Source organism: Paenarthrobacter sp. TE3676, from assembly GCF_056279165.1.
This window is the reverse complement of the sequence record NZ_JBWBQU010000004.1, coordinates 1-230686: the sequence shown is the minus strand read 5'-3', so window position 1 is coordinate 230686 and position 230686 is coordinate 1. Positions and strand designations below refer to the sequence as shown.

The following is a 230686-nucleotide window of genomic DNA, read 5'->3' as shown; positions in this document are numbered from 1 at the left end:
GCAAAAGAGCGTGCGACCCTCGATGATCTCGCCGGCTTGCCGCGGCTAACCTTCGATCAAGGTGCGAACAACTCCTTCTACTTCGCCGAGGAGATTCTCTCCACCATGTCCAGTAAGCAGGAGATCCGGGTCTCTGACCGTGCCACGATCTTCAACCTCATGATCGGGCTCCACGGCTACACCATCTCGACGGGCATCATCAGCGGGCAGCTCGACCCGGAGATCGTCGCCATCCCGCTCGACGTTGACGAACGCATAGAGATCGGCTGGATCGGTCACGCCGCGATCCCGCTCACCGACCAAGCGCAGCACTACCTCAGGGAACTGCGGGCCGTCGTCGCTGAGTTCGGCGTAGCGCTACTCGACTGACTCCAGTTGAGCGCGCGGGTCATTACCCCTTCGGTGATTGGACATGGTTGTTGCAGCCCAGCGGGTTGCTGGTGTCGTACCTGCCCGTCGTTGGCATGGTCAGGGCACACGCCGGCGAGGAAACCGGCCTGTTCCACGTGGTGACGATCCAGCCAAGGGACATCACGCCGGGCTTGTAAGGCCGCGGTGCCGTCCTGGCCGAGATGCAGATCCCCAAGGTTGGGCCGTTCATCAGTGCTCTTCTGCCCATTCAACCCGCAGGCGGAGGATCGCTGACCTAAGACCAATGGTCTGCAGCGTACTTTCTCTGCCTCACGGGGAACCTGAGTATGTGGATTTTCGCTAGACCGGTTACTTCGCCAACTCCATTGAGCCGTGGGGCATGTTGGGCAGCCCTCTGGAACTCCAAGTCAAAGACACCGGGCAGACACCGTACTGTGTGATCGCACATTATGGTTGGTCAGGTCCCTCTGACACTGGCCTCGGGGTGTGCCCGACGCCGCGGGTCGCCTGTGAAGTTGTGGGCGGACGGGTGCCTACGTCCACTGCTTCTCCAGCGCCCGTCCCAGTCGTGCTGCCGCTTCTTCCAGCTTCGGCGCCGCAACATCGCCGTAGGCCAGGCGCAGGTGCCGGTCAGCGTCGGTCCCTGGACCTGAGGGGAAGAACGAGCCCCGCTGGTACTCCACACCTTCGGCGCTGGCGTCGGCTGCCAGTTGGTCCGGGTCCACCGAAGAGTCGGCCAATTTGGGCCAGAGGAACAGCCCGCCGTCGGGAAGGACGGTTTCGAAAGCCCCCGGCGCCTCGCGGTGCAGCGCGGCAACGAGCGTTTCCGCACGGTCCCGGTACAGCGCCCGGGCCCGGTCCAGGGTTGCGTCGAAGATCCCGGGATCGGAGGTCACCAGTTCACCGATGATCGCTTGGACCAGTGTGGAGCTGTGCGAATCCTGCCTGCTGCGCAAAGCAACCAGGTCGCGGGACAGGTGCTCTGGTGCCACGGTCCATCCGAGACGCAGTCCGGGCCCAAGGGTCTTGGTGAAGGTGTTGATATGGAGGACGTGATCGGAGGTGTTGAATTCTTCAACGCTTTCCTGCGCGCCGGCAAAGCGAAGCTCACGGTAGGGGTTGTCGGCCAGAATGACGAAGCCGTAGTGCTCAGCCAGCCGGACCAGTTCCTTTCGAGCCTCTCCGGGCAGTGTTCCTTGGGAAGGGTTGTGGAAGTCCGGAACCGTGTAGAGGGCCGATGGGCGGGCACCTGCGCGCAGTTGGTCCGAGAGATGGTCGATGTCGAGACCCCGGGGTCCCACGGAAACCGGCAAGGTTCGGGCATCGGATAACTGAAGCCCGCGGAGGAACAACGGGAAGATCGGGTTGTCCACCGCCACCAGGTCGCCACGCTCCACTATGGTCTGGATCGCGAGGGAGAGTCCGTGGAAGCCGCCGTTGGTGATGAGGATCCGGTCCACGGACACACCTTCGCGCTCGGCGATCCACTCGCGCAGCGGTGAGATGCCTGCCGTTCTTGAGTATTGAAGTGCCGGGACGCCGGGCTCGGCCAGCACCCGGGCGGTGGCGGCGGCCAACTCTTCTGTGGGAAGGACACTGGGATCGGGGACGCCGCCCAGGAGTTCGATAGCATCCGCCCTGCGGTCGCGGAGCGTCTGGTCTCCGAATCCCTTCGGTGCTGTGAAGGCCTCGATCAGTGCGGGGCGCCGGGTGGTTGTCAGGGTCTGGGTGCTCATGCTGTGGCCTTCGCTGGTTGTTCGGCTTCCGTGGCAAACTCGCCCAGCGCCGCTGCGGGAGTGGCCAAGGGGATCGAGTCGAGGAGTGCGCGGGTATAGGGATGTTGAGGTCGCGAGAAGATGTCCTTCACAGCTCCGGCTTCCACCACCTGTCCCTTTCGCAGGACGGAAACGGTGTCTGCCACTTGTCTCACCAACGCCAGATCGTGCGAGACGAACAGGTAGGTGAGGCCCAGTTCGCGTTGCAGTTTGGACAACAGCTCAAGAATTCCTGCCTGTACGCTCACGTCCAGTGCGGATGTCGGTTCGTCCAAAACCACGACGTCGGGCCTCACCACCAGCGCGCGGGCGATCGCCACCCGCTGGCGTTGGCCGCCGGACAAATGTGCGGGCCGGCGGGAGACTACATCGGCTGGCAGCCCTACGGATGCCAACGCCTCTTCCACCCGCTGGGCACGCTCCGGCTTGGTCCCTACACCGAACTGGTCCAGCGGCTCACGGACGATCCGGCCTACGCGCCAAGTGGGGTCCAAGGAGGTGAAGGGGTTTTGGTAAACGAGTTGGAGGTGCCTGCGGATTTCGCGCACTTCCGCACGGGGCCTGCCCGACGTCGATTGGCCGGCTACAGAGATGCGCCCACCGTCAGGCTGTTCAAGGCCCAGCAGCAATCGCACAGCGGTGGTTTTGCCGGAGCCGGATCCGCCAACGAGTGCGTGCGTCCGTCCGCGTTCCACGGCGAAGGACACTCCGTCGCAGGCGAGGACGTCTTTCCCGCCTGCGGAGAAGCGCTTGGTCACGCCTTGGACATCAATCTGGAGTCCCGCTGACGGTGAGGCAACAGCGGCAGGGCGGAAGTCGACGTCGTGCGTTGGCTCTGCTGAAAAGACAGAGCGCTGGGCGCGATACCGGTCCGGATGGAGCGCGGGGACGTCCGCTTGAAGGCTTCGGGCGTAGTCCGTTTGGGGCGCGGTGAACACGTCCCGCGACGAGCCACTTTCCTGCACGGCACCATCTTTCAGCACCACCAGGGAATCGGCGCGTTCGGCCGCGATGGCAAGGTCATGCGTGATCAGGAGCAGGCTGATGTTCAACTCCTGGCGGAGCTCTGTGAGCATATCCAGGATCAGCTTTTGCACGGTGACGTCCAAGGCGGACGTGGGTTCGTCGGCCACGATCAACGATGGGCGGGGCAGCACGGTGAGCGCGATCAGCACGCGTTGGAGCATGCCGCCGGAGAGTTGATGGGGGTAAGAGTCGTACACCCGCACCGGATCGGGTAGCCCCACTTGCTCCAGGACGTCCAGGATCTTGGTGCGGCGAACCGACGGGTCGGTTTCGCCCAGCAGCGCTGCAGCTTCATGTGCTTGGGCGCCTATGGTCCGGACCGGGTTCAGTGCCGACGCGGGATCCTGCGGGATGAACCCGAGTTCGCGGCCGCGCAGTGGACGGAACTGCTTCTCCGGCAGGCCCAGAACGTCGCGGCCGTTCAGTGCCACGCGGCCAGTCGCTGTTGCTTCGCCGTGGGGGAGTAAGCGCAGGACGGCTTTTGCGATGGTGGATTTGCCCGAACCGGATTCGCCGATCAAGGCCAGGCTCTCGCCTTTGGCCAGTGAGAACGACACGTCATGGACGACGGCGGTGGGGCCGTAGGCGATCGACAAGCCTTCCACTGTTAATAGGTCAGCTGACACGTCGGTGTCCTTTCGAATTTTCACTGGGCGTTTCGCAGCCAGCGGCTGATGCGGTTCACGGACAGGACGGTGACCACGATCACCAAAGCCGGCGCGTACACGAGCCAAGGGGCCGTGACGTAGGTTTTGCCCGATGCAACCAGCAGTCCCCAGTCCGAGGCCGGGGGTGGATCGCCGTAGCCGAGGAAGGCCAGTGAAGCGATGATCAGAATGGACGTGCCGAACTGCAGGACCGCCAGTACCAGCACCGAACGGTAAGCGTTGGGCAGGACATGTCCCAGCAGCGCGTGCAGCCGGTTTCCGCCCTCAAGATAGGACGCTTCAACGTAGGTGGCGCCGCGGACGCGCATCACTTCTGCCCGCATCAGACGGGCAAAGACCGCGACGGCGGACACTCCGGTGGCTATAGCGGCGTTGATGGTCTGGAAACCCAGCGAGCTGACAATGACCACGGCAAGAAGGAAGCCGGGGATGGCCAGCAGGACATCGACGAAGCGGCCCAGGACGGCATCCACCCAGCCGCCGCGGAATCCGCTGCCCAGGCCGATGATGCTGCCGATCACCAGGCCGATGAGCACAGCCACCAGCGCACTTGTTACAGAAGACGCGGTTCCGTGGACCACCCGGGCGTATTGGTCGCGGCCGAGGTAATCGGTGCCGAACCAGTGGGCGGCGCTTGGTGCGGCCAACTTACTGGCGGTATCGCCCGTGACGGGGCTCAACGAAGTGAACAAGCCCGGAACCAGCGACCACAGGATCACCACCAGGACTACGGCGAAGGATAGGAGGACGGTTGCCGGCGGCAGCCCGGCGGTCAATTTCCTGGGCGTCGATCCGAGGTCGCGTAGCTGTGTGTTGCTGAGGATGGCAGTCATGCGCCCACCTTTTCCTTGAGTTTATTTTCCCGGAGTTTGACGCGGGGATCCAGCAGCGGGGAGGCAAGGTCAGCCACCAGGTTCACGGCAACAAAGACCACGGCAGAGAGGGAAACCACTGCTTGGAGGACAGGTTGGTCCTCACCGGTCACGGCTTTCTGGACCACGGTGCCTATACCGTCGCGGCCGAAGATGGTCTCGGTAATGACTGAACCGCCCAGCAGTTCGCCCACGATAAGTGCCACCATGGCCACCGACGGCAGGGCCGAAGGTTTGACCAGGTGCTTGGCGAAGAGCCTGACTTCGGTCAGTCCCCGGGAACGGGCAACTACGGCGTATTCCTGCCGGGATTCGTGGTCCAGGCTGGCTATGAGGACTTCGGCCAAGGGGGCTGAGACCGGAATGGCCAGGGTGATCGCGGCGAACAACGTTGCCACGGGGCTGTTGGGGTCAGTGGTGGTGAACGTGTGCAGACGGAACGCGAAGAACTCGATCAGTACCAGTCCGATCACGAAGTTGGGCACCGAGAGGAAGAACGACGGGATGGACCGGACGAATGCAGCCCACTTGCCAGGGAGGTATTGAGCGCCGTAAGCAATGGCTACAGCAAAAATGATGGCGATGAACAGCGCGGTAGCAGCAAGGGTGAGGGTGGACGGCAACGCATCGCCAACGATCTGGGACACCGGGAGGTTGGATTGCAGCGAGAATCCCAGTTCACCGGTCAGGAACCGTCCCAGGGAGAGCAGCAATTGGATCACCACCGGCTGATCGAGCCCGTAGAAGGCAACGATCCGCTGGATGTCTTCCTCACTCAGGCCGTGCTGGGGGTCCCTGAGCGTATTGGTGATGGCATCGCCTGGAAGGACGCTGATGATCAGGAACGTGAACACGTAGGCGAGAAGCACGACGACGACCGCCTGGCCCGCGCGCGTCAGGGCAAAGCGCCTGTAGTCGCCTGTCACTGTGAAATCCAGGCGGTGTAGAAGTTCGCGTATGCCAGGCCGTTGTACTGGACGTCCTTGATCTTGGGGCTGATCAGGTACAGGCGCTGGACGAGCTGGTTCAGGGGGATGAAGTAGCCCTGTTCCAGAACGTAATGCTGCAATTCGTCGGCAACCTTTTCGCGGGAAGCCCGGTCCGAGGCCGTGGCGATCGCGGTGGAAAGATCGTTCAGCTTCTGGTCGCTGGTACCCAGACCGAACCAGTCTTCACCCTTGTTCTGACTGGTCAGGACTCCGGCCACCGTTCCGACGTCGACGAAGCTGCGCGAGGTTTGGAACAGCGGCGGCTTGCTGGCTTGCACGGCCGCGTACCCGGCGACGTCCACCACCTTGAGGTTGACCTTGATGCCCACCTTCTTCAGCTGCTGGGCGATCAGCTCGTCCTCAGCTTTGGTGGACGGTACATAGGGATTGGGAGTGAGTGTGAATTCGAGGGTCTTGCCGTCCTTGGAACGGTAACCATCCGAACCGGTTGCCCAGCCGGCGTCGTCGAGGATTTTGTTGGCCTTATCGGCGTCGAACTTGAAGGTATCGCTGAACTCGCCGGCTTCCGGAACGTTGCCCTGAATAAAGGTGGTGGCGGCGTTCCAATCGCTGGTGTACACGGTCTTGAGGATCTCTTCGCGGTCGATGCCGTGCTGGATGGCCTTTCGGACGGCGGGATCGTTGGTGGGGAAGGCCTGCGTGTTGACCTGGAAGCCGTCCACGAAGCCTAGGTAGCGCGGCGTTCCCACCGTGAAGCCTTGCGCTTTGAGCGACTCGATCTCCTGGGGTTCCACGTTGAAGGCAACCTCAGCCTGTCCCGAGACCACCGTAGATGTCCGGACTGAGGTATCCTTAATGACCTTGTAGGTGATGGTGTCCAAGCGTGCGGGACCGGTGTGTCCGAGGGCGGCCGGACCCCAGTTGTAGTCCTTGCGCTTCTCCAGGACGTAGCTGTCGCCCTGCTTCCAGGACGTGACCACAAACGGGCCGCTGCCGATTTCCTGGCTGAGGTCCGCCTGCGCCTCAACAGGGAGCGTGAGGGTCTTCGGGGAGAGCAGGATGCAGCCGTGATAGGCCAGCGTGGCGATGAAGCCCAGTGCAGGAGACGAGAAGGAGACTTTTACCGTAGCTGCGTCAGTGGCTTCGGCGGAGACGAAGTTGCTGGACGGGAACAGGCCTACCTTGCTGACACCCCGGGTGGAATCGCCCTTCGCCCAAGCTGTCAGGTTGGCGACAACCGCGGCTGCGTCCACCGGAGTGCCGTCGGAGAAAGTCACGCCCTGCTTCAGGTGGATGACGAAATCCTTGGCCCCATTGAGTTCTTCCCAGCTCTCAGCGACCCACGGGCTCAACTCGCCCTTTTCATTGACGTACACCAGCTTGTCCGTGATCTGGCCCCACAGGTTGCCCTCGTAGCTGGAGATGGAGGTCTTGCTGGAAACCCAGCCGGTGTCATAGCCCTGGATCAGGAAGGTGATGTTGCCGCCGTCCACCGGTGTGGTGGAACCGGTGCCGGTGCTGGCGGTTGTTCCGCCGCAGGCCGTGACGAGGGCGGAGGTGGACAGCGCGCCGAGGCCGGCGAGGAAGGCCCGCCTGCGGAACTCAGGGGTGTTAAAGGTAGTCATGGGGCTGCTCCTGATGCGTAAGGGGGATTGCGTTGGGGTAGTGCTGCGGGCAGGGCGGCTAGATAGCCTTGCCGGGATTGAGTAGTTGCTTGGGGTCGATTGCCGCCTTGATGGCGTGCTGCACCTCGCGGCTGCGCTCCGAGAGTTCCAGGGCTGCCCAATCGCGCTTGATCGTTCCCACGCCGTGTTCGCCGGTGACCGTCCCGCCGAGGGAGAGCGCCACCTTAACCAGTTCAGTGGCAGCTTCGGTGAGGGACGCAGGCGGGTTCGCGCCGTCGTCGGGCGTTTTGTCCTTGGTGATCAGCGGGTGAAGGTTGCCGTCGCCGGCGTGCGATACCGCCGAAATCTCCACGTCGAATCGTGCTTCCAGGGCGGGGAAGGCTGCGTAGACCTTGGGCAGTTGGGACTTTGGCACGGCGATGTCCTCGCCGACGTACCACTTGTCCTGCGGGAGGCCGCGGCCGCTGCGGCGCAGTTCCCAGAGCCGCACGGCGTCGTCGTCGGATTCCACCGTGACGCGGCCGCCTGCTGCGGTGAGCGCTGTGGCGAGGTCCGCGGCTTGGTCGCCGATGCCGTAGCCGTCGATTTCGATGAGGATCAGGGCGGCGCCACTTTCCCTCAGCGCGGTTCCGGAGTGGGCGTCAATGTTGGACAGGCTGGGGGTGTCGAAGAATTCGATGGCGGCCGGTCGGACGGGGGAGAGGGTGATGGCCGCGAGCCCCTCGGCGCCCTCTGCCGTGCTGTTGAAGAAGGCGGTGACGGTCTTGCGGGCCACGGGGATGGGACGCAACCGGACCGTCGCTTTGGTGACGATGCCGAGGATTCCTTCGGAGCCGACGAACAAGGATGTGAGGTCCAGTCCGGTAACGCCCTTAATGGAGCGGTGGCCGACATTGATGAGGCTGCCGTCCGGGAGGACGATGTCGAGCGAAAGGACGGACTCGCGGGTCACTCCATATTTGGCGCAGCGGAGTCCGCCTGCGTTGGTGGCGATATTGCCCCCGATAGAGGAAATATCGAAACTTGCCGGATCCGGCGCGTAAAAAAGACCGAATGGTTCGAGGTGTTTATTGAGATTCGCATTGATGACACCGGGTTCAACTACTGCCACTTCATCCAAAGGGGAGACCTCAATGATGCGGGTGAGTTTCTCGGTGGAGATAACTATCTGGTCCGTATGTGCGGTGGCACCTCCTGACAGGCCGGTCCCGGCGCCACGGGGCACCACCGTCACGCCAAGTTCCGCGGCCAGTTTTACGGCCGTCTGGACCTCCGCCGCTGTTTCGGGAAGCACGACGGCGGGACCCGGGTTTCCGCTGGCGGCTGCGTCGTGGCTGTAGCGGGTGGTCCCGATGCCGGGCTCGAGGACCTGGATGCCTTCAACCCGTCGCGTGAGTTCACGGATGTAGTCCTGAATGTGTTCGTGGGTTGCGGTGTCTTCATGAGTGAGCTGTGTTGTCATGCCGGTGTCTTTCTGTCCGGGTGCATGACTAGGCATTCCTGCGCGAAGCACCCAAAGGCTTTTGATGGAAATCCCGGTCACAATTGACTGGGTCCTCAAAAGCTAGCGGGATTCGGAATTTACCCGCGAGTTTTCCTGAAACGCCGATCAACAATTCTCAATCGTGAGTAGTAAACAGGACTATTTAGTAAGAGTGCGCAACTTAGCGACACTATTCCTTCTTGATGGTTCTGCCTCGCCTTCCAGCGCGACGAAGATGACGATTGTGGTCTCTTTGTTACGCCTCCGCGACCTCCCGAGAACCCCGGTTTCGCCGCATTACCACCGGAGACGTTCTTCTTTGTTACGGGGGAGGGATCTACGTAATCTCGAGCCTGCATCGGCTCTGAAGAAGAGCCAACTCTGCCGCATGAGGATCCCTTAAGGACGTCTTGTTTTTCCGGCGTCCACGGGGTGCCGGCAGATCATTCCCGGCATCCTCACACCATCTCCGTTCACGGCCTGGAGCTTTTGCAGGCCAGCCCTCTCGCAAAGGAATACGTCCGTGTCTTCACCCAAAGACAACTCGTCCACCCGCATCGTTGCCGGTGAGACCGCGCCCAAGCCCAAGCGCCGCCGCACAGTAGAGATCGCCCTGGCCGTCGGCCTGGTGCTCCTCATCGGTGCGGGCGCCGCAGTCGCTTCCGTTGTTTCGCAGAACAACCAGGCCGCCCCGGCGCCCACCACCACCTCGGCTGCTGAGCTGAAGCTCGGTTACTTTAGCAACGTGACCCACGGCCCCGCGCTGGTAGGCACCAGCAAGGGCCTGATCGCCAAGGAACTGGGCGACACCAAGCTCAGCACCCAGGTCTTCAACGCAGGCCCCGCCGCGATCGAAGCCCTGAACGCCGGCGCCATCGATGCCACGTACATCGGCCCGAACCCGGCCATCAACTCCTTCGTCAAGAGCAACGGCGAGTCCATCAGCATCATCGCCGGTGCCGCTTCCGGCGGTGCCCAGCTGGTGGTCAAGCCGGAGATCAACTCCGCCGCGGACCTCAAAGGCAAGATCCTCAGCTCCCCGCAGCTCGGCGGAACCCAGGACGTGGCCCTCCGCGCCTGGCTTGGCGACCAGGGCTTCAAGACCAACACCGATGGCAGCGGCGACGTAAACATCAACCCCACCGAAAACGCCCAGTCGCTGAAGCTCTTCACCGACGGAAAGCTCGACGGCGCGTGGTTGCCCGAGCCGTGGGCCTCCCGCCTGGTGCTCGAAGCCGGGGCGAAGGTCCTGGTTGATGAGAAGGACCTGTGGGAGAACGGTGACTTCACCACCACCATCCTGATCGTGAACAAGAAGTTCGCCGCTGAACACCCCGAAACCGTGAAGGCGCTCCTGAAGGGCCACGTGGAATCCGTGAACTGGCTGAATTCGGCCTCCGCTGCCGAGAAGGCGACCACCATCAACGCGGTCCTCAAGGACACTGCGGGCAAGCCGCTTCCGGCGAACGTGATTGAACGGGCGCTGCAGAACATCAAGTTCACCACCGACCCGCTGGCCGGAACGTACAACAAGCTCCTCGAAGACGGCGTCAAGGCCGGCACCACCAAGCAGGCCGACATCAACGGCATCTTCGACCTCCGCACCTTGAACGAGGTTGAAGGCAAGAAAACCTCGGCCGCAGGACTCGGCCAGGAGTAGGTGCTCAAGTAAAAGCTGGCGATTGTAAAACGAGGTGCCCGGGATAACATTCCCGGGCCCCTTTTGCATGCCATGATGCACGGCAGGACATCCCCACCTGAGAGACAGTTGGACACCGGGGTCAACGAAGTACCCGGCGCTGTCAGTTCTGAAGCGCCTGTTAGAGCGGCTGCTAGCGGTGGTGGGACTTAGGCGCCGACGTATGCGCCGTTATCGGGATTCTTGCCCAAGTCTGCGTCGTTGGATCTCCAGTACGTCGAACGACGGATACAGGTTCGTCTACCTAATCGCCGCGGCAGACGGCAGGTCTTGCCTTTGCCTTGTTGCAGGGTAAAAAGGGCGCGTGGACACTGTCCACACTTACCACCCCGAACTGGCCCCAATTTCAGTCGAACTGCCCCGGATTCCGGAAGTTTCCGCCACGTCCCATTGTTTCCAACGCTTGGCATCCTGTTCGAGTCCCGCCTCGGGCACGGCATATCCCCCGTCAGAAGGGGTTTTGCTTTAATGTGTGGATATTTCCTGACAAGTCCCTCTGGTTGGGAGTCCAAGATGGTGCCTGGCCGCCGGGTGCGGCCTGTTCAGTTTGGGAGGGGAGCGGGTTCAGCGTCCTGGCGATTGGACGCTCCGCTTGCTGGGATGTGGGGTCATCCGGTCCTCCTTTGGGGTCGCGACGGCCCCTGTTAGCCGTTCACAACTTCATGGTCCTCCGCACGTGCCGATGACATGACTTTCGGCTAATTCTTTTGAAGAACTTTCCGGATCCGGTCCCGGCCCGTGTCCCGGTCAACTGGACTGCCCGAGACTGACGACGAGGTTGATCGCCACTGCCACGACGAAGGTGGCGAAGAAGTAGGAGAGCAGCGCGTGCCCCAGGGCGATCCTGCGGGACGGGGTAGATGACTCGTTCACATTGCTCGCGTTGTATGACATACCGATTGAGAATGCTGAGTAGGCGAAGTCGCTGTACGAAGGGTCCTCGTCCTGGTTGAAGCGGAAGCGATGGCGGTCGTCGTGGTAGTACATCCGGGCGTACTTGAAGGCGTAAACAGTGTTGACAAGAGCCCAGGCGAGTAACACGGCGAGAGCCGCCAGGATCGCCGCGGCCACGCCGATGAAATCCTTTTGCTGGCTGCGGATCAAAGCAAAGACGACTGCCACGAGACTGACGAACGTCGCAGCGATGATGAGTGAGTCAACGAGCCGCCGTGATCGACCCTCCTGGCGGGCGAGTTCACCAGTAGCCTCCGGACCAGCGGGCCACGCCTTTGTCCACGCCCAGATCAGGAAGACGAAGCCGGCGACGGACCATCCGATGAGTGGCGCGAGTTCGGGAGCACCGAGCAGCGCCGGAACGAGTGCGATAACTAGACCAATGATGGCTGATATTAAAGCCTTGCGATCAATGTGCGACATTGAAGAATCGCCCTCCAGACTCGGTTGACCGTGACGGGCCGACGATCCACTGCTGGGTCAGCGCGAATCTCAACATCACGGAATTTCCACGACCTAAGGACTCCTTGTAATTCAGGGGCTCCAGCCGCGGTGCCCCCTGTGCATAGGTCACCGCGGCAGGAATTGCGGCGCACATTGGGGTTGTTAAGGTCCGCCCCGCCGCCGTGGCGGAACAGGTGTCAGGCTGAGCGGTGTTTTCGCAAGGCCTTGATTGCTGCTGCGAGCCCTGTGGCCGCCAGTACCCACGGGGCACCGACAAGGATGGGATCGATCCACTGATGGCTCAGGTCGGCGCGCTTCCTCCCGAAACGGGATTTCACTCCATGGCGGGAGAACTCGCTGAGCACTCCGGACTCGGTCACCGGGTTGTCCGGTCTCAGAGTTGCGAAGGAGCGCAGGTGGCTTTCCCACGCGTCCACTCTGTCGGCGGCGATCAGTACCAGCCAGTGGGCTGCACGTCCTTCGCTGTATTTTCGGTACGCGTACTTCCGCAGCGCACCTGAAACACCCTTGGGAGGGGTCGAGGTGCCAAAAACGGGGGTCACGAAAGCGTGTTCAATGGACCGCTCCCGGGGCCACTTCTCCTGCTGCCGTTCGGGAAAGTCCCAGCGTGCACCGGTCTCGATACCGGGATTCTCGCGTGGGTAGGAGGGCCTGTCCGCCGGGTCAAGGTCCACGCCCCATCCCGGGATCCGTGCCCGCAGGGCCTCCGAGGTTTCCTTCCGCGTGGGTGCGCCGGAGGTGTAAGGAGTTGGTATTTCGCTCACGATGGTCCCCTTCAGGCCGGGTTGGAGACGATGAGGGGCTTGATGCAGTTATCAAGCTTCGCCGAGAAGATGTGGTACCCCTCGGCGATGTGCTCCAGAGGGATGCGGTGGGTGACAAGGTCTCTGGGTTTAATGTGCCCGTTCTGGATGTGTTCGAACAACCGGGGCCACTGTCTCTTGACCGGGCATTGATTCATCCGAAGCGTCAGCCCTTTGTTCATCGCGTCACCGAACTTCACGGCGCTGAAGAGCGGTCCGTAGGCGCCCACAACAGACACCGTGCCGCCCTTGCGGACGGAGTCGATGGCCCAGTTGAGGGCGATGGGCGATCCGCCTTGCAGTTTTAGCTTGCTGCTGGTCACGTGCTGGAGGAAGTTGCCGTCCGCTTCGGCTCCCACCGCATCGATCACGACGTCGGCGCCCAGATAGTCCGTGGCTTTCTTCAGGTGCACCACAATGTCGTCGTACTCCACAAAGTTGTAGGTCTCGGCCTGGGCGAACGAGCGGGCCTTTTCCAATCGGTATTCCAGGTGATCGATGACGATCACTCGCCCCGCTCCCATGAGCCATGCTGACTTTGCCGCGAACAGGCCCACCGGGCCGGCACCGAACACCACAACGGTGTCACCTTCGGCGATGTCGCCCAACTGGGCGCCGAAGTAGCCAGTGGGCAGGGCATCGGTGAGCAGGACCGCGTCCTCCTCGTCCATCCAGTCTGGAATCTTGGCGGGCCCCACATCAGCAAATGGCACCCGCACAAACTCAGCCTGGCCGCCGTCGTAACCCCCGCAGGTGTGGGAGTAACCGTAAATGCCGCCCACAGCGGTGGCATTGGGATTGACGTTGTGGCAGTTGGAGTACAGGCCGCGCGAGCAGAAGTAGCAGGACCCGCAGTAGATGTTGAACGGAACCATGACGCGGTCCCCGACCACCAGGTTCTGCACTGAGGAACCCACCTCGTGCACCACGCCTACAAACTCATGTCCGAAGGTCATCCCGACCCGTGTGTCCGGCATCATGCCGTGATAGAGGTGCAGGTCTGAGCCGCAGATGGCCCCCAACTTCACTTGCACGATCGCATCATTGGGATGTTCGATCTGCGGTATGTCTTTTTCTTCCACGCGCACCTTATAGGGCCCGCGATACACCATGGATCGCATCAGTTCCCCTTTCGGGAAGTAGTTCGTTCCGGCATCGAATTAGCCTGTCGGGCCCTAGGCGCCGGCCGGGTGGAGGACGACTTTGGTCCAACCGTCCACGCGGTCATCGAAGTTCCTGTAGGCCTCCGAGGCCTTGTCCAGGGGCAGTTCGTGGCTGACCAGGAAGGAGGGAGTGGCCTTCCCGCCGGCAATGAGGTCGCGAAGGGCCCGGTTGTATTTCTTGACCGGGCACTGACCGGAGCCCATCGTTTGTCCTTTGAACCAGTAGTTGCCGTAGTCGAAGGCCACCTGACCCTGCTTGGCGAGTTCGTCCGGGGCTCCAGGATCCTGTGGCAGGAACACGCCTACTACGCCCAGGCCGCCTACGAACCTGACGGAGTCCACCAGGCGGTTCAAGGTCAGGTTGGGCTGTTCGTTTCCGCTCGGGTCGTGGGCCTGGTACCCGACGCATTCGCATCCACGGTCAGCGCCGAACCCCATGGTTTGGTCTTTGACGAACTCCACTGGGTCCACTTTGGAATCGTCCACGGGGATGGCACCGATCTGTTCCGCAAGCTTCAAACGGTCATTATGCCGGTCCACCACCATGACTTTTCCGGCGCCCTTGATGATGGCTGAGTAGGCTGCCATGAGTCCTACTGGCCCCGCGCCGTAGATGACTACGGAGTCCCCGGGGTAGACGCCGGCCATCTCGGTTGCGTGCCATCCTGTGGGGAAGATGTCCGCGACCATGACATAGTCGAGCTCTTTCTCCTCGGCGTCCTCGCCCAGGCGCAGGCAGTTGAAGTCTCCGTACGGTACGCGCAGGTACTCTGCCTGTCCGCCTTGGTACGGCCCCATGTCCGCGAACCCGTATGCAGCACCGGCGAGCGTGGGTTCGGGCTGCATTGTCAGGCAGTAGTTGGTGTAGCCCCGATCACAGTTCTTACAGAACCCGCAAGCGATGTTGAACGGCAGTACGACTCGTTCGCCAACCTTCACCTTGTTCACCGCTGAGCCTGTTTCGATCACTTCACCGAGGTTCTCGTGCCCAAAGGTGCGTCCGGTTTCGAAGCTGGTGCGGCCCTCGTACATGTGCAGGTCGGAGCCGCAAATATTCGACGACGTTATTCGCACCAACACGTCGGCGGGGTGCTCAATCCTGGCATCAGGTACGTCCTCGATGCTCACATCGTTCGGTCCTTTGTAGACTACTGCCTTCATTTTTCCGCTCTTTTCTTGTTGCCCAAGCCGATCCGACTAAGTCGATGTAGCTTTCCGGGGGCGCACGCACAGAAATGCTGCGGGGCCCTGACGGAATGATGGCGCAGCCGTTACCCAGAAACGGGTGTTGATTCAGCCAGGAAATGGGGATGCAGGTTGAGGCTTTGGGGCCGCCCATAGGGGCGGAAGGCCCGAGGCTCTCAGACGTCGGGCAGTCCGGGACTTTGTACCTACCCGTCCGCCCGAAAACGAGACAATGAATGAGCCTTAATACTAAGCACACTTATTAACAGTGTCGAGGCATCGCCCAAGATACTTTAATCGGGCGAGGCCGCGCCAAGGACTTGGGGCAAGTTGGGCTGAAGGACTCCAAGGCAGGAGGTCCCACTATCGTGTGGGCTCGGGCCAGGGCCCTTGCCTAGCGCCTGCGGGGTCGGTTTGAGCGCTGATCGTTCCACCGATGCTGATGAGCCGACTGTGCAGATAGGGGAGCGTCTTTCGTGCGCGAGGTCAAGCATTCCAGCGTCGGGCACCGCGGCCAACTAGACTCCGCCGACGCCACCAACCTGCGACCGCGAAAGAGATAGGACGCTACTAAGCCCGGGCCTCTGTCCGATCAGGCTCCAGGGCTGAGCCTCTGCCGCAGTTGTTGCAGTGCCATATGAACGACGGGCTCGGATTTATGGATCTCCCTGATATTCATCCCCGTAAACTCTTTGATTGCCCGGCGCATGCTTTGAACGTTGGTGAATCCGCACCGTGCGGCAATTTCTGAGTAGGTGATTCTTTGGGCATCGGCTTGAAGCAGGAGCTCCAGTGCTTTCCGCGTTCTCAAGGCGCGAATTCGCTCACCCAAACGGAGTTCTTCAGTCTCAAAAAAGTAGAACAGGGAGCGACGGGAGAGGTTGAACTTTCCGGCGATCATTGCCACGTCCAGATTTGGGTTGTCGTAGCTGCTCTCAAGGTATTTCTTTACCGCCCGGCTTAGTGCCGGTTTCTGTGCCTCATCGTCGACCGGCGATTCGAGCAGGGAACCCACCAAGGTAGCCATGACGGATCGGAGGATCTCGCCGGTTCCTGACGCCTCACTGTCGATTCCCGGCCTCTTCCAGCTCATCAATGCGGGGATCACGAAGGTCCCCACAATTGGGTGGCTTGCAAGGTCAGGCATGCGAAGAAGGGAGCGCAGACCGCCTTCGCTGACGTTGAGGCTGATGCGGTCTATGTTGAGCTGCTGTGCGTGAAACCCTTCGGGCGCATCGAAACTGCCGCCCAGCGACGTGTCGATGAATCTGACGGAGCCCGTCGGTACCGGCTCGGGTATGCCGTTGAGATCGAGGGTCAGGCCCTGTGCCTTACGGAAGTAAGCCAGGCGCAGATCCGTGGAGTCGGGATTTGGCGCCCAGAAGCCCAGCGCGGGGGTGTTGTGCATCTCTATGAGGCTGAAGCCCGGTCCGGCAAGATTGATGGCTGAGGGACTGACGGACGCAGGACTCTCACCTTCCGATTTTTCCAGTCGCATCGGTGTTTCGACGGCGTTGCCGTACCACACCCGCCAATGCTCGAATCTTTGTTCGGGATTGAGCCCCTCCGGCACTGCGTATCGTCGCACACGGGCGCTGTTCGCGTCACCAGATTGAGGCATGCCATCCTCCTTCACCAGCCGAGCATCATGGCAGTCGTGTGAGCTGCCACGGCGCCTAAGCAAGAGGTTGCGGTGACGCGTCAGTCCGGCCGAAAATGAGGTCCGCTGGTAGGGCAATTTTACCCCTGGATGCACCTTTGGCCGGCGCTTTAATGTGTTGATGTTGTTCACATAGGTGCGTCTTGCAACTGTTTGGCCGTTACCTCAAGGAGCGGCTGGGGTGTGGGGGGAGCGGGCTCTTCCTGCCGGTTGATGTCTTCTTTTCCACCGGAAAGCAGCCTGGCTGCCAGTTGATTTACTCGGTGGGGGGAGAGGACATACTCGACGGCCAAGATGCTGGCCCCAACCACTCCGGTTTTCGGCCCGGTTTCGGATTGGGTGATGTTCAGGTGCTGGGTCGCCAAGGGCGTTGATCGTGCGTAGACCGTTTCGCGTATCCCTGCCATGAGGTGTTCTCCGGATTCGGCAAGCGATCCGCCCACAACAATCAGGGAGGGGTTGATGAAGCTGACGCACATGTTGAGCATTTCTCCGATGTCGCGGCCCGCCTGGCGGACCGCTTGGATGGCAGCCAGATTCCCGGAACGAACGAGCGAAACGACGTCGCTTCCAGTGATTGCCTCGAGCCCGCTCTCGCGGAGCTGAGCGGCGATGGCAGGCGCGCCCGCTATGGCTTCCAGACAGGCACTCTTGCCACAGCGACAGAGAATTCCTGACCCCCGGGAAACAGCAATATGGCCGACGTCTCCAGCGACACCTGCCGCGCCCCGCTGCAGTTCGCCTCCGCTAACCACTCCCGATCCTATGCCAGTGGCGACTTTGAGGAAGATCATGTTCTCCTCGTTTGGCCAGCGGGCCGCCCTCTCACCAAGTGCCATGAGGTTGACATCGTTATCGACGAGCACGGGTACGCCTAAGGTTTGCTGAATGTAAGCGGGAACATCGAATCCGTCCCACCCTGGCATGATCGGCGGGCTCGTCGGCTTTCCGGTGGAATGCTCAACCGGGCCAGGTAGTCCGATGCCGACGGCGATGACATCCGCAGTCGGGCGTGCCAACACCTGCAAGTGTCCCTTCACCATCGTCAAAAGCCAGTCCAGGACCGCTTCGGGTCCGCATGAAATCTCCAGCCGCTCAGTGGTTTCCACGAGTACCGTTCCCGACAGATCCGTGAGCGCCACGGTGGCATGTGTCGCGCCGACGTCTGCGGCCGCCACCAACTTTGCGCCTGGGTTGAAAGCCAGCCGGGCCGAGGGGCGGCCTCCAGTAGAGGGTGCCCCTGATACGGGAGCTACCAGTTCCAGCTTCAGGAGCGGCTCAAGGCGGGAACTAACGGCAGCTCGGCCCAACCCTGTTGTTCCAGCCAGGTCTGCTCTGGTTCGTGGTTGTCCGTCTCGCAGGATTTGCAGTAGTTCGCCGGGTCCGCCGTTGTCCATGACACTCCAATCGGGGCTTTAAAAAATTGTTCGAGAGCCTGAATTCTTGACGCCTCGGGCTCGCCGGACCCTGAGGGTCCTCATCTCCACTCAGTGTCGATCTGCTCACTCGTTCCCGTCCACCCGGCGAAGTGCTTAGCATCAAAAAGTGCAACTTGGGCGTGCATTCGACCATCATCAGCGTCAAAAGGTGCAGACTTCTGCTGGGCCCCTGACCAAAGTCAGGTGCTGCGTGTCACTGTTTCGACATGGAAAACGACAGAACCACGACAGCCCCCTCCCGGCTACGGGCCGGGTTCGTCGGCGCCGGGTTCATGGCCGAGGTGCACAGCCGGGCCGCCCGCGCTGCAGGGGCGGATATCGCCGGCATTGCGTCTTCGAGCCGTGCCAGCGCCGACCGCGCCAAAGACCGCCTGGGTGTGCAGCAAGCCTACGACTCCGTCCAAGACCTCCTCGAGGACGAGGCGATCGACGTCGTCCACGTCTGTACGCCGAACAGTACCCATTACGCATTGGCCGAGGCCGCGCTGAAAGCGGGCAAACACGTGGTCTGCGAGAAGCCACTCGCCACCAACGTCCAGGACGCAACCGAACTTGTGGAGCTCGCCACCCAGGCCGGGACCGTTGCGACCGTTCCCTTCGTGTATCGCTTCCATCCGATGATCCGGGAAGCACGGGAACGCATTGCATCGGGCCAAACGGGACGGATCTCCACCATCCAGGGCTCCTACCTTCAGGATTGGCTGCTCTTCCGGGACGACGACAACTGGCGGGTGGACGCCGCTCTGGGTGGGCCCTCCCGGGCGTTCGCCGATATCGGCTCCCACTTGTGCGATCTTGTCGAATTCGTGAGCGGGGAAGAGATAGCCAAAGTAAGCGCCCTGAGCCGGACTCTTTTCTCGGGCCGGTCAAACAATAGGGACATCCAGACCGAGGACCTCGTTGCCGCTGTTTTCGCCACTGAATCCGGCACCGTGGGAAATCTCCTGATCAGCCAAGTTGCCCCTGGACGAAAGAACCGCCTGATGATCGAGATCGCGGGTTCGGAGAGCACTCTGCAGTTCGACCAGGAAGCCCCGGAGGCGTTGTGGCTGGGTAAGCGGACAGGGTCGCAGTTGCTCGTCCGCGACCCGCAGGCGCTTAGTCCTGATGCGGCCCGGCTCAGTGTTCTTCCAGCAGGTCATCCGCAGGGTTATCAGGACGCGTTCACTGCGTTCGTGGCTGATACCTATGCCGCCATCAACGGGGACATGCGCGAAGGCCTGCCCACGTTCCAGGACGGCCTCAGGTCGGCCGTCCTCACCGAAAGCATCATCAAATCCAGCAAGGGCGGCGAGTGGGTCGACGTCCCGAACACCAAAGAACTAGAAGGAGTGAAGCAATGAAGATCATTCAAGTAGGCCTCGGCGCCTGGGGCGCCTCATGGCTGAACGTGATTCACCACAGCAAAAGCTGGGAGCTGGCCGGTGTTGTCGACGTCAACTCCGACGCCGCACGGGCCGCTGGTGAACAGTACGGAATCCCCGCGTACGCCACCATCGAGGACGCGCTGGAGCACAAAGATACGTTCGACGCCGCCTTGGTCATCGTTCCACCCGAGTACCACGCAGCCGTGGCCATCCCGGTACTGGAAGCAGGCGTCCACACACTCATTGAGAAGCCCCTCGCACACAGCCTTGAAGACGGCATCCGCATCATTACAACGGCAGAAAAGTCCGGCAAACAGGCCATGGTGTCGCAGAATTACCGTTTCAAGCGGGCCGCCCGCACTGTTCAGCGCCTCATTCGCGACGGAGTCATCGGCGACCTTGAGCACGTCTTCGTCGACTACAAGAAGAACCCGCCGTTCGAAGGGTTCCGGCTCGAAATGGATGAGCCACTGATCGTGGATGCCATGATCCATCACCTTGACCAGCTCCGCGGCATCGTGGGTGTCGAACCCACCGCCGTGCGTGCGCGCTCTTGGAACACTGGCACCTCCAGATTCAAGGGCAACGCCTCCGCCGTGGTGCAGTTCGATTGCAACAACGGCGCCCGCGTCGTCTACACCGGATCGTGGAGTTCCTACGGGCCGCAGACCAGCTGGGACGGAGACTGGGAAATCCAAGGCAGCAAGGGCGCCATCACCTGGAAGAACAACGAGGTCACCATCAACTTCGCCTCACTGTTTGACACCGTCTTCCTTGCCGGAGCGGTGGAACGCTCCGGCGTCATGCATGTCGATCTGGATCCGTTGCCGGTGGAGGAACGCCTGGGGACCCTCGAAGCGTTCCGCGACGCCATCGAAACCGGAACCAAGGCTGAGACGGATGTCACGGACAACATTCAGAGCTTGCAACTCGTCATGGCCACCGCCGACTCCGCCCGCCAAGATGGCGCGCCCATCACCTTGAAGACCAACGCCGAACTCTTCGGCAGCCACTAGCACTTCCGACCCGAGGAAGTGTCGAATTGACTGGAGATACAAACATGCAGCCACAAACAGCCACCGGCTCCGCCGGTCCGGTTTCCGGGAGGGCTGGCCCCGGAAAATCCCACGACGAGTCCCGTTCGCGGCTCTCCGGCGTCGGCGACTTCATCGGTGCTCAGGGCCTCTTGGTCGTCGTCTTGCTCTTCGGTGTACTGCTGACGTTCCTGAGCCCGGTATTCCTGACCACAGTCAATCTGGTAAACCTGCTCTACCAGTGCACCATCCTCGGTGTGTTCGCCATCGGTATGACCTTCGTGATCCTTACCGGCGGCATTGACGTCTCGGTGGGATCTACAGCTGCCCTGTCGTCCGTGCTGTCCATGGGTGTGATAGTCAACATGGATATGCCGCCGGCAATCGGACTCCTGACCGGCCTCGTGGTTGGAGCTGGAGTCGGAGCCGTCAACGGGCTGATGGTCACGAAGCTGGGTATATCCCCGCTGATCGCGACCCTGGCAACACTCTCCGCCGGGTCCGGAATCGCCTTCGCCTACTCCGACGGTGGCAACATCACGCCTGTGCCGAAGGTGCTCACCGATATGGTCAGCGCGAAAATCGCAGGAATTCCCTTGCTCATACCGGCCGTTCTGGTGCTGGCTTTCCTCGCCCACTTGGCCCTGACCCGTACTACCTACGGACGGTCCATTTACGCCGTCGGCGGCAACAAAGAAGCAGCCCTGCTTGCAGGCATCCGCGTCGATCGTGTCACGATGAACGCATACATCATCGCCGGCCTCTCTGCGGGAATGGCGGGACTCCTGCTCACCGGCCGTCTGGCCTCCGGAAGCCCGCGTGCCGGCGACGGCATTGAACTCACCGTCATTGCCGCCGTGGTTATCGGCGGAACAAGCCTCTTCGGCGGCCAGGGAAACATCAAGGGCACGCTGCTCGGCGTGCTGTTGATCGCCATGGTCTCCAATGCGGTGAACCTGCTCGGAATCCCTTCGTCCTACGACCGCATTGTCCAGGGCGTCGTCATCTTCGCTGCGGCCGCCCTGGACGTGTACCGCTACAAGTACGTCCAAAAGAACCTGTCAAGGAAACGCAGGATCGGACCGCCGCCGGCCATAGACCCGACGACGGCGGGCAGCCCGGTTACCGGGCCCGCCACAGCGCACACCACCGGAACTTCGGCCTAACACCTCACCCGCATTCAGCCCGGCGGAGAGCCGGCATGTCTTAGCACCCAACAGAAAGAGTAAGTCAATGAAGACCTCACCCAAACTGGCGGTCCTCGCGGCAGTCTCCGCCGCAGCCATAGCCCTCACCGGCTGCGGAGCACCCAGCGCCGCCCAGGACGCGAACGACGGGACGAAGACGAAGAAGATTGCCGTCCTGCTCTACAGCCAAAGTTTTGAATTCATGGTTGCCCTCGGGCAGGGTGTCAAGGATAAGGCGAAGGAACTCGGTGTGGAGGTCACAGTCCTTGATGCCAAGGGCGATTCCAGCACTCAGATCAGCCAGATCCAGGACCAACTCGCCCAGGGTGTGGACGGCATTGTCCTCAGCCCGAATAACTCCGCTGAACTGGTTCCTGGAGTCCAGATGATCCACGATGCCGGAAAGACCGTCACCACCGTGGACTCGGTTATCCCGGGTGACATCGCCGACGCTGCCGTCGCTTTCGACAACGAAAAGGCTGGCAAGCTCGGCGCTGAAGCCTTGGCCAAGCTGATGGGAGACAAGGGAACCGTCCTTGAATACCAAGGAGCCAAGGGTGCTTACCACGCGATTCTGCGCGGCAAGGGGTTCAACGATGGCATCGAGCAGTTCCCGGGCATCAAGGTCATCGGCCGTGACGCACAGTGGACTGCAGACAACGCTCTGTCCCTGACCGTCGATAACTTCACCGCGGACTCCAGCATCAATGGCCTTTTCAGCCACAACGACGAAATGGTGCGGGGAATCGTCTCCGGCCTCTCGCAGATCAACAAGGACGCTCCGGTCGGCGCCGCAAACCACATCCCGCTCGTCGGAGTAGACGGCACACCCCTTGCTCTGGACCGGATCCGCAATGGTGTCCAGGACGCCACGATGGATCAGAACCCCTTCGAGATGGGCGCACTGGCCCTTCAGGCCCAGGTCGACCTGCTTGACGGCAAGCAGGTGCCCAAGATGCAGCTGACTGACACCAAGCTCATCACCAAAGAGAACGTCGATGACCCCACCCTCTGGGGCAACATCTTCAAGGACTAGCCCAGCTAACCCCTCGGCTGCCTGGCCAGGCCCCGCCGCTTGGCCAGGCAGCAACACCAATTCCATCAAGGAGAAACATGTCCCGCTTCAAGTATTCCTACAACGCCATCGTCTACTACCAGGAAGACATCGCTAAAGGCATCGACCGTGTTGCCCGTTACGGCTACGACGCCATCGAACTGGTCGGAGAACCAGCAACACACAATGTCGACGAGATCAACAAACTCACCAGCGACGCCGGCATCGACGTCAGTTCCATCTGCAGCATCTGGTTTGGAGAAGAACGCGACCTGATCAACCCCAGCGCCGCCAACCGGCAGAAGGCCTTGGACTACGGCAAGTCGGTAGCCGACTTCGCCGCCGCCGTCGGAGCTCCGACCATCATTGTCGGGCCATCCCCGGTGGGCAAGACCGAAGCCCTGGCCAGCGATGAACAGGAATGGGAATGGGCTGTAGAGAATGTCCGCACGCTCGGCGAATACGCTGCCAGCGTCGGCATCAACATCACCCTCGAACCGTGGAACCGCTACGAGACGCATTTCCTGAACCGGCTCGACCGTGCCGTTGAACTCCTGGACGCCACCGGTCTGAAAAACGCCGGCGTGCACGGAGACCTCTTCCACATGAACATCGAAGAAGACACCATCCATGGAGCCTTCGCCCGCGCCGGCAGCAAGGTCAACCACGTCCACCTGGCCGACTCGAACCGGGCAGCCCCCGGCGTAGGACACATCGACTTCCGTCCGACACTGCAGACGCTGAAGGACATCAACTTCGACGGGTACCTGACCTTCGAACTTCTGCCCGCCGCGTCAAACCCCTTCGCCATGATGGCCCGTGGCGGCCACCTGGAGTTCCTGGACCCCTACACCGAAAAGGCCATCAACGAAATGAAGAAGCTGGAACAGGAGCTGTGGCCCAATGAGTAAATACCAATTCGGAGTCAGCACCTTCATCCTGGTCTCCCCGTTTACCGACCAGGACGTTGATCAGTTCGACGTCGCCAAGGAGATGGGCTACGACCTGATCGAGGTCTGCATTGAAGACCCTGCCGTAGTCAGTGCGGAAGCACTGAAAAAGGCCTCGGAGCGGACCGGACTGCCCGTGTCCATCTGCGGTGCATTCGGACCCGATCGCGACGTCTCACACGAAGACCCGCAGATGCGGCGGCAAGGCATTGACTACCTGAAACTCTGCGTTGACATCGCCCAAGCCGTCGGATCCCCCCACGTGGCCGGCCCGATGTACTCTGCCACCGGCAAGGCACGGCTCCTTCCCCCCGAGGAACGCTGGCAGCAGCGTCAGTGGGCGGCCGACAGTCTGCGTGAAGTGGCCGACTACGCCTCTGAACGAGGCGTCACCCTGGCCATTGAACCGCTCAATCGCTTCGAAACGGATCTGGTCAACACCGTCGAGCAGGGACTGGAACTCTGCGAATTGATCGGCCGGGACAACGTAGGCCTGATGCTGGACACGTTCCACATGAACATCGAAGAGAAGAACATCGCTGCGGCCATCACTTCTGCCGGTGACAAGGTCTTCCACTTCCAAGTGTCAGAAAACGATCGCGGAACGCCCGGCAGCGGTCACGTCCCTTGGTCCGAGACTTTTGACGCGCTGAAAACGATCGAGTACCAAGGTTCCATTGTGGTCGAATCGTTCCTCCCCACGGTGGCGGAAATCGTCAAGGCGGTTTCGCTCTGGCGGCCCGTGGCGCCGTCAATGGACGCACTGGCCAGAGATGGGCTCACCTTCCTGAGGAGGGAACTGCCGTGACTAAGACGCCCGGACGTGCTCCAGCAATCGTTGAAGCGCGTAATCTCGTAAAACTGTTTCCGGGCGTCGTCGCCCTCTCCGGCATGAACTTCGAACTTCATGCCGGGGAGGTGCACTGCGTCTGTGGTGAGAACGGGGCCGGTAAATCGACGCTGATTAAGACGCTCAGCGGGTTTTACACTCCCGACGAAGGGGGCGTGTACGTGGACGGCGAACTCATGCCCTCCAGTACAGCGGCCTCCAAAGCTGCCGGGATTGCGACCATCTACCAGGAGCACAACCTGGTCCCGGACCTGTCCGTGGCCGAAAATGTACTGCTGGGAAACTGGGGCGGACACAACGGCATCCTCTCCCGCCGCGAGATCCGCAAGCGGGCAAGGAAGGCTCTCGACCAAGTTGCACCCCACCTCAACCTTGATACACCCGCGATGGCGCTCTCAACGGTTGACGGTCAGATGGTGGAAATCGCGCGCGCCATAGCCCAGGACGCAAGAGTGATCATCATGGATGAGCCAACCACCGCCCTGACCGAGCAGGACGTTGAGAAGCTGTACAAGCTCGTCAACGAGCTACGGGGCAAGGGCTTGGCGATCATGTACGTTTCGCACAAACTGGAGGAAGTCTTCACCCTGGCCGACCGGATAACCGTCATCCGCGAAGGCAAGACCGTGGCCTCATCCGTCCCCGCGGGTGAGCTCGATGCCCGTTCTGTCGTGCAGCTGATGGTGGGCCGGGACGTGGACCTTTACGAGCATATTCCCCGCGAACGCGGTGAACTGGTTCTGGAGGCACGGGGTCTAGGCCGTGCCGGAGCGTTTGAGGACGTGAATGTTCGACTGCACGCAGGGGAGATCGTTGGACTGGCAGGCCTCGTCGGTGCTGGTCGGACCGAGGTTGCCCGGTGCATCTACGGGGCAGACAAAACAGACGCAGGAACCGTGGAGATCAACGGCCGGAGCCTACGCCTCCATGGTGCGTCTGACGGCATCGCCGCCGGCATAGCCCTCGTCCCGGAGGAGCGAAAGCTGCAGGCCATCATCCCGATGCTGTCCATCCGCGAAAACACCACCCTGACTTTCCTGAAACAGATCAGCAAGTGGGGCGTGCTGCAGAGGGGCCAAGAGAAGAAGATGGTGGGCGACTATATCAAGGAACTTGATGTCAGGACTCCGTCTGCGGAGACGCCGATACAGTCCCTGTCCGGCGGCAACCAGCAAAAGGTCATCATTGCACGCTGCCTGGCGAGCAATCCCAAGGTCCTCATTCTGGACGAGCCAACAAAGGGCATTGACATCGGCGCGAAGGCCGAGATCCATCGTCTGATCGAGCAGCTGGCCCGCAGAGGCGTAGCCGTACTCGTGATCTCCAGCGAACTCCCCGAGCTGCTGGAGCTGTCCGACAGAGTGATGGTCATGCGGTCCGGCCGGGTAGTGGCCGAACTGGATAAAGCACAAGCAACCAAAGAAAACGTCATCGCTTATGCCGCGGCGTAAGCGATCCGACCAGAACGGAAAGAATCATGCCCGATCAACAGACCCGGCCGTTCACCTTGTTCACCGGCCAGTGGGCCGACCTCTCGTTCGAGGAAGTTGCGCGCCTTGCCTCGGGCTGGGGCTATGACGGCTTGGAGATCGCCGTCTCCGGGGACCACCTGGACGCCTGGCGCTGGGACGAACCCGGCTACGTCGAATCCAAGCTCGCTGTCCTGGAGAAGTACAACCTGAAGGTCTGGGCCATCTCCAACCACCTCAAAGGCCAGGCCGTGTGCGACGACCCCATCGACTTCCGCCACGAAGCCATTGTGGGCTCGCGCGTCTGGGGTGATGGGGAGCCTGAAGGCGTACGCCAGCGCGCAGCCGAGGAAATGAAGCACACCGCCCGCCTCGCCAAAGCGCTCGGCGTGGATACCGTGGTCGGGTTCACCGGCTCCTCCATCTGGCAGTACGTGGCCATGTTTCCGCCTGTCCCGGAGAAGGTCATCGATGCCGGCTATCAGGACTTCGCTGACCGCTGGAACCCCATTCTGGACGTCTTCGATGAATGCGGGGTCCGCTTCGCCCACGAAGTCCACCCCTCCGAAATCGCCTACGACTACTGGACCACCGTCCGGACCCTCGAAGCGATCGGTCACCGGCCCGCTTTCGGCCTGAACTGGGACCCCTCCCACTTCATGTGGCAGGGCATCGATCCCGTGTCCTTCATCTGGGACTTCAAGGACCGGATTTACCACGTGGACTGCAAGGACACCAAGCTCCGTCCCACCGGCCGGAACACGGTCATGGGTTCGCACCTGCCGTGGGGTGACCCCCGCCGCGGCTGGGACTTTGTCTCCGCCGGACGCGGCGACGTTCCGTGGGAATCGTCCTTCCGGGCCCTCACCGCCATCGGCTACAACGGACCCATCAGCGTCGAGTGGGAAGACGCCGGCATGGACCGCCTCCACGGCGCCCCCGAAGCCCTCGCTGCGCTGAAGAAGTTCGACTTCCCGGCGTCGCAAACCTCCTTCGACGCCGCGTTCAACAGCAAGGACTAAACCGACGACCATTACGCCTAAGACTCCCGAAGGTCCGGGGTGTCTTACATTTAGGCCAATTCGGTGATGCCCCTGGTTTGGGCCTCCGCTCCTCGAAAGTTGTAGGGCGGAGGTCCAATCAGTTGACTACAGCGCCACGCTTTTGGGAGGCGGCGGACTTGAGGGAGTTGCTCGCCAACTCTCCGGATGATGGACACCATCGAATCATCTGTGCCGCCCCGCGCACAGCCTGACAAGGGCACATAGGAAGGGGGAGTACCCGGCCCAGCTTTAAGCGTCAGGCTTGCGTATAAGAGCATCCCAACCCGCTTGAAAGCCCGGCTCCGCCCCAGTGTTACAAGGAAGTCGATCTCCGCCAGACGTCCGGTCAGGCTGGTGGCGTGTGGACGCGAGCACGTTGGTCGTCCGAGGTTAACCTTGTGACCTTCCTGTCTCTGAGCATGAGAGCTTCGTGCTTTAAGTTCGATCCGCTACCCGCGAGTTTGATGACCTTTCGTTACTTCGTGCGTATGTTGCACGGGTCACATCTATTTGCTTCCAATGAGCTGGTGCCTTGATCCTTGCATGACCTAGTTTTTTAGCGCTTGTCAGAGCGTGCCCAATGGAGGACACAATTTATGACTAACGTTCTTTGGTTTTCTGAGCTTGGCTTGTCCGACCTTGACCAGGTTGGCGGCAAAAATGCATCGCTGGGCGAAATGGTCCGGAATCTCGCCTCTGCCGGAGTTAAAGTTCCGGGCGGATTCGCGACGACGGCGGACGCTTACCGGCGTTTTTTGGCGGAGTCCGGGTTGGATGCCCGGATCGAAGGTGTCCTGGAAGGCCTGGACAGCAGCGACGTCACTGCTTTGGCCAAGGTCGGCCAGGAAATTCGCACTTTGATTCGTGAAACACCGTTCCCTGCCGGATTCGAAGAAGACATCCGGAGCGCTTATGAACGCCTGACCCAGGAGCATGGTGGGGATGTGTCCTGGGCAGTGCGTTCCAGTGCCACGGCAGAGGACCTCCCTGATGCCTCGTTCGCCGGGCAGCAGGAGACGTTCCTGAACATCCGTGGCATCGGGAACATCCTGCTGGCCATCAAGGATGTCTTCGCTTCCCTGTACAACGATCGGGCCATTGCTTACCGCGTGCATCACGGCTTCACCCATTCTGAGGTGGCGCTTTCGGCTGGTATTCAGCGGATGGTGCGTTCCGACGTCGGCGCCTCTGGCGTGATGTTCACCATGGACACCGAAACGGGCTTCACGGACGCTGTGTTCATTACGTCCTCGTATGGGCTGGGGGAGGCCGTGGTCCAGGGTGCTGTGAACCCTGATGAGTTCTACGTCTACAAGCCGGCCCTGGCAGCCGGGCGGCCGGCCGTGCTGAAGCGCGGTCTGGGGGAGAAGGCCGTGCAAATGGTCTACACGGATTCGGACGAAGTGGGCCGGACCGTTGATTTCGTTCCGGTGGCACAGGATCTGCGGAGCCGTTTCAGCCTGACCGATGCAGAGGTCCAGGAGCTGGCCCGGCACGCGATAGCCATCGAGGCACATTATGGCCGTCCGATGGATATCGAGTGGGGTAAGGATGGCGTGGATGGTGAGCTCTACATTCTGCAGGCTCGTCCGGAAACCGTCGAGTCCCGGAAGGCCGCTGGTACCACGTCCCGGTACACGCTCACGGAACGTTCCACTGTCTTGGTGGAAGGCCGGGCGATCGGTCAGCGGATCGGTGCCGGGCAGGTTCGGGTGCTGTCCTCGATCGATCAAATGGCCTCCTTCCAGGAGGGCGATGTCCTGGTGGCGAACATGACGGATCCGGACTGGGAACCGATCATGAAGAAGGCCGCCGCTATTGTCACTGACCGTGGCGGACGGACCTGCCACGCCGCCATTATTGCCCGGGAACTGGGAATCCCCGCCGTCGTCGGTACAGGGTATGCGTCCCAGATCCTCAAAGACGGGGCCCCGGTCACGGTGTCCTGCGCTGAGGGGGAGGCCGGGCTGGTCTATGAGGGTTTGCTGGAGTACTCGTTGCACGAGACCAGCGTGGAGACCATGCCGGAAGCTCCGGTGAAGATCATGATGAATGTGGGTACCCCGGAACAGGCGTTCAGTTTCTCCCAACTCCCCCATCACGGCGTGGGCCTGGCCCGCCTGGAGTTCATCATCAACCGGCAGATCGGCGTCCACCCCAACGCCTTGTTGGCGGTGGCAGGTGAAATCGAGCGCCCGGCTGCCTTGGATGACTACACCGTCCGGCTAATCCAGGAAAAGACCGCCGCTTACGACGGTCCCCGCGATTACTATGTCCGCCGCCTGGCCGAAGGCATCGCCACCATCGCGGCGGCGTTCGCGCCGGAACCGGTCATCATCCGGCTCTCGGACTTCAAGTCCAACGAGTACGCCAACCTCATCGGTGGTCCGGCTTTTGAACCGGAGGAGGAGAACCCGATGATCGGGTACCGTGGCGCGTCCCGGTACCTGTCGGCGTCCTTCCGCCAGGCGTTCGAACTCGAATGCGAAGCTCTGAAGTACGTCCGCAACGAGATGGGCCTGACCAACATCAAGCTCATGGTCCCGTTCGTACGGACCCTGGACGAGGCCCGCGGTGTGACCGAACTCCTCGCAGCCAATGGACTCCGCCGGGGCGAGGACGGGCTGGAGATCGTGATGATGTGCGAACTTCCGGCCAACGCACTCCTGGCCGATGAGTTCCTGGAGCACTTCGATGGTTTCTCCATCGGCTCCAACGACCTCACCCAGCTCACCCTGGGACTGGATCGTGACTCTGCCTTGGTTGCTGAAGGCTTCGATGAGCGGAATCCGGCTGTGACCAAACTGCTGGAAATGGCGATCACGGCGTGCCGCACCAAGGGCCGCTATGTGGGGATCTGCGGCCAAGGCCCCAGCGACCACCCGGACTTTGCCGAGTGGCTGCTCGGACAGGGCATCAGTTCGATTTCGCTGAACCCCGATGCCGTGACCGAGACCTGGCTGCGCCTGGCCCGTACCACCAGTACCACGGTCTAAATGGCAGACCACACCACCGCGGGGGCGGGCTCCGTGCCTGCCCCCACGGTGTTCTTCCTTTCCGACAGCACCGGGATCACCGCCGAAACGCTCGGCAACACGCTCTTGACCCAGTTCCCGGGCCAGCGGCTGGAACGGCGGACCATCCCGTTCATCACCACCGTCGTGCAAGCGCGTGAGGTGGTGGCACTGATCGACCGGGTCGCGGAGGCCGGATCCCTGCCGATCGTCTTTTCCACTGCTGTGGGGCAGGACATCCGTGCCATCCTTTCCCGGAGCCGCGGGCAGTTCTTCGACTTGTTCGGCACGCATATCGGACAACTCGAACAAACCCTTGGTGCGCAGGCCAACGGCAAGCCCGGCCAGGCCCACGGCGTGGGTGACGCCGTCCGCTACCAATCCCGCATGGCCGCCGTCGAATACGCGATAGAGCACGACGACGGTCAGTCGCTTCGGGCGCTCGAACGCGCCGAGCTGATACTCATCGCCCCGTCGCGGTGCGGGAAAACTCCCACCACCATGTACCTGGCGCTGCAGCACGGCATCCTCGCCGCGAACTTCCCCCTGGTGGAGGAAGACTTCGACACGATGACCCTTCCGAAACCCTTGCTGCCCTTCGCAAGCAAATGTTTTGGGCTGACCTCCCAGCCCGTCCGCCTCAGCCAGATCCGGCAGGAACGCCGCCCGGGCAGCAACTACGCCTCACTGAATCAGTGCGCTTTTGAGCTGCGCAACGCCGAGGACATGTACCGGGCCAACGACATCCCTTACGTCAACTCCGCGTCAATGTCCGTGGAAGAAATATCCGCCACTGTCCTCCAACGCATGCGCCTGCACCACTGAGCGGTGACGGACCCGGATCCGGTTGGAGTCCCACCTTCGGCACGTCAAACCCCCTCGTCACAGGTGTACATTCTGCTTGGTCAGGTGCCTTCGCTGGCTCCTGACGGGGGTTATGAGTTCCTCACGTGGCTCGACCGGTAGGTTGTGGTTGCCCCGCACCTCTTCTTGGTCGAGGCTGCGTACATTGTCCACCCTCACGGCCCACTCCGACATGAGACTGCAGCAACTACGGGTCTCGGCCAGTTGTCCAAATGGGCACCGCTCAGTTTGCGGGTGTTATCGAGCCCTTCCTTGGTAAGAAGCTATTGACAGTATGTGAAAGAACAGCGGGGTGAGCACAATGTGTGCACACCCCGTCAGCCGAGATCCGGGATGAGCAGGACTTTGCAGGCGTCTCCGGTGAGGAGTTCTACGGCTTCGTCGATTTGGCTGAGTTTCATGCGGTGGGTGATGAGCCAGTCGAGGTCCAGTTTTCCGGAGTCCAGTAGCAGCAGGCTCTGCTCCCAGGTTTCCCAGAGCCGGCGGCCGAAGATGCCGCGCAGTGTGATGCCCTTCTTGTTGATGTACGCCGCAATGTCAACTTCCGCGGGGCGGCTGGGGTGTCCTACGGTGATCACAGTGGCTTCGCGGCGGACGGCTTCGAAGAGGGTTGCCAGTGTCCCTGGTGCTCCGGAACATTCAAAGGCGACGTCGAATCCGCCGCGGCGCCCGGTCAGCTCGCGGCAGCGTTCCACGATTCCGTCGTTGGGGTGCAGTGCGGTTGCGCCGAGTTTTTCGGCCTGTGCCCGGCGGTAGGGATTGGGGTCGACGGCGATCACGTGGGAGGCGCCCATGAGTAGAGCAAGGTTTACCACCACGAGGCCCACAGGTCCTGCTCCGCTGACGAGCACTGCCCGGCCTGCCACGGAGTAGTTGGCGCGTTGGATCGCGTGGACTGCCACGCCGGCAGCTTCAAGGAGGGCGCCGGATTCCAAGGACAGGCCGGTGGGGAGTTTGACGCAGATGTCCTGCGGCACGGCGGCGTATTGGGCGAACACGCCGTCGATGTGCATGCCAAGAATGCCTGTGCGTTCGCAGGTGTGCGCGTCTCCTGTGCGGCAGGGGAAACACTGGCCGCAGGTCAGGTGGCTTTCGAGGGCAACCTGGTCGCCGACTTTGAGGCCGGTGACGCCAGGGCCGATTTCGACGACGGTGCCCGCGCCTTCGTGGCCGAGGACGACCGGAAGGTTGAGGTTGAAGGCCTGGGCGGAGGGGGTCCATTCGTAGAGTTCGCGGTCGGTGCCGCAGAGGGAGGCTGCGCCGACTTCGATGACGACGGAGCCCTCTGTTGCTTTGGGGTCGCCGGCGTCGGTGACGTATGAGACGCCTCGTTCGGCTGCGTTTTTGACTACTGCCCGCATGGGGGCCGCCTTTCGTTGGTTCTGGTGATGAGTTTTTTGGGGGGAGACAAATCAGTGGGGGAGTTGCCCGGCGAATCGGCGCAGGATGTCTGTGGGGCCCACCTGACCACCTTTGAGCAGGAGCCTGCACCCACCGACTGCGGAGCCATCGTCGGCCTGCAGGATGGGTCCGGCTGTGACGAACTGGTCCACGACGCGTAGCTGGCTTACGCCCATGGCGATGAGTGCGTGGCTGGAGGTGTCTCCGCCACAAACGGCGATGTCGTGGGTGAGGCCGGCTGTGGCCATCCGGGCGGCGATACCACCGATCAGTGCGCCGACGTATCCGGGGTCGGCCGGTTTGGCTGCTCCATACCGGGGGTCTTCGGCACCCCTGGTGGTGTGGACGACGACGTTGCGGCCCAACTGAAGGGCCTCTGAAACGTGCCGGTCCAGCGCGGCCAGGGCTCCGGCGTCGTGACCCTGTAGTAGCTCCGCGGAAACAGGCGCGTCCTCCCAACCGTGGGAGACGGCGTCGTTGATTTGTTCTGCTGTGGTGCTGGAGGCCGAGGCACTGATGGCCAGCACGGGTCCTGTTGGCTGCTGCGGTCGAGGCGCGCGGGGAGCCTGGTCCGAAACAGACCGCGCCAGGGCGGCCATGATTCCGCCGGAGCCAACAACAATCGAGGGCCCGTGGCCATGGCCCTCCTGGGTGAGGGCTTCGGCGACGGTATCCATGTGTTGTTCGTCCACGGCGTCAACCACGAAGGCCTGCGCGTCGTGGTCTCGGCGTCGGTCTGCCCAGGCGTCCTTGAAAGTCCCGTCGTCATAGGAGGGTAGGTGGATAGCGTCCGGTTCCGGAGAACTGCCTAGCTGTTCGGCGAGCACTTGGCGCAGGTCGGCTTCGGCCATGGGGGTGGAGGGGTGCCGGGACATGACGGGGTGGCGGTCCAGCCGGTAGGTCTTGCCGGCGTAGCTCGCGTAGTGGTTGCTGAAGGCCGTGAAGCGACCGAACCCGGGCTGGGCCGGCACTACGGGGATTGGGCCGTGGAGGGGGAACTGCTGATGCAGCAATTGAATTCCGCGGCCGATGCTGCCAACGGTGGGGGAGCTGTCGAAAGTGGAGCAGACCTTGTACAGCAGCACTTCCAGGTTTTGTTGTGCAATGGCGGCAAGGTCACGGGCTACCAAGGCGTCGAACGCATCTCCGGCCAAGGACCTGGCGGGCCCTGCGATTCCGACGACGTCCGCATTGGTGGGCAGCGGTGAGTCACCTATGACGAGGACGGCTTCCAGCCTGTAGCGGTGGGACTGGGCCAGGACATCGGCGGCTCCCGTGAGGTCGTCGGCGACGAAACCGAAGGCGGGCATCTTCAGGCACCTTTCCCGAAGGTTTGGACTGCGTGCAGGAGGGCGTCGTCCCCGATGTGGGAGCGTTTGCGTGCCGCTTCCTGCAAAGGTACGCCGGCTACAGCAGCTTCCCAGGCTTGGCGCAGGCTGCGCACCCCGGCCCCGGGACCATCCGGATGGGCGGCGACGCCGCCGCCGGCGAGCATCATGAGGTCCGTGGAGCCTACGGCCTCGAAAGTGGGCCCTGGGGTGGTGACGTTTTGGCCCGAGGACAGGACGGGCAGAGGTGCGACGGTCTGTCCCAAGGGTTGGAGCAGGCTGCGGATGTTCGCGGCGACTTCTTCGTCCAGTTCGTAGAACTTGCTTCCGAGTCCGCTGGCGTGGAGGTGGTCCGCGCCGGCGAGGCGTGCCATCTGCTGCCACACCCGGTAATCCATGCCGAGGCCCTTGGACCGCATCGACGCAGCGAGGCCGGCGCGGTGGCCGTGGATGGGAACTTCGGCGAAGCTGCGCAGCAGGGCCAATGAGGGAAGGCCCATGACCGGGATGTTCAGCATCACGCACCGGCCGCCGGCTTCGACCACCAGGTCATGGCGTCTTTTGAGGCCGGCGAGGTCCCCGGTGATGTTGAAGGCATACATGGTGGAGTGGCCGGTGACCTGCTCTGCGGCACGGATTTCTTCGGTGGCGACAGCAACACGGCGTTCCAAGGAAAGGTACGCGGGGTCGGTCATCAACTCGTCGTCTTTGATCAGGTCGATGGATGCCATGGCCAAGTCCCGCACCACGAGCCGGAATTCCTCTTCCGAAAGCCCGACGTTGGGTTTGACGATGGTTCCCACCATGACGCCTTGGACGTCGCTGATGAGTTTGCGCGTCCCCTCGATGCCGAAAGCCGGGCCGGGATGGGCGGCAACAAAGTCCTCGGGGAGGGCGATGTCCTGCAGCCTGCAAGCGTAGAGATCGCCCAGTTCGAAGAGGTTGCCGGCGATTGCGGTCTGGAGGGTGGCCAGGTCGGTGCCGATATTTTCCATAGGGAACTCGACCGTGACGAGGGCTGCGCGGACCTTCTCCGGGGTGGACCGTGACGGCAGTGAGGGGCGGCAGAAGCCGAGCTCTTGGACCTCTGAGATGCGGGCGGCGTGCCGCTCACGGATTCGGGCTGACTCGCCGGGCACCGGCATGAACGTGCCGCTGGATTGTTCGCCCGCCATGATGGCTGCGGCTCTTGCAGGGTCGATTTCCGACTCCAGGTAGTAGGTGCATCGCACCGAGCGCGGATCGCGCATGGTTTCTCCGTCCGTGAAGGGGATGTACAGGAAATGGTTTAGACGGCTGCTGGGACCGGATCGGCGGGCTGGAGACCACCGGCCCGCTTCAAGGCCCAGGAGGCGACGATCGGGGCCAGCAGAGCTGTCACCAGAACGGCCGTGGCGGCCTGGGCTGACGCGGAAGCAACGAAGGGTTCGAACCTGGGGTCTGCGACGGCGACTACCGCAGGAACGGCGACTGCGTTGCCGGCCGTGGTGCCGGCCGCGAATCCGATACCGCTCTTGGAACCGCGCCGGAGGATGAACCGATACCCGAGATACGTCAGGCCGCCGGTGAAAACCACGACGATCAGGCCGAGGAAGATCCCGGCGAATCCGCCGGTGAGCACGGTTTTCAGGTTGATGCCCGTGCCAACAGCGAAGGACATGAAGGGGATCACGATGTTCGGAACATGGTCCAGGGCCTTCGTCCACTCCCGGTCAACGGCGCCGATGAACAGGCCGATGATGAACGGGATCAGTGCCGCGGCGAAGGCGAGCACGGGAATATCGCCCAGCCCTGATGCGCCCAGGAAGATCAGGGCCAAGAACGGCCCATCGTCAAAGGCGCTGGCCACGTACGCGCCGGTGTCCCTTTCGTCGCCGTACTGGCCGGCGAAGGCCAGCCACAAGGCGCCATTGCTGTTACCAAAGATCGCCAGCATGGCCAGGATCGATACCCCTGCAATGCCATCGATGCCGACTACCAGGCCCAGGATCACGGCAATGGTGGCCGGGATCAAGGTCTTGCAGACCAAGACAACCGTGGTGGTGGATGCGGCGGCCTTGCCGCTGTGGCTTCCGGTGATTTGGGCTCCGGTGGCCAGGATCAGCACCGCGATCAGCGTCAGGGCCCCGTCCTTGAAGAGCGCCGTGGTGAAACCGCCAATTTTCAGGGCTTCGGGCGCAAAAGTGTTCATCAGTACGCCCAGCATGAGCGGGATCAGCATCATGCCGGCGGGCACCTTCTGGAGGAAGGCAAACATTGGTAACCGAGAACGCCCGGACCTCAAATGCATTTGCGTCATTACTCGACCTTTCTACGCCATTGTATGTTTCAGCCGACGGATCAAGTCCGTACAATTAGTACGTACATTACATGTGCGCTGGATCACCCGTCAAGGGTGAGACGAGGCCTGGGCGGGCTATGATGTGCTCGAACGCCAAAGGAGTCAGTGTGAGTGTGCAACCCACCGGGGGAGAGCCCCGGGAACGGTCCAACGGCCTGAACCGTGCGGAAGGGCCGCCCCTTCATGCGCAGATCCGGGACATTCTTCACCGGCAGATCCTGGACAGGCCTCTGCTGCCCGGTTCTCCGCTTCCCACTGAGGAGGAACTCCAGAAACAGTTCGGCGTCTCACGCAGCGTTGTGCGCCAGGCGTTGTCCGGACTTTCAGACCTCGGACTGATCCGCCGCCAACGCGGCCGGGGCAGCGTGGTGGCCGCCGCTCCGGTCCTCCGAAGGCATCTGCAGCAGGCCGGAGGACTTGACGAACAAGCAGCGGCACACGGGCAGCGCTTGCGAACCCACGTCATCTCCGTGGAACACACCACACCGCCTGAGTCGGCGGTAGAGGCTCTAAACACCACCAACACTTGGAAAATCGAACGCATCCGCTACCTGGAAGAGACCCCGGTGGCGTTCATGCGCACCTGGGTTCCCCGCGACCTCTTTCCGCACTTCACCAAGGAGTTGCTGGAAAACGCATCACTTCTTGGCCTCATGCGGGAGCACGGCTATCACCCGGCAGGCGGACCTCGGCAGGTTCAGGCAGTCGCGGCAGATGCCGACCTTGCGCAAAAGCTCGAATCCAATGCCCGCGAACCCCTGCTCCTGCTGCAGGGGGTAACCAGTGACGCGCTCGGTCATGGCCTCGAATGGTTCAACGTCTGGCACAGCCCCAACACCGTCTTCGACGTCGACGCACAGGTAACCTCACAGCCAGGACGCGTGTCGCAGGATCACATCAGCCGCCTGCGGAGCCTGACCCGGCAACTTGAATCCGAACTGGCAGAGATTGAACGAGGTGCCCGCTAAGGAAGCGCCGGCGTACGCCGCATCGCCCAGATGTGGCGAAGCCGTGGCTGGGCTCTGTGTCGAGAGCGAATTGCATGTACTGGTGTGCTTTGGAGCCTCGCCCTCCCGGCGGAGTCCTCATCGGTGGGGAAGTCGTTGCGTTCAAGCATTGCTGTCCAGAGCTCGTCCACCAGTGAGCACGCGCTGGCAGGGAAACGGGATACTCACCTCAAGGGATTCGGCTGGGGCCGATGTGTGCCGTCGCTGACAACGCCGCCGCCAACCACGGTGAACGTAAATCCACCGAATGCCCCAAGCGAACCAAGTGCGGCTGAAGTCACTGACCTCATGGTCTCTCATATCCAGCAAGAGCCGATTGATGCCCGGTTCAGAGGGCGTCGCGACGGTCTATCCGACAAACGGCGAGAGTCCTGCTGAGTCAAGCAAGGTGACCGCCGCCATCCAGGGGTGAAGCGTCCCTGCGGAAATCGCGTGCGGGTTGTACACTCTGCACGAAGGGCAAGCGGCCTAGGCTTGGGATCCTGTTCCCGTCCTGCCTCGGGCACGGCATACCCCCTCGTTAGAGGAGGTTTCTGCCTTAAGGTGCCGGCTTGTGCCTAGCCGCCGGTTGGCCTGTTCAGTTATGGGCGAGCGGGCTCAGGGTCTAAATGACAGGCTTGATCATGAGTTGTGCCCAAGCCCGAAGCGACTCATGCGCCACCGTGCAACCTGATATTGCCGCTCTGCGCCCACTTGCGGCGCGCTGCACGTTTTACGGCAATTCCCCCGATTCCGCGGGAGCACGCGCATAGGGTGCAGACTTTAGTACATGAACATGACCGGGGGACGTCGGGCAGCGCTAACGCGGGAGCAGGCTTCGTCAGAGACGATGACTATGGAAAGCGGTGCGTATGGCGAGGCAGTCCGGGCAGTCCGGACGGGTGAAATCAGCGCGGACGAAGCGGCGAACCAGCTGATAGACCGGATGACGGATGGGGAGATTCTCGGCCTGCTCGACGGCGACTCGTCCAGGTGGGTGCTCCCGTTCATTCCCGCTCTGCTCGACAGACGACCGTTCGTGGCCGGGGCGGTCGCGCGGCTCGGTATACCGGGTATTAGGTTCAGCGACGGTGGCCGCGGTGTTGTAATCGGCGCCTCCACGGCTTTCCCGGTGACGATTGCGAGGGCAGCGACCTGGGATCCGTCGCTGGAGGAACGCGTTGGAATCGCTATCGGTGCGGAAACCAGGGCGCGGGGAGCAAATTACTCCGCGTCTGTCTGCGTGAATCTCCTCCGCCACCCTGGGTGGGGTCGGGCGCAGGAGTGCTACGGGGAAGATCCGGTGCTCACCGGCCGGATGGGATCGGCCCTCACCCGGGGCGTTCGCACGCACGTGATGGCCTGCGTGAAGCACTTCGCGCTCAACTCGATGGAGAACGAGCGCTTTGAGGTGGACGTGGCGGTGGACGAACACTCCTTGCACGAGGTGTATCTGCCGCACTTCAAGGCGGTCGTTGACGCCGGCGCGGACTCCGTCATGAGTTCTTACAACCGTGTGCGAGGCGAGTACATGGACGTCAACCGCGCCCTGCTCACGGACGTTTTGAGGCACGAGTGGGGATTCTCCGGGTTCGTGACGAGCGACTGGGTGTTCGGCACCCACGATGCGTTAATCAGCCTGGAGGCTGGAATGGACGTGGAGATGCCGCTCCGGCTGCTGCGCGCCCGCGAACTGCCAGTCGCGCTGCGCAACGGTGACTTGGCCCGCGCCACAGTGCTGCAGTCCGCACGCCGTATTCTGCGCACGTGCGTGCAGCATGCCGCGACCCGGGAATCAGCGGCCCCTACCCGCGGCGTCATCGCCTCTCCGGCCCACCGGGCGCTTGCCCACGAGGTCGCGGCGGAGTCGATTGTCCTGCTGAAGAACGAAGCCGTCGGCGCGGCGCCGCTGCTGCCGTTGGCTCCCGATACCCGGCATCTCGCCGTGATCGGACGACTAGCGGCACGAGCGAACCTCGGCGATCATGGCTCCTCCCGTGTAAGGCCCCCTTCCACTGTCTCGCCGCTGCAGGGCCTGCGTGAGGCGCTTCCGGACGTCAGGATCACGACCACGAACGGTCGGAACGAACGCCGTGCGGCCTCGTTGGCTGCCGCGGCGGAGACGGCGATCGTCGTCGTCGGCCTGGACCAGCACGACGAGGGCGAGTCCGTCGTCACCGGCGGTGTAGACGTGGGCGTGCTCGGACGGGAGTTCCGCTCAGGCCCTCTCCGTCGGGTTCTCATCGGTCTTGCACACCTGGCCTCCCGCTTCGTCCGAGGCGGCGACCGCAGCTCGCTTAACTTGCGCCCCTCGGACGAGCGGCTCATTCACGCGGTCGTCGCCGCGAACCCCCGGACCGTCGTCGTACTAATCAGCGGCAGTGCAATCCTCACGGAAACGTGGCGAGACCGCGTGCCAGCTCTCCTCCTCGCTTGGTACGGGGGTATGGAAGGCGGCCGCGCGCTGGCGAGCGTGCTGACCGGCAGCGAGGAGCCCGGCGGACGTTTGCCCTTTGTGCTGCCAACGGACGTCGCGCACTTACCGTTTTTCGACTCCGCGGCAAAGTCCGTTGTCTATGACGACCAATGGGGTCAGCGCCGGCTCGACGGCAAGGGGCATACGCCCGCGTTCCCGTTCGGGTTCGGTCTGGGCTACACCACGATCGAGCATCGGCTTCTCCACCATTCGTTCGACAACACAGGTGGCCATGCGGACGTGCTCGTAACGAACACGGGCGACCGCAAAGGTTCCACCGTTGTTCAGATCTACGCGGCAGATGCATCGCTCCGCAGACCTGTGGCTCAGCTTCTGGGCTTTCGGAAGGTGACCCTTCAGCCCGGTGCGGAGACCTCCGTGCGGATAGGTTTAGATGCGGCTCCCACCCTGCAGCGCGATCCGACGACACGGTGCTGGTCTTCCCGTGCGGGGGAGTGGGCGCTGCTCGCCAGCCAACACAGTCCGGTCAGCTGGGAGAACGCGGTCCACTTGCGACGCACAGAGGGTCTGATTGACGAGGCAGGTACCTCGGACGGCCAGCAGGCCTGATGCCGAAAGAGGGCCCGGCCAGTTACCCGTGAAGGTCGCGGAATGGTGCCAACGGCCCTTCGACACGGACAGGCAGCGCGTCGTCGCCCCGAAGCATAGCGCGGAGCAACCGACGCTCCTCCCAATGGAGCAGCAGGGTCGCTTGGCCTGGCCGCAGCACCAAGTCTCCGTCCGACGTAGCGTACCGCTTCTGCAGGTCCGCCAATTCCTCCTCTTGCAGCAGTGCAACCGTGCAGCCTGAAGCCTGGTCGACCAGGCGGACCAAAGAGGATGGCCCCGTGAGGTCGGTCGCGACGAAGCGCTGCTCGCTGGCGGCAAGAATAGTCCTTTGCGCCGCCCGCGTCACGACCAATGGACGGGATGGCCCGCCCAGCAGGTCGTTTAGAACGTCGGCCGCGGCGTCAGGGCGGCCTGTCCTCTGCGCCGCCGCCTGCATCATCTGTAGGCGGCCGGGCTCGCGCAGTACCTCATCGATCTTCCAGCCGATTGTTGCGGCGGCGTTGCAGCGGACGGCCGCGCCCTGCTCCATGAGGTAATCCCCGTTGCGCACTTCCTGACCAGGGATCGGATTCACAAGAACCATGGGGAGCCCCGCAGCCATGCACTCCGACGCCGAGAGCCCGCCGGGCTTGCCCACGAACAAGTCGGCGCGCTGCAGTAGCTGCGGCATTTCGGTCGTGAAGCCAAGAACGCTGTAGCGGTCGCCAGCCGGCGCCACGAGTGCCTCAATGCGCTGCCGCAACGCAACGTTGTGTCCGCACACGACTGTGGCCGTGAACGCCGAGCGCATATGCATCGTCTGCCGCACCACCGCGACAGCGTAGTCGCCACCGGTGGCGCCCGCCGAGATGAGCAGCATGGGCGGCTTGTTGGCATCGCGCACGGGCGCTGGACTGAGCTGTTTGTTAATCGGGATTCCCGTGGCAGCGATACGGTCGGCAGGAAGGCCGAGCGCCATCAGCTCCACCTTTCCTTCCTCCCTGGCCACGAAGATCTTATGGAACGCGCCCGAGAGCGACAAGCCTTGGAAGTCGTAGTCGGTGGTCACCACAGCTGTCTTCGCGTCGACCACGCCGCGAAGAAGCAGCGAGGCCAACAACTGGGCAGGGAGGAAGTGCGTGCACACAATTGCGGTCGGTCGGAAGCGCTTGATGGCACTGACGACCGGGCTGGCGTTCACCCGCGTCCAAGGGTCGATCGGGCCACGCCGCCGGAATGGCGGGTTGCTGATGTCATAGCCCCACTCGACCAGCCAAGGCAGGTCCTCCACCAGGACGAAATAGCCCTTTCCCAGCAGTGCGCGGTAGAGCACGCTGCTCACCTGCAGCACGTCCAGCACCTGCACCTCGGCGACGTCAGCGCGTGCGGCACATGCTTGCTGCACCGCCGCCGCGGCGCTGTTATGCCCCGATCCAACGCCTGCTGACAAGATTAGTACGCGCTCCCCTCTGGCCGTGCCTGAGCCCCGTGCCGACGTTGTGCGCATGAGGAGAGGCTAGCAGGCTGCATCTCCTTGGGGCGGGAGTAGCTGTGGACTTCTGGGCCGCGGAGCCCAGCAGCTTTTCTTCCGGGATCAGGCAGTGGTGCCGCCAGTAGCGTCAGATGGTTGTCAGGGCGTGTTTGGCGCTTTCGACCAAGACGTGGGTGTTGGCTGGCACATGAACTACTTCCCCATCAATCTGACAAGGAATGGGGTTCCGCGTGGTGAAGGCATAACTGCTCACACTGGGCTGGCGTCCGAGCCCCAAGGTGACCGCGCGCAGGGTCATCAAGGCTATCCTCCAGCGTCCGGAGTGGGGCAGGGTCACAACTTCGAATTGACCGTCATTGGGGTTGTTCTTCTCGCTCACGGTTCCGTACTTGGCCATGCGTGAGATGTTTGCCAAGACCAGGCTGTCGAACTGTGCGGTTGCACCGTCTGCGCGCTCGAGCTCAAACGGCTTCAGGCTGGAGAGCGTTCTGGTCACGGAGAGAAGCTCAAGTATTTTGCCTTTCCCGCCCTTTTCGATGCCGATTGCCATTAAGGGGGTCAGCCCAAACCCTATGTACGAGTGGGCATACTGGACCCGCTGTCCTCTTTCTCCCGTTAGTGTGACGCGCAGCAGATCCATTCGACGGACAGAACCTTCACGGATCGCCTCCGTCAGCTGCCTTAACGGCATGCTCCTGAAGTGGTCGTTGGCGTTACCCGCCGGGAGCACGGTGCACACCGCACGCGTTGAAGAAGCGTCCATCACCCCGTTGACGACCTCGTTGTACCCTCCGTCCCCGCTGATCGAAATGAGGAGCGGAGATCCGGTCGTGGCCGCTGAACGGGCAAGATCGCGGGCGTGCCCCGCGAACGCCGTCGGCAGCGTCTCAACCGTCAAATCGGGCAGCGCGGCGAGCAGTTCCTGCTCAAGGGAGGCGATCCGCGTTCCCATGCCGGCTCGGTCCGGATTGAAGATCAGGACCACCCTGTCGAAATGTGGCGCAAGAGCGTCACTCCCCACGTCTGCCCTCCCAAAGCCCCTTGCAACCACCGGTCTCGCCCGTCCGTGCGAATAGATCCAGCTTAGGCGTCTCTGGACCACTGGTTCGGGTTTGCATGGAATCCGGTGGACGTATTACTGTCTTGCTACTAAACCGGTATGGGCGACAGAAGCCCGGAGAGGAGGAGCGCATCACCGCTGACCCAATCCAAGCACCACGTCCCATTTCCGTTGAAAGCCCCTTCCGGGGGGCTTTCCCTATGTCTGACAGTAATTCGGGGGCGAAGGGTATCGTAAGCATGCTTATGATATTCGGTAGTTGGATGTCCCGACAGATTCGGTCGGGGTCTTGGTTCTCTGTCGTTGTGAGGAGTAGTCCATGGTCAGCTTTCGGCCCCTGGCCCGCATCGCCGCGGTTTTGACCACCCCGCTTGCGCCGGAAGACGTTCTGGCCCTGTTCAATCCGGTGTATTCGTCCCGGCAGTTACGCGGGATCGTGACCAGGGTCGTCCAGGAAACTGCGCAGTCGGCCACTATTTTCTTCCGTCCCGGCCGCGGCTGGCACTCCCACCTCGCGGGCCAGTGGGCGAGGATCGGCGTCGATCTCAACGGGGTCCGCCAATGGCGTTCCTATTCATTGAGTGCGCCGGCGGGCAAGGATCCGGCCATCACCGTCACTGACGTCGGGTCCGTGTCAGGGACCTTGGTCCGGAAGACCAAGGTTGGTGACGTCCTTTTCCTGGCTCCGCCTCAGGGCGACTTTGTCCTCCCGGAGCACCCCCGTTCACTCCTCATGCTCACTGCGGGAAGCGGCATCACACCCGTCATGTCGATGATTCGGACACTTGTCCCAAGCCGCCCCGACGCAGACGTTGTGCTGATCCATTCCTCCCGCGACGAAGGTGACAGTATCTTCCGCGAGGAACTGGCTGAACTTGCTGATCAATTTCCCAATTTCCGTTTGGTGCAGTGGCACACCAACGGCCGTGGCCGTTTGAACTTCACATCCACGGCCGTCCTGGAAGAGGTCTGCCCGGACTGGCGCGACAGGGCAGCGTATGCGTGCGGCCCTGAGTCTTTCCTGGATGACGCCGAAGCTATGTGGAACCACGCAGCGTTGACTGCTGTGGCCACATCAGGCGAGGAAACCAATGGTGGAACAGGGCACGGCTCGCTCACTATCGAACGATTCAGCACCGAGCTCCTGGGAGGCGAAGACAGCGAAGGTGGCGTGGTCACGTTCGAAGCTTCCGACCGCGAGGTTATGGCCGACGGCGGGGTCCCCATCCTCGATGTCGGCGAGGACGCAGGGGTGCTGATGCCCAGCGGCTGCCGCATGGGCATTTGTCATAGCTGTCTGACTCCTTTGCTCGCCGGAAGGGTCCGCGACCTTCGCACCGGCGAGATTCATGGGGCGCCCGGGGAACTCATCCAAACCTGTGTCTCGGCAGCCGCCGGGCCCGTCAACCTCGAAATCTGAGGAGTACAACCGCATGTCAGTAGTTTCAGCCAAAAGGTCCGCCGCCGCCGTCGAACCCAAGACACGTCCTGGTGCGCTTGCCGATGGGGGCAGGCCCACGGTGCGGCCACCGGCAGCCGCACATCTGAGCGACGAGCAAGTGGCCCAGCTGGGCCGTGAGCTCGATGCGATCCGTGACGAGATCCTTGCCAAGCGGGGCTCCAGCGACGCCGCCTACATCAGGCGCATGATCAAGATCCAGCGAGGGTTGGAAATCTCCGGTCGTGCCGCGCTACTTGTAGGCAGGAACAAGGCCGCCTGGTTCACCGGCACAACACTCCTCAGCGTGGCAAAAATCCTGGAAAACATGGAACTTGGCCACAACATCCTCCATGGCCAGTGGGACTGGATGCGCGACCCCGACATCCACTCCACCACGTGGGAGTGGGACTTCGTTACCCCGTCGCGGTCGTGGCAGCATACGCACAACGATCTCCATCACCGCTGGACCAACGTAGTTGGCAAAGACCGCGACGTCGGTTACAACCTTTTGCGCATGGACCCCGATCAGGAGTGGAAGCCCTTCAACCTGGGAAATCCTCTCTACAACGCCTTGCTTGCACCCGTTTTCGAATGGGGCATCGCCATCTACGACTTGGAGATCCCCGAGTACAAGGAAGGCCTGAAATCCAAGAAGGCCATGAACAAGGACCTCAAAGCGCTGGGGCGGAAGGCACTTAAGCAGTTCGCCAAGGACTATGCAGCCACCCCGGCTCTGGCCATGCTGTCGGGTTCAGGGAAGCAAGCCCTCTATGGCACGCTCGCTGCCAATGCCATCCGCAACGTCTGGGCCCATGCGGTCATCTTTTGCGGCCACTTTCCCGAAGGAACGGATACGTTCACCGAGGAAATGGTGGAAGGCGAGACGCGCGGCGACTGGTATGTGCGTCAGATGATCGGCTCCGCCAACATCTCGGGGCCGCGGTTCATGCACCTCATGACAGGGAACCTGTCGCACCAGATCGAACACCACCTCTTCCCGGACCTTCCCTCCAACCGCTACGCCGAGATCGCACCCAAGGTCCGCGATATCTGCGAACGTTACGGCCTGAAGTACACCACCGGACCGTTGCCGAAGCAGGTCGGCTCCGCGTGGGCTAAAGTCTTCAAGCTTGCCCTGCCCCCAAGGCAGGCAAGACGTTAGCCCTAGTGCCCCTAAAACAGCGGCCAAGGCACCGCAGGCATCCCACCGCTCGGAGCGGGGAACCGCCCTGCCAAACGCAACCGGGCGCAGCGGGTGGCCAGTGATGCGATTTCTTCGGCGCTTAGCAGGCCGGCCAGGTCCCGGCCGAGCCCGCCGTGCAGTCCGTCGGCAACGCGATCGATGCCGTCGCGTTCCTCGGCGGTGAGCGGCTCTCCCAGCCATCCCCATAGCACGGTGCGCAGCTTGTGGGCTTGGTGAAAAGTGAGCCCATGGTCCACACCGTGGCGGTGCCCGTCCGTCATGGCGAGGATGTGGTCGCCTTTGCGGTCAGCGTTGTTCACGATCATGTCGAAGACTGCCATGCGTCGGAGTGCTGGCGTATCTTCGTGAACCAGGGCGACCATCCGTCCGTTCTCATCTTGTCCTTCGAGAACGTGTTTCCAGCCTGTCGCGGGCACTTGGTCCGTGGCAAGCAGGTTCACGGCGCGTTGGGCCGGGTCCTGATCCTGCCAGAGCTGCACCATTCCGTCACCGAAGGGGCCATCGCGCAGCCACGTGCGTGGAACGATGTCCCAGCCGGAGACCTGCGACACCAAGTAAGCGGCCACCTCACGGTGGGCAAGGGTGCCGTGCGGAAAGTCCCCCAGCGGACTTTCGCCTGCTATCGGCTTATAGACGACTTCGACGTCGCTGATGCTGCCTAGGAATGTAGCGTTCGAAGCCGTGGTGATGCGCCCGGTGAGGGTCAGCTCGGCGGTCACCAGGTCCGGCGTCGGCATCAGACCTCAGGAAGGGTGCAGATGTGCCCATCGGCGTCCATGGGGTAACCGCAACTCGAACACGTCGGACGCCCGGCCTCCACGATCTCACGGGTGCGCTTGGCGAATGCTCGCGCGGTGCCGACCGGCATTCGCACCAGCAGCATCTCGTTGGCGTCGTCCTCATCGGGCGATTCGTCGTCGTCATCCGCATCGACATCGGTGATGGGATAGGCCTCAATGACAACCTGGGCGGTGGTTGGATCCCAACCCAGGCTCATGGCGCCGGCGCGAAATTGCTCCTGAACGGCTTCCAGCGGGTCGTTGTCGACAAGCTCTATGGGAGTACCTGTGGGAACGCTGAAGGGGTTGCCCTCGGCGGTGATCAGTTGGTCGAGAATATCGTCGATCTTCTCCGCGAGCAGGGCCGACTGCTGCTTCTCCAAGGCAATACTCACGATCTGCTTACCTGCGCGCACCTGCAGGTAGAACGTTCGTGCCCCCGGGAGGCCAATGGTGCCAACTACCACCCGATCAGGCCAGGCAAACTCGTGAACACGTGTAGGCATGTCAGTATTTTAGGCACATATGGTTCATGGCGCGGTCTGCCCTGCACCGCCGCCGACCGGCGCATCGCCCGATTGGATGCCGTTCGACAGCCATGACAGGTCACCCGCATCGGTGTTGGTCGCGTAAACGCTCGGCCGGCTGGGGCCGTAGCGCACGATCGACACGGATGCAGGGCCCACGTTAATACGCTGGAACAGGTCAAGGTGCATGCCCAGCGCGTCGGCGAGGATGGCTTTGATGATGTCACCGTGGCTGACGGCCGCCCACACCGCCCCGGGCCCATGCTCGGCTTCGAAAGCTGCATCGTGGCGTCGGATCGCTGCCACGGACCTGGCCTGCATCGCTGCCATGGATTCACCGCCGGGAAACACGACGGCGGACGGTTGCGATTGCACTGCCGGCCACAAGTCCTCGGAGGCAAGATCAGTGAGCGTACGGCCCTGCCACAGGCCGTAGTCGCATTCGGTGAGATCCATATCGATGGGTGCGTACGGCGCGCCAGCCTGACGATCAAGGATGAACTGGGTTGTCTGTCGGCAACGCTCAAGAGGGCTCGACACCACCCCGACTAACGGCACGGCTGCGAGCCGGTCTGCCATCAGACCAGCCTGTTCGCGCCCGATCTGGTCGAGGCTGACACCGTCGGCCCGACCGGCCAGCAGTCCAGTGGCATTTGCTGTGGTGCGGCCGTGCCGCACGAGAATAACTGTGGCCATCCACCCAGCCTAACCACCCGTACGACGGCGGTGTGAACGGTTCCGCGCCGGGCGTCGAACTGGCACGTCGAACTCGTTGTACGTGGTCGGAAATCGGGGACTACAGTGGTTGTATGGCTGCAAGCCGCAATCCGCTCGATGACCTGCGCGAAACCGTAGGCCATCTGGCCAACCAGCTCAAGCTGTCAGGTTCCGAGCGCGTCGACGACCTGATGGGCGATTTTATCGGCGCGAGGCCAGGGCCGGCCCGGCCGCTATCGGAAGTAAAGGCGGAACTTGACGCGCTCGTCGGGCTGGAGACCGTGAAGGAACAGGTGCGGGCCCTTGTTGCCCTGCTCCAGGTCCAGGCCCGCCGGAAAGCTCACGGCCTCCCGGAGGTGGCCACATCACAGCATCTGGTGTTCCTCGGAAACCCGGGCACAGGCAAGACAACCGTGGCGAGGCTTCTGGCCGAGATGTACCGCGCGGTGGGCCTCCTGCAGAAGGGCCACTTGGTGGAGGTCGACCGTTCGGGCTTGGTGGGGCAGTATGTCGGGGCGACCGCCATCAAGACGGACCGGGTGATCCGGCGTGCGCTGGACGGTGTCCTGTTCATCGACGAGGCCTACGCGCTGGCACCGGAGGATGGCCGAATGGACTTCGGTCCCGAGGCGATCGAGGTCCTGCTTAAGAGGATGGAGGACCATCGCCACCGCTTGGTGGTGATCGTGGCCGGGTACCCGCGGCTGATGGAGTCCTTCTTGCTCTCCAACCCCGGGCTGCGCTCTCGGTTTGCCCGCGAGATTACGTTCCCCGACTACTCAGTCGATGAACTCCAGACGATTTTTCACCAGATGCTGGCCCAGCACGAGTACACACTGGAGCCTGGTGCGGACCAGATGTTGCGTCGCATCCTCGCCGGGCTCCACGCTGGTGAGGACTCGGGCAACGCCCGGTTCGCCCGTACGCTGTTCGAGCAGGCGCTCAACCGACAGGCGCTGCGTCTGTCACGCGACGAGGACCACAGTCTCGATGCGCTCGATCGCGATGCCGTCATGACGCTCACGGCGGACGACGTCGTTGAGGCAGCCCTGGCCCTGGGCGAGGAACCGGAGCCGGAGCTGGAATCGACGCTGGAACCGGAACGTTCACGCTGGTGGCGCTGGCTGGCCTGATCCGATCCAAGGGGTGACAGGGGCGCCCGTGAAACCCGGACGCCCCCTGGTTTTAAAAGTCGACCGCGGCCCCCGCGGAGGCAACGGCATGGTCATTTTCTACCGTGCTTCCGCTGACGCCCACAGCTCCAACTACATGGCCGTCCTTGCTGTACAGGGGAACGCCGCCGGGGAACGTAATGAGTCCTCCGTTGGATACTTCGATGTTGAAGAGGGAACCCCCGGGCTGGGAGAGTTCGCCGATCGAACCTGTTGGCATATCGAAGTATCGGGCGGTGCGTGCCTTCCGTATTGCTATGTCGATGCTTCCCAACCATGCACCGTCCATCCGGGTAAAGCCCTTGAGGTTGGCGCCTGCATCCACGACAGCGATATTCATTGCCGTTCCTTGTTCCAGTGCAGCCTTGGCGGCTGCCGCTAGAACTGCTTCTGTCTGGGCTTGGGTGATGTCAGCCATAGTTTCTCTCCTTTGAGAAATGTACTTCGAATGGTTTCTATCTGTCGGATCCGTCTACGCGATCGGTGCCGGCGGTCGTTCACCGCTCAACACTGCCAGTGCGTTGTCGGCGGCGAGCATGGCCATGGCTGTACGCGTTTCCACCGTGGCTGAGCCGAGGTGCGGCAGGAGGGCGACGTTGTCAAGTTCCAGCAGGCCGGGATGGACGCGTGGTTCTTGCTCGTAGACGTCAAGTCCGGCTCCCGCGATTGCACCTTCGCGGAGGGCTGTTGCCAGTGCGTCTTCGTCGACGATCGGTCCCCGCGCGGTGTTGACCAGGAACGCGGAGCTCTTCATCGCAGCGAGTTGTTCGGCCCCGATCAGGTGGTGGGTGGCGGGACCGTACGGGCAGTGCAGTGATACGACGTCGGAGACTGCCAGCAGTTCGTCGAGGTCGACGCGTCGGGCATCCAGTTCCGCGGCGATCGTTGGGTCGATTTCGCTACGGGACTGGTAGACGATGTCCATGCCGAAGGCTTTGGCCCGCCGTGCGGTAGCCTGGCCGATTCCGCCCATGCCGACGACGCCGAGTGTCTTGCCCTGCAGGCTACTACCGAGAAGGAAGAACATTCCCCACTTCCAGGCTTGGCCGGAGCGGATGAGTCGTTCACCCTCACCGAGCCGTCGGGTTGCCATGAGGATGAGGCCGAACGCGATGTCGGCCGTGGCGTCGGTGAGTACGCCTGGCGTGTTGGTGGCCACGACGCCCCGTTCGCTGCAGGCGGGCACGTCGATGTTGTCGTAGCCGACGGCGACATTTGCGACGACCTTGAGCTGCGGGCCGGCGGCGTCGAGCAGTTCTGCATCGACGCGCTCGGTGAGCAGGGACACTATGGCATCGGCGCCGGCTACCCGGCGCAGAAGTTCCTCGCGGGTAATGGTTTCGGGACCATCCCAGGCCTCGACGTCGTGTTCGGCGCGGAGTTTTTCAATGGCAGCGTCGGGGATACGTCCTGTGACGACGACCCGGCTCATGCGGTCACGATCCAGTCGCGGAGGCGGCCGAGGCCCTCACGGATATCGGCGACGTCGATGCCTGAGTAGGCGAGCCGGATGTACTGCCTTTCTTCGCCGGGTAGGCGCCGGCCGAAGTGCTCGCGGGTGCAGAAGGAGACCCCGGTCTTGTACAGGGCGTCGCTCGCGAAGTCGCCCACTGCCGTGTAGCCCATTTTCTCCATGACGTCAGTGACGTCCGGGAAAAGGTAGAACGTCGACTGGGGCACTGCGACGTGCATTCCGGGGACGGAGTTCACGAGTTCGCAGGCAGCATCCCGCCGTTCACGCAGGATGTCGAGCATCTGTTGGACCGGTTCTTGGGTGCCGCGCAGTGCTTCGATACCTGCCCACTGCACGTAGTGGGTGGTGCATGACTCGTCGTTGGTGTTAAGGGTGCTGAGAACTTTGGCGATCTCAAGGGGAGCTACGGCACAGCCGAGGCGTGAGCCGGTCATGGCGAACTTCTTGCTGAAGGTGTAGAGGATCACGGTTCGTTCTGCCATGCCCGGAAGCGACGTGATCGAACTGGAGACTCCCTCGTAGCGGGTCTCGAAGTAGGCCTCGTCGGAAAGCACCCAGAGATTATGCTCCTGGGCGATCTGGGCAATTGCCTCGCGCTCAGCTGCAGTGGATTCCGCGGAGATGGGGTTCTGCAGGTCGTTGTAGATGATGGCAACGGTGTTCGGCGTGATCGATGCGCGCACCTGGTCGAGGTCGATCGAGAAGCCCTGGCTCGTGGGGAGGTAGCGGTACGGTACTGCTGTGCCTCCGAGGTATTCGATCTGCGACTCGTAGATCGGGAAGCCGGGATTCGGGTACAGCACTTCCTGACCGGGGTTCATCACTGCCTGCAGGAACTTCGTGATGACCGGCTTGCCGCCCGTCATGACCACGACGTTGTCGGGGGACAGGCTGATGCCGCGGCGTGAGCCGATGTCCTCGGCGAGGGCTTCGCGCAGCTGGGGGATGCCGGGGCCGGGGCAGTAGCCCGTGTAGCCGTCGGCGATTGCCTTGGTCATGGCTTCGACGATGTGCGGGGCGGTGGGGATGTTGATGTCACCGAGGTGGAAGGGGTAAACCAGATTCCCCTTCGCCTTCCAGGCTGCCGCGGCCTGGGCGACGCTAAAGGCGGTTTCGGTGCCGAGCCGTTCGAGTCGATGCGCGAGTTGCTGCATGCTGTGTACTCCTCGTTGAGTTAAGAGTCGTTCGTAGACATCTAATACATGACTAATATATCAAAGCGTCATGTGGCCCTCAGCACAAGAGTGCGACGCACTATGACCTCATCACATGAGAGTGGCACCGCATCCGGGTATTAACCTGGACGCAGTGCCACTGCATTTATTGTCGGTCATCGTTACCGATGCCCTGATGGAGTCAGCCTGTTAGGACGCCGAATCGTCGCCGCGCGCCCAAGCAGGTCGCAGTACATGCCGTTTTGAGCCCTCAAAACGGCGTCATCTGCTACTTAGTTGGGTTATGTTTGGTCGGCTTGTGACCGGCGATCGCGGCGCGGACATCGCCCTCTTCGTGTCCATCCTTCTTCTTGCCAAACGGCAGCACCTTAAGCAGCGGGTGCAGGATGAGCATGATGACCAGGCCCCAGATGGCTCCGAGAATGGCTGAGCAGATCGTGTTCACGAGCCAGGCAAGGAAGCCGCCCACCACAGGGATTCCGACGAAGGGTGTCTCCAGTACATGGACAAGGTCATAGGGGCCGTGCCAGCCGAGGTCGTACGCACCCTGCAGCATGATGTGACCACCAACCCACAGCATGGCGATTGTTCCTATGAGGGTGATGGCGGCCAGTACGGCCGGCATCCCCTTCACGAGCAGCCGGCCGAAGCGCTGGGAGCCCTCGGAGGCCTTGGTGGTCAGGTGCAGGCCAATATCGTCCATTTTCACGATGAGGCCGACGGCGCCATACACAATGACAGTGATCGCGATCGCTACGACGACCAGGATGAACGCCCGGACCCACAGGGACTCGGCGGCCACCTCATTCATGGCGATGACCATGATCTCGCAGGACAGGATGAAGTCGGTGGTGATGGCGCCCTTGGTAACTTTCGCCTCTGCTTCAGGGCCGCGTTGGACAGCCGGTGCCTTCTCGGTATCAGCATGGTCGCCGCGGAACTTGTGCCACACCTTTTCGGCGCCCTCGTAGCAGAGGTAGCTGCCGCCCAGCATGAGGATGAACGGAATTACTCCCGGGATGAAAGCGCTAACCAGCAGCAGGGCCGGCAGGATGATCACTAGCTTGTTTCGCAGCGAGCCCCAGAAGATCCGTTTGATCATCGGCAGTTCGCGTGACGGGTCCGCCCCTGAGACATATTGGGGTGTGACCGCGGCGTCGTCAATGACGACGCCGGCAGCTTTGGCCCCGGCTTTGGCGGCTCCTGCCGCGATGTCGTCCACGGAGGCAGCCGCTATGCGGGCCAGCGCTGCGACATCGTCCAACAGTGCGACGAGACCGCCGCTCACAGGAGAACTCCGTCCTGCTTAAGGGCGGACAGCGGCGTGTGAATACCTGGGTAGAGTCGCATAATCGGCATGTTCGGAGTATACGATGACGGGCGGAACCTCTAGTGTTCCGTGTCCGCCGCTGCCTGCTTCTTAGCGGTCTTTTCCGCGTCCTTCTCAGCGCGCAGCGCCTCCGCCTCGTGCTGCTCCTCGGCCTTTTCCTGATGGATGACCTGGGCGAAGAGCTTCTCCATCTCCTTGGCTACTCCGGCAGCTGAAGCAGGATTCTGACCGGTGACCAGTCGCTCGTCTACCGCCACTTTTTCTTCAAAGACGCCCGCGGAGACATGTCGTGCTCCCTGTTCCTCCAAGCGGTCTGCCAGGAAGAATGGAATGACCTTGTCTTTCCCGGCGGCAACTTCCTCGTCATTGGTGAACGCGGCCACGTCCCGGCCTTGGACAAGACGGAATCCGTTCTCCAACTCCACATTCAGCAGTCCAGCCGGACCATGGCAGACCGCGCCCACCAAGCCGCCGGCGTCGTAAACGCTGGCAACCAGGCGCTGCAGTCCTTCGCTGTCCGGGAAGTCCCACATAGTGCCGTGTCCTCCCACGAGGTAGACGGCATCATATTGCCCGGGATCAATAACATCCACGCGGGCAGTGTTGTAGAGGCCGGCGCGCGTGGTCTCATCCTTGGTAAAGGCGACCTGGATGGGATCATCCGTGTCTACCTCGTCGCTGGGAGGCTGGCCGCCTTTGATCGAGGCGAAATCGACGAAGTGACCTGAATCTTTGAACACCTTCCACGGATGTGCGGCTTCGGCCACGTTGTAGCCGGTCTTCTCGCCCGTATCGCCGAGCTCGGAAACGCTGGTCAGTACCATGAGGATTTTCTTCATGAAGTGCTCCTTTCGTCCAACGTCCACACTACGCCCCACCTTTTCAAGGCTCTGGCAGGCTGAAGAATCCATCGACTGTCAGCACGCGCCCCTATGCTTGCCTCATGTCTACTGATGAAGAGAAAGACCCTCCCGTACCTGCCGACGTTGAGGGCAAGATCCCGAAAAAAGTTCACGATGTCCCGAACGAAGAACTGCCCGACGCATCTACGGACGAACCCAACGCAAAATAGACGGCAGGCGGCGCGGTTTTGAACCTTCAGGTCTGTCAAAATCACCTGTTGACAGACTTGAAGTAACGCGGGTAACCTAAGTCACATGCTCAATAAGTAACGCGCGTTACCAACAGCGTTCCCTGCAGAGCAAGCCAGGCAATGATGGCCTGGCACCACACTCGGACCAAACAAGATCACCCGGAGCGTTCAATGGCGAAAACCACCCCTGGCGAGGCCGTACCTGTACGGCAGCGGGGAGTCACCATGAAAGACGTCGCCAAACATGCCGGCGTTTCCCGGACTGCGGTTTCGTTTGTTTTGAGCAACCGCGAAAACGCCAGCATTTCCGAGGAAACCCGCACTCGGATCAACCACGCTGTGCAGGAACTGGGTTACAGGCCCAACGCCGGTGCCCGCGCGCTGGCATCGAGGCGCAGCGATTGGTACGGGATCGTGACGGAGATCGTCACGGCACCGTTCGCCGTCAACATCATCAAAGGAGCCCAGGACCAAGCCTGGCTTGACCGCCGGTTCCTGCTCATCGCGCCCTCCGACCAGGCCGATGCCGTAGGACCCAACGAGGGCCTGGAAGATGCTGCAACTGAAAAGCTGCTGGAACAACGAGTGGAAGGACTTCTCTACGCAGCTACTTTTCACCGGGGCGTCCACGTTCCGGCGAGTGCCAATGAAGTACCCACCGTGTTAATCAACTGCTTCGATGCAGACGGTAAGCTTCCCTCGATCGTCCCTGACGAGCGCGGGGGAGGAAGGATCGCCGTCGAGCGGTTGCTCCAAGCCGGCCACACCCGGATTGGAGTCATCAACCTTGACCCGGTTATTCCTGCTGCAGTGGGGCGGTTGGAAGGTGCACGCGAAGCGCTTGCCGTCGCCGGACTGGAGCTGGACCCGGAACTGGTGGTGTCCGGATATGCCACGGCCGATGGCGGTTACGAAGCCGCTTGCCGCATATTGGACCGCTATCCACAACAGGACAGGCCAACGGCATTGTTCTGCCTTAATGACCGCATGGCGATGGGCGCATATGACGCCATCAAGGAACGGGGCCTGACCATCCCCGGGGACATCGCCGTGATCGGCTTCGACAACCAGGAACTCATCGCGGCCTACCTACGGCCAAAGCTGACAACGGTTGCATTGCCATTCGAAAAAATGGGCGCCTTGGGCGTCCAAACGCTCGCCGCACTAACAGCAGGACAGCCGATCATTGCCGACCAGCAATTGGTCGACTGTCCGCTGCTAGAACGCTCTTCGGTCTGACCGCGAAATCAACGTCGAAGAGCAAACCCCTTACCAACCCCTTCACCTTGCTGATGAAGATAGGAAAGAGATAACCATCATGACACAACCCCGATATTTCAGGGCTGCCCGGATGACGGCGGCAAGCCTTGCAGTGGGCGCAATGCTGCTCACCGGCTGCACGGCCAATGTCACCAAGACAAGCACTTCCGACGCCGGAGCGAACGCCAGCGCGTTCCTCACCATCCCGCGTGAGGACATGGGCACGTTCGTGCAGAACTTCAACCCGTTCGCTCCCACGGTCAACCCGATGGTTCAGCAGTCCATTTACGAATCCCTCCTGATCTTCAACCCGGCCAAGGGAGACACGGTGCCGTGGCTTGCCACCGAGTGGAATGCTGCGGAGGACGGCAAGTCACTTACCTTCACCCTGCGTGACGGTGTGAAGTGGTCCGATGGGCAGCCCTTCGTGGCTGACGATGTTGCCTACACGTTCGAACTTCAGAAGAAGATCAAGGGCGGCTTCGAGTATCTGGACACCGTTACGGCCGAGGGCAACAAAGTCACGTTCAACTTCAACAAGCCCTGGTCGCCGGCCCTTTACGACGTCGGCCAGCTCGTCATCCTGCCCAAGCACATCTGGTCCGCTTTGCCGGACCCGGAAAAGGACGCAAACGCCAAGCCGGTGGGCACCGGACCCTACACCGAGGTGGACAGTTTCCAGGCCCAGTCGTTCGTGCTGACCAAGAACCCGAATTACTGGCAGCCGGAAAAGCAGAAGATCGCCGGCATCAAGATGCTCGCTTTTGCAGGAAACGACGGCGCCAACCTCGCCGCCGCGAATGGCGACGTGGACTGGGCTCCGCAGTACATCCCGAACATCGAAAAGACCTTCGTTTCCAAGGACAAGGAACACCGTCAATACTGGTTCCCGGCCACGGGTGCCATGATCAACTGGCAACTCAACACCACTAAAGCGCCGTTCAACGACGTTGATGTCCGCAAGGCACTGAGCATGGCCGTTGACCGCGAGCAAGTCACCAAGATCGGCATGAGCGGCTACGCGAAACCGGCGGACTGCACCGGACTCTCCGGCAACTACGAAACCTGGAAGAACGCGGCGGTCAAGGACAACTGCACGTGGACCAACCACGATGTGGAAAAGGCCAACGAGCTTCTGGATAAGGCCGGATATCCCAAGGGAGCCGACGGAAAGCGCACGATGAAGGACGGAAAGCCGTTCGAATTCGGGATCTCCGTGGGCGCCACTTCCTCCGACTGGCTGTCAGTGGCCAACGTGATCGCGCAGAACCTGGCCGAAGTGGGCGTAACTGCCAAGGTGGAGTCCCCGGATTGGGCTGCCGTGGTTGCCGGCTATGAGACCGGCGACTTCGACTCCGGCATTGTCTGGAGCGCCAACGACCCCAGCCCGTATAAGTACTTCAACACGTCAATGGGCACAGCAACAGTGAAGCCCGTGGGCACCAAGACGTTCGACAACTACCACCGCTTCGGCGACACGAAAGCGGATGCACTGCTTGCCGACTTCGCCGCGGCAAGTGATGAGTCCAAGCAAAAGGACCTCGCCAACAAGCTGCAGGAAGAGTACAACGACGTCGCACCGCTGGTGCCGCTGTTCTCCGGCCCGGAATGGGGAGCCTTCAATGACACCCGATTCACCGGCTGGCCCACTGAGGGCAACCCGTACGCCACCCTCTCGGTCCGTTCACCTACAACGGTGCTGGTACTGACCACGCTGGAACCGCGCAAGTAGTCCTCACCGCCGCCACCACCGCTGCTTTAGGCCCCTCACGGGCCTCACACACCGCGCGTCCGGGCGGCCAACTCCGCCCGGACGTGCCCCAAACTTTCCGCAATTCCCGAATGGAGGGAAACCGTGCGCTTCATCCTGCGCCGCCTGGGTTTCTACCTGATCGCCTTCTGGGCATCCATCACCCTGAATTTCCTGCTCCCGCGTTTCATGCCCGGTGACCCCGTCTCCCGGATGTTCGCCCGCTCCCAGGACCGAATGCAGCCCGAACAAATCGAGGCCCTGCGCAAGCTGCTGGGTGTTGACGATCGGCCCATTTGGGAGCAATACATCGACTACATGCACAACATCTTCACCGGGCAAATGGGTGTTTCCATCTCCCGTTTCCCCACCCCCGTCACCGAGGTCATCTCATCCCAAATCGGCTGGACACTCCTGCTGGGCGGTACCGCACTGGTGGTTGCCGCCGTCGTGGGTAACCTGCTGGGCATCCTGGCCGCCTGGCGCCGTGGCGGCGCGATCGACTCCGCGCTTCCGCCGGTGCTGGTTTTCATCGGCTCGTTCCCGTACTTCTGGCTTGCCATGGGTGCGCTGTACCTGTTCGGGGTGGTGCTGGGTTGGTTCCCGATCCGACATGCGTTCACTGACGGTTTGGAGCCGGCGTTCACCTGGGAGTTCATCGGCGACGTCGGTGCCCACCTTGTGCTGCCGGCGCTGACGATCGTGCTGGTTTCCATCGGAGGTTGGATGCTGGGCATGCGAAACACCATGATTGCCACGAATTCCGAGGACTACATCACCATGGCCGAAGCAAAGGGACTTCGCCCCGGCCGCATCATGCTCCGCTACGCGGCACGCAATGCCATGCTCCCGTCGGTAACCAGCTTCGGCATGGGATTGGGGTTCGTGGTGGGTGGTGCGCTGCTCACGGAGGTGGTGTTCGCTTATCCCGGCGTCGGCTACCAACTCCTCAATGCCGTCCAAGGCCTCGACTATCCGCTCATGCAGGGCCTGTTCCTGACCATCACCGCCGCTGTGCTGCTTGCCAACTTCCTGGTGGACATCCTCTACGTCCGCCTCGACCCGCGCGTGCGCAGCAACTAGAGGACTGATCATGACAACCGCACTTCTGAAGCAGCCAACTCCAACACCGGCTGTCCGCAAACCCAACCGCAGCTTCGTCCACGGGCTCCTCAACAACAAGAAGGCCCTGACGGGCATGGCCGTGATGTTCATCTTCATTGCCTTGGCCCTGCTGGCGCCGGTGCTGTTTCCCGGCGACCCGTCGAGGATTACCGCGATGGCCTCCTTGGAACCATCTGCCGAGCACTGGCTGGGCACCACCGCCAAGGGACAGGATGTGCTCGCGCTGACAGTCCACGGCTCACGGAGTTCCCTTTTCGTGGGGCTGACCGTCGGGGTGGCGTCCACGTTCATCGGCATCCTCGTGGGCCTCGCCTCGGCGTACTTTGGCAAGTTCATTGACGAAGCACTGTCCCTGGTTACCAACGTTTTCCTGCTCTTGCCCGGCCTGCCGCTGCTGGTCATCCTGGCCGCGTTCCTTCCGCCGGGCCTGGGCACGGTAATCCTGGTACTGGTGGTCACCGGCTGGGCCGGCTCTGCCCGCGTCCTTCGGTCACAGGCGTTGTCCATCCGATCCAAGGACTTCGTGGCCGCGGCCGTGGTGTCCGGGGAACGGGCGGGCCGGATCATGTTCCGCGAAATCCTGCCCAACATGGCCTCGATTGTCATGGGCACCCTGCTTGCCTGCGTGATTTACGGAATCGGTGCCCAAGCGGGCCTGGAGTTCCTGGGCCTGGGCGATGTCAGCACGGTCTCCTGGGGCAACAACCTCTTCTGGGCCGGCAACGAAGGCGCCCTGCTCACCGGTAGTTGGTGGGTCTTCGTCCCCTCAGGCGTGTGTATAGCGCTGGTCGCCTTCGCCCTTGCCCTCATCAACTATGCCGTGGACGAGGTCACCAACCCGCGGCTGCGAAAAATCAAGACTCCAAAAGACACCGAAAGGAGCGCCGCCAAATGACCATCTCCCAAGTTTCCTTCGGCTCCCACGAACCAGTCCTTGACGTCAAAAACCTCACCGTCAAGTACATCGGCGACACCCGGTCCACCACCGCCGTCGACCGCGTTTCCTTCAGCATTGGCACCGGTGAGGTGTTCGGCCTCGCGGGGGAGTCCGGCTGCGGGAAGTCCACTATTGCCAACTCAATCATGAGGCTCCTGAAGGACCCCGCAAAGATTGCAGGCGGCAGCATCTCCTTCGGCGGCAAGGACGTCCTGGCCATGAGCCCTGAAGAGCTGCGGCGCTTCCGCTGGCAGGACGTGGCGATGGTCTTCCAGTCCGCCATGAACTCGCTCAATCCGGTACTGACCATAGGCGAACAGATCGTTGACATCTTCACCACTCACGCCGGCTACTCCCGTAAGGAATCGCTGAGGCGTGCCGGTGAACTGCTGGAACTCGTGAGGATCGATCCCGCACGGCTCAAGTCCTATCCGCACCAACTCTCGGGCGGCATGCGCCAGCGAGCCGTGATTGCCATGGCCGTGGCGCTCAAGCCGTCACTGCTGATCCTGGACGAGCCCACCACCGCCCTGGACGTAGTGGTGCAGCAGGAGATCATGGCACAAATCAAGGACCTCCAGCGTGAACTCGGCTTCTCCGTCCTCTTCATCACGCACGACATGTCCCTCATGGTGGAACTCTCGCACCGCATGGCCGTGATGTACGGCGGCCGGATCGTGGAGACCGCGAAAGCCCAGGACGTTTACGCCAATCCCCGCCACCCTTACACCCAGGCCCTCATGGGCGCGTTTCCGCCGCTCACCGGTCCCCGCGTTCCGTTGACGGGACTGCCCGACGGCGTGAAGTTCCGGAACATCCCGGACCTCACCGAAGAAGCACCCGGCCATTTCGTAGCTCCGTTTGGTGCCGACACCCCGGCGGTTGATTCAGCAAACCTGGAAGGAGCTGCACGATGAGCCACTCACTCATGACCCCACCGGCCGTGGCCGGCACCGGCGCCCCCGCCCTCGAGATCCGCGGCCTGGGGAAGTCATTCCCCATTGGCGGGCTGTTCTCCCGCGATTCGGTCCGTGCCCTGCACGGCGTCGACCTGAGCATTGGCCGCGGTGAAATCGTGGCGCTTGTGGGGGAGTCCGGTTCCGGCAAGAGCACCTTGGCCCGCTGCGTCGCGCGGCTAGAAAAGCCGAGCACCGGCGCAATCCTGATTGACGGCGTCGACATCCTCAAACGGGATCGTTTCCAAGCGTCGCGTGCATTTCGCTCGCAACTGCAGATGGTGTTCCAGGACCCCTTCGGTTCATTGAACCCGGCTCACAGGATGGACCATTTCCTGCGGCGTTCGTTGGCGATCCATGGCAAGAGCGGCGGTTCCGAGCAGGAGACCCAGCGTCGGCTTGCAGAACTCATGACCACTGTCGGTCTGCAGGCTGACATGCTGAACTCCTATCCGCATGAGCTTTCCGGCGGCCAGCGCCAACGCGTAGCCATAGCCCGGGCGCTCGCCGTTGAGCCGCAGGTCATCCTGGCCGACGAACCCACCTCCATGCTTGATGTTTCTGTCCGGATCGGCGTGCTGAACCTGATGCGCAAGCTCCGCGACGAGCAGGGCATCTCCATGCTCTACATCACGCACGACCTCGCATCCGCCCGTTACTTGGCGGACCGGACGGCAGTCATGTTCGCCGGTGAACTCGTCGAGGAGGGCGAGTCCCTGGACCTGCTGTCCAATCCTGCGCACCCATACACGCAACTGCTGGTTTCGGCTGTTCCGGACCCCGCCCGGGCAGGCTCGTACGACCCCGTCCGCAGGGCCGAATTACGGCAGGCGGTCATGGCCTCAACGCACTGCGCGTTCGACGGCGATCCGAACCAGCCATGTTCGGCCGAAGAACCTGTGCGCCATCAAGTGGGTGACCCCGCGAACCGTCACTGGGTGCGCTGCCATCTGTACCGGCCGTGGGCCGCAGCCGGCGGCCATGCATTGGCGAGCGAACCAATCCAATCCAGCGGCCCGGCGTCGAACGCTCAGGAAGTGGCTTCCGCATGACTGAACTAACCCACCCGCTCGCCACCGTTCCCCAGGACGAGTTGCTGACCCGCGCTGAGGCCGACCCCCTCCGCCCGCGGTTCCATTTCGTGTCGCCGGCCGGCTGGCTCAACGATCCCAACGGCGTCAGCCAGTGGAACGGCACGTACCACCTCTTCTACCAGTACAACCCGGAGGGTGCTTTCCACCATCGCATCCAGTGGGGCCACGCCACCAGCACCGACCTCGTCACCTGGACTGACCTGCCCGTTGCCTTGGAACCGTCCGCGGGACCGGACGCTGATGGCTGCTGGTCGGGGGTATTGGTGAACGACGGCGGCACGCCCACCTTGGTGTACTCGGGACGGTTCGAGGGCAAGGAGCTGCCCTGCGTCGCTGTAGGATCCCCGGACCTGCAGAACTGGACCAAGGACCCCGGGAATCCAGTGATCGCGGCGCCGCCGGCCGGAGTGGAGATCACCGCATACCGCGATCATTGCGTATGGCGCGAAGGCACCAAGTGGCGACAGCTGGTGGGGTCGGGCATTCGTCATCGCGGCGGCACGGCCTTCCTGTACGAGTCTTCGGATCTACGGTCCTGGGATTACATCGGGCCCTTGTGCATAGGCGATGCTTCGCAGGGCGATCCTGCGGACACTGACTGGACCGGGACCATGTGGGAATGCGTTGACCTGTTCCGCGCCGGACAGGGTTCGTTGGGCTCTGTCCCTGCAGACAACGCGCCCGATGTGCTGGTCTTTTCCGCGTGGGACGACGGCGAAACCCGCCATCCGCTGTACTGGACCGGCCGCTACGCCGGGGATGCCTTCGAGCCGGAGGCACTGCATCGTCTGGATTACGGAGGCCGGTTCTTCTATGCACCGCAGTCTTTCGAAGATGAGTCCGGCCGCCGTGTCATGTTCGGCTGGATGCAAGAGGGCCGGAGTGATGCGGCGATGGTGGAAGCCGGCTGGTCGGGCGTAATGAGCCTGCCACGGGTCACCACCGTGGCCAACGATGGAACCTTGGAGTTTGCGCCGGTTCCCGAAATTGAGAAGCTACGCAGAAACCACGTCACCGTCCCCGGCCAGGTGTTGGTAGGGGCTGGAACGTCCCTTGAGACCGGTGTATCCGGCAATCAGGTGGACCTGGAGCTGGACCTGCAGCTTGCGCCTGGTGCGGAGGTTCGGCTGGGAGTGCTGACGTCTCCGGACGGTGCCGAGGAGACCGTGATAATGCTGAGTCGGGCCGCAGATGGAACCCCCGTCGGCACTCTGCGCTTGGATCGTACCCGCAGCAGCCTCGACCCTGCCGTCGATGTGGAGGACAAGTCCGGCCCCGTTCCCATGATGGACGGTCGGGTTCGCCTTCGCGTGGTGGTGGACCGGTCCGCCGTCGAGATTTTTGCCAACGGCAAGCCCCTCACGGCCCGTGTCTACCCGACCCTGGGCGGCGAGCGCGTGACATTGGCCGCTACCGAAGGTTCGGCGCGGCTCCTTACTTTCGACGCCTGGACCATGGCCGGGATTTTTGAAAGTACCCGGAGCCTCTTGCCGCAAGGAAAGTGAAACCATGGACAGGAAGATCCCGGCTCTGCCCGGCCTATCACGTCAGAGCTAGCTGACGCGTCGGCCGCTGATTAGTCTCACGATGCAGTCTGCGGCTTCAATTGATTCTTCGTCATGGCTGACGCATGCCACTGCTGCACCGCGTGCCGCTTCTGCTGCGAGCATGGCCCTCGTGCGTTGCCGGCTTTCCAGATCCAGCCCCGCCGCGGGCTCATCGAGTAGGAAGATCCGTGCACGGCGGGCTATGCCTTGGGCCAGTAGCGCACGCTGTCGTTGGCCTCCGGACAGTGCATTGAACGGCGATAAGGCATGTTCCGTGAGCTGAACCCGGGCCAAGGCCTCCGAGACCCGCGCTTTTCGTTCCGCTGCCCCTATTTTGCGTGCCCGACCTGACTGATCGCCCCACGTGCCCATCGTCACCACGTCCTGAACGGTGAGGGGGAGAGCGTCAGGGGTTGTCACCCGTTGGACTACCAAGGCCACGTCGTCCTTGCGGTCTACCGTCCCGCGGGCGGCTTTACGAACCCCCGCAAGGATCTCGATGAGTGTGGATTTGCCCGCTCCATTGGGGCCGGCAATGGCGGTCACTTTGCCCCACTCGAGGTCCAGGTCAACGCCTATCAGTGCTGGAGCGTCACCAAAGCTGAAGTGAAGGTTGCGGGCGCGCAGGGCTGAATTGGAAGAGTTCACACTCGATCCTAATCCTTTTTGATAATGAATCTCAATATGCTTTACAGTGACTGAGTGCATTGGCTAATTGAACCGTTTACCGCAGACTTCTTCCTCCGGGCCCTCGTCGGTGGTGCCTTCGTCGCGATCATCTGCGGTGTCGTTGGCACCTGGGTCATCATCCGGGGGATGGCCTTCCTTGGCGAAGCCATCGGTCACGGGATGCTGCCAGGCGTGGCCCTGGCAACAGTCGCCGGCGCCCCAGCGATAGCGGGCGGGGCGGTGAGCGCCGTCGTCATGAGCGCGATGATCAGCCTTTTGCAGCGCCGCGGCCGCTTGTCGTATGACACCAGCATCGGCCTGCTCTTCGTTTCGATGCTGTCGCTCGGGGTCATTATTGTGTCCCACTCACGCTCTTTTGCCACGGACGCAACTGCCATGCTGTTTGGTGACATCCTCGCCATGGACGATGGTGACCTGCTTGGGCTGTTGCTGGCGGCGACTGCCACCATCTCGATTGCGGTCATCCTCCACCGCAATTTCGTGGCCGCAGCCTTCGATACGCGGATCGCCCAAACATTGGGACTCCGTCCGCATGTAGCCCAGCTGGCACTGGTGGGATTGGTAACCCTTGCTGTTGTGTCGTCCTATCAGGCCGTGGGGTCGCTGCTGGTGGTGGGACTCCTGCTCGCGCCGGCAGTTGCGGCCAGTCCGTGGACACGCAGTATTCCGGCCCGCATGACCGTAGCAGTCGCCTTCGGGATAGTGGCGGTGGCTCTTGGTCTGCTGTGTTCCTGGTACGCCGGCACAGCTGCGGGCGCATCCATCGCCATGGCGGCCATTACTCTGGCCGCCTTATCCGGTATTAGTGGGCACCTATACGCCGGACGCAGCACGCGGGCGGTCAAAATTCCTGAGCCGGAACCGGCCCCTGACTTTGTACCCCTCACTGGAAAGTAATCATGAACCTCCCTACAAAACCGGTGGCACTAGCCACGCTGGCGCTGCTCTTTCTTGCTGGGTGCGGCAACCCGTCCACTGCGCAGGCGCCACAACCTGACGCGAGCGAATCGGCGTCGACCGGTGACGGGCACGGGACGATCACCGGAGTGGCCGAGGTCGCTGAACCGCAGCTTCACCTTGTGGCCATCGACGCCGAAGGCGAAACCTCCATGCTGGACCTCCTGAACGGTACGCAGTCCCGGTTGGGGAAGGTCCGGTCTCCAGCTGAGGTTAGCACCGACGGGCGTTACGTCTTTGCCGCCAGCAACACAGGTGTTGACATCGTGGACAGTGGCGCGTGGACCTGGGATCACGTGGATCACTTCCACTACTACCGGGGCGCAGCGAGGAATATTGGCAGGGTTGACGGTGAAGGTACTGCCACCATTGCCACGGGGCTGCTGTCGACGGCCGGCACAACGGGGATGTTCTTCCCAAACTCCGGGGAGGCAGTACTTCTGGATAATCCGGAGCTCTCCGGCGGGACCATTACCGAGACCCTTCGCTTCAAGACCGAACCGCACGCGGGCTTGATCGCTCCACTGGGCGAAGGGGCAGTGGTCACCGAACCCGACAATGCAGGGAACGCCGCCCGCCTGCGAGCCATTGACATCGACGGTAAGGAACTGGCCACCACCGACTGCCCCGCAGCGGCAGGAACTATCACCACCAGGGTGGGATTGGTGGTTGGCTGCTCCGATGGTGCGGTGATCGCCACGATGGAAGGGTCAACGCCAGTGTTCGATAGGGTTCCCTACCCGGAGGACGTCGCTGCCCCGGCCACCGAATTCGACGGACGCAAGAGCAGGCCCACGATTGCCGGCCTCAGCACCGATTCCGGGGTCTGGCTCCTGAACACCCGCCAGCGCACGTGGGAATGGCTGCCGACGAGTACCCCCGTAGTCGCCGCCGCAACAGTCGACGACGCCGACCACCACGTGGTGGTCATCGGCGCCGACGGCACGGTTCAGGTATATGACGGATCATCCAAAGAACAGATTGCCAGCACGAAAGCGCTGTTGGCGGGATCACTGGCTGATCCGGCCTTCGCCGGCAATATTCAGCTCACAGTTGACGCCCAACGCGCCTACGTCAATGCGCCCGCCGAGGGTTTGATCCATGAAATTGACTATGCCGATGACGCCCGGATTGCCCGGACCCTCGAGTTGCCTACGAAGCCGGTTCATTTCGTGGAGACCGGCCGATGAGGCGGGCGGCTCTACTTGCCCTCACCGCGGTGGCCGGGCTGGTTCTGTCGGGTTGCTCCCACCCCGGGACTCCGGAGAAGCCGCAGGTAGTGGTGACAACCAACATCCTGGGTGACATCACGAAAGAGGTCCTCGGCGACCAGGCTGAAGTAACTACCCTCATGCAGCCCAACGCTGATCCGCACTCGTTCGAAATATCGGCGCAACAGGCTGCCCTCATGGGCAGCGCAGACCTGGTGGTTTCCAATGGCCTTGGCCTGGAGGAAGGGCTGCAGCAACACCTGGACAGGGCCGCGAAAGCCGGTGCGCCGGTCATGGCGGCAGGTGAGGTGATCGACGTCGTGCCTTACAGTTCCGGTGACGCCGAAGGGGCACCTGACCCTCATTTCTGGACCGACCCGGCAGCAATGATCGACGTCGTGGACGCTGTCGAAGGCGCCGCACGCGATATCGACGGAATCGACCCCACCAAGCTTGCTTCCAGCGCAGCGGCCTACCGGCACAAGCTCACTCAGCTGGACACAGAAATGACTGGCGCATTTGCTGCCATCCCCAAGGAGCGCAGGGCGTTGGTCACAAACCACCATGTTTTCGGCTACCTTGCCAAACGCTTCGACTTCCAGGTTGTTGGTGCGGTCATCCCCGGGGGAACTACTTTGGCGGCGCCGAGTGCAGCTGACCTGCGCCAACTCAGCGAGGCCATCCGTGGTGCCGGCGTCCCCACCATTTTTGCGGACTCGTCCCAGCCGGACCGGCTGGTGCAAGTCCTCGCCAATGAAGCCGGCGTCCAGGTCCAGGTCGCGGAGCTCTTCACCGAATCCCTGACAGGACCCGACGGCGGGGCACCAACCTACCTGGACATGATGCGCGCCAATACCAACCGCATAGTCACCGGGCTCAAACCTTGATCACGTCACCAGCACCTGAACACCACAACAGAATGAGGAACCCATACATGCTCCGCCAAAGAAGCACCCGCCTGGGTGGCATCGCACTGATAGCCGGGATGACGCTCCTGGCGTCCGCCTGCGCCAACACCACTCCAGCCGGTACATCCGATACGTCCAGCGCATACTCCACGGATTCGGTCGAAGCGCAAGGACGGGTTGCCATCTCCTACCCGGGAGGCATCAGCGTCCTGGATAGCAAGACATTGGAGGTCGTCAAGAAATTCGACTCCGAGGAGTTCACCAGGCTGAACGCTGCCGGGGACGGTCGCCACGTTTTTGTCACCACCAAGGCAGGCTTCCAGCTGCTGGATACGGTGGAACCCAAGCTCACCGATTTGCGGGTTGACGCAACGGCTGCCGGCCACGTGGTCCGGCACGCCGGCAACACCGTCCTGTTCGACGACGGGACGGGCACCACCACCATCCTCAAGACCGACGAGCTCGCCAAGGCTGAGGGTGCTGTGCCTGCTGCACAGACGTACAAGGCTGACTCCGCACACCATGGTGTGTCGATTGTTCTGGAGGACGGGAAGCTTCTCACCACCATCGGAGACAAGACTTCACGCAGCGGCGCTATGGCACTCGAAGCCCACGGCGACCACTGGGACAAGGTGGCCGAAAGCAAAGAATGCCCGGGCATCCATGGCGAGGGAACTGCAGCCGACGAGGCAGTGATCTTTGGCTGCGAGGATGGCGCCCTCCTCTACCACCACGGTAAGTTCGAGAAGTTCACGGCACCGGACAAGTACGGCCGGATGGGCAACGCGTTCGTTTCCGAGACCAGCCCGATTGTGGTGGGCGACTACAAGACTGATCCTGACGCCGAAGGCTACCTTCTTAACTCGGTGGCCTTGATCGACACCGAAAAGCACACCTTCAACGTGGTCAAGCTCCCCGAAACTGTCCAGTACACCTTCCGCGATGTCGCCAGGGGACCAGGCGACATGGCCTACATCCTCTCCACCGACGGCTCAATCCATGTGCTTGATCCCAAGGACGGGAAGATCGTCAACAAATTCCCCGTGATCAAGGCCTGGGAAGGCCCCGCCGACTGGCAGGACGCACACCCCGCCATCGTGGTCAACGGCAATATCGCCTATGTCACTGAACCGGCAGCAAACACTGTTCACTCCGTGGATCTGGCCACCGGGAAGGTCACGGCATCGTCCAAGCTGGACGTCGTGCCCAACGAAATCGCCATCACCCTCGGAGCGCACTAAAGTCTCAGCGCACTGAGAGTCACAGCGCATTGAGAGTCACAGTGCACTGAGCTCCAACATCTGAAGTACAAACAAGGGCAGGACCACCAATGGATGGTCCTGCCCTTGGTGCGTTGGTTCGCGCTCCTGCGCCCGTCGGTCGGGCTACCTGTTGCGATGGTGTGCAGGGGCGGTTCCTACGCGTGCCGAACTGTTTCGTCGGCGTTCGTTCGCTCGTCAGAGCTACATGATGCCAGTGGGAACCAGGAGTGCCCAGGCAAGTGCGGGTGCCACCAGGACAACTCCGCCTGCGTACATCATCAGCTGCTTGTAGACGCGCTGACGATCGTCTTCGCGGGCGTTGGCCACCACCAGGGCGCCGTCAGTGGAGAACGGCGATACGTCCACGACGGTTGCGGCAATGGCGAGGGCCGCCACTGTCCCCGATGCGCTGAGCGAGCTTGTTGCCAGCAGGGGACCGGCCAGGGGGATGAAGGCCGTGAGGAGTGCGGTGGACGAGGCGAAGGCCGAGCCGACACCGATGACGTAGCAGAGCACCAAGGCGATGAGGAGCGGTGCTCCGAGTGCAAGGGCTTGCTCGGCGAGGGTATCGATGACTCCGACGTGCTGAAGCAGGGAAACGTAGGTGATCATGCCTGCGACCAGCAGCACGGTGGACCAGGAGACTCCGCCGATGAAGGTCTGGTGCTCTTTGATGTTGACCAGCGCCAGCAGGAGTCCGGCCGAGAGAGCGACGAAACCGATCGGCATGTGGAAGCCCAAAGCGCAGATGAGCATGGCTACGATAAGTCCCAAAGTGAGGATCTGCTGGCCATGAGGCCGGGTTGCGCGTGCCTCGAGGTCGGCGTGCTGGCCGGCAGCGCCGTCGCGCAGTTTGCCCAGGAGGGCGAACAGGACCACGGTGAGGACTGAGAGGATGAGATTCAGCGCGAAGCTTGCTCCGAAAAGAGCGCCTTGGGAGATCGGGAAGCCGTTCTTCACAGCGATGTCATGCACCAGGACGCCGGCCACCGAGAGCGGGGAGAAACCGCCGGCGTGGGCTCCATTGATAATGAAAGCGCCCATGAGGACCGGGTGGATGCGTGATTCGTAGGCAAGCCCGATTGCGGCGGGTGCCAGCAGTGCTACGGCGGCGGGAGAGAACGTGCCCAAAGCAGTGAGTGATGCTGCCAGGAGGAAGAATACCCACGGCAGAAGCAGCGTTTTGCCGCGAACAAGCCGGACACAGTTCTGGACGATGATGTCGATGGTCCCGTTCCTCTGGGCCATGCTGAAGAAGTACGTGACACCGATGATGGTGATCACGATGTTGGCGGGGAAATCGGCCAGGATTTCCTTATCTGTCATGCCAAGCATGAAGTAGCCGACTCCGAAGGAAGCGACGAGTCCCATGACACCGATGTTCAATGGCCATTTGGTGGCGACGACGAACATCACCACGAGGATTACCAGCGGGATGATCTGGGTGGCTGTCATGGTCGGCTCCGATTCCGGGGTAGCCGCCGGGTTGAAGATGGCACCCCCAAACAGGATGGCAACCAGACCCAGGATGACGGAAGCGGCAACCGTTATCAGCAGGATACGGCGGCGGTTATTGGGGCGCTGGTAACGTTCTTCCCGGATGTCGCTCTCAGCCTCGGGTGCTGGTTTGAAAATTGTCTTAGCCATGGTGTTTTCTCCTCATCGAGTGGCTGTTGCTAGTGAGGCTTCGACGACGTTGCCGAGAGTCTCCGGGAGGTGAATGATGCTGGAGGCAATGGTGCGCGCAGTTCGGTCGACGCCCACCAGAAGGGACCCACCTTGTTCCTCGCTCCAGGTTTCGATGACGCCTGCAGGCGTCCTGAGCTTCAGAACTGATTCGTCTGTGTTGCCGGTGATGGTGTTCAGCACGGTGCCGGGTGTACGGGCTGCGAGCGTTAGCGCAATGCTGCCGGTGATGGCCAGGGCGGGATGCGGCTTGCCCATGGAGAGCATCATGACGTTGACGTCACATTCCGCGTCAGGCCCTTCGGGAGGCCCAACGATTGCGAGTTTGGGAACAGCCCGCGCGGCTTGGGCGGGAGTGGCCGCCATTCCCATCCGGACAGCTGCCTGGCGACGGATGTTGTCCAGGGTGTCCAGTTGCAATTCGACGCCGGCTTTCCACGTGTCATAGCGGGTAGTGTCCAGTCCAAGCTCCTCAGCCCGCACCATGACCACAGGTGCGCCCGCGTCCACCATGGAAACCGTCCAACGGGTTCCGCCGGCAACGATTGTGTCAGTTGCCGAGCCGGTGGGAAGCAAACGTCCGGTGGTCTTGCCGGCCGGATTCTGGAAGCCGAGGCCCACTCTGTAACCGGGAAACACGACGCCGGGCATCTGTGCGTCAGGGACGATCGGCAGGGCACCGGCGGGAGTTGAAACCCGCTGAATGATGATCTGGCCCGTGTTGGTATTCCGGGTGACGATCCTGGTGGAATCGCCGTCGGGCACCACCCACCCTTTCTCGATGGCATAGAGTCCCACAACCGCCGAGCAGTTCCCGCAGTTGCTGCCCCAGTCAACGGAGGCTTCTTCGATGCCCACCTGGGCGAAAGTAAATTCGACATCCACATCACGGTCCGCCGGGCGGCTAAGGATCATCGCCTTGCTGGTGGTTGAAGTAGCCCCGCCCACGCCATCGATCTGCCGTGAATCCGGGCTTCCGAAGAGTCGTGGCAGGAGATCGTCCAGGTTGGCGCCTGCCCTCTCCAAGTGATCAGTTTCAAAGACCCAGCACTTGCTGGTGCCTCCACGCATCCATTCGGCTTCGATCTTCATTGTGTTTCCCTGCTTCCCGTGGCACTTAGTGAACTTGTGGCCTATAACGAGAATGATCCGGATCACATGTGAAGACAATGTTGGATAAATGAGGGGGAGTGTAGGAATGCTTCAACCACTGTAATGTGGGCCCAAGGTGTTTCACTTCTGGACTATCCCAAGCGGTCTTTCATGCGAAAATTCCTCTCCATGACTGGAGGCTGCATAGAATGAACCAAAGAAGAAGAAGGGTGAAGTCTTGCTTAACGATGAGAATGTGGATTTGTTCGATATCCGGCGGCTTGCCCTCCTGGTTGAGGTGGTTGAGCAGGGATCAATCACGGCGGCGGCTGACATCATGATGTATTCGCCCTCTGCCGTCTCGCAGCAGTTGCGGAAACTGGAGCAGGAAGTGGGCCAGCCCCTCCTCAACCGCAGATCCCGCGGAGTGGTTCCCACGGAGGCGGGTCAGGTACTGGCAGGGCATGCTCGGAAAATCGTCGGACAAATGAGAGCAGCCAGGTCGGACCTGGGCCAGATCGCCGGGTTGAGTCGAGGCTCGTTGACGGTTGGTACGTTCCCCACGCTGGCCGGTTCCTTCTTGCCACTGGTGATCCGTGCGTTCAAGAAGCGATACCCGGCGATCGGCCTCTCCGTGCGCAGCGCGCGTTTCGACGAGCTCGTCTCAGATCTGGAGTCCGGCGTCACTGGACTGTGCTTACTCTGGGATTATCCGTGGAACCGATTCAATGACGAGGCCATTCGGATCACGGAGGTGTTCCAGGAGAGCACGGTGATCCTCGTGGCCAAGGGGCACCCCTTGGCGGACCGTGATGAAGTGACCATGAAAGAGCTCCGCAAGGAGTCATGGATAGTCCGTGCTGAGGCCCACCCCGTAGTGGAGGTCCTTCAGCGATCCGCTCACGACGCCGGCTTTGAGCCGACCATCGGCTTCCTTGCCAATGACTACCAGGAGGCTCAAGCCATGGTCAGCGTTGGCATGGGTGTGGCGATGGTCCCCAAGACGGCGGTGGCTCTGCAGCATCCGGATGTCAGGATCCTCAGCCTCGGTGCCGACGCCCCACAGCGCCGGGTTCTCTTGGCCCAGCGCCAGGACAAGGTGTATGCGCCCGCAGAGGTGGCCTTCCACTCAACCCTTCTGGAGATTGCCCGTGAACGTGGCAGCGACTATCTCTGAGGCGATGCCTCGCCTTGCGCCGCCTGCAAGTCCTGTCGAAGTGAAGGGTGAACGGATGATGCAGGGACGAAAAACCGGATGAAAGCAGCAGTGATGGCCCCGAGCGCTGACAGGAAGATCCAGGGCGCCATGGCCGTGACTGACGGCGTGTAGGCGAGTTCGTAAAGGGGAGCAAGGGCTGTGTTGCCCAGGACAACCGCCAAGCCTCCAGCGCTTGCCAGCAAGCCATAGTACGCGCCGGTAGGGCGTCCGGCCGCAAACTCCAGGACCAGGCCCATGGCGACGGGCAACACACACATGTTGCCTAGTGCTGTACCCGTCACCAGCACTAGGGCTGGAAGGATCGGCAGCCAGTTCGGCGGGGGAAATATCGCCAGAACTCCCAAAGAAGCGAAGCCGAGGGACTGCAAGGCGAAACCTAGGGGAAGGGCGATCCTGGGTCCGGCTTTTCGCATGAGGCCTGCTATTGGCCACTGCAAGGTGATGGTCAGGACGGATGCGTAGGCAAAGACGAGCGCCAGTGAGCTTGCACCGGCCCCGCTCCGCTCGAGTTCTACCGGAAGTCCGAAGTACAGCTGGTTGGTCGCCACCAGATTGACGCTGAAAAAGGCCGCGAACCCGATGAACTTTTTGTCCTTCAGGCAGGACCAGAGGTCCGACGGCGGCACGCGGCCAGTTGGTTCGACGGGAGTTTTGGTCGTGTGGGCGGTCTTTGGCAGGAAGAGCCAAAAGACCACAGCCATCAGGGCAAAGACAGCGGCCCCGGTCAGCAGCGCAGTGTCGAAGCCTGTGGCGAGGAGAAGTGATCCCAACAGCGGACCCACAACCACGCCTACTTCACCGCAGATCACAAGCAGCGCAAAGAGGCTGGACCTGTTGTTCTGCCCGGGGGCATCGTTTCCGGCGCGATCGGTGTTCTTGGAAGAACTGCGCTCGGCGGCCACGCCGACGAGGCTTTGCAATGCTGGGGAGAACAATGCCCCGCCTATCCCGGTGACCACGGCTCCGATCAGGAACAGTGTGAAGTCGGCAGCCCAAGCCAGGAGCAAGAATCCGGTAATGCGGACAAGGCATCCCGTGATCATGGACTGGCGTGCTCCCCATCGGTCTGCAAGCGCCCCACCGAGCAGGAACATTCCCTGTTGGGCGAAGGTGCGTGCCCCCAGGACGATGCCAATCGCCATCGCGCCCATTCCAAAGTCATTTCGCATGGCCACCGCAAGGAAGGGCACAACTGCGTAGAAGCCGATGTTGAAAATCAGTTGACTGGCGAGCAGCAATTGCGGGGCTGGTTCGTCCCTCGCAGGACGTAACCCGGTGCGTTTCGAACGAAGGGTGCGCGCCGCCGTCGGACTCATCTTTTGCTGCCGTGTGTCGGGGCTGGCCATGGTGGATCCTTATCGGGGGGGCAAGTGGACAATAACAGCTTATCAAGAATGAGTCGCAATAATGCTGTCCAACTTCCCACCAAAACCCCTTTCGTAGATTGTTGACAATTGATATTCTCTGTTCATGTCTTCCTTTTATCTCCAACATGCCAAGCGAACGAAGGAAATCTCATGAAGAAGCGACGCCCTGCTGCCTCTACCCTGGACCACTTTGCGACGGCCGACACCGGTCACCACTGCCCGATAACGGGATGGTGGTCACTGAAGTGGAATGAAGAGGCCACTATGTTCATCACCGAGGGTCAAGTGATGCCCGCCGTGGGCGGCGTGCCGGCCGTATGGATTCTGCGTGAGACGGCCAGCTACGGCCGCGCAGGCGCAACCTCGTTGCTTGCGGCGTCCTAGAAGGGTACCCGCGCGTTATGGGCTACCCGGCCACTGAGGCCGTGAACTAGGCCTTCTTCCGCAGCCCTGCCTGTTCCACGAGTTCGGTCAACCACGGCCGGTGTCCTTGATGAAACACCATCCCATCCGGCAGTCCCTGCACTCTGGGGACTGAATCGGCAATGTCGATAGTTACCCTGCCGCCTGCCATGGGTGCGTTGGTGATGTGCAAGTCGCCGTATTCTGCCGGCAGTTGCGGATCCATCCAGAATCCCCCGTGGGACACGTGGGCGTCGTACCTCATCAGGCTCGTGATCAGCTGGATGGGTGAGGTGGCTGCCCAGGCTTGGGGTGAGCAGGCCGTGGGATAGGGCACCGGCTCGCTGTACTGCCCGCGGCTGAACCCGCAGAACAGTTCGGGGAGGCGCCCCTCGGAGAAGGCGGCCGCGTCGAACAGGGCCGTGGCGATTCGTTGAGCCTCCTCCACGAATCCGTAGCGCATCAGTCCGGCAGCGATGACGGCATTGTCGTGCGGCCAGACCGATCCGTTGTGGTAACTGGCCGGGTTGTAGGCACCCATGTCGGTTGCCAGAGTGCGCACACCCCAACCGCTGAACATCTCGGGTGACATCAGCCGCTCAGCTACCAGTGGCGCCTTGTCATCATCCACCAATCCGACCCAAAGGCAGTGCCCCATGTTGGAAGCGCAAGCGTCCACCTGCCGCTTTTTGCCGTCCAGTGCGATCGCGTAGTAGCCGCGGTCCGGCATCCAGAAATGCTCGTTGAAACGCGCCTTTAACTGGGCCGCGCGATCGGCAAGCTCGCGCGCCAGGGGTGCGTCGCCGGCGTCGTAAGCCATCCAGGCCCGGGCCATGTAAGCGTCATAAACATATGCCTGGACCTCACACAGCGCGATGGGAGGCTCGGCAAGGCGTCCGTCCGCGAAGTTGATCCCATCCCATGAGTCTTTCCAGCCCTGGTTGATCAGCCCGCGATCGTTGAGGCGCTCATACTCGACGAAGCCATCGCCGTCCCTGTCGCCATAGTCGCGGATCCAGTCGAGGGCCCGGTCTGCATGGGGGAGCAGGGCGGCGATGGTGTCCTTGGCGAACCCCCAACGGCTGACCGAACCCAATACCACCACGAACAAGGGAGTGGCATCGACGCTGCCGTAGTAGATGGACTTGCCGCCCAGAGCCAGGCTGCTGGAGACATCCAACCGGACCTCATGCAAAATCTTGCCCGGTTCTTCCTCGGTCACGGGGTCAACCACCGTGCCCTGCCGCTCAGCCAACGTTTGCAACGTTCCCAGGGCCAGCGAGGGATCAACAGGCATGGCCATTTCGGACGCCCACAACGAGTCCCGTCCAAACAGCGTCATGAACCACGGGGCTCCTGCAGCCACCACCACTCTCTCCGGGTGGGCAGGGTCTTCGATGCGGAGGGCGCCAAGATCGTCGTAGCTCCGCCGCAGGGTTCTCTCGATTGAGTGGTTGCCCATCTGCAGGATGGGAATTTTGGCCACCCATTCCTGCCGGCGTTGATCACTCCGGGACAGTTGTCCGACGGCGGGATGCACCACGGGCGCTGATGGCGCAGCCCCTTCAAGACCGGGGATTACCGTGAGTTGGGTGCTCCAGGAGCCCCATGCCGGGATGGTGGTCCGGTAGCTGAAACCTTCCAGGCCCGCTTCAGCGACGTCGGAACTCACGACGACGGACTTCCGGACTTCCTGCCATCGGGCGTGAATGGTCAATGAATTGGCATCGGCCTCGCGGATTTCTTCCCACTGCGTCTGCACGCGCGCTTCCTTCACCTCGAAGACATCGGCGAAGTCGGAAGCTACAGTGATCGCGATGAGGCATTCCGCGGGCTTCATCGAGTAGTTGCGCACGGTGAGGTGTTCCACCATCCCAAAACCCAATTCCCGGGTGCGTTCCACGATGAGCGGAGTGTCAGCGTATCCGCCAGGCATGGTGATGCGTCCAGCGAAGACCGCCCTGTACGGTTCCTTCGTTTGGGCGGTCAAAGGTTCCACGGTCTGTCCGTTCACACTGAGGCTCCATGCCGACAGAATGCGCGTGTCCTGGAAGAAGAGGCCGTGGGGATGATCCGGATTCATATCACCGCTGGGCAGCGAAATGCAGAAGGACGTGCCCTCTACCAAGGTGACCGTCCCGGCACCCAGGGGACCGGCCGCGGTATCGGCATTCCATCCAGCCATTTCCGGCTCCTTTAGCGCTCCTGCCGAGTCCTCGCTGTCGTGCTACATCCTCACAGTGACGCTACTCCCGGACGGCGGTGTGGGCCAGACCTTGGGGCCGGCAGCCAGCGTCGGGAGCATTTGGCCTGAGTTTGGGGACAACGTCCATTCTGCGGCTGTTTTCAGCAATGCCTATCGTCGATTGTTGACAATTGCTAGGATGGAACATGTGCTCTTCCAACGACGGCGGGCACAGTCACGCGGGGCTCAGGCCCCAGAAGGAGTAATCAATGGTCAAGGCCACTGTCATGAAAAATGCAAATACCGAGAACCCTGGCGAACACCTTCCGAAGCCCACATCAAGCACTCCCGGCCAGACTGAAGTGTCCCTCCGCCTTTGGGCCCGGGAAGGACTGAAAACCGGCATCTGGGAGGCAACGCCCGGTGTGTCCACGAGTACCAGGCCTGGCTTTGACGAGATCTGCCAGATCCTCAGTGGCACAGCGACCATTACCGAAGAAGATGGAACCAGCTTCGAAGTCGGTCCCGGCTCCTTGTTCGTCACGCCGGCTGGGTGGACGGGAACGTGGACCATCCATGAAACGTTGCGGAAGATGTGGGTAGTTGCCGACCTTCCCAAGGTCTAATAGCGAAGGTCCAGTAGATGGAGTGAAGGGCCCGGTTCACTGAACCGGGCCCTTCACTTGATTCGGATATTCGACGATGCCTAAGCGGTTATCCCCGTCACTTCAGGCTTGGACGTAAGGTCCTCCACGGCTTTCTGCATGTGACGTTTGATGGCGTTTTGCAGGCCACTCCGATCGCGCGCTTCGAGCAGGTCCAGGATCATTTGGTGTTCCTGCACCAGCGCATCGATACGTGGGTAGGCCACTTCCAAGCTGAGGATACACATCCTGGATTCCGCAGCCAGGGTCTCGTAAATCCGGATCAGGCGCGTGTTCCCTGTTCCTGAAACAAAGGCAGTGTGGAATTGCATATCCAGCCGGGCGATAGCCTGCCAATCCGAAGCCGCGACCTGTTTGGCCATACTTCGGATGATGCCTTTAAGCTCCCGGCAGGTATCAGCGACCTGATCCGGTTCAGAATCCAGAAGCGTGTTGGCGGCGGCAAGTTCCACAGCTTCACGGACCGCATAGATCTCCCTGACGTCATCCGTGGAGAGTTCCAGCACGAAGACGCCGCGGTTGCGCTTGCTCACCAGGATGCCTTCCTGACACAGCCGTTGCAGAGCTTCGCGGAGTGGGCCCCTGGACGTGCTGAGCTGACTGGCCAGTGCCGATTCGTTGACTTGTTGTCCAGGCCTGAAAGCTCCCTGGACAATAAGCTCCCGCAATTGGTCAGCTATCAGCTGCGCCGTGGGCCGGCCCTCCAAAACGAACATTCCCTCCGGTGCCGCCATTGACATCCCCTCATTCCATGCTTCGGCAATTTGAATTTATTAGACCGCTACTGCGGTGTACTTGTATTCCAAAAACTCTTCAATCCCAATTTTGCCGCCTTCGCGTCCCAACCCGGACTGTTTGACCCCACCGAACGGCGCGGCGGGATTGGATACCAAGCCGGTGTTCAGCCCGACCATTCCCACTTCCAGATCGGCGGAGAACCGCATGGCCTTGTCCATGCTCTCCGTGAAGACGTACCCCACCAGGCCCCATTCAGTATCGTTGGCCAGGCGTACGACTTCGTCTTCGCTGTCAAACGGTGTAATGGCAGCTACAGGGCCGAAGATTTCCGTGGACATCAACGCTGCGTCCGTGGGTACGTCCACCAAGACGGTGGGGGAGTAGAAGTAGCCAGGCCCTTCCGGACGGCTGCCGCCGGTCAGGACACGTGCGCCCTTGGATACGGCGTCCGCGACCAGGCTTTCGACCTTTTCCAGGCCCTTCTGTTCAATCAGGGGTCCGACGTCGGTCCCTGCCAAAGCGCCATTGCCTACCTGCAATTCTGACATCTTTTTCGAGAACTTCTCACCAAACTCTTCCACTACGGAGCGGTGGACGAAGAAGCGGTTGGCGGCCGTGCAGGCCTCGCCCATGTTCCGCATCTTGGCCTTCATGGCTCCGTCCACGGCCTTCTCGATGTCCGCATCGGCCAGCACAATGAAGGGGGCGTTTCCGCCGAGTTCCATGGAGGACCGCATGACGTTGTCAGCAGCCTGGCGCAGGAGGATCTTTCCCACTTCCGTGGAACCCGTGAAGCTGATCTTGCGCGCAATCCCGCTGTCCGTCCAGGTCCTGACCACGCTGGAAGCGCTCGACGTCGTCACAACGTTCAGTACGCCGTCGGGAAGTCCTGCTTCCTTGAAGATTGCAACGAGCGCCAGCGATGTGAGGGGTGTCAGCTCCGCCGGCTTGAACACCATGGTGCAACCGGCAGCAACTGCCGGCGCGATCTTCCGCGCGCCCATGGCGAGCGGGAAGTTCCATGGCGTCACCAGTACGGAAGGGCCAACAGGTTCCTTGGTGATGAGGATGCGGGTGTTGCCATCAACGGAGCTGGCGTTGTCTCCGCCGATCCGTACTGCCTCTTCGGAGAACCAGCGGAGCATATCGGCGCCATAGGCCACTTCGCCCTTTGCCTCCGTGAGGGGCTTGCCCATCTCGGCAGTCATGATGGCTGCCAATCGGTCCGTATTGGCAATGACGAGTTCGTAAGCGCGGCGGAGAATGTCCGCGCGTTCCCGAGGCGTGGATTTTCCCCACGCTGCTTGGGCGCATCCGGCGGCCTCAATTGCCAGGGCGGCGTCTTCGGGGCTGCCATCGGCAACGTGGGCGATGACTTCGTTCGTTGCGGGGTTTTCCACTGCAAAGGTGGCGCCGTTTGCGGCCTGCTGCCAGCGTCCATTGATGAACAGGTCTGTCTGCAGTGAGCTGGGATCAAATGAGGGGGTCATGGTGGCTCTTTCAGTGATCGGGGGACTAGGAGGTGGCCGACTTGAGTGCCTGCGAGAACCTGGACAGGCCAAGCTGGATCTCGTCGCTGCTGACGTTCAGTGCGGGGATGAGGCGGATGACGTTGCCGTGCGGCCCACAGGTAAGGAGGAGGAGCTCTTCCTTGATGGCAGCCTGCTGAACGGCCAGTGCAGTTGCCGCGTCCGGTGTGTTGTCTGCTGCAGTGAATTCGACGCCCTGCATCAGGCCCCGGCCGCGGACGTTGCCGATTCCGGCGAACTCGGTTTGCAGTGTCTCCAGTCCTGCCCTGAGTTCGTCGCCGCGGAGTAGAGCGTTTTCCACGAGATTTTCGCGCTTGATGACACCAAGAGTGGCCACTCCGGCTGCTGCCGCGACGGCGTTCCCTCCGTAGGTTCCGCCTTGGGAGCCTGGCCAGGCTTTGCCCATCAGCTCTGCGGAGGCGGCGATTGCCGAGATGGGGAAGCCGCTGGCGAGGCCTTTGGCGGTGATCACTACGTCAGGCAGGATTCCGGCCCAGTCGTGGCCCCAGAACTTACCGGTGCGGCCAACGCCGGCCTGGACTTCGTCGAGGATCAGCACGATGCCGTGTTTGTCTGCTCGTTCACGCAGGCCTCGGAGGAAGGCTACGGGGGTGGGGATGTAGCCGCCGTCACCGAGTACGGGTTCGATGATGAAGCCGGCTGTGTCACTGGGCGCACTGATGGTCAGGAGGAGGTGGTCCAGTTCCTTCAGCGCGAATTCGACGGCGGTGGCTTCGTCCCAGCCGTACCGGTACCAGTGCGGGAACGGGGCTACGTGCACTCCGCCCATGATGGGTGAAAACCCTGAACGGAACTTTGTTCCAGCTGTGGTGAGGGAGGCCGCGGCGACTGTCCTGCCGTGGAACCCACCTTGGAAGGAGATGATGTTGGGCCTGCCGGTGGCCATGCGGGCCAAGCGGATTGAGGCTTCTACGGCCTCAGAGCCGGATGTTGCGTAAAAAACGCTATCCAAACCTTGCGGCAACACAGTTCCCAGCAGCTCGGTGAGCTCCAACAGCGGCTTGTGCATCACGGTGGTGTATTGGGCGTGGACAATCTTGCCCACCTGTTCGCGGGCGGCGGCCACAACATCGGGGTGGCAGTGACCGGTGCTGGTGACACCAATCCCGGTGGTGAAATCCAGGTATTTCTTGCCGTCGGTCGCGTGGATCCAGCTACCGGCCGCGTGGTCGACAACCACGGGGGTTGCCTGCTTCAGGATGGGGCTAAGTGTTGCCATGGCTTCATACTTTCTTAGGAACTGTAGATTGTCAACAATTGGCGAATCGTGTGTTATTGCCGTTGCTCACGCGGAACTTGTCAGGGTTCTTGAAACCGCTGGGGCCGCAGGAAGTCCAGACCGTCGAACCAGCGCTTGCCGAGCGCTTCGTTGGCTGCAATTTCTCCGTAGCCGGAGGCCATTTTGAAGCCGGCTCCGGAGAATCCGGTTGCCGAGTAGACCCTGGCGGATTTGCCGAGGAAACCCATCAAGGGCTGCGAATCGGAGGTGAAGAGGTCCGGGAACGCATCCGAGCGCACGATGCTGGGAATCAAGCCCGGGAAGAACTCCGAAACTGTCTCTATGGTTTCCGTGATCTCCGCTGTGCTGAGATCCCGGGGCACGGAGTCGGCAGCGGGAGTTGGTGCCCCGCGACCATCGAGAGTGGCTTTGACGGTTACGCCGTCCACTGCCGGCGCCCCATACATGGAGCGATTTCCCGAAATCCTGATGAAGATCGGAAATTTTTCCGGTGAGAATTGTTCTGCTTCGCGGGCAACGAACCATGAGAGGAAGATCCGCTTGGTTTCGGTGTGGGCTTTGAGGTATTCGGGCATGAGTTGTTTGGACCAGGCGCCCGAGGCAACGATGACCCGTTCGAAGGTCCAGGAGTTTTGACCGGACGTGATAACGACGCCGTCGTCAGTTTCAGTGATGCTGTCAATCGGAGTGTTGGTCTTGACCGATGCACCGTTGAATTCCGCCGCGGTGATGGCCGCGGTGATGGCGCGGTCGGTTCGCAGGGCGCCGGCGTTGGGGTCGTAGACGGCGATATCGTCGGAGCGGAGGTTGTGTTGGGGGTAGCGGGCGGCCATTTCCTCACGGCTGAGGATCTGGTGGGCGGCGCCGGTGATTCGTGTCGTTTCGAGCAGGCTGCGGAGGTATGGTCCGTCGGTGGTGCCGATGGACAGTCCGCCGCAGCGGGTGAAGATGTCTTGCCCGGTCTCCGCTTCGAGTTCTGCCCAAAGTTCGCGGGAGCGTTCCAGGATGGGGTAGTAGGCGGGGTTGCCGCGGTAAATCATGCGGAAGAGCCGGGTGTCTCCGCCTGCGGCGCTGCGTGCGTGTGCAGGGGAGTGCGCTTCGAATCCCACTACGGAGTCGGTGAGTCGCGAGGCTTGCCAGAGGGCCATGCTGCCGATACTGCCCAAACCGATGACGGCGAGCTTTCCGTCCATGGTTAGAGGACCTGCTTGAGGAAGGCTTGGGTGCGGGGTTCTTTGGGGTTGGTGAGGACTTCGCGGGCGTCGCCGCGTTCTACGACGTTGCCTTCGTCCATGAAGATCAGGGAGTCGGCTACTTCGCGGGCGAAGCCCATTTCGTGGGTGACGACGACCATGGTCATGCCTTTTTTGGCGAGGTCTTGCATGACGTTGAGGACTTCGCCGACTTTTTCGGGGTCCAGGGCGGAGGTGGGTTCGTCGAAGAGGATGATTTCGGGGTTCATGGCCAGGGACCGGGCGATGGCGACGCGTTGTTGTTGGCCGCCGGAGAGTTCGGCTGGGTAGCGGTCCGCGAAGGCTTCGAGGCCGACGCTGGTGAGGAGTTCTTGTGCGTGTTTGGCTGATTGTTTTTTGTCGGCGTGTTTGACCAGGACGGGTCCGGCCATGACGTTGTCGCGGGCTGTCATGTTGGGGAAGAGGTTGAAGGACTGGAACACCATGCCGACGCGGGTGCGTTGTTGGGCGAGTTTTTTGGGGGGGAGTGCGTGGTAGGCGGTGTCTGTTTCGTAGTAGCCGAAGTCTTCGCCGTTGACTTTGAGGATGCCGGAGTCGACGGTTTCGAGGCCGTTGATGCAGCGTAGGAGGGTGGATTTGCCGGAGCCGGAGGGGCCGATGATGCAGCAGATTTCTCCGCTGGCGATGTCGAGGTCGACGTCTTTGAGGACTGTTTTGGGTCCGAAGGATTTGCGGATTTTTTGGGCGTGGATGGTGCCGTCAGCGTTCATCGTGCGATGCCTTCCGGTGCGGTGAGTGTCACTTTGCGGGCTTTGCGGGGGACCCGGGCGGAGGTGTGGGAGTATTTTTGTTCGAGTTTTGATTGGGGGTAGCTCAGCAGCATGGTCATGACGAGGTACCAGAGGCTGGCGACGATGAGCAGCGGGATGGTTTCGTAGGTCCGGGCGTAGATGAGTTGGGCGCTTTGGAGTAGTTCGGCGACTCCGAGGACGGAAACCAGGGAGGTGCCTTTGAACATGCCGATGACCTGGTTGCCGGTGGCGGGGATGATGGAGGGCATGGCTTGGGGGATGATGACTTTGCGCATTTTCATGGCTCCGCTCATGCCCAGGGAGTCGGCGGCTTCGATTTGGCCTTTGCCCACTGAGGAGAATCCGCCGCGGATGATCTCGGCCATGTAGGCGGCTTCGTTCAGGGTCAGGCCGATCAGGGCTGCGGTGATGGGGCCCATGAGGGCGTTGGTGTCGATCGCGGTGCCGATGTCGGTGAAGGGGATGCCGATGCTCAGGTTCGGGTAGAGGGCGGAGAGGTTGAACCAGAAGATCAGTTGGACCAGGACCGGGGTGCCGCGGAAGATCGTGATGTAGACCCCGGCGAGGGCGGCGATGGGTTTGATGGTGGAGGCCCGCATGATGGCCAGGCCCAGTCCGAGGAGGGTGCCCAGGGCCATGCTGGCCACGGTGAGGAAGATGGTGAGCATCAGTCCGCGGAGGATGGATTCGTGGGTGAAATATTTCGCTACGACGTCCCATTTGAAGTTCGGGTTCGTCGCGACCGAACTCAGGACGCCGATACCGACCAGGATGCACACCACCCAGGAGACGTACTCGAACGTGCTGCGCCGCTTCAAGCGCGGCTTCAATGCCGAATCCAACCCGCTCATCACATTGCTTCTTTCCATAGTCACTTGCTTCATCGGAGCACCCACTAGTTCAGCTTGGCGTCAGTGATGGCTCCGGAGTCCAGGCCCCAGTTATCCAGGGACTCCTTGTACTCCGGGGTCTGAAGGACGGACTGGAGGGCAGTCTGGAAGGCCGGGGTCAGGGGCGAGCCCTTCTTCAGTCCGATTGCCGTCAGGTCGCTGGAGCCGACGTCGACGCGACCCACGAGTTCGAAGGAGCCTGGCTGCTGCTTCTCAGCCCAGCCGAGAGCAGTTGTGTCGTACAGGATTCCGTCGATGCGCTTGGAGTGCAGCTGGGTCAGCGCGTCCTGGATGTTGGGCAACGTCACGCCGTTAATGGCCGGCTGTCCCTTTGAGGTGCAGGTCTGCTCGCTGAGGGTTGGGAGGCGCTTGAGCTGCCCGGTTGATCCTTGCGTCACTGCAATGTTCTTACCGCACAGGGTCTCAACGGTGAGCTTAAGTGGGTTGCCAGCGGCCACAGCCACCGAGTTACCCGCTTTGAAGTAGTCGATCATGTCCAGGACCTTGAGGCGTTCCTCAGTTTTGGACATGGTGGTGGCAGTGAAATCGAAGCGGCCGCCATCGAGGCCGGGAACAATCGTGTCGAACTTCGTGTCCACGAACTTCAACTTCAGGTCAAGCTTCTTCGCAATGAGCCTGGCGATGTCCGGGTTGAGGCCAATCGGAGTCGTATTATCCTCAGCCAGGAAGGTGGTGGGAGGGTAGTGCAGGTCCATGGCAACCGTGAGCTCGCCCTTGTCCTTGATGGACTGCGGCAACAGGGCAACAGCAGCTGAATCCGGCTGGACGCCCTCGGAGATGTCGGTGGTGTTGGCAGTCTTGCTGTTGTCGGCGGAATCGCTGTTCGCGGTGCCTCCACAAGCGCTCAGTGCCAGCAGTACGGCAAGTCCGGCAGCTGCGGTTTGCGCCTTGGTTCGAATCTTCATGGTGCTTCCCTTCGAGGGAGTCGGGCGGTGGGGAGGGGAGAAGGTCTTGGTAGTAATGTGATCCGGATCTCTCCGTCATCTACTGCAATGCAACCCCCTCAACAGTAGATTGTCAACAATTGACAGAAACTTTTTTCAGCACATCCGTTCATTGAGAATCGTTCTAACCAGGCTCCAGAAACTGTTGACAATTTACAATTTGGCGGCCTAAAGTCGAGTCAGCGGTCGAGAAGCTCCCGGACTGCCCGGCAGGTTTTTACGGGTGCATCCGCTTCACTCGACACCCTTACACGCGGCCCGCCCGCCCCCATATCCCGAAAAGAAACGGACTTGACATGGCAGAGACCAATTCCCGGCCGAAGTACATCTCCTTTGATATCTACGGCACACTCATCAACTTCGACATCGATCCCACTACGCGGCGTTTGCTTGATGGCCGAATCTCTGAAGAGCAGTGGCCCACCTTCAAGAAGCAGTTCCGTGGATACCGCTTTGACGAAGTACTGGGGGATTACAAGCCGTATGAGCAGATCCTCCAGGATTCCTTTGATCGTGTGTGCAGGCGCTGGGGAATTGGGCCTACTGAAGGCGCAGGCGCAGCTTTTGCTGATGCTGTCCGCGGCTGGGTTGCCCACGACGACGTGCCGGCCCCGCTGAAGCTCATGGGCGACCACTACCAACTCGTGGCTCTATCCAACGCGGACACCAGCTTCCTGGACATCAGCATTCCCAAGCTCGGTGCAAACTTCCATTCAGTCCTCACCGCCGAGCAAGCCCAGGCGTACAAGCCCCGGTACCAGGCTTTCGAATACATGCTGGACACGCTGAATGCCAAGCCCGAGGACTTCCTGCACATCTCCTCCCACACTCGCTACGACATGCATCCCATGCACGACCTGGGTTTCCGGAACCTCTGGATGCTGGACCGCGGCTATGACCCCATCGGCGACGGCTACGACCTCAGCACAGCCAAATCCCTGGACGAGATCAACAAGTACCTCGGTCTCTAAAACGACCACGAGGCGAAAGGCCAACCGTGAAACTTGTTCCTTACTGGCTCGACACTGCTGAGCCATCCGGCGACTACCGCCGCACTCCAGTCCCGGAGAACGTAGATGTCGCGATTATCGGCGCGGGCTTTACCGGGCTGTCCGCAGCACTTGAATTTGCCAAGCAAGGCGCCACTGTTGCTGTCTTCGAACGCCACACTGTTGGTTGGGGCGCGTCAGGCCGCAACGGGGGCATGGCTACCACTGGTTTGGCCATTGGGTTCAGTACGGCAGTCAAGCGCTACGGGGCTCCCCGTGCCGTTGAGATGTTCCGCGAATACAACGACGCTATTGAAACCATCGAGAAGCTGGTGCACGACAACGGCATCGACTGCGACTTCAAGCGCTTCGGCAAGCTCTCCCTCGCGTTCCACAAGTCCCACTACGACGGCTTCCTGAAGTCGCAGGAGCTGCTCGCCAACCTGGTTGACCACCAGGTAAAGGTCATTCCCAAGTCCGAAATCCATGGCGAAATCGGCACCGACTTCTACCAGGGTGCCATGATGGATCCGCTGGGCGCCGGTCTCCATGTAGGGAAGTTCGTGCACGGGCTGGCGAAGGTGGCAGCTGATAACGGCGCAGTCATCTGCGAAAACGCATCGGTTACCGAGCTGAACAAGGTCTCGGGCACAGTGCACGATGTTCACACCACCCGTGGAATTACCCGGGCCAAGCAGGTCCTGGTCGCCACCAGCGGCTACACCGGCAACGTCACCCCGTGGCTGCAGCGTCGCGTGATTCCTGTGGGCAGCTTCATCATCTGCACCGAGCCTCTGTCCGAAGAGGTCCTGAACCGCATCCTGCCCAACCGGCGCCAAGCCTCTGACAGCAAGATGCTGACGTACTACTTCCGCATCACGCCGGACAACAGGTTGTTGTTCGGCGGCCGCGCACGCTTTGCGCTGTCCAGCCCGGATTCGGATGTAAAGAGTGCGGAGATCCTGCACAAGGCCATGACCGAACTCTTTCCCTATCTGTCCAACGTCAAGGTGGACTACATCTGGGGTGGCCTGGTGGACCTCTCCATGGACCAGATGGTCCATGCCGGCCAGCATGATGGCCTGTTCTACTCCCTTTGCTACAGCGGACATGGTGTTCAGATGGCTGCGCACATGGGCAAGAGGATGGCCCACTACATGGCGGGGGACAAGCAGGCCAACGTTTGGGAAGATCTGAAGAACCCGCCTGTGCCCGGCCATTTCGGCCCGCCATGGTTCCTGCCGTTTATTGGCGGAGCCGCGAAGATCATCGACCGCATCAAATAGGCAGGGTAAAGGATCACATGAGTTCATCAACCAAAGTCGCTGAAGCGTGCCCGGAAACAAGGCAGGAGACGGCGTACAGGCGGGCAAGTATCGCGGTCCTGCCAGGAGGTGCGTTCCTGGAAGGCCGTTGGGAGACAGCTGACAGGATCCTCGAAGTCAGGGATCCCGAAGACGGCGTTCTCTTGGGACGTGTGTGTTCCTCCACCCCACAGGATGTCAGGCGTGCGGTTGCCTTTATCCATCGCCACCTTCAGGAAGACGATTGGGCCCTGCGGGACCGCCGGGAGGCTTTGGAACGGGCTGCAGTGCTGCTCGCGGACAAGGCCATACGATTCGCGGAGATCATTGCCGCGGAAAGTAGCAAGACCATCACCGAAGCTGAACGCGAAGTGCGCCGTTGCGCAGAGACCTTGCGGCTTTCCGCTGCGGCGTCCAGCGAACTCGTCGGAGAGACTCTCGCCTTAGAGGACAGCATGGCCGGAGCTGACAAAATCGGCTGGTACAACCGCAAGCCAGTAGGGATTATCGCGGCCATCACCCCCTTCAATGATCCGCTCAATCTCGTGGCACACAAGCTTGGTCCGGCGCTGATCGGGGGCAACGGCGTCGTCCTTAAACCCTCGGGCCGCACGCCGCTTACGGGCCTTGCCTTCATCCAACTGTTGCTTGAAGCGGGCGTCCCCGCCGGTCGCCTTGCCGCCATTGTCTCCGGCCCGGGCGTCTCGGAAGCGATCGTGACGGACCCACAAGTGAACCTCATCTCCTTCACTGGTGGACCGAAAACTGCCGATCGCATCGCTGCCGCTGCGGGAGCAAAGAAGATTCTGTCCGAACTCGGCGGCAACAATGCGACGATCGTCTGCGCGGACGCCGATGCCAAAGCAGCAGCGGCTTCGATCGTGGCCGGTGCGTTTGGCGTGGCCGGCCAGAACTGCCTTTCCGTGCAGCGGGTCTACGTTCACGTCTCCCTGTTTGAACATGTCCTGGAAGAGGTGGTTGCCGGGACCCGGGCGCTGCGTGTCGGGGCTAAATTCGATCGCACCACGGACGTCGGACCACTGATCAGCGAAGCCGAAGCCCGCCGTGTGGAGGAATGGGTGGAGGAGGCCAAAACACTTGGTGCCAGCGTCCAGGTGGGCGGCCGGCGTAGTGGTGCGTTCTACCAGCCAACCGTGCTCACTGACGTGCCCGCCGAGGCCTTGGTCATCAGCGAAGAAGTGTTTGGCCCGGTGGTCAGCATCATGCCGTTCATTCAGGTCGCCGACGCCATCCACGCCGCCAACGACTCCGACTACGGGCTTCAAGCCGGCGTGTTCACGGAGTCGATCGAGCTGGCCCTGGCCATTGCCGACAAGCTGCACGTGGGGGCCGTTGTCATTAATGAGACCAGTGACGTCCGGATCGATTCGATGCCCTTCGGCGGTTTCAAGAAATCCGGTGTGGGGCGTGAAGGCGTCAAACATGCGGTACGTGAGATGACCGAACCCAAAAGCACCATCATCAAATTGGCCGAGCCCGCCACCCGCTGGCAGAAACTCACTGCCACCTCAGAACGGAATGCATCATGACGACCCACAAAATCGCAGTTATCGCGGGTGACGGAATAGGAAAGGAAGTGGTTCCCGCAGCCATCGAATGCCTCGAACGGATCGCGCAGCTCCACTCCATCAACCTCGAGTTCACCCCCTTCGGCTGGGGCTCGGACTATTACAGCATGCACGGACGGATGATGCCCCTGGACGGACTGGAACAGCTGGCGCAGCACGATGCCATCTTCCTGGGCGCCGTAGGCTCACCGGAAGTTCCGGACGCTGAATCGCTGTGGGGTCTCTTGATCCCCATCCGCCGCGAATTCCGGCAGTACATCAACCTGCGGCCGGTAAAAACGCTCGACGGCGTCAAGTCGCCGCTGGCGTCCAAGGAACCGATCGACATTCTGATCGTGCGGGAGAACAACGAAGGGGAGTACTCGGAGGTCGGCGGCCGGATGTACCGCGGACTGCCGCACGAAACAGCTGTCCAGGAAACCATCTTCACCCGCCTGGGAGTATCGCGTGCCGCTCACTTCGCCGCTTCCCTCGCGTCTTCGAGGAGGGGGCACCTGACCTCGGCCACCAAGAGCAACGGCATCATCCACACCATGCCCTTCTGGGACGAGGTAGTGGAAGAAACCACCCGCCTCTACCCCGACGTGACACTCACCAGCGAACTGGTGGATGCCTTGGCTGCGCATCTGGTCCTCAAACCATGGACCTTGGACGTAATTGTTGCCTCGAACCTGCTGGGCGACATCCTCTCGGACCTGGGCAGCTCAGTCACCGGTTCCATCGGTGTGGCTCCCAGCGCGAACCTGAATCCCGACGGTGATTTCCCATCCCTCTTTGAGCCGGTGCACGGATCTGCCCCGGACATCGCAGGGATGGGACTGGCAAACCCGGTGGGCCAGATCTGGTCCGGAGCAATGATGCTCCAGCACCTGGGCCATCCCGAAGCTGCCGAGCATCTGCAGTTGGCCTTCGAGTCGGTGTTGCGCGAGGGTCTTGGTACCCGCGACGTTGGAGGGCCGTCGTCGACCTCGGAATTCACAGCCGCTGTCCTGGCCGCTATCGATGTCATTGACGTGGTTGGCTCTGTTGATGCCGGCACGGCAACCAGGCCTGCGGGAGTACCGGCGTCGTCATGACAGTTACACCCGGACGCAAGAGGCCTGTTGTCGCGGCACTGTATCGGGAGGCCTTGCCGCCCCGGTTGGAGGAAATCGAAGAACTGGCCCAGGTCCGGCTGACCAAAGCAGACGGACTGGCCGAGGCGATGGATGGTGCAGATGTGCTGTATCAGTGGCATTCGTTTTCCCCTGCCTTGCGGGAAAACTGGGAAGCGGCGTCATCGCTGAAGTGGGTCCACGTAACAGCAGCGGGCGTGAGCCAGCTCCTGTTCGACGAGCTCATCCACAGTGATGTGGTCTACACGAACTCCCGGGGAGTCCTGAGCCGTGCCATAGCCGAATTCACGTTGGGCTTCGTCCTGGACATCGCCAAAGACTCGCAGGGCTCGTTCAAGCTTCAGCAGCAGCAGCGCTGGCAGCACCGCGTCACGCGAAAAATTCAGGGACAGCGCGCCTTGGTAGTGGGTGCCGGGTCCATTGGTCAGGAAATCGCCTCCCTGTTCCGTGCTGTTGGCTTGCGCGTTAGCGGTGCCGGGCGCAGCAGCCGGCCAGGGGATGAGTACTTTGAGGAGATCCATTCATCCAAGGACCTGGCCTTGGTGGCCGGCGACTTCGACTACGTTGTGCTGGCCGCGCCCCTGACCGAAGACACCAAAGGCTTGGTGGACGCGGACGTCCTCTCTGCCATGAAGCCTACGGCTCACCTGATCAATGTGGGGCGCGGGGAACTGGTCCGTACGGACTCACTGGTGGATGCGCTTCGTTCGGGATCCATCGCGGGTGCGGCCCTGGACGTGGTTCATCCGGAACCACTCCCCGAGGAACACCCGCTGTGGAGCATGGACAACGTCATCCTTACCCCTCACATGAGCGGGGATACTGACGACTACCTCGACGATCTAGGGAAGCTGTTCGTGGAGAACCTCTGGCGGTTCAGCCGGGGTGAACCATTGCAGAACGTCGTGGACAAGAGGCTCGGGTTCGTTCCTGTTTCCTGATCCTTGTCAACGGGATTGGACGGCCGTGAACCTGAGCACATTGTTACGGGACTTCGGGGTGTCAATTTTCAGGAAGCAAGAGGTAAGGCTAACCTAATAGTCTTCACTTTCCCCATGCCCACCCGTTCGGGCGTACCTAGCAGGCGGTTCCTTTTGCGCACTCCCAGCCGTTACACGGCAGCCCTCGGGCTGGCGGCCCTCCTCACTCTTTCCGGTTGTGGCCTCAGCGGTGGCCAGCCCGCTTCCACCGGGAAGGTGGCTGATACCAACCAGCGCATCGTTGTGGATAATTTCCGTGCACCCGTGGCTAACTGGGCCCCTGAGTCCGATGCTGCGTACATCCTGTCCTTGTCCGGCTGCTTGGAAACGCTCACCAAGTATGATTCCGCCCAGGGAAAAGTGGTTCCATTCCTGGCTACGGAGTGGAAGCAGGCTTCGCCGTTGGAATGGGACTTCACCATTCGTGAAGGCGTGAAATTCCAGGACGGCACCGATCTCACCGCAGAGGCCGTGGCCGCTTCCCTCAACCATGTCCTCAAGGCCAAGGTGCCTGCCAGGGCGTTCAGCCCAAGCGTCGTCAGTGCTGTCCAGGCACGGGATGCCAAGACTGTTCGCGTAACTACGCCCGTGGAAAACCCCTTGGTACCGTTCCGCCTTGCAAGCGTCAACACCGGTGTTCTTGCTCCTGCCGCTTACGCAGGCGCCACCGTCAATCCCTTCGGTCACTGCACCGGCCCGTTCACTCCGGTTTCAGAGAAGGCGAAACAATCCCTGACACTGGACCGCAACGAAAGTTACTGGGGTGGAGATGTCCAGCTCGCAGGAGCTGAAGTGCGGTTCATCACCAACGGCGCAACACGCGCGGCTCAGGTTCAAACCGGTGAGGCGGACATCTCCCTCTCAATCCCGGCCTCTGCCTTGTCCTCGCTAGAGAATGCGCCCGAAGTCTCCGTACTGAAGGCAGACTCACCACGCACGGCCACGCTGTACATGAACAACGGCCGGGCGCCCTTCAACAACGTCGATTTCCGCAAGGCACTCCGCTCGGCACTGGACCTTGAGGCATTGGCTGCCAGCGTCTACGAGGGCGCAGCGCTTCCGGCAGCCGGACCCTATGCGCCATCAGAGCCGTGGGCATCGAGCAATGCGAGCTCGCCGAAGCAGAACGCTGAAGAAGCGAAGAGGCTTCTCGCCGACGCCGGATACACGGCCGATAAGCCGTTGGAAATCATCGCGATTGTAGAACGTGCCGAGTTCGCAGACGTCGCAACCGTGATCCAGGACAACCTCAAGAACATCGGCGTACCCGTGGCCATCCAGACCAAGGAATACGCGTCCGCGGAGCCGGACGTTCTGGCGGGGAACTATGACATGATCCTGAGCCAGCGCAACCGACTCATCGACATCGCTGATCCCATCGGCTTCCTGACGGCCGACTACACGTGCAAGGGCACCTACAACCTCAGCCACTTCTGCAACGAAGAGTTTGACGCGGTCATCACCGAAGCAGCCCGCACGTCCAACACCGAAGAACGTTACAAGCTGTATTCCAAAGCCGGTCAGCTCCTGGATGACCAGGCGGTCAACCTCTGGCTCGTCAATGAACAGGCCACCGACGCCGTCCGCAGCAACGTCATGTCCTACGTTCAGGATCCGCTTTCCCGTTACGTACTGACCGCGCAAACGGCCAAGTCGGGCTCCTAGCAACCAAACCGGGGCCGACAGACAACAGACAAACAAGCATGATCACGTTCCTTGCGAAGCGGACGGCGACCCTCGTGGTCGCCGTCCTGCTGTCGTCTTTCGCCGTATTCCTTATTCCCTATGTCACCCCGGGTGATCCTGTACGGAAAATCATCCGCTCCCGCGTCGCCGGGGATGTGGTGGATGAGGCCACCGTTCGGGCCTTGGGCGAGAGCCTGGGACTCAACGATCCTCTTCCCGTTCAGTACCTGCGCTGGCTGGGGGACTTCTTCACAGGGGATATGGGCTTGTCCCATATCAGCAGAACGCCAGTAGTTGACCAGGTACTACCCGCTTTGGGCATCACCCTGAGCCTGGTGTTCGTGGCCTTGGGCACTGCAGTGCTGGTGTCGCTGCCCTTGGGGATTGTTGCGGCTCTGAAACAAGGAAGTAAGACGGACAAGTTGATCACCACCGTCACACAATCCTTCATCGCCATGCCTGAATACTGGCTGGCCCCGCTGTTAGTGCTCGTGTTCGCCCTCAAGTTTTCCTTGCTGCCTTCCGCAGGGTGGAACACGGCATCGTCCATCGTCCTCCCTGCGGCAACACTGGCATTGCGGCCCATTAGCTTCTTCACTTCGGCTGTGCGGTCAGGAATGGTCGATGCCCTCGAAGCCGAACACATTTCCGCCGCGCGAGCCCGGGGACTGAGCCACGTCCAGACAATCCTGCGGCACGTTGTGCCCAATGGCCTGGTCCCGTTGTCCACTCTGTTCGCGGTGTGGTTCGCGGGCCTGCTGGGGGGCTCGGTCATTGTGGAGGTGATCTTCGCCATTCCCGGCATGGGAAGGCTTCTCTACGACGCCGTAATCAACAGCGACATACCGTTGGCCCAGGGCGGCGTGGTGGTGGTAGTGGCACTGGCTGTCGCAATCACCACGCTTGCCGATTTCCTGCACCGGATCCTTAGCCCGAAGGTGAGTGGAGCCCTTGCGTAACCGTTCAGCGATCGACGCTGCCGCCGTCGTAATCCTCGTTCTGATTGTCGCTGCCGTGGCCGCTGCGCCTTGGTTGGCGCCGTTTCCTCCGGATGACCAGAACCTCGCCGCACGACTTGCGCCACCCAGCGCTACGCATTGGCTGGGAACGGACCACCTCGGGCGGGACACGCTGAGCCGCTTGCTCGACGGCGGTCGCTTCTCCCTGGTGGTTGCCGCACTGGCCACAGTGCTGACCGGAGTCATCGGTTTGGTGGTGGGTGTTCTTAGCGCCCGCCGCAAGGGCTGGCTGGATGAGTTTTTCACCCGCACCAACGACGTCCTGCTGGCACTTCCGGAGATGGTGGTGGCGCTGTTCATCGTCGCTGCCATGGGCACTGGCTTCACCTCGCTGCTGGTGGCACTGACCGTGACAGGGTGGACGCCGTTTGCGCGACTGGCCCGGACCCTGGCTTATGACGTCTCGGCGCGCGGCTATGTCGAAGCAGCGCGAGTGGTGGGATGTTCGCCGTCGTTCATTATTTTCCGCCACATCCTCCCGCACCTGGCCGCCCCCATGCTGGGGCAGGCAACACTTCGCTTCGGTCAGCTCCTGATCAGCGTCGGAGCACTGTCCTACCTTGGGCTCGGCGTGCAGCCGCCGCAATCCGATTGGGGTTCCATGCTGGCAGCGGCGCAACCGTACGCAGAGAGGGCTCCGTGGGGAATCATTGCCCCTGGACTCGCCGTCTTCCTGGTGGCCCTGTGCGTGACATTGATCGGTCAACAGGCATCACGTCGGGCCTCGGATCCGGTGGACGTCCTTGTGGTGGAAGGACAGCATGCCTGAGCTCGTCGTTGAGGATCTGACGGTCCGCAGTGGTGGTACGGGGCGCCCTATCCTCGCAGGTGTCAGCCTGGCCGTGAAACCCGGCGAGTTTGTCGCATTGGTGGGAGGTTCCGGTTCGGGCAAGACCATGACTGCACGGTCGGTGCTGCAGTTGTTGCCTCCACAGTTGAGCATCGAGTCCGGGTCCATCCGGCTTGGGGCGTTTGACTTAACCGGAGCCTCCGAAGCAGAGCTGAACCGCGTTCGAGGTGGCCGGCTAGGGATGTTGTTTCAGCAGCCAAAGAAGATGTTCAACCCCAACAAGACCATCGGCACCCATCTCCGGGAACCACTTAAACTGCATTCGGGCCTACGTGGCCAAGCTGCAAAGACGAGGGTTCTCCAATTGCTGGCAGAGGTGGGCTTCGAGGATCCGCAACGGGGTGCGCGCTCATACCCGCACCAGCTATCAGGCGGCATGGCGCAGCGGGCCATGACTGCCATGGCCTTGGCAGGTCAGCCCGAGATCCTTCTGGCCGATGAACCGACGTCGGCCTTGGACAAAGTGCTGGAACAACAAATCCTGGAACTACTGGACCGGCAACGAATCCAACGCGGTCTGGGCATCCTCTACATCACGCATAACCTTGCTTCGGTGGCCGCATTTGCAGACAGGGTGTTGGTGATGGATGCGGGTGTGATCGTTGAATCAGGCACCACGGAAACGGTCCTGGGCAGCCCCAGGACCGCTTACACGCGCAGGCTCCTCGAAGCGTCCAACTTGGCGCCCACCAGCATCCCGGCTGCCCCGACCCACCAGCGCAGCGCCCTTACGCTGACAAATGTGGTCAAGCAGTTCGGATCCGGCAAACGCAGCGGGCGGCCTGCCTTGGACTCGATTTCGCTGGACGTAAAAAAGGGCGAAATCCTGGGCGTTCTTGGCCAATCCGGGTGCGGTAAGAGCACTCTCGCTCGGGCCATTGTTGGTCTGGAAGGTATCAGCAGTGGCAGCATCACCAGGACGCTGATCGCGGCTGACGCAGGAGCAACGGCCGTTCAGTTGGTGTTCCAGGAACCCCACGATTCGTTCGACCCACGCATGACCCTGCGTGCCAGCCTGGAAGCGCCGCTCCGGTCGCAAAAGGACCTCACAGCAGCTGAACGGTCCCGCAGGCTCGCAGCGGCCATGGAAGAAGTGGAGCTGGATCCCGCCCTCCTGGACCGGCGCCCGGGTCAATGCTCCGGAGGGCAATTGCAGCGGGTCACCATCGCCCGGGCGTTGTTGTTGGAACCAGAAGTGCTCATCTGTGATGAAGCAACGTCTGCCTTGGACGCATTGACCCAACGGACCATCCTTGAACTGTTGCAGCGCCTGCACCGGGACCGCGGACTGACCCTCATGATCATCACGCACGACATGGATGTGGTGAGGCACATGTGCCAGCGGGTCGCAGTCCTCTACCAAGGGCGCCTTGTGGAGCTCAGCGACACGGACAAGTTCTTTTCAGATCCGCAGCACCAGCACAGCCAAGACCTCGTTTCTGCGGCCATTCCGTGCCGTGGGCTGCACCTGAAGAAGATCAGGGCGGCGCTCTAGCAGCCTGGGTGCTAGCGCAGCCTACGTGGGAAGCCCGTCAAAGTCATTGCCTGTTGATCCGGCTCCCTAGTAGGGTCGCGCCAGGAGCGTTCCACTGGGGGATGCGCAAAGAGTCGGGGGCCTGTTGTGCGCCGAATACGCCTGGTAGTTCTTGCTGTGGTTGCCTTGACAGTTGCTCAGCCGGTGGTCGCTTCTCCTGCCCGCGCTGACGACTCCTGGCACAACTTCATTCAGATCTGGTGGGACTTTGAGAAGGTTTACGCTGATCTGCCCACCATAACGGACAACGGAAATGTCATCGTCTACGAGGGAAAGACCGCCTGGGAGGGCCAAGGCCTGGGTCCCGGTCCGAGTGTCGTCCTTGACGCGAATGCCCTGGTGACGCCCGGTGATTGGGATGGAAACGGCAGCGCCGATTGGATGTTTCGCAGCAGTGATGGCGGGTTGTACTTGCGTACAGGTATTGGCGGGAATGTTTCCAAACATGTGGGCCGTGTGTAGGTGGGATGGGGTTGGAACATCATGGCGTCCATCTTTAGCGGACATGATTTCAATGAGGACGGAAAGCCGGACATTCTCGCGGCGGACTCATACGGTTCACTTTGGCTCTACCCGGGCAACGGCTCCGGGGGATGGATGGGCCGGGTCCAAGTCGGCTGGGGTTGGCACAAGATGGATCTCATTGCCGCCCCTGGCGACTTCGATTACGACGGTCACGGTGATGTCATTGCCCGCGACATCGCCGGTTCCATGTGGATCTATCCAGGCAATGGGGCGGGCGGCTTCGCGTGGACACGCCGGTTGCTGACAATACCGACGCCGGCGCTCTTCGGCTGATTTACATAGCAGTACCGACACACAGCAGTCCAGACATTACTAACCCCCTCGCCAGCCAGCTTGGGGGTTAGGCGTCGTTCCGGGCGCCTTCATGTTACTGGCATGTTTCTTGAGTTCTCCATTGAGCATTTGCTAGTATGACAGGACAAACTTAGGAGTGTAGACATGCCGCTTGTTCGAATCGACGTCAATCAGGGTCGCTCGCCGGAAGAGCTCTCCGCGCTGAGCCGCCAGATCCACGATGCAGTCCTCGCTGAATATGGAATCCCGGAAAGGGACTATTTTCATATCCTCACCGAGCACCCGCAGGGTCAGATCATTGCCCAGGACGCAGGCCTTGGCTTTGAGCGCAGCAACGGTGTTGTCATGATCCAGATCTTTACCCAAGGTGGCCGAAGCCAAGAGGCCAAAAGCTCCCTTTTCCAAGCTATTGCGGGCGGTCTCGCGGAGGTGGGGATCTCAGGTGAAGATGTCTTCGTGGGCTATGTGGAGAACTCGCCGGGCGACTGGTCATTCGGATTCGGGCGCAGCCAATACGTCACTGGGGAACTCGCAGTGCCGCGCAAGTAGAGTGGTCCGTGTCATGTTGTAAATATGTCAGTACAAACCTTTGACAGGACATTGATTCTGGTGCAGAGTAGTCATGTGGCCCCGCTCACTGAGGGGTGGCAAGGCATTGGGGCCCAGCGCTCAAAGGTTCAGAGTTCACAAGAGAAAGGTCAACGATTATCGTGACCCACGAACTGCTTACTATCGGGCGCATCAGCGTTGATATTTACCCGAACGACATTGGGGTGGACCTGGAGGACGTGACTTCCTTCGGCAAATACCTTGGAGGTTCGCCCTCCAATGTGGCCGTCGCCGCCGCACGACACGGGCGCCGCGCGGGAATCATCACCCGCACCGGCGACGACGCTTTCGGCACCTATCTTCACCGGGAATTGCGCAAGTTCAATGTTGACGATTCCTTTGTCTCCCCGGTCAAGGAGTACCCCACGGCTGTGACCTTCTGCGCGATCAAGCCGGCAACAGACGAGTTCCCACTGTACTTCTACGGCCGCTTTCCCACTGCTCCGGACCTGCAGATCAAAGCGGAAGAGCTGGACTTGGAGGCGATCCGGGATGCAGGGATTTTCTGGTCCACCGTCACCGGCCTCTGCCAGGAGCCCAGCCGTGGGGCCCACATCAAAGCACACCAAGCCCGTCCGCGAACCGGCCTCAAAGACGGTCAGTTCACCATCCTGGACCTGGACTACCGTCCCATGTTCTGGGCCTCCGAAGAGGAAGCCCGCGCCGAGGTTGCCAAAGTCCTCCCGCACGTTACCGTCGCGATCGGCAACGACAAGGAATGCGCTGTCGCCGTAGGTGAGGGGACGCCTGATGAGCAGGCAGACCGCCTGCTGGCTGCCGGCGTCGAAATTGCCGTGGTCAAACTCGGACCGGACGGCGTCATGGCCAAGACCCGCACCGAGCGTGTGGTTTCGGCGCCTGTACCAGTGGAAACCGTTAACGGTTTGGGCGCTGGCGACTCGTTCGGCGGTGCTTTCTGTCACGGACTGTTGTCCGGTTGGCCCCTCTCGGAAGTCCTGGATTACGCGAACGCATCCGGTGCAATCGTCGCCTCGCGTCTCTCCTGTGCAGATGCCATGCCGACGCCGGAGGAAGTTACCTCGCTGCTCGCAGAACGCGGCCGCCCCATCCCCGGTGCCTCTCTGTCAGCCGCCGCCCTCACAGCCGACACCTTCAGTGAAGGAGCAGTTCGTTGAGCCTTAATGACGATCCCCGCCGCTACGAGCACTTGAGCCGTATCCGGTTGGAGGACCCCGAGGCCGTAGCCCGGGCAGCAGCCACCCGCCGTCGCCATCCTGGCCTGAAACACAGCGCGCAGAACTTCATTGTCGCCGCGGACCACCCGGCGCGGGGTGCCCTCGCCGTTGGTGCTCAGCCAATGGCCATGGCCGATCGCAGGGACCTTTTGGATCGTCTGCAGATCGCGTTGGCGAACCCTGCAGTTGATGGCATCCTCGCCTCGCCGGACATCATGGATGACCTTCTGTTGCTGGGTGCCTTGGAAGGCAAGCTCGTCTTCGGCTCCATGAACCGCGGTGGTTTGGCAGGGCTGGTCAACGAGTTCGACGATCGCTTCACCGGGCACACTGCTGCTGCTTTGGAGGCGCTCGGTGCGGATGGCGGCAAGATGCTCACGCGCATCTGCCTGGGTGACCCTGACACGGTAGCCACTCTCGAGGCGACGGCGAAAGCCATTGATTCGTTGGCCGAGCGCAAGCTCATCGCCATGGTGGAGCCGTTCCTGTCCGTCCGTGATGCACACGGCAAGGTCCGCAATGATCTCCGCGCTGACGCCGTGATCAAATCTGTCGGCATTGCCGAAGGCCTCGGTTCCACCAGTGCCTACACCTGGATGAAATTGCCGGTTGTGGCAGAGATGGAACGCGTCATGGCGTCCACAACCATGCCTACCGTGCTGTTGGGCGGTGACCCCGACGGTAGCCAGGACGAGGTTTTCGCTAGCTGGCAGGCAGCCCTTGCCTTGCCCGGTGTTCGAGGCCTCACTGTCGGAAGGACGCTGCTTTACCCGCACGACGACGATGTGGCGGGGGCTGTTGCGACGGCCGCCTCGCTGCTTAACAATTCTGCGCCCTTGCCCTCCGGGGCGGATGTGCGGACCATGTCAGACCGTATCCCAGTGAAAGTATCGGAGTAGCTAGTAATGGGTACAGCAACCCGTCGGATGACCGTGGCGCAGGCTGTGGTCGAGTTCCTTTCCAAGCAGTACACCGTGGATTCGATCGATGGTGTGGAGTATCGCGAGCGGTTGATTCCGGGGACGTTCGGTATTTTCGGGCACGGGAACGTGGCCGGTGTGGGTCAGGCGCTGAAGCAGTATCAGGCAGCGGACCCCACGATCATGCCGTATTACCAGGGCCGCAATGAGCAGGCCCAGGTGCATCAGGCTGTGGGTTATGCCCGGCATACGCGTCGTCGCCAGACCTTCGCGATCAGCACCTCCATTGGTCCGGGTTCCTCGAACCTGCTGACAGGTGCTGCCCTGGCTACAACCAATCGCTTACCGGTATTACTGCTCCCGAGCGACACCTTCGCGACCCGTGCGGCTGACCCGGTGTTGCAGCAGTTGGAGCTCCCGTACGCGTACGACATCACGGTCAACGACGCGTTTCGTCCGTTGTCCAGATTCTTCGACCGGGTGTCCCGCCCGGAGCAGATGTTCTCTGCATTTCACCACGGATTGCGCGTGCTCACGGACCCGGCCGAGACCGGCGCTGTGACTATTTCGCTGCCGCAGGATGTGCAGGCGGAGGCTTTGGATGTTCCGGAAGAGTTCCTGGCCGAGCGGGAGTGGCGGATCCGCCGGCCCGAGGCAGAGGACGACGACATTCGCCGCGCCGCCGAGGCCATCCGCGCCGCGACGCGTCCGCTGATCATCGCAGGTGGCGGCGTCCTCTACGCGTACGCCAACGAGGAACTCGCCAAATTCGCTGAGCTGACCGGCATCCCGGTGGGCAACACCCAGGCCGGTGTTGGCGTCCTGCCGTGGGACCACAAGTTCTCCCTCGGTGCCATTGGTTCCACGGGCACGACGGCGGCCAACGCCATCGCGGCCGAAGCGGACCTGATCATCGGGATCGGCACCCGTTACGAGGACTTCACTACCGCGTCCCGGACGGCATTCCAGAACCCGGACGTGAAGTTCGTGAACATCAACGTCGCGCCGATCGATGCCTACAAGCACGGCACCACGCTGCCGATCGTTGCTGATGCCCGCAAGGCCCTGGTGAAGCTCAACCAGGCATTGGGCGGTTACCGGGTTGGTGCTGATCTCGAAGAGAAGGTCGCAGCCGAGAAGAAGCGCTGGAACGGAATTGTGGACGAGGCCTTCGAAACCCGTTACACGCCGTTGCCAGCGCAGAACGAGATCATCGGCGCCACCAACAAGGCCATGGATGACCAGGACGTGGTCATCTGCGCGGCGGGTTCGCTGCCCGGTGACCTGCACAAGATGTGGCGGGTCCGGGACCCCTTCGGTTACCACGTGGAGTACGCGTACTCCTGCATGGGTTACGAGATCCCCGGCGGTTTGGGCGTGAAGCGCGCAGCGCTGGCCGAAGCCGCAGCCGGCGGCCCGGACCGGGATGTGGTTGTCATGGTGGGGGACGGCTCCTACCTGATGATGCACACCGAACTGGTCACCGCCGTCGCCGAACGCATCAAGCTGATTGTGGTCCTCATCCAGAACCATGGCTATGCCTCGATCGGGTCGCTGTCAGAGTCTCTTGGTTCGCAGCGGTTCGGTACGCAGTACCGGGTCCTGGACAAGGAACAGCACAGCTTCGACGCCGGTGAGAACCTGCCCATCGATCTGGCCACCAACGCAGAGTCCCTGGGCGCGAGGGTTATCCGGATCGAACCGGGGGAGCACGTGATTGAAGCCCTGGGCGCCGCGATCAAGGAAGCAAAGGCGGCCCCGGAAACGGGCCCGATCGTGATCCACGTTGAGTCTGATCCTTTGCTGGATGCCCCGAGCTCCGAGTCCTGGTGGGACGTTCCGGTCTCGCAGGTTTCCGAGCTCGAATCCACCCGGCAGGCCTACAAGACGTACACCGACCACAAGAACCGCCAGCGCAAGCTGCTCGGCTAGAAACACCAAAGACTAGAAGGAAGTCCGCACATGTCGACGACGACCACACTGACCACCATTCACCATTTCATCAACGGCGCTGAAACCACAGGCGAAGGCGACCGCACCCAGCCCGTATATAACCCCGCCACCGGGCAGGTGTCCGCTGAGCTGCGGCTGGCGAACGAGGCCGACCTGAACGCCACCGTTGCCGCGGCCCGCAAGGCGGCGGATTCGTGGGGTGACGTTTCCCTGGCCAAGCGAACCGCAGTGCTGTTCAAGTTCCGTGAACTCGTTGCAGCGCACGTGGACGACCTCGCTGAGCTGATCACCGCCGAGCACGGCAAGGTCCTCTCCGACGCGAAGGGTGAGATCGGCCGCGGCCTGGAGGTCATCGAGTTCGCTTGTGGCATCCCGCAGCTGCTCAAGGGCGACTACTCGGACCAAGTGTCCACCGGCATCGATGTTTTCTCCTTCCGCGAGCCCCTGGGCGTCGTGGCAGGTATTACCCCGTTCAACTTCCCGGTCATGGTGCCACTGTGGATGGCGCCCATGGCCATCGCCACCGGCAACGCGTTCATCCTTAAGCCCTCCGAGCGTGACCCGTCCGCCTCGATGCTGCTCGCGAAACTGTGGAAGCAGGCCGGCCTTCCCGATGGCGTGTTCCAGGTCCTGCACGGCGGCAAGGAAACCGTTGATGGGCTGCTGACCCACCCGGACGTTGACGGCATCTCCTTTGTGGGCTCTACCCCGATCGCCCAGTACGTCCACGAAACCGCCACCAAGCACGGCAAGCGCGTCCAGGCCCTGGGCGGGGCAAAGAACCACGCCATCGTGATGCCCGACGCCGACCTGGACAACGCCGCAGACCACCTCGCGGCCGCCGCTTTCGGCTCCGCGGGGGAACGCTGCATGGCGATCTCCGTCGCCGTCGCCGTTGGTGACGCTGCTGACCTGATCGTGAAGAAGGTCGAAGAACGCGCCCTGGCCGTGAAGGTCAAGAACGGCACCGAGCCCGACGCGGAAATGGGTCCGGTCATCACCCCGGCCTCCAAGGAACGGATCGTCAAGATCGTCACCGAAGCCGAAACCGCCGGCGCGGCCATGGTGGTGGACGGCCGCGACCTGGTGGTCCCCGGCCACGAAGACGGCTTCTGGGTGGGCCCCACGGTGATCGACCACGTCAAGACCGAAATGACCGCCTACACCGAGGAAATCTTCGGACCCGTCCTGGTAGTGGTCCGCGTCGCTGACCTCGAAGAAGGCATCGCGCTGATCAACTCCAACCCCTACGGCAACGGCACCGCGATCTTCACCTCGTCCGGCGCCGCAGCCCGGAAGTTCCAACGCTCCGTGACCGTCGGCATGGTGGGCATCAACGTGCCCCTGCCCGTCCCGGTGGCCTACCACTCCTTCGGCGGTTGGAAGAACTCGCTCTTCGGCGACAAGCACATCTACGGACCCGAAGGCGTCTCCTTCTACACCCGCGGTAAAGTCATCACTTCCCGCTGGCCCGAACCCACCCACGCCTCCGGCGCCTCCTACAACTTCCCTTCCAACTAATCCATCCCCACAGCCACCCTCGCCTCGCAAGCTCGGCCGGGGAACCCTGGCCGCGTGGGCCCTCTTAGAAAAGACAACGCCGTCATGACTGATGTTGAGAACAAGCTGATCATCGGCACCGCCCCTGATTCCTGGGGCGTCTGGTTCCCTGATGATCCGCAGCAGACTCCGTGGGAACGGTTCCTTGATGAGGTTGCGGAGTCCGGCTACAAGTGGATCGAGCTGGGTCCGTACGGCTACCTGCCGAACGACCCCACCCGCTTGGCTGAGGAACTGAAGCAGCGCGACCTCCAGGTCACCGCAGGTACGGTCTTCACGGCCTTCCACCGTGGTGCCAAGCAATACGACGAAGCATGGGAACCAGCCCGAAAGGTTGCCGAACTGACGGCAGCCATGGGCGGAGAACATATTGTGGTCATCCCCGCCATGTGGCGGGACGACGTCACCGGTGAAGCCGTTGAGAACGGTGAACTCTCGGACGAGCAATGGGCAGACCTGTTCGCTGGCCATAACCGCATGGGCAAGGTCCTGCTGGAGGACTTTGGATTGCACCAGCAGTTCCACTCGCATGCCGACTCGCACGTCGGTGCCCAAAAGGATATCGAAACGCTGTTGGCGGCCACCGATCCGCAGTACTTGAACCTGTGCCTGGACACGGGGCACGCCGAGTACTGCGGCGCATCGAGCCTGGAGCTCATCAAGAACTACCCGGACCGTATCGGATACCTGCACCTCAAGCAGATCAACCCCGAGGTCCTCGCCGAGGTGAACGAGAAGAACATGACCTGGGCAGCCGCCAACCTCGCCGGCGTCATGACCGAGCCGCCGAACGGCCTTCCGGACCTGCGCGCTGTCATCGAAGCCGTGGAAAGCCTCAACCGGCCCATCTTCGGCATCGTGGAGCAGGATATGTACCCGGTAGCGTTCGATGTGCCGATGCCGATCGCCAAGAGGACCCGGAACTACCTGCTTTCCTGCGGATCCCGCACCAGGGTCCAATAACGCCGTTCAGTAGCAAACCAAAATTTCACGAAGGACAGATACAGTGACCAAGATTCTCCGCGTTGCCGTCATTGGCGCAGGCCGCATGGGTGCGGACCACATCAAGCGCCTCAGTACCCGCATCCACGGCGCTGAAGTAGCCGCCGTCGTCGACGTCGACCTTGCCCGTGCGCAGGCCGCCATTGAGGGGATCGACGGCGCCGTGGCGTTGGCCAGTGCCGAAGAGGCGCTCAACAACGGTGACGTCAACGCCGTCCTGATTGCCACGCCTGGTTTCCTCCACGAGGAAATCCTTTATAAGGCGTTGGAGAAAGACTTCCCGATCTTGTGTGAGAAGCCGCTGACCCCGGACGCTGATAGCGCCTGGAAAGTTGTCCAGGCCGAGCAGGCTTTGGGTCACAAGCGCATCCAGGTGGGTTTCATGCGCCGTTTCGACGCCGAGTACTCGGCTTTGGGTGCGATCATCCGCAACAGCGAATTGGGGGAGCTGTTGATGCTGCACCACCAGCACCGCAACCCGAGCACGCCCGAGGGATTCACCAACGAGATGCTGATCAACGACTCCGTAGTCCACGAGTTCGACGCGATCCGCTACTTCACGGGTGAAGAAATCACCTCCGTGCAGGTCCGCTTGGGCAAGCCCACGCGCAGTGCGCCGAACGGCCAGCATGACCCGCAGCACGTGCTGCTCGAAACCGAGTCAGGTGTGCTGGCCGACGTCGAAATCTACGTCAACGCCAAATTCGGTTATCAGGTGGCCACGCAAGCGTCCTTTGAAGAGGGCATTGTGAGTATCGGCGGCGACAACGGCCCGTACATCCAGTCCGCGGGCAAGTGGGGCGGTAATGTCACCCCAGGTTTTGAAGAGCGTTTCGGAGCTGCGTACGACGTCGAGGTGCAGGCTTGGGTAGACGCCGCACTTCACGGCGAAATCGGCGGACCAACCGCCTGGGACGGCTACGCTACCGCAGCCTGCTGCGAGGCCGGCGTCGATGCCCAGAAGTCGGGCGAAAAGGTCAAAGTTCAGCTGAACACCAAGCCGGACCTGTATAAGTAGGGGACATTCACCATGAAGATTGCACTGGATCCCACACCGTTCCACCACAGCCACACCCTGCTGGAGTTCCCGCGCGTGGCAGCCGATCTCGGCTACAAATACCTTCAGATGACCCCGCACGCGGATCTCATCCCGTTCTATAACCACCCAAAGGCCGATGACGAACTCGTAGGAAAGCTGAAGGCAGCCTGCAAGGACACCGGCGTCGAAATCGCCTCGGTCCTGCCGGTCCTGCGGTGGTCAGGTCCGGACGAGGACGCCCGCGAAGCCGCAGTCCGGTACTGGAAGCGCGCCATCCAGATCACGGTAGACCTCGGCGTCCAGACCATGAACACCGAGTTCAGCGGCCGTCCGGAGAAAGCGGAGGAGTCTGAGCGTGCGTTTTACCGCTCCATGGAGGAACTGCTCCCGATCATCGAACGCGAGGGTCTGGACGTCCTCATTGATCCGCACCCGGACGACTTCGTGGAGGACGGCCTGGCCGCTCTCCGTGTCATCAGGGGCGTTAACTCCCCGAACATCGGGATGGTCTACGTCGCTTCGCACAGTTTCCACATGGGCAACAAGCCGTTGGAGATCATGCGGGCAGCGGGGGACAAGCTCCGCTTGGTGCACGTCTCGGACACCATGAACCATCATGCCTCCCACGGCCTCCGCTACATCACCAACCCGCCCGGCAATGCCGTCCGCGTTCACCAGCACCTCAAGATCGGCGACGGCGACGTGAACTGGGACGAGTTCTTTGGCGGCCTGAAGGAGATCGGCTTCCTGGACAAGGAAAACACCGTGATGGTCTCGTCGGTTTTCGCTGAGGATGAGAACGCGGAAGATGTTTCCCGCTACCAGCTCAAATCGATGGTCGACTACGTCGCCCGGACTAACTAAAGGCGGTAGCGGGAAAAGGAAGCCATGACCAAGTCTTCGTCAATCGAGACCAACACGAACCAGCTTGAAACTCTTCCGACACCATCGGGGAAGACCGGCAAACCGGACAACCCCAAGAAGTTCCTCCGCAAGGTGGCCTTGTTTTCTACCTTCGGCGGATTGCTGTTCGGCTATGACACCGGTGTAATCAACGGCGCCCTGCCGTTCATGCAGAAGGACCTTGGCCTGACGCCGTTGACTGAAGGCCTGGTCACCTCGACGCTGCTCTTCGGTGCGGCGTTCGGGGCGATCAGCGCAGGACGGCTGTCCGACCGCTTTGGACGGCGCAAGACGATTATGGGTCTTGCCTTGATCTTCGCCTTTGCCACTGTGGGTTGTTCCTTGGCACCGAGCACTGAGCTCCTTGTCCTTGCCCGCACAGTCCTGGGTCTCGCCGTCGGCGGTGCCTCAGTGATCGTTCCCGTGTATCTGGCAGAGATGTCTCCGGCGGCCCAGCGCGGGAGGATCGTGACGCAGAACGAGCTGATGATCGTGACCGGCCAGTTCCTCGCCTTTACGTTCAACGCGGTCCTGGGCAACCTGTTCCCTGAAGAGCTGCATGTGTGGCGCTGGATGCTGGTGATTGCCACGCTTCCTGCCGTTATTCTGTGGTTCGGCATGCTCGTCCTGCCGGAGAGCCCCCGTTGGCTCGCATCGGCCGGACGTTTCGGCGAGGTCCTGGAAGTCCTCCGCTCCACACGGAGTGCGGGAGAGGTCGGGGCCGAGTTCGACGAGGTGCGTCAGGCGGCCAGGGAGGACTATCAGTCAAAACTCGGGACGTTCAAGGACCTCACCGTGCCCTGGATACGCAGGATCTTTGTGGTTGGTCTTGGTATGGCCGTCATCAACCAGATCAGCGGCGTCAACGCCATCATGTATTACGGGACCACCATCTTGTCCTCGTCCGGCTTTGGGGACCAAGGGGCCTTGATTGCCAACGTCCTCAATGGCATGACGTCTGTGGCGGCCGTCATCGTAGGCATGTATTTGATGACGCGCGTGCGCCGGAAACCCATGCTCATTGTGGGGTTGATCGGTACCGCGTCATCGCTGACGGCCATTGCGCTTATCTCCCTGGCCTTGCCGGAAAGCACTCTGCGTGGCTATCTGGTGTTGCTGTTTATGGTGACGTTCCTTGCTTCCATGCAGGGGTGCATTGGAACCGTTACCTGGCTGACCATGTCCGAGATCTTCCCGATGCATGTTCGTGGGATCGGCATGGGCATCTGCGTTTTCGTGTTGTGGATGATCAACTTCCTGATCGGCTTTTTCTTCCCGCAGTTGGTCTCGCTGATGGGAGTTTCCGCGACATTCTTTATTTTCGTGGCCCTGCAGTTGTGCGCCATTGTGTGGGTCAAGCGCACTGTTCCGGAGACCAGGGGCAAGTCCCTTGAGGAATTGGAGCATCTTTTCAAAGAGAAGGCTGGAGTCACCGCTTGACTGAGGACCCTCCTTGAGTGGTGCTGTGTGGCGATAAAAAGATGGGGACGGCGCCTGAGCGCCGTCCCCATCCGGGCCCGGTAAGTAGTCCCGGGTGGCGTAAAGCCTCAGGCCGTCGGGTTCAACGACGCGGAGAGTGCCGCATCAGCATCCAGCAGGACCTGGGCTGCCACCTGCAGCCCTTCGATGCGACCCAGGGAAACGTCCTCGTGTTCGATGTTGACCAGCATGTCCGGGTCCACCTCATGGAGCGCACGCAGGAACTCAGTCCAGAAGGCGGTGTCGTGCCCGCGGCCCAGGGCCACGAAGTCCCATGCGGATTTCTTCGGCCATTCATTGGCCCACTCGTCGCCGCCAAGGTTTGTGCGGTTCTCATCCGGAGAGAGCCGGCGGAAACTGTTGTCCAGCACGCCGTAGAGGGCGGCATTGCCGGTATTCACCCGGACATCTTTTGCGGCCGCTTGGAACACCAGCGGACCGAGCTCGCGGACCACCGCAACTGGATCCATCTGCTGCCAGAAGAGGTGCGAAGCATCCAGTTCCACACCGACATGCGTGGCGCCGGTGAGTTCGATGAGCTTGTAGACGTCCGCAGTGTTGAACACGATGTTCTGCGGGTGCAGTTCGAGTGCCACCTTGACGTCGTGGTCCGCAGCAAGGCGGTCGGTTTCCCTCCAGAAATCGGCGGCGACGCCCCATTGATAGTCCAACACGTCAAGTGCCGCAGAGTTCCAGGCATTGACCACCCAGTTGACGGTAGTAGCACCGGGCTCGCCGCCGGGCAGCCCGGACATGGTGACTACCCGTTTCTGTCCCAGCCGATGCGCCAGTCGAATGGAGCGGCGGATATCTTCCGCATGCTTTTCGCCGATTTCGCGCTTAGGGTGCAGGGGATTGCCGTTGCAGTTCAGGCCGGCGATCGAAACGCCGGTCCCCTCAAACAGCGCCAGGTAATCATCGCGGGCCGCGTCGCTCTCCAGGATCTGATCCATGGTGGGTACATGAGCTGCCGGCAGGAAGCCTCCGGTATTGATTTCAATGCCGGTCAGTCCAAGGTCTGCGATGACCTTGAGCGCCTCCGGGAGTGGCCGGTCGTGCAGGATTGCGTTGTAGACGCCGAGTTTCATAGTGTGATCTTCTTCCCGTTGTTGAGGGCAGATTCGGTGACGGCACCGAGAAGTTCCATGTTGCGCACGCCTTCGTCGAAGGTGGCGCAGCGAGGCAGGGATGTGTCTTCGCCAAGGCCTGCAACCTCCTCGAGGAACGCGCGGGCCTGGTAGCCGAACGCGTCGTTTTGGCCGAAACCCACCTCGGGAGCGTCCATGGCGAGGCCGCCGGTGATGTACGGGTGGCCGGGGCCGAGGATCACCTGGCGGTAGCCGTTCTGATTGCCGGATCCGTCATTGAGGAACAGTTGGATTTCCGATGGGCGGCGCTGGTCGAACTTGGCTGCGCCCTTTTCGCAGAACACCTCGAACTGCAGGCTATTGGCGTGTCCTGCCGCTACACGTGAGACTTCGAAACTTCCTGCACCGTTTGCGAACTCTGCGTTGAATGCCGCGTAGTCGTCGTTCTCAACAGCTTCGAAGGTGTCGCTGACGGCCACATGGTCATGGCCCATGACGGCGCTGAGCGGCAACGGACGCTTGTGGATCGCAGTGGTGAGCCGGCCGCCGCTGATGGACTTGATGTCACCGCACAGGAACTCGGAGACGTACGTCAGATGACTTCCGACGTCGGCCAGCGCACCGGAGCCGGGGCCGCCTTTGTAGCGCCAGCTCATCGGCGCTTCGGGGCTGAAACCGTAGTCGGTCCAGTACCGGCCGCTGAAGTGCAGGACATTCCCCAAGGTGCCGTTCTGGATAAGGTCGCGGATGTAGGCGATACCCGGGGTGCGGCGGAAGGTGAATCCGATACGGGCGATGGAGTTGGCGTTCCGGGCGGTGTCCGCCATGGCACGGGCATCTTCCAGCGAATCGCTCAACGGCTTCTCGCACAGCACGTGCTTGCCGGCGGCCAGGAGGCCTTCAACCACTTCGCGGTGCAATGAGTTCGCAATGACAACGCTTACAACGTCAATATCGTCCGCTGCTGCAATTGCCTGCCATGAGGTGTCATTGCGTTCGTAGCCGAAGCGGCGGGCCGCCAACGAGCCGAATTCGGCGTTCACGTCACCAATGGAGACCAAACGGATATTCGGAAGTACTGGGCTGTAGAGGGTGGACGCAGTCCGGTAAGCCGCTGCATGGGCCTTGCCGGCCATGCCTGCGCCGATGACCGCGACGCCAAGGCTTTCAGCCATGATTTCTCCTTTGAAATTCTGCCGCGGCGGGGAGACTCGACGGCATTTTGTAGCGCTACAATTTTGTAGGTTGGATTCGAGATTAGCCATGTCTATATGTCCTGTCAATCCTTCATCCCCATCAGACCGCCCCTACGGAAGTTGGCCCCATGAGCACAAGTACGCCGCAGGCGCGGCGCCCAACGATTTATGATGTGGCTAAGCTGGCCGGCGTTTCGCCGTCGCTGGTCTCGCTGGTCCTCCAGAACCCCGCGAAAGTCAGTGAGAAGCGCCGCGAGGCGGTCAAAACTGCCATCGCCGAGCTGGGATACCGCCCCAGCCGGGCGGCCACCACGCTGGCGAGCAGCCGGACCAAGAGCATCGGCCTCGTCATTGACGACTACCGCAACCTTTGGTTTGTTGACCTGCTGCGCGGACTGGAATCAGTGTTGACCGAACATGGCTATCAGGTCATGCTCGCCGATTCCCGCCCGGGCGAAAACCGCATCAAGGAGGCTGCTGACGGGTTGCTGGCCATGCATGTGGACGGCTTGGTGATTGCAGCCGAACCTGGCGCCACGGCGCTGGGCGGCACGGAAGTTCCCACCGTGGTTGCGGGGTGGCGGAATGGAGTTCCGGACGACGCTGACCTCATCACCAACGACGACGACGGTGGCGGCGCAATGGCGGCAGACCACCTGCTGCAACTCGGGCACCGCAGGATCGGGCACCTTTCGGGCTCCGGCGGCGCTGCAGCCCACCGCAGGGACGGCTTCCGGGACCGACTCCATCAAGCCGGTGTAGAACCGCTGATCGTGGGGGAGGAGGGTGATACCACGGAGGAGGACGGGTACTCTTCGGCTTGCTGGCTCCTTGATCGCCACCCGGACACGACGGCAATTTTTGCGGCCAATGACACGATGGCGCTGGGCGCCTTTGGCGCGATCAAGGCCCGCGGCTTGTCGGTCCCAACGGATATCACGGTGATTGGCTATGACAATTCAGCGCTGGCGAAGTCCCGCTATCTCGAACTGACGTCCGTGGACAACCGCAGCGATGTGGTGGGGGTGGATGTTGCCAAAGCGCTATTGAATCGCATCCAAGGCGTTGCCCCGGTATCGCAGCGCAAGCTGATTGACCCCATTTTGGTAGTTCGGGGCACTACGGCGGCGCCACGATCCTGAGTGCTGGAGGAGGATGCCACGTACAAACATACTAATGTCAGGACAAACTATTGACATTTGTGAGTTCGGTCACCATGATCGAGGTAGCAGGCGATCCGGGAACGAGTCCCCGGACGCCCGAAGCTGACATCAAAGGAGATAACGGTGGCAAAATTCTCGTGGCGCAAAGCGGCAGTCGTCGCAGCAGTGGTTCCGTTGGTGGCCCTGAGCGCCTGTTCCAGCCAGGGCGGCAAACCTGCAGATTCCGGTGGGGGTGCAGGCGCTGGACAGGTAGCCGGCACAGACCGCATTAAGGTGGCCCTGATTACTCACGCAGCGGCAGGCGACACCTTCTGGGACATTGTCCGCAAGGGGGCAGAAGAAGCGTCAAGCAAGGACAATGTAGAACTTCTGTACACCAGCGATCCCGAAGCAGGGCGCCAGGCCCAGCTTGTTCAACAGGCCATCGACCAGAAGGTTGACGGCATTGCTGTCACGGTGGCAACTCCGGATGCGTTGAAGGATGTATTGAAGAAAGCCACTGATGCGGGTATCCCCGTGGTGAGCCTCAATGCCGGTGAATCTGTTTCCAGCCAGCTCGGTGCTTTCACGCACTTCGGGTCCAACGAACAGCTTGCCGGCGAGGCAGTCGGCACCCGGCTCGCCTCAGAAGGCTACAAGCACCCGGTTTGCGTCATCCAGCAGCAGGGCCACGTGGGCTTGGAAGCGCGCTGCGCCGGCGTAAAGGCCAAGGTGCCGGCCACGGAAATCCTCTACGTCGACGGCAAGGACATGACTGCTGTCCAGTCAACGGCCACGGCCAAACTTCAGGCGTCCAAAGATGCTGATGTGATCATCGGTCTCGGCGCTCCCATCACCCTTACCTTGCTCAAATCAGTTACCGATGCCGGCAGCTCGTCCAAGGTAGCCAGCTTCGACCTGAATGCCGAACTTGCCCAGAAGATCGTAGACGGCCAAGTGATCTTCACAGTCGACCAGCAGCCATGGCTTCAGGGCTACATGTCAGTTGATGCCCTGTGGCAGGCAAAGCGCGGCGGCTTCAAGATCGGCGGCGGCCAGCCCGTCCTGACCGGTCCAACCATTGTGGACAAGGCCAACGCCTCAGACGTCCTCAAGTTCGCCCAGCAGGGCGTCCGCTAGATCCAGGCATCCGGCTGCGTGGCGGAGAACCGCCACGCAGCCTGACCAACAAGGAGTCATTCCTATGGCAAATACAACAACTCTGCCGCCGGCGGGGGCTTCGGCCCCTGGCGACGAACGGGTCGGACGCCGTAGTCCAGTCCAAAAGTTCCTGGCGAGGCCCGAGGTCGGTGCACTGGTCGGAGCAGTTGTCCTGTTCATCTTCTTCGCTTCTGTTTCCCAGACGTTTACCCAACCGAACGCCCTCGCAACTGTGCTCTACGGCTCATCGACCATAGGCATCATGGCGGTAGGGGTTTCACTGCTGATGATCGGTGGCGAGTTCGACCTTTCCACTGGTGTGGCCGTGATCTCCTCCGCCCTGACTGCCTCGCTCTTCAGCTGGAACTTCTCACTGAATGCCTGGGTTGGTGTCACGCTGGCTCTGGTGGTCTCGCTCGGCATTGGATTCATCAACGGCTGGATTCTCGTCAAGACCAAGCTCCCCAGCTTCATCGTTACCCTGGCTACCTTCCTCATGCTGACTGGCCTCAATCTGGCACTGACCCGCCTTATCGGCGGCAGTGTTTCCTCGCCGTCGATCTCCAAATTGGACGGATTCGAATCAGCACGGGCGGTGTTCGCCTCCTCCATCAGCATCGGCGGCGTGGAAGTCAAGATCACGGTGTTCTTCTGGATCGTCCTCGTGGCAGTGGCATCGTGGATCCTTTTGCGCACCCGCGTTGGCAACTGGATCTTCGCCGTGGGCGGTGACGCCAATGCCGCCCGCGCAGTTGGTGTCCCTGTAACCAAGACCAAGATCGGCCTCTTCATGGCGGTTGGTTTCTGCGGTTGGATCCTGGGCATGCACAACCTCTTTGCTTTCGATGCCGTGCAGTCCGGCGAAGGTGTGGGCAACGAGTTCCTCTACATCATTGCGGCCGTCATTGGTGGCTGCCTCCTGACAGGCGGCTACGGCTCGGCCGTGGGTGGCGCTATTGGTGCCTTCATCTTTGGCATGGCTAACAAGGGCATCGTCTACGCGCAATGGAACCCGGACTGGTTCAAGTTCTTCCTGGGCTTGATGCTGTTGCTCGCCACCATCGTCAACCTCATCGTCAAGCGACGCGCGGAACTCAAGTAAGGGGCCCGGGAAATGAATGCCAAAGCGATCGACCAGGAAACGTTGCTCCAGAATGAGCGCGATCCCCTCACCCACACGCCCGTCCATCTCCTCTCCCTGGAAGGGGTCGGCAAGCACTACGGCAACATCATCGCCCTGCGCGACGTCACGATGGCCGTGGACAACGGCCGTGTCACCTGTGTTCTGGGAGATAACGGCGCGGGTAAGTCAACGCTGATCAAGATCATCGCCGGCCTCCACCAGCACGACGAAGGCGTCCTGAACATCATGGGTGAGGAACGGAAGTTCGGATCTCCCCGAGATGCCCTGGACGCCGGCATTGCCACGGTGTACCAGGACCTTGCAGTGGTACCGCTGATGCCGATCTGGCGGAATTTCTTCCTCGGATCAGAGCTCACCAAGGGCTTCGGACCGTTCAAGTACATGGACGTCGAACAGATGAAGGCCATCACGCTCAAGGAATTGGCCGAGATGGGCATCGACCTGCGCGATGTGGAGCAACCCATTGGTCAGCTCTCCGGTGGTGAACGCCAGTGTGTCGCGATTGCCCGCGCCGTGTACTTCGGTGCGAAGGTCCTGATTCTGGACGAACCCACGGCAGCGCTGGGCGTGAAGCAGTCAGGCGTGGTCCTGCGCTATATCCTCCAAGCCCGCGACCGTGGTCTGGGCGTCATCTTCATTACCCACAATCCGCACCACGCCTTCCCGGTCGGGGATCGTTTCCTGCTGCTCAAGCGCGGCAAATCCATTGGCTACTACGACAAGAAGGACATCACCCTGGACGAACTCACTGCCCAGATGGCCGGTGGCGCTGAACTGGCTGAACTCGCACATGAATTGGAGCAGCTGGGCGGCCACGGCGACGTGGTGAAGGAGGTCAAAGCGGAAGTTGCGGACGTGACGGACAGCGTGAACGCCGGCGCTCCGAAGCACGCGTAGCAGCAGCACAGGCTCAGTAACAGCAGGCCCAGTAGCAGCATCGGCGGGGTGCTTCCGGTCTACCCGGAACACCCCGCCACACTGTGCGCACACTACGCACACACTTAGGAAAAGAAGGGAACACCATGTCGATCCGGGTAGGTGTGATTGGCGCCGGAATCATGGGCGCGGACCACATCAGGAACCTTTCCACCACCATCGGCGGTGCCGAAGTCACCTTTGTGGCAGACCTCGAAGTCGACCGTGCCGCCGCGGCGGCACCGCCCACCGTGCGTATTACCTCAGACCCATCGGAGCTGATCAATGCCAGCGAGGTGGACGCCGTCGTCGTTGCCTCGCACGATTCCACGCACGCCGGCCTGGTCCTTGAATGCTTCGAAGCAATGACCCCTGTGCTCTGCGAAAAGCCGCTGGCACCAACACTTCTTGAAAGCCTGGAAGTAGTTGCGGCTGACGCCGACATCGTGGCCGCAACGGGCGCCTCGCTGCTCTCGCTTGGCTTCATGCGACGCTTCGATCCGGGTTATGTGGCTCTGCGGGAATCCGTGCGCGGGAGAAAGCAGGGCGAACCCCTTATGGTTCACTGCGTCAGCAGGAACGGCTCAGCAGCGCCAGGAACAACCGCGGAATCGGCCATCACCAACTCAGCCATCCACGAGTTGGACATCGTCCCATGGCTACTGGATTCTCCTATTACGGAAGTTTCATGGCAGGCCGGAAAGAGCACCCGCCGTGCCGAAGCCGGGCTGCAAGATCCTGCGTTCATGACGTTGCGCACGGCGGACGGGACACTGGCCACGCTGGAGCTGTACCTCAATTCCCAGTACGGCTACACCACGCGCTGCGAAGTGGTTTCGGAGCTCGGTACCACGTCCCTTCAGGAGCCGGCCCTACTCGGTATCGAACAGGACGGAGCCAGGCAGGAGCTAATCCCTGCGGACTGGCGCCCCCGTTTCGCTGACGCGTACCGGATTCAGTTGCAGGCTTGGATTTCTGCACTCGCGGGCGGAGAGCCGACTCCCCTTGCCGGTGCACAGGACGGACTCAACGCCTCCCTCGTTGCACAAGCCATGATCCAGTCGCTGCATAGCGACGGAACGTCTACGAAAGTCAGCTACTCGTGACGTCAATAGGGCTTCCGCACTCCCGTGTACCGGAATCCCGCGATGCTCCGAGTCTGCGCTGGGGCATCATGGGCCCCGGATGGATCGCCGAACGGTTCACCGAATCCATCCAGGCACACACCGGGCAGGTGATCGCCGCCGTCGGCTCCCGTTCCCTGAACCGGTCCAAGGCGTTTGCGGAGGCGTTCGACATTCCCGCCGCCTATGGCAGTTATGAGGAACTGGCGGCCGCCCCGGACGTAGACATCGTCTACGTGTGTACGCCGCATACCGGCCACCACGCGGCCGCGGTCCTGGCCATCGACGCCGGCAAGCACGTCTTGGTCGAAAAGCCAATTGGACTCGACGCAGATCAGGCACGGGACATCGCGGCGCGGGCGGAGGCTGCAGGTGTCTTTGCCGCGGAGGCAATGTGGACCTTCTTCCTGCCAAAATTCGATGTGATCCGGCAGATACTCGATGCCGGAACGCTGGGCACCATCACCACGGTGGTGGCGGAGTACGGTGAGCACTTTGATCCTTCGCATCGAATCTTTAATCCGGATCTGGCCGGTGGTCCGCTGCTTGATCTCGGCACGTACCCCCTGGCGCTGGTTACAGAGGTGTTAGGCAGTCCGCGCTACCTGCGGGCAGTCGGCCAGCCCCACGAATCCGGGGTTAATGCGCAACTGTCCGCCGTCATGCAGTTCGACGGCGGTGCACAGGCTGTCGTGAACACCCACGTCCATAACTTCACGCCCACCGCAGCCACCATTGTTGGCTCAAAGGCGACCTTGGTAATCGACGGTCCCTTCAACATGCCCGGCGCATTCGAGATCAGGTTTCCCGACGGTTCCCGACTACGCCACGATGAACCAGCAGGCGGACACTTCGAAGGCCTTCACTATGAGGCCGCGGCCGTGGCCAGGGCCATTGCCGCCGGCAGCACGCAATCCAGCGAACGGACGCTGGCGGCCTCCATCCGCACCCTGGAAGTCGCCGATGAGATTCGACGCCAGCTGGGCGTGGTGTTCCCGGTACCAGTCACCCTTCTACCTTCAAAGGAAAATCATGAGTGATGTCATTCTTGGCTTGGTTGGCGTAGGACGCATCGGCGTCATGCACGCCAACAACATCGTCGCCCTCAAGGAAACGCTGGGTCGCAGGGGCGTCAATATCCGCCTGAAGCTGACCGACGTAGCTACCGAGCATGCACGTTCCGTCGCGGCTGGATTGGGTGCAGAGTTTGCGACTTCGGTGTCGGAGCTGCTCGACTCCGGTGTGGATGGCTTGGTGATTGCCACGGGAACGGCAACCCATCCGGAACTGATCCGCGCCGGAGTGGATGCAGGCGTTCCTGTGTTCTGCGAAAAGCCCGTGGCCATGAACGTCTCCGATGCGCTGCCTGTGGTGGACTACATCAGCGAGAACAACGGCGTGGTGCAAATCGGCCACCAGCGACGTTTCGATGCAGGCTATTTGGAGGCCAAGCGCGCGTATCAGGCCGGTGAGTTGGGGTGGATCCATTCCCTGCGCGCAGTTACCTGCGATATGGCGCCACCCCCGGTCGAGTTCCTGGCGACATCCGGGGGACTGTTCCGGGACTGCTCAGTCCATGACTTCGACATCCTTCGGTGGCTGACGGGCCGCGAAATCGTGGAGGTTTATGCCAGGGGTTCCAACAATGGAGACCCGGCCATCGGCAACGTGGGTGACGTGGATACGGCTTTGGCCCTCATCACTTTCGACGACGGCACGGTGGGCACGGTTTCTGCCAGCCGCTACAACGGGGCCGGCCACGATGTGCGGTTGGAGATTCAGGGGTCCAACAGTTCGGTCATGGTGGGCTTGGATGAGAAGACCGCATTGACGTCGGCTGAGGCTGAGGTCACTTTCCCTGGAGGGGAACCGCATCAGACTTTCGCCGAGCGTTTCGACCAGGCGTACCGCTCCGAGATGGTTGCCTTTGTGGAGTTGGTGATGGGGGAGCGCGAAAATCCCTGCACCCCGGAAGACGCAGTAGCAGCCTCCCGTGTGGCAGATGCGGCCCAGGAATCGCTGGCAACCGGTACGCCTGTGAGGGTTGCTCTCAAAGTATCCAGCTGACGCTTCCGCCAAAAGTGCCCCTTCTTCGAATCTGTTGGATTCGAAGAAGGGGCACTTTCATGCTTGAAACTAGACGCCGAACGGCAGCCGCGCGTCGATGTCCTGGCCTTCCCAGCTCTCCCGTACCCAACCATGGTGGGGGTCGTCGCTGATCAACCATTCGCGAACGGGCCCAGGGCCCGCCATGACGTTCAGGTAGTACATGTCGTAGCCCGGTGCTGCCATGGCGGGGCCGTGCCAACCATAGGGGACCAGGACTACGTCGCCGGTCCTGACTTCGGCGGAAACGTCGATGGGACGCTCGTCCGAGGCGTAGACCCGTTGGTAGCCGATTGCGTCCGCGTCTGCCGGTGCACCTGAGCCGACGGCTACCTGTGTCTCGAAGTAATAGATCTCTTCAAGGTGGGTTTCGCCGTCCTTTTCCTCATCGTGCTTGTGTGGGGGATAGGAGGACCAGTTCCCGGCGGGAGTAATGACCTCGCACACGATAAAGCGGTCGGCCTCCAGTGCTGCCGGGGTGCCGAAGTTGTGTACCTGCCGCGAACAGTTACCGGCGCCCCGGAGTTCCACGGGCGTCTCGGCAGCAGTGACGAGGCGGGTCGGGTAGGCGGTGTGCGCAGGGGCGGTTGCGATGGCAACACGCCCGCCGTCTGCCGAGCTGATGCTGACGGACTTTCCGGTACCGGAGTACAGGATGTCGCTGGGTCCGTGGAACACGGAGGCCCGGCCCTCAAGGGCATGATCGACGCCGTCGACGGTCACGGTGAAGGCGCCGCTGAGGGGCACCACAATGCGTTCCTCACCAACAGCAGGAAGCTCGACGGCGGCGCCCGCCGGAATGGTGGCGACCTTGAGGCCCGTGTGTTCCCAGCCATCAATGGCAAGGGTGGAATCAGAAGTGCCGAGCGAGATGTCCCACACGCCGTCGGCGGCGGAACCCAAGGGGTAAACCCAATTCGTCATGGAAGGGGGGTCCTTTGTATTAGCTGTACTAGTTGTTTTGGCCTAATCAGCGCTGTACGAGTGTCATTTCAAAGCTGTAGGAATCGGCGCGGTAGACGTGGTGGCCGGTTTCCACATGCCGGCCGGTGTCGTCCACAGCCGTGCGTTCCATGGTGACCAAGGCGGAATTGACTTCGGTTTCAAGGAGTGGTGCCTGGTAGTCATTGGCGATCATGGCGCCGATACGTTGCGTGGCCAGACGGAAGTTGACGCCGCCACGGCGCAGGATTGAGTAGAGTCCCTCTGCCGCAAGCATGGCTTCGTCCATGGTGGCGATGTCATCCCGCACCCAGTTCTCCATCAGGGCCAGTGGTTTGCCCCCAACTTTACGAAGACGCGTGAAGTGGTAGACCTTGGAGCCAGCGGGCAGCTCAAGCGCAGCGAGGGTGGCGGCGTCGGCTTCCTCGTGGGAAAAGCTGAGCACTGTAGTTGTGGGCTTCTTGCCATTATTGGTGAGATCGTCAAAAAGGCTGGAAAGTTCCAAGGGTCGACGGACCTGGCTGGATACCACTTGGGTACCTACCCCGCGTTTGCGAACCAGGAGACCGGAGCGGACTAACTCGTCCATGGCCTTACGCATGGTTGGCCTGGACAGGTTGAGCTGGGCTGCGAGGTCGATTTCGTTCTCAAGGCGACTGCCGGGTTCCAATACTCCGCTGTGGATGGCGGCCTCGATACCCTGTACAACTTGGTGGTAGAGAGGCACAGGAGAAGAGCGGTCGATGTTAAGACCAAGTTTTGTAACCACTGGAATACCCCGGGTTTCAGGCGCAACCTCTTGCCTCCTGGCGGATGCTCAAGGTATGTAGCCATTTGTTCGCTTGATAGGACATACTTTCTCCCTCGATGGTAGCAGTCAACTTTCGATGGTCAAATGGTTTATGTCAGAGCACAAGACATCGGGAGGATGAGTGCCATGCCGAAAACCGGAAAAAACGATCACGCCCGCAAGGGTGAGTTGCCGTCCACCTTGCAGCGCTCGGACCAGAAGGCCCAGGACACTTTTGCCAAGACCTACGATTCGGCCATGGAGTCCTATGACAATGACCCGAGTCGGGCTGCCCGCACGGCTTTTGCGGCTCTAAAGCACAGTTACGAAAAGGTGGGCGACCACTGGGAGCCCAAAGAGGAACGCGGACCTTCCGATGCCCACGCCGAGGAGGGCGTGGATTCAGCCAAACCCACGGCCGGGGGTGTGGATGCCAATGCCTCCAAAGAGCACCTCTACCGGCGGGCGCGGGAATTGAATATCAAGGGCCGCTCGATAATGGACAAGAACGAGCTGGTGGAAGCGCTGCAGAAGGCCAACGACGCCGCAACGCGAAAGGCTCGGGAAGGCTAGCCCCCGGTCATCCCGCCTGGTCTTGGGTTGGTCCGACATACGCCAAATATGCAGGAACCGGTTCACACCGGCATAGTTAACGTCTTGGGGTTGCACTTTATGGGTACAGTCACCGCATGAAGGCAGGACAGAAACGAACAGGGGCTTAACTTGGCAGGGAATGCGACCTTCCGGCACAGCAACACCGCGCTGCTCTCGGTGAGCAGCGTCGAGGCTCCGAGGATAGTGAGCTCCACGGATTTCGACCGGAGATTGGCTTCGACCCTGCAGCGGCTGAAGTTTCCACCACGATTGCTCGAGCGCGTTGCCGGCATCACGCACCGCCGCTGGTGGGCGGCAGGGACATCGTTCGATGACGCTGCGGTGGAGGCGGGCGCAAAAGCCCTGGCTGAAGCCGGCGTCGAAGCCTCGGAAATCGGCTTGCTGATCAACACCTCGGTTACCAGGCGCAACCTTGAGCCGTCCGTGGCGGTCAAAATCCACCACGAACTCGGCCTGCCGTCGTCGGCCATGAACTTTGACTTGGCCAACGCCTGCCTCGGATTCGTGAACGGCTTGATCCTGGCGGCAAACATGATCGACTCGGGCCAGATCCGGTATGCGGTCATCGTCAACGGAGAGGACGCGCAGGGCACCCAAGAGGCTACGCTGGCGCGACTCCAGAGGCCTGAGACCACGCGCGAAGACTTCAACCGGGAGTTTGCCACGTTGACCCTTGGGTCCGGGGCCGCCGCGGCCGTCCTGGGTCCGGTGGACGAGCACCCGGGAGCGCACCGGCTTGTGGGCGGCGTGATGCGTGCCGGCACGGAACACCACGAATTGTGCGTTGGCGGTATCGATGGCATGTCCACCGACACCAAGGGCTTGCTCGACGGCGGCCTGCAGCTTGTGGTGGACGCTTGGCATGAAGCCCAGCCTGAATGGGACTGGGCCAGCATGGACCGCTACGTCACTCACCAGGTCAGTAACGCCTACACCCAGGCGATCATCAATGCCATCGACCTGGACCCGGACAAGGTTCCCATTACGTTCCCGCACTGGGGCAATGTGGGGCCAGCATCGCTCCCCATGACGCTCGCCGCCCAGGCGCAGTCATTGACCTCGGGTGACCGGGTCCTGTGCATGGGCGTGGGCTCGGGACTGAATGCCGGAATGGTGGAAATCGTTTGGTAGCCACCAACTGGCCCGGTGTGGACCCGGAATGGTCGCGGACAATCCGTGTAGTTTCCACGTCGGAGGTGGACGCGCCGGGCTCTGTTCGCCGCTGGCATGTGCTGGATAACGGTGCCCAGCTGGCACGCCGTGGCCTGACTCCGCTCGGGACTTTGCTGTGCGTGCATGGCAACCCCACTTGGTCTTATTTATGGCGGACGCTGTTGAGCGCGGGTGGAGACGCCGCCCATCCGTGGCGGGTCGTAGCTGTGGACCAGCTGGACATGGGCTATTCAGAGCGCACCGGAACATTCCGGCGCCTGGCTGACAGGATCAATGACCTGGGTGATCTCACAGATGCGCTGGGCCTGGAGGGGCCGGTTGTGACGGTGGGCCACGACTGGGGTGGCGTGATCAGCACAGGCTGGGCGCTGGAGCACCCTCAGCTCGTCAGGGGTGTGGTGCTGACTAATACTGCCGTCCATCAGCCCTCGGATTCGCCCATCCCGTCGGCACTGCGGCTCGCCTTGCACCCCGCCGTGCACCGGTGGGGCACCACGACGTCGGACGCCTTCCTGCGCGTGACGCACTCGCTGGCAACCCCGCCGCTGCCGGCCGACGTCGGAAGGGCTTTCATGGCCCCCTACCGCGGAGCCGGACGCCGGGCAGGGGTGGGGAATTTTGTTGCGGATATCCCCGCGGATGCGGACCATCCCAGCTTCCCTGCGCTGACCCGTGTAGCGGAAGGCCTGCGCGGGCTGAAGGCGCCGGTCCTGATGCTCTGGGGCCCCCAGGATCCGATATTTTCCGATCGGTACCTCAAAGATCTCATCGGCCGGCTTCCGCATGCTGACGTCCATCGCTTCGAAGGGGCAGGACACCTCTTGCCGGAGGACCGGGACATTGCCACGCCTGTTTTTGACTGGCTTGCTGTACATGGTGCCGTCATCATTGGCGACGATTCCCACGTGGCCGTTGCTACCGTCGGCGGAGAGCCGGTCAAGGATGTGTCCGGAGAGAAGGATCCAGCATTCCGTCCACTGTGGGACTCGCTGCGCGAGCTGGCTGGTGGTCCAGGAAAGCACGACATCGCTGTGGCCGAAATGTCGCCCGACGGCAGCGTGAGTCGGGCGCTCAGTTGGCAACAGCTGGACCGGAACATCCTCGATTTGGCCGATGGCCTGCGGGAAGTCGGTGTAGGGAGCGGTAGCCGTGTGAGCCTGATGGTCCCGCCCGGCACTGAGCTCACCGTGGCACTCTACGCCTGCCTGAAATTGGGTGCGGTAGTAGTGGTGGCCGACGCCGGACTGGGAACCAAAGGCATGAGCCGCGCCGTGAAGGGTGCCACGGCCGACTTCCTCATTGGCATCGACAAGGCACTTGCGGCAGCCTCGGTGCTCGGCTGGCCGGGGCGGCGCATCAGCGTGCAGGACCTCCCCGCCACCCGCCGTCTATTCCTGGGGGTTGAGACCTCGCTCGCGGCCTTGGGGCGGCGTGGAGCAACAGGCGGCGCCGGGCGCGGCGGCGAGGTGCCAAGGACGAGTGTGGACCCGGCTGCCCCCGCCGCTGTCCTGTTCACCTCCGGCTCCACTGGCCCCGCTAAGGGCGTGCTGTACACCCACGGGCAGCTGGCCGCGATGCGGGATACGGTTGCCGCGACTTTCGGGATCCGTTCCGGTGCCCGCCTTGTAGCGGGCTTCGCCCCCTTTGCTTTACTGGGCCCGGCGCTCGGAGCGGTTTCGGTGACCCCGGCCATGGACGTTACTGCGCCCCGCACCTTGACGGCCCGGGCACTGGCGGACGCTGTCGCTGCCATCGACGCTACCGTGGTCTTCGCCTCGCCCGCAGCGTTGCGTAATGTCACTACTACCCGGGATGGCCTGAGCCGGACAGGGCGCATTGCTCTTCAAAACATTGAGCTGCTCCTGTCCGCAGGCGCGCCCGTCCCTGAGCGGCTCCTGGCACAGGTGCAGCAGTTGATGCCCCAAGCGTCCCTGCATACTCCCTACGGGATGACGGAGGCGCTTCCGGTCACGGACATCAGCCTGGAAGAAATTCAAGCGGCGGAAGCCGACGCGGCTGCCGGGACCGTGATCGGAGCCGGGAACGGGGTTTGCGTGGGGAAGCCGGTACACGGAGCCGATCTGGCTGTTGTTCCGTTGGCGGCGGATGGAACCGCAACCGGATCGAACCTTGTGACAGAGGCGGGGGTCACCGGCGAAATCCTGGTCAGCGCGCCGCACGTCAAGGAGGCCTATGACAGGCTCTGGCTGACCCAACGGGAGAGTGCCGGCGTTACCGGATGGCACCGCACGGGCGACGTGGGACACTTCGACGCCGCTGGCCGACTTTGGGTGGAGGGACGCCTTGCCCATGTTGTGACGGCACCTGGGACTGTGGTGACGCCAGTCGGGGCAGAACAATCCATCGAACGCCTGGACGGCGTACGGGTGGCTGCCATCGCCGGGGTTGGACCGTCGGGAACCCAGGCGGTGGTTGCAGTGGTGGAGACCGCGCCTCCCGTTCCCAAAGCCGGCCCCGCCGGGCCGCAACTCGCGGGGCGTGTCCGACGCGCGGCCTCCGAAGCCGGGGTCGATGTCAGTGCCGTGCTGGTGGTCCCCGCGCAGCCCACCGACATCCGGCACAACGCCAAGATCGACAGGACCCGCCTGGCCCGCTGGGCTTCACGGGTGCTGGCTGGCGGACGTCCGGGGAAGCCATGAGGGTTCTGGTCACCGGTGCCAGCGGGCTCCTGGGAGGGGAGGTTGCACGGCAACTGCTTCGCCAAGGCCATGCCGTCGCAACCTTTCAGCGCCGCCCGTCGGGCGTGGACGGCGCGAAGGACTTCTGCGGTTCCATTGACGACGTTGCGGCTCTCCGCAACGCAGTCGCCGGGGCGGAAGGAATCATCCACCTCGCCGCCAAAGTGTCCATCACAGGGCGCGCGACCGAGTTTGAGGCAGTGAATGTGGAGGGAACCCGCCGGTTGCTCCATGAGGCCCGGACGGCGGGGGTGCGGGACGTCGTGTATGTTTCGTCACCGTCGGTGGCCCACTCCGGCGCGGCCATCGTGGGATTGGGGGCGGAGCAGGCTGACCCACATCATGCGCGGGGCGACTATGCCCGCACCAAGGCCGCGGCAGAATTGCTGGCCCTCGCGGCGGATCGACCGGAATTCCGGGTGGCAGCAGTGCGGCCCCACATTGTGTGGGGCCCCGGCGACACCCAGTTGGTGGAACGCGTCCTGGCTCGCGCCAGTCACAGTCGTCTGCCATTGCTCGACGCCGGCGCTGCCCTGATCGATACGACTTACGTGGACAACGCCGCGTCCGCCATCGTTGCTGCGCTGCACCGGATGGAGCACGTCCACGGCAAGGCCGTGGTGGTGAGCAACGGTGAGCCCCGGCCCATCGGCGAGCTGCTGGCCGGCATCTGCTCAGCGGGTGGCGTGGCCCCGCCGTCGTGGTCTGTGCCGGGCGGTGCGGCACGGGCAGTCGGAGCAGTAGTGGAAAAACTCTGGACCTGGGCGGGGCGCAAAGAGGAACCGCCGATGACCAGGTTCCTCGCCGAACAGCTCTCCACCGCGCATTGGTTCGACCAGCGAGTGACCCGTGACCTCCTCGACTGGGCACCTGCTGTCTCGATCGATGAAGGACTGGCCAGGCTGGCCGAGTACTACGGTTCGAGTATCCGGCCATAGGGAAACAGGCCGGGATCGGAAGAGCGGTTCTGCCTTTTCACCGGATCAGTGTTGCCAAACCCTAACCGCAGGATCAAAGTGAGATAAATCAGATCACTTACATGGTCCGGGGGGCCGTGTACGGGCCGGGGGTGGACCATGAGCACCACGTCAGACAACGCCTTGGAAGCAACGCCTGCAGGTGAGGAACCAGAGCTAAAACGCGTGCTGGGACCCAAACTTCTCCTGCTCTTCATTGTCGGCGACATTCTTGGGGCCGGGGTCTATGCGGTTACCGGGACCATGGCAGGGACCGTTGGTGGCATCGTCTGGTTGCCCTTCCTGCTCGCCTTTGTCGTCGCCACCCTCACCGCGTTTTCCTACCTTGAGTTAGTGACGCAATACCCTCAGGCAGCAGGCGCCGCGCTTTATACGCATAAGGCCTTCGGGATCCATTTCGTCACGTTCCTCGTGGCGTTCGCTGTTGTTTGCTCCGGCATCACCAGCGCGTCGACATCCGCCAATGTCCTTGCCCAGAACTTTTTTGGCGGCTTGGAGGTCAACGGCTGGATGGATGTACCGGACCGTGGCGTGATCACCGCCGTCGCATTGGGCTTCATGCTCCTGCTTGCGGTGATCAACCTGCGCGGCGTGGGGGAAAGCGTTAAGTTCAACGTCATACTCACCGCCGTTGAGGTGCTTGCACTGTGCGTGGTGATCGGGGTTGGCTTCTTCGTGATGGCCCAGGGAACCGGCAATGTCCAGGAGATCTTCGTTTTTACCGACTATCAGGACAAGGGGCTGTTCCTGGCGGTCACTGCAGCTACGTCCATTGCATTCTTTGCCATGGTGGGCTTCGAGGACTCCGTGAACATGGTTGAGGAAACCAGGAATCCCGAGAGGATTTTCCCCCGCACCATGTTGACTGGCCTCGGCATCGCAGTGATCCTCTACATGCTGGTGGCTGTGTCCGTGGTGAGTGTGCTGACCCCGGCAGAGCTGGGGGAGATCAGGGAAGCTGAAGGTGCGGCGCTCCTGGAAGTGGTGCACAAGGGATCACCGGATTTCCCCATCGACAAGATCTTTCCCTTCCTCGCCGTGTTCGCAGTGGCCAACACGGCGCTGATCAACATGTTGATGGCCAGCCGGCTGATTTATGGCATGGCACGCCAGCACGTTTTGCCCCGCTCCTTGGGACGAGTATTGCCGGGTCGTCGTTCGCCGTGGGCTGGCATCGCGTTCTCTACCGTCCTTGCCATGGGGCTGATTTGGTACGTCAGCATCGACCCCTCAAGCAACATCGTGGCCAATCTTTCCGGGACCACGGCGTTCCTGCTGCTGTGCGTGTTCACGCTGGTAAACGTCGCCTGCGTCGTCCTTCGCCGAAAGCGGGACCCGCACCGGAAGGTGTTCTTCACTTCCCCGGGACAACTGCCGTTGGTAGCAGCCGTACTGTGTGCCTTCCTCGCTGGTCCATGGGTGGGCAGGAACCCCGTCCAGTACCAAGTGGCTGGCGGCCTCATGGCCATCGGCGTGGTGCTGTGGTTCATCACCTGGCTGATCACCAGGAAGACCAACACCAGAGGGGGAGAACCAGCCCGAGCACAGGCGGATACGGAAAGCCGAGGACGACAGCAGCCACCGGAGGAATAACCCGAAATCAGGTCAGGTGGTCGAAGTCTCCCCGCGTCCATGCTGCGTGCCGTTGGGCCGAGTCGTGCAGTACGCCTTTCGCTCCGGAATCGATGACGTTGTTGAAGTTGCCGTAGATTCGGTCGAACGTCAGCATTTCCAGTTGAGCTGCAATACGTAATGCCACTCCGCCGGAGAGAGGTAAGCGATTGGGATAACTGCGCATGAAGGCGACCGTGCGACGATCGGGATTGGGAAACACGGTGTCGCCGGTCAGCAGTACCCCTTTGCCGCCGGCTCCTGCTGCCCAGTGCGCCACCGCACTGCCTGGGAAATGCCCACCCGTCTGATGCAGGACCAATCCATCGGCGATTGTTGTGCTTCCAGACCAGTAGGTAACGCTTGGGTCGCTGCGACCGAGCCATTCGCGGTCGGCCTCCGCGATCAGGACCGGGACGTTGCCAAGACGGCGCGACCATTCCACCTGAACGCCGAACATGTGCGGGTGGCTGGCGGCGATAGCTGCAACGGGGCCGTGTTCGAGGACCGCTGCCACAGCGTTGTCATCGACGTAACCCACGGGATCCCACAGCAGCGAGCCCTTGGGCGTCACCACGAGCTGGGCAGTCTGCCCGATACCGGTTTTGGGCTCGGTGCTGACTGCTATGAGGCCGGGTTCATTTTGCTCCAGCACGATCTTCCGCCCGGCACCAGCCAGTTCGTCCAGAGTGAGCCACTGCTGTCCGTCCTCGGGCACGTATTGCCGTTCGTCGGCGCAGATGGGACAAACGTCCGGCGTAGGCTCGTCGCGTTCCACGGCGCAGGTTGCGCAGATCAGCATCAGGAATCCTTTCCTCGGCACTTTGTATCCGGCCGCCCCGCCGGGTATCGCCAGATGATCATCATGCTTACTATTGTGGGGCAGTCGAAGTCGGAGAGGGACACCACACTAGGAGCGGACATGGCACTGAGCAAGGGAACACACGTGGAGTGGAACACCCCGCAGGGCAAGACGCACGGAAAGATCGTGGAAAAGAAAACCAGTGACTTTGTACTGGATGGCAACAAACATGTGGCCAGCGAGGACGAGCCGCAGTACGTAGTGGAGTCAGGGAAGACCGGTGCCAGGGCAGCGCACAAGGGCTCCGCATTGACTGAAAAGAGCTAGTGGCATGGCACCGCAACACGAAGTAGTCATCATCGGCGGCGGTAATGCAGGTGTGTCACTGGCTGCCCGCTTGAAGCGATATGGCGTCAAGGACATCGCCCTCATCGAGCCCAAGGAGCATCATCTGTACCAGCCCTTGTTCTCGCATATCGCCGGTGGCCGGGCCCAGGTCAAAGAAGCAGTCCGAAGCCAGGAGTCCGTGACGCCCAAGGGCGTCACGTGGATCAAGGACAGGGCCGTCAACGTGGATGCTGATGCCAACTCAGTGACGCTGGCGTCCGGTTCCACAGCGAGCTACGGACACCTTGTTGTGTGCCCGGGGCTGCAGTACGACTGGGATGCCGTACCGGGGCTGTCTGAAGCGGTGGAATCGCCGTACGGTTCCTCTCATTACGAGTTCGAGCTTGCGCCGAAACTCTGGACCCTCTTGAGCACTATGAAGTCGGGCACCGTCATCTTCACCATGCCTTCGGGACCTGTGAAATGCGGCGGGGCCAGCCAGAAACCGATGTACTTGGCCTGTGACTACTGGAGGGAACAAGGCGTGCTGGAGAACATCCGGGTTGTCATGGTCCAGCCTTATCCCACAGTTTTCGGAATTCCCGAGGTAGACCGGGAGCTTGACCGCAAGATTGCCGAGTACGGAATCGAACTGAGGACAAACAGCGAATTGGTGGCGGTGAATACCGCCGGACGCACGGCCACTATCCGAAACAATGCGGACCACACGTCGGAGGACTTGCCATACGATGTCCTCAACGCCGTCCCTCCCCAGTCTGCACCGGATTGGCTCAAAACCACGGACTTGCCCGCAGTAGGGGACCAATACGGTTTTGTGGAGGTGGACACGCACACGCTGCGCCACCCCAGATACCCCAATGTCTGGTCACTGGGCGACGCTGCCGGAACCACCAATTCCAAAGCCGGCGGGGCGCTGCGCAAGCAGACCAAGGTTCTGGCAAAAAATCTGGTCTCGGCCCGCAAAGGCGAACCGCTCAGCCAAAAGTACAACGGTTACTCCGTATGTCCGTTCACCGTTTCGCGGAGCACCGTGGTATTCGCCGAGTTTGACCCCCAATACCGGCCCATGCCAACCATCCCAAAGGTTCCCACCTGGAAGGAAAGCAGGCTCTCCTGGTGGGTGGACCGCGATATGTTCCCGCAGGTTTACTGGCACCTGATCCTCAAAGGCCGCGCGTAGGACGCCAAGAGACCGGTCCGGCCTGTTGGCCGGACCGGTCTCTGTTAGTGAATCTGGTGTTGTGAACCTAGGCGGGCTGGATGTTCTCCGCCTGTGGACCTTTGGGACCCTGCGTTATGTCGAATTGGACCTTCTGGTTCTCCTCCAGCGAGCGGTATCCGCTCGACGTAATCGCTGAGTAGTGAGCAAACACGTCGGGGCCTCCATCGTCCGGGGCGATGAATCCGAAACCCTTTTCAGCGTTAAACCATTTAACTGTTCCTGTTGCCATGCCTTTATTTCCTTCACCCGGTCGCTGGTCGGTCCCGCTGGTCGGTTTGCCGTCCCTGCCACTCACGATACGAGCCTATGGGCCGGTTCCGCTTGGGGCAACACATTTGCGGAGACGCGTAGGCATCGGTGGGAAGAACGTCCGACGGCGGGAGGGCGCCGTCGTCTGCTTGTTGCCTTTGCCGGGGCTGCTTCAGGGCAGCCGGGTTGGGTCACGCTTTCGGTGGGAGCAGCGTACGGTCTGCCGTTTCTGTACGGCCTAGTGCGCGAAGTGCCAGCAGCGGAAACAGGAGTACTGAGAGCATCCCTGCGCCTACGAGTGCCGAGGAAATTCCACTGCTGATGAACCCATGCTCCCGGCCAATGGTTGTCACGGCAACGATGATTGGCAAAGCTGTGGCCCCGAACAGCATGAGGGCCCGTTTGTCCGCTCGGGTGGAGCCAGGAGGCGCGGCGAGCAATGACGGGAGGCCTCGGATGATCAGCAATAGGGCAAGGAACAGCGGGACCATGGCCAGGGTCACGGGACTGGAGGTCAAGGCGCCCAGATCGAAATCAATGCCGGTATCGATGAAGAAGATGGGCACCAGGAAGCCAAAGGCGACGGCGTCGATCTTCGTCTCAATGACCTTCCGGTCTACTTCAGGAGCGCGCGCGATGGTGACTTTCCAGAGGACCCCGGCGGCGAAGGCACCGAGCAGCATATCGAGTCCCAGGACCATGCTGAGCACTACCAGCCCGCTAAGAATCAACAGGATGGAACGCATGGCGAATTGGCTGCTGGTATGCAGTGTGGCTGTGACTTGGGCATGGAACAACGTGTGCCGCGCCTGGGAAGCAAGATAGATTGCCACACCAGTCAGGAGAACGAAGCCGAGCAGGACACCCGATGCCACGCCCAGTTGTTTGCCACTGAAGAACAGCGAGATAGCAATCAACGGTCCAAACTCGCCGGCTGCACCCAAGGCGGTTACGGCCACACCGATCGGCGACTTGGAAGCGCCGGCGTCCCGGAGGATAGGCAGCAAAGCGCCTAAAGCCGTGGAGCACAAGGCAACTCCGATAATCACGGCGGCCTCCGGTGAGGGGACCAGAACGAAACCGGCCCCAATGCCTGCGGCCAGGGAAATGACCCAGCCTGCGGAAGCGCGGTAAATGGGACGGCCGCGGATTGCCGTGAAATCGATCTCGTTGCCCGCTACGAAAAACAACATGGCCAGTCCGAAGTCAGCCAGAGTATCTGTGAAAGCGGTGGATTGCACCCATCCCAGGAGGCTGGGACCGAACAGGATGCCAAGAACAATTTCAAAGACAACGATCGGCACTTTGACCCAACGGTCAAGGAGTCGGGTGGCAATCGGTGCTACCACAGCCAGGACGGCGATGAGGACCAGTGACGTGGACAAGCCTTGCATCGGCAGTGCCTCCGGTACCTCGGCCGCTTCAAGGAAAAGTACTCCAAAGCTACCGCCAGCTCTCCCCGTGCGCCAGAAGTCCTTCGCCGAAAGTCCTTGCCCTGAACCACCGGATCCGGGTTCCGCAGGGAACGGTGAAGCAGCATACTGATTCGAGGAAGGCGCCACAGCACCGCGGCATCCGGCCGGGGCCAGAAGAAGGAGGGCACCGTGGGAATCCTCACCGCTAACCTGTTCGTTACGCTTGACGGCGTCTACCAGGCACCCGGCGGCCCTGAAGAGGACAGGGGCGGTGGCTTCGAATTCGGAGGCTGGCAGGCAGCATATTTTGACGACGAGACAAGCGAAGCCATCGGGGCGGGGATTGACCGCATGGACGCCTTGTTGCTTGGACGAAAAACCTACGACATCTTTGCGGGGTTCTGGCCGCATCAGAAAGACCACATCGGTGAGACGTTCAACGCCTTGCCAAAGTTTGTCGTCTCACAAACACTGACCCGCCCGGAATGGGAAGGCACCACTGCACTTGCGGAAGTCTCGGAGCTGTCTGAAGTGAAGGAGCGGTTCCTGGATGTCCACATGTTCGGCAGCGGACACCTTATTCGCTCGCTCCTGGAGGCCGACCTTCTCGACCGACTCAACCTTTTCCTTTACCCGCTCACCTTTGGCTCGGGAAAGCGGTTGTTTGCCGACGGCTCGGGAGTCCCGGCGGCATTCCGTTTTGCGCAACCACCGCGGGCGTTCCCGAAAGGAGCGGTACTGCTCTCCTACGAGCGTGCCGGTGCGCCGATTACGGGCATCACCATCGGTCAGGACTAGCCGCGCGTCTTCAGGTTTTGGGCAGCGTCAGGAAGCTGGCCGGCCGGGCCATTCCTTGCCCGCCCACGGGTCATAATCTGCGATGAGTTTCTCTTGGGGCGGGCGCCTGTCTTCAGGGATGTGCTGAAGGTTTACCCGCACCCGATACCAAAGGGAACTCGATCCCCGCATCCCGTCGACGAGGACGTCGGCAGGGTGCAGCAGTGAAACAACATCAGCGTAGCGGGCCTTCCACTCATCGAGTGCTGCCTCGGCCTCGGGCCTGGTCTTGGTGCGGGCCACCTCGATCAGCGGCATCGTTGACATCCGGCGACCCGAGCCGTCGCCGCTCCTGGGCGCCTTCTCGGCCGGGCCCAGCTCGGCAGCCAGCGAAAGAAGCCCATCCAGCGAGCCGGCCGCGTCGTCGATTCCCGCGTGGGGGTCGCCAAGATCCAAGAAACGCTCGGGTACTGAGTGGACTGTGAACTGTTCCGGGCGGGCGGAGCGCACCTCATTCCACGTGAGCGGGGTAGAGACGCGGGCGTCGGGACGGGAACGGACAGAGTAAGCCGAAGCTACGGTGCGGTCCTTGGCGTTCTGGTTGAAGTCAACGAATACGCTCTCCCCACGCTCCTCCTTCCACCATTTGGCGGTTGCCAGCCCGGGAGCACGGTTTTCCACTTCACGGGCAAGGGTCTCGGCGGCGAGCCGCACATCGCGATAAGACCACTGCGGTGCTATTCGGACCAGGATATGGAGCCCCCGGGAGCCGCTTGTCTTTGGCCACCCCACCAACCCGACATCATCCAGGACGTCCTGTGCAACGTAGGCGGTGTCCACAATCCGGGACCAGTCGACGCCGGGCATAGGGTCCAAATCCACCCGCAGTTCGTCCGGGTGGTCAAGATCCTCCGCACGCACAGGGTGCGGGTTGAGGTCCAAGCATCCGAGATTCACCACCCACGCCAAGCCTGCGGCATCGCGGATGACCGTCTCCTCGGCGGAGGTGCCGGACGAGTAGTGGAGAGTTGCTGTGTCAATGAAGCCAGGATGGTTTTCAGGGACGCGCTTCTGGAAGAACGGTTCTGCGTCGATGCCCTTGGGAAAGCGCTTGAGCACCATCGGACGGCCGCCGGCACCGCGTAGGGCCCCCTCTGCCACTGCGAGGTAGTAGTTCACCAGATCGAGCTTCGTCAGCCCGGGCTCGGGAAACACCACCTTGTCCGGATTGGAGATGCGGACCTCGCTGCCGGCAATGTCGAGGATCTCGGCCGGGGACTTCGACGGGTTCATGCGGCCACGCTAGCAACCAATAGCCCTCCCAGCCAGAGCCACGTTCAACGAAAAGGCATAAAAGGATTCCAACCTGGAGGCAAAATTCTGCAACTGGCTTTAAAAATATAAGTAGGTATGGTGTTGTCATAACGAAAATATAGAGGAGTGCAAAATGTCCGGTAAATCACCCAGCGGTGCCAAGTCGAAGAAGTCGGGGAAGACTATTCTGGAAAAGCGGGCCGAAAAGAGGGCAAAAGCTGAGGGCAGCGAAAACCTCTTTTCCAAACCAAGGAAGAACCAGCGGTAGGGCGGCCACCAGCAGCAGAAAAGGAAATCACAGCAATGCGGAAATTAGTCGCTGCGCTCATCATTCCTGCGCGCCTCAATGAGCAAATTCGAGTGGAACGCATTGAGGCCGCCATGGCAATACAACAGTCACTCGCGGAGGGAAATGTTGAAGCAATATCCGGCCGTGGCTGGCACGTTCTCCTGAACGACCAGGCAATTCACATTCCTTTGCCTCTGAACCCGCGTGCCGAGGTCCTGATTCGGGAAGCGGGCACTCCAATGGACGACACCGTTAGTGGCACTGCCGTTTTCCTCGGTCACGGCAGCAGCGGGACCGCCGCAGACGTGCCGGGTCATCTGTTGAGTCTGGCGGAGCGCCTGTTCGAGACCCGGCTGGCAGCTTAAGCAGGGGGCCTTCACAGGTGGGGACGGGACGGGCCGACTATATTGGCTCTGTCAGCCCAACACCACCATTGAGGGAGCCTGCACACTATGGCCAAGGAACTTGCCACCCAACTCATCGAACAACTCCAGGCTGCCGGCGTGCAGCGGATCTACGGAATCGTTGGCGACAGCCTTAATCCGCTTGTGGACGCCGTCCGGCAAACTGGAGGCTCCAAGAAGGGCGGCATCGACTGGATCCATGTGCGCCATGAGGAGGCGGCCGCATTTGCTGCCGCTGCAGAGGCTCAGTTGACGGGAAAATTGGCGGTCTGCGCGGGCTCATGCGGACCCGGAAATCTGCACCTGATCAATGGGCTGTACGACGCCAACCGCACCGGAGCCCCGGTGCTTGCCATCGCTTCGCACATCCCCAGCAAGCAGATTGGCAGCGGATTCTTCCAGGAAACTCATCCGGACCGGCTCTTCAACGAGTGCTCCGTGTATTCGGAGATGATTAGTACGGCCGAGCAAGCACCGCGGGTCATGCACAGCGCCATCCAGAACGCTGTAGGCCTCGGGGGAGTCGCAGTTGTCACCCTTCCCGGCGACATCGCCGGGCTTGAAGCTACGGCACCGACCCCTATGCCGGCCGCCTTCCGTCCGGCGGCCCTGGTGCCTGATCCAGCCAGCGTCAGGGAACTCGCTGACGCCATTAACGACGCAGGTAAGGTGGCTATTTTCGCCGGGGCCGGCGTCGAAGGCTCGCATGATGAACTGATCGCCCTGGCGGAACTGGTCAACGCGCCAATAGGCCACTCCCTGCGGGGCAAGGACTTCGTCCAATACGACAACCCTTTTGACATCGGAATGACCGGGCTGCTCGGTTATGGAGCTGCGGCCGAGGGTATTGAAGACGCGGATCTGCTGATCCTGCTCGGCACTGACTTTCCCTACGACCAGTTCCTGCCGGACACCCGCACGGCCCAGGTTGACAGGGCCGCACAGCGGCTGGGGCGACGGACCGACGTCGATATCGCAGTCCATGGCGACGTACGCCCCACCTTGACGGCTTTGCTGCCTTTGGTGACGCCGAAGAAGAGCCGACGTTTCCTTGACCAGATGCTTAAGAAGCATGACCGCCTGATGAACAAAGCCGTGGGCGCCTACACGCGCAAAGTAGAGAAAAAGCAGCCCATCCACCCCGAATACGCGGCCTCGCTCCTGGACCAGGTTGCAGCGGAAGACGCCATCTTCACGGCCGACACCGGCATGTGCAACGTCTGGACTGCGCGTTACATCAACCCGCTGGGCACCCGTCGGCTGATCGGCTCCTTCCTCCACGGATCCATGGCGAACGCCCTTCCGCACGCCATTGGCGCGCAAGTGGCCTATCCCGGGCGACAGGTGGTTTCCGTGTCGGGCGACGGCGGCCTATCCATGTTGATGGGCGAACTCATCACAGTTGCCGCACACAAGCTACCCGTGAATGTGGTGGTGTTCAACAACTCCACGTTGGGCATGGTCAAGCTTGAAATGTTGGTAGACGGGCTGCCCGACTTCGGAGTGGACGTTCCGGATGCCAATTACGCAGAGGTGGCCAAAGCCCTGGGTTTCCATGCCGTGCGCGTCACGGATCCGGCGGACATCGAGGCAGCGTACCGGGCGGCTTTTGCGCACCCCGGCCCGTCCTTGGTGGAGCTCATCACCGACCCCAATGCCCTGTCCATCCCGCCGAAAATTTCGGGGTCGCAGGTTATTGGATTCGCTACAGCCATGTCCAAGGTGGTTCTTAACCGCGGTGCCGGGGAGGCTGTCAGCATGGCGCGAAGCAACCTGCGGAACATTCCTCGGCGGTAGTTAGCTCCGCCGGGTAACAGCAGCGAGGTAGGGCGCTGTCCGGCTTGTTCGGGAACGCGCGACGACGGCTGGCGGGCCTGCGACCATGATCTCGCCGCCGGCGTCGCCACCGCCGGGACCCAAATCGATCACCCAGTCGGCGCCTGCTACGACGTCCATCTCATGTTCCACCACGATGACCGTGTTTCCGGCGTCCACCAGCTTGTGCAACTGGGCCATCAGGAGTTGGACATCGGCCGGGTGTAATCCAGTAGTGGGCTCATCCAGCAGATAAAGAGTGTGGCCACGCTGGATGCGCTGCAGCTCGGTGGCGAGTTTGATGCGCTGGGCCTCGCCGCCGGAAAGCTCGGTGGCCGGCTGGCCCAGGCGGAGGTATCCCAAGCCCACCTCGCGAAGGGTTTGGAGACTGCGGGCAACGCCGGGAAGATCAGCCAGGAATTCGGAAGCCGCGTTCACTGTCATGCCCAGGACGTCGGCAATATTGTGTCCACGGTAGGTGACTTCCAGGGTTTCGGGATTGAACCGCGACCCGTGGCATTCGGGGCAGGGCCCGTAACTCCCGGGGAGGAACAGTAGTTCCACTGCCACGAACCCTTCTCCGAGGCAGGTCTCGCAACGGCCACCAGCCACATTGAAGGAGAACCGGCCGGCCCCGAAGCCACGGGCACGGGCTTCCTCAGTGGCTGCGAACTCCTTCCGGACGCCGTCGAAGAGCCCGGTGTAGGTGGCCAGGTTGGAGCGAGGGGTCCGCCCGATGGGCTTCTGGTCCACCTTGACGAGCCGGTCGAGCTGGTGGAGCCCGGATACCAGGCCCACAGTGTTCGCCTCGTGCGCAGCATCTCCTTCGGGGTGCAGCTCGGCCCCGACAACCTCGGCGAGAACGTGGCTGACCAGGGAGGACTTGCCCGAGCCGGACACGCCAGTCACTGCCGTGAGCACGCCTAACGGGAACTCAGCCTCCAAGTCCCGAAGGTTATGGCGGTTGATGTTCTGAAGCTTGAGCCACTCCTTCGGCTGGCGGGGCTCTTTTGGCGGACTGGTCCTTTTTGGTGGATTCGGGTTGTGGCTATCAGGGAACAGGAACGGCCGTGTGATGGAATCCTGCACGTCAGCAAGTCCAGCCACGGGACCGCTGTAAAGGACCTGCCCTCCGCCATCACCGGCGCGGGGTCCGACATCGACAAGCCAATCGGCTGCCTTAACGAAGTCCATGTTGTGCTCCACCACGAACACAGAGTTGCCTGAGCTCTTGAGCTGGTCCAGCACAGCGAGGAGCGGCTCGGCATCGGCCGGGTGCAGTCCTGCAGATGGTTCATCAAGCACGTATATGACGCCGAAAAGCCCGGAACGCAGCTGGGTGGCGATCCTGAGGCGTTGCATCTCGCCGGGAGAGAGCGTTGGTGTTGGACGACCCAGCGCGAGGTAACCCAGGCCCAGATCCAAAAGTACCGTGACCCGGTTTAGTAGGTCGCGGGTTATGGCGACGGCTACCTCGTTGGTTTCACCGGAGGTCCCGGTCCGTGAGGCTGTGCCGGCGGCCGTCAATTCCGTGGTGGGGCGGATGATGTTGGCCAGGTCGGTCATCGGCAGCGCATTGAGCTCAGCGATGGTCCTGCCGGCGAAGGTGACAGCCATTGCTTCCGGCCGGAGCCCGCTGCCGCCACACTGCGGGCAGCGCCCGCTTTCCATGAAGCGCAGCACCCTGTCACGCATCGTGGTGCTTTTCGAGTCTGCAAGGGTGTGGAGCACATAGCTTTTGGCGCTCCAGAACCGGCCCTTGTAGGGCTTGGCGACGCGGTCCCGTTGCGGCGTTACTTCCACTACGGGCTGTTCTTCGGTGAAGAGGATCCAGTCGCGGTCCTTCCTGGGGAGCTTCCTCCATGGCGTGTCGACGTCGTAACCAAGATGCGTGAGGATGTCGCGGAGATTCTTGCCTTGCCAAGCCCCGGGCCACGCGGCGATGGCACCCTCACGGATGCTGAGGGACGGGTCAGGAACCAAGGACTCTTCCGTGACCGTGTGGGCGACTCCCATTCCGTGGCACTCGGGGCAAGCACCGGCGGAAGTGTTGGGGGAGAAGGCGTCGGAGTCCAATGGCCGCGCCCCTTCCGGATAGCTCCCGGCTCGTGAGAAGAGCATTCGCAGGGAATTGGACAGCGTAGTCAGAGTGCCAACGCTGGAACGGGCGGTGGCCGTTCCCCGGCGCTGTTGGAGGGCGACGGCGGGTGGCAGCCCTGTGATCGCTTCCACCTTGGGATTGTGGCCCTGTTGGATGAGGCGCCGCGCGTACGGGGCCACGGACTCGAAGTAGCGGCGCTGGGCTTCGGCAAAGATCGTGCCGAACGCCAGGGACGATTTCCCGGATCCTGAAACTCCTGTGAAGGCGACAATTGCATCACGGGGCACGTCCACGTCCACGTTACGGAGGTTGTTCTCGCGGGCTCCTCGGACCCTGACGAACCCATCCTCAGTGTCGGCAGACTGTGCTGACCCTTGGGTGGAAGCTTGGTGCCGGGCAATTGTCAGTTTGCTGTCCATTGGAACGACTCTATCCGGCGCCAGTAACCAACGCGATTCGCTGTGGCCATGTGGGGAACTTGCCAGGCGGTCCCATAACCTTTTGTCCGGGGGCGTTCGCGCTGCCTTGAAAGTTTCATTGTGAATCTTTCGCTTGATTGTCTCGTTGGGGGAAGACTCGTGATCAGAAAAATAGTGTCCGCCTGGTTCCTCGCGGCAACTCTGGCGGCGTCGTCGCTGGTGTTCGCGGTTCCAGCAGAGGCTGGCCCGCAGGTGTACAACCCCTGTCAGCGGCTCAGTGCCGGGCAGGTGAAGTTCCCGTCATACGCGGCCAATCGTGTCACGTTCGCCACTGCGACAGATCGCTCACAGTCGGCTGTTGTCATCACGGGTTGTGTACGGGCGGGGAGCGGGTACGCACAGGAGTGGCAAACCACCGGGTTCGCCGGTTCCAAGGGGTTCTCGGCGCAGAATCTGGCGTGGGAAGACACTTGGAAGTCTCCCACCGGAAGCTTCAGTTTCACGGAGGCCTTGGGCCGGTCCAATCCGGGGACAGCTTTGAAGTACTACACAGTGAATCCCAGTTCCCGCTGGGGAGGTGAACACGGACCCACCTATAACCAGTATTTTGAGGGGCCAGGCGGCGAATCGGACGAGAACCTTTGGACATACATGAATCAAGGGTTCTATGAGCAGGCCGCGGTGATCAACTGGAACCGATACCCGGACATGCCTACTGTCCAAGGGGCGTCCTATGCCATCTTCTTCCACGCCGGCAACGTCCCGAGCGCTGGCTGCATTTCAACTCACTTGGGGACCGTAACCCAACTCCTGAGGACCAACCGGCCCGGTGACCGCATCATCATGGGCGCCGTGGACGACGTCTTTACTCCCTACAGCAGCTCACCGTTCGGGGCAATCACCAACAAGTACGCCGCAATCGGTGGGCCCGCTTACGCCGGTGATCCCATCAGCAACGAGATGTATGGCCTCAAAAATGGTGGAGCCGGCCAAGCTTTCCAATATGGCTCCATCTATCACTCGCCGCTGTCCGGCACCTACTTCAGCACAGGAGTGATGCGCGGCAAGTGGGGTTCAACAGGCTATGAAAACGGATTCCTCGGTTACCCGGCGTCCGATGAGATACGGATGACCCGGGGAGCCTTGGGCCAGGCATATCAGAACGGATCCATCTACTGGGGCGGCAGCACAGGGGTGCACGTCAGTATGGGTGCCATCCGTGCTGCGTGGGGTGCCGCCGGGTACGAAAGAGGCTACCTCGGCTACCCAACCACGGATGAGATATCCGGCATGGCCAAAGGCGGCATCGGTCAAGCATACGAAGGTGGCTCAATCTACTTCACGCCGGCAACCGGAGCGCACGTCAGTACTGGCTTGATCCGCCGCAAATGGGCCTCCCTCGGCTACGAGGCGGGGATTTTGGGGTACCCGGTCACGGACGAAATCCGAGGCATGGTGAACGGTGGCGTCGGACAGGCGTACGAAAACGGAACCATCTACTACTCGCCTGCCAGCGGCGCACACCTCAGCATGGGTGCGATTCGCAACCTCTGGGCCCAGCACGGGTTCGAGAAGGGCAAGCTGGGTTACCCGATCTCCGATGAGTACGTTGCAGCCGGCACCGTCATGCAGGACTACCAGGGAGGTAGCATCAGCTGGTTCGGTTTCAGCGGCAAGGTCAGCTTCAGATCCAGTTAACCCATGTCGCCCTGGAGAAGTCGACGCGTCGCCTGATCAAGAAAACCTGAACCGGCGGCAGTAAGCCATGGCGCAATCCGGTCCCCAAGAGGACAATGCCGATCATGGCTGGACAAATAGTCAAAGAACAAGGCGTCAATGAGCAGGACGCCAACGAAGAAATAGTCAAGCGGCTGATCGAGTGCATCAACGTTCGCCACATCGAAGTCATGGATGAGCTCTTCCACGACGACGCCGTGATGCATTGGCCCCAATCCGGGGAAGTGGTACGCGGCGCCGGGAATCGCAGGGGAATCTATAACGCTTTTCCGCAGCTGCCCACCATCACACCCCGGCGCCTGCTCAGCGGTGGGAACCTGGTGGTGGCTGAGGCGCTGCTGGACTACGGCGGACCCGCCTATGAAACAGTCTTCATCTTCGAATTTCGCGATGGAAGGATAGCCAAGGAGACTGCCTACTGGAGTGAGGCATTCCAGGCCCCGGAGTGGCGTTCGCAGTGGGTCGAAATCAGTAGTACTTAGTCACGTTCGCCCGAAGGAACGCCCGGGGCTACTCGGCGGCAGGTCGACGTCGTTGTTGTTTGGTGGCAGACCTGAGTTCTTTGGCTACTCGGTGGCGCCTGGCGGAACCGCGGGTGGGTTTTGAGGCACGGCGGACGGACTCGGGGACGAGGCCTGCTTTTATCAGATCAGCGAGCTTGGCCATGGCGATCTCGCGATTACGCAGCTGGGATCGTTCCTCGGATGCGGTCACAGTGATGGTACCGCCGACGAGTTTTCGCCCCAGGCGTTTGAGCAGCAACGACCGCTGCTCATCTGTCAGGGTGGCAGAACCGGTAACGTGCCACATCAGTTCGGCCCGAGTGTCCGTGGTGTTGACGTGTTGACCGCCCGGTCCGGAGGAGCGGGAGAATCGCCAATGGAGTTCCGCGGCGGGGATCGTCAGCGAAGGGGAGATTTCCAGGTCCATGGAACAAGCCTTGCACGTCGCTGACTCCAACCCAGGCAGGCATGCGCTGACTTTCTCTGACACGTTTTCGAAAATTAGGTAAGCCTAAGCTAATCTTTCATTTTGTGATTGAACTGACTGAACTCTCGGGGCTGGAGGCCACTGACCTGGTCCTCCGTTATGGGGACAAGGACGTGGTCCATGGAGCAGGGCTCCGCTTGGAGCCGGGGCGCATAGTTGCCCTGGTAGGCCCGAACGGCAGTGGCAAGTCCACCCTGCTTCGTGCGCTGGCCCGGTTGCACGAGGCTTCCTCCGGCACCGTAACGGTCAAACCTGCCGACGGCGAAGTGTCAGATGCGTTGATGATGAAGCGCAGTGATTTCGCCCGGCACGTGACGTTGCTTTCGCAAAGCCGGCCGGTGCCGCACGGCCTCAGCGTCCGTGACGTCGTCGAGTTCGGGCGCCATCCCTACCGCGGACGGTGGCGCGCTGGCGATCCTGAGGGGCCGGCCGCCGTCGACCGCGCCATGGAGCTGACCGGTGTGGCGGAGCTTGCCAGCCGGGGCGTCCATGAACTTTCGGGCGGGCAACTGCAACGGGTGTGGCTGGCAAGCTGCCTTGCGCAGGACACCTCGGTGCTGCTGCTCGATGAACCAACCAACCACTTGGACCTCCGCTACAAAGTGGAGATCTTCGATCTCGTCTACGACCTCGCCCGCATCCACGGGGTGGCAATTGGCGTGGTTCTGCACGACCTCGACGAAGCAGCCGCACTTGCCGATCACGTGGTGGTTCTGTCGGAAGGGCGGATCGCGGCCGCCGGACCGGCGCACGAGGCACTCGATGCGGAACTCCTCAGTGACGTCTACTCAATTCCCATTGTTACTCACACTGATCCGCTCACCGGCAGGCTGCGCACCCGCGCTGTAGGCCGGCACAGCGACAGCTGAACACCCCCTCATAAACGTAAGCCCCCCAAACACGAAAGGGACCACTGTGTCCATGAAGATCCATAAAGCCCTGGCCGCCACCGCTGCCTTGGCGGTCCTGCTCACCGGTTGCGGAACCACTGAAGGACCCGCGAGCTCCGCTTCGAACAGCGCCGGTGCAGGAGAAGCCATCACCCTGACCGACGCCCGCGGCACCGAGGTCAAGCTCGATAGCCCCGCCAAGCGCGTGGTCGGCACCGAATGGAACGTGGTGGAGAACTTGACTACCCTCGGCGTCATGCCGGTAGGCGTTGCGGACGTCAAGGGTTACAGCGCATGGGTGACGGCCGGCAAGCTGGACAGTACTCCCACCGACATCGGAACACGCAACGAGCCCAGCTTTGACACCATCGCCTCCCTTGATCCTGACTTGATCGTTGCCACCACCGACCTCACCGAGCCTGTGATCAAGCAGCTCGAAGAGCTGGCTCCCGTTGTTGTGGTGAAGTCCGCCGATGGCAGCCGCCAGATCGCGCAGGCCGAGGACAATTTGAAGCTTGTCGCCAAGGCAACCGGCACTGAGAAGAAAGCTGATCAGGCCATCGCAGCGTTCGACGCCGCCATTACCAAGGGCAAGGCCGATCTTGAAAAAGCCGGCCTGGGCGGGTCCCGCGTAGCGTTCGCAGACGGCTGGGTTGCTGATGGCAAGGTTTCCGTCCGCCCGTTCACCAAGGGATCCCTGCTGGCTGATATCAACACCGAGCTGGGTCTCGTGAACCCGTGGACGGTTGAAGGCGACCCAGCCTACGGGCTGGGCTCCACAGACGTCGAGGGCTTGACCGCCGTCAACGCCGACTATTTCGTCTACATCACTAACAGCGCGGATGGCGACTTCACCGAGCAGTTGACCGACAACGCAGTCTGGAAGTCGCTTCCGTTCGTGTCAGCCGGCAAGGTGCACCGCCTCTCTGACGGCATCTGGATGTTCGGTGGCCCAGCGTCGATGACCCAGTACGTCGACGCAATCGTCGCGTCCCTCACCAAGTAGTCCCACCCGCATGACCGACACTGTGAAGAGGCCCGCCATGACCGTTCCCACGGCCGTGGCGGGTGCTCCCGTCCCTGCCGAGTCGACTGGACGAAATGTCCGCCGTCGCTCCGGACCGGTCTTGGTGGCTGGCGCCGGGGTAGTCATCCTGGCTCTGTTTTCGCTGATCCACCTCACACAAGGAACGGCCGACGTCGGCCCTTTCCAGCTGTTGGGGCTGCTCACCGGAGGCGGAACGGACCAGGAAACCGCAGTGTTGGTTGCCTCGCGGGTACCGCGACTTTTCGCCGGTTTGTTGGTCGGCGTGGCGTTGGGGGTGGCTGGCGCGGCTTTGCAGTCGGCCACCCGCAACGTCCTTGCTTCCCCTGACACGCTGGCTGTGAATGCCGGCGCGCATTTCGCGATAGTGGCAGTGGCTGCATTCGGCCTGACGCTTCCGGCACTCCTGTCCGGTGGCATCGCCTTCATCGGCGGCCTCGCCGCGGCTGTGCTGGTGCTTGCGCTGTCGGGCGGTGGTTCCAATGGCAATGGAGGCCCCATCCGCCTGGTGCTCGCCGGCACAGCGCTGGCGTTGGGCCTGCACTCGGCCACCAGCGCACTCCTTCTTTTGTTCAGTCAGGAAACCACGGGTCTGTATGCGTGGGGGCAGGGAAGTCTTGCCCAGTCCCGCACCGACGAGTTGATCCAGTTCACGCCCATAGTCCTCATGGGTATCGCCGCACTCTTTCTCCTCGCACGTCGGATGGACCTGCTCGGCTTGGGTGACGACGCCTCCAGGCTGGCGGGTGCGGATCCGCGCCTGGCCCGGGTGGGCGCCGTCGTGCTTGCCGTCGTACTGTCGGCAGCGGCGGTGACGATCGCCGGCCCGATCGGATTTGTTGGACTCTGTGCCCCTGCAATCGTGCGTCTTCTGGCTTCCCGTCTTCGCGGCCTTGGCCGGCATAGGGCGTTGCTGCCCATCTCCGGCTTGGCCGGTGCAGTGGTGGTCATCGGAGCGGACGTCCTTGTTCGTGGTCTTTTCGGTGCCCAAGCAGGCGTTGAAGTCCCCACCGGCGCAGTCACTACGGTCTTCGGGGCCGTATTCCTGGTGATCCTGGCCATGCGGATGTCCGACGCCGGGTTGAGTGTTGCCGGTGATGCCCTGGCAAGACTTCGCACCCGCAGGTTCTTCCTCACCGTATTGATCGGGCTCCTTGTCCTGCTCACCGGCTTGCTGGTAGCGGGTGCCCTACTGGGCGATGCGAAGCTCCTGCTCGGGGATCTCGTCAACTGGCTCACCGGACAGTCGGGAAATCGTGTCAGCGCCGTCCTGGGTACACGAATGCCGCGTGTCCTGGCGGCGGTCCTCGCCGGCGCGGCCTTGGCTCTCGCCGGTGCACTTATCCAAGCGGTGTCCCGCAATTCCCTGGCCGAGCCCGGCATTCTTGGCGTCTCCGGCGGTGGCGGACTCGCAGCAATCATCGTCATCACCACAGTCCCGTCGGCGGGCTCGTGGGTGATCACTGGCTCCGCGCTTGGTGGAGCGGCACTTTCTGCCCTGCTGGTCTTCGGATTGGCTTTCCGCGGCGGGCTTCAACAGAACAAGCTGGTGTTGATCGGCATCGGCATCTCCGCGGGGCTGGCGGCCGCTATCACCGTCCTCCTGGTGACGACAGATCCGTTCAACCAGACAAAGGCCCTCACTTGGTTGTCAGGCTCTACCTATGGCCGCAACTTTGCCTCTGTCCTGCCACCGCTGCTGGCCCTGGTACTTGCGCTGCCTGTGCTGGCGGGCATGAGGCGGGATCTCGATCTGATTGCCGTGGATGACGATTCTCCGCGCGTGCTGGGCGTAGGGCTATCCGGATCCCGGGTGCTCCTGCTTACGGTGGCTGTGCTTTTGACCGCTGGTGCCGTCTCTTCGGTGGGCGTGATCGCTTTCGTGGGACTTGTGGCACCCCACGCCGCCCGCACACTTGTAGGCGCACGGCACTCAAGGGTCCTGCCCGTGGCAGCGTTGATCGGAGCCTGCACGGTGGTGCTGGCCGATGTCATTGGCCGCACGGTCATAGCACCGGCCCAGATACCTGCTGGAATCATGACGGCGTTGGTGGGCGCCCCCTACTTTGTGTATCTGCTCTGGCGTTCACGGGTGGACCGCACGGTCTAAGCTGTCCGCTATGCCGTCTGCCGGCGAGCGGCTTCTGCACATAGGATCGACTCATGGCCGGTTCACTGGATGTTCTTGGCCCCATCCTGGAAATGATGACGTGGGTGGGGTTTGTCCCCGGCGTGCCGTTGCTTTTATGTGCATGGGTCATTGCCCGGCGCCGATGCGTTTGGACCACCGCTGAGGGAGAACAGTTCGCCGCAGGCGGATTTCTGGGACTGCATTGGGTAGATCGGGCGAACGAGGAACAAAAGGTCCTGCTGGATATCCCTGCCCGCGACGGGAGCGTTGAATCAGGCGCTGTGCTGGTCCACTACGACCTCTGCCACCCCTCCCGATGCTCGCTGCATCCGCCGCGCCACGACAACACTGTTCTGATTCTCGGCTGGATCCTCACTGGTGTTGGGATACTGAGCACCCTCGGCGGGTTCGTCCTTCTCCTTCTCTAGCGCGAACCCCTTGAACGTCCAATTGCTCCGGGGCTAGCATTTGCGCGCACGGTCAACGCGCACCGTAAACCTAGGAGACTGCTATGAGTGAGACGACCGCAAGCCTGATGGTGGACCTGATCATTTCCCTGGACGGCTACGCTTCTGCCGAAGGCTGGCCTGGTTGGTGGGGATTGGAAGGTCCGGAGTACCTGGCCTGGTTGGATGAAGAGGGAAAGAAGGACTTCACCACACTGATGGGCGCGAACACGTACCGGGTGATGTCGAGTATGTCGGAGGAAGCCTCTGAAGACAGTTCGGGGTTTTCAGAGGAGGAGGGCGCCAGTCTGAGCGGGTTGGCTGCCATGCCCAAGATCATCTTTTCCTCCACCCTGAAGGAGCCCTTGGCATGGCCCAACTCAGAACTCATTTCGGGTGACGCTGTGGAAGCCGTCCGGGAACTAAAGCGGACCCGAACCGGCACGTTGAGCACTCTGGGCAGCTTGAGCCTTTGCCGTTCCCTGCTGACGGCCGGTCTGGTGGACAGGTTTCGCTTGGTGATCTTTCCCGTGATCACCGGGAGGACCGGTAGTGAGCGAATCTATGACGGCTACCCGGATGTCGCCTTGGAATTGGTGGACAGCCGGACGTTCGACGGCCGCTCGCAGCTACTGGAGTACATACCCACTGTCATCGAGGGCCCGCCACCAGCAAGGCAGGGTTGAGTCCACATGGGTGCAGGCAGCGAACCAATTCCGAATTTACCTGAATCCCAACCGGAAGCCGGGCCCTTGCCCGAAGTCATTGTCCAGCAGGTGCAGCTGCCTGCAGGGGTTGCGGGCCCCACAGAGATCAGTTTCGATGTTCGCTGCTTCGTGCTGCCTGTTTCCGGTGGGATTGTTCTGATTGACACGGGAATGGGAGGCAGTGCCATGGATATCAACCAGGCGCTGGAACGTCTGGGCGCCGGTTGGGGTGACGTCTCCGATGTGGTGCTCACCCACTCCCATGCAGACCATGTGGGCGGTTTGGACGATGTCCTTTCGAGAGCGGGGGATGCTCTATTGTGGGCAGGCGAGGCGGAGTTAAGCGCCTTGCCTTCCCACGCCCGGGCCGCAGCCGACGGTGCTTCAATCCGCGGGCTGCGCGTCATCCACACTCCCGGGCACACGCAAGGGCACATCAGTTTGCTGCATGAAAGTGACGGCTTGTTGTTCGTCGGTGATGCGGTAGGCACCATGAACGGGGTCATGGTTCGCCCTCCCGCTCCCTTCACTGCCGACCCAGTGGAGGCTGAATCATCGCTCCGAAAACTCACCGAGGTATCGCCCAACAGGATGCTGTTCTCGCATGGGGCCGGGATTTCCGATCCGAACGCCCGGCTCCGCGCCCTTCTCGATCAGCCTGCTTCCCGCCCATGACCCGCCAATGATGAGCGCGTACCTCAGCTAACGTTCAGTGACTGACCTTCACTAACGTGTTCGAACAGTGGAGCGAGGCAATCAGAGTAATAGGTCATGGCCTCCGCGAAAGTGAGCAACTTTGGTCCGCCGGCGGCGGCAACTGCCGAGCCCTGCGGGTCTGCCAGGTCCATGTGGCAGAGAACAGGTTCTCGGCTGAAGCCGTTGGCGGTCAAGGTGGCAATTCCCCAAGGGTGGCTTGGGTCGGTCACGGAGATGCCGGCAGCATCGAAGGTATCCCGCAGGACGTAGTGCGTGACCGTGCGCCAGGACTGGACAAAGGGCTGCTGCAGTTGCTCAATCAGGTCATCGTCGTCGCTGTCGTAGGCGTCCGAGAGGGCGGCGGAAAGAGCATCCCATTCGTGGGCATCGCGGACCATGAGGTGCGCGGCCCGAAGGCGGGCGATAGTTTCATTCAACGTCATGGTAGTCCCCAAACTTCCCGTCGCTTTGCCTGACCCGAATGGGCAGGCCGGACCGCCGTCGGCATGTCACTATCAAACAGAACGGATGAAGCAGCAGCATGATTCCCTGAAAAACGGTGTTTTTGCTTTCTAGCCGCGTCATTCCTTGGCCGCCTAGCAAATCAGTAGCCTTACTAATAGGGTGGTTGTGGGGAAGGCCCCCGGATGCGAAGAGAAGTGAGGCCCGCATGACTGAAGAGCAACCCATCAGCAAAGTCACGGACATCATCAACGATTCCAAGATCGGAATGCTGACCACCGTCAATGAAGAAGGTGCGCTGGTCAGCCGGCCGCTGGCTGTCCAGGAAGTGCAGGACGACGGCGACATGTGGTTCTTTACGGGACTGGGGACCTCACAGGTTGCCCACGTGAGACAGGATCCGCGAGTCAATGTTTCCTTCGGCAAGAACACCGAGTGGGTGTCTGTAGCCGGGACTGCCCACGTGGTCACGGACCGACAGAAGATCCACGAGATGTGGAACCAGGTTGTGGAGGCATGGTTCCCTGACGGTCCGGACACCCCGGAAGTTTGCCTGATTCACGTGGATTCGGATTCGGCAGAGTACTGGACGAGCCCGGGCGGAACGGCAGCAACGGTACTTCAATGGGTCAAGTCCAAGGTCACCCACTCCCGCTTCAGCGTGGGCGAAAGCGGCACAGTGGAACTATGACCCGCCATGGTTGACGTCGAGCGGTTTCGGATCCTTTTGGAGGAGGAAAGGAGTCGCAAACTCGAACTGCTTATGGCGCTGCGAAGCGACATCAGCTCGGTGAGCCTCGCCCGGCAAGACTCCAATGTGGACGACGAACACGATCCCGAGGGCAGCACCATCGCCTTCGAGCTCTCCCAAGCGTCCGCCCTCATGAGCCAAAGCCAGGTTGGCTTGGAGCAGATCGATGACGCACTGGCGAGGATAGCGGCAGGAACCTACGGACTGTGCGCGGTGTGCGGCGTGGCCATACCCGAGGGCAGGTTGGAGGCGAGGCCGTGGACGCCGTTCTGCGTCAACCATGCCTCAGGAAGAAGCTGAGTCAGCTGGACATTCCCGGCGAAACCGGCACGAACTCAATGCCCTGCTGGACCTTCTTCCTGGGGCCTCGGTTGAACCCTTTGGCGTCCAGGTGGTTGCCGGCACGGTAGGCTGCCAGCGCTTGGTCATAAATCTCGTTGAGCCGCCGCCCGGTGAAGACTTCCGTGGTTCCGTCGGCGAAAACCACGCTCACTGACACGGTTCCCGGGAAGTGCCTGTTCATTCGGATAAAACCTTGCGCGTCCTGCTGCAGGGAAATCAAGAATTCCGCCCTTTCGACGATTGTTACCTACAGTCTCTCAGCAGTGGCCGCAACACGGTGACGCGGCCGGCTCAGCGCAGGGACCCTGGTGATGGCCGCCCGCCGCTCGCCCACGGTATTCTCGATGCTTCCGATTCCCTCAACGGTCATCCGGACCACGTCTCCGGTCTTCAAGGGTGGGGGAGTCTTGGCACCGTTCCGTCCCCAAAGTTCAGCGAGGCATCCTCTACCGCATGTCCCGGAGCCCAAAACGTCGCCGGGTCGCACTACTGAGTCCTGCGATGCGTACGCTACGAGTTCGGCGAACGGCCAGCCCATATTGGACAGCAAATCCTGTCCAATATGTTCGCCATTGACCTCAACGGCCATGGAGACCGGCAGGAAGCCTTCGGCGTCGTGCAGGTGCTCAAATTCATCAGCAGTTACGATCCACGGGCCCAAGGTGTTGGCGAAGTCCTTGCCTTTGCAAGGACCCAGACTGACTTTCATCTCACGCCTTTGCAGGTCGCGCGCCGACCAGTCGTTGAGGACTGTGTAGCCGAAGATGTGCTGGTGCGCGTCGGCCGCCGACAGGTTTCTGCCTTCACTTCCCGGTACATGACCGACGACGGCCGCTACTTCGGTCTCGAAATCCAGCTCGTTGCAACCGGCGGGGATTCCGATCACTTCTTCCGTACCGGTCACAGTATGCGGATTCGTGAAGTAGAACGTGGGTGCCTCATACCACTCGGGCACCACGCCGGCCACGCCGTCGATGCTCTTCCGCACGCCTTCCACATGTTCCTCGAACGCCACAAAGTCGCGGATGGTGGCGGGTACCAAGGGCGCCAGCAACTGTACCTCGGACAGGGGAACGGAAGATGCCGTTCGAACAGTTTCCGCAGCGATTTCCAGCGTTTTGGCCAAGCCTGCACTTAACAGGTGGTTCACGGTTTGTCCCTCGGGCAACGGGAAGCAGCTGCCGTCAGCTACGAACCCGGCGCGAGTACCGCCGTCGTCATTCCAGCGGGCGATCTTGACCATGTCTTTTCCTTACGCTCTGGAGCGGACGGTGAGGGCTGCCGCAGCGGTGATGCCCAAGGCAGCAGCGTTGCCAGCGAGAACCTTGGCGGCATCGGTCGCGGGGAGACCGGCCGCATGGACTTCACCAACGGGATTGTCGGAGCCCATGTCGAACGGGTAGTCCGAGCCGAGCATCACCTGCCCGGGGCCCGCGACCTCGACGAGGGTGCGCAGCTCGCGGGGCCCGTGCGTCAGGGAGTCGAAGAAGATCCGCTGAAGGTAGGACGACGGCGGTTCGGCGCACCGCTGCGCCTCAGGGCGAACCTTCCAGGCGTGGTCCGATCGGCCGAGCCACCATTGCCGAAACCCCGCTGGGCCGGACCGGGACGCCGGAGGAGGTGGCCGCCGTCGTGCTTTTCCTCCTGAGCCCCATGGCCGCTTTCGTCACGGGAGTGGACCTGCCGGTTGACGGTGGACAGAGCAGCCACGGAGGAGCGAAGTCAATCTCAGATGCCCTGCGCTGACCGATTTCCCTCAGTCCCCGGGCCCTTCAACCGGTAATTCAGCAGGACGATTCCGGACGGGTAATGACGGCACTCCATAAGTTCCAACTTCGTCCACTGGCTGACCCTGCCGAAGAACGGAACGCCGCCGCCCATGATCACGGGGATCACGGAGATACCCAGCTCATTGATCAACCCCAGTTCGACGAATTCCGTGACCAACTGACCACCGCCGAACAGGCAGATGTCCTTCTCCACGCCAATGGTTTCCTTGATACGGGCAACCAGTTCCCGCGGATCGCCGGAGAAGAGTTCCGTGTTGCCCTTGGTAGCGAGTGTTGGATCGTGGGTGACCACATACGTTGGGACTTTCGTCCCGCCGCCGCCCATGGTTGCTACCTCGCGGTAGGTGTTGGCCCCCATGATGTAAGCCCCGGTTCTGCGCTCGGTGGCTTCAAAACCGTAGTCCTCGTCCTTGGCCATGGCGTCGTTCAGCCATGAAAGGTCGCCGTTCTCTGACGCGATGTATCCGTCCAAGCTGGCAGCCATGCCCCCGAACACCCTACTCACGGCAAGGATTCCGTGTCCGGGGAGGTTTCAGTTGTGCTGGCCCGGTCGGCTGCTGCGCCCTGCTTCCGGCTGGCCAGCAGGAACGGCAACGCGATGAGCTCAATGAATCCTGCCATGGCCAATGATGCCGGATAGCCGTAAAGGTCAGCTCCCCGGCCCAGGACCGGCTGGATAACTACGCCGCCGCTGGAGCCCATCAGCGAATCGAAGCTCAGGACTGTGGCCCGCTGCTTCGAAGGGATCATGTCGTTGACATAGGCCTGCCGGACTGGCGTGGCGGCAGAACCGACGACGGCCCAGAGCGCGAGCAATATCAGAGCCACCCAGAAGATACGCGTGAAACCGAGGACCAGCAGGATGACGCCACCCACGGTCGCTCCAAGGATGAGCACGGAGGTGCGCCTGTGGAATAGCTGCCGGGCGTGCGGGGCGAGCCAGCCTCCCAGGATCTGCGATCCCGCAACAATCGCGGCGGCCAAGCCCGCGATGGAATAAGCCCTGGGATCGCCGAACAGGTCAAGGAGGTAGGGCTGCAGTGCATAGAAGACGTAAATTCCGACGCCGGCACTAAAGGGGGCGGCCAGCATCACGTAACGCACGGGCGGGTTTTTCAAGCCGTTCTCGATCGATGCGGATAGCACCGCCCGTGTCGCGCGGAGGGGATGCGTCGAACGCTCAGGCGTGAAGCCGACGTCGTGCATGAGTCCAAAGGCCACCGCAAACATGGCGAGCAGCACCAGCACACGAAGGAGGAAGGGCACGCCAAGATTGGTGGCCTGGGCAATCACCCCTCCTGCTACTGAGCCCACGAGCATCGCGCCACCCTGCACCATCTGGCCTCGGCCAAGCACAGACTCCAGCCCGCCTTCGTAGCCCGAGAAACGCAGGGCATCCACGAGCCATGCTTCAACAGCACCGGAGAAGAACGTAAAGCCGAGACCCAGGAGAACCGAGACCACAGCCCACATCCAGAACGGCGCGGAGATCTGCCACATCACGAAGTACAGATAAGTGGACACGGCCAGCGTCACCGTTCCCAGCAGGAATGACGCCCGCCGGCCCCACCCGTCGGCGATCACTCCGGTAGGGACCTCAAACAGCACCATGCCTACGGTGAAGAAGGCGTTGGCGGCAAACGCCTCCAGGTTACTTAAACCGGCATCCAGCAGGAACAGGGTGTTGATTCCCCAGATGAAGGAGGCCGCAACGGTATTGCCCAGCGTCAATGTCAGATAGACGCGCTGGATCTTTCGGGCGGCGTCATTCAGGGTGTCGCCGCCCTCGCCGGTGCGAGGAGGGACCACCAGCTAATTCTCGCGCCGTTGCCCGTCCTCCGCCAGAGCTCCGTGGATGGAGAACTACGTTTCGTGACTTGTGGGGATGTCTTGGGAGGCTGCCCATTCGCTGACATCCCGGCGCTCAATGGCCGCAGCCATCATGTCCGGAAAGAGATCCGGTGTGCACGCGAAAGCCGGCACGCCGATGCCGGCCAGAGCCGCTGCATGACGTGAATCGAAGGACGGATGGCCGCTGTCGCTCAACGCCAGCAAAGCAATCATGGTGGTCCCGCCACCCACAATTGACGCGGCTCGACGCAGCATCTCTTCAGCTATGCCGCCTTCATAAAGGTCGCTGATCAGGACAAGGATGGTCTCGGCGGGCTTGGTTATCTGATCCTGGCAGTAGGCAAGGGCTCGGTTGATGTCGGTCCCGCCGCCCAGCTGTACGCCGAACAGCACATTCACGGGGTCATCCAGGTCGTCCGTGAGATCTACAACTTCGGTGTCAAAAACCACTAACCTGGTGCTCACGGACCGCAGAGAGCTGAGAACTGCTCCGAAGACACTGGAGTACACCACGGATTCAGCCATTGATCCTGATTGGTCAATGCACAGGATAATCTCGCGCTGAATCTCGGTGCTGCGCCTTGCATGGCCATGCAGCCGCTCAGGCACCACCGTGCGGTACTCGGGCTGGTAATGCTTGAGGTTGGCGGCGATGGTCCTGTTCCAGTCGATATCCCTGTGCCTTGGGCGGCGGGTCCTGGCGGAACGATTGAGGGCACCTGAGACTGCTTGGATCGTCTTGGCGCGCAGCCGTTCCTCAAGTTCCGTGGTGACCCGACGAACGACTGACCTGGCGGTTTCCCGGGACTCTTCGGGGATCACCCGCCCCAGTCCCACCAAGGTGCTCACCAAGCCAATGTCCGGCTGTACAGTGCGCAGCATCTCCGGCTCCAACAGCAACTGCCTCAGGCCGAGCCGATCCATAGCATCAGACTGCATCACTTGGACCACTGAGGAGGGAAAGTACCCGCGGATATCCCCGAGCCAGCGGGCCACGCGTGGACTCGACGACCCCAGCCCTCCACGCTGCCCGGACCCGCCACCGTAGAGCTCTTCCAGCGCCTGGTCCCGTCTAACATCATCATCGGATAGTTGGACGGGGACACCGTCCTCTGTTGAAATGCCGTCCGCGTCCTGCCCGCCCAGTACCAGACGCCACCGGCTCAACCGGTCCCGGCCCGCACCGGCGGAAGCATTGCCGGAACCATCGGCCGTGCCTGAGCCATCCGTCTGGTCGGAAGTACCCGTCATGCGATCGCCTCCCATCCCAAAATTCCTGCCATCGTTTGTATTGCCGGGCCAGCTCCAGCCAGGTCCATGCTGATGGCTTCCGCGCTGGTGCCGTCAGACCCGACCCGGCTTAGCTGCTCGCCGATTTCCCGCCGCTCAGGCCTGCTGAAAGCCGAGAACGTCCTCCTGACCAATGGCAAGACGTCCTCGAACACTTCGTCGCCCACACCCTCCACCCAGTCATCGACGATCTGCAGGAGGCGCGGATCGTGGATGAGCAATGTGGCGTCCCCGGACAGCAGACCGTCCAGCCACGCAGCGGCTTCCGGCGCGGGCGTGGCGATGGAGAGGCGTCGACTAAGACGTGCCGCCACGTCGTCTCCTTCCACCAACCCCGCGTCCATCAGAAGCCGGGTGGCCCGGCCAGCCACCGCACCATGAATGGTGTCTGACCGGGCCACTGCGGCAAGCGCTGCATGCCAGTCATCCAACGGCAGCTCAGCCAGCAGGGCCAAACCATCCTGCGCCGAATCAATGGCCCGACGCATCGCGCCAGCAGCATTGTCATCCAAGCCGGCGCAGGCCGTGGGCAGTCCCACACAGGCGCGCACCACCGTAGCTTCGAGGATCTTTCGAACATCACTCACATCTACCGCTCGAACGTTGCCGTACCTGCAAGTGCGGGCCAAGGGGGCGATGGTTTCCAAAAGGGGAGCAGTGTCCTGCTGAAGTGCGGTGCGTTCCGCCAGGACGGACACGACGCCGGCAATACCGTCGGGCAGTTCGGCCAGGAGACAGCCTTCCAGCAGTTTGCCAAGGACCGGCAGGCCTTCGGCTGCCTGCGCCTGCTCCGAGACGAAAGTGCTTGCGGCTGAGGCAACGGTGGTGCCGTAGCGGCTGGCTTCCACCACCGAAACAGCCAATTCAGGCTTCCACAGGAGGGTCCACGCTTCTTTGAAAGTGCCGGTGGTCCGGCCGGTGTCCGTTGGCTGACCCCAGTCCACCCCCAGCAGCGCAAGGCGGTGGAGAAGCACCGAACGTGCCAACTGGTTCGGCTTACGCAGGTCCAGGACCATGACTTCTTCCATGGCGCTGGCTTTCATGCGCAGCTTGCGCTGGGTAGCGGCGAGGTCGGCGGCCAACGGGAGGGTTGGCACAGAGTCCGGAACGTTCCCCAGCTCGCGGCCAACAGTAAGGTCGCGATGAACCAGGGCCAGCGGCAGGGGAGAACCGTCGCAAAGAACAGTCTGCGCGGCGTCGTCCAATTCAGGTAAGCCAGGGCTGGGCCTTCCGCGAACGGCGGCCAACGCGGTAGCCATCCTGCTGGCCTCTACCACCGACGCAGTGGACGCATCCAGGTTCTCTTTACGAAGCGCATGGGCTACCCGAACCAGCCAAGTGGTTGCCACATCCCTCGTGGGATCGTTCCCCATCCAATGTGCGAACAGGTGTTGATACCAGCCCGGCGCAGTGACCCCTGCGACGTATCCGCTGCCCAAGCTGAGCCGATTCGAGGTCCAGGGAACCCAGGTGACGGCCACCTTCGCTTTCGGCAAACCGGCGAGTACCTTGTTGTCGGCCGAAGCTGAAGGAAAACCGGCGGGTACCAATGCCGGTGCGTGATAGGCACCGCACACTACAACGATGCGTTCATGCCCTTCCCGCATGGCAGCCCGCAGGATGCGCCGCATGGCAGCTTCCCGGCGATTGTTCTCCACCACGTCAGGATGGTCAGCGGGACGCTGATCCATGCCGCGGATTTCCGAGATCGCATCGAGGAGGGCATCAAACCGCTCAACAGGGTCCGAGTTCCTGTGTTCCACCGCGTCCTCCCACCAGCGCTCAGCATCGCTGTACCCCGCAGCCTCGGCCAGCATCCCGATAGCGTCGGGCCGGAAAGCCTGCTGCGGGACAGCTGGAGGTTCCTCGACAGTGTCGGGGGTGCCGCCGTCGTCCTCAGTGGCGGCGATGGGGTCATCCTCCACCGAAGCCGATAATGCACGTTCCTCCGCTACCCGGAGCGCAAAGGTGTGTGCAGCAGGCAGGTCGATGGCACGCACGGACTTACCGGTGGTCAGGGCCCAGCGGATTGCTACCCATTCAGGCGAGAAACCGGCCATCGGGTAGAAGGAGGCCAAACGGGGCTCGTCCACAGCGTAAATCAGCCCGGCGACCGGCGGAACCATGTCCGGATCCGTGACCAGCGGGATGACCTGGTCAAGTTCGGGCGGCCCTTCGACCAACACCAGATCAGGCCGAAGGGCTGCCAAGGCTTCAGCAACGGAATGGGCCGAACCAGGACCGTGGTGGCGGATCCCCAGAATGTGGACGTCTGTCATGACTTAGTTGGGCGATTCGAGGTCGCGGCAGGCCCGGTAGAGGTCTTTCCATTCAGGCCGATTCCGGACGACGGTCTCCAAGTACTCCTGCCAGATCACGCGGTCCTGGACAGGATCCTTGATTACTGCGCCCACCAGGCTCGCGGCTACATCGTCCGCCCGGACGGTGCCATCTCCAAAGTGCGCCGCCAGGGAGAGGCCGTTGGTCATCACGGAAATAGCTTCCGCCGTGGATAACGTAGCCGATGGCGATTTGATGGTGGTGCGCTGGTCCTGGGTTACGCCGGACCGCAGTTCGCGCATGACAGTGACCACCCTCCGGATCTCGGAAAGTGCAGCCAAGTCCGCCGGCAGCTCCAAGCACTCACCGAGACTGCGAACACGGGTAGTCACAATCTCCACCTCTTGGTCGATGCTGTCCGGGAGCGGCAGGACCACAGTGTTGAAACGGCGGCGAAGGGCGGACGAGAGGTCGTTGACGCCTTTGTCGCGGTTGTTCGCGGTGGCGATCACGTTGAAGCCCTTCCGTGCTTGGACTTCCTCGTTGAGCTCGGGAATGGGCAGGGTCTTTTCGCTAAGGATGGTGATGAGGGAATCCTGCACATCGGAGGGGATACGGGTAAGTTCCTCCACGCGCACCAGGCTTCCCGTCTTCATGGCCCGCATGACGGGACCGGGGACCATGGCGGAACGGGAGGGTCCATCCGCGAGCAGACGCGCATAGTTCCACCCATAACGCAAGGCTTCTTCCGGTGTACCCGCAGTGCCCTGAACCACCAGAGTGGACGAGCCTGAGATCGCTGCGGCCAGATGCTCTCCAAGCCATGTTTTCGCGGTTCCCGGAACGCCCAGCAGCAACAGGGCGCGGTCCGTGGCCAGTGACGCCACGGCGATTTCCACCAAGCGTTCGGAGCCCAGATACTTTGGAGTGATCACGGCCCCATTGGCCAACGTCCCACCGAGGATGTAGGTGGTGACAGCCCAAGGGGAGAGACGCCAACTGGGCGGACGGGGGCGGTCATCAACAGCGGCCAGGGCGCTGAGCTCATCGGCATACGCATTCTCGGCGTGGGCGCGAAGAACTTCCGCTGCATTCTGGGCATCGGTCATCTGAAAGCCTCCGTCAGGGATTGTCTGAATGATTGGTATTGGACGGCATCGCGCAGCACCCGGCGCCGGACGGCGTCGTCGTCTGTTCGTGCCAAAAGTTGCCGGCATTGTTCGGTGGCAGCCGGCGGAAGGGCGGTTGGAAGGACTGCGGCCAGCGTCGCTGCCAAGCGGCCGCCGTCCTTGCCGGAAATCACTGTCAGTACCGCTTCCGCCAACGGCGCGGACCAAGGCTGCGGCACGTCCTGCAGTAGAGGAGCCAGCGTCAGCGGTTCGTCGCCGCTTTCCCGGACATGCCTCACCAGCCAATGTTCCCGCTCGTCGGGAGGGAGGCAACCCAGCAGCCTTCTGTCCGTCCTGACAGTCAGCAGCGCGCGTGCCCACTCAGCATCTTCGCGGGCGGCAGTGGTGGCGATCAACGCTTCCATGATGCGCGGTTCGCCCTGCAGCAGGGCCGCGGTGCCCGCCCGGTTCCGGCCGGATACCGATGTCCAAACCTCAAGCGGTGCGCCACGGATGATCACATCCAACCGTGCAAGCCGATCAGGTTCACCTCTGCGAGGATCGGCGGGAATTCCGTCGCGCAGTGCCTCTTGGTCAGGGGCCGGAGGGAGATCGATGTCCAGGCGCTTGTTCAGGAGCCCTTTGACGTGCAGCAGGGGTAGGAGCCGGGTGGCCATGCGGCCCGCACGCGCACTCCCGGGGAGTTGGTCGAGGAGCCGGAGCGCAACGTCCCGTACGCTCTTCGCTTTGTCGTCCAAGGCATGTTCCAGCAAACCTTCGTCGTCGTCATCGAGGTTGCCGGCAAACAGCGCCAGGTTGCCCGCGCGTTCCCTGGCGCTGAGCGACGTCCAGTGCCCACGGAGCTGCTCGCGCGCAGCTGCCGGGTCACGGCCTCTTAGCCGGTCCAGCTCGACTGCAGCGGCGGCGCTCCCAAGTTCAGACCATTCTTCTGCCGGTTCGTGTGAGGACGGACTTTTGAGTTCTTGCAACCAGCGGCCACGGGTTCCGATTGCCGGTTCAAGACTCCTGAAAACAGCGGATCTGGTCTCCGCCAAATTGAGCAACGCCGGCAGCAGCCGGTGAGGGACCCGCCGTCGTGATTCTTCGGCAAACCCCAGCCAGTCCAGTACCAGCTGGGTTTTCAGCTCAAGCCTCACGGGCGGCTGGTTCAGCAATAGCTCCAAGAGCCGGGCGGCCTCGCCGCTGGCTTGGGGCTCCGTGTCAGCGGGGGCAGGCGAAGCCAGGCCGGTGGCTGGGGCTGACGATGCTGTCCGGGACGCACGGGTAACGGCGTCGGCCAGTGCTGCTTGATCCAGCAGGGATTCCTCGCGGCTCAGGTTATCCGGCGCACGAAAACCGAGCGCGACGGGCGGCTCGGGGGCGTCGTGCCGAGCGGTTCCCACCAAGGCCGCTGTTCGGAGTTCTGCCAACCAGATCATGGGGTCACCACCGTTCCATCGACGACGACGGTCAGCGGACGCAGGCGGCCATCTTCCAGTTCTCCGAAAACATCCGCAGCATGGCCACCTGTCAGTGCCAGCAGGGAGTCGAGGGGAGCATCCACCAAGGGAAGTGCGTCGCCACTCGGATCGTGCACCCACCCCATGCCCTGCGGGTTGACGGTGACACCTTCCAGCATCACCGGATGCCTGGTCCGCCACGGCGAGCGCGCGACTGCTGCTGACTCCTGTTCGAGCGCTTGCCGGATGCTGTAACCGGTGCCGAGGCTTGTGGCCACGCCCTGCGGGGTGATGGGTCCGGTGAACAATGCACGCCGTGGCGCTGAGCCGGGGTAACGGGCAACTGTGACATCAAGCTGCGCTCCCGCGAGTTGCGGCGCAGCCAGCCCCTGGCCTTGTCCGGCGAAGTCCAGAATGACAACCGTCGTGCCGTCGGGTGCGCGAAGCCAGGTCCGTTGTTGCTGGACGCGTCCGTCGTCACTGCGGTGGGCTCCGAGCACCAGCCACGGGCCCACCAGCGACTCGGTGTCCTGTACGTCAGCAGACGCCGTGGCCCAGCCGAGGGCAGCCTTGACGTCAGCGAATTCGTCCGGTGTGAGTGCGTCTCTTGCTGCCCAGGCCTTTGTCAGGGCCCACCACCGGCCCGCGTGAAGGAGAAGATGGTCTGCCCAGTCCGTCCTGCCGTGGATTTGGGATGCCATTTCCCGCACTTGTTCGGCCAAACCGGGAACCTGGGAGTCCACCAAGCGGGCTGCCACGCCATCCCACCAGGAATATGGCTGATTGCGGGCAGCGGCAAGTCCGGTTCGTACGAGGTCCGTTAGCCAGCGCGAGAAATCATCGATCCCGGCATCCATGAGGGCGAGCCTGGCGGCGAGCCGTTTTGCCTGTGCTTCCGGATCAACGGGTTGTTCGGCCTGTCGCCGTTCTTTTGCCGTGGCACGATCGGCCCGTTGATCGGCCCATTCCTTTGCGAAATCAGCGGTGGCGGCTCCGGCCTCGGCTGCCTCGCCCCGGGACCAAAGAAGCAGCAGTGCCAATGCGTGCTTGCAGGGAAACTTCCGGCTGGGACACGAGCACCGGTAGGCGGGTGCGATGATGTCCACGCTCACTTGATATGGCGTTTTCCCGCTGCCTTGGCACTTTCCCCATACAAGGACATCGTTGCTGCCTGAGTCGGACCACGGGCCGGGATGCGCAAGTTTCCGTGCTGCTGCAAGCGAGGACGAGTCCGGGGCGGCCTTCATTACTGTCTCTTCGCTCCAACGCCCCATGAATCACATTCTGCCTGACGACTCCGACACTATAGAACAGCAGTCACGGTGTGGCGCTGGCACGGGCGGGGAGGATGGCCTCGACTTCCCGCCCGTAGCCTTGATTGCTACGCCTGATTGCTCACCAGGCCCGGCTTCTTCGCCGTGACCTCAGTACGCCCTGCTGACAGCAGCGGGGCAAAGAAGTTGCCGAGTTCAGCTGTCGCTGTCAACGGATGCACGTGGGCGACGTACTGGTCCGGCCGAACGACTACAACCACGCCATCGCGGCTGAGGCCTCGGAGCTCAAAGATGTCGTTGTTGGGGTCTGTGCCGAAGACCTTCTCAAGGTAGGTGAGCTTGAACGGCCCTACGGTGGGTTTGAACGCTGCAGGTACAGCGCTGATATCAATGTTGGTGTGGTCCTGCTGGTAGATCACCTTCACGTCGAACCAAGCGTCACGGTCAGCGTCCGACGGCGTCGCGGCCAGCGGCGAGTCCGGCGAGTTCGCGATCCACTCGGCAAAGTCCGCCACCGGTCCCTGGGATCCAGCCTGCGCCGCGTCAGCGAAGACATAGATGCGCCAGCGGCCGTCCGCTTTGGCGTGGTGCCCAAGGTGCATGGGGTTGGTATCGCAGACCCGCAGGACGGGAGCCGATTTGAAGCGTTTACCCACAGGGAAGCCCGTGGCGAGCTCCTGATACCGTGCCTCCGCTACCAGCATTGAGGGGGCGTACTGGGTCATAAAACCTGCCGGGAACTCGGCGGTACTGGTGTAGAAAGTCTCCAGTTCTGCGGGGTCTTCGAATTCTTCGGGCTTCTTGGCCATCAGCGTGGACCACTGCTTGTCGAAGTCGATGAGGTTCTTCGCCACTACCTGGCGTTCAGCCGAGTAGGTATCCAGCAGGCTTTCGGGGCTGCGGCCCTCGAGGACGTGGCCGAGTTTCCAGCCGATGTTGAAGCCGTCCTGCATGGACACGTTCATGCCCTGTCCGGCTTTGGCGCTGTGGGTGTGGCACGCATCGCCGGTGATGAACACCCGCGGGGTGCGCGTACCGCGCTCCTCCGGCAGAACGTCGTCGAACCTGTCCGTGAGCCGGTGGCCTACCTCGTAAACGCTGTGCCAGGCCACGTTGCGCACGTCCAGGGTGTACGGGTGAAGGATGTCGTTGGCTTTCTGGATGATCTGTTCGATAGTGGTTTTGCGCACGGCGCCTTTGTCATTGGGGTTGACTTCGCCCAAGTCGACGTACATGCGGAACAGGTGGCCGCCTTCGCGGGGGATCAGCAGGATGCTGCCGCCGGCGCCGGACTGGATGGCGCACTTGGTGCGGATGTCAGGGAAGTCGGTGACGGCAAGGACGTCCATGACCCCCCATGCGTGGTTGGCTTGGTCGCCAGCGAGGTGACACCCGATGGACTCGCGGACCTTGCTGCGCGCTCCGTCTGCGCCCACCACATACTTGGCGCGAATGACCCGTTCCTGGCCTTCGTTGGACCCGGATGTGTGGCCAAGGGTCACCTCCACCGGGTAGTCGCCCTCGCCGGTGACGTTGAGGCTGTGGAACTCGTAGCCGTAGTCCGGTGTCATGCGTGTGGGGGAGTTGGCCATGAATTCTGCGAAGTAGTCCAGGACCCGGGCCTGGTTGACGATCAGGTGAGGGAATTCGCTGATCCCGGCGGGATCATCCACTGCCCGAGCGGCCCGGACGATCCGGGAGTGGTCGGCCGGGTCCGGCTTCCAGAACGCCATTTCCGTGATGCGGTACGCCTCGGCCGTGATCCGCTCTGCAAAGCCGAAGGCTTGGAAAGTCTCGACACTGCGGGCTTGGATGCCGTCGGCTTGGCCGATGGCCAACCGCCCGGGGCGGCGCTCAATGATACGTGTGGTGACGTCAGGGAACTGGGATAGCTGTGCCGCGGTCAGCATGCCCGCCGGGCCCGTGCCCACGATTAGGACGTCAACTTCGTCGGGAAGCTCGGCTGGGCGGTTGATTCCGACGCCGTCGGCCGGCTCGACTCGAGGGTCACCGGATACGTAACCGTGGTGGTGGAACTGCACAGGCTTTCCTCACTTCTTTGTGGGCTATCTCGTTGCGGGTGTTCGATAATAGAACAACGTGTTCGATTATCGCTCAGATAATCGTAATGCGGCTCACACCCGTGTTCAAGTCCTTGAAGAGCCATATGACGGAACCTTGTGTAGCTTCCGGCGGATTGAACCATGGGCATGTCAGGATCAGGTATGCCGCGCCTGATGCTCTTGGACACTGCCTCCTTGTATTTCCGCGCCTTCTACGGTGTGCCCGACTCAATCCGCCGTTCCGACGGAACGCCCGTGAACGCAGTGCGGGGACTGATGGACATGATCGCCCGCCTCACCACCGACTACGAAGCCACGCACTTGGTCGCCTGCTGGGACAACGATTGGCGCCCGCAATGGCGCGTTGACCTGATTCCCAGCTATAAATCGCACAGGGTCGCGGAGATCGTTGCGGATGGTCCGGATGTAGAGGTTGTCCCTGACCCGCTTGAGGCGCAGATTCCCATGATCCGCCGAGTATTGGACCTTGCCGGAATAGCTGTGGTGGGAGTTGACGAGCATGAGGCTGATGACGTCATAGGGACCTATGCGAGCCTGGCGACCTTCCCGACGGACGTGGTTACCGGTGACCGCGACCTTTTCCAGCTCGTGGATGACGACCGTGGGATCCGCATCATTTACACGGCGCGCGGCATGAAGAACCTGGAAGTCCTCACCGACGTCGTAGTGGTGGGCAAGTACCGTGTCCTGCCCCAGCAATACGCCGACTACGCAACACTCCGGGGCGATGCCTCCGACGGGCTGCCCGGAGTCGCCGGCATCGGCGAAAAGACGGCGGCGTCGTTGCTTGGCACGCACGGTTCATTGCAAGGACTTCTTGAGGCGGCGGAAGCCCCCGACGGCGGGTTGTCGGCTTCCGTCCGGGCCAAGCTGTCCGCGGCGGCTGACTATCTCAAGGTGGCGCCCGCCGTCGTGAATGTCGTGCGCGACTTGAAGGTGCCGACGCTGGAAGAAGCAGGCGCTGAACTGCGCCCCGTCACAGGAGAGGCTCGCACTGAACTTGAGCAACTGGCCAAGGACTGGAATCTGGGCGGATCGGTTAAGAGGTTGCTGGACGCGCTGGACCGCGGCCGCTGAGCCCGCCGTCCGCTGAGGACAGCCCTCACAGAAACCGGTTCATTTTCACAGCCCAATGACAGGTTCGAAACAGCCGGGGCTGTGGTGGGTCTCTCATCGTGTTAACAGGACGGAACCGTTGACCGTCCCTCAGACACCAGCCGTACTAGCGGCTCATTGAGGAGAGGCATATGTTGAAAATCAAGAGAATCAGCCTGGGCATGGCAGCCGGAGCTCTGGCACTAGGCGCAGGACTTGGTGCAACCAGCATCGCGACGGCGGCCACCACGCCGTCGCCGAGCGCTACGTCGACCCCTGGCACCACGTCGTCCGGGGATGCAACCACCCCCTCAGATCGTGGGGGAAAGCCTGGCGGGCACGGACGCGATCGGGGACAATTAGCAGCTGAATTGGCCACCAAGCTCGGTGTGGACGAGGCCAAGGTAACCGAAGCCTTGAAGGCGTTCCGTGAGGCAAACAAACCCACCACGCCGCCCGCCGAAGGAGCGGAAAGAACCAAGCCGGACCGTACGGCACAGGATGCCGCCCTGGCGAAATCGCTCGCTGAAGCATTGGGCGTAGACGAAGCCAAGGTCACCGCTGCACTGGAAGAAATCCGAGCCGCGGGCCAAGTTGAACGTTCCGCGGCCCTGAAGACCAAGCTGGACAAGGCGGTCACGGACGGCAAGCTCACACAAGCCGAAGCTGATGCCGTGACCAAAGCCGTTGAAGCCGGTGTCATCGGAGGAGGCGGGCACTAAGACCACTGCGCGAAAGCCGTCCACATAAGGATCCCCCGGACGTATCCGGGGGATCCTTATCGCGGCGCGCCGGGAAGCCCTTATCGCGGCCGGAACTGGTCCATGACCGGGCACTCGAAAGGTTCACCCGCGAAGAGTCCGACGTCATCCAAGTACTTCACTACCGCCGTGTAAGACGCCAACAAACTGGTTTCGGTATAAGGAATGCCCAGTTCGCCGCAGCACTCCTTCACGATGCCGGACGCGCGGTGCAGGTAGGGGCGAGGCATGTCCGGGAAGAGGTGGTGTTCAATCTGCCGGTTCAGTCCGCCCATCAGCGTGTCCATGAACCGGCCACCGGAGATGTTCCGGGCAGTGAGCACCTGACGGTTGAGGAAGTCTGCCCTGGTTGAACCGGGCAGTATTGGCATGCCTTTGTGGTTTGGGGCGAAAGACGCGCCCATATAGAAACCGAAGACACCTAACTGAACTCCGAGGAAAGCGAACGCCATACCTAACGGCAGCAACGAGAAAACCAGGAACGGAACCACGAGGAGTCGAAGCATGATGACAGGGATCTCCACCCAGCGGTGATCGACTTGTCTCTGGTGCAGCAGATACTTCAGGGAATCAATGTGCAGGCTGACGCCCAGGAAGAACAGCAAGGGAAACAACAACCAGCCTTGCTTGCGCGTGACATGAACCATCACCCCCCGGCGCGAGCTTGCCGCTTCGGGATGAAACGCGATTGCTCCGGTATGGATATCCGGGTCCTTGTCGATCACATTGGGAAAGTTGTGGTGACGGGTGTGTTTCTGCGCCCACATTGAATAGCTGATACCCACCAGGCCTGTACCAACTAGCCGCGCGGACCACTCATTCATTCCCTTGGACTTGAACACCTGCCGATGCGCGGCTTCATGGGCCAGGAACGCGAACTGGGTGAGGACCACGCCCATTCCCGCCGCAATAAGAAGCTGGAACCAAGTGTCCCGCAGCAAAATCAACCCACTCCAAGTTCCCGCCCACGCCACCATCAGGATCACAAAGACCGTGATGTAAAACCCTCTGCGGCGCTTCAGCAGTCCGGCACTACGTACAGACTTCAGGAGTGCGGAGTACGAAAGGACCGTCCGGGCGGCACCCCGGTCCGGCTGAATTCCATCGGACGAACGTTCCGGTGCCATGATGCCTCGAACCACTTACCGGTGGACTCAACAGAATCGTTTCCCACCGTCCCTTCAGGGTACGCCGGTGACGCCAACAAAGAGCCAGGAATTTGTTTTCAACCGGTTGTCGATTTCTGCTCGCGCGGTTCGACCTATGGATGAGAAGGTCGAAGGGCGGCTTTCCACGACACAGGAGATTGAGTCAGATGGCGAAATACATGTTGATTATGCGGGCAGACGACGCTTCCTACGCCAAGTTGGAGAACATCGATTTCAACGAGATCCTCGAGGCAATGGGCAAATTCAATGACGAGCTGATCCGCGCCGGAGTCCTCTTGGCCGCCGAAGGCCTGGACGACGCCAAGGACGGAGTGGTGGTGGACTTCACCGGTGAAACCCCGGTGGTCACTGACGGGCCCTACGGTGAAACAAAGGAACTCTTCGGCGGCTATTACATCCTGGACGTAGCTTCCAAGCAGGAAGCCATCGAATGGGCGAAGCGTGCGCCAATGACTGCAGGTACCAAGACCGAAATCCGTCGCGTCACCAGCATTGACGAGTTCCCTCAGGACAACGAATGGATTCAAAAGGAACGCGCATGGCGCGAGCAGACCGGCCAGCTCTGAGATTCGCCGCCGGAACCCCGGTCATCAACGACCGGCGTGAGCAGCAATGAGGCAAGGGCCGCCGTCGAAGCGGTGTGGCGGAGCGAATCCGCCCGCATCGTCGGCGCCCTTGCCCGCTATACCGGCGACTTTACTTTGGCAGAGGACCTGGCACAGGAAGCGATGGCAGAGGCTCTCGTGTCCTGGTCCGTCAACGGCATCCCCGCAGAGCCGGCGGCCTGGCTCCTGACTACCGGCCGGCGCAGGGCAATCGATTCGTTCCGGAGGCGTGCTGTTCGCGACGACAAGTACGCCCTGCTGGCCCGTGACCTGTCAGAGGAGGAACCGGGCATGGACGTTTTGTTCAATCCGGATGCCATCGATGACGACGTCCTCGCATTGATGTTCGTCTCCTGCCATCCCGTGTTGTCCAAAGAGTCGCGAATTGCGCTGACTCTTCGGGTTGTGGGCGGTATGGGCACGGAGGAGATTGCCAAGTCGTTCCTGGTCCCCGTTCCCACCGTCCAAGCCCGTATTACACGAGCCAAGAAGACCTTGTCGGCGGCACACGTGCCGTTTGTGGTGCCCGAGAAAACTGATATACCGGAGCGGCTGGGATCAGTGCTGCAGGTGCTCTACCTGATTTTCTCGGAAGGTGCCTTTGCGTCCGGTGGTGACTCGTGGATGCGCACGGAACTGGCCAGCGAAGCACGTCGTCTGGGACGGGTTTTGGTTCGGCTGGCCCCTGAGCCCGAAGTCTTTGGCCTCTTGGCCCTGATGGAACTGACGTCTGCACGTTTCCCAGCCAGGCTCGACGCAGCCGGTCAGCCTGTCCTTCTCGAAGACCAGGATCGGCGCCGGTGGGACCAGTCTGCGATACGCCGGGGCCGGGCGGCACTTTCGACGGCGGTGGCGGCCGGCCGCGGTCTTGGCGCCTACGGATTGCAGGCGTCCATTGCGGAATGCCACGCGGTGGCGCGGGCAGCAGAGGACACGGATTGGCAACGAATTGTCATCCTGTACGAGGCACTGGGGCGTTTGGTTCCATCGCCTGTCATTGAACTGAATCATGCAGTCGCGGTTGCCATGGCTGCGGGTCCGGCCGTAGGGCTTCACCTCGTGGAAGCCCTTGCAGACAGGGGTGAGCTACATGGCTCACACCTCGTGCAGACAGTGCGAGGCGAACTCCTTGCCCGGCTGGGCCGTCTCGTGGAGGCCAAGGCAGCCCTCGTCGAAGCACTCAGCCTGTGTTCGAACGCCGCCGAACGGAGCGCGCTGGAGCGGAAGATCGCAGAATTGGCAGACCAGCAGAGCTGACAAATCACGACATCTCTATGTTCTCTGGGGTGTGTGGTGGTGGTTGCGTCGTGGTGTTTGTTGGGGGTCGAGGTGGGGTGGGGGGATGAACCAGGGGACTCCGGTGGTGATGTCGATGCGCCATTGTTCTTTGTGGATGAGGTGGTGGTGGTGGCTGCAGAGCAGGGTGCCGTTGTTGGTTGATGTGGTGCCGCCGTGGGACCAGTAGGTGGTGTGGTGGGCTTCGCACCAGGGGGCGGGGATGGTGCAGTCGGGGAAGGCGCAGCCGCCGTCGCGGGCGGTGATGGCTTTGCGGATGTGGGGTGGGAAGATCCGGGTGGTGCGGCCGATGTCCAGGACGCGGGAGTCGGTTCCGAGCAGGACGGGGATGATGTCGGCGTCGCAGGCGATTTTGCGGATGGTGTTCGGGTGGATCGGGCCGGTGAAGGTTGCTGTGCCGGTGCTGAGTTGTTGGTGGTCGTTGACTTGTTTGAAGAGGTCGCGGTGGTCGATGGTGACGGTGAGTTGGGGTCGGAGGCCGCCGTTGGAGGGCAGTTTCCCGGTGGTCATCGCCAGGGCGCAGGCTCCGACGAGGCCGTTGAGGAGTTTCTGGGCCCGGCTGCGGCGGTCCAGGTCCGGGCCGGTGGGCTTGTTGCCGGTGGGATTGGTGCCGGTGGTGAGTCTGGGGTTGGTGGCGGTGTTCATGGCGGTGGTGAGGGTTTCGTATTGTTCGGCGGTGGCGAAGATTTCGAGGTGGTGGAGTCCGTGGCGGCGTCGGCGGCGGAGGAACGCGCCTTGGAGTTGGCGGAGAACTTCCTCGGATGGTTCGGTACCGTCCTGGTCGATGACGTCGGTCCAGCGTTTGGTCATTTTGGTGACGAAGTCCGGGTCGGATTCCATCGCGGTGGTGGTGAGGGCGTGTTCCATCCGGGTGATGGTGTCCTTATCGGTGAGTTGCCGGACAGTGTCCAGGGCGGTGCTGATGATCGTCGCGGACCGGGAAGGCAGGTCGCCGGAGGCGAGGGCGTCGGCCAGGACTTCGCGCCGGGCCGGGATCTGTTGCCCTGCGATTCCGGTCTGGGGCAGGACATCGGCCGCGAGGGCGAGCCTGCGCCGGGCTTCCCCGACGCTGATCCGCAACCGGGCCCGAAGGAACTCAGCGGCAGTCCGGTACCCGTCATCCAAAGGGCTCACTTTTGAATCGGCGGCCGCTGTAGCCGCATCTGGGGAACTGCAAACTTCCGAGGACATCGCCGCGTTCACAGAACTTGCCGGGGTTTCGGATCCAGGCTCTGGTTCAGTCCACCCCGTCCGCCATCCCGGCCCGGCCCCGAACTCGGACGCCCCCGGCGACGCTTGCTGTGCTTCTTTCCGGGTCCGTTCCACCGCCTGCGCCGCGACGACCTGCAAGTACTCCAACGACCGGGAGATCTCCTCGACCCTGCCCGCGAAATCGGCAGCCTCAACAAAACCAAACAACCGCGCCTCATCGACTACGGATTCACGAAGCGACCCCAGGGCTTCGCTCGCCTGCTCAAGCGGCTCGCCCACAGCACCTGGTGAAGGCCGGCCGCCTTCGATCAGACTTGCTCTGCGCTTGATGTCAGCGGCCAAGACTAAAGGCAAACCAGGCACAGCATCCAAGGATTTCACGCCGTCACCGGTGCTGAACTCCGGTAAGCCGCTCAATGACTCCAATCCGGGAAGCAGCCCAGCGCCTCGAGAGCTACCCGCGAGGGTGTCGGCCGCCGTCGAACCCCTCAATGTGGCCGTCCGGACAGGGACGCCCAGGGATCGCTGACGCAGCAGGGCATCGACGCGCGGCGAACCCGCCCGCCGTGCCACGACCTGCCCGATTGCTCCCATAAACCAACCCTGTCATGGAGCTCTGACATTATTAGCTCCTCTGCAATGACCCTCCTGTATGACGGCAAAGAAGAGGGCATTCGGCGGTAACCAACGGAAAATGCTGGCGTCGGATGCCTACAGCGTGGGCAGCGCCAAACCGTCTACACGCCGCCCGGCGCATGGCATTGGCACGGCGCGGCTCCGGACCACTTCATGAGTCACCTGGCCATGTGGGAAACCGCGTGCCTCACAGACGGCTCCGAGACGACGCCATGCTGGACCACTTGCACCTCACCACCGCGCGCCTGCACCAAACAGACCCCGTCGGTGACGTGAAGCGTTTGCCCTCCGGCGTGAAGTTGACGAATGAGTAGAAGTTGATGGCTGGATTACTTGTTGTGAATGTTTCGGAGGTCCCCGGCATCCTCAGGAATGGCGAGGGTCGTCGCGGCCCAGCTTGCGAGCAGCTGCAGGGCATCCGCCGTACCCGTGCCGGGTTCCGCGTTGTAGACCGTTAGGGTCAAACCGGCATCGGCGGACAGCTCAAGGGCCTCGTACAACAAATGCAGATCGCCAACTATCCGATGCCGGAAGTGCTTCTTCCCGGTGTAGTGCTGGCGCACGTTATGGGATGCCCAACGAACCCGGAATTCCTCGCTGCGCGTGGACAGCTCACCCACCAGATCGCTGAGGCCCCGGTCGTAGGGATCGCGGCCCGCCTCGGTCCGCATAATGGCCACTGTGTCGTTAGCCGCCCGTTCCCACTCCGTGTAGAAATCCCTGCTGCGAGGATCGAGGAAAAGGAAACGGGCATGATTGGGCGGCCCGGCCGGACTATCGTAAATATCCGAGTACAAAGCACGCCCCAGGGCGTTTGTCGCCAGAAGATCCAGGCGACCGTTGCGGATAAAGGCAGGGGAGCTGCTGATCGCATCGAGGGTGAGTTGCACGCCAGGCCGGATGACCTGTTTCCGTACCGGCCGGCGTCGTGACCTGCCACCTTCACTTGCAGCGCGGGCAAGGTCGTACAAGTGGGCGCGTTCGGCGTCGTCGAGTTGCAGGGCGTTCGCCAGGGATTCCAAGACGCTTTCCGAGACGCCTGCGAGATTTCCCCGCTCCAGGCGCGTGTAGTACTCCACGCTGACTCCGGCCAGTATGGCAACTTCGCCGCGGCGGAGGCCCGGTACGCGGCGGTTGCCGCCGTAGGCGGCCAGTCCCGCTTGCTCAGGCGTGATCTTCGCCCGTCGCGTGGAGAGGAAATCGCGCGTCTCTGTCCGGTTGTCCATGCTTCAACGGTATGACCTTTGGCCCGCTGAGGGAGTCCCTGTCATTACCCCTAACAGCAGTAACTCCTTTCACTCAGGGAAAGGAGGTTAGATGGAAACATCCAACAACGTTCACCACGCAGGAGAAACATGCCTACCGCTAACGCTTACGCTGCCCCCTCGGCCACGGGCGACCTGACCCTGACCACCATCGAACGTCGCGAGGTCGGTCCGAACGACGTCCACATCGATATCAAGTTCGCCGGCATCTGCCACTCGGACATCCACACTGTTCGCGGTGACTGGGGCCCTCAACAGTACCCCTTGGCCCCGGGCCACGAAATCGCCGGCATCGTCACCGGGGTTGGCTCGGATGTCACCAAGCACAAGGTGGGCGACCGTGTAGGCGTCGGCTGCATGGTGAACTCCTGCAAGGAGTGCAAGAACTGCCTTGCCGGTGAGGAACAGTACTGCCTTCAGGGAAACGTGGGCACCTATGGCGCCGTTGACCGCGACGGCACCATCACGCAGGGCGGGTACTCCAGCAGCGTCGTGGTGAATGAGGACTTCGTCGTCACCATCCCGGAAGGTTTGGACCTCGACGTCGCCGCACCGTTGCTGTGCGCCGGCATCACCACCTACTCGCCTCTGCACCACTGGGGCGCCGGCCCCGGTAAGAAGGTTGCCGTCGTCGGCCTTGGCGGACTCGGCCACATGGCCGTCAAGATCGCCGACGCCATGGGTGCCGAGGTAACAGTGCTCTCGCAGTCGCTGAAGAAGATGGAGGACGGTCTCATGTTGGGCGCGGACCACTATTACGCCACAAGCGACCCCGCCACGTTCGAACAGCTCGCCGGCACCTTCGACCTCATCATCAACACTGTCAGCGCTTCCATCGACATCAGCGCCTACTTGCAGCTGCTCACGCTCGACGGCACGCTGGTCAACGTTGGCGCGCCCGCCGAGCCGCTGCCGGTCAACGTGTTCTCGCTGATTATGGGTCGCCGCCGCTTCGCCGGTTCCGCGATCGGCGGTATCCGCGAAACCCAGGAAATGCTGAACTTCTGCGCGGAGCACGGCCTTGGCGCCGAGATCGAGGTCATTCCGGCCAGCAAGATCAACGATGCCTACGAACGCGTTCTTGCCTCCGATGTCCGCTACCGCTTTGTCATCGACGCCTCCACTATCGGCTAGATGCACAGCACCCCTAGAGCAGCATCATGAGAAAGGCCACGCCCCCGTTAATGGGGCGTGGCCTTTCCTGCACCACGCAGCAGGGACAATGGTCTGGTGACTTTCAGACTGGACACCATCGGTACGGGACTGGTCTTTGCGGAATCCCTCGCCAAGCTTGCTACCGCCTTGCAAGACCAAGGGGACGGCGGAACGGCAGTAGTCCAGGCGCCGCCCGGCACAGGAAAAACCACACTGGTTCCACCCCTGCTCGCCAATCTCGTGTCCGAACAGAACCCGGGCCAACCACGCGTCGTCGTCACTCAACCACGGCGTGTAGCCGCCCGCTCAGCCGCCCGCCGCCTGGCCACGTTGGACGGAAGCCGCCTGGGTGGCAGGGTGGGCTACACCGTCCGAGGTGAAAGCAAAGTCAGCCCGGACACCGTCGTCGAATTCGTCACGCCTGGCATTCTCCTTCGACGTCTTCTGGCTGACCCCGGCCTTGAAGACGTCCACGCCGTGGTCCTGGATGAGGTCCACGAACGTGGACTCGAAACGGATCTCCTGGTCGGCATGCTCGCGGAGGTTCGTGAGTTGCGCGGTGACCTCACGCTGGTGGCCATGTCGGCAACCCTCGACGCCCCGCGTTTCGCAGAGCTGCTTGGGACAGGGCTCGACGGCGGTGGGCCGGCTCCCGTCGTCGACTGCCCTTCCGCGCTGTACCCGCTGGAGGTTCTGTGGGCTCCGGCCCGGGAGCATCGACTGGATACCCGCGGCGTATCCCGAGGTTTCCTTGATCATGTGGCCCAGACGGCCGCGACATCCCACGCAGCGGCCCTGAGCCGGAATCCCGAGGTAGACGCACTGGTTTTCCTCCCGGGAGCCCGGGAAGTTTCCGACGTCGCCACTCGTCTTCGCGGGCAGCTGCCACAAGGTGTGGAGGTGCTCGAGCTGCACGGACAGATAGGTCCGGAAGCCCAGGACCGCGCCGTATCCGGCCGTGAACCCGGCGGGCCGCCCCGGATCATTGTGTCCACGTCGTTGGCTGAATCGTCCCTGACCGTTCCCGGCGTACGGTTGGTCATCGATTCCGGTCTGTCAAGGGAACCACGACGGGACGCCGGCCGCGGAATGTCCGGCCTCGTGACCGTCTCCTGTTCGCGTGCTTCGGCAGATCAACGCGCCGGTCGCGCAGCGAGACAAGGACCGGGCACGGTGGTTCGCTGCTACGACCAGCAAGCCCATGCTGCAGCTCCGGCACATCAGACCCCCGAAATCTCCGTTGCAGACCTCACCAGCGCTGCCTTGGTTCTTGCCTGCTGGGGCGCACCCGGCGGTTCAGGATTGCAGCTGCCGGACGCACCACCAGCCGCGGCCATAAACGATGCCGTGGAGGTCCTCCGCGAACTGGGTGCTGTTACACGCGATGGAACAGTCACTGCCGCGGGTAAGACCCTGGCGCGCATCCCAGCCGACCCCCGGCTTGCCCGTGCCTTGTTGGATGGATCGGCTGTTGTGGGCCAACGCGCAGCGGCTGAAACAGTAGCACTCGTTGCCGGCGATCAAAGGGCACCCGGCGCTGACCTCACGAAGCTGCTTACGGCGCTGCGTTCCGGATCAGATCCGGGCGCCCGACGTTTCGCGGAAGACGTCAGGCGGATGGAGTCGCTGATACAGAAGGAGACGCGGGTACGGCAGGAGGTTGCCGCCGTCGTGCATCCCACACCGCCTGCCGGTGTCACGGCGAGGGAAGCGCCCGGTTTTGTGGTGGCGTTGGCTTTCCCTGACCGCGTGGCCAGGCGTGTACCCGGCGATGGATCCACCACGTACTTGCTCTCGTCAGGGACGCGGGCCGGGCTCCCCACTGGCAGTTCACTGTCCGGGCACGATTGGCTCGCGGTTGCCGAGGTGTCGCGCGCCCAGGGGCGTGATGCCGCCGGCACCGGCGCGGTCATCCGTTCCGCCGCGCCCTTGTCGCTTGAAATGGCGGAAGCTGCCGCGCCGGATCTCCTCACGGAGACGGTGCGGGCGAAGTTTGACCAGGGCCGGGTAATGGCCAGGCTGGAGCGCCGTATGGGAGCCATCGTCTTGTCCTCGACGCCCATCCGTCCCAGCGCCGAGTCCGGGCGTCATGCCGTTTCCGAGGCGTTGGCGAAGGCAGGTTTATCCATGATCGGCTGGTCGACCGCAGCTGACGCCCTGCGCCGCCGCCTTGCATTGCTGCACCGCGAGCTCGGAAGTCCCTGGCCCGACGTCCGCGAAGCCGCGCTGCTGTCCACGCTGGAGGACTGGCTGGGCCCGGAGCTGGAAGCGATTGCCGCCGGCGCCCCGGTGAGTTCCATCAACCTCGTCGACCCTTTGAGGCGCCTGCTCCCATGGCCGGAGGCTGCCCGGCTCGAAGACCTCGTGCCGGAGCGCTTGGCGGTGCCGAGTGGTTCGCGTGTCCGGATCGAATACCCCGAGGTTTCGGACAGCAGCGGCGGTGGTCACGACGACGGCCGCCCCGTTGTGGCGGTCAAGCTTCAGGAATGCTTCGGTTGGGACCGCACGCCGCGTCTCGTGGAGGGTAGGGTCCCCGTGCTGTTTCACTTGCTATCCCCGGCAGGAAGGCCGCTGGCCGTCACGGACGATCTCGCCTCTTTTTGGTCCGGTCCCTACTCCCAGGTTCGGGCCGAGATGCGTGGGCGTTACCCCAGGCATCCCTGGCCCGAAGACCCGTGGACCGCACCGGCCACGGCCAAGACGAAGAACAGGATGTAGCCGCTCGTCCCCGGAAAGGCCGGCTAAGCCTGCCGCTCCAACATGAATTGGATTTCCCCGTCCACAAACGTCCCCAGCACGCTGCCTGCTGCGAATTCGTCCGGGGCAGTGGTCAGGGGATCGAGCTCGAACGCCGTGAAATCGGCGCGCTTGCCCACGGTGATGGAGCCCGAAACGTCCCACTGGCCTGCAGCTTTCGCTGCGTGGGAGGTGTATCCCTCCAGAGCTTGGAGCGCTGTGAGGGCTTGGGACGGTGCGATGGGCTCCTGCTCCGGATTCCCCGAACGACGGCGCAACTGGGCGTCCGCGATGATTGGAAGCGGCTCGTAGGGCGCGATCGGCCAGTCAGAGCCGATACCCAGAGTCACTCCGGCGTCGCGAAGATCACGGCAGCGCCATGCACGGTCCGCCCGCTCCGAGCCAAGGCGCGTAGACCAGTTGTCGCTGTGATCGGCAAGTGAGTAGTGGGTGCAATGGGTCGGCTGCATGCTGGCCACCACGCCTGCGCCCTTGAAGCGTGCCACCAGCTCATCGGGCACTGTTTCAATGTGCTCGATCCTGTGGACGGTTCGGTGCAGGATGTCGGCAGGAACGTTGTTTCGCAGCGATTCCAAGGCCTCCAATACATGGTCCACCCCGGCATCGCCGATAGCGTGTGTAGCTGTGGGAATTCCGCGGGAGGCAAAGTACCGGACGGCGGCGGAGTATTCCTCGGGCCGCGGCCAGAACGGTGCGGTGGATTGGCCGTGAATATCAGCTTCGTAGAGCCAAGCTGTTCCGTTGTCCACGGTGCCATCGACGAAGAGCTTAATGGCTTCAATGGACCAGCGCCGGCCGCCGGTGCCGATGCTGCGGGCCAACTCTTTCCATTCGGCTTCACCACTGCCCGGCATGCACCACGGCGCGGCCCGAAGCCGCAGCGGGAGTTCGCCGTCCGCCTCCAATGCCTGGAAGAGTGCGGTGGATTCCTCGCTGTGGTCCATGATGTGGCCGCCCGTCAGGCCCGAGCGGGCGAAGTCCCCCAGGAGCTCGGCGAGTCGCGTTTTGCGTTGGGCGAAGGACTCTTGCGGGATGTGTCGCTGCACCAATTCCATGGCCGCAGCTTCGAGCAGGAGCCCCGTGGGAACGCCGTCCGCGTCGCAGACCACCTCAGAGGCTTGGTCGAATTCGAATCGGCCATGGACTCCGGCCAGTTCCAGGGCGCGGCTGTTTGCCAATGCCGAATGACCATCGAACAAGCGAATAAGCGCGGGCTGGTCCCCGGTGACGGTGTCCAGCACACTGCGGTGCAACGGTACAGTTCCGAAAGCGTTCGGGTTCAGTCCCCAGCCACGCAACCAGCCGCCGTCGTTTGCTGCTTCTGCGCGCAGGAGTGTGAGGACTTCATCCAGCGACGTAGCGCCGGCAAGGTCGACGCCGATTGTCAGGTCCAAGCCGAACACCGGGTGCATATGGCAGTCCACCAACCCGGGCGTGAGCGTCGCGTTACCGAGGTCCACCACCCGTGTGTCCGCCTGTTGCCAGGCCCTGGCGTCTTGGCGGCTGCCGACGGCGGTGATCAACCCGCCGCAGATGGCGATGGCCTGGACAGACTGGTCCTGGTGTCGTTCATCCATCGTGTGAATGGTGTCGGCAAGGACGATGAGGTCAGGAGTCATGGGTTTCAAAGCTTCCAATCCGGGCAAAGACGTCGGGGCGGGTGGTGCGAAGCCTGCGGGCAACCAGTAGGCCGGCAAGGAAAACAACGGGCGCGACCAGGAGCAAGATGGTGTTGGTGAGCGCATCGGCAAAGGTGAGGAGTTCGATGTTGATGGCGATCAGTGCCACCACGCCGAACAGCAGGATGGCCGAGGTCACGCTCAGGGGGATGAGCAAACGGTGCGTGGCCGCGGCGGGGTTACGCCGCAAGTAGATGAATGCAGCTACCGACACCAGGCCCTGCAGGGCCACGATCCCGAAGATGCCCGGCGTGTTGACCCAGATGAGCAGCTGCTTGTAGGGATCCGCACCGGCGATGGCACAAATGCTGATGACGACGGCGGCGAGAATGGTCTGGATCTGCCCTGCACGGTGCGGTGATTTGTACTTGGGGTGCGTCCTGCCGAGGAACGCGGGGAGCACACCGTCTTTGGCGAGCATGTACACGTAGCGGTTGATGGCGTTGTGGAAAGCCAGTTGGGAGGCGTAGACGCTGGTCACGATCAGCACGTACATGACGACTTCCGCCCATGGGCCCACGTACTGGTTGATGGTGGCAAAGAACATTCCATCGGCCAGCTCCCCGGCGGCAACAACCACGTTTCCATCGCCGTAGGCCTGGATCACGGTCCACACAATGAAGGCGTAGAACACGGACATGAAACCCACTGCGATGTAGGTTGCCCGGGGAACGGACCTGTCCGGATTACGCGCTTCGCGGCGGTACAGCACGGTGGACTCGAAGCCCATGAAGGCAGCAAAGCAGACAGCCAGGATGGCCAGAACACCCGGTGTGAAGGCATGCTCGGGGGAGAACGAGGCGAAACTGATGCCTTCAGCGCCGCCACGTGCAAGAATTCCGAATCCCATGATGGCCAGGATCGCAGTCTCGGCGATAAGCAGGACGCCGAGGACTTTCGCGCCAACATCGATGCCCCGGTATCCCAGAAACCAAACGGCCGCGATTGCTGCCAAAGCGACGGCAGGCCAGGGCACGTCCCAGCCCAAGAGTGCGAGGAGCATGGCTTGGGTCTGGACGGCGAACAGTCCGTAGACGCCGATTTGCAGGCAGTTATAGGAAACGATCGCCAGGATGGCGGAGGCCAGGCCCACGGTTTTGCCCATGGCCAAGGTGATGTAGGTGTAGAAGCCGCCAGCGGCTTTGACGTGTTTGGTCATGGCCATGAAGGAGACGGCGAAGACCAGCAGGACCGCTCCGGCAATGGCGTAGCCCATGGGGGCGCCTATGCCCCCTACGCCGATGGCTACGGGTGCCACGCCGGCCATAACGGTGAGAGGGGCTGCCGCGGAGATCACCAGGAAGGCGATGCCGCCGGTGCCTATGGCGTTGCGCTTGAGCCCATTCCCGGCGTCTGCTGCCGGAGGTCGGGTTTCGAGGTCAGACATGGGGATCCTCTGGGGTGTTTGGGGAGGGGAGTTTTCAGGAGAAGCCGAACATTAAGCGAAAGGCTTTCGTTTATCGTAAGCCCTTGTGACCCCGCGCACAATACCTCGACGCAAACTTCTGACTAGAGTCGTAACAACAACCTTGAATGGAGACACCCGTATGGCACGCCCGCTGGTCCCGCTGATATCGATTGATGCACTCGTCACCGCTGCCCTTGAACTGGTGGACGAGGCAGGGGACTTCAGCCTGCCGAAACTGGCTAAACGGATCGGCGTGAGCCAGTCCTCCATCTACAACCACGTCAGCGGGCGGGAGGAGATCCTCGAGCTCATGCGTGGCCGGATCATCTCCGAGAGCCCCTACATCCTGGAGGACGAGCAAGATTGGGAGGCGTCACTTCGCGCGATTGTCCGGAGTTATCGAGACGCCTTTGCCCGCCATCCAAAACTCGCGCCCCTGCTGGTCCTCCAAACCGTTCAGGACGCACAGGTCATGGCCCTCTACGAGAACCTGGCAGTGGCCCTCGAAGCCGCGGGATTCCGCGGGCGGGATGTCATGTCAGCAATTTCCACCATTGACAGTTTCGCCCTGGGCTTCGCGCTGGACCTGGCAGCTCCCGACGTCGTCTGGGCGCCACCGGCGCAGGGGTACCCCGCCCTCACCAGCGCCTTGGCTCACGCCGGCCCCACTGATGAGCGAGGCGAGGCAGCCTTCGAGTTCGGCCTCGAGATCCTCATCGCCGGACTGCATTCCCGCCTTCAGTCGACGGTGCTGTGAATTTCGCGCAAAACTGGTGGGAAGCGGTGGTCCGCGGCTTCACCGACACGCACACCACCGCCGTGCCCCTACCGGCCCTGCTGGGCATCCTCGCATGCGCCGTCGTCCTGAGCATCCCTCGTGCAACCTGGAGGTGGTTCGGCCTCTACGTCACCTTCGTGCATGAGCTGGGGCATGCCTACGCCGCACTCATGACTGGGCGCTTTGTCCATGGGCTCCGGATCGGCCTCGACCATTCGGGGCGCCTTGTCAGCAGTGGCCGGAGCGCGTTCGGGGCAGCGTGGTCCGGGTTTTGGGGCTATCCCGCGCCGGCGGTCGTCGGGTTGTGCCTGATCGCAGCCTTTGCCTCCGGCCGGTCCGGCGCAGCCATGTCCATCGGTGCTGTGATCCTGCTGGTTTCGCTCATCTTCCTCAGAAACCTCACCGGAATCCTGGTGGCCGTGTTGAGCGCTGCCATCGCGCAGCTCCTGGTTCTGTTTGCGACGCCCGCAGTAGTCAACTATGTAGTCCTGGCGCTCGGCGTCGCCCTGTCCGTGGGCGGTGTTCGGGATCTGCTCAAACTTGCCGGCGTGCACACCCGACGCCGCGACCGCTTGGCTGCCTCTGATGCCTTTCTTCTTGGCCGCACCACGGGCGTCCCGGCGTTCGTCTGGCTGGCCGGATTCACGGTGGTGATCACCGGTTGCGCCGTAGCGTCGGTGTGGTTGTTGTGGGGGATGCTGACCGTTTAACGCGGTGGTTGACCGTCGCTCCAGGGCCCGACGGCGATTGTCCGGCTTTCGTCGCCGCGAGGCCTTGCCCTGTGGTCGCCTCAGGGTGTCCAATCCTCTTTAACGTTCGAACTGGATGCGTTCGGACACGGTGCCGGGATACAAACACCAGGAGGTACCCATGTCCGCGAAGGGCACGCGAGAAACAGCAAAGGGAACCGGACCTGGCGCAACTGACACCAGGCGCGGTGACAATGGAGCTGCCTTGGCGGTGAGCGATCCAGCAAAAATCCGGAACGTGGCACTCGTGGGACATTCGGGTGCGGGCAAATCGATGCTGGTGGAGGCCTTACTGGCCGCAACAGGTGCCATCACCCGCATGGGCTCCATCAGCGAAGGCACCACTGTCAGTGATTCGGACCCCTCCGCGATCCATCAGCAACGCTCAGTCACGTTGTCCGTAGCTCCGATTCTTGTGGGGGACATCAAGGTCAACCTGATCGACACCCCCGGCTACACCGACTTCACCGGCGAACTGCGCGCTGGGTTGAGGGCCGCGGACGCAGCCCTTTTCGTTGTGTCGGCTGTTGATGGCATTGACGGTGCCACTGTTGCGTTGTGGGACGAGTGCGAGAAGATCCGAATGCCGCGTGCGGTGGTAGTCAGCAAACTTGACCATCCGCGCGCTGACTTCAGTGCCGCCGTCGTGCGTTGCCAGGAAGCGTTCGGTGAATCTGTTCTCCCGCTGTATCTACCGACCGTGGGCAACGCCGGACTCATCGGCGTACTCCACGGCACAGATAATTCCCACGGCACAGAGAAGGGGGAGCTGGACCCGGCTTCGGATGTCGAAGCAGCAAGGGGACCCCTGATCGAGGGAATCATCGCTGAGAGCGAAGACGAAACGCTCATGGACCGGTACCTTGGCGGTGAAGAACTGCCCCTCGCGGACCTCATCGACGATCTTGAAACTGCAGTGGCACGGGGCAGCTTCTTCCCGGTGATGCCGACGTCGTCCGAAACAGGCCTGGGACTTCCGGAACTAATGGCACTGTTGACGGATGCTTTGCCATCGCCGTTGGAACGCCGCGCCCCGGCGGTGATGGAACTCGACGGCTCCTCACTGAAGCCCTTGCCGTGTGACCCGGCCGGACGACTTGCCGCAGAAGTAGTGCGAACCACCGTAGATCCATTCCTCGGCCGTGTCTGCTTGGTGCGGGTCTTTTCAGGGACCCTGCGGGAAGACTCTGCGATCCATATCGGTGGCAGGGGTTTGGCGGATCGGGGGCACGAGGATCACGACGCCGATGAACGAATCACCCATCTCTATTCGCCCGTGGGTTCGAGCCTCAAAGCCATTCCGCAGTGCCTTGCCGGTGACATCTGCGCCATCAGCAAGCTGGCCAGCGCGGAGACAGGGGACTCGGTCTCCGGCCGTGAGGCGCCGCTGCTGATCGAAACCTGGAACATGCCCGAGCCTTTGATGCCTGTAGCGATTGAAGGGGCATCGCGCAGTGATGAGGACGCTCTGGCCAAGAGCATCGGAAAGGTGGCAGCTGCCGATCCGACGCTTCGTTTGGAACGCAACCAGGACACACACCAGCTCATCCTGTGGTGCATGGGGGAGGCCCACGCCGAGGTTGTCCTGGACAGGCTGCGGAGCCAGGGCGTCAAACTCCAGATCGTGGATGTCATCACGCCCCTCAGGGAAACCTTTGCCACCAAGGCAACCGGACATGGGCGGCACGTCAAGCAATCCGGCGGCCACGGACAATTCGCCATCTGTGACATTGAGGTGGAGCCACTGGCCCGCGGTGAGGGTTTTGAGTTCACCGACAAGATCGTGGGCGGGGCAATCCCCGGGACGTTTGTCACCTCCGTCGAGAAGGGGGTCCGCTCACAAATGCTGAAAGGTGTCTCAGCCGGATTCCCGGTGGTGGACATCAAGGTGACGCTGGTAGGTGGAAAAACCCACAGCGTGGACTCCTCCGACGCAGCCTTCCAGGCGGCCGGCGCGTTGGCCCTGAGGGAAGCTGCGGCCAGCGCCAGGATCCAGCTGCTGGAACCCGTCTCATCCGTTGTCATCAGCGTCCCCGACGAATTCGTGGGCGCGGTGATGAGTGATATGTCCGGACGCCGGGGGCGTGTGACCGGCACTACCGCCGCTGAGGGTGAAGGAACGGAAATCAGTGCCGAAGTGCCGGACCAGGAGCTCCTGCGGTACGCAATAGAACTCCGTGCCCTCACTGCAGGCACGGGCCGTTTTCGCCGGTCCTTCCTTCGCCACGAACCTCTGCCGAAGCAGGCCTAGGCGTTTGCCCGCAGGAAAGCAGCAACCGCCGGGGCAAGCGACGCCCCAACCTCGGCCGCCCCACGTTTCAGGCCCTTGACCGCGAACGAATGGTCACTGCCCTCACTCCACTGGAGTGTCGCCGTCGGGCCTATCTTCGCCACCACTGCCTCCAGCAGTTCCGGCGTAGCGAACGTATCGCGTGTTCCTTGGAGGAAGAGCATGGGCACAGTGACGCCGTAGAGGTGTTCATCCCGCAGTTTCTCCGGCTTGCCGGGTGCGTGGAGCGGATAACCGAGGTACACCAAACCCCCTGCGGGCATGCCCTCGGCCACTGCCATGGAAGCCATACGTCCACCAAAGGATTTACCCGCTGCCCAAAGGGGTTCCCCTTCGCCTAGCTCAGCTGCTTTGTCCATCACTGCCCGCCATGTAGCGATGGCCAGCGGCGGGCGGTCCGGAAAACGCCGGCCAGCCTCCCGGTAAGGAAAGTTAAAGCGCAACGTGGACACGCCTTCGTCGGCCATTGCCCCAGCGAAACCCTCCAGGAACGGGTGTTCCATTCCGGCTCCCGCCCCGTGTGCCACAACAAGGGTAGCGAAGGGCATCGGGGGCCGAATGTGAAGGGCTGACACTTCGGTTTCACCGACGCCGATGGTCACGGATGTTTCAATGTTTGGCATGCATCCATCATTGCCCACGACACCAAAACGCATCGGGTGCTGACGCGCAAGGCTTAAACGCGGTAGCTTGTGGCCATGGCGAGCGAAGCAACCACCGTTACTGTCCCTGGTCCTGACGGCCCCCGCGAGGTCAGGATTTCGAGTCCAAGCCGGGTGATGTGGCCTGAAGCCGGACTGACCAAGCTGGACCTTGCCAACTACCTCATCGACGTCGGCGAGGCTTTCGTGACGTCAAACGGGAACCGGCCGATCAGCCTCCAGCGCTACTCGGGGAACATCGAGGGCGAGATGTTCTTCTCCAAGAATCCGCCTAAAGGCGCCCCGGAGTACGTCCGTTCAGTGCCCGTGACCTACCCCAGCGCACGTTCACACCCCCAGCTGGTGATCGACGAGCCGGCCGTTGCCGTGTGGGCCGCGCAAATGAACACTGTGGTGTTCCACCCATGGGCGTCCCGGGCCAACGATCCCGACAATCCCGACCAGCTCAGGATCGACTTGGATCCCCAACCCGGCACAGACTTCGACGACGCCATCCCGGCTGCGCTGGAACTGCGCTCCGTGCTGGAAGAAGCCGGACTCACGGCGTTCATCAAAACCTCCGGCAACCGGGGACTCCACGTGTATGCACCTATCCATCCCAAGCATGAATTCCTCGACGTACGCCACGCCGTGATCGCCGCTGGACGCGAGTTGGAGCGGCGAATGCCGGAGAAGGTCACTACGGCCTGGTGGAAAGAAGAACGCGGGACCAGGATTTTCGTGGACTTCAATCAAGCCAACAGGGATCGGACCATTGCCGGGGCATACAGTCCACGTGCCGTACCTACGGCCCAGGTGTCCTGCCCGTTGACGTGGGACGAACTGGAGAGCGCTGATCCTGCGAAATACACCATTAAGACAGTTCCGGATCGATTGGCTAAAGTAGGCGACCCGTGGGAATCCATGCACCATCACCCCGGTGACATCGACGTCCTGCTCAAGTGGTGGGAGCGCGACGTCAAGAACGGTCAGGGCGAAATGCCCTTCCCACCGGAATTTCCCAAGATGCCGGGCGAACCCATGCGCGTGCAGCCGAGCCGGGCACGCACACCGGAGGAGTAGGCCGCAGAAACAGCAGCGGGAGTACGTATGCCGCGACGTCCAGCGAGAGGGTTACGGACTACCGCCCTCACATGCGGCTGGCTTGCCAGCGCATTGGTGCTCAGCGGTTCCTTCCTCAGCGCGTGCACCGAAACCCCCGAACCGCAGCCGGTTCAGCCCACCACCGCCATGGCGCCCCCGCCGGCAACAACTGCTCAACCTTCGACGCCGGCCCCTCCTGCCGCACCCACGCTCACCACTTCTCCGGCGCCCACGGAAAGCGTTGCAACCACCCCTGCGTTCCAGGAGCTCCGCGCCACTCTGGAGCTCTTCTCGCGGGAGAAGCTCGAAGAAGGGGCGTCTGCCGTCCTCATCAAAGCCAAGGTAGGCCAGCAGGAATGGACGCTCGCGGAAGGAGTCTTGAGCCGGGAGCGACAGGCCGCTGTACAGTCGGGTGACCGTTTCCCTGTGGGTGAACAGTTCCGGACCTTCTTGGCTGTCTCTGTGATGAAGCTCGTGGAAGAGGGCCGGCTGGGTTTGGACGACCCCGTCACCGCGTACCTTCCCGGCGCCCTCACGGCAAATAGTCCCGTGACGATCCGCCAGCTTCTTGGCGACGCCGCTGACGTAGCTGCCGCTGACCTGCCCGCCGCGGCGCTCAATGCTGATGCCCTGCTGGGCCGGGTAGTGGAGCAGCTTCGAGGTGCGCCGCTGGGGGCTGTGTTGCGAACGGACGTCCTGACGCCCTTGAACCTCCAATCCACGGAGTTCCTGAATGCCAACTCCACTGTCCCCGATGACGTCATCCACGGATATGTCCAGTTGGAGGGAGAAACCGTGGACGTTACCGGCACCGGGCTCCCGGACGGGATCTCCAACGGAGGTCTGGTATCCACAGTGGAGGACATCCTGGCCTTCCAAGCCGCGCTGCTAAGGGGTCAGTTGTTGTCCCCGGCGAGCCTCATTGCCATGAAGGGCACGGTGTTTGCCGACTATGGCCTCGGCCTGGACCACTGGGATGACCGCTGCACCAACGGCTTCTACTACGGCCATGAAGGCGACATTCCAGGGTACGGAAGCATTGCCATCAGCAGCGCCGATGGCAACCGCCAACTGTCCATTTTCATGGCCTACCCGCCACAGCCTGTCTCGCCCCAGCCGTCAGCCCTGGCACTGGAAATGACTGGCGTTGCACAAGTCGCCCTGAATTCCGGGTGCCGCTTTCAATTCAGGTGACTGCCAATGACGGTAAGGCGCCTATTCGAAGCGCGAGGGATCGCCGGTTCCGTACCGCACAACCTCGGCCACGCCGCTGGAAAAGTCGATCACGGTGGTTGCTTCTGAGCCGGTGTCGCCGGCATCGATGACGCCATCCACCTGGTTGTCCAAGCGCTCCTTGATTTCCCATCCCTGGGTCAACGGTTCTTCCTCATCCGGCAGCAGGAGCGTGCTGGAGAGCAAGGGCTCGCCCAGCTCGGCCAAGAGCGCCTGGACCACCCGATGATCCGGAATGCGCACACCCACGGTTTTCTTCTTGGGGTGCAGGAGCCGCTTGGGAACCTCACGGGTTGCCGGGAGGATGAACGTGTAGCTGCCGGGCGTGACGGCCTTGATGCTCCTGAAGATATCGTTGTCCAACATCACGAACTGCCCCATCTGGGCGAAGTCCTTGCACACCAGGGTGAAGTGGTGTTTGTCGTCCAACTGCCTGATGGTCCTGATGCGGTCCAATGCTTCCCTGTTGCCGATCTGTGCGCCAAGCGCGTAGCAGGAGTCGGTAGGGTAGGCGATCAAGCCGCCTCCTTGGAGCATGTTCACCACTTGGCCGATGGCGCGTGGTTGGGGATCTTCCGGGTGCACATCAAAGAATCTGGCCATGGAAAGAGCCTACGACAAAGCTATGACAAGACGTCCTTGTTGGAGAATTTTGCGTACGCCAGCGCGCCGCAAACGGCGATGTACCCGGCTTGGAGGAGGGTGTTTTCACCGAACGACGTCCACGAAATGGGCTGCCGCAGCAGATCCGCGAACCCCAGCCAGTGATGGCTGAACAGCCACGGGTGCAGCCATTCAAGCTGGGGCAGGTTGTCGAGCACCTGGGACACCACAGAGAGCACGATGGTGGCAGCCATGGCGCCCACGGGCACGTCCGTGAAGGTGGAGATCAGTAGACCGATTGCGGAGAGTCCCAGGAGGGACACCGTGATGTAGGCAGCGATCAGCAACGATCTTAACGCCGACTCGCCCACGCTGATGGTGTCACCTGATAGCAAAGTCACCGGACCTACAGGAAAAAGTACGACGCCGGCCAAGGCGCCGGACGCTGCCACGGTGGCCGTAGCGGCGAAACAGAAAGCGACGGCCCCTGCATACTTCACCAGCAGCAGGCGAATCCGCCCTGCCGGGGCAAGGAGCAGGTATCGCAAGGTTCCCAGGTTCGCCTCCCCGGCGATGGTATCCCCGGCCACCACGCCGACGGTGAGGGGAAGGAACAAAGGAACGCACACCACCAAGGCCGTGACTGCGACGAACAGGCCATTCTGGGTGATGCGGTCAAGGAACAGTGGCCCGCGGCCAGGAGCTGTGGGCCGGGACGACAACTTGACGGCAACTGCGATCAAAACAGGTACGGCGGCGAGGGCGATCAGCATGGCCCACGTCCGGAGCCGCCTGAACAGCACGGACAATTCAGAGCCCAGGAGCGCCCATCCGATGCCGGGGCGCACGGCAGTCTCTTGGGGAGGACCAGCAGGTTCAGCCGACAACGTCGAACCCCTCCCCGGTGAGGGAAACAAAACGCTCTTCCAGGCTCGCGTTCTCCACTGTGAAGCCACGGACCCGGACACCCTCAGCCACCAAAGCAGCCACGATCGTCTCCGGCTCGCGCCCATTGATCCCGGTGCCCGACACTGCGGTGGTTCCCCACGGACTGCCGGTTCCCGGCGCTTCACCGGGGACCAGACCGAGCCGCGTCAGCACTCGGGACGCCAATTCGACGTCGGGCGTTTGCACCACCACATGTGCCTGCCCGGCCGCCCGCAGCTCCTCCAGGGGCCCCTGTGCCACCAAGCGCCCGGCGCTCATCACGCCCACATGGGTACACATCTGTTCCACCTCGGCAAGCAAGTGGCTGGACACGAACACCGTGGCCCCGCCCGCAGCGAGGGAGCGAACCAGGTTACGGACTTCACGGGTGCCTTGGGGGTCCAGGCCATTGGTTGGTTCATCCAGAACCAGGAGCTCCCGTGGCCTGAGCATTGCGTTCGCCAAGCCGAGGCGCTGCTTCATGCCCAAAGAGTAAGCGCGGACCTTCTTGCCGGCGGCGTGGCCCAGCCCTACCCTTTCAAGCGCGTCGTGCACACGTTGCCGTCTGGTTGACCACGACCCATGACGGTCGGCCGCATCCAAGCGCATCAAGTTTCCCGTCCCCGAAAGGAAAGGGTAGAAGCCGGGACCTTCCACTAAAGCGCCGACGTCCGGCAGCACGGTAGCCAAAGCTTGAGGCATCTCCTTGCCAAGGACACGGATGTCACCACTGCTTGCCGATGCCAGGCCCAGCAGCACCCGGATGGTGGTGGTCTTCCCCGAACCATTCGGTCCCAGGAAGCCGAACACCGAGCCGCGGGGTACCTCAAGGTCAATGCCATCCACAGCCGACCGGTGACCGAACCGCTTTACGAGTCCGTGCGTTTCTATGGCGTGATCAGACGAGCGGACGGGAGTCGCGCGTCCGGTTGCACCAACAGTGGCGGCTGTGGGGGGTTTGTTCACTGGGCGGCAGCGGCTGACTGGAGCCGTTCCAAAGGCACCATGCCCGCATAGACGCGACCGTCGTCGAGAATCAACACGCTCAGCAGCGACGTCGTCAAGGCCCGGCCGCCGCCAACAGGCTGCAGGGCTTGGGAAAGCTGGGGATTGGACGTGAGCTCAGCAGGAGCAGAACCCGCGGGCAGGGAGATCACGGAATCCCAACCTTTGCCGGTGACGGACGCTCCGGGACCGCGCACCTCTGGTTCCGCTACAGCAGGATCGGGTACCGGCGTGGACGGCATGGCCATGGTAGGCACTGGCTTCACAGGCAATACCTTCTCAGTGACAGTGGCACCGGGTGGCGGGGTGAAATTGAACAACTCAGCATCCGGCGTGGAAAGGTCCAACTGGGTATACGCGAGTGAATAGGCTGGTTCGGCCTGTCCGTTGGCCCGCACCTCGACACCCAGAGGCAAACCGGTCTCGGAGTCCACGTCGATGGTCACCGAATCAACCAGGGTTTCGGTACTGCGTGGGTTAAGGACCAGAGAGTAGGCGCTGCGTCCCGCCACTGTTGAAGACTCAGAAGCGGTCACCTCCGTACTGGCATCGACCGCTGCCAGGAAACGGCTGGCCATTGCCTCCGGCGTCGGCATGTCCGGCGCACTCATGTCCGGCGGGAGCATGTCCGGCGGGAGCATGCGTGGCTCGTACTTCTCCGGCACGGTCGGTTTGGCGGGTGCGGTCAGGTGGGTAGCGCTGTTGTCCCTCGAGTTGTAGAACCAGGCATCTCGGCCATTGATGACCACGTCACGTTCGGCCATCTGGTCCAGAACTTGCAGCCGTGCCCGCAAAGGTCCATCCACATAGACCCTGGCCGTGTGGGAGCCAGTCAGGAACTCCAAGGCAGAGACGGCGCCCGGGGCGATGCCCGGACCTGATGTGGGAACTTCCGGCAACCCCAGCTCGGCGGTTTGCTCCACAGTGCCGGAAAACGCGCGCACCTCGGTGCGCGCAATCATAGCCAGGATTTCTTCAGCGGTCTTCGGCGGAAGGGAAACGGTGGCGCCGGCTTGGACCGAGCCAAGCAGCACTGCAATGGCCAAGGCAAAGGGAATCAGCAGAGCCGGCAGCCATCGCTGCCTGGTCCGCGCCAATGCTACCAACCACCGATCGTGAGAGGCATGAATCCAGACTACTCCGGTTGGCTGCGCCGATCACCTGCCCGATTACTCCCGGTTCAGTGGACTTACTCCAGAACCAGCTGCCGGGCCAATTCCACTGCACCATGGACCGGGGGCTGAGCCAGGATCCGGATCAAGGACGGATCTTCCAAGGACATCTTGCGCGCCACGGCCGCGGCGAGCTGGCTCTGATTCACTAACAGGGCGCCGGCCATGACCAGCGGCAGGTCCAATCCGAGCTCACCCATGACTTGTCGGGCAAGCGTAGCCAGCGAGTGCGCGGCCTCTGCCTGGATACGCAACGCCGCAGGATCGCCCTCCGCTGCCAGGTCCAGGACCAGCGGGGCCAAACCGGCCCAATGGTCAGGTTCCGGCTTGGCGTAGAAGGAGTCCATGAGCTGCAAAGCATCCACATTGGCCGTGGCCGCCATGAGTGCTCTGACCAGGGTGCCGGGTTCCAGCCCCGCATAATACTCGCGAAGTGCCTCGCGGACTGCGTCGCGCACCACCGAGTAGCCGCCGCCTTCATCGCCCAGCAGGTACCCGTAACCTCCGCTGCGGGCTTCCCGGCCCTCGCGGTTCCGGCCCCACGCCACCGATCCGGTGCCCGCGACAACCACGGCTCCGGCGTCGAGGCCTGCTGCCGCCAGCACAATGCGGGTGTCATGCACCACGTCGATCCTGGCGCCAGGGAAATGCTCCGTGAGCAAGGCGGAGAGAACTGCACGACTTGCCGGGGTGTCCGCTCCGGCTGCTCCGGCACATACCGCCTCGATACCGCCACCCACACTTGCGGCGATCCGGCGCAGCACGGCATCGGCGCCTTGGTGCCCAACGGAGGACAGATTGGCGCTGGCTTCGGTGATTTCGACGCCGGAGCCACCCTGGGAGTCCACGTCGCCGTGTGCAGTATCGGACCTGACAGCGTGCGTCTTGGAGCCGCCTATGTGGAGGCCAAGAACAGCGGGAGTCACAGGATCTCCGCCGACTTGGTGGTGTTCCACTGCTGTATTTCCTCCAACTGACGTCCCTTCGTTTCGGGTGCGGACTTTCGGATAAGTGACGGTCTTCGGAAGCGGTTCCGGAGCGGGTACAGACCAACTCGATCAACATTGGCATAGACCAATGGTGTTGTCCATAAGTAGGATGCCAATATGTCCAGCGAAGTCGAGCACGCAACGCCCAAATACTACCTCCTGAAAACCGAGGTACTCGGGCTGATAGCCGGACTCCAACCGGGCACGCTGATTCCCACCGAACGTGCCCTTGCCGAAAAGTACACCACCTCCCGGACCACTGTCAGGCAGGCCATCAGCGAGCTTGTGGCGGAAGGGAAGCTGGGGCGCATCCAAGGACACGGCACCTTCGTGGCGCCCCCAAAGGTGACGCACGTCCGGCAGCTGACGTCTTTTTCGGATGACGCCCGGAGCCAGGGCCTGCGGCCGGATTCCACGCTGGTTGCCCTCGACGTCCTTCGATCTGATGCGGAGGTCGCCGCCCATCTGGGGGTTGACCAAGGTGACCCGGTGACCCGGCTGGAGCGCATCCGAATAATTGAGGGGGAACCGTTGGCGCATGAGATCGCCTGGCTTCCCGGGAAGCTGCCGCGATTCAAGTCCAACCTGGCCAAAGCGGGCTCGCTTTATGCCGTTCTGGCAGATGTCTACGGGGTCAAGGTGGCCGACGTTGAGGACACGGTGGAGACATCACTTGCCGGTCCGGCGGACGTCAGGCTGCTGGGAATCGAAATGGGAACACCATTGCTGGTGGTCCACCGCCTGGCTCGTGATGCGGCCGGCGCGCCGGTGGAGTGGACCCGCAGTGCATTTCGCGGCGACAGGTTCCGCTTCGTGTCCCGTGTGAAGTCAGGGGACTAAGTGCGCCATCAGGAAATGGCAGCCCCGGCAGTTTCCCTCAAGGTGTTGCGCACAAACTCCGCACTCGGTTCCGCATAGGCGGCGACGAGCCGGCCAAACAAGGCAGTGCCCTCTGCTCCGGGCCAGTCCGCAGGCAGGAAGGCCGACGGCAGGCCAGGGTCAAGGTAGGGGATGATCCGCCATCGGTCGATGCACTGGACATAGGTAGCAAACGCCTCGGGGGAGGGCTCCATGGCTTGACCGGCATGCCGCGGAAGCTCGCCGTTGCTGTTGCTGTTGCTGTTGCTGTGCTGACGAATGAAGTCCCTATGCAGCTCAGCTACCGCTTTCAGGTCCCACCATTTCGACGCAGCATCCTGAAGGCTGCCACCCACCAGTGGAGTTGCCGCCACAAAGATCGTGGCCATGCTCCGGAGGTCAAGGTCGGCAAGAATTTCTTCCACTTCCACCCGAAGCGAATCAGGGCAAATCCACAGTCCGGCGGCCACCGTACCGCAGCCGATCCAGTGGAGCCTGCGCCGTAGCTGATGCCGCTTCTCGCGCTCCGTCTCGGGGATGGAGAAGGAGATCAGGCACCAGGGATCCGACACTGACATGCTGCGCGGGTTGTAGATCCGGCGATCCCCCCGGGCAAGCATGGTTGCAGCGCCCTCGGTGAGGGTGAACCCGGGGACACCATCGCGGTTCTCCTGCACCACCACGTCCTTCTTGCGGAGCCGTCCCAGCGCCGTCCGGGTCACTGTTCCGGAGGTGCCCAGGGCTTCCATGAGGGTCACCATGTCCTTGGCTGACATCCACCCGCCGGCATCTCGCAGATACAGGCCGATGACGGTGCGCAGAAGCGAGGTCGTACTCCCGGGGCGGGAGTCCATGTCGTCCAGGACGGCACTCATTTCCGGCTCACAGAAGGTCCGAGAGGACGTCGCGGATGGCTGCGATTCCCAGCTCAACCTCGGCGTAGCTTGTACTCAACGGTGACAGGCCGATGCGCAGGCCGTGAGGGGGACGGAAGTCGGGGATGACACCCTTTTCCCACAGCTTGGCGGTGACATCGGCGAAGAGCGGGTGGTCCACCGTGATGTGCGAGCCACGTTCGGCGGGATCGCGGGGACTCACGATTTCCGCACCAAGCGGGACCAGGAGTTCCTCGGAAAGCGCGATCGCGTACTCGGTCAGTTTGATCGACTTCTCACGGACGGCATCCATTCCCACGGTGGCGATCAATTCCACCATGTCCTTGAGGGGCTGCATGGCCAACACCGGAGGCGTTCCCGTGATGAACCTGCGCATGCCCTGCGCGGGCTTGTACGACTCCGTCATCCCGAACGGGTTGTCCGCACCCATCCAACCCCAGATGGGCTGCTGCAAACGGTCTTGCTGTGAAGCATTGACGTAGGCGAAGGCCGGTGAGCCCGGTCCGCCGTTGAGGTACTTGTAGGTGCATCCGACGGCAAGGTCAACGCCCCATTCGTCCAGGTTCAGAGGCACGGAGCCAACGGAGTGGCACAGGTCCCACAGCATCAAGGCGCCGGCTTGGTGCACCTTGGCGGTGATTCCCTTGGCATCGGCCAGGAATCCGGAGCGGTAGGCCACATGGCTGAGGACAACCACGGCGGTCCGCTCGCCCAGCAACCCGTCCAGGTCCTCCGCCCGCACACCACTGGCAGGGTTCGCGGCGATCCATTTGATGCTCGCCCCCCGCTCCTTGGCGATGCCCTCGATGATGAACCGGTCCGTTGGGAAGTTGTCGCGGTCGATGATGATTTCGTTGCGGCCCGGCTGGGCGTCGACTGCCGCGCGGATCATCTTGTACAGCATCACCGAGGTTGAGTCACCCACCGTGGTCTGTCCCGGAGCGGCGCCCAGGGCCACTTCGCCGATGCGGTCACCCACCACGGTGGGCTCGTCCATCCATTGCTCGTCCCAGCCGCGGATGAGGCGGCTGCCCCAGGCGTCGTGAACGAAGGAAGCCAGATTCGCGGAGGTAACCTTCAGCGGGCGTCCGAGTGAGTTGCCGTCCAGATATGAGACGAGCTGATCGGCGTCGGGCGTGTAAAACGCCTCACGCTGGGCGGCGAGGGGATCAGCGGCGTCCAGCTCGGCCGACGTCGGCTTTTGGGTCTGCTGTGCTGTGGTCATGGTTCCTCCTGCGGAAGTGTGTGGCGGCCCTGGCCGGGCGGAGTTGCTAGTTGCCGATTTCGGTTCGGACGGCGTAGAGCTCGGGGAAGAACGTGAGGTCAAGGGCGCGCTTCAAAAAGTCCACGCCTGACGATCCTCCGGTACCTACCTTGAAGCCGATGGTGCGTTGGACCGTCCGAAGGTGGCGGAAGCGCCAAGCTTGGAAGTTGTCCTCAATATCCACCAGGTCTTCGCAGGCTTCGTAGAGGCCCCATGGAGTGTCGTCCGATTCGTAGATCTTCTGGAAGATGGGGACGAGGTCTTTGCGGAACGTCCACGGCTCGCTGGTGTCCCGGTCAAGAATGTCGGACGGAATGTCGTAGCCGGCTCGCGCAAGGACCCTGAGGAAGGCGTCATACAGCGTGGGCTCCTCAAGGAGCTTTCCGAGCAATGCGTGAGCCTCGGGTTCACTTTCGAAGACGCGCAACATTCCACGGTTCTTGTTGCCGAGCAGGAATTCGACGCCGCGGTATTGGTACGACTGGAAGCCGGACGAGCTCCCCAGGAAACCGCGGAACTGGGCGTACTCACGGGGTGTGAGCGTTCCAAGCACCGACCATTGCTCGGTCATGGTGCGTTGGATTGCCTTTACCCGGGCGATGCACTTGAGTGCCTTGCCGAGGTTGTCGGCATCGAAAAGCCGCCGGGCTTCCAGCAACTCGTGCAGGACCAGCTTCAGCCAGAGCTCACTGGTCTGGTGCTGGATGATGAACAGCAACTCATCGTGGTGTTCGGGTTCGCTGAGGGGGTGCTGGGAGCTGAGCAGGTGGTCAAGGTCCAGATATCCGCCGTACGACATTGCATGCCGGAAATCCGTACGGACTGTGTCCTCGATATCCCGGACGCTTTGGGCGGAATGAACTGTGGGCTTTTCCATACTTCGAGATTATCACTTCCATGACGCACGTCAAGAGAATGATTTATCTGGTCTCTCGATGCTCATCCGCTTCCGGCGATCCGCTTCTCCTGCCCCGCTCTCCCGTAGGCTGATTCACAACCGTGGGGAAGGGGGAGTGGCCATGGATGCCAGCCAAGGTGCCGCTGCGCCCGTGTCCGTGTATCTGGATGTCGACGGCGTGGTGAACCCCTTCAGTCCGGTCGGAACCACTGACTGGGGTGGCGGATGGAGCATCGCTGACGCAGGGATCCTTGATGTCGCCTATGCGCCGGAAGTTGTTGCCGAACTCAATGATTTGGCGGACCATCCAGCTGCGCGCTTTGTCTGGCTTACTACGTGGGAACGCCTGGCCCCGGAGTTTTTGTGCCCTGCCATTGGCTTGAATGGCCATGACTGGCCCGTGCTGTCCAGTCAAGGTTGGGATGAGGGCCCGGAGTGGTGGAAGCTGACGGCCCTCCAAAAGGATCTGGCCGCCATCGGCAGCGAGCGGATCATTTGGCTTGACGACCAACTCAGCCAGGAGTCCGATGCCCGGTCCTGGGCCGAATACCAGCAGGACCGTGTGCTTTGCATCTCACCGGATCCCCGCAAGGGCCTGTCCCGTCGCGACCTCGCGTCCGTACGGGCTTACCTGGGCTGAGGCGGAGCATCTGCACGTTTGTCCGCTCACCGGATGCCACGTAGGATTCTTAAGGTTTCAAGCCCGCCAGAGTGAATCCCGCAAGCCACGTCAGTTGAACAATTGCTGAACTATGCTGTGGATGGCAGGTATGGGGAAGTGAAACTGCTGAACGTCGACGACTCTGCAGATTGGGCAACAGGTGGATATCACCTTCATGGTCGCGCTGGTAATAGCGTTGGCCCTATTCTTTGATTTCACCAACGGGTTCCACGACACCGCCAATGCGATGGCTACGCCTATCGCTACAGGGGCGATCAAGCCCAAGACGGCAGTCGCCCTGGCCGCCGTGCTCAACCTCGTAGGCGCGTTCCTCTCCACGGAAGTGGCCAAGACCATTTCCGGCGGACTGATCCGGGAAGGCTCGGACGGAATCCACATCACGCCGGACATTATCTTTGCCGGCCTCATGGGGGCCGTCCTCTGGAACATGATTACCTGGCTCAAGGGCCTGCCGTCGAGTTCCTCGCACGCTCTTTTCGGCGGTCTCATCGGCGCAGCAGTGGTGGGCATCGGCCTGCATTCCATCAACTTCGAGACCGTGCTCCAGAAGGTGATCCTGCCCGCTATCTTCGCGCCGCTCATCGCAGGCCTTGTGGCGTACATCTGTACCCGCCTCGCGTATGCCTTGACTTCGCGGCATGATCCCGAAACCGGTGACAAGCTCACGCAGAAACGTGGCGGCTTCCGCACCGGGCAGATCTTCACCTCAAGCCTGGTGGCCCTCGCGCACGGTACCAATGACGCCCAGAAAACCATGGGCATCATCACCTTGGTCCTCATCGCCGGAGGCACGCAGGCACCGGGAAGCGGTCCGCAGTTCTGGGTCATCGCCGCCTGCGCGTTCGCCATCGCCATCGGAACCTACGCTGGTGGCTGGCGCATCATCCGCACCATGGGCTCGGGCCTCACCGAAGTAAAGCCGGCTCAGGGTTTCTCCGCTGAAACCAGCACCGCCTCGGCCATCCTGGCCTCTTCCCACTTGGGCTTTGCCCTCTCCACTACACAGGTTGCCTCAGGCTCGGTCATCGGCTCAGGCCTCGGCCGCAAGGGCACATCCGTCCGCTGGGGCACCGCTGGAAAGATCGCCCTGGGATGGTTGTTCACCCTCCCGGCCTCGGCCATCGTCGGCGCCCTCACAGCTCTCCTGGTGAGCATCGGCGTCGTAGGCGTCGTCATCGCCGCAGTGGTGGGAACTGCCGCGGTCCTGTTCATGTTCGTCGTTTCCCGCCGGTCGCACGTTGGCCACCACAACGCCGTCGAGGTTGAAGAAGCCGGCCACGCCGTGCGGTTCCGTAAGAAGAAGAAGTCCCGAAAGACCACCCCCAGCGAGGATGTGCAGCGATGAAATGGTTGGAATTGCTGCAGGTGGGCGGAGTAACCCTTGTGGCCGCAGTGACTTTGGTGGTGCTCTACTCATTGGGCGTTCGCCTGACGGCCATCGCCGGTGACGCCCGGCAAAAGTCGCCCGCCCTGGCGCGCTCCCTGGCATTCGTTTGCTTTGGCTTCTGTGCACTGGCCGTTCTTTTCGGCATCTACTTGATCGTGCCCTATTTCGGGAAGTAAGCACCTTTCTAGCCGTCAGGTCCGTTCGGGAGAATAATCAGCAGTGTAGTTATGCACATAGCTGCGTTGTTTTAATCCGGCAGATGTGGGGCTGTGATGACGTGCCGATCCCGGGAGCATCTCATCGGACTGGCGCTGGTTCCGGTCTTGATGCTTGGACTTTCGGCGTGCCTTCCTCCTGGAAACGACGGTCTCCCGCCTGGCTCGACCTCCGCCTCGCCACCGGCGACCACACCGTCGCAGGCCAGCACGGCTCAGGCCGGCACGACACAATCGGGAACTACACAATCGCCCCAGGCAGAGGGCACCCCGTCATCGGACGCCTCCGCAGAAGCCACCCCGTCAGGCGACAACTCTGCCGACGCCACGACCGCAACACCCGAACCCACCGCCGTCGACCCAACTCACGGCTCCAGCACCACTACTCAACAGCAGGAGACCCCGGGCCCCCAGATCCCTTCCCAGAGTCCCACCGTGGTGAGTTGGGTACCAACGGGACCCATCGGTCCGAATGATCCAGCCCCGGGCCAGCGGTATCTCCTGCTCCAGCAATTCCAGTGCGATGCCTTGGCCCAAAGCGTGGCAGGGGCAGCAGACGCGGCCGTCTGGCTGGCGGGTGCCGCCGTCTGCCGTGCCCTTCAGACCGGAAGCCAAGAGGACTGGCAGCGGGCAACCGCCGCCGTCGCCAACACCCCACGGATCCCGCAACGGCAGTGCCTTGAGTTCAGGGTTGCCGCCACGTCAGCATCTGTGGTGGCGCAGTACCGCAGCAATCCCGGCGGCATCTTCACAGCGGAACAGTCGCCGGGAGAAGCCTGCCCCCGGCAATTGCTCGGGCTGACCGTGGTGGACGGGGACTTGCGGCCCGTCACCGGGTCGACCCGCGCCTCAGGTCCCAGGGCCGGTGGCACGATTGTCCGCTTGGACGGTTACTACGTGCGGGTAGGAGAGGTCCTGTTCGACGGTGTCCCCACAGCCCCGGACGTCGTGGCCGGGGGAGGGGACTACCAGGCGTTGTACTTGCGGATGCCCGCGGCCGAAGGCAGGGACGCCATCCGGATCTCCATCACGGACACGGCGGAAGTCGCCGGAACGGTGACCTTCTTCTACGACAATTCCGGCAACACCCCAAGTCCGCCGAATGACGCTGCAACGCCACCGGATTCCAAACGAGCCGGTGAAACACCCGCCGTTAAGAGGAGCAGTAAGTCTGCCGCTGACTAGTCCGGGGTCATGTCCTAGCCTGGGGCCATGTCCTAGTCTGGGGCCATGTCGATTTTCCAGTACTACGTAGCTTCAACCATTGACGGCTTCATCGCTTCGCCGGACGACGACCTTGGCTGGCTCCTGCAGTTCGACCAGGTTGAGGGCGTTAACGAGAGCATCGAGTCCTTCATGGCGGGCGTTGGCTGTATCGCCATGGGCGGCGATACCTATCGCTGGCTCATGGAACACGAACCCGGCAAGTGGCCGTATCCGGACACGCCCTGCTGGGTGTTCACCCATCACGAATACTCCGCTCCGGCCGGTTCGGATATCACCTTTGTCCGGGGTGACGTCCGGGAGTTCGCCCCGGACCTGCTGAAGGATGCCGGCGACAAGAACGTCTGGCTGGTGGGCGGAGGCGACCTCGTGGCCCAATTCGCCAATGCCGGCCTGCTTCACGAGATGATCGTCACGATCATTCCCGTGGTGTTGGGCGCAGGGAAGCGACTACTGCCCCTCAACGGCCCGACGGCGCCACTTGAGTTGGTTTCGTCGAAGATCCTGGGTGGGGCCGCGGCCGAACTGCACTACCGCTTGCCGTGACGCTTCAGGCTCAGTGACGGTTCCAGCTCAGTGACGGTTGTCCCGGATCATGTTGGTGATCCGGGCAGTTGAGAGCCTGCGCCCTTTGTCATCCGTGATGACGATCTCGTGGGTGGCCAAGGTCCCGCCAAGGTGGATGGCCGTGCACGTGCCTGTCACTATGCCGCTCGCAACGGACCGGTGATGGGTTGCGCCCACCTCGATGCCCACCGCATGGCGACCCCTGCCGGCGTGGAGTGACGCGGCGAACGAACCCAAAGTCTCAGCCAGGACAACATGCGCGCCGCCATGGAGGATGCCGGCCACCTGGGTGTTTCCTTCCACCGGCATCGTGGCCACCGTGCGCTCGGCGCTCATTTCCGTGAACCGGATGCCCAGTTTCACCACAAGGGCGCCAACGCCATGCGCTGAAAGCCAATCGTGGAACTCTTCGGGAACACCTGCCTCGTTGAGTTCGTCGACAAACCGGTTCGGCGTGAAATTGTCCATCATGCCAACTAGGCTGGCACCTGTGAGTGAAACAACCAAACCGGACCAGGTTCCAACGGCCCAAGCTGCTGCCATCGCTACAGCACCCACCCCCTCTGCCACAGCATCCACCAGCTCCATGGGGGAGGGTCGGCCCAGGCTGCTGGTCCTGGACGGCCACTCCATGGCTTTCCGGGCTTTCTACGCCCTTCCCGCAGAGAATTTCTCCACGGCCAGGGGTCAGTACACCAACGCAGTGCACGGGTTTACGTCCATGCTGATCAACCTGATCAAGGACCAGAAGCCCACCCACGTTGCCGTCGCTTTCGACGTCTCGGACGACACGACGTTCCGCAAAGCGGAGTACAGCGAATACAAAGGTGGCAGGAACGCCACTCCTGCGGAGTTTGCCGGCCAGATCGGCCTCATTGCCAAGGTCATGGAAGCCTGGGGCATCAGGACCATTGCCATGCCCGGCTATGAAGCCGATGATGTCTTGGCCACGCTGGCAGCCCAAGGTGACGCTGCAGGCTTCGAAGTCCTTCTTGTCTCAGGCGACAGGGACGCGTTCCAGCTGATCAACGACAACGTCTTTGTGCTGTATCCCAAGCAGGGTGTCAGCAACATCCCCAGGATGGACGCTGCGGCCATCGAGGAGAAGTACTTCGTCAAGCCTGGTTTGTACTCGGACCTCGCCGCGCTCGTGGGCGAAACTGCGGACAACCTTCCCGGAGTTCCAGGCGTTGGCCCCAAGACCGCGGCCAAGTGGATTAATCTCTACGGTGGCCTGGAAGGCATCCTGGACAACCTTGACTCCATCGGCGGCAAGGTGGGAGGGGCCCTGAAGGAGAACCTTGAGAACGTCAAGCGCAACCGCAGGCTCAACCGGCTGCTGACCGACCTCGACCTTCCCCTCACCTTGGCTGATTTGCATGAGCCACGTCCGGATCGCCAGGCCATAGAGGATCTTTTCGAGGAACTCGAATTCCGGACGCTCCGTACGCGGTTGTTCGATCTCTACGGTGATGACACTGCCGGAGCGGCCCCCGACACCATCGATGCCCCTGAATTCTCGGTACTCACGGACGCCGCGGGACTTGAGGCTTTCTTCGCAGCCGGATCCGGTGTGCGTTCAGCATTGGCAGTGCAGCTGGTTCCTGGACGCATCGGCGATGACGCAAGTGCCTTGGCTGTTGTCAGGAGCAACGGAGCTGCGTACATCGAATTGACGAGCCTGGACGCTGCAGCTGAGACCGTCCTGGCTCGGTGGCTCAAGGACCCCGAGGAAGCCAAGGTGCTTCACGAGTTCAAGTCGGCCCTCAAGGCTCTCCACAACCGTGGCCTCGGCTTGGAGGGCGTAGTGGATGACACCTCCATCTCCGGCTACCTGATCCAGCCGGACCGCCGTAGCTACGACCTCGCCGAGCTCGCCCAAGTTCACTTAAAGATCTCCCTTGCCACGGCCGCCACACAGTCCGGGCAGCTGGAACTCGACCTCTCGGGTGGAACAGACCAGGCTGCAGCAGCAGCGCTCGTCCAGCATGCCGCCGTCGTACATGCCCTCAGCAAGCACTTCGAAACGGAACTTGCCGACATCAAGGCTGACGCCCTGCTGACGACGCTGGAGCTTCCTGTGGCACGTGTGCTGGCACAGATGGAACTGACCGGCATCTTTGTGTCCACGGACCGTATGGACGAGCAACTCGCGGACCTCACCAAGGTGATCGAGAATGCCCAGGAACAGGCATTCGCGGCGATCGGCCACGAGGTGAACCTCGGATCGCCCAAGCAGCTGCAGACTGTCCTTTTCGAGGAACTCGGCCTGCCCAAGACCAAGAAGATCAAGTCCGGCTACACCACGGACGCCGCCTCCCTGAAGGGGCTGCTGGAGAAGACCGGCCACGAATTCCTGGTCCAGCTCATGGCGCACCGTGAGTCTTCCAAGCTGGCTCAGATGGTGGAGACCCTCAAAAAGTCCGTTGCTGATGATGCACGCATCCACACAACGTATGCCCAAAACATTGCAGCCACCGGCCGCATCTCGTCCAACAACCCCAACCTGCAGAACATCCCGGTCCGCAGCGAGGAAGGACGTCGCGTCCGCGGCATCTTCGTCGTCAGCGAAGGCTACGAGTGCCTGTTGTCGGCCGACTACTCGCAGATCGAAATGCGCATCATGGCTCACCTTTCAGGCGACGAAGCGCTGATCCAGGCATACCGTGACGGCGAGGACCTGCACCGCTTCGTAGGATCGCGGATCTTCAACGTGGCACCGGCCGAAGTTACCAGTGCCATGCGCTCCAAGGTGAAAGCGATGTCCTATGGCCTGGCGTACGGCCTGACGTCCTTCGGCTTGTCCAAGCAGCTGGAAATCTCCGTGGATGAGGCACGCACGCTCATGAAGGACTACTTCGACCGCTTCGGCGGGGTGCGTGACTACCTGCGCGGTGTAGTGGATCAGGCAAGGACGGACGGTTATACAGCCACCATTGAGGGTCGTCGCCGCTACCTGCCGGACCTGACCAGCACGAACCGGCAGGCAAGGGAAGCAGCAGAACGCATCGCCCTGAACTCGCCCATCCAGGGCTCGGCTGCGGACCTCATCAAGCGCGCCATGCTGGGTGTCTCGGCGGAGCTCGCCAGCCAGGGCCTTAAATCGCGCCTGCTGCTGCAGGTCCACGACGAACTTGTCCTGGAAGTGGCCCCGGGCGAACGCGAAGCCGTGGAGAAGTTGGTCATCGACCAGATGGGTTCGGCCGCTGAGTTGTCCGTCCCGCTTGATGTCCAGATTGGCGTCGGTTCCAGCTGGTACGAGGCCGGACACTAGTCCACGGAAGCTTTCAGAGGAACGCCGGAGGGCGCGCCGCCTTGATGGTGGCGCGCCCTCCGGCGTCTGGCTAGGCTCGAAGGCGTGGCCGATCCCAATGAAAAGATGTCCGGAAAATACACCGTCCAACGTTTCCCAGCCGTAGCCGATCCTGAAGACGCCGGATATGGCCGCTGCACCACCTGGGTGCAGGCCGTCTCCCACGGATTCCATCAACAGCGGCGCGATGATGAATACCTGGCCAAAACCCTGGCGGCCTACCAAACGGACAAGCGCGAACTGACAGGCGTCTATGCCAATGGCACCGTGCCTGTGCATTCGCTTGGCTCCGACGTTCCGGTGGCAACGTACGCGACTATGCGCAAGGCCCTGAACATAGGTTTTGGCCGCCAGCTTGAATCCAACCTCGTCACCGCCGTGACAGTCCGCGGCACCCACCGCCGGAATGGGATTCTTCGCGGCATGATCACCGCCGACTTGGAAGCTGCCAAGGATGACGGCCTGGCCATGGCCGCCCTCACTGCGTCAGAGGCGTCCATTTATGGCCGCTTCGGCTTCGGTGTTGCCACTTTTGAGCGAAGCATCAAGGTTGATACCGGGCCAAGATTCCGCCTCAGGGGCCAGCCGCTGGGCACCGTGGAAGTCGCCGATCCCTCTGTTTTGCTGGACATCGCGCCGCAGGTTTTTGAACGCGTCCAGCGAATCTCGCCGGGTTCCATCGACAGGCAAGAGTACTACCGGCTGCTCGCCTCCGGTTCCATCGGCCATGACGGCAAGCCCGACACCTCCGTCCGCTGCGCCCTTCACTATGACCCTTCCGGATCATTGGATGGATACGTTTCGTACCGCTTCAAGGGGTGGGACCATAAGCCTTACACCATGGAAATTGTGGACCTCGTCGCGGCAAGCAACGCGGCTTACCTGGACCTGTGGCGATTCCTGGGCAGCATCGACCTCATTGACGAAGTGTCCTGGGCAGAAGCGCCTGTGGACGACCCCCTCGCATGGGCCTTGGAGGATCCAAGGTGCATTGAGGCGTCTGAGATCCGCGACATGCTGTGGCTTAGGATCCTCGATACTCCTGCTGCCCTGCGCGCCCGCAGCTTCCCGGTTGCCGGCAGGCTGGTGCTGGAGGTGTCGGATTCTTTGGGTCTGGCGGGTGGCACCTGGGTTCTGGAGTCCGACGGCGGTGCTGCCGCCGTCGTGAATGAAGCGTCCGGCGAGGCGCCGGACCTCGTTCTGGACGTCACAGACCTCGCATCCATCTACCTTGGTGCCGTATCGCCGGTAACGTTGGCTGCTGCAGGTCGTATCAGCGAGAAAACAGCGGGAGCTGCTTTCCTGGCCCAGCAGTTGTTTGCCGTCGAACGTTCCGCTCACTGCCTGACGCACTTCTAGCAACCTCGTCTTTCGCAAGCACGTCTTTACAACCACATAGCTACAAACCAGATAGGGACATCCATGGGGGATTCCAAGCGGCGGCCATTGGCCGGCCGGCGATCAGTGCTGCTTGGAATGGCGGGCCTTGCGTCCGCCGCCCTGACGGCGTGTGCGGACAGGGGCGGTACGACGCAGCCTGCCACGTCAAGCACAAGCCCGCCCGCTCCAATGTCTCACCGAACGGGACCGGCCGTACCGCCACCCTCCATAGCCACCAGGTCCAGTGAACAGGCGGCCGCTGCCCTCGCCCCGGCCGTTCGTCCCAAGTCGATACCTGACAAGCAACAAATCGTGGCGGAGTTCGCGGGGAGGCAGCCCAAGGAATGGGGACTGCATGTGACGGGGGTCGTGAACAATTCGCGGTCGCATCACGTGGCGTTGACATTCGACGCTTGCGGTGGGCCCGGGGGCACAGGGTGCGATCACGCACTGCTGAACACTCTTCGCCGGCACAAGGTCCCTGCAACCCTGTTCGTCAACAGCCGATGGCTCCACGCCAACCCCTCGCTTTCGGCTGAACTGGCGCTCGACCCGCTGTTTGAACTCGCCAATCACGGCACCGTCCACCTCCCGCTGTCGGTGAACGGCAGGGCAGCGTATGGCATCCATGGAACCGCCACCGTTGCCGCTGTTTACGACGAACTCATGGGTAACCAGGCGATCCTCCAGGAGATCAGTGGCAAGGTCTCACAGTTTTTCCGTCCGGGTACTGCGTTCTACGACGACGTCGCAGTCGAGGTGACGCGAAGGCTCGGTATGCTGCCAGTCAACTTCACAGTCAACGGCGACGGCGGCGCAACGTTTTCGGCGGCCACCGTTGCCGCCGAAGTGGGGCGGGTGGCGCCCGGAGACATCGTCATTTCACACTTCAACAGACCGGCCGCAGGCACAGCCGGCGGCTATGCGCGTGCCCTGCCACAGCTACTGGATCAGGGAGTGACGTTCACGCGTTTGGGAGACATCCTCTCGCCGTGACACTCCTTTTGACCCTGCTTTGCCAATGCGACTAGAATAAACGGGCGTGTACTACGTGCATGCATCCATTTGTACTAATCCACAAATCAGGTTGACCCGGTATTTTGCCGTGTTCTGCCGTCCGGACCCGGGCGGCAGCGGTTTGCCTGACCGACTAACTATCCACAACGGAGCCCCTACTACATGACCATCACCTCCACCGAGAAGCCCGGTACCCCCGTAGTCGCCATTAACGACATCGGTACCGCTGAGGACTTCCTCGCAGCTGTCGACGCCACCATTAAGTACTTCAACGACGGAGACCTCGTCGAAGGTACCGTCGTCAAGGTCGACCGCGACGAAGTTCTGCTCGACATCGGTTACAAGACCGAAGGTGTCATCCCTTCCCGCGAGCTTTCCATCAAGCACGATGTTGATCCCGGTGACGTCGTCGCCGTTGGCGATCAGGTCGAAGCTTTGGTTCTCACCAAGGAAGACAAAGAAGGCCGTCTGATCCTCTCCAAGAAGCGTGCTCAGTACGAGCGTGCCTGGGGCGACATCGAGAAGGTCAAGGAAGAAGACGGTGTCGTTACCGGTACCGTCATCGAGGTTGTCAAGGGTGGCCTCATCCTGGACATCGGCCTGCGCGGCTTCCTGCCCGCATCGCTCGTGGAGATGCGTCGTGTCCGCGACCTCGCTCCGTACATCGGTCAGCAGATCGAAGCCAAGATCATCGAGCTGGACAAGAACCGCAACAACGTTGTGCTGTCCCGCCGTGCATGGCTCGAGCAGACTCAGTCCGAGGTTCGCTCCACGTTCCTCAACAAGCTGGAAAAGGGCCAGGTTCGTCCGGGCGTCGTTTCCTCCATCGTCAACTTCGGTGCATTCGTGGACCTGGGCGGCGTAGACGGCCTCGTTCACGTTTCCGAGCTGTCCTGGAAGCACATCGACCACCCGTCCGAGGTTGTTGAGGTTGGCCAGGAAGTCACCGTCGAGGTCCTTGAAGTGGATCTGGACCGCGAGCGTGTCTCCCTGTCGCTCAAGGCTACGCAGGAAGATCCGTGGCAGACCTTTGCCCGCACCCACGCCCTCGGCCAGGTTGTTCCGGGTAAGGTCACCAAGCTGGTTCCGTTCGGTGCGTTCGTTCGCGTCGAAGACGGCATCGAAGGCCTCGTGCACATCTCCGAACTGGCTGTCCGCCACGTGGAGCTCGCAGAGCAGGTTGTCTCCGTTGGCGACGAACTGTTCGTCAAGGTCATCGACATCGACCTCGAGCGTCGCCGTATCTCCCTCTCCCTCAAGCAGGCTAACGAGGGCGTTGACGCTGACAGCACCGAGTTCGATCCCGCTCTGTACGGCATGGCCGCTGAGTACGACGAAGAGGGCAACTACAAGTACCCTGAGGGCTTCGACCCCGAGTCGAACGAATGGCTCGAAGGCTACGAGACCCAGCGCGCCGCTTGGGAGCAGCAGTACGCTGACGCCCAGACCCGCTGGGAAGCCCACAAGAAGCAGGTTGCCCAGCACGCTGCTGACGACGCTGCTGCTGCAACGTCCGGTGAGAGCGATTCCGGCACCACCAGCTACTCCTCGGAGCCGGCTGCTGCCGAGGCCAACGCTGGTACCCTGGCGTCTGACGAAGCACTCGCCGCACTGCGTGAGAAGCTGACCGGCAACTAATTCCGCCTCCCTCACGGGATGTGCTGAATAGCCAAAAAAGGACCCCTGCCTCCGGGCAGGGGTCCTTTTGCGTATCCGCGTAGCCGGCCATGTTTAGCGGGGGACGTCAACCCATTCGGTTCCCTGTGGCCTGAGCTCCACGTTGCCGGCTGTCAGCGAAGCCAGCCGTGAGCGGGCCGCCGAAATTGCTGCTGCATCATCCGGGAAAGCCACTCGCAGTACGGTGTGCCGGGGTTCGTATCCGGTCTCCGCCATGACGTACCCGGCGCTGCGAAGTTCGTTCTCCAAACGGCCGGCCTCGGCATGGGGGACGTCGATGGCGCACAGGCGCAGCCTTCGCCGATGAACCAACGGTGCCCGGTCCAGGGCTGCCGACACCGATTCGGAGTACGCACGGACAAGGCCGCCCGCACCCAGGAGGATTCCACCGAAATAGCGCACGACGACGACACTTACGTCGCTGAGGTCCGTCACCCCCGGCACGGTCTCGCGTTTGATCAGGGCCTCCAGCATCGGAATGCCTGCCGTGCCCGAGGGTTCGCCGTCGTCGCTGGACCGTTGAATCATCCGATCAGGACCTATGACGAAGGCCGAGCAATGGTGACGGGCGTCGTGGAATTCACGCCGCAGGTCACTAACCAATGAGCGGGCGGTTTCCTCGTCTGGTGAGCGCCGAAGAACGGTAATGAAACGGGACCGCCGGATCTCCAGTTCGTGGCGGAAATCCGAACCCACAGCGAGTGTCGTGTACGTTGTCGCGCGGCTGTCATCCTCATTTTCCACCGCTTCAGTCTAGTGTTGGAGGGTGCTGAAGATCGGGCTGACGGGCGGCATCGCCTCAGGGAAATCACTGGTGGCATCCAAGCTGCAGGAATTGGGTGCCATCCTTGTGGACGCGGACCTCATTGCGCGGGAAGTAGTGGAGCCTGGAACTCCAGGACTGGCTGGCGTCGTGGACGCATTCGGTCCTGGAATCCTTGACGAAACGGGAAGGCTCGACCGGCCCAAACTGGGTTCCATCGTGTTTCAGGACCCTACTCAACGCCAAGTACTCAACGGCATCATCCATCCGCTGGTCCGCGAGGCTGCTGCAGCGATTGTGTCAGGTGCCGGCCCTGGTGACATCGTGGTCCAGGACATTCCGCTCCTCGTCGAGACCGGGCAGGGTAGTAGCTTCCATTTGGTACTGGTGGTGGATGCTCCTGATGAAGTGCGCATTCAGCGCATGGTGGAGTTCCGCCGGATGTCCAGGGATGACGCCTTGGCCCGTATGGCTTCACAGGCCACGCGTGCGGAGCGCAATGCTGCTGCCGACGTTGTCCTGACCAACTCCGGAAGCCGGGAAGAGTTGCTCACCGCCGTCGAGGCTTTGTGGGAGCGGCGCCTGATCCCCTTCGCGGAGAACCTCAGCCGGGGCGCCAGGGCCTCCCGTAAAGATGGCCCTGTCATGAGCCGGTCGAAGGGGGAGTGGGGGGTCCAGGCTGAGCGGCTCGCGGAGCGGGTTCTCGTTGCCGCTCCCCACGACATCCTTGCAGTGGACCATATCGGCTCCACGTCGGTACCGGGCCTGGCGGCAAAGGACGTGATTGACCTCCAACTCGCTGTGGCCGATCTTGCGACGGCGGACAGGATCGCGCCGCTCCTTGCCGCTGCCGGCTTCCCCGCCGTGCCGGAGGCTAACCAAGACACCCCAAAGCCCTCCCAACCCGATCCCGCAGCGTGGCAGAAGAGACTCCATGCCAACGCAGATCCAGGTCGGCCGGTGAACCTTCATGTCCGGGTGGCCGGCTCGCCCGGATGGCGCTATGCGCTGCTTTTCCGCGACTGGTTGCGGGCAGAGCAGTCTGCCCTGACCCTTTACCAGGCGCACAAGCAGGAATTGGCGGCCGCGCACGCGGCGGATCACGGCACGGGGGACTACGCTGACGCAAAGGAGCCGTGGTTCACCGAGGTTGCCTGGCCGCTCATGAATGCCTGGGCCGAGCGCACAGGCTGGATGCCGCCGTCGTATATGTCTTCAGCTGAAGGCAAACGCGGACAGTAGCTGTCCTAGGGCGGGGGTAGATTGGTTTCATGAGCCTTGCCCAGGAAATCAACCGTGTCGTCGCGCCTTTCGAAGTGATCAGTGAGTTTAAACCCGCGGGTGATCAGCCGACTGCCATCGCAGAACTGACCGAACGAATCAACAACGGTGAAAAGGACGTTGTCCTGCTCGGCGCCACTGGTACGGGCAAGAGCGCCACCACGGCATGGCTCATCGAACAGGTCCAGCGGCCCACCCTGGTGATGGTCCAGAACAAGACCCTTGCAGCCCAGCTGGCCAATGAATTCCGGGAGCTGCTGCCTAATAATGCGGTGGAATACTTCGTCTCCTACTACGACTATTACCAGCCAGAGGCCTACGTAGCGCAGACGGACACCTTCATCGAAAAAGACTCCTCCATCAATGAGGAAGTGGAACGGCTTCGGCACTCTGCCACTAACGCCCTCCTGACCCGCCGCGACGTCATCGTGGTGGCCACGGTGTCCTGCATCTACGGCCTGGGTACGCCTGAAGAGTACATCGCCGGCATGGTGACGCTCCGCAAGGGCGCAGAAATGAACCGCGACCATCTCCTCCGGAAGTTCGTCTCCATGCAGTACGCACGCAACGACATGGACTTCCATCGGGGCACCTTCCGGGTCCGTGGCGATACCGTTGAGATCATCCCCATGTACGAGGAACTCGCCATTCGGATCGAGTTCTTCGGTGATGAAATCGAGAACATCCAGACACTCCATCCCCTCACCGGTGAGGTTCTCCGGGACGAGGAAGAGATGTACGTGTTCCCGGCCTCGCACTATGTGGCGGGTCCTGAGCGCATGGCCCGTGCCATCAAGCGGATCGAGGACGAACTTGCTGACCGCTTAAAGGTCCTCGAAGGCCAGAACAAGCTTGTGGAAGCCCAGAGACTCCGGATGCGCACTACGTACGACCTCGAAATGATGCAGCAGATGGGGTTCTGCAACGGCATTGAGAACTACTCCGTGCACATCGATGGCCGCGAGCCGGGAACGGCACCCCACTGCCTGATCGACTACTTCCCGGATGACTTCCTGCTGGTGGTTGATGAGTCCCATGTCACCATTCCGCAGATCGGTGCCATGTACGAGGGCGATATGTCCCGTAAGCGCAACCTCGTGGACTTCGGCTTCCGCCTGCCGTCGGCGATGGACAACCGGCCCCTCAAATGGGATGAATTCCTGCAACGCATCGGCCAGACCGTGTATCTGTCCGCAACCCCGGGTAAGTACGAGCTCGGTAAAGCCGACGGCTATGTGCAGCAGATCATTCGCCCCACCGGCCTTATCGACCCCGAAGTAGTGGTCAAGCCCACCAAGGGACAGATTGACGACCTGCTCGGTGAAATCAGGACCCGCACGGAAAAGAATGAACGCGTCCTGGTTACCACCTTGACCAAGCGCATGGCAGAAGACCTTACGGACTACCTCGTGGGTCACGGCGTCAAGGTGGAGTATCTTCACTCCGACGTCGATACCCTGCGTCGAGTGGAACTGCTCCGCGAACTTCGAATGGGCGTCTTCGACGTCCTGGTGGGCATCAACCTGCTCCGCGAAGGTTTGGACCTTCCCGAGGTTTCCCTCGTCAGCATTCTGGATGCCGACAAGGAAGGTTTCCTGCGTTCCTCCACCTCCCTCATCCAGACCATCGGCCGTGCCGCCCGTAACGTTTCGGGTCAGGTACATATGTATGCGGACCGGATTACCGACTCCATGGCCCATGCCATTGAGGAGACCAACCGGCGCCGAGCTATCCAGGTGCAGTACAACACGGATCACGGCATAGACCCGCAGCCGTTGCGCAAGAAGATTGCGGACATCACCGATCAGCTGGCCAAGGAAGACGCGGACACCCAGGAACTGCTCAACAACAACAGGCTGGCCAAGGGCGGCAGGCGCAAGGCGGCCGCCAAGGGTGCCGCCACAGTTCGGCAGGATGGCCTTGCCGCAGCTCCCGCTGAAGACCTTGTAGGCCTCATTGAGCAATTGACCGAACAGATGCACGGGGCGGCTGCTGAGCTGCAGTTCGAGGTCGCTGCCCGCATCCGCGATGAAGTCAAGGAATTGAAGCGCGAATTACGCCAGATGCAGTCCGCCGGGCACGCCTAAGGTAAGGTTGAGGTCACGTAGGGGAGTATCCCAAGCGCTACGTCCGTCAGCACGCAAGGCACAGATGCCTCGCCGGATCTAGCGGGCCGCCAAAATTTGCATTCACCGCACCCTGGCAGGCCGGAGAGACTTACACCGCTTTCCCGTACCCTGCGAAAGGCACCTTTAATGCAGCTTCCCGTCTGGTTTGAGATCGGCTCCTTTGTCGCTCTCGGAATCATCCTGCTGATCGACCTCCTGTTGGTCGTCAAGCGTCCCCATGAACCTTCCATGAAGGAAGCCGGCCTGTGGGTCGGCTTCTACGTCGCGCTTGCCCTGCTCTTTGCAGTTGCAATGTTCGTCTTTGCAGGCCCCGAATATGGCGGCCAATTCGTCGCAGGCTGGGTCACTGAGTACAGCCTGAGCATCGACAACCTCTTTGTGTTCATCATCATCATGGCCCGCTTCTCGGTGCCCCGTAAGTACCAGCAGGAAGTGCTGATGGTGGGCATCATCATCGCGCTGATCCTTCGCGGTATCTTCATCGCCTTGGGCGCTGTGGTCATCGAGCAGTTCAGCTGGGTCTTCTACATCTTCGGCGCGTTCCTTCTCTGGACGGCCTGGAAGCAGGCCAAGGACTCCGGCGAAGATGAAGAAGAAGGCGCAGAAAACCCTCTGATCGCCCGCCTGCGCAAGGTCTTGCCGATGTCCGAGAAGTTCGACGGCAACAAGATCCGCACCGTGGTGGACGGCAAGAAGGTCTTCACGCCCATGCTGATCGTCTTCATCACCATCGGCCTCACGGACCTCCTGTTTGCCGTGGACTCCATCCCCGCGATCTTCGGCCTGACCCAAAGCGCCTTCATCGTTTTCACTGCGAACATCTTCGCCTTGATGGGCTTGCGTCAGCTGTACTTCCTCCTCGGTGGACTCATGACACGCCTGGTGTACCTGAAGCACGCCCTGTCCGTCATCCTGGCCTTCATTGGTGTCAAGCTTGTCCTGCACGCAATGCACGTGAACGAACTTCCGTTCATCAACGGCGGACACCACATCGAGTGGGCTCCCGAGATCCCCACCTATGTGTCGTTGGCTGTCATCGTCGGTACCATCATCGTTGCTGTCGTAGCCAGCTTGATGAGCCCGCAGGCACGGCAAGCCAAGCTGGATGCCCGACTCGAGGCAGATGCCAAGAAGAGCATGAGCGAGGCCGAGTAACTGACCTCCAAAGGTTGTAGTCTCGTGAAGTGACTACCACTTCAACTACGGCGCTGGACCCACAACGGGTTCAGCGCCGTACTGTTTTCCTGCTCAGCTCCGCACAGCTGCTCAGCGGCGTTGGCAATGGGGCGACTCTTTCCATCGGGTCCCTGCTGGCCGTGGACTTATCAGGTTCCGAAGCCTGGGCCGGCTCCATCACCACCGTCCTGACACTGGCTGCAGCAATCGCAGCACTGCCGCTGGCAAGGTTGGCTGAGGCACGGGGCCGGCGCGTAGGACTCGTCACCGGCCTGGCAGCTGCGATGGTGGGTGCCTTGCTCATCATCGCCGCAGTGATGAGCGAGTCGTTCGTCCTGCTTCTGCTTGGCGCAGCTTTTCTCGGCCTTGGCACAGCCGCGAACCTGCAGGCTCGTTTCGCCGCCGTCGACCTCGCCGAACCGGAGCACCGCGGACGATCATTGTCCACGGTGGTCTGGGCCATCACCATCGGGGCTGTGGCAGGGCCCAACCTGATACAGCCAGGAGCCGCCGTAGGTGCGGCACTGGGCCTGCCGCCCATCGCCGGCCCCTTTGTGTTCTCGGCCGTGGGATTGTTCCTGGCGGCCGGGCTACTGTACGCGGGACTACGGCCGGATCCTCTGCTGCTGTCCCGCCGCTTGGCCCGTCAGGCCGACGTTAGCGGCGAGCCGGGACCTCAGCCTGTCCGGGGAACCATCCGGTCCGGTCTTCGAGCCGTCCGATCATCACCGCAGGCGATACTGGCCCTGGCAGCCGTCGTGGCTGCGCACGGCGTCATGGTGGCGGTCATGTCCATGACCCCACTGCATCTTCAACAGCTGGTGGGCGGATCCCATGAGGGACACCACGGAACCACCGACAGCACGGATGCACTGGTGGTTATCGGGCTCACGATTTCCCTCCACATTGCTGGAATGTTCGCCCTGTCTCCGCTCTGGGGTTGGCTAACGGACAAGGCCGGCCGATTTCAGACCATTGCCATGGGCCATGGACTTCTTCTCGTGGCGGTGTTCATCGCCGGGTTCGGCCAGCAGGAGCCTGTGTTGGTGACAGCGGGATTGATTCTCCTGGGACTGGGCTGGTCGGCGGCAACCATTGCTGGATCAACGCTTTTGGCCGAGAGCGTCGTACCTGACCAACGGGTCACCGTGCAGGGTGTCTCCGACACCCTGATGGGTGCCGCGGGGGCGCTCGGAGGCGCAACCTCAGGCCTGCTTCTTGCGTGGATCGGCTATCAAGGGCTCAATATCGCTTCCAGCCTTCTCGCCGCAGCCGTGCTGGCCCTGACAGCCGTCACGGCAACCCGGCAGCGGGCGGCCACCTCGATAGATGGCCGCACCGATGGCACCTCCACCTAACGGTTGGAGCGCACCATACCGAAGAGCCTCCCGAAGATGCCCTCACCGTCTTCACCGATGCCGTCATGATGGAAGTCCGACGTAACCCAGGTTTGAAGTCCGCGCACCGCGGCCGCGGTCTCAAGCGATAGATCATGATCCACGTAGATGTCGTCCTTGTACACAGCCGCTGCGACGGGAACAGTGTTGGACGCCAACCGGGTGGGGTCATACAACGGTTTCCAGTCCTTGCGGGCGGCCAGTTGTTCGGCCACATCGCGTAAGGGAACCAGCGCGGGATCCTGTTCGAAATACCACGGATACACCATTTCGCCTGTGAGCAGAGGCTCCCCGGCTTCCGGCTTGAACTCCGGGTAGTCCTCCAGAACGCGCCAGGCGGCCCAGTTGGTTGCCTCTCCCTGAGCGTAGATTGATTCGTGCAGGACGGCGTAGAGCGGATTGGCCGCCCGACTCACCAGTCCCCGTACTTGTTCAAGGAATGATTCGGACAACCGCTCGCCGGAGGGCATGTCGATGAACGCGTCCTCCAAAAGATAGTGAAGCGCATCAACCCGGGTGTTGCCGCCCAGGAAGGATCCCACCATTTGGAAACGCTCCGGCGTTAGCCGTTCGCCACTGGCGAGGAATTCAGGGTGCTGCTCCAAATGACGGGCAATGCGCGTGACCTTTTTCCGGTCCTCCGGGTACCACGAGAAATACTCGGCGTTCCTGGCGGCAACCCGACGGAACGTTGCTTGATACACCCGCTCCGCTGAACCGTGGAGCGGTGCCAGGCCGCCCGTGATGAGCACTTCGCGCAGTCCTTCCGGCGCGTAGGACAGGTACGTCAGTGCACAGAACCCGCCGAAGCTCTGTCCCAGCACTGACCAGGGTCCGGAGCCCAGGACACCTCGGATGTACTCGGCGTCGGCCACAATGGAATCGGCACGGAAGTGGGTCAGGTATTCTGCCTGCGACGCGGCGTCACCCCGGAGCTCCAATGACTGACGCTCAATCGGGGTGGACAGTCCGGTGCCGCGTTGGTCAAGCATGAGGATGCGGAAGTCCTTCGCTGCCGCCTTCATCCAGCCGGACAGCGACGTTACACGATTGCCCCTGCCGCCGGGCCCCCCTTGGAGGAACAAGAGCCACGGCAGCTTGGCGGCTTCGTCCGCCGAATGGTCAGTGGACGAGTATTCCCGGGCGAAGACCGTGATCGTCTCGTCGGGTACGTCTGCCTGATGCGTCAAGGGAACAGTGAAGTAGTGCTCCGCCGTCCGTAGTCCACGGAATTCGTGGCGGGCTTGGATGATGTGCCTGCCGGTGGCGGCCCGCTCGTCAGCTACGTACGGTTCAGCCACGGGTCAGCGCCTCTTTCGCCTCACTGACGTTCGCTCCGAAGGCCTGGAGTGCGTCGCCTGTCAGCCTGAACGTCGACCATTCCTCCATGGGGAAAGCACCAAGGTTCTTGTAGAAGTTGATGGAGGGTTCGTTCCAGTTCAGGACGCTCCATTCCACCCGGGCGTAACCGCGTTCGACGGCGGTGGCGGCCAGATATTGCAGGAGCGCCTTTCCGTGGCCCTCGCCACGGGCATCCGGCACTACGTAGAGGTCCTCAAGGTAGATGCCGTGGACGCCTTCCCATGTGGAGTAGTTCAGGAACCAGAGCGCGAAACCTTGAACTGTGCCGGAGCTGTTTTCGGCAATGGTGGCGTATACCCGGGGGTTCTCGCCGAAGAGTACTTCGGTGAGCATGGCCGGGGTGTTCTTAACTGCGTCCGGTTCCTTTTCGTAGATCGCGAGGTCGTGGATCATACGCAGGATGGCGGGAACGTCGTCAACGGTGGCGGGGCGGATTACACTCATGCATTCGAGCTTACTAGGGGCTTGCCGGACTCCTACCGCCAGGCGAGCGTAGACGTTCCATAACGTACGGGCGGTTCCCGGTACGTGAGCGGTGTGCCCGCCACCACAAGGGGCGGCCCTACGAACCTGAGCTCGCCGTAGGGGCTGTCCGCTTCAAGGTACTCCGGTTCATGGAGTTGGCTCACCGGGCTGCCTTGGTGGCCGGAAGGCAGGGCGAAGAGCTCCTCGGCCGTCCGCGCCAGGGAGAGTTTCGCTGCTCCACCGGTTCCGGTCATGAGTCGCTCGGCCAGCAGGGCCAGCACTGCCGCCGCGAGTCCGTATCCTGTGGCGTGGTCCAGTGCCTGAACCGGAAGCGCACCAGGTGTCCACCCGTCGTCGTGATGCCGCCCATACCGCTCAGCGATTCCGCAGGCTGCCTGGACGAGGCTGTCAAAGCCCCGCCGTCCCTTCCACGGCCCGCTGCTGCCCCATGCGGTAAGTGTGACAACCACCAGCCCAGGCTTGATGGCGAGCAGCGCGTCCTGGCTCAATCCGAATTTGTCCAAGCCCCCGTCCCGGTATCCGGTGACCACCACATCTGCTGAGGCGACGAGAGCATGCACAGTTGCAATGTCTTCATTCTTCCTGAAATCAGCTTCGGCGCTGCGCTTGTCGAACCCGGCGTCGATAAAAGCATCGATCAGCTCCGGAAGGACGGGTGGGTCGATGCGCAGGACGTCTGCGCCCAGGGCACCCAGCAGGCGCGTGGCAGTAGGGCCGGCGATGACGCGTGTCAGGTCGAGCACTCTCAACCCATCCAACGGCTGAAACGGGTTCTCCGCCGGCATCCATGGCGTGGAATCCGAACCCACGGACCGAATATCAGAACGCGAGAGGCTGATCCACGGACCGGAGATTGCCGCGCCATGCATCGGCGAGGCCACCCATTCCTCGCGGCTCCGGACAGCGGCAGCCACCCCCTTGTGAGCCGCGATCACAGTCTCGGCCTCCAAGGACGTCATAGCCAACAGCGCAGGGTCAACGTCCCGCGGCACTGTGGCCGACAACGCTTCCATCAGCCGTGCTGCGTGATGAGGGTAGTTGGCGTGGAGGCGGATCCAGCCATCGGCCGTGCGCCGGAATCCCGACGTGGGAGCGAAGCCTTGGGGTTTCCGCCCCTCAACCCGAAGGTGCCCCAGTGAATCGAAAGACGCTGCAGTCAGGCCTGAGTCAATCGAGTATCTGCCTGGGTGGCCAGTCAGCGCATTGAGCGCTGTAGCGGCGGCTTGAACCGAACCCAGCGCCAAACCCTCCACGTCCAGGCCGCCGCCCCACCATCGACGCGAACCAGTACAGGCCGCCCGCTGCTCCCCGCGTAAGGCTTCCATCTCCCGCAAGCCGGCGGTCAGGTCCGGGACGGATTCAACGGCGCCGGGTTTCATCGCACGTGGACCTAGAGCCTGTTGACGTCTGTCACCCGGACCACGGCGGTTCCAGTCTCATCGGATGCTGCCAAGTCCACCTCGGCCGAAATTCCCCAATCGTGGTTGCCCGCAGGGTCATCGAAGATCTGCCGGACCTTCCACGTCCCTGGTTCCTCAGTGATGATGAGCAACCCGGGACCCCGCGCATCAGGACCGGTGCCGATGTCGTCATGTTCGTCGAAGTAGTCGTCCAGGACTTCTTCCCACCGCTCGGCGTCCCAGCCGGCATCGGCGTCGAGTTCGCCCAAGGCTGCGGAATCCTCGTCCGCAAAAAGTTCAACCCTGCGGAACATCTCATTCCGCACCATGACCCGGAAAGCCCGGATGTTGGTGGTCAGCAGCGGCGGCGGGGGCGGGGGAGCGTCATGGGGTGTGGGGGCAAGCCCGGACGTGAGCTCTTCCCACTCGTCCAAGAGGCTGGAATCCACTTGGCGCACCAGCTCACCCAGCCACGCGATGAGGTCTTCAAGGTCCTCGCGGAGCGAATCCTGGGGAACCGTCTGCCTGAGTGCGCGGAAGCCATCCGCCAGGTAACGCAGGACGATGCCCTCCGACCGGGCAAGGCCATAGAACTGCACGAACTCGCCAAAGTTCATGGCACGCTCATACATGTCCCGGATAATCGATTTCGGAGCGAGCTCGAAGTCGCCCACCCAGGGGGCCGCCTTCCGGTAGACCTCGAAGGCCTCGCCGAGAATCTCCGCCAAGGGCATGGGATAGGTAACTTCGTCCAGCATGGCCATGCGCTGGTCATACTCAATGCCGTCAGCCTTCATGGCGGCAACAGCCTCGCCTCGAGCCTTCTTCTGCTGGGCAGAGAGAATCTGGCGCGGCTTCTCCAGCGTGGACTCAATGACGGAGACAACATCCAAGGCGTAGGAGGGAGACTCGGGATCAAGGAGCTCCAACGCGGCAAGCGCAAAGGGGGAGAGCGGCTGGTTAAGGGCAAAGTTTGCCTGCAGGTGAACAGTCAGCCGGACTGAGCGCCCTTCAGCCTCCTGTTCCTCCTCCGGGATGCGTTCCACCACACCCGCGGCCAGCAATTCCCTGTAGATTCCCAGGGCCTTCTTCATCAACTTGAGCTGCGCCGGGCGGCTCTCATGGTTCTCACTGAGCAGGCGCCGGGTTGCCTGGAAGGGATCGCCCGGCCGTTCCATAAGGTTCAACAGCATCGCGTGGGTCACCGTAAAGCTGGAAGTCAAAGGCTCGGGCACAGACTCCACGAGACGCTTGAACGTCGGCTCCCCCCAGGAAACGAACCCTTCCGGAGGTTTTTTCTTGACCACTTGGCGCAGTTTCTTCTGGTCATCGCCAAACTTGGCGGTGGCTTTGGCCATGGCCTTGGTGTTCTCCACCACGTGGTCCGGAGCCTGAACCACCACCGTCCCGGCGGTGTCATAGCCGGCGCGGCCTGCGCGGCCGGCAATCTGGTGGAACTCACGTGAGTTAAGCGATCTGGTGCGTACGCCGTCGTACTTGCTAAGAGCCGTCAACAGCACCGTCCGGATCGGCACGTTGATGCCCACACCCAAAGTATCGGTTCCGCAGATCACCTTGAGGAGGCCTGCTTGGGCGAGCTGTTCCACCAAGCGGCGGTACTTGGGCAACATTCCGGCGTGATGTACCCCGATCCCGTGCCGGACCAGCCTGTTGAGCGTTTTTCCGAAGCCGGCGGCAAACCTGAATCCCGCAATCAATTCTGCAATGCGGTCCTTTTCAGCACGGCTGCACATGTTGATGCTCATGAGGTTTTGGGCCCGCTCGATAGCTTCCGCTTGGCTGAAATGCACCACATAGACGGGAACCTGCTTGGTGGAGAGCAGTTCTTCCAGCGTCTCGTGAACCGGGGTCAGGTGGTAGTAGTAATGCAGCGGAATGGGACGTTCCGCAGAGCTGACAGTCGTGGTGGTCCGGCCCGTCAGCTCAGACAAACCGGTTTCGAATCGGGAGACGTCGCCCAGGGTGGCGGACATCAGGAGGAACTGGGCCTGGGGGAGTTCCAGGAGCGGTACCTGCCACGCCCAACCGCGCTGCGGGTCGGAGTAAAAGTGGAACTCGTCCATGATCACGGAGCCTAGCTCGGCCGCAGAGCCTTCGCGCAGGGCGATGTTGGCCAGGATTTCCGCCGTGCAGCAGATGATGGGGGCATCCTGGTTCACGCCGGAATCACCGGTGATCATGCCAACATTTTCGGCACCGAAGATCTCGCAGAGTGCGAAGAACTTCTCGGAAACCAGTGCTTTGATCGGGGCTGTGTAATAGCTCCGCTGGCCGCGTGCCATTGCCTCAAAGTGCGCCGCAATTGCTACCAGGGATTTACCGGAGCCCGTGGGCGTGGCCAGGATAACGTTCGCGCCGGAGGCAAGCTCCATGATCGCTTCGTCCTGCGCCGGGTATAGCTGCAATCCACGGCTCTCAGTCCACGCCACGAACCGGGTGTAGATTTCGTCCGGGTCCAAAGGACCGGTGGCCGTGGAACCGGGGAGCTGCTCAAGAAGTTTCATTGGTTTCCAGCTTAGTGCCCGGACGGTTTAGGCTCGGCCCAGCAGGCATGGCAGACGCGAGGAGGCTTTTGTGAAGTGGGATCCATCCAAGTATGTGGAATTCGGCAACCATCGCGACCGGCCATTCCATGACCTCGTCGCGAGGGTCCGGGCTGACGAACCAAGGACAGTCATTGACCTCGGCTGCGGTCCCGGGAACCTGACCGCTACGCTGGTAGATCGCTGGCCGGACGCGCACGTTGTGGGTCTGGACTCCTCGGAGGAAATGCTCCTCAAAGCACAGTCCCTCCGGGAGCAGTCCCCCCAGGAGCAGTCCGGCCGGCTGACCTTCCAGCTGGGCGATATCACGCAGTGGGTCCCCGATGCGGATACTGACGTCGTGGTCACGAATGCCGTTCTCCAATGGATTCCCGGACATCAGGAGATGTTGGCCGGTTGGCTTCGCGTCCTCAAACCGGGGGCATGGTTTGCCATGCAGGTACCGGGAAACTTCACGTCGCCGTCCCACACCCTGATGCGGCAACTGGCCGAATCGCCAAGGTGGTCTACACGGCTGGGTGGCGTGCTTCGACACGATGGCGCTGTGGGCAGTCCTGCGGACTACCTGGGCATCATGCTCGACGCCGGATGTGCAGCAGACGCTTGGGAGACCACCTACCAGCAGGTTCTGCAAGGTGAAGACCCGGTATTGGAGTGGGTCCGGGGCACTGGACTTCGTCCAATATTGGCAGCCCTGACCCCCGTGGAGGCATCTGAATTCGAAGCGGAATACTCGGCCCTGCTGCGTGAGGCCTACCCTTCGACGATCCACGGAACGCTCTACCCTTTCCGTCGCGTTTTCGCCGTAGCCCAAAAGGCCGCATGACCCTGCAGCACGCTTCGACGCACGTAGCATTCAGTTTCCTCGGCCGTGACAGCTTGTTACTGACCGGCGTCGCTGGTCTAATTCTCGGCATGGACCAAGGACGCTTCGTACAAGAGATGCCCCGCGTGGAGCCGGCGCCAGGCCGGATCTCCTCGTGACTCCCACCGGGGATTTTCCGGGAAGCTGGCGCCCCAACACCAGCAGCGCCGTAGCGCTCTTTGAACAATTGAGACTGCGCATCATTGAACTGGTGGATGCCGGAATCCTTGCCGTTGGCGCCAAGCTTCCTCCTGTTCGCAATCTGGCCGGGGTGCTGGATGTCGCTCCGCACACCGTGGCCCGTGCATATAAGGAACTGGAAGCAGCCGGGGTAGTGGCAACACGTGGGCGCAATGGCACTGTGGTCTGCCCGCGGGATGATCGTTGGGGAGCACTAGCCGGTGTTGCCGCAGAATATGCCGCCGCCGCCAAGGCCCAAGGAGCTTCGTTCGCTGAGGCAGTGCAGCTTCTTGCTGCTGCCTATGATGCCGACTGATACCGATCAGTAGCATGTGAGGCACGACATGGAAATTCGAAGAAGTTTTCGATTAGCATTGGTAGGTGCCCAAAGCCTTAGCTGAAGATACCGCCATGGATGCCGTGAACGGCGTCTCCGTCCTTCCCGATACCAAACCCGCCAAGCCGGATCTTTCCCGTTTGGTGGTCAAGGGTGCCCGGGAACACAATTTGCGAAACGTGGACCTCGATCTCCCCCGTGACGCCATGATCGTGTTCACGGGACTCTCCGGTTCCGGGAAGTCGTCCCTGGCTTTTGACACGATCTTCGCAGAGGGCCAGCGCCGCTACGTGGAGTCGTTGTCCGCGTACGCGCGTCAATTCCTTGGGCAGGTGGATAAGCCTGATGTCGATTTCATCGAGGGTTTGTCTCCTGCTGTATCCATCGACCAGAAGTCCACCAGCAAGAATCCGCGTTCCACGGTGGGCACCATCACCGAGATCTACGACTACATGCGGTTGCTCTGGGCGCGCGTAGGCCGGCCACACTGCCCTGTTTGTGGAGAGCCCATCGCCCGGCAGACGCCGCAACAGATCGTAGACCAGCTCCTGGAACTGGATCCTGGCACACGGTTCCAGGTCCTTGCCCCGGTTGTACGCGGCCGCAAGGGTGAGTTTGTCGATCTCTTCAAGGAGCTGACCGCAAAGGGCTATTCCCGTGCCCGTGTGGACGGCGAACTTGTCCAGCTGAGCGATCCTCCCAAGCTCGGCAAACAGTTCAAGCACACCATCGAGGTTGTGGTGGATCGCCTGGTGGTCAAGGAAGAGATCAGCCAACGTCTTACTGACTCCGTCGAGACAGCCCTGGGCCTTGCAGAAGGCCGGGTGCTGGTGGAGTTCGTGGACCTCGATGCCGAGGATCCCGAGCGTATCCGCGCCTTCTCGGAGAACCTGGCGTGTCCCAACGAGCACCCGTTGGCCATTGACGAAATTGAACCGCGCTCATTCTCCTTCAACAACCCCTTCGGTGCCTGCTCTGCCTGCAGTGGCATCGGAACGCGGCTGGAAGTGGATGAAGAGCTCATAGTTCCCAATCCGGAACTCTCCCTGGGTGAGGGCGCCATTGCTCCTTGGGCACTGGGCACAGCGACAACGGAGTATTGGAACCGGCTCCTCGAGGGCCTGGCACATGAACTGGGCTTCTCCATGAAGACATCGTGGGAGAAGCTGCCCAAGGAGGTCCGCAACACCGTCCTTCACGGCAAGGACCACAAGGTTGTTGTCCAGTACAAGAACCGCTTTGGTCGTGAGCGCAAGTACAGCACTGGGTTTGAAGGTGCCATCCAGTACGTCCACCGCAAGCACGGAGAAACGGATTCCGACTGGGCACGCGACCGGTACGAAGAGTACATGCGGCAGATTCCCTGCCCTGAATGCAACGGTGCGCGCCTCAACCCGGCGTCGCTGTCCGTGCTCATCAACGGGAAGTCGATCGCCGAGGTCGCTGCCTTGCCGATGCGTGAGTGCGCGGAGTTCCTGGGAAGCCTTACCCTGACCAACCGGGAAGCCCAGATCGCCAACCAGGTTCTGAAGGAAATCCAGGCCCGCCTGACCTTCCTCCTTGACGTCGGCTTGGAATACCTCAACCTGGAGCGCCCCTCGGGTACCTTGTCCGGTGGCGAGGCCCAACGGATCCGCCTGGCCACCCAAATCGGCTCCGGCCTGGTGGGTGTCCTCTACGTTTTGGACGAACCATCCATTGGGTTGCACCAGCGTGACAACCGGCGACTGATCGAGACGCTCACCCGACTCCGGGATCTCGGTAACACCCTGATCGTGGTGGAACATGACGAAGACACCATCCACGAAGCAGACTGGGTTGTTGACATCGGACCCGGTGCCGGTGAACACGGCGGCCAAGTGGTGCACTCCGGAACCTACAAGGAACTCCTGGAGAACCCTGACTCGCTGACGGGCGCCTACTTGTCCGGACGCCGCAAGATCGATATCCCCGCCAAACGCCGAAAGTACGACAAAAAGCGTGAGCTCAAGGTCGTGGGCGCCAGGGAGAACAATCTCAACAACGTAGACGCCACGTTCCCCTTGGGACTTTTCACCGCGGTGACGGGTGTCAGTGGTTCCGGCAAATCCACGTTGGTGAACGAGATCCTGTACAAGGTCCTCGCCAACAAGCTTAACGGCGCAAAACAGGTTGCAGGACGGCACCGCACGGTTGCCGGGCTGGAGCATCTGGACAAGGTGGTCCACGTCGATCAAAGCCCCATCGGCCGGACACCCCGGTCCAACCCGGCTACCTACACCGGTGTCTTTGACAACATCCGGAAACTCTTCGCTGAGACCACTGAAGCCAAGGTACGTGGTTACCAGCCGGGACGGTTCTCGTTCAACGTCAAGGGTGGGCGCTGCGAGGCGTGTTCCGGCGACGGTACGTTGAAGATCGAGATGAACTTCCTGCCGGACGTCTACGTCCCTTGCGAAGTGTGCCACGGCGCCAGGTACAACCGGGAAACCCTTGAAGTTCACTACAAGGGCAAGACCATTGCCGACGTCCTCAACATGCCAATAGAGGAAGGTGCAGAATTTTTCGCTGCCTTCACTCCGATCGCACGGCATTTGAACACCTTGGTGGACGTGGGCCTTGGTTACGTCAGGCTTGGGCAGCCGGCAACCACCTTGTCTGGCGGGGAGGCCCAGCGCGTAAAGCTGGCTGCCGAGCTCCAGAAGCGTTCCAACGGTCGCAGCATATACGTCCTCGATGAGCCCACCACTGGCTTGCACTTTGAGGACATCCGCAAGCTGCTCATGGTTCTTCAGGGCTTGGTGGACAAAGGCAATACCGTGATCACCATTGAGCACAACCTGGACGTGATCAAGTCTGCGGACTGGATTGTGGATCTTGGCCCCAACGGGGGTTCGGGCGGAGGAAAGATCGTCGCCACAGGAACGCCGGAGCAGGTCGCAAAATCCACGGATAGCCACACAGCGACGTTCCTGGCCGAGATTCTCGGTTAGTTACTCACGGACGGCTGTGAGGCCACCAGAGGAAAATCTTCGGGACCTCGGAAGTATTCCGGTAGCGGCATGCGAGTTTCAGGCATGCCGCTACTCGTGAGAAACTAACCCGGTGACTCAAACAACGGTGCCCGTAATATTCGATCTGGACGGCACCCTTGTCGATCCTGCCGGCGGTATCACGGGAGGCATTTCTGCTGCCCTCCGGGAAATGGACCTCCCTGTTCCCGAACAAGCCGTGCTGAATTCCATGGTGGGTCCCAAACTCAGCGATTCCCTCCTCCATTTGGCGAACGTCCCCAGCGAATTGGTGGATGAAACCATTGAGCGATACCGGGGCCACTACAAAGAAACCGGCATTGGCCAAAGCAAGTTGTACCCGGGAATCTTCGACCTCCTCGAATTCTTCGCGGAGACTGGCCGGCCCGTCGCGGTGGCCACCCAGAAGCCGCAGTCAATTGCGCGCCTCGTGCTGGAGCACCATGGAATTGCTGACTTCTTCGTTTCCATCCGCGGGGCTGCGGATGACGAATCCCTGAAGGCCAATACAGCGTCCGGCAAGGTGGAAATCGTCGCCGCGGCGTTAAATGATCTCCACTCCCAGCCGGCCGTCATGGTGGGGGACAGGCATCAAGACGTCGCAGGCGCTCTGGCCAATGGATTGGACTGCATCGGAGTCAGTTGGGGATTTGCACCGGATGGTGAACTTGAGCAAGCCGGAGCAGTCGCGGTGGTAAACACTGCCCTCGAACTGCGCACCAAAATTGAAGAACTTGACGCTGTCCGCGCGGCAGCCCTGAGCGAGGTACAAAACGATGGCAGTCTTTGATGCGATCCGCTGGACAACCCGAGGCCTGATTTCCTCCACGTGCCGTCCAACGGTCATTGGGCTCGAGAACGTTCCCAAGGATGGGCCATTCATCGTCGCCCCCAACCACCTCTCCTTCCTTGACAGCGTCATCGTTCAGGCGCTGATGCCCCGCCCTGTTGCCTTCTTTGCCAAAGCGGAATACTTCACCACCAAGGGCGTCAAAGGCGCCGTGATGAAGTCGTTCTTCGAGGCAGTAGGTTCCATTCCCGTCGAGCGCGGTGAACAAGCGGCCAGTGTCCAGGCGCTCAAGACCCTGCTGGACATCCTGGAATCCGGGAAGGGCATCGGCATCTACCCGGAAGGCACACGATCCCGCGACGGTATTCTTTACCGCGGCAGGACGGGCGTGGGGTGGCTTGCCTTGACCACGGGCGCTCCGGTGATACCGGTGGGGCTGATCGGCACGGAGCAGTTGCAGCCTGCGGACAAGAACGCCGTTCGGCCGCAGCACTTCACCATGAAGGTTGGCGAGCCCCTCTACTTCGACAAGACAGGCCCGGACCACTCCCTTCCCGCCCGCCGCGAAGTCACTGACAAGATCATGGATGCCATTGCACTGCTTAGCGGCCAGGAGCGGTCCACCAGCTACAACCAAAGCAAAGCCGTCGACTGACGCCTTGGTGACCGCGCCACCGTGGCAATGAGTGTCGTTCCGGTTCACTAGACTGGAAACGTGGCAGATCCAGCAAGTTACCGGCCCCAAACAGGTGAAATTCCCACCACTCCGGGCGTCTACCGTTTCCGTGACCCCCATGGCCGGGTCATCTATGTGGGCAAGGCAAAAAACCTCCGTTCCCGGCTGAATTCGTACTTCGCGAATCCTGCAGGACTCCTCCCGAAGACCCATGCAATGGTCCACGCGGCCAGCAGTGTTGAATGGACCGTGGTGGGGAGCGAGCTGGAATCGCTGCAATTGGAATACACCTGGATCAAGGAATTCAAGCCTCGGTTCAACGTCGTATTCCGGGATGACAAGACGTATCCCTACCTCGCCGTCACCATGGGGGAGAAGTACCCCAGGGTGCAGGTCATGCGCGGTGAAAGAAGGAAGGGCACCAGGTACTTCGGTCCCTATACAGCCGGTGCCATCCGGGAAACCATGGACACACTCCTGCGGGTCTTCCCTGTGCGGAGCTGCAGCGCAGGCGTCTTTAAACGGGCTGAGTCCAGCGGACGACCCTGCCTCCTGGGTTATATCGACAAGTGTTCCGCTCCCTGTGTCGGACGGGTCACCCCCGACGAACACCGTGGCCTGGCAGAAGACTTCTGTTCCTTCATGGGCGGCGAAGCCAAGCGCTTCATCAGCCGCTTGGAGAAAGACATGTCAGCCGCCGTAGCCGAATTGGACTACGAGCGCGCGGCCGGGCTCAGGGACGACATCATCGCTCTCCGCAAGGTCTTTGAACGCAACGCGGTGGTCCTCGCGGAGGATACCGACGCGGACGTGTTCGCGCTTCACGAGGACGAACTCGAAGCTTCCGTGCAGGTGTTCCACGTTCGCGGCGGACGTGTCCGCGGGCAGCGCGGTTGGGTCGTAGAAAAAGTCGAGGATGCTACGACGCCGGAACTCATCGAACACCTGCTGCAGCAGGTCTACGGTGAGGACAGTGAAGTACAGGGTCGAATTCCACGCGAAGTCCTGGTTCCGGAGAACCCCAGTAACCATGCTGAACTCACGGAATGGCTGGGAGGCTTGCGCGGTGCCAAGGTGGACATCCGCGTACCACAGCGCGGTGACAAGGCCGCCCTGATGTCCACCGTGCGCGAGAATGCAGAGCAAGCCTTGAAACTGCATAAGACGCGCCGTGCAGGAGACATTACTGTCCGCTCCGTTGCCCTCCAGGAACTGCAGGAGGCCTTGGAGATTCCGGTTCCCCTGCTGCGGATCGAGTGCTTCGATATTTCCCACGTTCAAGGAACAAACGTGGTGGCTTCCATGGTGGTGGTGGAAGATGGGCTGCCCAAGAAGTCCGACTACCGGAAATTCTCCATTACGGGCGCTGCAGCCGCCGACGATACTGCGGCCATGCACGACGTCCTGACCCGTCGCTTCAGGCACTATCTCACGGACAAGGCCGCCCAGGTCCCGATCGTTTCCGGCGAAATCATCAACCCGACACGTAGCAGTGCACAAACTAACAGGGACAAGAGCAGCACTGACGTGCCGCCGTCGGACCCTACTTTGCCCGCCCCGAAGGCCAAGTTCGCCTACCCGCCCAACCTGGTGGTGGTGGATGGAGGTCAGCCGCAGGTCAACGCGGCGGCCCGCGCCCTGGCGGAATTGGGCATTGATGACGTTTACGTGGTGGGTCTGGCCAAACGGCTCGAGGAAGTCTGGCTGCCTGATAGCGACTTCCCCGTGATCCTGCCCCGGACGTCGCAAGGGTTGTACCTCCTGCAGCGGATCCGTGACGAAGCCCACCGATTCGCTATCACCTTCCACCGCCAGAAGCGCGGCAAGGCCATGACAGTGTCCGTCCTGGACGGCGTGCCCGGCCTGGGGGAGGCGAAACGGAAGGCCCTGGTGGCACACTTCGGATCGCTCAAGAAGATCAAGGCCGCATCCGTGGAGGAGCTCACCTCTGCCAAGGGCATCGGGCCGGCTCTGGCTGCCGCAGTGGTCCAGCACCTTGGTTCTGCTGCGGACACCGGTGAAACGGCACCTGCGGTGAACATGACCACCGGCGAAATCCTTGAATCTTAGCTAGGGTAAGAACTTGGCCGGTCGGCGCAAGAGTGCTGCCGGGCGCCTGAGACGCGGCAACGTGGGCCATGCTGCCCCAGGCGGCTACCACAAGCTTTCGAATGACCACTTCCGACGAAACGGGGACAACAGATGGATGAGGCTACGGCAGAGTCCGGCACGGAGCAGGACGGCCTGACGCCCGTCAAGCCGCCTGAGGCGGAGTTGCTGGTGGTAACCGGCATGTCGGGTGCCGGACGCAGCACCGCCTCCGATGCTCTGGAGGATCACGGCTGGTACGTCGTCGACAACCTTCCTCCGCAAATGTTGGGCACGCTGGCAGAAATCGTCTCGCATGCGCCAAAGTCGATACCCAAGCTGGCCGTAGTTGTGGACGTCCGGAGCAAGGACCTCTTCACCGATATTCAGACTGCGTTGGGAGCTTTGAGCGCCAGCGGCATCACCTTCCGGGTACTCTTCCTGGACGCCAACGACGACGTCCTGGTCCGCCGTTTCGAGCAGGGACGTCGCCCGCATCCGCTGCAGGGCGGTGGAAGGATCCTCGACGGCATCGGCATCGAGCGTGAGGTCCTCCGGGAACTTCGTGAGCACGCCGACGTCGTTCTGGACACCTCGGACTTCAACGTCCATGGCTTGGCCACAGCCATCACGGAGCTGTTCAGCGATACCGGGCCTGTGACGCTACGCCTGAACGTCATGAGTTTTGGCTTCAAGTACGGGCTCCCCGTGGACGCCAACTTCGTGGCCGATGCCCGCTTTATCCCCAACCCGCACTGGGTACCCCAGCTTCGGCCCCACACCGGCTTGGACGAGGACGTCAGCGACTACGTCCTGGGCGCGGAGGGTGTTCAGGAGTTCGTGGACCGTTACGTTAGGGCGTTGGAGCCTGTCCTGGACGGCTACCGCCAGGAGAACAAGCACTACGCCACGCTGGCGGTTGGTTGCACCGGCGGCAAGCACCGTTCGGTGGCGGTTACGGTGGAACTTTCCAAGCGCCTTGCGCAGTACCCCCGTGTCACCGTGACCACCACCCACCGCGACTTGGGACGCGAGTAGTGGGGGTCCTGACGGGCCCGCTGCCACTTATACCGCCCAAGGGCGTTCCCGGTAGCCAGCAAAAGAAGAGCCCCTCCGTTGTCGCCTTGGGAGGCGGTCACGGACTGGCAGCTTCGCTGTCTGCCCTTCGTTTGCTCACGTCCGAGCTGACGGCAATCGTCACGGTAGCGGACGACGGCGGCAGCTCCGGGCGTCTCCGCGACGAGTACGGCGTCCTCCCCCCGGGAGACCTGCGGATGGCCCTGAGCGCTCTTTGCGACGACACGGATTGGGGCCGGACCTGGCGCGATGTCATGCAGCACCGCTTTGAAGCCGGTTCGGCCAAAGGGGGGTCACTGGACAATCACGCCATGGGTAACCTGCTGATCGTCACACTGTGGGAACTTTTGGGCGACACCGTTGCCGGCCTCAAGTGGGCTGGAGCGTTGTTGGGTGCCCGCGGACAAGTGCTGCCCATGTCCAGCATCCCACTTACCATTGAGGGCAAGGCGCAGGTGGAATTACCGGGCGGCGGCCATGAACTGCGGACGGTTCGGGGGCAGGCAAAGTGTGCTGTGGCTGGGAAACTGGAAGAAGTCAGGCTCTTGCCCGAAGCCGCCCCTGCCTGCACTGAGGCGCTCACTGCGATTGAGCTGGCTGATTGGGTCATTCTGGGCCCTGGTTCCTGGTACACCTCAGTCCTGCCGCATTTGCTGCTGCCTGAGCTTCGGCGGGCCCTCGGTGATACGGCTGCCAAGCGTTGCCTCACCATGAACCTGGATGTGGAAACCAAGGAAACGTCCGGCATGACGGCAGCGGACCACTTGGATGTCCTGCGCCGCTATGCACCTGAGTTCACTGTGGACGTCGTCCTGGCGGATCCCGCAGCGGTGCAGGATCGCAAGGCCTTCGAGAAGGCGGCAGCGATGATCGGCGCCGAAGTGGTGTTGGGTAGAGTAGGGGCGTCGAGGCGCCGCCCCGTCCATGATCCACTGCTGTTGGCAGCGGCGTACCACGATATTTTCGGGAACAGTTAGGAACACGCGATGGCACTTACTGCGTCGGTCAAGGACGAACTGTCCCGGCTGGACATCAAGAAATCTTCGGTCCGCAAGGCGGAGGTTTCGGCAATGCTGCGTTTTGCAGGCGGCTTGCACATTATTTCGGGGCGGATCGTTATCGAGGCCGAAGTCGATCTCGCTTCAACCGCCCGCCGTCTCCGGGCAGCGATCGCGGAAGTCTACGGACATCAGAGCGAAATCATCGTCGTATCCGGTGGAGGCCTGCGGCGGGGGAGCCGTTACGTCGTCCGCGTTGTGCGCGACGGCGAAGCACTTGCCCGCCAAACGGGCTTGTTGGATGGCCGGGGGCGACCTGTGCGGGGGCTCCCCTCCGCCGTCGTCAACGGTTCAGCGGCCGATGCCGAGGCAGTGTGGCGGGGCGCTTTCCTGGCCCATGGTTCACTCACGGAACCGGGGCGATCATCGTCCCTTGAGGTGACGTGCCCCGGCCCCGAGTCCGCGTTGGCATTGGTCGGCGCAGCCCGCCGCCTCGGCATCCAGGCCAAGGCGCGCGAAGTTCGCGGCGTTGACCGCGTGGTCATTCGTGACGGCGACACCATCGCTGCCCTCCTCACCCGCATGGGCGCCCATGACGCCCTGATGGTTTGGGAAGAACGGCGCATGCGAAAGGAAGTCCGTGCCACCGCCAACAGGCTCGCCAACTTCGACGACGCCAACCTGCGCCGCTCAGCCCAAGCCGCGGTGGCTGCGGGCGCCAGGGTGGACCGTGCATTGGAAATCCTGGGAGATGACGTTCCGGACCACCTCAAGTACGCAGGAGAGCTCCGGGTGGCGCACAAGCAGGCAAGCCTGGATGAACTCGGCCGCCTGGCTGATCCGCCCATGACCAAAGACGCCATAGCGGGCCGTATCCGCCGACTTCTGGCCATGGCAGATAAGCGTGCCTTGGATTTGGGCATCCCGGGCACTGAGGCAAATGTGACTCCGGAAATGATGGACGAGTAGGCCGCACCCATAGAATCGACAAAGTGCGGAGGAAATACTGCGAGGGCACCGCGGGTTGTTCCCGGTGGAGGCAAGAGCAGGCTTTCTTCGCCAAGGATTTCCGGCCGGTCCGCTGGCCGGATGAAATAACGAGAGTTACCAACCCGGACGTGAGTCCATTACATTGGAGGATTTCGTGACAGAGTACGTTCTGCCCGAGCTCGGCTACGACTACGCAGCACTCGAGCCGCACATTTCGGCAAAAATCATGGAGCTGCACCACAGCAAGCACCATGCGGCATACGTTGCAGGCGCCAACAACGCCCTCTCCCAGCTGGCCGAAGCGCGCGAGAAGAATGATTTCGCCAACATCAACCGCCTCTCCAAGGACCTCGCGTTCCACACCGGCGGACACATCAACCACTCCGTGTTCTGGAACAACATCTCCCCGGACGGCGGCGACAAGCCCGAAGGCGAACTGGCTGCTGCCATCGATGACGCCTTCGGTTCCTTCGATGCATTCCGTGCCCAGTTCAGCGCTGCCGCGCTGGGCCTTCAGGGTTCCGGCTGGGCTTTCCTCGCGTACGAGCCCATCGGCGGGAACCTGCTCATCGAGCAGCTCTACGATCAGCAGGGCAACGTTGCAGTAGGAACAACCCCACTGCTGATGCTGGACATGTGGGAGCACGCTTTCTACCTGGACTACGTCAACGTCAAGGCTGACTACGTCAAGGCGTTCTGGAACATCGTCAACTGGGCAGACGTTGCCAAGCGCTTCGAAGCTGCCCGCGCCAACGCCACGGGCCTCATCGTCCTCTAGTTGGTGAGTCCCGGTTCACGCCGATGTAACAAAAGTCACTTTTGGCGTGAATTGGGGCCAAATGCTGGAAAGCCTGCCTCCGCAGTTGCGGGGGCAGGCTTAGTTAAACGTAAGATGGATCACGGAAGGCGGTTAGCCTTCAGCAACGTGGCTGGTCGCCCTCCGATCTGATAATCACCTCTGCCCAAAGACGTGCGGGGTCTGTTAGTTGGAAATATTTGATCCGACTCACTAGGCGTGCTTGCAAGAGCACCAAGGAGATTGACACATAGTGACCACCCGTATTGGTATCAACGGCTTCGGCCGCATCGGCCGTAACTACTTCCGCGCAGCACTGGCCCAGGGCGCAGACCTTGAGATCGTGGCAGTCAACGACCTCACCAGCCCCGAGACCCTCGCCCACCTCCTGAAGTACGATTCCGTTGGTGGCCGCCTCACGCAGTCCGTGGAGGTTGTTGATGGCAACCTGGTAGTCGATGGCAAGTCCATCACCGTGCTGGCCGAGCGCGATCCCGCCAACCTCCCCTGGGGCGAGCTGGGCGTGGACATCGTTATCGAGTCCACAGGTTTCTTCACCAAGGCAGCAGCGGCGCAGAAGCACATTGACGCCGGTGCCAAGAAGGTCCTCATTTCGGCACCTGCCAGCGACGAAGACATCACCATCGTCATGGGCGTCAACCAGGACCTCTACGACCCCGCAGCGCACCACATCATCTCCAACGCGTCCTGCACTACCAACTGCCTCGGCCCGCTGGCCAAGGTTGTCAATGACGCCTTCGGCATCGAGCGTGGCCTGATGACCACGGTCCACGCCTACACGGCCGACCAGAACCTGCAGGACGGCCCGCACGGCGATCTCCGCCGTGCCCGTGCTGCTGCCATCAACATGGTCCCCACGTCTACTGGTGCTGCCAAGGCAATCGGCTTGGTCCTGCCGGAGCTCAAGGGCAAGCTGGATGGTTACGCCATCCGCGTTCCCGTCCCCACGGGTTCCGCTACTGACCTCACGGTCACTGTTTCCCGCGAAGTCACTGTGGAGGAAGTCAACGCTGCCGTCAAGGCCGCGGCTGAGTCCGAGCAGTTCGCCGGAATCCTCAGCTACACGGATGCCCCCATCGTCTCCTCGGACATCGTCGGAGACCCTGCGTCCTCCATCTTCGATTCCGGCCTCACCAAGGTCATCGGCAACCAGGTCAAGGTTGTTTCCTGGTATGACAACGAGTGGGGTTACTCCAACCGCCTCGTAGACCTCACGGAGCTTGTCGCATCCAAGCTGGGCTAGGGTAGACACATGACATCTCACACCCTCAACGAACTCATCGCTGAAGGTGTCCGCGGGCGGTACATTCTGGTCAGAAGTGACCTCAATGTGCCGCTCGACGGCTCTGCAGTGACCGACGACGGCCGCATCAAGGCCTCCCTTCCGGTCCTCAAGAAGCTCTCGGACGCCGGTGCCCGTGTGCTCGTAACCGCCCACCTCGGACGCCCCAAGGGTGCTCCAGAGGATAAGTACTCACTGAAGCCCGCTGCGACCCGCCTCGCGGAGCTCGCAGACTTCAAGGTTCAGTTGGCCAACGATACTGTGGGGGACTCCGCCAAGGAACTCGCATCCGGACTCCAGGATGGCGAAGTTCTCATCTTGGAAAATGTTCGCTTCGACGCGCGTGAAACCAGCAAGGACGACGCCGAGCGCGGCGCCTTCGCTGACGAGTTGGTTGCCCTTACGGGAAGCAACGGGGCGTTCGTGGACGACGCTTTTGGTGCCGTCCACCGCAAGCACGCGAGTGTCTTCGATGTAGCCACGCGGTTGCCGTCCTACTTGGGCGATCTTGTGCACACCGAAGTAGAGGTTCTTCGGAAGCTCACCACGGATACACAACGTCCATACGTCGTGGTTCTTGGCGGCTCCAAGGTCTCAGACAAGCTGGCGGTCATTGACAACCTGCTTGGCAAAGCGGACACCATCCTTGTTGGCGGCGGCATGCTCTTCACCTTCCTGGCAGCAGCCGGGCACAAGGTTGCGGGCAGCCTCCTCGAGGAAGACCAGATTCCGGTAGTCCAGGACTACCTCAAGCGGGCCTCCGATGCCGGAACGTCGTTCGTGATTCCCACGGACGTCGTAGTCGCCAGCCGCTTCGCTGCGGATGCTGAGCACGAGGTCGTAAAGGCAGACGCCATTGAGGACAGCACTTTCGGTGCTTCCGGCATTGGCCTGGACATTGGTCCGGAATCGGCATCGGCATTCGCGGCCCAGATCGAAGGGGCCAAGACCGTGTTCTGGAACGGCCCCATGGGTGTCTTCGAATTCGAAGCCTTCTCCAGTGGCACGCGTGCCATTGCACAGGCCCTGACGGATACGGTTGCGTTCACCGTTGTCGGCGGTGGCGACTCGGCAGCAGCCGTTCGCACCCTCGGCTTCGAGGACTCGCAGTTCGGCCATATTTCCACCGGCGGCGGCGCCAGCTTGGAATACCTTGAAGGTAAGGAACTTCCTGGTTTGAGCGTCCTCGACCGCTAAGCATCAACCGACCGGCAGGACGTTACCGCGTCCTGCCGGTCGTTCCATATCTCAACGCATTCTTTGGAGTTCATGTGACTACCTCTGCCAACGGCAACTTCGTCCGCAAGCCCTTCATCGCCGGCAACTGGAAGATGAACATGGACCACGTCCAGGGCATCACCTTGCTGCAGAAGCTCGCCTGGACACTGTCCGATGCCAAGCATGACTACAGCCGCGCCGAGGTCGCAGTGTTTCCTCCGTTCACCGACCTCCGCGGTGTCCAGACGCTGGTTCAGGGTGACGAACTGGAAGTTGTTTACGGCGGCCAGGACCTGTCCCAGTTCGACTCCGGCGCCTACACCGGCGACATCTCAGGTCAGTTCCTCAGCAAGCTGGGATGTGCCTACGTCCTGGTGGGCCACAGTGAGCGCCGCACCATCCACAACGAGTCCGACGAAGTCTTGAACGCGAAGGTCAAGGCCGGCTTCCGTCACGGAGTCACGCCCGTTCTGTGCGTCGGCGAGGGCCTCGAAGTCCGTCAGTCCGGCACACACGTGGAGCACACCCTGGCCCAACTGCGCGCCGGCGTCGAAGGCCTCACAGCCGAGCAGGCAGCTGGACTCGTTGTGGCATATGAGCCCGTCTGGGCCATCGGCACCGGCGAAGTAGCCGGCCCGGAAGATGCACAGGAAATGTGTGCAGCAATTCGTACCGAGCTTGCCAGTCTCTTCGACGAGGCCGTCGCAGCCAAGACGCGCCTTCTTTATGGGGGCTCCGTCAAGGCCAACAATGCTGCCGCCATCATGGCCGAAAGCGACGTTGACGGATTGCTTGTGGGTGGCGCCAGCTTGGACCCCGCTGAGTTTGCTAACATTGTCAGGTTCGAGAGCCACCTCGTCACGGACTAGTCCGGCTCCCGTTTTCCGCTTCTTCGAAAGGCCGTCGTGGACGTTCTTCAAGTCATTCTGCAGATCCTGCTGGGTATCACCAGCCTTCTGCTGACGCTGCTCATCCTCTTGCACAAGGGACGTGGCGGCGGTTTGTCCGACATGTTCGGTGGCGGAATGAGCTCCGGATTGAGTTCGTCCGGCGTAGCCGAGCGTAACCTGAACCGCTTCACCATCATTCTTGGCATCACATGGGGCGTTGTGATCATTGGCCTGGGCCTGATTATGCGCTTTACCTCGGGTGGCGACTCCTAGTTCTTCCCAAAAAGGGAGGCTCCTTCAGAGGAGCCTCCCTTTTTCTTTGGCTGTGACACCCACCGGTAGTGCCGCCGTCGAGCACCTCGCACTAGACTGGCCCTGTTGGCCGTAAGGCCCACAGGCCGTGACGGCCGACCACCGAGTCGCTAGGGGTTCGAAAATGGTTCATGGCACGTCTGGTTATCGGGGCACCCGCGTCGGTGTGACTCAAGGTTCAGCTCCTCGACATCAAAGCGACCACGGAGCAGGAGAACAACTGCCGCGTATTCGTGTCCCCTATTGGTGCGCCAAGGGACACGAAACGCGGCTTGTTTTTCTTAAGCTGCCGGACGAACAGATTCCCAGAATGTGGGACTGTCCCAAATGTGGTTCGCCCGCCACCCGGGATCCCGGGCATGCGGCCCCAACAAGACCTGATGATGAAATCTTCAAATCGCACCTGGATTACGTTAAAGAAAGACGCTCCAGCCAAGACGCCGAAGTGGTCCTGGCCGGAGCGCTGGAGCGCCTACGCGCCCGCGGGGTCCTTCCGGACCAGCTGCTGGGGGACTCGTGACGCTGCGTTCTCGTCGATAAGCCACAGTGTCCTGGCACGCCCCGCAGGGCCTGCTGCAGGGACCTGCACAGGGTTGGCGCCTGCCAGGGCCAGACCCACGGCGCCGGCCTTATCCTCGCCGGCAACAACCATCCAGATTTCCTGCGCAGTGTTGATGGCCGGAAGTGTCAATGAAATGCGCGCCGATGGTGGCTTGGGTGAGTTCTCGACGCCCACTACGGTTCGTGACTTCTCGCGAATGCCGGCCTGCTCGGGAAAAAGCGAGGCAACGTGCGCATCGGGTCCGACACCCAGGAGCAGGATGTCAAAGCGCGGCAGGATGCCGGGCTTTTCGGGCCTGTTGTCCGATGTGTCCGCTGTATGCTCGGCCTCGGCGGCGGCCTTGAGCTCTTCCGCGTAGGCTGCCGCGGCTTCGTCCGCGGTGGCGTACTGATCGGCGGAGCCGGGTTCGTGAACCCGTGCGGGGTCGACGGCCAAGTGCGCAAGCAAAGCCTGGTGTGCTTGGCGCGTGTTCCTGTCATCGCTGTCGGCGCCGACGAATCGCTCGTCACCCCACCAGAAGTTAACCCTTGACCAATCGACGGCAGGTGCTGCCGCGGAGTCAGCCACAGCCCTCAGGGTCCCAATGCCAACGGTTCCGCCGGTGAGGACCACCGTGGCCTCGCCGTGCTTGTCCTGGACATCCACAAGCTTGGTGATGAGGCGCGCCGCTATCGCGGCCATCAAAACCTTGGAGTCGGGGTGGATGCTTACTCTTGGATCAGCGTGCACTGGTCTGGACTCTCCTCTGGCTGGTAAGTGGAAGTCCCATCGTAATCACTTCTCCGAATACTTCGTCCGGATCCAGCCGTCGGAGTTCCTCAGCAAGGCAGTCTTTGAGGCTTCTGCGGGGGAGAGTGATACGCTGCGCCGGCTGTCCCGGTTGGGTCAACTCGGCCACGGACAAGCCGGGACGGAAGAGCTGAACGTCGCCACTGGCGCGCGTGAGGCGCACGCGGCGGATTCCGGTCCCTGCCGGATCGGCAACGATCGTGACAGGGGCCTGCAGCGCGAGGCTGAGCCAGGCGGCCAGCAGGAGCGTACTCGGGGAGTCCGATGCGCCCTCGACGGCCACTGCGGAGACGGGGTCGCCATCCACTTGGTCGAAGACGGCGGCGAGTTGCATGCGCCAGTTGGTCAGGCGGGTCCAGGCGAGGTCGGTGTCGCCGGCTTTGTAGGTGGCCCGGATGTTCTC

204 protein-coding genes (1 of these 204 cut by a window edge) are annotated in these 230686 nt (G+C 62.0%); 121 read left to right on the top strand and 83 right to left on the bottom strand.

Annotated features, from left to right (window positions below; translation table 11 throughout):
* Positions 1-369: the final stretch of a LysR family transcriptional regulator gene (locus ACZ881_RS11655; RefSeq protein ID WP_476115478.1), read on the top strand. The gene continues 573 nt to the left of window position 1, outside the view; 369 of the gene's 942 nt are visible here — the last part of the coding sequence; the start codon falls outside the window, past its left edge; the stop codon is at positions 367-369.
* 22 nt (positions 370-391) lie between these two features.
* Here the strand turns inward: ACZ881_RS11655 and ACZ881_RS11650 are convergent, their stop codons facing one another.
* The 7 genes from ACZ881_RS11650 to ACZ881_RS11620 all read right to left on the bottom strand — a co-directional run bounded on the left by ACZ881_RS11650 (position 392) and on the right by ACZ881_RS11620 (position 8750).
* Positions 392-601, bottom strand: coding sequence for a hypothetical protein (locus tag ACZ881_RS11650; protein WP_476115476.1), 210 nt, complete (start codon positions 599-601; stop codon positions 392-394).
* A 304-nt stretch (positions 602-905) separates the two neighbouring features.
* Complete coding sequence (locus ACZ881_RS11645; protein WP_476115472.1) at positions 906-2108, bottom strand: aminotransferase-like domain-containing protein; 1203 nt, start codon at positions 2106-2108, stop codon at positions 906-908.
* A complete protein-coding gene (locus ACZ881_RS11640) occupies positions 2105-3799 on the bottom strand; it encodes a dipeptide ABC transporter ATP-binding protein (protein WP_476115470.1) in 1695 nt (564 codons plus the stop codon). The genes ACZ881_RS11645 and ACZ881_RS11640 overlap by 4 nt, the downstream gene beginning before the upstream one ends.
* A 20-nt stretch (positions 3800-3819) precedes the next feature.
* Positions 3820-4674 (bottom strand): ABC transporter permease, encoded by an 855-nt coding sequence (locus ACZ881_RS11635; RefSeq protein ID WP_476115468.1) that lies wholly within the window; start codon positions 4672-4674, stop codon positions 3820-3822.
* The gene (locus ACZ881_RS11630) at positions 4671-5639 is read right to left on the bottom strand and encodes an ABC transporter permease (protein ID WP_476115466.1); all 969 of its coding nucleotides are present in this window, start codon (positions 5637-5639) and stop codon (positions 4671-4673) included. The genes ACZ881_RS11635 and ACZ881_RS11630 overlap by 4 nt, the downstream gene beginning before the upstream one ends.
* Entirely contained in the window at positions 5636-7288 is a 1653-nt protein-coding gene (locus tag ACZ881_RS11625; protein WP_476115463.1) for an ABC transporter substrate-binding protein, read from the bottom strand. Before ACZ881_RS11625 ends, ACZ881_RS11630 begins: the two co-directional genes overlap by 4 nt.
* Positions 7289-7346: 58 nt before the next feature.
* Positions 7347-8750, bottom strand: coding sequence for an FAD-binding oxidoreductase (locus tag ACZ881_RS11620; protein ID WP_476115461.1), 1404 nt, complete (start codon positions 8748-8750; stop codon positions 7347-7349).
* A 544-nt stretch (positions 8751-9294) separates the two neighbouring features.
* On the opposite strand from ACZ881_RS11620, the gene ACZ881_RS11615 reads away from it, so the two are divergent.
* Positions 9295-10431 (top strand): ABC transporter substrate-binding protein, encoded by a 1137-nt coding sequence (locus tag ACZ881_RS11615; RefSeq protein WP_476115459.1) that lies wholly within the window; start codon positions 9295-9297, stop codon positions 10429-10431.
* A gap of 786 nt (positions 10432-11217) precedes the next feature.
* Here the strand turns inward: ACZ881_RS11615 and ACZ881_RS11610 are convergent.
* The 6 genes from ACZ881_RS11610 to ACZ881_RS11585 all read right to left on the bottom strand — a co-directional run bounded on the left by ACZ881_RS11610 (position 11218) and on the right by ACZ881_RS11585 (position 18097).
* Positions 11218-11847 (bottom strand): DUF1345 domain-containing protein, encoded by a 630-nt coding sequence (locus ACZ881_RS11610; protein ID WP_476115457.1) that lies wholly within the window; start codon positions 11845-11847, stop codon positions 11218-11220.
* A gap of 218 nt (positions 11848-12065) precedes the next feature.
* Positions 12066-12653, bottom strand: a complete 588-nt coding sequence (locus tag ACZ881_RS11605) for a hypothetical protein (protein WP_476115454.1) — start codon at positions 12651-12653, stop codon at positions 12066-12068.
* Between the two features lie 11 nt (positions 12654-12664).
* Complete coding sequence (locus ACZ881_RS11600; protein WP_476115452.1) at positions 12665-13813, bottom strand: zinc-dependent alcohol dehydrogenase; 1149 nt, start codon at positions 13811-13813, stop codon at positions 12665-12667.
* 54 nt (positions 13814-13867) lie between these two features.
* The gene (locus tag ACZ881_RS11595; RefSeq protein WP_476115449.1) at positions 13868-15016 is read right to left on the bottom strand and encodes a glutathione-independent formaldehyde dehydrogenase; all 1149 of its coding nucleotides are present in this window, start codon (positions 15014-15016) and stop codon (positions 13868-13870) included.
* A 616-nt stretch (positions 15017-15632) separates the two neighbouring features.
* On the bottom strand, positions 15633-16832 hold the full coding sequence (locus tag ACZ881_RS11590) for an AraC family transcriptional regulator (protein ID WP_476115447.1): 1200 nt from the start codon (positions 16830-16832) through the stop codon (positions 15633-15635).
* Positions 16829-18097, bottom strand: coding sequence for an ROK family protein (locus ACZ881_RS11585; RefSeq protein ID WP_476115444.1), 1269 nt, complete (start codon positions 18095-18097; stop codon positions 16829-16831). The genes ACZ881_RS11590 and ACZ881_RS11585 overlap by 4 nt, the downstream gene beginning before the upstream one ends.
* Before the next feature lie 248 nt (positions 18098-18345).
* Between ACZ881_RS11585 and ACZ881_RS11580 the strand changes: the two genes are divergently transcribed.
* From ACZ881_RS11580 to ACZ881_RS11535, 10 genes are all read left to right on the top strand, one after another.
* Positions 18346-19482 carry a Gfo/Idh/MocA family protein gene (locus tag ACZ881_RS11580; RefSeq protein ID WP_476115440.1) on the top strand — a complete coding sequence of 379 codons (1137 nt, stop codon included), beginning with the start codon at positions 18346-18348 and terminating at the stop codon, positions 19480-19482.
* On the top strand, positions 19479-20522 hold the full coding sequence (locus ACZ881_RS11575) for a Gfo/Idh/MocA family protein (protein ID WP_476115438.1): 1044 nt from the start codon (positions 19479-19481) through the stop codon (positions 20520-20522). The genes ACZ881_RS11580 and ACZ881_RS11575 overlap by 4 nt, the downstream gene beginning before the upstream one ends.
* Positions 20523-20566: 44 nt before the next feature.
* Positions 20567-21706: an ABC transporter permease gene (locus tag ACZ881_RS11570; RefSeq protein ID WP_476115436.1), complete on the top strand. Its 1140-nt coding sequence runs from the start codon at positions 20567-20569 to the stop codon at positions 21704-21706.
* Positions 21707-21773: 67 nt separating this feature from the next.
* Complete coding sequence (locus ACZ881_RS11565) at positions 21774-22763, top strand: sugar ABC transporter substrate-binding protein (protein ID WP_476115434.1); 990 nt, start codon at positions 21774-21776, stop codon at positions 22761-22763.
* Between the two features lie 77 nt (positions 22764-22840).
* Positions 22841-23692 (top strand): sugar phosphate isomerase/epimerase family protein, encoded by an 852-nt coding sequence (locus ACZ881_RS11560; RefSeq protein WP_014921700.1) that lies wholly within the window; start codon positions 22841-22843, stop codon positions 23690-23692.
* Positions 23685-24539 (top strand): sugar phosphate isomerase/epimerase family protein, encoded by an 855-nt coding sequence (locus ACZ881_RS11555; protein ID WP_476115431.1) that lies wholly within the window; start codon positions 23685-23687, stop codon positions 24537-24539. Before ACZ881_RS11560 ends, ACZ881_RS11555 begins: the two co-directional genes overlap by 8 nt.
* Positions 24536-26032: a sugar ABC transporter ATP-binding protein gene (locus ACZ881_RS11550; protein ID WP_476115428.1), complete on the top strand. Its 1497-nt coding sequence runs from the start codon at positions 24536-24538 to the stop codon at positions 26030-26032. The genes ACZ881_RS11555 and ACZ881_RS11550 overlap by 4 nt, the downstream gene beginning before the upstream one ends.
* Before the next feature lie 26 nt (positions 26033-26058).
* Positions 26059-27072: a sugar phosphate isomerase/epimerase family protein gene (locus ACZ881_RS11545; RefSeq protein ID WP_476115425.1), complete on the top strand. Its 1014-nt coding sequence runs from the start codon at positions 26059-26061 to the stop codon at positions 27070-27072.
* Positions 27073-27689: 617 nt separating this feature from the next.
* A complete protein-coding gene (gene ppsA, locus ACZ881_RS11540) occupies positions 27690-30089 on the top strand; it encodes a phosphoenolpyruvate synthase (protein ID WP_476115423.1) in 2400 nt (799 codons plus the stop codon).
* Positions 30090-30932, top strand: coding sequence for a pyruvate, water dikinase regulatory protein (locus tag ACZ881_RS11535; protein ID WP_476115420.1), 843 nt, complete (start codon positions 30090-30092; stop codon positions 30930-30932).
* Positions 30933-31288: 356 nt separating this feature from the next.
* On the opposite strand, the gene ACZ881_RS11530 is transcribed toward ACZ881_RS11535, so the two are convergent.
* Genes ACZ881_RS11530 through ACZ881_RS11515 form a run of 4 tightly spaced genes read right to left on the bottom strand, consistent with a single transcriptional unit; the run spans position 31289 to position 35957 of the window.
* Positions 31289-32332 carry a zinc-dependent alcohol dehydrogenase gene (locus ACZ881_RS11530; RefSeq protein ID WP_476115417.1) on the bottom strand — a complete coding sequence of 348 codons (1044 nt, stop codon included), beginning with the start codon at positions 32330-32332 and terminating at the stop codon, positions 31289-31291.
* Between the two features lie 51 nt (positions 32333-32383).
* Positions 32384-33682 carry a four-carbon acid sugar kinase family protein gene (locus ACZ881_RS11525; RefSeq protein ID WP_476115415.1) on the bottom strand — a complete coding sequence of 433 codons (1299 nt, stop codon included), beginning with the start codon at positions 33680-33682 and terminating at the stop codon, positions 32384-32386.
* Between the two features lie 2 nt (positions 33683-33684).
* Positions 33685-34950, bottom strand: a complete 1266-nt coding sequence (locus tag ACZ881_RS11520; RefSeq protein WP_476115412.1) for a RuBisCO large subunit C-terminal-like domain-containing protein — start codon at positions 34948-34950, stop codon at positions 33685-33687.
* A gap of 38 nt (positions 34951-34988) precedes the next feature.
* The gene (locus ACZ881_RS11515) at positions 34989-35957 is read right to left on the bottom strand and encodes a 2-keto-3-deoxygluconate permease (protein WP_286176212.1); all 969 of its coding nucleotides are present in this window, start codon (positions 35955-35957) and stop codon (positions 34989-34991) included.
* Positions 35958-36148: 191 nt separating this feature from the next.
* Between ACZ881_RS11515 and ACZ881_RS11510 the strand changes: the two genes are divergently transcribed.
* Together ACZ881_RS11510 and ACZ881_RS11505 are read left to right on the top strand one after the other, a co-directional pair.
* Entirely contained in the window at positions 36149-37009 is an 861-nt protein-coding gene (locus ACZ881_RS11510) for a GntR family transcriptional regulator (protein WP_476115408.1), read from the top strand.
* An 808-nt stretch (positions 37010-37817) separates the two neighbouring features.
* A complete protein-coding gene (locus tag ACZ881_RS11505; RefSeq protein WP_476115405.1) occupies positions 37818-40073 on the top strand; it encodes a beta-glucosidase in 2256 nt (751 codons plus the stop codon).
* A 22-nt stretch (positions 40074-40095) separates the two neighbouring features.
* On the opposite strand, the gene ACZ881_RS11500 is transcribed toward ACZ881_RS11505, so the two are convergent.
* Positions 40096-41559: an MGDG synthase family glycosyltransferase gene (locus tag ACZ881_RS11500; protein ID WP_476115403.1), complete on the bottom strand. Its 1464-nt coding sequence runs from the start codon at positions 41557-41559 to the stop codon at positions 40096-40098.
* A gap of 112 nt (positions 41560-41671) precedes the next feature.
* Positions 41672-42565: a diacylglycerol/lipid kinase family protein gene (locus tag ACZ881_RS11495; protein WP_476115401.1), complete on the bottom strand. Its 894-nt coding sequence runs from the start codon at positions 42563-42565 to the stop codon at positions 41672-41674.
* 358 nt (positions 42566-42923) lie between these two features.
* Between ACZ881_RS11495 and ACZ881_RS11490 the strand changes: the two genes are divergently transcribed.
* Both ACZ881_RS11490 and ACZ881_RS11485 read left to right on the top strand, forming a co-directional pair.
* Positions 42924-44024, top strand: coding sequence for a ferredoxin reductase (locus ACZ881_RS11490; RefSeq protein ID WP_476115398.1), 1101 nt, complete (start codon positions 42924-42926; stop codon positions 44022-44024).
* A 13-nt stretch (positions 44025-44037) separates the two neighbouring features.
* Complete coding sequence (locus tag ACZ881_RS11485; protein WP_476115395.1) at positions 44038-45207, top strand: fatty acid desaturase family protein; 1170 nt, start codon at positions 44038-44040, stop codon at positions 45205-45207.
* Positions 45208-45218: 11 nt separating this feature from the next.
* On the opposite strand, the gene ACZ881_RS11480 is transcribed toward ACZ881_RS11485, so the two are convergent.
* From ACZ881_RS11480 to ACZ881_RS11470, 3 genes are read right to left on the bottom strand one after another with little or no spacing between them, the layout of a single operon-like run.
* A complete protein-coding gene (locus ACZ881_RS11480; RefSeq protein ID WP_476115392.1) occupies positions 45219-45986 on the bottom strand; it encodes an SCO1664 family protein in 768 nt (255 codons plus the stop codon).
* A complete protein-coding gene (locus tag ACZ881_RS11475; RefSeq protein ID WP_474660461.1) occupies positions 45986-46534 on the bottom strand; it encodes a DUF3090 domain-containing protein in 549 nt (182 codons plus the stop codon). Before ACZ881_RS11475 ends, ACZ881_RS11480 begins: the two co-directional genes overlap by 1 nt.
* Before the next feature lie 24 nt (positions 46535-46558).
* A complete protein-coding gene (locus ACZ881_RS11470; protein WP_476115390.1) occupies positions 46559-47251 on the bottom strand; it encodes a histidine phosphatase family protein in 693 nt (230 codons plus the stop codon).
* Positions 47252-47364: 113 nt separating this feature from the next.
* Between ACZ881_RS11470 and ACZ881_RS11465 the strand changes: the two genes are divergently transcribed.
* Complete coding sequence (locus ACZ881_RS11465; RefSeq protein ID WP_476115386.1) at positions 47365-48405, top strand: AAA family ATPase; 1041 nt, start codon at positions 47365-47367, stop codon at positions 48403-48405.
* A 52-nt stretch (positions 48406-48457) separates the two neighbouring features.
* Here the strand turns inward: ACZ881_RS11465 and ACZ881_RS11460 are convergent, their stop codons facing one another.
* From ACZ881_RS11460 to ACZ881_RS11440, 5 genes are all read right to left on the bottom strand, one after another.
* On the bottom strand, positions 48458-48862 hold the full coding sequence (locus ACZ881_RS11460) for a GlcG/HbpS family heme-binding protein (RefSeq protein ID WP_476115382.1): 405 nt from the start codon (positions 48860-48862) through the stop codon (positions 48458-48460).
* 54 nt (positions 48863-48916) lie between these two features.
* Positions 48917-49876: a 2-hydroxyacid dehydrogenase gene (locus ACZ881_RS11455; RefSeq protein WP_179018208.1), complete on the bottom strand. Its 960-nt coding sequence runs from the start codon at positions 49874-49876 to the stop codon at positions 48917-48919.
* Positions 49873-51072, bottom strand: coding sequence for a pyridoxal phosphate-dependent aminotransferase (locus tag ACZ881_RS11450; protein WP_476115378.1), 1200 nt, complete (start codon positions 51070-51072; stop codon positions 49873-49875). The genes ACZ881_RS11455 and ACZ881_RS11450 overlap by 4 nt, the downstream gene beginning before the upstream one ends.
* 289 nt (positions 51073-51361) lie before the next feature.
* Positions 51362-52381: a DUF808 domain-containing protein gene (locus tag ACZ881_RS11445; protein WP_476115376.1), complete on the bottom strand. Its 1020-nt coding sequence runs from the start codon at positions 52379-52381 to the stop codon at positions 51362-51364.
* A 101-nt stretch (positions 52382-52482) separates the two neighbouring features.
* Positions 52483-53262 carry a type 1 glutamine amidotransferase domain-containing protein gene (locus tag ACZ881_RS11440; RefSeq protein WP_091467099.1) on the bottom strand — a complete coding sequence of 260 codons (780 nt, stop codon included), beginning with the start codon at positions 53260-53262 and terminating at the stop codon, positions 52483-52485.
* Between the two features lie 104 nt (positions 53263-53366).
* Here ACZ881_RS11440 and ACZ881_RS11435 point away from each other — a divergent pair, with 104 nt between their 5' ends.
* The 8 genes from ACZ881_RS11435 (at position 53367) to ACZ881_RS11400 (ending at position 62143) form a co-directional block, all read left to right on the top strand.
* Positions 53367-53495 (top strand): hypothetical protein, encoded by a 129-nt coding sequence (locus ACZ881_RS11435; RefSeq protein WP_476115371.1) that lies wholly within the window; start codon positions 53367-53369, stop codon positions 53493-53495.
* A gap of 192 nt (positions 53496-53687) precedes the next feature.
* Positions 53688-54755 (top strand): LacI family DNA-binding transcriptional regulator, encoded by a 1068-nt coding sequence (locus tag ACZ881_RS11430; RefSeq protein WP_454810753.1) that lies wholly within the window; start codon positions 53688-53690, stop codon positions 54753-54755.
* A 79-nt stretch (positions 54756-54834) separates the two neighbouring features.
* On the top strand, positions 54835-56508 hold the full coding sequence (locus ACZ881_RS11425; RefSeq protein WP_476115367.1) for an ABC transporter substrate-binding protein: 1674 nt from the start codon (positions 54835-54837) through the stop codon (positions 56506-56508).
* Positions 56509-56631: 123 nt separating this feature from the next.
* A complete protein-coding gene (locus ACZ881_RS11420; RefSeq protein WP_420180944.1) occupies positions 56632-57609 on the top strand; it encodes an ABC transporter permease in 978 nt (325 codons plus the stop codon).
* A gap of 10 nt (positions 57610-57619) precedes the next feature.
* Positions 57620-58546, top strand: coding sequence for an ABC transporter permease (locus ACZ881_RS11415; protein ID WP_091467106.1), 927 nt, complete (start codon positions 57620-57622; stop codon positions 58544-58546).
* Positions 58543-59505 (top strand): ABC transporter ATP-binding protein, encoded by a 963-nt coding sequence (locus ACZ881_RS11410; RefSeq protein WP_476115363.1) that lies wholly within the window; start codon positions 58543-58545, stop codon positions 59503-59505. The genes ACZ881_RS11415 and ACZ881_RS11410 overlap by 4 nt, the downstream gene beginning before the upstream one ends.
* A complete protein-coding gene (locus ACZ881_RS11405; protein ID WP_179018201.1) occupies positions 59502-60596 on the top strand; it encodes an ATP-binding cassette domain-containing protein in 1095 nt (364 codons plus the stop codon). The genes ACZ881_RS11410 and ACZ881_RS11405 overlap by 4 nt, the downstream gene beginning before the upstream one ends.
* Positions 60593-62143, top strand: coding sequence for a glycoside hydrolase family 32 protein (locus tag ACZ881_RS11400; RefSeq protein WP_476115357.1), 1551 nt, complete (start codon positions 60593-60595; stop codon positions 62141-62143). The genes ACZ881_RS11405 and ACZ881_RS11400 overlap by 4 nt, the downstream gene beginning before the upstream one ends.
* A 48-nt stretch (positions 62144-62191) precedes the next feature.
* On the opposite strand, the gene ACZ881_RS11395 is transcribed toward ACZ881_RS11400, so the two are convergent.
* A complete protein-coding gene (locus ACZ881_RS11395) occupies positions 62192-62833 on the bottom strand; it encodes an ATP-binding cassette domain-containing protein (RefSeq protein ID WP_476115355.1) in 642 nt (213 codons plus the stop codon).
* Between the two features lie 54 nt (positions 62834-62887).
* On the opposite strand from ACZ881_RS11395, the gene aztB reads away from it, so the two are divergent.
* The 4 genes from aztB to aztD are packed head-to-tail and all read left to right on the top strand — an operon-like array spanning position 62888 to position 67192.
* On the top strand, positions 62888-63772 hold the full coding sequence (gene aztB / locus ACZ881_RS11390; RefSeq protein WP_476115353.1) for a zinc ABC transporter permease AztB: 885 nt from the start codon (positions 62888-62890) through the stop codon (positions 63770-63772).
* A gap of 2 nt (positions 63773-63774) precedes the next feature.
* A complete protein-coding gene (locus tag ACZ881_RS11385; protein ID WP_476115349.1) occupies positions 63775-65022 on the top strand; it encodes an ABC transporter in 1248 nt (415 codons plus the stop codon).
* Entirely contained in the window at positions 65019-65930 is a 912-nt protein-coding gene (gene aztC / locus ACZ881_RS11380; protein ID WP_476115348.1) for a zinc ABC transporter substrate-binding protein AztC, read from the top strand. The genes ACZ881_RS11385 and aztC overlap by 4 nt, the downstream gene beginning before the upstream one ends.
* A gap of 32 nt (positions 65931-65962) precedes the next feature.
* On the top strand, positions 65963-67192 hold the full coding sequence (gene aztD, locus ACZ881_RS11375) for a zinc metallochaperone AztD (protein ID WP_476115345.1): 1230 nt from the start codon (positions 65963-65965) through the stop codon (positions 67190-67192).
* Positions 67193-67414: 222 nt separating this feature from the next.
* On the opposite strand, the gene ACZ881_RS11370 is transcribed toward aztD, so the two are convergent.
* Complete coding sequence (locus tag ACZ881_RS11370; RefSeq protein ID WP_476115342.1) at positions 67415-68860, bottom strand: SLC13 family permease; 1446 nt, start codon at positions 68858-68860, stop codon at positions 67415-67417.
* Between the two features lie 12 nt (positions 68861-68872).
* Positions 68873-69991 (bottom strand): PrpF domain-containing protein, encoded by a 1119-nt coding sequence (locus ACZ881_RS11365; protein WP_476115339.1) that lies wholly within the window; start codon positions 69989-69991, stop codon positions 68873-68875.
* A 238-nt stretch (positions 69992-70229) separates the two neighbouring features.
* Here ACZ881_RS11365 and ACZ881_RS11360 point away from each other — a divergent pair, with 238 nt between their 5' ends.
* On the top strand, positions 70230-71168 hold the full coding sequence (locus ACZ881_RS11360; protein ID WP_476115336.1) for a LysR substrate-binding domain-containing protein: 939 nt from the start codon (positions 70230-70232) through the stop codon (positions 71166-71168).
* Here the strand turns inward: ACZ881_RS11360 and ACZ881_RS11355 are convergent.
* Entirely contained in the window at positions 71159-72556 is a 1398-nt protein-coding gene (locus ACZ881_RS11355; RefSeq protein WP_476115332.1) for an MFS transporter, read from the bottom strand. The two genes, ACZ881_RS11360 and ACZ881_RS11355, sit on opposite strands and share 10 nt — an antisense overlap.
* A 171-nt stretch (positions 72557-72727) precedes the next feature.
* On the opposite strand from ACZ881_RS11355, the gene ACZ881_RS11350 reads away from it, so the two are divergent.
* On the top strand, positions 72728-72961 hold the full coding sequence (locus tag ACZ881_RS11350) for a hypothetical protein (protein WP_476115329.1): 234 nt from the start codon (positions 72728-72730) through the stop codon (positions 72959-72961).
* 46 nt (positions 72962-73007) lie between these two features.
* On the opposite strand, the gene ACZ881_RS11345 is transcribed toward ACZ881_RS11350, so the two are convergent.
* Entirely contained in the window at positions 73008-75164 is a 2157-nt protein-coding gene (locus tag ACZ881_RS11345; RefSeq protein WP_476115325.1) for an amylo-alpha-1,6-glucosidase, read from the bottom strand.
* Positions 75165-75433: 269 nt separating this feature from the next.
* Here ACZ881_RS11345 and ACZ881_RS11340 point away from each other — a divergent pair, with 269 nt between their 5' ends.
* Complete coding sequence (locus ACZ881_RS11340; protein ID WP_476115322.1) at positions 75434-75790, top strand: cupin domain-containing protein; 357 nt, start codon at positions 75434-75436, stop codon at positions 75788-75790.
* Positions 75791-75870: 80 nt separating this feature from the next.
* Here the strand turns inward: ACZ881_RS11340 and ACZ881_RS11335 are convergent, their stop codons facing one another.
* From ACZ881_RS11335 to ACZ881_RS11305, 7 genes are all read right to left on the bottom strand, one after another.
* Entirely contained in the window at positions 75871-76545 is a 675-nt protein-coding gene (locus ACZ881_RS11335) for a GntR family transcriptional regulator (protein WP_476115983.1), read from the bottom strand.
* Positions 76546-76602: 57 nt separating this feature from the next.
* Positions 76603-78057 carry an NAD-dependent succinate-semialdehyde dehydrogenase gene (locus ACZ881_RS11330; RefSeq protein WP_476115319.1) on the bottom strand — a complete coding sequence of 485 codons (1455 nt, stop codon included), beginning with the start codon at positions 78055-78057 and terminating at the stop codon, positions 76603-76605.
* A gap of 25 nt (positions 78058-78082) precedes the next feature.
* Positions 78083-79336: an aspartate aminotransferase family protein gene (locus ACZ881_RS11325; protein WP_476115316.1), complete on the bottom strand. Its 1254-nt coding sequence runs from the start codon at positions 79334-79336 to the stop codon at positions 78083-78085.
* An 80-nt stretch (positions 79337-79416) separates the two neighbouring features.
* Positions 79417-80550: an N-methyl-L-tryptophan oxidase gene (gene solA / locus ACZ881_RS11320; RefSeq protein WP_476115314.1), complete on the bottom strand. Its 1134-nt coding sequence runs from the start codon at positions 80548-80550 to the stop codon at positions 79417-79419.
* A 2-nt stretch (positions 80551-80552) separates the two neighbouring features.
* On the bottom strand, positions 80553-81320 hold the full coding sequence (locus ACZ881_RS11315; RefSeq protein ID WP_476115310.1) for an amino acid ABC transporter ATP-binding protein: 768 nt from the start codon (positions 81318-81320) through the stop codon (positions 80553-80555).
* Complete coding sequence (locus tag ACZ881_RS11310) at positions 81317-82231, bottom strand: amino acid ABC transporter permease (protein ID WP_429329833.1); 915 nt, start codon at positions 82229-82231, stop codon at positions 81317-81319. Before ACZ881_RS11310 ends, ACZ881_RS11315 begins: the two co-directional genes overlap by 4 nt.
* Positions 82232-82257: 26 nt before the next feature.
* Complete coding sequence (locus ACZ881_RS11305) at positions 82258-83178, bottom strand: ABC transporter substrate-binding protein (protein WP_476115306.1); 921 nt, start codon at positions 83176-83178, stop codon at positions 82258-82260.
* A 335-nt stretch (positions 83179-83513) separates the two neighbouring features.
* Between ACZ881_RS11305 and ACZ881_RS11300 the strand changes: the two genes are divergently transcribed.
* From ACZ881_RS11300 to ACZ881_RS11205, 20 genes are all read left to right on the top strand, one after another.
* Positions 83514-84188, top strand: coding sequence for a haloacid dehalogenase type II (locus tag ACZ881_RS11300; RefSeq protein WP_476115303.1), 675 nt, complete (start codon positions 83514-83516; stop codon positions 84186-84188).
* A gap of 26 nt (positions 84189-84214) precedes the next feature.
* Complete coding sequence (locus ACZ881_RS11295) at positions 84215-85492, top strand: NAD(P)/FAD-dependent oxidoreductase (RefSeq protein WP_476115299.1); 1278 nt, start codon at positions 84215-84217, stop codon at positions 85490-85492.
* A gap of 17 nt (positions 85493-85509) precedes the next feature.
* A complete protein-coding gene (locus ACZ881_RS11290) occupies positions 85510-87060 on the top strand; it encodes an aldehyde dehydrogenase family protein (RefSeq protein ID WP_476115297.1) in 1551 nt (516 codons plus the stop codon).
* Complete coding sequence (locus ACZ881_RS11285) at positions 87057-88175, top strand: tartrate dehydrogenase (protein WP_476115294.1); 1119 nt, start codon at positions 87057-87059, stop codon at positions 88173-88175. The genes ACZ881_RS11290 and ACZ881_RS11285 overlap by 4 nt, the downstream gene beginning before the upstream one ends.
* Entirely contained in the window at positions 88172-89155 is a 984-nt protein-coding gene (locus tag ACZ881_RS11280) for a D-2-hydroxyacid dehydrogenase (protein WP_476115291.1), read from the top strand. Before ACZ881_RS11285 ends, ACZ881_RS11280 begins: the two co-directional genes overlap by 4 nt.
* A 114-nt stretch (positions 89156-89269) precedes the next feature.
* Entirely contained in the window at positions 89270-90859 is a 1590-nt protein-coding gene (locus ACZ881_RS11275; RefSeq protein ID WP_476115289.1) for an ABC transporter substrate-binding protein, read from the top strand.
* A gap of 38 nt (positions 90860-90897) precedes the next feature.
* The gene (locus ACZ881_RS11270) at positions 90898-91839 is read left to right on the top strand and encodes an ABC transporter permease (protein ID WP_178993911.1); all 942 of its coding nucleotides are present in this window, start codon (positions 90898-90900) and stop codon (positions 91837-91839) included.
* Complete coding sequence (locus tag ACZ881_RS11265) at positions 91823-92668, top strand: ABC transporter permease (RefSeq protein ID WP_476115284.1); 846 nt, start codon at positions 91823-91825, stop codon at positions 92666-92668. The genes ACZ881_RS11270 and ACZ881_RS11265 overlap by 17 nt, the downstream gene beginning before the upstream one ends.
* Entirely contained in the window at positions 92661-94244 is a 1584-nt protein-coding gene (locus tag ACZ881_RS11260) for an ATP-binding cassette domain-containing protein (RefSeq protein ID WP_476115282.1), read from the top strand. Before ACZ881_RS11265 ends, ACZ881_RS11260 begins: the two co-directional genes overlap by 8 nt.
* 126 nt (positions 94245-94370) lie before the next feature.
* Positions 94371-94745 (top strand): hypothetical protein, encoded by a 375-nt coding sequence (locus ACZ881_RS11255; RefSeq protein ID WP_476115280.1) that lies wholly within the window; start codon positions 94371-94373, stop codon positions 94743-94745.
* Positions 94746-94766: 21 nt separating this feature from the next.
* The gene (locus tag ACZ881_RS11250) at positions 94767-95081 is read left to right on the top strand and encodes an FG-GAP repeat domain-containing protein (RefSeq protein WP_476115278.1); all 315 of its coding nucleotides are present in this window, start codon (positions 94767-94769) and stop codon (positions 95079-95081) included.
* A 165-nt stretch (positions 95082-95246) separates the two neighbouring features.
* Positions 95247-95651, top strand: a complete 405-nt coding sequence (locus ACZ881_RS11245) for a tautomerase family protein (RefSeq protein ID WP_476115275.1) — start codon at positions 95247-95249, stop codon at positions 95649-95651.
* 161 nt (positions 95652-95812) lie between these two features.
* The gene (gene iolC, locus ACZ881_RS11240; RefSeq protein WP_476115273.1) at positions 95813-96847 is read left to right on the top strand and encodes a 5-dehydro-2-deoxygluconokinase; all 1035 of its coding nucleotides are present in this window, start codon (positions 95813-95815) and stop codon (positions 96845-96847) included.
* Positions 96844-97806, top strand: coding sequence for a Cgl0159 family (beta/alpha)8-fold protein (locus tag ACZ881_RS11235; RefSeq protein ID WP_476115270.1), 963 nt, complete (start codon positions 96844-96846; stop codon positions 97804-97806). Before iolC ends, ACZ881_RS11235 begins: the two co-directional genes overlap by 4 nt.
* A gap of 6 nt (positions 97807-97812) precedes the next feature.
* Positions 97813-99759 carry a 3D-(3,5/4)-trihydroxycyclohexane-1,2-dione acylhydrolase (decyclizing) gene (iolD, locus tag ACZ881_RS11230; protein WP_476115268.1) on the top strand — a complete coding sequence of 649 codons (1947 nt, stop codon included), beginning with the start codon at positions 97813-97815 and terminating at the stop codon, positions 99757-99759.
* Between the two features lie 30 nt (positions 99760-99789).
* Positions 99790-101301, top strand: a complete 1512-nt coding sequence (locus ACZ881_RS11225) for a CoA-acylating methylmalonate-semialdehyde dehydrogenase (protein ID WP_476115266.1) — start codon at positions 99790-99792, stop codon at positions 101299-101301.
* An 84-nt stretch (positions 101302-101385) separates the two neighbouring features.
* Positions 101386-102303 (top strand): sugar phosphate isomerase/epimerase family protein, encoded by a 918-nt coding sequence (locus ACZ881_RS11220; protein WP_476115264.1) that lies wholly within the window; start codon positions 101386-101388, stop codon positions 102301-102303.
* 43 nt (positions 102304-102346) lie between these two features.
* Positions 102347-103360 (top strand): Gfo/Idh/MocA family protein, encoded by a 1014-nt coding sequence (locus ACZ881_RS11215; protein ID WP_476115262.1) that lies wholly within the window; start codon positions 102347-102349, stop codon positions 103358-103360.
* A gap of 12 nt (positions 103361-103372) precedes the next feature.
* Complete coding sequence (locus tag ACZ881_RS11210) at positions 103373-104245, top strand: sugar phosphate isomerase/epimerase family protein (RefSeq protein ID WP_179018356.1); 873 nt, start codon at positions 103373-103375, stop codon at positions 104243-104245.
* Between the two features lie 24 nt (positions 104246-104269).
* Entirely contained in the window at positions 104270-105724 is a 1455-nt protein-coding gene (locus ACZ881_RS11205) for a sugar porter family MFS transporter (RefSeq protein ID WP_476115259.1), read from the top strand.
* Between the two features lie 107 nt (positions 105725-105831).
* Here the strand turns inward: ACZ881_RS11205 and ACZ881_RS11200 are convergent, their stop codons facing one another.
* A complete protein-coding gene (locus ACZ881_RS11200; protein WP_476115257.1) occupies positions 105832-106851 on the bottom strand; it encodes a sugar phosphate isomerase/epimerase family protein in 1020 nt (339 codons plus the stop codon).
* A complete protein-coding gene (locus ACZ881_RS11195; RefSeq protein ID WP_476115255.1) occupies positions 106848-108026 on the bottom strand; it encodes a Gfo/Idh/MocA family protein in 1179 nt (392 codons plus the stop codon). Before ACZ881_RS11195 ends, ACZ881_RS11200 begins: the two co-directional genes overlap by 4 nt.
* A 149-nt stretch (positions 108027-108175) precedes the next feature.
* Here ACZ881_RS11195 and ACZ881_RS11190 point away from each other — a divergent pair, with 149 nt between their 5' ends.
* From ACZ881_RS11190 to ACZ881_RS11160, 7 genes are all read left to right on the top strand, one after another.
* The gene (locus ACZ881_RS11190; RefSeq protein WP_476115253.1) at positions 108176-109189 is read left to right on the top strand and encodes a LacI family DNA-binding transcriptional regulator; all 1014 of its coding nucleotides are present in this window, start codon (positions 108176-108178) and stop codon (positions 109187-109189) included.
* A 144-nt stretch (positions 109190-109333) separates the two neighbouring features.
* Entirely contained in the window at positions 109334-110329 is a 996-nt protein-coding gene (locus tag ACZ881_RS11185; protein ID WP_091467184.1) for a substrate-binding domain-containing protein, read from the top strand.
* A 64-nt stretch (positions 110330-110393) separates the two neighbouring features.
* Positions 110394-111452 carry an ABC transporter permease gene (locus tag ACZ881_RS11180; protein WP_091467185.1) on the top strand — a complete coding sequence of 353 codons (1059 nt, stop codon included), beginning with the start codon at positions 110394-110396 and terminating at the stop codon, positions 111450-111452.
* Positions 111453-111464: 12 nt separating this feature from the next.
* A complete protein-coding gene (locus ACZ881_RS11175; protein WP_091467187.1) occupies positions 111465-112391 on the top strand; it encodes an ATP-binding cassette domain-containing protein in 927 nt (308 codons plus the stop codon).
* Positions 112392-112516: 125 nt separating this feature from the next.
* Positions 112517-113515, top strand: coding sequence for a Gfo/Idh/MocA family oxidoreductase (locus tag ACZ881_RS11170; protein WP_476115249.1), 999 nt, complete (start codon positions 112517-112519; stop codon positions 113513-113515).
* A complete protein-coding gene (locus ACZ881_RS11165) occupies positions 113512-114573 on the top strand; it encodes a Gfo/Idh/MocA family protein (RefSeq protein ID WP_476115246.1) in 1062 nt (353 codons plus the stop codon). Before ACZ881_RS11170 ends, ACZ881_RS11165 begins: the two co-directional genes overlap by 4 nt.
* The gene (locus tag ACZ881_RS11160; RefSeq protein ID WP_476115244.1) at positions 114566-115600 is read left to right on the top strand and encodes a Gfo/Idh/MocA family oxidoreductase; all 1035 of its coding nucleotides are present in this window, start codon (positions 114566-114568) and stop codon (positions 115598-115600) included. Before ACZ881_RS11165 ends, ACZ881_RS11160 begins: the two co-directional genes overlap by 8 nt.
* Positions 115601-115669: 69 nt before the next feature.
* On the opposite strand, the gene iolB is transcribed toward ACZ881_RS11160, so the two are convergent.
* The gene (gene iolB / locus ACZ881_RS11155; RefSeq protein ID WP_476115242.1) at positions 115670-116563 is read right to left on the bottom strand and encodes a 5-deoxy-glucuronate isomerase; all 894 of its coding nucleotides are present in this window, start codon (positions 116561-116563) and stop codon (positions 115670-115672) included.
* Between the two features lie 46 nt (positions 116564-116609).
* Complete coding sequence (locus ACZ881_RS11150; protein WP_017199821.1) at positions 116610-117350, bottom strand: GntR family transcriptional regulator; 741 nt, start codon at positions 117348-117350, stop codon at positions 116610-116612.
* A 168-nt stretch (positions 117351-117518) separates the two neighbouring features.
* Here ACZ881_RS11150 and ACZ881_RS11145 point away from each other — a divergent pair, with 168 nt between their 5' ends.
* From ACZ881_RS11145 to ACZ881_RS11125, 5 genes are all read left to right on the top strand, one after another.
* Positions 117519-117944: a ChaB family protein gene (locus ACZ881_RS11145; RefSeq protein ID WP_476115238.1), complete on the top strand. Its 426-nt coding sequence runs from the start codon at positions 117519-117521 to the stop codon at positions 117942-117944.
* Positions 117945-118094: 150 nt separating this feature from the next.
* Positions 118095-119117, top strand: a complete 1023-nt coding sequence (locus ACZ881_RS11140; RefSeq protein ID WP_091467199.1) for a 3-oxoacyl-ACP synthase III — start codon at positions 118095-118097, stop codon at positions 119115-119117.
* A complete protein-coding gene (locus tag ACZ881_RS11135; RefSeq protein ID WP_476115233.1) occupies positions 119111-121819 on the top strand; it encodes an alpha/beta fold hydrolase in 2709 nt (902 codons plus the stop codon). Before ACZ881_RS11140 ends, ACZ881_RS11135 begins: the two co-directional genes overlap by 7 nt.
* Positions 121816-122796, top strand: coding sequence for an NAD-dependent epimerase/dehydratase family protein (locus ACZ881_RS11130; RefSeq protein WP_476115231.1), 981 nt, complete (start codon positions 121816-121818; stop codon positions 122794-122796). The genes ACZ881_RS11135 and ACZ881_RS11130 overlap by 4 nt, the downstream gene beginning before the upstream one ends.
* Before the next feature lie 138 nt (positions 122797-122934).
* Positions 122935-124428, top strand: a complete 1494-nt coding sequence (locus ACZ881_RS11125) for an APC family permease (protein ID WP_429329853.1) — start codon at positions 122935-122937, stop codon at positions 124426-124428.
* 7 nt (positions 124429-124435) lie between these two features.
* On the opposite strand, the gene ACZ881_RS11120 is transcribed toward ACZ881_RS11125, so the two are convergent.
* Positions 124436-125248 carry an MBL fold metallo-hydrolase gene (locus ACZ881_RS11120; RefSeq protein WP_476115229.1) on the bottom strand — a complete coding sequence of 271 codons (813 nt, stop codon included), beginning with the start codon at positions 125246-125248 and terminating at the stop codon, positions 124436-124438.
* Positions 125249-125368: 120 nt separating this feature from the next.
* Between ACZ881_RS11120 and ACZ881_RS11115 the strand changes: the two genes are divergently transcribed.
* Together ACZ881_RS11115 and ACZ881_RS11110 are read left to right on the top strand one after the other, a co-directional pair.
* Positions 125369-125575, top strand: a complete 207-nt coding sequence (locus ACZ881_RS11115; RefSeq protein ID WP_091467208.1) for a hypervirulence associated TUDOR domain-containing protein — start codon at positions 125369-125371, stop codon at positions 125573-125575.
* Positions 125576-125579: 4 nt separating this feature from the next.
* Positions 125580-126776 (top strand): NAD(P)/FAD-dependent oxidoreductase, encoded by a 1197-nt coding sequence (locus ACZ881_RS11110; RefSeq protein ID WP_476115225.1) that lies wholly within the window; start codon positions 125580-125582, stop codon positions 126774-126776.
* A gap of 67 nt (positions 126777-126843) precedes the next feature.
* Here ACZ881_RS11110 and ACZ881_RS11105 read toward each other — a convergent pair whose 3' ends face one another.
* Together ACZ881_RS11105 and ACZ881_RS11100 are read right to left on the bottom strand one after the other, a co-directional pair.
* The gene (locus ACZ881_RS11105; RefSeq protein WP_014921815.1) at positions 126844-127047 is read right to left on the bottom strand and encodes a cold-shock protein; all 204 of its coding nucleotides are present in this window, start codon (positions 127045-127047) and stop codon (positions 126844-126846) included.
* 211 nt (positions 127048-127258) lie between these two features.
* Complete coding sequence (locus tag ACZ881_RS11100; protein WP_476115222.1) at positions 127259-128461, bottom strand: cation:proton antiporter; 1203 nt, start codon at positions 128459-128461, stop codon at positions 127259-127261.
* Between the two features lie 210 nt (positions 128462-128671).
* Here ACZ881_RS11100 and ACZ881_RS11095 point away from each other — a divergent pair, with 210 nt between their 5' ends.
* A complete protein-coding gene (locus tag ACZ881_RS11095; protein WP_476115219.1) occupies positions 128672-129280 on the top strand; it encodes a dihydrofolate reductase family protein in 609 nt (202 codons plus the stop codon).
* 27 nt (positions 129281-129307) lie between these two features.
* Here ACZ881_RS11095 and ligD (ACZ881_RS11090) read toward each other — a convergent pair whose 3' ends face one another.
* On the bottom strand, positions 129308-130552 hold the full coding sequence (gene ligD, locus ACZ881_RS11090; RefSeq protein ID WP_476115216.1) for a non-homologous end-joining DNA ligase: 1245 nt from the start codon (positions 130550-130552) through the stop codon (positions 129308-129310).
* Positions 130553-130876: 324 nt separating this feature from the next.
* Between ligD (ACZ881_RS11090) and ACZ881_RS11085 the strand changes: the two genes are divergently transcribed.
* Positions 130877-131227: a DUF3846 domain-containing protein gene (locus ACZ881_RS11085; protein WP_476115213.1), complete on the top strand. Its 351-nt coding sequence runs from the start codon at positions 130877-130879 to the stop codon at positions 131225-131227.
* Positions 131228-131314: 87 nt separating this feature from the next.
* Positions 131315-133063 carry a pyruvate dehydrogenase gene (locus tag ACZ881_RS11080; protein ID WP_476115210.1) on the top strand — a complete coding sequence of 583 codons (1749 nt, stop codon included), beginning with the start codon at positions 131315-131317 and terminating at the stop codon, positions 133061-133063.
* Here the strand turns inward: ACZ881_RS11080 and uvrA (ACZ881_RS11075) are convergent, their stop codons facing one another.
* A complete protein-coding gene (uvrA, locus tag ACZ881_RS11075; RefSeq protein ID WP_476115207.1) occupies positions 133064-135601 on the bottom strand; it encodes an excinuclease ABC subunit UvrA in 2538 nt (845 codons plus the stop codon). It lies immediately after the preceding gene.
* A gap of 159 nt (positions 135602-135760) precedes the next feature.
* Here uvrA (ACZ881_RS11075) and ACZ881_RS11070 point away from each other — a divergent pair, with 159 nt between their 5' ends.
* Entirely contained in the window at positions 135761-137299 is a 1539-nt protein-coding gene (locus ACZ881_RS11070) for a hypothetical protein (RefSeq protein ID WP_476115204.1), read from the top strand.
* 104 nt (positions 137300-137403) lie between these two features.
* A complete protein-coding gene (locus ACZ881_RS11065) occupies positions 137404-137820 on the top strand; it encodes a nuclear transport factor 2 family protein (RefSeq protein WP_476115201.1) in 417 nt (138 codons plus the stop codon).
* 28 nt (positions 137821-137848) lie between these two features.
* Here ACZ881_RS11065 and arfB read toward each other — a convergent pair whose 3' ends face one another.
* Entirely contained in the window at positions 137849-138268 is a 420-nt protein-coding gene (arfB, locus tag ACZ881_RS11060) for an alternative ribosome rescue aminoacyl-tRNA hydrolase ArfB (RefSeq protein WP_476115196.1), read from the bottom strand.
* 104 nt (positions 138269-138372) lie between these two features.
* On the opposite strand from arfB, the gene ACZ881_RS11055 reads away from it, so the two are divergent.
* The 6 genes from ACZ881_RS11055 (at position 138373) to ACZ881_RS11030 (ending at position 144222) form a co-directional block, all read left to right on the top strand.
* Complete coding sequence (locus tag ACZ881_RS11055; protein ID WP_179018385.1) at positions 138373-139197, top strand: ABC transporter ATP-binding protein; 825 nt, start codon at positions 138373-138375, stop codon at positions 139195-139197.
* A gap of 46 nt (positions 139198-139243) precedes the next feature.
* On the top strand, positions 139244-140224 hold the full coding sequence (locus ACZ881_RS11050) for an ABC transporter substrate-binding protein (RefSeq protein WP_476115190.1): 981 nt from the start codon (positions 139244-139246) through the stop codon (positions 140222-140224).
* 10 nt (positions 140225-140234) lie between these two features.
* The gene (locus ACZ881_RS11045; RefSeq protein WP_476115188.1) at positions 140235-142373 is read left to right on the top strand and encodes an iron ABC transporter permease; all 2139 of its coding nucleotides are present in this window, start codon (positions 140235-140237) and stop codon (positions 142371-142373) included.
* A 53-nt stretch (positions 142374-142426) separates the two neighbouring features.
* Positions 142427-142822, top strand: a complete 396-nt coding sequence (locus ACZ881_RS11040; RefSeq protein WP_091467238.1) for a hypothetical protein — start codon at positions 142427-142429, stop codon at positions 142820-142822.
* A gap of 83 nt (positions 142823-142905) precedes the next feature.
* Positions 142906-143526, top strand: coding sequence for a dihydrofolate reductase family protein (locus tag ACZ881_RS11035; RefSeq protein ID WP_429329866.1), 621 nt, complete (start codon positions 142906-142908; stop codon positions 143524-143526).
* A 66-nt stretch (positions 143527-143592) separates the two neighbouring features.
* Complete coding sequence (locus tag ACZ881_RS11030; RefSeq protein WP_476115181.1) at positions 143593-144222, top strand: MBL fold metallo-hydrolase; 630 nt, start codon at positions 143593-143595, stop codon at positions 144220-144222.
* Positions 144223-144245: 23 nt separating this feature from the next.
* On the opposite strand, the gene ACZ881_RS11025 is transcribed toward ACZ881_RS11030, so the two are convergent.
* Positions 144246-144686: a hypothetical protein gene (locus ACZ881_RS11025; RefSeq protein ID WP_476115178.1), complete on the bottom strand. Its 441-nt coding sequence runs from the start codon at positions 144684-144686 to the stop codon at positions 144246-144248.
* A gap of 227 nt (positions 144687-144913) precedes the next feature.
* Here ACZ881_RS11025 and ACZ881_RS11020 point away from each other — a divergent pair, with 227 nt between their 5' ends.
* Both ACZ881_RS11020 and ACZ881_RS11015 read left to right on the top strand, forming a co-directional pair.
* Positions 144914-145396 (top strand): pyridoxamine 5'-phosphate oxidase family protein, encoded by a 483-nt coding sequence (locus tag ACZ881_RS11020; RefSeq protein ID WP_364304959.1) that lies wholly within the window; start codon positions 144914-144916, stop codon positions 145394-145396.
* Positions 145397-145402: 6 nt separating this feature from the next.
* A complete protein-coding gene (locus ACZ881_RS11015) occupies positions 145403-145756 on the top strand; it encodes a TraR/DksA family transcriptional regulator (RefSeq protein ID WP_476115176.1) in 354 nt (117 codons plus the stop codon).
* A 1-nt stretch (position 145757) separates the two neighbouring features.
* Here ACZ881_RS11015 and ACZ881_RS11010 read toward each other — a convergent pair whose 3' ends face one another.
* From ACZ881_RS11010 to ACZ881_RS11000, 3 genes are read right to left on the bottom strand one after another with little or no spacing between them, the layout of a single operon-like run.
* On the bottom strand, positions 145758-146018 hold the full coding sequence (locus ACZ881_RS11010; RefSeq protein WP_474660582.1) for a hypothetical protein: 261 nt from the start codon (positions 146016-146018) through the stop codon (positions 145758-145760).
* Positions 146019-146045: 27 nt separating this feature from the next.
* Positions 146046-147041: a fumarylacetoacetate hydrolase family protein gene (locus ACZ881_RS11005; protein ID WP_476115169.1), complete on the bottom strand. Its 996-nt coding sequence runs from the start codon at positions 147039-147041 to the stop codon at positions 146046-146048.
* A 9-nt stretch (positions 147042-147050) separates the two neighbouring features.
* Complete coding sequence (locus ACZ881_RS11000) at positions 147051-147275, bottom strand: amidohydrolase family protein (RefSeq protein ID WP_476115981.1); 225 nt, start codon at positions 147273-147275, stop codon at positions 147051-147053.
* Positions 147276-147418: 143 nt separating this feature from the next.
* On the opposite strand from ACZ881_RS11000, the gene ACZ881_RS10995 reads away from it, so the two are divergent.
* Positions 147419-147544 (top strand): hypothetical protein, encoded by a 126-nt coding sequence (locus ACZ881_RS10995; RefSeq protein WP_476115166.1) that lies wholly within the window; start codon positions 147419-147421, stop codon positions 147542-147544.
* Here the strand turns inward: ACZ881_RS10995 and ACZ881_RS10990 are convergent.
* The 8 genes from ACZ881_RS10990 to ACZ881_RS10955 all read right to left on the bottom strand — a co-directional run bounded on the left by ACZ881_RS10990 (position 147527) and on the right by ACZ881_RS10955 (position 158894).
* Positions 147527-148072 carry a dihydrofolate reductase family protein gene (locus ACZ881_RS10990; RefSeq protein WP_476115162.1) on the bottom strand — a complete coding sequence of 182 codons (546 nt, stop codon included), beginning with the start codon at positions 148070-148072 and terminating at the stop codon, positions 147527-147529. The two genes, ACZ881_RS10995 and ACZ881_RS10990, sit on opposite strands and share 18 nt — an antisense overlap.
* Before the next feature lie 17 nt (positions 148073-148089).
* Entirely contained in the window at positions 148090-149397 is a 1308-nt protein-coding gene (locus ACZ881_RS10985) for an MFS transporter (RefSeq protein WP_454810816.1), read from the bottom strand.
* Between the two features lie 54 nt (positions 149398-149451).
* Positions 149452-150690: a VWA domain-containing protein gene (locus ACZ881_RS10980; RefSeq protein ID WP_476115159.1), complete on the bottom strand. Its 1239-nt coding sequence runs from the start codon at positions 150688-150690 to the stop codon at positions 149452-149454.
* Complete coding sequence (locus ACZ881_RS10975) at positions 150687-153008, bottom strand: DUF5682 family protein (protein WP_476115157.1); 2322 nt, start codon at positions 153006-153008, stop codon at positions 150687-150689. Before ACZ881_RS10975 ends, ACZ881_RS10980 begins: the two co-directional genes overlap by 4 nt.
* Positions 153009-153011: 3 nt before the next feature.
* The gene (locus ACZ881_RS10970; protein WP_476115155.1) at positions 153012-154118 is read right to left on the bottom strand and encodes an ATP-binding protein; all 1107 of its coding nucleotides are present in this window, start codon (positions 154116-154118) and stop codon (positions 153012-153014) included.
* Positions 154115-155557: a DUF5691 domain-containing protein gene (locus ACZ881_RS10965; RefSeq protein WP_476115153.1), complete on the bottom strand. Its 1443-nt coding sequence runs from the start codon at positions 155555-155557 to the stop codon at positions 154115-154117. Before ACZ881_RS10965 ends, ACZ881_RS10970 begins: the two co-directional genes overlap by 4 nt.
* The gene (locus ACZ881_RS10960; protein ID WP_476115150.1) at positions 155554-156684 is read right to left on the bottom strand and encodes an SWIM zinc finger family protein; all 1131 of its coding nucleotides are present in this window, start codon (positions 156682-156684) and stop codon (positions 155554-155556) included. Before ACZ881_RS10960 ends, ACZ881_RS10965 begins: the two co-directional genes overlap by 4 nt.
* 275 nt (positions 156685-156959) lie before the next feature.
* Positions 156960-158894 (bottom strand): FAD-binding monooxygenase, encoded by a 1935-nt coding sequence (locus ACZ881_RS10955; RefSeq protein ID WP_476115148.1) that lies wholly within the window; start codon positions 158892-158894, stop codon positions 156960-156962.
* A gap of 168 nt (positions 158895-159062) precedes the next feature.
* On the opposite strand from ACZ881_RS10955, the gene ACZ881_RS10950 reads away from it, so the two are divergent.
* Positions 159063-160013: a 5'-3' exonuclease gene (locus ACZ881_RS10950; RefSeq protein ID WP_476115979.1), complete on the top strand. Its 951-nt coding sequence runs from the start codon at positions 159063-159065 to the stop codon at positions 160011-160013.
* 170 nt (positions 160014-160183) lie between these two features.
* Positions 160184-160753: a hypothetical protein gene (locus ACZ881_RS10945; RefSeq protein ID WP_476115146.1), complete on the top strand. Its 570-nt coding sequence runs from the start codon at positions 160184-160186 to the stop codon at positions 160751-160753.
* A gap of 80 nt (positions 160754-160833) precedes the next feature.
* On the opposite strand, the gene ACZ881_RS10940 is transcribed toward ACZ881_RS10945, so the two are convergent.
* A complete protein-coding gene (locus ACZ881_RS10940; protein ID WP_476115144.1) occupies positions 160834-161919 on the bottom strand; it encodes a fatty acid desaturase family protein in 1086 nt (361 codons plus the stop codon).
* Between the two features lie 188 nt (positions 161920-162107).
* On the opposite strand from ACZ881_RS10940, the gene ACZ881_RS10935 reads away from it, so the two are divergent.
* Both ACZ881_RS10935 and ACZ881_RS10930 read left to right on the top strand, forming a co-directional pair.
* Positions 162108-162527 carry a YciI family protein gene (locus ACZ881_RS10935; protein ID WP_476115142.1) on the top strand — a complete coding sequence of 140 codons (420 nt, stop codon included), beginning with the start codon at positions 162108-162110 and terminating at the stop codon, positions 162525-162527.
* A gap of 36 nt (positions 162528-162563) precedes the next feature.
* A complete protein-coding gene (locus ACZ881_RS10930; RefSeq protein ID WP_476115139.1) occupies positions 162564-163823 on the top strand; it encodes an RNA polymerase sigma factor in 1260 nt (419 codons plus the stop codon).
* Positions 163824-163838: 15 nt separating this feature from the next.
* Here ACZ881_RS10930 and ACZ881_RS10925 read toward each other — a convergent pair whose 3' ends face one another.
* Complete coding sequence (locus ACZ881_RS10925; RefSeq protein WP_476115137.1) at positions 163839-165668, bottom strand: HNH endonuclease signature motif containing protein; 1830 nt, start codon at positions 165666-165668, stop codon at positions 163839-163841.
* Between the two features lie 224 nt (positions 165669-165892).
* On the opposite strand from ACZ881_RS10925, the gene ACZ881_RS10920 reads away from it, so the two are divergent.
* On the top strand, positions 165893-166024 hold the full coding sequence (locus tag ACZ881_RS10920; protein ID WP_476115135.1) for a hypothetical protein: 132 nt from the start codon (positions 165893-165895) through the stop codon (positions 166022-166024).
* A 15-nt stretch (positions 166025-166039) separates the two neighbouring features.
* On the opposite strand, the gene ACZ881_RS10915 is transcribed toward ACZ881_RS10920, so the two are convergent.
* A complete protein-coding gene (locus ACZ881_RS10915; RefSeq protein ID WP_476115133.1) occupies positions 166040-166936 on the bottom strand; it encodes a helix-turn-helix transcriptional regulator in 897 nt (298 codons plus the stop codon).
* Positions 166937-167065: 129 nt separating this feature from the next.
* On the opposite strand from ACZ881_RS10915, the gene ACZ881_RS10910 reads away from it, so the two are divergent.
* Both ACZ881_RS10910 and hrpB read left to right on the top strand, forming a co-directional pair.
* Positions 167066-168109: an NAD(P)-dependent alcohol dehydrogenase gene (locus ACZ881_RS10910; RefSeq protein ID WP_476115130.1), complete on the top strand. Its 1044-nt coding sequence runs from the start codon at positions 167066-167068 to the stop codon at positions 168107-168109.
* 96 nt (positions 168110-168205) lie between these two features.
* Positions 168206-170848, top strand: a complete 2643-nt coding sequence (gene hrpB, locus ACZ881_RS10905; protein WP_476115128.1) for an ATP-dependent helicase HrpB — start codon at positions 168206-168208, stop codon at positions 170846-170848.
* A gap of 23 nt (positions 170849-170871) precedes the next feature.
* Here hrpB and ACZ881_RS10900 read toward each other — a convergent pair whose 3' ends face one another.
* Together ACZ881_RS10900 and ACZ881_RS10895 are read right to left on the bottom strand one after the other, a co-directional pair.
* Positions 170872-172506: an amidohydrolase gene (locus ACZ881_RS10900; RefSeq protein WP_476115126.1), complete on the bottom strand. Its 1635-nt coding sequence runs from the start codon at positions 172504-172506 to the stop codon at positions 170872-170874.
* Entirely contained in the window at positions 172496-173953 is a 1458-nt protein-coding gene (locus tag ACZ881_RS10895; protein ID WP_476115123.1) for an APC family permease, read from the bottom strand. Before ACZ881_RS10895 ends, ACZ881_RS10900 begins: the two co-directional genes overlap by 11 nt.
* Before the next feature lie 160 nt (positions 173954-174113).
* Here ACZ881_RS10895 and ACZ881_RS10890 point away from each other — a divergent pair, with 160 nt between their 5' ends.
* The 3 genes from ACZ881_RS10890 to ACZ881_RS10880 all read left to right on the top strand — a co-directional run bounded on the left by ACZ881_RS10890 (position 174114) and on the right by ACZ881_RS10880 (position 177752).
* On the top strand, positions 174114-174731 hold the full coding sequence (locus ACZ881_RS10890; protein ID WP_476115120.1) for a TetR/AcrR family transcriptional regulator C-terminal domain-containing protein: 618 nt from the start codon (positions 174114-174116) through the stop codon (positions 174729-174731).
* Positions 174728-175462 (top strand): M50 family metallopeptidase, encoded by a 735-nt coding sequence (locus tag ACZ881_RS10885; RefSeq protein ID WP_476115118.1) that lies wholly within the window; start codon positions 174728-174730, stop codon positions 175460-175462. Before ACZ881_RS10890 ends, ACZ881_RS10885 begins: the two co-directional genes overlap by 4 nt.
* Positions 175463-175622: 160 nt before the next feature.
* Complete coding sequence (locus tag ACZ881_RS10880) at positions 175623-177752, top strand: elongation factor G-like protein EF-G2 (RefSeq protein ID WP_476115114.1); 2130 nt, start codon at positions 175623-175625, stop codon at positions 177750-177752.
* On the opposite strand, the gene ACZ881_RS10875 is transcribed toward ACZ881_RS10880, so the two are convergent.
* Positions 177749-178414, bottom strand: coding sequence for an alpha/beta hydrolase family protein (locus ACZ881_RS10875; protein ID WP_476115109.1), 666 nt, complete (start codon positions 178412-178414; stop codon positions 177749-177751). The two genes, ACZ881_RS10880 and ACZ881_RS10875, sit on opposite strands and share 4 nt — an antisense overlap.
* Positions 178415-178489: 75 nt before the next feature.
* On the opposite strand from ACZ881_RS10875, the gene ligD (ACZ881_RS10870) reads away from it, so the two are divergent.
* Both ligD (ACZ881_RS10870) and ACZ881_RS10865 read left to right on the top strand, forming a co-directional pair.
* A complete protein-coding gene (gene ligD, locus ACZ881_RS10870) occupies positions 178490-179515 on the top strand; it encodes a non-homologous end-joining DNA ligase (protein WP_476115106.1) in 1026 nt (341 codons plus the stop codon).
* A 27-nt stretch (positions 179516-179542) separates the two neighbouring features.
* On the top strand, positions 179543-180730 hold the full coding sequence (locus ACZ881_RS10865; protein ID WP_476115104.1) for a serine hydrolase domain-containing protein: 1188 nt from the start codon (positions 179543-179545) through the stop codon (positions 180728-180730).
* Positions 180731-180751: 21 nt separating this feature from the next.
* Here the strand turns inward: ACZ881_RS10865 and ACZ881_RS10860 are convergent, their stop codons facing one another.
* The 5 genes from ACZ881_RS10860 to ACZ881_RS10840 form a co-directional block, all read right to left on the bottom strand.
* Positions 180752-181372, bottom strand: a complete 621-nt coding sequence (locus tag ACZ881_RS10860) for an L-threonylcarbamoyladenylate synthase (protein WP_476115102.1) — start codon at positions 181370-181372, stop codon at positions 180752-180754.
* Between the two features lie 20 nt (positions 181373-181392).
* Positions 181393-182220 (bottom strand): ABC transporter permease, encoded by an 828-nt coding sequence (locus ACZ881_RS10855; RefSeq protein WP_476115101.1) that lies wholly within the window; start codon positions 182218-182220, stop codon positions 181393-181395.
* Between the two features lie 28 nt (positions 182221-182248).
* On the bottom strand, positions 182249-183265 hold the full coding sequence (locus ACZ881_RS10850) for an ABC transporter ATP-binding protein (protein ID WP_476115099.1): 1017 nt from the start codon (positions 183263-183265) through the stop codon (positions 182249-182251).
* On the bottom strand, positions 183262-184401 hold the full coding sequence (locus ACZ881_RS10845) for a LolA family protein (protein ID WP_476115977.1): 1140 nt from the start codon (positions 184399-184401) through the stop codon (positions 183262-183264). The genes ACZ881_RS10850 and ACZ881_RS10845 overlap by 4 nt, the downstream gene beginning before the upstream one ends.
* Before the next feature lie 92 nt (positions 184402-184493).
* Positions 184494-185432 carry an N-acetylglucosamine kinase gene (locus tag ACZ881_RS10840; RefSeq protein ID WP_243836760.1) on the bottom strand — a complete coding sequence of 313 codons (939 nt, stop codon included), beginning with the start codon at positions 185430-185432 and terminating at the stop codon, positions 184494-184496.
* A gap of 150 nt (positions 185433-185582) precedes the next feature.
* Here ACZ881_RS10840 and ACZ881_RS10835 point away from each other — a divergent pair, with 150 nt between their 5' ends.
* Positions 185583-186305 (top strand): GntR family transcriptional regulator, encoded by a 723-nt coding sequence (locus ACZ881_RS10835; protein ID WP_476115096.1) that lies wholly within the window; start codon positions 185583-185585, stop codon positions 186303-186305.
* Positions 186306-186313: 8 nt separating this feature from the next.
* Here the strand turns inward: ACZ881_RS10835 and ACZ881_RS10830 are convergent, their stop codons facing one another.
* Genes ACZ881_RS10830 through kynA form a run of 3 tightly spaced genes read right to left on the bottom strand, consistent with a single transcriptional unit; the run spans position 186314 to position 189360 of the window.
* Positions 186314-187198 (bottom strand): PaaX family transcriptional regulator, encoded by an 885-nt coding sequence (locus tag ACZ881_RS10830; RefSeq protein ID WP_476115093.1) that lies wholly within the window; start codon positions 187196-187198, stop codon positions 186314-186316.
* A gap of 7 nt (positions 187199-187205) precedes the next feature.
* A complete protein-coding gene (gene kynU, locus ACZ881_RS10825; RefSeq protein ID WP_476115091.1) occupies positions 187206-188444 on the bottom strand; it encodes a kynureninase in 1239 nt (412 codons plus the stop codon).
* A gap of 46 nt (positions 188445-188490) precedes the next feature.
* Entirely contained in the window at positions 188491-189360 is an 870-nt protein-coding gene (gene kynA / locus ACZ881_RS10820) for a tryptophan 2,3-dioxygenase (protein ID WP_178993013.1), read from the bottom strand.
* Between the two features lie 142 nt (positions 189361-189502).
* On the opposite strand from kynA, the gene ACZ881_RS10815 reads away from it, so the two are divergent.
* From ACZ881_RS10815 to ACZ881_RS10795, 5 genes are all read left to right on the top strand, one after another.
* Complete coding sequence (locus tag ACZ881_RS10815) at positions 189503-190021, top strand: HAD domain-containing protein (protein WP_476115088.1); 519 nt, start codon at positions 189503-189505, stop codon at positions 190019-190021.
* Between the two features lie 181 nt (positions 190022-190202).
* Entirely contained in the window at positions 190203-191408 is a 1206-nt protein-coding gene (locus ACZ881_RS10810) for an inorganic phosphate transporter (protein ID WP_091467307.1), read from the top strand.
* The gene (locus ACZ881_RS10805; RefSeq protein ID WP_476115085.1) at positions 191405-191626 is read left to right on the top strand and encodes a hypothetical protein; all 222 of its coding nucleotides are present in this window, start codon (positions 191405-191407) and stop codon (positions 191624-191626) included. Before ACZ881_RS10810 ends, ACZ881_RS10805 begins: the two co-directional genes overlap by 4 nt.
* A 96-nt stretch (positions 191627-191722) precedes the next feature.
* A complete protein-coding gene (locus tag ACZ881_RS10800; RefSeq protein WP_476115082.1) occupies positions 191723-192850 on the top strand; it encodes a hypothetical protein in 1128 nt (375 codons plus the stop codon).
* Between the two features lie 45 nt (positions 192851-192895).
* Positions 192896-193435 carry a dihydrofolate reductase family protein gene (locus ACZ881_RS10795; RefSeq protein ID WP_091467313.1) on the top strand — a complete coding sequence of 180 codons (540 nt, stop codon included), beginning with the start codon at positions 192896-192898 and terminating at the stop codon, positions 193433-193435.
* A 27-nt stretch (positions 193436-193462) separates the two neighbouring features.
* On the opposite strand, the gene ACZ881_RS10790 is transcribed toward ACZ881_RS10795, so the two are convergent.
* A complete protein-coding gene (locus tag ACZ881_RS10790; protein ID WP_243836761.1) occupies positions 193463-193927 on the bottom strand; it encodes a hotdog fold thioesterase in 465 nt (154 codons plus the stop codon).
* Positions 193928-194087: 160 nt separating this feature from the next.
* Between ACZ881_RS10790 and polA the strand changes: the two genes are divergently transcribed.
* From polA to rpsA, 4 genes are all read left to right on the top strand, one after another.
* Entirely contained in the window at positions 194088-196730 is a 2643-nt protein-coding gene (polA, locus tag ACZ881_RS10785; protein ID WP_476115975.1) for a DNA polymerase I, read from the top strand.
* 84 nt (positions 196731-196814) lie between these two features.
* Positions 196815-198128, top strand: coding sequence for a GNAT family N-acetyltransferase (locus tag ACZ881_RS10780; protein ID WP_476115078.1), 1314 nt, complete (start codon positions 196815-196817; stop codon positions 198126-198128).
* Positions 198129-198338: 210 nt separating this feature from the next.
* A complete protein-coding gene (locus ACZ881_RS10775; RefSeq protein ID WP_476115074.1) occupies positions 198339-199145 on the top strand; it encodes a polysaccharide deacetylase family protein in 807 nt (268 codons plus the stop codon).
* 183 nt (positions 199146-199328) lie between these two features.
* A complete protein-coding gene (gene rpsA / locus ACZ881_RS10770; protein ID WP_476115070.1) occupies positions 199329-200804 on the top strand; it encodes a 30S ribosomal protein S1 in 1476 nt (491 codons plus the stop codon).
* A 93-nt stretch (positions 200805-200897) separates the two neighbouring features.
* Here the strand turns inward: rpsA and ACZ881_RS10765 are convergent, their stop codons facing one another.
* Positions 200898-201587, bottom strand: a complete 690-nt coding sequence (locus tag ACZ881_RS10765) for an IMPACT family protein (protein ID WP_476115067.1) — start codon at positions 201585-201587, stop codon at positions 200898-200900.
* Between the two features lie 22 nt (positions 201588-201609).
* Between ACZ881_RS10765 and coaE the strand changes: the two genes are divergently transcribed.
* The 4 genes from coaE (at position 201610) to ACZ881_RS10745 (ending at position 207550) form a co-directional block, all read left to right on the top strand.
* Positions 201610-202848, top strand: a complete 1239-nt coding sequence (gene coaE, locus ACZ881_RS10760) for a dephospho-CoA kinase (RefSeq protein ID WP_476115064.1) — start codon at positions 201610-201612, stop codon at positions 202846-202848.
* Positions 202849-202877: 29 nt separating this feature from the next.
* Positions 202878-204974, top strand: a complete 2097-nt coding sequence (gene uvrB, locus ACZ881_RS10755) for an excinuclease ABC subunit UvrB (protein ID WP_476115061.1) — start codon at positions 202878-202880, stop codon at positions 204972-204974.
* Between the two features lie 168 nt (positions 204975-205142).
* The gene (locus ACZ881_RS10750; RefSeq protein WP_091467322.1) at positions 205143-206171 is read left to right on the top strand and encodes a TerC family protein; all 1029 of its coding nucleotides are present in this window, start codon (positions 205143-205145) and stop codon (positions 206169-206171) included.
* A 29-nt stretch (positions 206172-206200) separates the two neighbouring features.
* The gene (locus ACZ881_RS10745) at positions 206201-207550 is read left to right on the top strand and encodes an MFS transporter (RefSeq protein WP_429329905.1); all 1350 of its coding nucleotides are present in this window, start codon (positions 206201-206203) and stop codon (positions 207548-207550) included.
* Here the strand turns inward: ACZ881_RS10745 and ACZ881_RS10740 are convergent.
* From ACZ881_RS10740 to ACZ881_RS10725, 4 genes are read right to left on the bottom strand one after another with little or no spacing between them, the layout of a single operon-like run.
* Positions 207547-208890, bottom strand: coding sequence for an alpha/beta fold hydrolase (locus ACZ881_RS10740; RefSeq protein WP_476115058.1), 1344 nt, complete (start codon positions 208888-208890; stop codon positions 207547-207549). The genes ACZ881_RS10745 and ACZ881_RS10740 overlap by 4 nt on opposite strands.
* Positions 208883-209395 carry a GNAT family N-acetyltransferase gene (locus tag ACZ881_RS10735; RefSeq protein WP_091467328.1) on the bottom strand — a complete coding sequence of 171 codons (513 nt, stop codon included), beginning with the start codon at positions 209393-209395 and terminating at the stop codon, positions 208883-208885. Before ACZ881_RS10735 ends, ACZ881_RS10740 begins: the two co-directional genes overlap by 8 nt.
* Positions 209396-209427: 32 nt before the next feature.
* Entirely contained in the window at positions 209428-210816 is a 1389-nt protein-coding gene (locus tag ACZ881_RS10730; protein ID WP_476115056.1) for a CoA transferase, read from the bottom strand.
* Between the two features lie 11 nt (positions 210817-210827).
* Positions 210828-213362 carry a DEAD/DEAH box helicase gene (locus tag ACZ881_RS10725; protein WP_091467332.1) on the bottom strand — a complete coding sequence of 845 codons (2535 nt, stop codon included), beginning with the start codon at positions 213360-213362 and terminating at the stop codon, positions 210828-210830.
* A 70-nt stretch (positions 213363-213432) separates the two neighbouring features.
* Here ACZ881_RS10725 and ACZ881_RS10720 point away from each other — a divergent pair, with 70 nt between their 5' ends.
* The 15 genes from ACZ881_RS10720 to ACZ881_RS10650 all read left to right on the top strand — a co-directional run bounded on the left by ACZ881_RS10720 (position 213433) and on the right by ACZ881_RS10650 (position 229452).
* Entirely contained in the window at positions 213433-214227 is a 795-nt protein-coding gene (locus tag ACZ881_RS10720) for a trans-aconitate 2-methyltransferase (RefSeq protein WP_476115053.1), read from the top strand.
* Between the two features lie 154 nt (positions 214228-214381).
* Positions 214382-214762 carry a GntR family transcriptional regulator gene (locus tag ACZ881_RS10715; RefSeq protein ID WP_091467334.1) on the top strand — a complete coding sequence of 127 codons (381 nt, stop codon included), beginning with the start codon at positions 214382-214384 and terminating at the stop codon, positions 214760-214762.
* Between the two features lie 65 nt (positions 214763-214827).
* Positions 214828-217755: an excinuclease ABC subunit UvrA gene (gene uvrA / locus ACZ881_RS10710; RefSeq protein ID WP_476115050.1), complete on the top strand. Its 2928-nt coding sequence runs from the start codon at positions 214828-214830 to the stop codon at positions 217753-217755.
* 112 nt (positions 217756-217867) lie between these two features.
* Positions 217868-218584: an HAD hydrolase-like protein gene (locus tag ACZ881_RS10705; RefSeq protein ID WP_091467337.1), complete on the top strand. Its 717-nt coding sequence runs from the start codon at positions 217868-217870 to the stop codon at positions 218582-218584.
* Entirely contained in the window at positions 218571-219239 is a 669-nt protein-coding gene (locus tag ACZ881_RS10700) for a lysophospholipid acyltransferase family protein (RefSeq protein ID WP_091467339.1), read from the top strand. Before ACZ881_RS10705 ends, ACZ881_RS10700 begins: the two co-directional genes overlap by 14 nt.
* A 60-nt stretch (positions 219240-219299) precedes the next feature.
* Positions 219300-221330, top strand: coding sequence for an excinuclease ABC subunit UvrC (gene uvrC, locus ACZ881_RS10695; protein WP_476115047.1), 2031 nt, complete (start codon positions 219300-219302; stop codon positions 221328-221330).
* 132 nt (positions 221331-221462) lie between these two features.
* Positions 221463-222386 (top strand): RNase adapter RapZ, encoded by a 924-nt coding sequence (rapZ, locus tag ACZ881_RS10690; protein ID WP_091467342.1) that lies wholly within the window; start codon positions 221463-221465, stop codon positions 222384-222386.
* Positions 222386-223402: a gluconeogenesis factor YvcK family protein gene (locus ACZ881_RS10685; RefSeq protein WP_476115044.1), complete on the top strand. Its 1017-nt coding sequence runs from the start codon at positions 222386-222388 to the stop codon at positions 223400-223402. Before rapZ ends, ACZ881_RS10685 begins: the two co-directional genes overlap by 1 nt.
* Positions 223403-223411: 9 nt before the next feature.
* Positions 223412-224392, top strand: coding sequence for a DNA-binding protein WhiA (gene whiA, locus ACZ881_RS10680; protein WP_017198459.1), 981 nt, complete (start codon positions 223412-223414; stop codon positions 224390-224392).
* A gap of 175 nt (positions 224393-224567) precedes the next feature.
* Positions 224568-225191 (top strand): superoxide dismutase, encoded by a 624-nt coding sequence (locus tag ACZ881_RS10675; RefSeq protein WP_309074437.1) that lies wholly within the window; start codon positions 224568-224570, stop codon positions 225189-225191.
* A gap of 271 nt (positions 225192-225462) precedes the next feature.
* Entirely contained in the window at positions 225463-226473 is a 1011-nt protein-coding gene (gene gap / locus ACZ881_RS10670; protein WP_091467346.1) for a type I glyceraldehyde-3-phosphate dehydrogenase, read from the top strand.
* A gap of 9 nt (positions 226474-226482) precedes the next feature.
* The gene (locus ACZ881_RS10665) at positions 226483-227709 is read left to right on the top strand and encodes a phosphoglycerate kinase (protein ID WP_091467348.1); all 1227 of its coding nucleotides are present in this window, start codon (positions 226483-226485) and stop codon (positions 227707-227709) included.
* A 74-nt stretch (positions 227710-227783) separates the two neighbouring features.
* Positions 227784-228599 carry a triose-phosphate isomerase gene (tpiA, locus tag ACZ881_RS10660; protein WP_476115041.1) on the top strand — a complete coding sequence of 272 codons (816 nt, stop codon included), beginning with the start codon at positions 227784-227786 and terminating at the stop codon, positions 228597-228599.
* Between the two features lie 36 nt (positions 228600-228635).
* Positions 228636-228893, top strand: a complete 258-nt coding sequence (gene secG / locus ACZ881_RS10655; RefSeq protein WP_017198454.1) for a preprotein translocase subunit SecG — start codon at positions 228636-228638, stop codon at positions 228891-228893.
* A gap of 163 nt (positions 228894-229056) precedes the next feature.
* Positions 229057-229452 (top strand): RNA polymerase-binding protein RbpA, encoded by a 396-nt coding sequence (locus tag ACZ881_RS10650; protein ID WP_476115039.1) that lies wholly within the window; start codon positions 229057-229059, stop codon positions 229450-229452.
* Here the strand turns inward: ACZ881_RS10650 and pgl are convergent.
* Together pgl and ACZ881_RS10640 are read right to left on the bottom strand one after the other, a co-directional pair.
* The gene (gene pgl / locus ACZ881_RS10645) at positions 229405-230223 is read right to left on the bottom strand and encodes a 6-phosphogluconolactonase (protein WP_091467354.1); all 819 of its coding nucleotides are present in this window, start codon (positions 230221-230223) and stop codon (positions 229405-229407) included. The genes ACZ881_RS10650 and pgl overlap by 48 nt on opposite strands.
* Positions 230213-230686 (bottom strand): glucose-6-phosphate dehydrogenase assembly protein OpcA (locus ACZ881_RS10640; protein ID WP_476115037.1); only part of this gene is annotated, 474 nt, incomplete at its 5' end. The genes pgl and ACZ881_RS10640, both read right to left, overlap by 11 nt.

Coding starts and splice junctions, on each gene's coding strand:
- ACZ881_RS11130 (WP_476115231.1), top strand. CDS start 121,816: ATGAGGGTTCTGGTCACCGGTGCCAGCGGGCTCCTGGGAGGGGAGGTT.
- ACZ881_RS11560 (WP_014921700.1), top strand. CDS start 22,841: ATGTCCCGCTTCAAGTATTCCTACAACGCCATCGTCTACTACCAGGAA.
- aztD (WP_476115345.1), top strand. CDS start 65,963: ATGAGGAACCCATACATGCTCCGCCAAAGAAGCACCCGCCTGGGTGGC.
- ACZ881_RS11080 (WP_476115210.1), top strand. CDS start 131,315: ATGGCCAAGGAACTTGCCACCCAACTCATCGAACAACTCCAGGCTGCC.
- ACZ881_RS10915 (WP_476115133.1), bottom strand. CDS start 166,936: ATGGACAACCGGACAGAGACGCGCGATTTCCTCTCCACGCGACGGGCG.
- ACZ881_RS11580 (WP_476115440.1), top strand. CDS start 18,346: ATGGAAAACGACAGAACCACGACAGCCCCCTCCCGGCTACGGGCCGGG.
- ACZ881_RS11270 (WP_178993911.1), top strand. CDS start 90,898: ATGATCACGTTCCTTGCGAAGCGGACGGCGACCCTCGTGGTCGCCGTC.
- ACZ881_RS11460 (WP_476115382.1), bottom strand. CDS start 48,862: ATGGCTGACATCACCCAAGCCCAGACAGAAGCAGTTCTAGCGGCAGCC.
- uvrA (WP_476115207.1), bottom strand. CDS start 135,601: ATGGACAGCAAACTGACAATTGCCCGGCACCAAGCTTCCACCCAAGGG.
- ACZ881_RS11500 (WP_476115403.1), bottom strand. CDS start 41,559: ATGCGCACAACGTCGGCACGGGGCTCAGGCACGGCCAGAGGGGAGCGC.
- ACZ881_RS11490 (WP_476115398.1), top strand. CDS start 42,924: ATGGTCAGCTTTCGGCCCCTGGCCCGCATCGCCGCGGTTTTGACCACC.
- ACZ881_RS10835 (WP_476115096.1), top strand. CDS start 185,583: ATGTCCAGCGAAGTCGAGCACGCAACGCCCAAATACTACCTCCTGAAA.
- ACZ881_RS11555 (WP_476115431.1), top strand. CDS start 23,685: ATGAGTAAATACCAATTCGGAGTCAGCACCTTCATCCTGGTCTCCCCG.
- ACZ881_RS11415 (WP_091467106.1), top strand. CDS start 57,620: ATGACAACCGCACTTCTGAAGCAGCCAACTCCAACACCGGCTGTCCGC.
- ACZ881_RS11015 (WP_476115176.1), top strand. CDS start 145,403: ATGGTTGACGTCGAGCGGTTTCGGATCCTTTTGGAGGAGGAAAGGAGT.
- ACZ881_RS11175 (WP_091467187.1), top strand. CDS start 111,465: ATGAATGCCAAAGCGATCGACCAGGAAACGTTGCTCCAGAATGAGCGC.
- ACZ881_RS11345 (WP_476115325.1), bottom strand. CDS start 75,164: ATGGCTGGATGGAATGCCGATACCGCGGCCGGTCCCCTGGGTGCCGGG.
- ACZ881_RS11455 (WP_179018208.1), bottom strand. CDS start 49,876: ATGAGCCGGGTCGTCGTCACAGGACGTATCCCCGACGCTGCCATTGAA.
- ACZ881_RS11035 (WP_429329866.1), top strand. CDS start 142,906: ATGAGTGAGACGACCGCAAGCCTGATGGTGGACCTGATCATTTCCCTG.
- ACZ881_RS11480 (WP_476115392.1), bottom strand. CDS start 45,986: ATGCCGACGCCGGACCTGGTGACCGCCGAGCTGACCCTCACCGGGCGC.
- ACZ881_RS10880 (WP_476115114.1), top strand. CDS start 175,623: ATGTCCGCGAAGGGCACGCGAGAAACAGCAAAGGGAACCGGACCTGGC.
- ACZ881_RS10805 (WP_476115085.1), top strand. CDS start 191,405: ATGAAATGGTTGGAATTGCTGCAGGTGGGCGGAGTAACCCTTGTGGCC.
- ACZ881_RS10875 (WP_476115109.1), bottom strand. CDS start 178,414: ATGCCAAACATTGAAACATCCGTGACCATCGGCGTCGGTGAAACCGAA.
- ACZ881_RS11300 (WP_476115303.1), top strand. CDS start 83,514: ATGGCAGAGACCAATTCCCGGCCGAAGTACATCTCCTTTGATATCTAC.
- ACZ881_RS11505 (WP_476115405.1), top strand. CDS start 37,818: ATGAACATGACCGGGGGACGTCGGGCAGCGCTAACGCGGGAGCAGGCT.
- ACZ881_RS11370 (WP_476115342.1), bottom strand. CDS start 68,860: ATGGCTAAGACAATTTTCAAACCAGCACCCGAGGCTGAGAGCGACATC.
- ACZ881_RS11440 (WP_091467099.1), bottom strand. CDS start 53,262: ATGAAGAAAATCCTCATGGTACTGACCAGCGTTTCCGAGCTCGGCGAT.
- polA (WP_476115975.1), top strand. CDS start 194,088: ATGGCTTTCCGGGCTTTCTACGCCCTTCCCGCAGAGAATTTCTCCACG.
- iolB (WP_476115242.1), bottom strand. CDS start 116,563: ATGACGAATTGGGTTTACCCCTTGGGTTCCGCCGCCGACGGCGTGTGG.
- ACZ881_RS10860 (WP_476115102.1), bottom strand. CDS start 181,372: ATGGCCAGATTCTTTGATGTGCACCCGGAAGATCCCCAACCACGCGCC.
- ACZ881_RS10990 (WP_476115162.1), bottom strand. CDS start 148,072: ATGGCTGCCAGCTTGGACGGATACATCGCGTCAGAGAACGGCGACCTT.
- ACZ881_RS11410 (WP_476115363.1), top strand. CDS start 58,543: ATGACCATCTCCCAAGTTTCCTTCGGCTCCCACGAACCAGTCCTTGAC.
- ACZ881_RS11020 (WP_364304959.1), top strand. CDS start 144,914: ATGACTGAAGAGCAACCCATCAGCAAAGTCACGGACATCATCAACGAT.
- ACZ881_RS11225 (WP_476115266.1), top strand. CDS start 99,790: ATGTCGACGACGACCACACTGACCACCATTCACCATTTCATCAACGGC.
- aztC (WP_476115348.1), top strand. CDS start 65,019: ATGAGGCGGGCGGCTCTACTTGCCCTCACCGCGGTGGCCGGGCTGGTT.
- ACZ881_RS11190 (WP_476115253.1), top strand. CDS start 108,176: ATGAGCACAAGTACGCCGCAGGCGCGGCGCCCAACGATTTATGATGTG.
- ACZ881_RS11260 (WP_476115282.1), top strand. CDS start 92,661: ATGCCTGAGCTCGTCGTTGAGGATCTGACGGTCCGCAGTGGTGGTACG.
- ACZ881_RS11250 (WP_476115278.1), top strand. CDS start 94,767: ATGGCGTCCATCTTTAGCGGACATGATTTCAATGAGGACGGAAAGCCG.
- ACZ881_RS11210 (WP_179018356.1), top strand. CDS start 103,373: ATGAAGATTGCACTGGATCCCACACCGTTCCACCACAGCCACACCCTG.
- ACZ881_RS11045 (WP_476115188.1), top strand. CDS start 140,235: ATGACCGACACTGTGAAGAGGCCCGCCATGACCGTTCCCACGGCCGTG.
- ACZ881_RS11145 (WP_476115238.1), top strand. CDS start 117,519: ATGCCGAAAACCGGAAAAAACGATCACGCCCGCAAGGGTGAGTTGCCG.
- ACZ881_RS10945 (WP_476115146.1), top strand. CDS start 160,184: ATGTTGAAAATCAAGAGAATCAGCCTGGGCATGGCAGCCGGAGCTCTG.
- ACZ881_RS11065 (WP_476115201.1), top strand. CDS start 137,404: ATGGCTGGACAAATAGTCAAAGAACAAGGCGTCAATGAGCAGGACGCC.
- ACZ881_RS11525 (WP_476115415.1), bottom strand. CDS start 33,682: ATGCCCGCCTTCGGTTTCGTCGCCGACGACCTCACGGGAGCCGCCGAT.
- kynU (WP_476115091.1), bottom strand. CDS start 188,444: ATGACCACAGCACAGCAGACCCAAAAGCCGACGTCGGCCGAGCTGGAC.
- ACZ881_RS11450 (WP_476115378.1), bottom strand. CDS start 51,072: ATGCAGCAACTCGCGCATCGACTCGAACGGCTCGGCACCGAAACCGCC.
- ACZ881_RS11535 (WP_476115420.1), top strand. CDS start 30,090: ATGGCAGACCACACCACCGCGGGGGCGGGCTCCGTGCCTGCCCCCACG.
- ACZ881_RS11350 (WP_476115329.1), top strand. CDS start 72,728: ATGAAGAAGCGACGCCCTGCTGCCTCTACCCTGGACCACTTTGCGACG.
- ACZ881_RS11290 (WP_476115297.1), top strand. CDS start 85,510: ATGAGTTCATCAACCAAAGTCGCTGAAGCGTGCCCGGAAACAAGGCAG.
- ACZ881_RS11405 (WP_179018201.1), top strand. CDS start 59,502: ATGAGCCACTCACTCATGACCCCACCGGCCGTGGCCGGCACCGGCGCC.
- ACZ881_RS11025 (WP_476115178.1), bottom strand. CDS start 144,686: ATGACGTTGAATGAAACTATCGCCCGCCTTCGGGCCGCGCACCTCATG.
- arfB (WP_476115196.1), bottom strand. CDS start 138,268: ATGGACCTGGAAATCTCCCCTTCGCTGACGATCCCCGCCGCGGAACTC.
- ACZ881_RS11610 (WP_476115457.1), bottom strand. CDS start 11,847: ATGTCGCACATTGATCGCAAGGCTTTAATATCAGCCATCATTGGTCTA.
- ACZ881_RS10940 (WP_476115144.1), bottom strand. CDS start 161,919: ATGGCACCGGAACGTTCGTCCGATGGAATTCAGCCGGACCGGGGTGCC.
- ACZ881_RS11245 (WP_476115275.1), top strand. CDS start 95,247: ATGCCGCTTGTTCGAATCGACGTCAATCAGGGTCGCTCGCCGGAAGAG.
- ACZ881_RS11435 (WP_476115371.1), top strand. CDS start 53,367: ATGTCTACTGATGAAGAGAAAGACCCTCCCGTACCTGCCGACGTTGAG.
- rapZ (WP_091467342.1), top strand. CDS start 221,463: ATGGATGAGGCTACGGCAGAGTCCGGCACGGAGCAGGACGGCCTGACG.
- ACZ881_RS10865 (WP_476115104.1), top strand. CDS start 179,543: ATGCCGCGACGTCCAGCGAGAGGGTTACGGACTACCGCCCTCACATGC.
- ACZ881_RS10830 (WP_476115093.1), bottom strand. CDS start 187,198: ATGAGTGCCGTCCTGGACGACATGGACTCCCGCCCCGGGAGTACGACC.
- ACZ881_RS11330 (WP_476115319.1), bottom strand. CDS start 78,057: ATGACCCCCTCATTTGATCCCAGCTCACTGCAGACAGACCTGTTCATC.
- ACZ881_RS10980 (WP_476115159.1), bottom strand. CDS start 150,690: ATGACGGGTACTTCCGACCAGACGGATGGCTCAGGCACGGCCGATGGT.
- ACZ881_RS10650 (WP_476115039.1), top strand. CDS start 229,057: ATGGTTCATGGCACGTCTGGTTATCGGGGCACCCGCGTCGGTGTGACT.
- ACZ881_RS11200 (WP_476115257.1), bottom strand. CDS start 106,851: ATGAAACTCGGCGTCTACAACGCAATCCTGCACGACCGGCCACTCCCG.
- ACZ881_RS11040 (WP_091467238.1), top strand. CDS start 142,427: ATGGCCGGTTCACTGGATGTTCTTGGCCCCATCCTGGAAATGATGACG.
- ACZ881_RS11530 (WP_476115417.1), bottom strand. CDS start 32,332: ATGCGGGCAGTAGTCAAAAACGCAGCCGAACGAGGCGTCTCATACGTC.
- ACZ881_RS11100 (WP_476115222.1), bottom strand. CDS start 128,461: ATGCAAGGCTTGTCCACGTCACTGGTCCTCATCGCCGTCCTGGCTGTG.
- ACZ881_RS11355 (WP_476115332.1), bottom strand. CDS start 72,556: ATGGCCAGCCCCGACACACGGCAGCAAAAGATGAGTCCGACGGCGGCG.
- iolD (WP_476115268.1), top strand. CDS start 97,813: ATGGGTACAGCAACCCGTCGGATGACCGTGGCGCAGGCTGTGGTCGAG.
- ACZ881_RS11160 (WP_476115244.1), top strand. CDS start 114,566: ATGAGTGATGTCATTCTTGGCTTGGTTGGCGTAGGACGCATCGGCGTC.
- ACZ881_RS11475 (WP_474660461.1), bottom strand. CDS start 46,534: ATGCCTACACGTGTTCACGAGTTTGCCTGGCCTGATCGGGTGGTAGTT.
- kynA (WP_178993013.1), bottom strand. CDS start 189,360: ATGGAAAAGCCCACAGTTCATTCCGCCCAAAGCGTCCGGGATATCGAG.
- ACZ881_RS11205 (WP_476115259.1), top strand. CDS start 104,270: ATGACCAAGTCTTCGTCAATCGAGACCAACACGAACCAGCTTGAAACT.
- ACZ881_RS11470 (WP_476115390.1), bottom strand. CDS start 47,251: ATGGCCACAGTTATTCTCGTGCGGCACGGCCGCACCACAGCAAATGCC.
- ACZ881_RS11120 (WP_476115229.1), bottom strand. CDS start 125,248: ATGCTGATCTGCGCAACCTGCGCCGTGGAACGCGACGAGCCTACGCCG.
- ACZ881_RS11325 (WP_476115316.1), bottom strand. CDS start 79,336: ATGGCAACACTTAGCCCCATCCTGAAGCAGGCAACCCCCGTGGTTGTC.
- uvrB (WP_476115061.1), top strand. CDS start 202,878: ATGAGCCTTGCCCAGGAAATCAACCGTGTCGTCGCGCCTTTCGAAGTG.
- ACZ881_RS10665 (WP_091467348.1), top strand. CDS start 226,483: ATGACATCTCACACCCTCAACGAACTCATCGCTGAAGGTGTCCGCGGG.
- ACZ881_RS11125 (WP_429329853.1), top strand. CDS start 122,935: ATGAGCACCACGTCAGACAACGCCTTGGAAGCAACGCCTGCAGGTGAG.
- ACZ881_RS11625 (WP_476115463.1), bottom strand. CDS start 7,288: ATGACTACCTTTAACACCCCTGAGTTCCGCAGGCGGGCCTTCCTCGCC.
- ligD (WP_476115216.1), bottom strand. CDS start 130,552: ATGAACCCGTCGAAGTCCCCGGCCGAGATCCTCGACATTGCCGGCAGC.
- ACZ881_RS10815 (WP_476115088.1), top strand. CDS start 189,503: ATGGATGCCAGCCAAGGTGCCGCTGCGCCCGTGTCCGTGTATCTGGAT.
- ACZ881_RS11430 (WP_454810753.1), top strand. CDS start 53,688: ATGGCGAAAACCACCCCTGGCGAGGCCGTACCTGTACGGCAGCGGGGA.
- ligD (WP_476115106.1), top strand. CDS start 178,490: ATGGCGAGCGAAGCAACCACCGTTACTGTCCCTGGTCCTGACGGCCCC.
- ACZ881_RS10935 (WP_476115142.1), top strand. CDS start 162,108: ATGGCGAAATACATGTTGATTATGCGGGCAGACGACGCTTCCTACGCC.
- ACZ881_RS11635 (WP_476115468.1), bottom strand. CDS start 4,674: ATGACTGCCATCCTCAGCAACACACAGCTACGCGACCTCGGATCGACG.
- ACZ881_RS11585 (WP_476115444.1), bottom strand. CDS start 18,097: ATGGACAACGGCGGACCCGGCGAACTACTGCAAATCCTGCGAGACGGA.
- ACZ881_RS11335 (WP_476115983.1), bottom strand. CDS start 76,545: ATGTTCGTTTTGGAGGGCCGGCCCACGGCGCAGCTGATAGCTGACCAA.
- ACZ881_RS11600 (WP_476115452.1), bottom strand. CDS start 13,813: ATGCGATCCATGGTGTATCGCGGGCCCTATAAGGTGCGCGTGGAAGAA.
- ACZ881_RS10925 (WP_476115137.1), bottom strand. CDS start 165,668: ATGGGAGCAATCGGGCAGGTCGTGGCACGGCGGGCGGGTTCGCCGCGC.
- ACZ881_RS10700 (WP_091467339.1), top strand. CDS start 218,571: ATGGCAGTCTTTGATGCGATCCGCTGGACAACCCGAGGCCTGATTTCC.
- ACZ881_RS10730 (WP_476115056.1), bottom strand. CDS start 210,816: ATGAAACCCGGCGCCGTTGAATCCGTCCCGGACCTGACCGCCGGCTTG.
- ACZ881_RS11365 (WP_476115339.1), bottom strand. CDS start 69,991: ATGAAGATCGAAGCCGAATGGATGCGTGGAGGCACCAGCAAGTGCTGG.
- ACZ881_RS11005 (WP_476115169.1), bottom strand. CDS start 147,041: ATGGTCAAGATCGCCCGCTGGAATGACGACGGCGGTACTCGCGCCGGG.
- ACZ881_RS11305 (WP_476115306.1), bottom strand. CDS start 83,178: ATGAAGATTCGAACCAAGGCGCAAACCGCAGCTGCCGGACTTGCCGTA.
- ACZ881_RS10910 (WP_476115130.1), top strand. CDS start 167,066: ATGCCTACCGCTAACGCTTACGCTGCCCCCTCGGCCACGGGCGACCTG.
- ACZ881_RS10970 (WP_476115155.1), bottom strand. CDS start 154,118: ATGACCGATGCCCAGAATGCAGCGGAAGTTCTTCGCGCCCACGCCGAG.
- solA (WP_476115314.1), bottom strand. CDS start 80,550: ATGGACGGAAAGCTCGCCGTCATCGGTTTGGGCAGTATCGGCAGCATG.
- ACZ881_RS11620 (WP_476115461.1), bottom strand. CDS start 8,750: ATGACAACACAGCTCACTCATGAAGACACCGCAACCCACGAACACATT.
- ACZ881_RS11650 (WP_476115476.1), bottom strand. CDS start 601: ATGAACGGCCCAACCTTGGGGATCTGCATCTCGGCCAGGACGGCACCG.
- ACZ881_RS11425 (WP_476115367.1), top strand. CDS start 54,835: ATGACACAACCCCGATATTTCAGGGCTGCCCGGATGACGGCGGCAAGC.
- ACZ881_RS11400 (WP_476115357.1), top strand. CDS start 60,593: ATGACTGAACTAACCCACCCGCTCGCCACCGTTCCCCAGGACGAGTTG.
- whiA (WP_017198459.1), top strand. CDS start 223,412: ATGGCACTTACTGCGTCGGTCAAGGACGAACTGTCCCGGCTGGACATC.
- ACZ881_RS11340 (WP_476115322.1), top strand. CDS start 75,434: ATGGTCAAGGCCACTGTCATGAAAAATGCAAATACCGAGAACCCTGGC.
- ACZ881_RS11220 (WP_476115264.1), top strand. CDS start 101,386: ATGACTGATGTTGAGAACAAGCTGATCATCGGCACCGCCCCTGATTCC.
- ACZ881_RS11385 (WP_476115349.1), top strand. CDS start 63,775: ATGAACCTCCCTACAAAACCGGTGGCACTAGCCACGCTGGCGCTGCTC.
- ACZ881_RS10795 (WP_091467313.1), top strand. CDS start 192,896: ATGTCGATTTTCCAGTACTACGTAGCTTCAACCATTGACGGCTTCATC.
- ACZ881_RS11570 (WP_476115436.1), top strand. CDS start 20,567: ATGCAGCCACAAACAGCCACCGGCTCCGCCGGTCCGGTTTCCGGGAGG.
- ACZ881_RS10735 (WP_091467328.1), bottom strand. CDS start 209,395: ATGAGTGTAATCCGCCCCGCCACCGTTGACGACGTTCCCGCCATCCTG.
- ACZ881_RS11520 (WP_476115412.1), bottom strand. CDS start 34,950: ATGCGCGATCCGCGCTCGGTGCGATGCACCTACTACCTGGAGTCGGAA.
- ACZ881_RS11545 (WP_476115425.1), top strand. CDS start 26,059: ATGCCCGATCAACAGACCCGGCCGTTCACCTTGTTCACCGGCCAGTGG.
- ACZ881_RS11515 (WP_286176212.1), bottom strand. CDS start 35,957: ATGTTTGCCTTCCTCCAGAAGGTGCCCGCCGGCATGATGCTGATCCCG.
- ACZ881_RS10900 (WP_476115126.1), bottom strand. CDS start 172,506: ATGACTCCTGACCTCATCGTCCTTGCCGACACCATTCACACGATGGAT.
- ACZ881_RS11195 (WP_476115255.1), bottom strand. CDS start 108,026: ATGGCTGAAAGCCTTGGCGTCGCGGTCATCGGCGCAGGCATGGCCGGC.
- ACZ881_RS11575 (WP_476115438.1), top strand. CDS start 19,479: ATGAAGATCATTCAAGTAGGCCTCGGCGCCTGGGGCGCCTCATGGCTG.
- ACZ881_RS10975 (WP_476115157.1), bottom strand. CDS start 153,008: ATGACAGACGTCCACATTCTGGGGATCCGCCACCACGGTCCTGGTTCG.
- ACZ881_RS11275 (WP_476115289.1), top strand. CDS start 89,270: ATGCCCACCCGTTCGGGCGTACCTAGCAGGCGGTTCCTTTTGCGCACT.
- ACZ881_RS11645 (WP_476115472.1), bottom strand. CDS start 2,108: ATGAGCACCCAGACCCTGACAACCACCCGGCGCCCCGCACTGATCGAG.
- ACZ881_RS11565 (WP_476115434.1), top strand. CDS start 21,774: ATGAAGACCTCACCCAAACTGGCGGTCCTCGCGGCAGTCTCCGCCGCA.
- ACZ881_RS10895 (WP_476115123.1), bottom strand. CDS start 173,953: ATGTCTGACCTCGAAACCCGACCTCCGGCAGCAGACGCCGGGAATGGG.
- ACZ881_RS11170 (WP_476115249.1), top strand. CDS start 112,517: ATGTCGATCCGGGTAGGTGTGATTGGCGCCGGAATCATGGGCGCGGAC.
- ACZ881_RS10950 (WP_476115979.1), top strand. CDS start 159,063: ATGTCAGGATCAGGTATGCCGCGCCTGATGCTCTTGGACACTGCCTCC.
- ACZ881_RS11485 (WP_476115395.1), top strand. CDS start 44,038: ATGTCAGTAGTTTCAGCCAAAAGGTCCGCCGCCGCCGTCGAACCCAAG.
- ACZ881_RS11115 (WP_091467208.1), top strand. CDS start 125,369: ATGGCACTGAGCAAGGGAACACACGTGGAGTGGAACACCCCGCAGGGC.
- ACZ881_RS11105 (WP_014921815.1), bottom strand. CDS start 127,047: ATGGCAACAGGAACAGTTAAATGGTTTAACGCTGAAAAGGGTTTCGGA.
- ACZ881_RS10750 (WP_091467322.1), top strand. CDS start 205,143: ATGCAGCTTCCCGTCTGGTTTGAGATCGGCTCCTTTGTCGCTCTCGGA.
- ACZ881_RS11180 (WP_091467185.1), top strand. CDS start 110,394: ATGGCAAATACAACAACTCTGCCGCCGGCGGGGGCTTCGGCCCCTGGC.
- ACZ881_RS10965 (WP_476115153.1), bottom strand. CDS start 155,557: ATGATCTGGTTGGCAGAACTCCGAACAGCGGCCTTGGTGGGAACCGCT.
- ACZ881_RS11280 (WP_476115291.1), top strand. CDS start 88,172: ATGACAGTTACACCCGGACGCAAGAGGCCTGTTGTCGCGGCACTGTAT.
- rpsA (WP_476115070.1), top strand. CDS start 199,329: ATGACCATCACCTCCACCGAGAAGCCCGGTACCCCCGTAGTCGCCATT.
- ACZ881_RS10790 (WP_243836761.1), bottom strand. CDS start 193,927: ATGATGGACAATTTCACGCCGAACCGGTTTGTCGACGAACTCAACGAG.
- ACZ881_RS10800 (WP_476115082.1), top strand. CDS start 191,723: ATGACGTGCCGATCCCGGGAGCATCTCATCGGACTGGCGCTGGTTCCG.
- ACZ881_RS10775 (WP_476115074.1), top strand. CDS start 198,339: ATGTCTCACCGAACGGGACCGGCCGTACCGCCACCCTCCATAGCCACC.
- ACZ881_RS10725 (WP_091467332.1), bottom strand. CDS start 213,362: ATGAAACTTCTTGAGCAGCTCCCCGGTTCCACGGCCACCGGTCCTTTG.
- ACZ881_RS11285 (WP_476115294.1), top strand. CDS start 87,057: ATGACGACCCACAAAATCGCAGTTATCGCGGGTGACGGAATAGGAAAG.
- ACZ881_RS10890 (WP_476115120.1), top strand. CDS start 174,114: ATGGCACGCCCGCTGGTCCCGCTGATATCGATTGATGCACTCGTCACC.
- ACZ881_RS11085 (WP_476115213.1), top strand. CDS start 130,877: ATGCGGAAATTAGTCGCTGCGCTCATCATTCCTGCGCGCCTCAATGAG.
- ACZ881_RS11110 (WP_476115225.1), top strand. CDS start 125,580: ATGGCACCGCAACACGAAGTAGTCATCATCGGCGGCGGTAATGCAGGT.
- ACZ881_RS11595 (WP_476115449.1), bottom strand. CDS start 15,016: ATGAAGGCAGTAGTCTACAAAGGACCGAACGATGTGAGCATCGAGGAC.
- ACZ881_RS11310 (WP_429329833.1), bottom strand. CDS start 82,231: ATGGAAAGAAGCAATGTGATGAGCGGGTTGGATTCGGCATTGAAGCCG.
- ACZ881_RS11465 (WP_476115386.1), top strand. CDS start 47,365: ATGGCTGCAAGCCGCAATCCGCTCGATGACCTGCGCGAAACCGTAGGC.
- ACZ881_RS11315 (WP_476115310.1), bottom strand. CDS start 81,320: ATGAACGCTGACGGCACCATCCACGCCCAAAAAATCCGCAAATCCTTC.
- ppsA (WP_476115423.1), top strand. CDS start 27,690: ATGACTAACGTTCTTTGGTTTTCTGAGCTTGGCTTGTCCGACCTTGAC.